217 protein-coding genes, 3 tRNA genes, 2 rRNA genes, 1 other RNA gene and 1 riboswitch (2 of these 224 only partly in view) are annotated in these 226,274 nt (G+C 58.4%); of the genes, 121 read left to right on the top strand and 102 right to left on the bottom strand.

Features of this window, described 5'->3' with window-relative positions:
- The 3 genes in view from EGT36_RS07300 to EGT36_RS07290 are tightly spaced (each overlapping or abutting the next) and all read left to right on the top strand, a layout consistent with a single transcriptional unit that may run on beyond the window.
- A protein-coding gene (locus EGT36_RS07300) for an ATP-dependent nuclease (RefSeq protein WP_125270160.1) crosses the window boundary here: on the top strand, positions 1–1,939 show its 3' portion. The gene continues 134 nt to the left of window position 1, outside the view; only the last 1,939 of its 2,073 coding nucleotides appear in the window; the start codon falls outside the window, past its left edge; its stop codon occupies positions 1,937–1,939.
- Positions 1,932–3,698, top strand: coding sequence for a UvrD-helicase domain-containing protein (locus EGT36_RS07295; RefSeq protein WP_125270159.1), 1,767 nt, complete (start codon positions 1,932–1,934; stop codon positions 3,696–3,698). The genes EGT36_RS07300 and EGT36_RS07295 overlap by 8 nt, the downstream gene beginning before the upstream one ends.
- Complete coding sequence (locus EGT36_RS07290) at positions 3,695–4,261, top strand: hypothetical protein (RefSeq protein WP_125270158.1); 567 nt, start codon at positions 3,695–3,697, stop codon at positions 4,259–4,261. The genes EGT36_RS07295 and EGT36_RS07290 overlap by 4 nt, the downstream gene beginning before the upstream one ends.
- A gap of 366 nt (positions 4,262–4,627) precedes the next feature.
- Here the strand turns inward: EGT36_RS07290 and EGT36_RS07285 are convergent, their stop codons facing one another.
- Both EGT36_RS07285 and EGT36_RS07280 read right to left on the bottom strand, forming a co-directional pair.
- Positions 4,628–5,116 (bottom strand): hypothetical protein, encoded by a 489-nt coding sequence (locus EGT36_RS07285; RefSeq protein WP_006699713.1) that lies wholly within the window; start codon positions 5,114–5,116, stop codon positions 4,628–4,630.
- Between the two features lie 139 nt (positions 5,117–5,255).
- Positions 5,256–5,834 carry a TetR/AcrR family transcriptional regulator gene (locus EGT36_RS07280; protein WP_022555470.1) on the bottom strand — a complete coding sequence of 193 codons (579 nt, stop codon included), beginning with the start codon at positions 5,832–5,834 and terminating at the stop codon, positions 5,256–5,258.
- Between the two features lie 418 nt (positions 5,835–6,252).
- Between EGT36_RS07280 and EGT36_RS07275 the strand changes: the two genes are divergently transcribed.
- Positions 6,253–6,969: a 2'-5' RNA ligase family protein gene (locus EGT36_RS07275; protein ID WP_045533020.1), complete on the top strand. Its 717-nt coding sequence runs from the start codon at positions 6,253–6,255 to the stop codon at positions 6,967–6,969.
- Positions 6,970–7,138: 169 nt separating this feature from the next.
- On the opposite strand, the gene EGT36_RS30435 is transcribed toward EGT36_RS07275, so the two are convergent.
- Entirely contained in the window at positions 7,139–7,306 is a 168-nt protein-coding gene (locus tag EGT36_RS30435; protein WP_003503889.1) for a hypothetical protein, read from the bottom strand.
- A 234-nt stretch (positions 7,307–7,540) separates the two neighbouring features.
- Between EGT36_RS30435 and EGT36_RS07265 the strand changes: the two genes are divergently transcribed.
- From EGT36_RS07265 to EGT36_RS07255, 3 genes are all read left to right on the top strand, one after another.
- The gene (locus tag EGT36_RS07265) at positions 7,541–7,888 is read left to right on the top strand and encodes an ArsC family reductase (protein WP_035206648.1); all 348 of its coding nucleotides are present in this window, start codon (positions 7,541–7,543) and stop codon (positions 7,886–7,888) included.
- Between the two features lie 12 nt (positions 7,889–7,900).
- Positions 7,901–8,377, top strand: a complete 477-nt coding sequence (gene ybaK, locus EGT36_RS07260; RefSeq protein ID WP_004439416.1) for a Cys-tRNA(Pro) deacylase — start codon at positions 7,901–7,903, stop codon at positions 8,375–8,377.
- A gap of 88 nt (positions 8,378–8,465) precedes the next feature.
- Positions 8,466–9,704 (top strand): aminopeptidase, encoded by a 1,239-nt coding sequence (locus EGT36_RS07255; RefSeq protein ID WP_037089433.1) that lies wholly within the window; start codon positions 8,466–8,468, stop codon positions 9,702–9,704.
- A gap of 6 nt (positions 9,705–9,710) precedes the next feature.
- Here the strand turns inward: EGT36_RS07255 and pecM are convergent, their stop codons facing one another.
- Positions 9,711–10,574: a 4-hydroxybenzaldehyde efflux transporter PecM gene (pecM, locus tag EGT36_RS07250; RefSeq protein WP_006699718.1), complete on the bottom strand. Its 864-nt coding sequence runs from the start codon at positions 10,572–10,574 to the stop codon at positions 9,711–9,713.
- Positions 10,575–10,655: 81 nt separating this feature from the next.
- Here pecM and EGT36_RS07245 point away from each other — a divergent pair, with 81 nt between their 5' ends.
- The 3 genes from EGT36_RS07245 to EGT36_RS07235 all read left to right on the top strand — a co-directional run bounded on the left by EGT36_RS07245 (position 10,656) and on the right by EGT36_RS07235 (position 13,223).
- On the top strand, positions 10,656–11,156 hold the full coding sequence (locus EGT36_RS07245; protein WP_037089606.1) for a MarR family winged helix-turn-helix transcriptional regulator: 501 nt from the start codon (positions 10,656–10,658) through the stop codon (positions 11,154–11,156).
- A 103-nt stretch (positions 11,157–11,259) separates the two neighbouring features.
- A complete protein-coding gene (locus EGT36_RS07240) occupies positions 11,260–11,967 on the top strand; it encodes a FadR/GntR family transcriptional regulator (RefSeq protein WP_004439405.1) in 708 nt (235 codons plus the stop codon).
- A gap of 53 nt (positions 11,968–12,020) precedes the next feature.
- A complete protein-coding gene (locus EGT36_RS07235) occupies positions 12,021–13,223 on the top strand; it encodes a mandelate racemase/muconate lactonizing enzyme family protein (RefSeq protein ID WP_037089435.1) in 1,203 nt (400 codons plus the stop codon).
- Here the strand turns inward: EGT36_RS07235 and xseA are convergent, their stop codons facing one another.
- Positions 13,224–14,822, bottom strand: a complete 1,599-nt coding sequence (xseA, locus tag EGT36_RS07230; RefSeq protein ID WP_037089436.1) for an exodeoxyribonuclease VII large subunit — start codon at positions 14,820–14,822, stop codon at positions 13,224–13,226.
- Between the two features lie 188 nt (positions 14,823–15,010).
- Between xseA and EGT36_RS07225 the strand changes: the two genes are divergently transcribed.
- Together EGT36_RS07225 and EGT36_RS07220 are read left to right on the top strand one after the other, a co-directional pair.
- On the top strand, positions 15,011–15,253 hold the full coding sequence (locus EGT36_RS07225; protein WP_037089439.1) for a hypothetical protein: 243 nt from the start codon (positions 15,011–15,013) through the stop codon (positions 15,251–15,253).
- 13 nt (positions 15,254–15,266) lie between these two features.
- A complete protein-coding gene (locus EGT36_RS07220; RefSeq protein ID WP_037089441.1) occupies positions 15,267–15,638 on the top strand; it encodes a hypothetical protein in 372 nt (123 codons plus the stop codon).
- Here EGT36_RS07220 and EGT36_RS07215 read toward each other — a convergent pair.
- On the bottom strand, positions 15,635–16,618 hold the full coding sequence (locus EGT36_RS07215; RefSeq protein ID WP_037089444.1) for a Gfo/Idh/MocA family protein: 984 nt from the start codon (positions 16,616–16,618) through the stop codon (positions 15,635–15,637). The genes EGT36_RS07220 and EGT36_RS07215 overlap by 4 nt on opposite strands.
- A 178-nt stretch (positions 16,619–16,796) precedes the next feature.
- On the opposite strand from EGT36_RS07215, the gene EGT36_RS07210 reads away from it, so the two are divergent.
- The 4 genes from EGT36_RS07210 (at position 16,797) to EGT36_RS07195 (ending at position 19,842) form a co-directional block, all read left to right on the top strand.
- Entirely contained in the window at positions 16,797–17,357 is a 561-nt protein-coding gene (locus tag EGT36_RS07210; protein ID WP_037089447.1) for an isochorismatase family protein, read from the top strand.
- Positions 17,357–18,340, top strand: a complete 984-nt coding sequence (locus tag EGT36_RS07205) for a GlxA family transcriptional regulator (protein ID WP_006699725.1) — start codon at positions 17,357–17,359, stop codon at positions 18,338–18,340. Before EGT36_RS07210 ends, EGT36_RS07205 begins: the two co-directional genes overlap by 1 nt.
- Before the next feature lie 107 nt (positions 18,341–18,447).
- A complete protein-coding gene (locus EGT36_RS07200; protein WP_037089449.1) occupies positions 18,448–19,398 on the top strand; it encodes an aldo/keto reductase in 951 nt (316 codons plus the stop codon).
- Entirely contained in the window at positions 19,399–19,842 is a 444-nt protein-coding gene (locus EGT36_RS07195; RefSeq protein ID WP_037089452.1) for a GNAT family N-acetyltransferase, read from the top strand.
- Here the strand turns inward: EGT36_RS07195 and EGT36_RS07190 are convergent, their stop codons facing one another.
- The gene (locus EGT36_RS07190) at positions 19,843–20,733 is read right to left on the bottom strand and encodes a LysR family transcriptional regulator (RefSeq protein WP_004439376.1); all 891 of its coding nucleotides are present in this window, start codon (positions 20,731–20,733) and stop codon (positions 19,843–19,845) included.
- A 116-nt stretch (positions 20,734–20,849) separates the two neighbouring features.
- Between EGT36_RS07190 and EGT36_RS07185 the strand changes: the two genes are divergently transcribed.
- Positions 20,850–21,851, top strand: coding sequence for an aldo/keto reductase (locus tag EGT36_RS07185; protein WP_006699728.1), 1,002 nt, complete (start codon positions 20,850–20,852; stop codon positions 21,849–21,851).
- 53 nt (positions 21,852–21,904) lie between these two features.
- On the opposite strand, the gene pheT is transcribed toward EGT36_RS07185, so the two are convergent.
- From pheT to infC, 6 genes are all read right to left on the bottom strand, one after another.
- Positions 21,905–24,328 (bottom strand): phenylalanine--tRNA ligase subunit beta, encoded by a 2,424-nt coding sequence (gene pheT, locus EGT36_RS07180; RefSeq protein ID WP_037089455.1) that lies wholly within the window; start codon positions 24,326–24,328, stop codon positions 21,905–21,907.
- 24 nt (positions 24,329–24,352) lie between these two features.
- The gene (gene pheS, locus EGT36_RS07175) at positions 24,353–25,435 is read right to left on the bottom strand and encodes a phenylalanine--tRNA ligase subunit alpha (protein WP_004439367.1); all 1,083 of its coding nucleotides are present in this window, start codon (positions 25,433–25,435) and stop codon (positions 24,353–24,355) included.
- Positions 25,428–26,306 (bottom strand): lipopolysaccharide kinase InaA family protein, encoded by an 879-nt coding sequence (locus EGT36_RS07170; protein ID WP_037089609.1) that lies wholly within the window; start codon positions 26,304–26,306, stop codon positions 25,428–25,430. The genes pheS and EGT36_RS07170 overlap by 8 nt, the downstream gene beginning before the upstream one ends.
- A gap of 162 nt (positions 26,307–26,468) precedes the next feature.
- On the bottom strand, positions 26,469–26,873 hold the full coding sequence (rplT, locus tag EGT36_RS07165) for a 50S ribosomal protein L20 (RefSeq protein ID WP_003493358.1): 405 nt from the start codon (positions 26,871–26,873) through the stop codon (positions 26,469–26,471).
- Between the two features lie 40 nt (positions 26,874–26,913).
- Positions 26,914–27,117 (bottom strand): 50S ribosomal protein L35, encoded by a 204-nt coding sequence (gene rpmI, locus EGT36_RS07160; protein ID WP_003493355.1) that lies wholly within the window; start codon positions 27,115–27,117, stop codon positions 26,914–26,916.
- Between the two features lie 184 nt (positions 27,118–27,301).
- A complete protein-coding gene (gene infC / locus EGT36_RS07155) occupies positions 27,302–27,838 on the bottom strand; it encodes a translation initiation factor IF-3 (RefSeq protein ID WP_004439353.1) in 537 nt (178 codons plus the stop codon).
- Between the two features lie 187 nt (positions 27,839–28,025).
- Here infC and EGT36_RS07150 point away from each other — a divergent pair, with 187 nt between their 5' ends.
- A complete protein-coding gene (locus EGT36_RS07150) occupies positions 28,026–28,814 on the top strand; it encodes an alpha/beta hydrolase (RefSeq protein WP_125270157.1) in 789 nt (262 codons plus the stop codon).
- 118 nt (positions 28,815–28,932) lie between these two features.
- Complete coding sequence (locus EGT36_RS07145) at positions 28,933–29,547, top strand: transglutaminase-like cysteine peptidase (RefSeq protein WP_004439350.1); 615 nt, start codon at positions 28,933–28,935, stop codon at positions 29,545–29,547.
- 58 nt (positions 29,548–29,605) lie between these two features.
- On the opposite strand, the gene mbfA is transcribed toward EGT36_RS07145, so the two are convergent.
- The gene (mbfA, locus tag EGT36_RS07140; protein WP_006699734.1) at positions 29,606–30,589 is read right to left on the bottom strand and encodes an iron exporter MbfA; all 984 of its coding nucleotides are present in this window, start codon (positions 30,587–30,589) and stop codon (positions 29,606–29,608) included.
- Between the two features lie 140 nt (positions 30,590–30,729).
- Here mbfA and EGT36_RS07135 point away from each other — a divergent pair, with 140 nt between their 5' ends.
- The gene (locus EGT36_RS07135; RefSeq protein ID WP_037089611.1) at positions 30,730–31,203 is read left to right on the top strand and encodes a group III truncated hemoglobin; all 474 of its coding nucleotides are present in this window, start codon (positions 30,730–30,732) and stop codon (positions 31,201–31,203) included.
- 185 nt (positions 31,204–31,388) lie between these two features.
- Entirely contained in the window at positions 31,389–32,492 is a 1,104-nt protein-coding gene (locus EGT36_RS07130; RefSeq protein ID WP_004439343.1) for a TRAP transporter substrate-binding protein, read from the top strand.
- Positions 32,493–32,499: 7 nt separating this feature from the next.
- Here EGT36_RS07130 and EGT36_RS07125 read toward each other — a convergent pair whose 3' ends face one another.
- Positions 32,500–33,594 carry a helix-turn-helix domain-containing protein gene (locus EGT36_RS07125; protein WP_037089612.1) on the bottom strand — a complete coding sequence of 365 codons (1,095 nt, stop codon included), beginning with the start codon at positions 33,592–33,594 and terminating at the stop codon, positions 32,500–32,502.
- A gap of 140 nt (positions 33,595–33,734) precedes the next feature.
- On the opposite strand from EGT36_RS07125, the gene EGT36_RS07120 reads away from it, so the two are divergent.
- Positions 33,735–34,808 carry an alpha/beta hydrolase family protein gene (locus EGT36_RS07120; protein WP_125270156.1) on the top strand — a complete coding sequence of 358 codons (1,074 nt, stop codon included), beginning with the start codon at positions 33,735–33,737 and terminating at the stop codon, positions 34,806–34,808.
- 18 nt (positions 34,809–34,826) lie between these two features.
- Here the strand turns inward: EGT36_RS07120 and EGT36_RS07115 are convergent, their stop codons facing one another.
- From EGT36_RS07115 to EGT36_RS07105, 3 genes are all read right to left on the bottom strand, one after another.
- Positions 34,827–35,345, bottom strand: a complete 519-nt coding sequence (locus EGT36_RS07115; RefSeq protein WP_022555450.1) for a GNAT family N-acetyltransferase — start codon at positions 35,343–35,345, stop codon at positions 34,827–34,829.
- Positions 35,346–35,364: 19 nt separating this feature from the next.
- Positions 35,365–35,946 (bottom strand): helix-turn-helix domain-containing protein, encoded by a 582-nt coding sequence (locus tag EGT36_RS07110; protein WP_004439336.1) that lies wholly within the window; start codon positions 35,944–35,946, stop codon positions 35,365–35,367.
- Between the two features lie 89 nt (positions 35,947–36,035).
- The gene (locus tag EGT36_RS07105) at positions 36,036–36,437 is read right to left on the bottom strand and encodes a ketosteroid isomerase-related protein (protein WP_004439334.1); all 402 of its coding nucleotides are present in this window, start codon (positions 36,435–36,437) and stop codon (positions 36,036–36,038) included.
- Between the two features lie 72 nt (positions 36,438–36,509).
- Between EGT36_RS07105 and EGT36_RS07100 the strand changes: the two genes are divergently transcribed.
- From EGT36_RS07100 to lepA, 3 genes are all read left to right on the top strand, one after another.
- Complete coding sequence (locus EGT36_RS07100; RefSeq protein ID WP_037089461.1) at positions 36,510–37,118, top strand: GNAT family N-acetyltransferase; 609 nt, start codon at positions 36,510–36,512, stop codon at positions 37,116–37,118.
- Positions 37,115–37,984: a carbon-nitrogen hydrolase family protein gene (locus tag EGT36_RS07095; protein WP_037089463.1), complete on the top strand. Its 870-nt coding sequence runs from the start codon at positions 37,115–37,117 to the stop codon at positions 37,982–37,984. Before EGT36_RS07100 ends, EGT36_RS07095 begins: the two co-directional genes overlap by 4 nt.
- Positions 37,985–38,057: 73 nt before the next feature.
- On the top strand, positions 38,058–39,884 hold the full coding sequence (gene lepA / locus EGT36_RS07090) for a translation elongation factor 4 (protein ID WP_004439328.1): 1,827 nt from the start codon (positions 38,058–38,060) through the stop codon (positions 39,882–39,884).
- A 71-nt stretch (positions 39,885–39,955) separates the two neighbouring features.
- Here lepA and EGT36_RS07085 read toward each other — a convergent pair whose 3' ends face one another.
- Positions 39,956–40,363, bottom strand: a complete 408-nt coding sequence (locus tag EGT36_RS07085) for a DUF2000 family protein (protein WP_125270155.1) — start codon at positions 40,361–40,363, stop codon at positions 39,956–39,958.
- Between the two features lie 94 nt (positions 40,364–40,457).
- On the opposite strand from EGT36_RS07085, the gene EGT36_RS07080 reads away from it, so the two are divergent.
- Positions 40,458–41,234 (top strand): AraC family transcriptional regulator, encoded by a 777-nt coding sequence (locus EGT36_RS07080; RefSeq protein ID WP_037089616.1) that lies wholly within the window; start codon positions 40,458–40,460, stop codon positions 41,232–41,234.
- On the opposite strand, the gene EGT36_RS07075 is transcribed toward EGT36_RS07080, so the two are convergent.
- Positions 41,235–42,122, bottom strand: coding sequence for an NAD(P)/FAD-dependent oxidoreductase (locus EGT36_RS07075; protein WP_004439323.1), 888 nt, complete (start codon positions 42,120–42,122; stop codon positions 41,235–41,237).
- Between the two features lie 152 nt (positions 42,123–42,274).
- On the opposite strand from EGT36_RS07075, the gene EGT36_RS07070 reads away from it, so the two are divergent.
- The gene (locus EGT36_RS07070) at positions 42,275–42,733 is read left to right on the top strand and encodes an Rrf2 family transcriptional regulator (protein ID WP_004439321.1); all 459 of its coding nucleotides are present in this window, start codon (positions 42,275–42,277) and stop codon (positions 42,731–42,733) included.
- A 77-nt stretch (positions 42,734–42,810) separates the two neighbouring features.
- Here EGT36_RS07070 and EGT36_RS07065 read toward each other — a convergent pair whose 3' ends face one another.
- The gene (locus EGT36_RS07065; RefSeq protein WP_037089466.1) at positions 42,811–43,128 is read right to left on the bottom strand and encodes a hypothetical protein; all 318 of its coding nucleotides are present in this window, start codon (positions 43,126–43,128) and stop codon (positions 42,811–42,813) included.
- 73 nt (positions 43,129–43,201) lie between these two features.
- Positions 43,202–44,644: an aminotransferase-like domain-containing protein gene (locus tag EGT36_RS07060; RefSeq protein ID WP_044459963.1), complete on the bottom strand. Its 1,443-nt coding sequence runs from the start codon at positions 44,642–44,644 to the stop codon at positions 43,202–43,204.
- 104 nt (positions 44,645–44,748) lie between these two features.
- Here EGT36_RS07060 and EGT36_RS07055 point away from each other — a divergent pair, with 104 nt between their 5' ends.
- Positions 44,749–45,624: a DMT family transporter gene (locus tag EGT36_RS07055; RefSeq protein ID WP_037089620.1), complete on the top strand. Its 876-nt coding sequence runs from the start codon at positions 44,749–44,751 to the stop codon at positions 45,622–45,624.
- Positions 45,625–45,637: 13 nt separating this feature from the next.
- Here EGT36_RS07055 and EGT36_RS07050 read toward each other — a convergent pair whose 3' ends face one another.
- The 4 genes from EGT36_RS07050 to EGT36_RS07035 all read right to left on the bottom strand — a co-directional run bounded on the left by EGT36_RS07050 (position 45,638) and on the right by EGT36_RS07035 (position 48,464).
- Entirely contained in the window at positions 45,638–46,735 is a 1,098-nt protein-coding gene (locus tag EGT36_RS07050) for a glycoside hydrolase family 25 protein (RefSeq protein WP_125270154.1), read from the bottom strand.
- A 174-nt stretch (positions 46,736–46,909) separates the two neighbouring features.
- On the bottom strand, positions 46,910–47,098 hold the full coding sequence (locus tag EGT36_RS07045) for a YegP family protein (protein ID WP_004439314.1): 189 nt from the start codon (positions 47,096–47,098) through the stop codon (positions 46,910–46,912).
- 82 nt (positions 47,099–47,180) lie between these two features.
- Positions 47,181–47,879 (bottom strand): type 1 glutamine amidotransferase, encoded by a 699-nt coding sequence (locus EGT36_RS07040; RefSeq protein ID WP_037089469.1) that lies wholly within the window; start codon positions 47,877–47,879, stop codon positions 47,181–47,183.
- 135 nt (positions 47,880–48,014) lie between these two features.
- The gene (locus EGT36_RS07035) at positions 48,015–48,464 is read right to left on the bottom strand and encodes a DoxX family protein (protein WP_037089470.1); all 450 of its coding nucleotides are present in this window, start codon (positions 48,462–48,464) and stop codon (positions 48,015–48,017) included.
- Between the two features lie 134 nt (positions 48,465–48,598).
- Between EGT36_RS07035 and EGT36_RS07030 the strand changes: the two genes are divergently transcribed.
- Positions 48,599–48,904 (top strand): Rdx family protein, encoded by a 306-nt coding sequence (locus EGT36_RS07030; RefSeq protein WP_037089622.1) that lies wholly within the window; start codon positions 48,599–48,601, stop codon positions 48,902–48,904.
- Between the two features lie 119 nt (positions 48,905–49,023).
- A tRNA-Leu gene (locus EGT36_RS07025) sits at positions 49,024–49,110 on the top strand.
- A 222-nt stretch (positions 49,111–49,332) separates the two neighbouring features.
- Here EGT36_RS07025 and EGT36_RS07020 read toward each other — a convergent pair.
- Entirely contained in the window at positions 49,333–49,743 is a 411-nt protein-coding gene (locus tag EGT36_RS07020; RefSeq protein ID WP_037089471.1) for a pilus assembly protein N-terminal domain-containing protein, read from the bottom strand.
- Positions 49,744–50,157: 414 nt separating this feature from the next.
- Between EGT36_RS07020 and EGT36_RS07015 the strand changes: the two genes are divergently transcribed.
- The 9 genes from EGT36_RS07015 (at position 50,158) to EGT36_RS06975 (ending at position 59,064) form a co-directional block, all read left to right on the top strand.
- Positions 50,158–50,343 carry a Flp family type IVb pilin gene (locus tag EGT36_RS07015; RefSeq protein WP_037089472.1) on the top strand — a complete coding sequence of 62 codons (186 nt, stop codon included), beginning with the start codon at positions 50,158–50,160 and terminating at the stop codon, positions 50,341–50,343.
- A gap of 123 nt (positions 50,344–50,466) precedes the next feature.
- Complete coding sequence (locus EGT36_RS07010) at positions 50,467–50,979, top strand: A24 family peptidase (RefSeq protein WP_037089473.1); 513 nt, start codon at positions 50,467–50,469, stop codon at positions 50,977–50,979.
- Between the two features lie 127 nt (positions 50,980–51,106).
- Complete coding sequence (gene cpaB / locus EGT36_RS07005) at positions 51,107–51,913, top strand: Flp pilus assembly protein CpaB (protein WP_004439307.1); 807 nt, start codon at positions 51,107–51,109, stop codon at positions 51,911–51,913.
- A complete protein-coding gene (locus tag EGT36_RS07000) occupies positions 51,910–53,493 on the top strand; it encodes a type II and III secretion system protein family protein (protein ID WP_004439306.1) in 1,584 nt (527 codons plus the stop codon). The genes cpaB and EGT36_RS07000 overlap by 4 nt, the downstream gene beginning before the upstream one ends.
- 56 nt (positions 53,494–53,549) lie before the next feature.
- Positions 53,550–54,230: a CpaD family pilus assembly protein gene (locus tag EGT36_RS06995; RefSeq protein WP_037089474.1), complete on the top strand. Its 681-nt coding sequence runs from the start codon at positions 53,550–53,552 to the stop codon at positions 54,228–54,230.
- Between the two features lie 34 nt (positions 54,231–54,264).
- Positions 54,265–55,548 (top strand): CpaE/TadZ family protein, encoded by a 1,284-nt coding sequence (locus EGT36_RS06990; RefSeq protein ID WP_125270153.1) that lies wholly within the window; start codon positions 54,265–54,267, stop codon positions 55,546–55,548.
- A 33-nt stretch (positions 55,549–55,581) separates the two neighbouring features.
- The gene (locus tag EGT36_RS06985) at positions 55,582–57,048 is read left to right on the top strand and encodes a TadA family conjugal transfer-associated ATPase (protein ID WP_035206587.1); all 1,467 of its coding nucleotides are present in this window, start codon (positions 55,582–55,584) and stop codon (positions 57,046–57,048) included.
- A 15-nt stretch (positions 57,049–57,063) separates the two neighbouring features.
- On the top strand, positions 57,064–58,068 hold the full coding sequence (locus EGT36_RS06980) for a type II secretion system F family protein (RefSeq protein WP_125270152.1): 1,005 nt from the start codon (positions 57,064–57,066) through the stop codon (positions 58,066–58,068).
- A 9-nt stretch (positions 58,069–58,077) separates the two neighbouring features.
- Positions 58,078–59,064: a type II secretion system F family protein gene (locus EGT36_RS06975; RefSeq protein ID WP_004439300.1), complete on the top strand. Its 987-nt coding sequence runs from the start codon at positions 58,078–58,080 to the stop codon at positions 59,062–59,064.
- Between the two features lie 71 nt (positions 59,065–59,135).
- Here EGT36_RS06975 and EGT36_RS06970 read toward each other — a convergent pair whose 3' ends face one another.
- Complete coding sequence (locus tag EGT36_RS06970) at positions 59,136–59,960, bottom strand: tetratricopeptide repeat protein (RefSeq protein WP_037089625.1); 825 nt, start codon at positions 59,958–59,960, stop codon at positions 59,136–59,138.
- A 142-nt stretch (positions 59,961–60,102) separates the two neighbouring features.
- Between EGT36_RS06970 and EGT36_RS06965 the strand changes: the two genes are divergently transcribed.
- Complete coding sequence (locus EGT36_RS06965) at positions 60,103–61,497, top strand: leucyl aminopeptidase family protein (protein ID WP_037089476.1); 1,395 nt, start codon at positions 60,103–60,105, stop codon at positions 61,495–61,497.
- 42 nt (positions 61,498–61,539) lie between these two features.
- On the opposite strand, the gene pncB is transcribed toward EGT36_RS06965, so the two are convergent.
- From pncB to EGT36_RS06930, 7 genes are all read right to left on the bottom strand, one after another.
- Entirely contained in the window at positions 61,540–62,844 is a 1,305-nt protein-coding gene (gene pncB / locus EGT36_RS06960) for a nicotinate phosphoribosyltransferase (RefSeq protein WP_125270151.1), read from the bottom strand.
- Between the two features lie 210 nt (positions 62,845–63,054).
- The gene (locus EGT36_RS06955; RefSeq protein ID WP_125270150.1) at positions 63,055–63,414 is read right to left on the bottom strand and encodes a hypothetical protein; all 360 of its coding nucleotides are present in this window, start codon (positions 63,412–63,414) and stop codon (positions 63,055–63,057) included.
- A gap of 93 nt (positions 63,415–63,507) precedes the next feature.
- The gene (locus EGT36_RS06950; protein WP_037089477.1) at positions 63,508–64,359 is read right to left on the bottom strand and encodes a C40 family peptidase; all 852 of its coding nucleotides are present in this window, start codon (positions 64,357–64,359) and stop codon (positions 63,508–63,510) included.
- 18 nt (positions 64,360–64,377) lie between these two features.
- Positions 64,378–64,722, bottom strand: coding sequence for a MarR family transcriptional regulator (locus EGT36_RS06945; protein WP_037089627.1), 345 nt, complete (start codon positions 64,720–64,722; stop codon positions 64,378–64,380).
- A 360-nt stretch (positions 64,723–65,082) separates the two neighbouring features.
- On the bottom strand, positions 65,083–66,189 hold the full coding sequence (locus tag EGT36_RS06940) for a DUF475 domain-containing protein (RefSeq protein WP_004439293.1): 1,107 nt from the start codon (positions 66,187–66,189) through the stop codon (positions 65,083–65,085).
- Between the two features lie 279 nt (positions 66,190–66,468).
- On the bottom strand, positions 66,469–67,386 hold the full coding sequence (locus EGT36_RS06935; protein ID WP_006699764.1) for a DMT family transporter: 918 nt from the start codon (positions 67,384–67,386) through the stop codon (positions 66,469–66,471).
- A gap of 123 nt (positions 67,387–67,509) precedes the next feature.
- Positions 67,510–68,391 carry a LysR family transcriptional regulator gene (locus EGT36_RS06930; protein WP_037089480.1) on the bottom strand — a complete coding sequence of 294 codons (882 nt, stop codon included), beginning with the start codon at positions 68,389–68,391 and terminating at the stop codon, positions 67,510–67,512.
- Positions 68,392–68,496: 105 nt separating this feature from the next.
- Here EGT36_RS06930 and EGT36_RS06925 point away from each other — a divergent pair, with 105 nt between their 5' ends.
- The gene (locus EGT36_RS06925; RefSeq protein WP_004439286.1) at positions 68,497–69,993 is read left to right on the top strand and encodes a CoA-acylating methylmalonate-semialdehyde dehydrogenase; all 1,497 of its coding nucleotides are present in this window, start codon (positions 68,497–68,499) and stop codon (positions 69,991–69,993) included.
- A 90-nt stretch (positions 69,994–70,083) separates the two neighbouring features.
- On the opposite strand, the gene EGT36_RS06920 is transcribed toward EGT36_RS06925, so the two are convergent.
- Entirely contained in the window at positions 70,084–71,133 is a 1,050-nt protein-coding gene (locus EGT36_RS06920) for a Fe(3+) ABC transporter substrate-binding protein (RefSeq protein WP_052114182.1), read from the bottom strand.
- A 173-nt stretch (positions 71,134–71,306) separates the two neighbouring features.
- On the opposite strand from EGT36_RS06920, the gene rirA reads away from it, so the two are divergent.
- Entirely contained in the window at positions 71,307–71,777 is a 471-nt protein-coding gene (gene rirA / locus EGT36_RS06915; RefSeq protein ID WP_004439283.1) for an iron-responsive transcriptional regulator RirA, read from the top strand.
- A gap of 23 nt (positions 71,778–71,800) precedes the next feature.
- Here rirA and EGT36_RS30815 read toward each other — a convergent pair whose 3' ends face one another.
- Positions 71,801–71,956 (bottom strand): hypothetical protein, encoded by a 156-nt coding sequence (locus tag EGT36_RS30815; protein ID WP_156779248.1) that lies wholly within the window; start codon positions 71,954–71,956, stop codon positions 71,801–71,803.
- Between EGT36_RS30815 and EGT36_RS06910 the strand changes: the two genes are divergently transcribed.
- The 6 genes from EGT36_RS06910 (at position 71,949) to EGT36_RS06885 (ending at position 77,546) form a co-directional block, all read left to right on the top strand.
- Entirely contained in the window at positions 71,949–72,995 is a 1,047-nt protein-coding gene (locus EGT36_RS06910) for an AbrB family transcriptional regulator (protein WP_037089630.1), read from the top strand. The genes EGT36_RS30815 and EGT36_RS06910 overlap by 8 nt on opposite strands.
- A gap of 123 nt (positions 72,996–73,118) precedes the next feature.
- On the top strand, positions 73,119–74,030 hold the full coding sequence (gene osmF / locus EGT36_RS06905; RefSeq protein WP_006699768.1) for a glycine betaine ABC transporter substrate-binding protein OsmF: 912 nt from the start codon (positions 73,119–73,121) through the stop codon (positions 74,028–74,030).
- Positions 74,031–74,111: 81 nt separating this feature from the next.
- The gene (locus EGT36_RS06900) at positions 74,112–75,278 is read left to right on the top strand and encodes an ABC transporter permease (RefSeq protein WP_042936658.1); all 1,167 of its coding nucleotides are present in this window, start codon (positions 74,112–74,114) and stop codon (positions 75,276–75,278) included.
- The gene (locus EGT36_RS06895; RefSeq protein WP_004439277.1) at positions 75,275–76,213 is read left to right on the top strand and encodes an ABC transporter ATP-binding protein; all 939 of its coding nucleotides are present in this window, start codon (positions 75,275–75,277) and stop codon (positions 76,211–76,213) included. Before EGT36_RS06900 ends, EGT36_RS06895 begins: the two co-directional genes overlap by 4 nt.
- Positions 76,210–76,950 (top strand): ABC transporter permease, encoded by a 741-nt coding sequence (locus EGT36_RS06890; RefSeq protein WP_037089484.1) that lies wholly within the window; start codon positions 76,210–76,212, stop codon positions 76,948–76,950. The genes EGT36_RS06895 and EGT36_RS06890 overlap by 4 nt, the downstream gene beginning before the upstream one ends.
- 107 nt (positions 76,951–77,057) lie before the next feature.
- Positions 77,058–77,546, top strand: a complete 489-nt coding sequence (locus tag EGT36_RS06885; protein WP_037089633.1) for a gluconokinase — start codon at positions 77,058–77,060, stop codon at positions 77,544–77,546.
- On the opposite strand, the gene EGT36_RS06880 is transcribed toward EGT36_RS06885, so the two are convergent.
- The 7 genes from EGT36_RS06880 to EGT36_RS06850 all read right to left on the bottom strand — a co-directional run bounded on the left by EGT36_RS06880 (position 77,543) and on the right by EGT36_RS06850 (position 87,600).
- Positions 77,543–78,844 carry an NAD(P)/FAD-dependent oxidoreductase gene (locus EGT36_RS06880; RefSeq protein ID WP_037089485.1) on the bottom strand — a complete coding sequence of 434 codons (1,302 nt, stop codon included), beginning with the start codon at positions 78,842–78,844 and terminating at the stop codon, positions 77,543–77,545. The genes EGT36_RS06885 and EGT36_RS06880 overlap by 4 nt on opposite strands.
- A 1-nt stretch (position 78,845) precedes the next feature.
- Positions 78,846–80,207, bottom strand: coding sequence for a glutamine synthetase family protein (locus EGT36_RS06875; RefSeq protein WP_037089487.1), 1,362 nt, complete (start codon positions 80,205–80,207; stop codon positions 78,846–78,848).
- Between the two features lie 172 nt (positions 80,208–80,379).
- Positions 80,380–81,627 carry an NAD(P)/FAD-dependent oxidoreductase gene (locus EGT36_RS06870; protein ID WP_125270149.1) on the bottom strand — a complete coding sequence of 416 codons (1,248 nt, stop codon included), beginning with the start codon at positions 81,625–81,627 and terminating at the stop codon, positions 80,380–80,382.
- A gap of 100 nt (positions 81,628–81,727) precedes the next feature.
- Entirely contained in the window at positions 81,728–83,368 is a 1,641-nt protein-coding gene (locus EGT36_RS06865; RefSeq protein WP_037089634.1) for an ABC transporter ATP-binding protein, read from the bottom strand.
- A gap of 5 nt (positions 83,369–83,373) precedes the next feature.
- On the bottom strand, positions 83,374–84,519 hold the full coding sequence (locus EGT36_RS06860) for an ABC transporter permease (protein WP_004439269.1): 1,146 nt from the start codon (positions 84,517–84,519) through the stop codon (positions 83,374–83,376).
- Complete coding sequence (locus EGT36_RS06855; RefSeq protein ID WP_022555406.1) at positions 84,519–85,613, bottom strand: microcin C ABC transporter permease YejB; 1,095 nt, start codon at positions 85,611–85,613, stop codon at positions 84,519–84,521. Before EGT36_RS06855 ends, EGT36_RS06860 begins: the two co-directional genes overlap by 1 nt.
- Positions 85,614–85,755: 142 nt before the next feature.
- Positions 85,756–87,600, bottom strand: a complete 1,845-nt coding sequence (locus tag EGT36_RS06850) for an extracellular solute-binding protein (RefSeq protein WP_037089489.1) — start codon at positions 87,598–87,600, stop codon at positions 85,756–85,758.
- A gap of 199 nt (positions 87,601–87,799) precedes the next feature.
- Between EGT36_RS06850 and mepA the strand changes: the two genes are divergently transcribed.
- The 4 genes from mepA to dapB all read left to right on the top strand — a co-directional run bounded on the left by mepA (position 87,800) and on the right by dapB (position 91,337).
- Complete coding sequence (gene mepA, locus EGT36_RS06845) at positions 87,800–88,855, top strand: penicillin-insensitive murein endopeptidase (protein ID WP_034496147.1); 1,056 nt, start codon at positions 87,800–87,802, stop codon at positions 88,853–88,855.
- Positions 88,856–88,954: 99 nt separating this feature from the next.
- Complete coding sequence (locus EGT36_RS06840) at positions 88,955–89,338, top strand: methylglyoxal synthase (protein ID WP_004439265.1); 384 nt, start codon at positions 88,955–88,957, stop codon at positions 89,336–89,338.
- Positions 89,339–89,360: 22 nt separating this feature from the next.
- Positions 89,361–90,383: a glucokinase gene (locus EGT36_RS06835; RefSeq protein ID WP_035206560.1), complete on the top strand. Its 1,023-nt coding sequence runs from the start codon at positions 89,361–89,363 to the stop codon at positions 90,381–90,383.
- Between the two features lie 126 nt (positions 90,384–90,509).
- Positions 90,510–91,337, top strand: a complete 828-nt coding sequence (dapB, locus tag EGT36_RS06830; RefSeq protein WP_022555402.1) for a 4-hydroxy-tetrahydrodipicolinate reductase — start codon at positions 90,510–90,512, stop codon at positions 91,335–91,337.
- A gap of 21 nt (positions 91,338–91,358) precedes the next feature.
- Here dapB and phnF read toward each other — a convergent pair whose 3' ends face one another.
- Positions 91,359–92,096: a phosphonate metabolism transcriptional regulator PhnF gene (phnF, locus tag EGT36_RS06825; protein WP_004439262.1), complete on the bottom strand. Its 738-nt coding sequence runs from the start codon at positions 92,094–92,096 to the stop codon at positions 91,359–91,361.
- 82 nt (positions 92,097–92,178) lie between these two features.
- Here phnF and phnG point away from each other — a divergent pair, with 82 nt between their 5' ends.
- The 16 genes from phnG (at position 92,179) to EGT36_RS06745 (ending at position 106,495) form a co-directional block, all read left to right on the top strand.
- Positions 92,179–92,640: a phosphonate C-P lyase system protein PhnG gene (gene phnG / locus EGT36_RS06820; RefSeq protein WP_037089491.1), complete on the top strand. Its 462-nt coding sequence runs from the start codon at positions 92,179–92,181 to the stop codon at positions 92,638–92,640.
- Positions 92,640–93,248, top strand: coding sequence for a phosphonate C-P lyase system protein PhnH (gene phnH / locus EGT36_RS06815; protein ID WP_037089492.1), 609 nt, complete (start codon positions 92,640–92,642; stop codon positions 93,246–93,248). The genes phnG and phnH overlap by 1 nt, the downstream gene beginning before the upstream one ends.
- Before the next feature lies 1 nt (position 93,249).
- Positions 93,250–94,359 carry a carbon-phosphorus lyase complex subunit gene (locus tag EGT36_RS06810; RefSeq protein ID WP_037089493.1) on the top strand — a complete coding sequence of 370 codons (1,110 nt, stop codon included), beginning with the start codon at positions 93,250–93,252 and terminating at the stop codon, positions 94,357–94,359.
- 133 nt (positions 94,360–94,492) lie between these two features.
- Positions 94,493–95,395, top strand: coding sequence for an alpha-D-ribose 1-methylphosphonate 5-phosphate C-P-lyase PhnJ (locus tag EGT36_RS06805; protein ID WP_004439252.1), 903 nt, complete (start codon positions 94,493–94,495; stop codon positions 95,393–95,395).
- A complete protein-coding gene (gene phnK, locus EGT36_RS06800) occupies positions 95,392–96,168 on the top strand; it encodes a phosphonate C-P lyase system protein PhnK (protein ID WP_004439249.1) in 777 nt (258 codons plus the stop codon). Before EGT36_RS06805 ends, phnK begins: the two co-directional genes overlap by 4 nt.
- A 4-nt stretch (positions 96,169–96,172) precedes the next feature.
- Complete coding sequence (phnL, locus tag EGT36_RS06795; protein ID WP_004439247.1) at positions 96,173–96,880, top strand: phosphonate C-P lyase system protein PhnL; 708 nt, start codon at positions 96,173–96,175, stop codon at positions 96,878–96,880.
- On the top strand, positions 96,877–97,494 hold the full coding sequence (locus EGT36_RS06790) for a transferase hexapeptide repeat family protein (RefSeq protein ID WP_035206552.1): 618 nt from the start codon (positions 96,877–96,879) through the stop codon (positions 97,492–97,494). Before phnL ends, EGT36_RS06790 begins: the two co-directional genes overlap by 4 nt.
- Before the next feature lie 215 nt (positions 97,495–97,709).
- Entirely contained in the window at positions 97,710–98,570 is an 861-nt protein-coding gene (phnC, locus tag EGT36_RS06785; protein ID WP_006699785.1) for a phosphonate ABC transporter ATP-binding protein, read from the top strand.
- 86 nt (positions 98,571–98,656) lie between these two features.
- Positions 98,657–99,562, top strand: a complete 906-nt coding sequence (gene phnD / locus EGT36_RS06780; RefSeq protein WP_004439243.1) for a phosphonate ABC transporter substrate-binding protein — start codon at positions 98,657–98,659, stop codon at positions 99,560–99,562.
- Between the two features lie 70 nt (positions 99,563–99,632).
- Positions 99,633–100,619: a phosphonate ABC transporter, permease protein PhnE gene (phnE, locus tag EGT36_RS06775; protein ID WP_004439242.1), complete on the top strand. Its 987-nt coding sequence runs from the start codon at positions 99,633–99,635 to the stop codon at positions 100,617–100,619.
- On the top strand, positions 100,619–101,968 hold the full coding sequence (gene phnE / locus EGT36_RS06770; protein WP_037089497.1) for a phosphonate ABC transporter, permease protein PhnE: 1,350 nt from the start codon (positions 100,619–100,621) through the stop codon (positions 101,966–101,968). The genes phnE (EGT36_RS06775) and phnE (EGT36_RS06770) overlap by 1 nt, the downstream gene beginning before the upstream one ends.
- A 274-nt stretch (positions 101,969–102,242) precedes the next feature.
- Entirely contained in the window at positions 102,243–102,941 is a 699-nt protein-coding gene (locus tag EGT36_RS06765; protein WP_169692069.1) for a DUF1045 domain-containing protein, read from the top strand.
- Positions 102,938–104,074: an alpha-D-ribose 1-methylphosphonate 5-triphosphate diphosphatase gene (locus EGT36_RS06760; protein ID WP_004439239.1), complete on the top strand. Its 1,137-nt coding sequence runs from the start codon at positions 102,938–102,940 to the stop codon at positions 104,072–104,074. The genes EGT36_RS06765 and EGT36_RS06760 overlap by 4 nt, the downstream gene beginning before the upstream one ends.
- A complete protein-coding gene (gene phnN, locus EGT36_RS06755; protein ID WP_037089499.1) occupies positions 104,071–104,667 on the top strand; it encodes a phosphonate metabolism protein/1,5-bisphosphokinase (PRPP-forming) PhnN in 597 nt (198 codons plus the stop codon). The genes EGT36_RS06760 and phnN overlap by 4 nt, the downstream gene beginning before the upstream one ends.
- Before the next feature lie 86 nt (positions 104,668–104,753).
- Positions 104,754–105,794, top strand: a complete 1,041-nt coding sequence (locus tag EGT36_RS06750; RefSeq protein WP_037089502.1) for an AraC family transcriptional regulator — start codon at positions 104,754–104,756, stop codon at positions 105,792–105,794.
- Positions 105,795–106,249: 455 nt separating this feature from the next.
- Positions 106,250–106,495 carry a response regulator transcription factor gene (locus tag EGT36_RS06745; RefSeq protein WP_037089505.1) on the top strand — a complete coding sequence of 82 codons (246 nt, stop codon included), beginning with the start codon at positions 106,250–106,252 and terminating at the stop codon, positions 106,493–106,495.
- Positions 106,496–106,715: 220 nt separating this feature from the next.
- Here the strand turns inward: EGT36_RS06745 and EGT36_RS06740 are convergent, their stop codons facing one another.
- From EGT36_RS06740 to EGT36_RS06705, 8 genes are all read right to left on the bottom strand, one after another.
- Positions 106,716–107,705: an Ldh family oxidoreductase gene (locus EGT36_RS06740; RefSeq protein ID WP_022555390.1), complete on the bottom strand. Its 990-nt coding sequence runs from the start codon at positions 107,703–107,705 to the stop codon at positions 106,716–106,718.
- A 119-nt stretch (positions 107,706–107,824) separates the two neighbouring features.
- Positions 107,825–108,754, bottom strand: coding sequence for a TonB family protein (locus tag EGT36_RS06735; RefSeq protein WP_006699792.1), 930 nt, complete (start codon positions 108,752–108,754; stop codon positions 107,825–107,827).
- On the bottom strand, positions 108,751–109,236 hold the full coding sequence (exbD, locus tag EGT36_RS06730) for a TonB system transport protein ExbD (RefSeq protein ID WP_006699793.1): 486 nt from the start codon (positions 109,234–109,236) through the stop codon (positions 108,751–108,753). The genes EGT36_RS06735 and exbD overlap by 4 nt, the downstream gene beginning before the upstream one ends.
- Before the next feature lie 6 nt (positions 109,237–109,242).
- Positions 109,243–110,400: a tonB-system energizer ExbB gene (gene exbB / locus EGT36_RS06725; protein ID WP_037089509.1), complete on the bottom strand. Its 1,158-nt coding sequence runs from the start codon at positions 110,398–110,400 to the stop codon at positions 109,243–109,245.
- 189 nt (positions 110,401–110,589) lie between these two features.
- Positions 110,590–111,327: a histidine utilization transcriptional repressor HutC gene (hutC, locus tag EGT36_RS06720; RefSeq protein ID WP_125270148.1), complete on the bottom strand. Its 738-nt coding sequence runs from the start codon at positions 111,325–111,327 to the stop codon at positions 110,590–110,592.
- A gap of 34 nt (positions 111,328–111,361) precedes the next feature.
- A complete protein-coding gene (locus EGT36_RS06715) occupies positions 111,362–112,147 on the bottom strand; it encodes an ABC transporter ATP-binding protein (RefSeq protein ID WP_037089514.1) in 786 nt (261 codons plus the stop codon).
- Positions 112,147–112,920: an ABC transporter permease gene (locus EGT36_RS06710; protein ID WP_037089516.1), complete on the bottom strand. Its 774-nt coding sequence runs from the start codon at positions 112,918–112,920 to the stop codon at positions 112,147–112,149. The genes EGT36_RS06715 and EGT36_RS06710 overlap by 1 nt, the downstream gene beginning before the upstream one ends.
- Before the next feature lie 134 nt (positions 112,921–113,054).
- Positions 113,055–113,996, bottom strand: coding sequence for an ABC transporter substrate-binding protein (locus EGT36_RS06705; RefSeq protein ID WP_004439226.1), 942 nt, complete (start codon positions 113,994–113,996; stop codon positions 113,055–113,057).
- A 205-nt stretch (positions 113,997–114,201) separates the two neighbouring features.
- Between EGT36_RS06705 and EGT36_RS06700 the strand changes: the two genes are divergently transcribed.
- Positions 114,202–114,912: a YoaK family protein gene (locus EGT36_RS06700; RefSeq protein WP_037089520.1), complete on the top strand. Its 711-nt coding sequence runs from the start codon at positions 114,202–114,204 to the stop codon at positions 114,910–114,912.
- Between the two features lie 12 nt (positions 114,913–114,924).
- Here the strand turns inward: EGT36_RS06700 and EGT36_RS06695 are convergent, their stop codons facing one another.
- On the bottom strand, positions 114,925–115,443 hold the full coding sequence (locus EGT36_RS06695; protein WP_052114180.1) for a hypothetical protein: 519 nt from the start codon (positions 115,441–115,443) through the stop codon (positions 114,925–114,927).
- Positions 115,444–115,520: 77 nt separating this feature from the next.
- Here EGT36_RS06695 and EGT36_RS06690 point away from each other — a divergent pair, with 77 nt between their 5' ends.
- Positions 115,521–116,159, top strand: coding sequence for a trimeric intracellular cation channel family protein (locus EGT36_RS06690; RefSeq protein ID WP_004439220.1), 639 nt, complete (start codon positions 115,521–115,523; stop codon positions 116,157–116,159).
- Between the two features lie 75 nt (positions 116,160–116,234).
- Here EGT36_RS06690 and irrA read toward each other — a convergent pair whose 3' ends face one another.
- Positions 116,235–116,654: an iron response transcriptional regulator IrrA gene (irrA, locus tag EGT36_RS06685; protein ID WP_003493135.1), complete on the bottom strand. Its 420-nt coding sequence runs from the start codon at positions 116,652–116,654 to the stop codon at positions 116,235–116,237.
- A 316-nt stretch (positions 116,655–116,970) separates the two neighbouring features.
- Between irrA and fabA the strand changes: the two genes are divergently transcribed.
- The 5 genes from fabA to EGT36_RS06655 all read left to right on the top strand — a co-directional run bounded on the left by fabA (position 116,971) and on the right by EGT36_RS06655 (position 120,971).
- Positions 116,971–117,486 (top strand): 3-hydroxyacyl-[acyl-carrier-protein] dehydratase FabA, encoded by a 516-nt coding sequence (gene fabA, locus EGT36_RS06675; protein ID WP_003507274.1) that lies wholly within the window; start codon positions 116,971–116,973, stop codon positions 117,484–117,486.
- A gap of 75 nt (positions 117,487–117,561) precedes the next feature.
- Positions 117,562–118,785 (top strand): beta-ketoacyl-ACP synthase I, encoded by a 1,224-nt coding sequence (gene fabB / locus EGT36_RS06670; protein ID WP_006699799.1) that lies wholly within the window; start codon positions 117,562–117,564, stop codon positions 118,783–118,785.
- A gap of 6 nt (positions 118,786–118,791) precedes the next feature.
- A complete protein-coding gene (gene fabI, locus EGT36_RS06665) occupies positions 118,792–119,598 on the top strand; it encodes an enoyl-ACP reductase FabI (protein ID WP_022555382.1) in 807 nt (268 codons plus the stop codon).
- Positions 119,599–119,784: 186 nt separating this feature from the next.
- Positions 119,785–120,381 carry a TadE/TadG family type IV pilus assembly protein gene (locus EGT36_RS06660; RefSeq protein WP_004439213.1) on the top strand — a complete coding sequence of 199 codons (597 nt, stop codon included), beginning with the start codon at positions 119,785–119,787 and terminating at the stop codon, positions 120,379–120,381.
- Entirely contained in the window at positions 120,378–120,971 is a 594-nt protein-coding gene (locus EGT36_RS06655) for a TadE/TadG family type IV pilus assembly protein (RefSeq protein WP_037089524.1), read from the top strand. Before EGT36_RS06660 ends, EGT36_RS06655 begins: the two co-directional genes overlap by 4 nt.
- 36 nt (positions 120,972–121,007) lie before the next feature.
- On the opposite strand, the gene EGT36_RS06650 is transcribed toward EGT36_RS06655, so the two are convergent.
- The 3 genes from EGT36_RS06650 to EGT36_RS06640 all read right to left on the bottom strand — a co-directional run bounded on the left by EGT36_RS06650 (position 121,008) and on the right by EGT36_RS06640 (position 130,011).
- Entirely contained in the window at positions 121,008–122,777 is a 1,770-nt protein-coding gene (locus tag EGT36_RS06650; RefSeq protein ID WP_037089527.1) for a diflavin oxidoreductase, read from the bottom strand.
- A complete protein-coding gene (locus tag EGT36_RS06645) occupies positions 122,774–128,278 on the bottom strand; it encodes a glutamate synthase-related protein (RefSeq protein WP_125270147.1) in 5,505 nt (1,834 codons plus the stop codon). Before EGT36_RS06645 ends, EGT36_RS06650 begins: the two co-directional genes overlap by 4 nt.
- A gap of 404 nt (positions 128,279–128,682) precedes the next feature.
- A complete protein-coding gene (locus tag EGT36_RS06640; RefSeq protein WP_004439203.1) occupies positions 128,683–130,011 on the bottom strand; it encodes an MFS transporter in 1,329 nt (442 codons plus the stop codon).
- Between the two features lie 306 nt (positions 130,012–130,317).
- Between EGT36_RS06640 and cyoA the strand changes: the two genes are divergently transcribed.
- The 9 genes from cyoA to EGT36_RS06595 all read left to right on the top strand — a co-directional run bounded on the left by cyoA (position 130,318) and on the right by EGT36_RS06595 (position 139,116).
- Positions 130,318–131,391 (top strand): ubiquinol oxidase subunit II, encoded by a 1,074-nt coding sequence (gene cyoA / locus EGT36_RS06635; protein ID WP_037089638.1) that lies wholly within the window; start codon positions 130,318–130,320, stop codon positions 131,389–131,391.
- Between the two features lie 72 nt (positions 131,392–131,463).
- Entirely contained in the window at positions 131,464–133,467 is a 2,004-nt protein-coding gene (gene cyoB / locus EGT36_RS06630; RefSeq protein ID WP_004439200.1) for a cytochrome o ubiquinol oxidase subunit I, read from the top strand.
- A 6-nt stretch (positions 133,468–133,473) separates the two neighbouring features.
- Entirely contained in the window at positions 133,474–134,100 is a 627-nt protein-coding gene (gene cyoC / locus EGT36_RS06625; RefSeq protein ID WP_006699805.1) for a cytochrome o ubiquinol oxidase subunit III, read from the top strand.
- Entirely contained in the window at positions 134,100–134,495 is a 396-nt protein-coding gene (cyoD, locus tag EGT36_RS06620) for a cytochrome o ubiquinol oxidase subunit IV (protein ID WP_004439196.1), read from the top strand. The genes cyoC and cyoD overlap by 1 nt, the downstream gene beginning before the upstream one ends.
- 173 nt (positions 134,496–134,668) lie before the next feature.
- On the top strand, positions 134,669–135,430 hold the full coding sequence (locus tag EGT36_RS06615) for an SURF1 family protein (RefSeq protein ID WP_037089534.1): 762 nt from the start codon (positions 134,669–134,671) through the stop codon (positions 135,428–135,430).
- A 113-nt stretch (positions 135,431–135,543) separates the two neighbouring features.
- Positions 135,544–136,764, top strand: a complete 1,221-nt coding sequence (locus tag EGT36_RS06610) for a phosphopentomutase (protein ID WP_004439192.1) — start codon at positions 135,544–135,546, stop codon at positions 136,762–136,764.
- Positions 136,761–137,738 carry an adenosine deaminase gene (locus EGT36_RS06605; protein WP_125270146.1) on the top strand — a complete coding sequence of 326 codons (978 nt, stop codon included), beginning with the start codon at positions 136,761–136,763 and terminating at the stop codon, positions 137,736–137,738. Before EGT36_RS06610 ends, EGT36_RS06605 begins: the two co-directional genes overlap by 4 nt.
- 95 nt (positions 137,739–137,833) lie before the next feature.
- Positions 137,834–138,463, top strand: a complete 630-nt coding sequence (gene upp, locus EGT36_RS06600) for a uracil phosphoribosyltransferase (protein ID WP_004439188.1) — start codon at positions 137,834–137,836, stop codon at positions 138,461–138,463.
- 131 nt (positions 138,464–138,594) lie between these two features.
- Positions 138,595–139,116, top strand: a complete 522-nt coding sequence (locus tag EGT36_RS06595) for a TIGR02281 family clan AA aspartic protease (RefSeq protein WP_004439183.1) — start codon at positions 138,595–138,597, stop codon at positions 139,114–139,116.
- Here EGT36_RS06595 and deoA read toward each other — a convergent pair.
- From deoA to EGT36_RS06545, 10 genes are all read right to left on the bottom strand, one after another.
- Positions 139,109–140,425: a thymidine phosphorylase gene (gene deoA / locus EGT36_RS06590; protein ID WP_081950436.1), complete on the bottom strand. Its 1,317-nt coding sequence runs from the start codon at positions 140,423–140,425 to the stop codon at positions 139,109–139,111. The genes EGT36_RS06595 and deoA overlap by 8 nt on opposite strands.
- Entirely contained in the window at positions 140,422–141,195 is a 774-nt protein-coding gene (deoC, locus tag EGT36_RS06585) for a deoxyribose-phosphate aldolase (RefSeq protein ID WP_022555369.1), read from the bottom strand. Before deoC ends, deoA begins: the two co-directional genes overlap by 4 nt.
- 2 nt (positions 141,196–141,197) lie before the next feature.
- Positions 141,198–141,998 (bottom strand): purine-nucleoside phosphorylase, encoded by an 801-nt coding sequence (locus EGT36_RS06580; RefSeq protein ID WP_037089541.1) that lies wholly within the window; start codon positions 141,996–141,998, stop codon positions 141,198–141,200.
- Positions 141,998–142,414: a cytidine deaminase gene (locus EGT36_RS06575; RefSeq protein WP_037089543.1), complete on the bottom strand. Its 417-nt coding sequence runs from the start codon at positions 142,412–142,414 to the stop codon at positions 141,998–142,000. Before EGT36_RS06575 ends, EGT36_RS06580 begins: the two co-directional genes overlap by 1 nt.
- A 4-nt stretch (positions 142,415–142,418) precedes the next feature.
- Positions 142,419–143,390 (bottom strand): ABC transporter permease, encoded by a 972-nt coding sequence (locus EGT36_RS06570; RefSeq protein WP_004439173.1) that lies wholly within the window; start codon positions 143,388–143,390, stop codon positions 142,419–142,421.
- Between the two features lie 6 nt (positions 143,391–143,396).
- Complete coding sequence (locus EGT36_RS06565) at positions 143,397–144,500, bottom strand: ABC transporter permease (protein WP_004439171.1); 1,104 nt, start codon at positions 144,498–144,500, stop codon at positions 143,397–143,399.
- Between the two features lie 7 nt (positions 144,501–144,507).
- Complete coding sequence (locus EGT36_RS06560; RefSeq protein ID WP_037089545.1) at positions 144,508–146,013, bottom strand: ABC transporter ATP-binding protein; 1,506 nt, start codon at positions 146,011–146,013, stop codon at positions 144,508–144,510.
- 82 nt (positions 146,014–146,095) lie between these two features.
- Positions 146,096–147,088 carry a BMP family lipoprotein gene (locus tag EGT36_RS06555; RefSeq protein ID WP_004439166.1) on the bottom strand — a complete coding sequence of 331 codons (993 nt, stop codon included), beginning with the start codon at positions 147,086–147,088 and terminating at the stop codon, positions 146,096–146,098.
- 214 nt (positions 147,089–147,302) lie between these two features.
- Positions 147,303–147,953, bottom strand: coding sequence for a peptide-methionine (S)-S-oxide reductase MsrA (gene msrA, locus EGT36_RS06550; protein ID WP_125270561.1), 651 nt, complete (start codon positions 147,951–147,953; stop codon positions 147,303–147,305).
- 63 nt (positions 147,954–148,016) lie between these two features.
- Complete coding sequence (locus tag EGT36_RS06545; protein ID WP_037089548.1) at positions 148,017–148,334, bottom strand: hypothetical protein; 318 nt, start codon at positions 148,332–148,334, stop codon at positions 148,017–148,019.
- Positions 148,335–148,554: 220 nt separating this feature from the next.
- Between EGT36_RS06545 and EGT36_RS06540 the strand changes: the two genes are divergently transcribed.
- The 3 genes from EGT36_RS06540 to EGT36_RS06530 all read left to right on the top strand — a co-directional run bounded on the left by EGT36_RS06540 (position 148,555) and on the right by EGT36_RS06530 (position 151,186).
- Positions 148,555–148,644: transfer RNA gene (locus EGT36_RS06540), tRNA-Ser, on the top strand.
- 83 nt (positions 148,645–148,727) lie between these two features.
- The gene (locus tag EGT36_RS06535) at positions 148,728–150,065 is read left to right on the top strand and encodes a DUF6538 domain-containing protein (protein WP_312619171.1); all 1,338 of its coding nucleotides are present in this window, start codon (positions 148,728–148,730) and stop codon (positions 150,063–150,065) included.
- 542 nt (positions 150,066–150,607) lie between these two features.
- On the top strand, positions 150,608–151,186 hold the full coding sequence (locus tag EGT36_RS06530; protein WP_125270144.1) for a hypothetical protein: 579 nt from the start codon (positions 150,608–150,610) through the stop codon (positions 151,184–151,186).
- Between the two features lie 78 nt (positions 151,187–151,264).
- On the opposite strand, the gene EGT36_RS06525 is transcribed toward EGT36_RS06530, so the two are convergent.
- Positions 151,265–152,092, bottom strand: coding sequence for an IS5 family transposase (locus EGT36_RS06525; protein ID WP_067489441.1), 828 nt, complete (start codon positions 152,090–152,092; stop codon positions 151,265–151,267).
- Between the two features lie 231 nt (positions 152,093–152,323).
- Here EGT36_RS06525 and EGT36_RS06520 point away from each other — a divergent pair, with 231 nt between their 5' ends.
- The 9 genes from EGT36_RS06520 to dnaJ all read left to right on the top strand — a co-directional run bounded on the left by EGT36_RS06520 (position 152,324) and on the right by dnaJ (position 162,597).
- Positions 152,324–153,130 carry a glycosyl transferase gene (locus EGT36_RS06520; RefSeq protein WP_125270143.1) on the top strand — a complete coding sequence of 269 codons (807 nt, stop codon included), beginning with the start codon at positions 152,324–152,326 and terminating at the stop codon, positions 153,128–153,130.
- Positions 153,131–153,700: 570 nt separating this feature from the next.
- The gene (locus EGT36_RS06515) at positions 153,701–154,270 is read left to right on the top strand and encodes a tyrosine-type recombinase/integrase (protein WP_125270142.1); all 570 of its coding nucleotides are present in this window, start codon (positions 153,701–153,703) and stop codon (positions 154,268–154,270) included.
- Between the two features lie 61 nt (positions 154,271–154,331).
- On the top strand, positions 154,332–155,039 hold the full coding sequence (locus EGT36_RS06510; RefSeq protein ID WP_125270141.1) for a DUF7424 family protein: 708 nt from the start codon (positions 154,332–154,334) through the stop codon (positions 155,037–155,039).
- 19 nt (positions 155,040–155,058) lie between these two features.
- Positions 155,059–155,409, top strand: a complete 351-nt coding sequence (locus tag EGT36_RS06505) for a hypothetical protein (protein ID WP_125270140.1) — start codon at positions 155,059–155,061, stop codon at positions 155,407–155,409.
- Positions 155,406–155,891, top strand: coding sequence for a hypothetical protein (locus EGT36_RS06500; RefSeq protein ID WP_125270139.1), 486 nt, complete (start codon positions 155,406–155,408; stop codon positions 155,889–155,891). Before EGT36_RS06505 ends, EGT36_RS06500 begins: the two co-directional genes overlap by 4 nt.
- A 55-nt stretch (positions 155,892–155,946) precedes the next feature.
- Complete coding sequence (locus tag EGT36_RS06495; protein WP_125270138.1) at positions 155,947–156,291, top strand: hypothetical protein; 345 nt, start codon at positions 155,947–155,949, stop codon at positions 156,289–156,291.
- A gap of 410 nt (positions 156,292–156,701) precedes the next feature.
- The gene (locus EGT36_RS06490) at positions 156,702–158,363 is read left to right on the top strand and encodes a P-loop ATPase, Sll1717 family (RefSeq protein ID WP_125270137.1); all 1,662 of its coding nucleotides are present in this window, start codon (positions 156,702–156,704) and stop codon (positions 158,361–158,363) included.
- 1,106 nt (positions 158,364–159,469) lie between these two features.
- Positions 159,470–161,371 carry a molecular chaperone DnaK gene (gene dnaK / locus EGT36_RS06485; RefSeq protein WP_004439158.1) on the top strand — a complete coding sequence of 634 codons (1,902 nt, stop codon included), beginning with the start codon at positions 159,470–159,472 and terminating at the stop codon, positions 161,369–161,371.
- 89 nt (positions 161,372–161,460) lie between these two features.
- A complete protein-coding gene (dnaJ, locus tag EGT36_RS06480; RefSeq protein WP_004439156.1) occupies positions 161,461–162,597 on the top strand; it encodes a molecular chaperone DnaJ in 1,137 nt (378 codons plus the stop codon).
- Between the two features lie 66 nt (positions 162,598–162,663).
- On the opposite strand, the gene EGT36_RS06475 is transcribed toward dnaJ, so the two are convergent.
- The 10 genes from EGT36_RS06475 to polA all read right to left on the bottom strand — a co-directional run bounded on the left by EGT36_RS06475 (position 162,664) and on the right by polA (position 174,347).
- Positions 162,664–163,215, bottom strand: a complete 552-nt coding sequence (locus EGT36_RS06475) for a DUF924 family protein (RefSeq protein ID WP_037089560.1) — start codon at positions 163,213–163,215, stop codon at positions 162,664–162,666.
- A 12-nt stretch (positions 163,216–163,227) separates the two neighbouring features.
- The gene (locus EGT36_RS06470) at positions 163,228–163,440 is read right to left on the bottom strand and encodes a SlyX family protein (RefSeq protein ID WP_004439151.1); all 213 of its coding nucleotides are present in this window, start codon (positions 163,438–163,440) and stop codon (positions 163,228–163,230) included.
- Positions 163,441–163,588: 148 nt separating this feature from the next.
- Positions 163,589–165,094 carry a tripartite tricarboxylate transporter permease gene (locus tag EGT36_RS06465; protein WP_004439149.1) on the bottom strand — a complete coding sequence of 502 codons (1,506 nt, stop codon included), beginning with the start codon at positions 165,092–165,094 and terminating at the stop codon, positions 163,589–163,591.
- A gap of 9 nt (positions 165,095–165,103) precedes the next feature.
- Positions 165,104–165,565, bottom strand: coding sequence for a tripartite tricarboxylate transporter TctB family protein (locus tag EGT36_RS06460; protein ID WP_004439147.1), 462 nt, complete (start codon positions 165,563–165,565; stop codon positions 165,104–165,106).
- 100 nt (positions 165,566–165,665) lie between these two features.
- Complete coding sequence (locus EGT36_RS06455; protein WP_004439144.1) at positions 165,666–166,649, bottom strand: tripartite tricarboxylate transporter substrate-binding protein; 984 nt, start codon at positions 166,647–166,649, stop codon at positions 165,666–165,668.
- 198 nt (positions 166,650–166,847) lie between these two features.
- A complete protein-coding gene (locus EGT36_RS06445) occupies positions 166,848–168,194 on the bottom strand; it encodes a sigma-54-dependent transcriptional regulator (protein WP_125270136.1) in 1,347 nt (448 codons plus the stop codon).
- Positions 168,191–169,993, bottom strand: coding sequence for a sensor histidine kinase (locus EGT36_RS06440; RefSeq protein WP_004439140.1), 1,803 nt, complete (start codon positions 169,991–169,993; stop codon positions 168,191–168,193). Before EGT36_RS06440 ends, EGT36_RS06445 begins: the two co-directional genes overlap by 4 nt.
- Positions 169,994–170,177: 184 nt before the next feature.
- Positions 170,178–170,363 (bottom strand): 50S ribosomal protein L32, encoded by a 186-nt coding sequence (gene rpmF, locus EGT36_RS06435; RefSeq protein WP_003507205.1) that lies wholly within the window; start codon positions 170,361–170,363, stop codon positions 170,178–170,180.
- A 192-nt stretch (positions 170,364–170,555) separates the two neighbouring features.
- Positions 170,556–171,275, bottom strand: coding sequence for a DUF1868 domain-containing protein (locus tag EGT36_RS06430; RefSeq protein ID WP_037089564.1), 720 nt, complete (start codon positions 171,273–171,275; stop codon positions 170,556–170,558).
- Between the two features lie 75 nt (positions 171,276–171,350).
- Positions 171,351–174,347, bottom strand: a complete 2,997-nt coding sequence (gene polA, locus EGT36_RS06425; RefSeq protein ID WP_125270135.1) for a DNA polymerase I — start codon at positions 174,345–174,347, stop codon at positions 171,351–171,353.
- Positions 174,348–174,762: 415 nt separating this feature from the next.
- Here polA and EGT36_RS06420 point away from each other — a divergent pair, with 415 nt between their 5' ends.
- Both EGT36_RS06420 and EGT36_RS06415 read left to right on the top strand, forming a co-directional pair.
- Positions 174,763–175,197, top strand: a complete 435-nt coding sequence (locus EGT36_RS06420; protein WP_022555354.1) for a MarR family winged helix-turn-helix transcriptional regulator — start codon at positions 174,763–174,765, stop codon at positions 175,195–175,197.
- A 164-nt stretch (positions 175,198–175,361) separates the two neighbouring features.
- Complete coding sequence (locus tag EGT36_RS06415; RefSeq protein WP_006699824.1) at positions 175,362–176,753, top strand: dipeptidase; 1,392 nt, start codon at positions 175,362–175,364, stop codon at positions 176,751–176,753.
- 386 nt (positions 176,754–177,139) lie between these two features.
- On the opposite strand, the gene EGT36_RS06410 is transcribed toward EGT36_RS06415, so the two are convergent.
- Entirely contained in the window at positions 177,140–177,349 is a 210-nt protein-coding gene (locus EGT36_RS06410) for a cold-shock protein (RefSeq protein ID WP_003492998.1), read from the bottom strand.
- A 471-nt stretch (positions 177,350–177,820) separates the two neighbouring features.
- On the opposite strand from EGT36_RS06410, the gene EGT36_RS06400 reads away from it, so the two are divergent.
- The 3 genes from EGT36_RS06400 (at position 177,821) to EGT36_RS06390 (ending at position 181,749) form a co-directional block, all read left to right on the top strand.
- Positions 177,821–178,279 carry a YbaK/EbsC family protein gene (locus EGT36_RS06400; RefSeq protein ID WP_004439110.1) on the top strand — a complete coding sequence of 153 codons (459 nt, stop codon included), beginning with the start codon at positions 177,821–177,823 and terminating at the stop codon, positions 178,277–178,279.
- A 143-nt stretch (positions 178,280–178,422) separates the two neighbouring features.
- Positions 178,423–180,732, top strand: a complete 2,310-nt coding sequence (locus tag EGT36_RS06395; protein ID WP_037089566.1) for a transglycosylase domain-containing protein — start codon at positions 178,423–178,425, stop codon at positions 180,730–180,732.
- A gap of 288 nt (positions 180,733–181,020) precedes the next feature.
- A complete protein-coding gene (locus EGT36_RS06390) occupies positions 181,021–181,749 on the top strand; it encodes a sugar transferase (RefSeq protein ID WP_022555350.1) in 729 nt (242 codons plus the stop codon).
- Positions 181,750–181,827: 78 nt separating this feature from the next.
- Here EGT36_RS06390 and EGT36_RS06385 read toward each other — a convergent pair whose 3' ends face one another.
- Positions 181,828–182,403 (bottom strand): c-type cytochrome, encoded by a 576-nt coding sequence (locus EGT36_RS06385; protein WP_004439101.1) that lies wholly within the window; start codon positions 182,401–182,403, stop codon positions 181,828–181,830.
- 149 nt (positions 182,404–182,552) lie between these two features.
- Between EGT36_RS06385 and EGT36_RS06380 the strand changes: the two genes are divergently transcribed.
- Complete coding sequence (locus EGT36_RS06380; RefSeq protein ID WP_004439098.1) at positions 182,553–183,308, top strand: 3-deoxy-manno-octulosonate cytidylyltransferase; 756 nt, start codon at positions 182,553–182,555, stop codon at positions 183,306–183,308.
- Positions 183,309–183,319: 11 nt separating this feature from the next.
- The gene (locus tag EGT36_RS06375) at positions 183,320–184,183 is read left to right on the top strand and encodes a prephenate dehydratase (RefSeq protein ID WP_004439096.1); all 864 of its coding nucleotides are present in this window, start codon (positions 183,320–183,322) and stop codon (positions 184,181–184,183) included.
- Between the two features lie 15 nt (positions 184,184–184,198).
- On the opposite strand, the gene nudC is transcribed toward EGT36_RS06375, so the two are convergent.
- Together nudC and EGT36_RS06365 are read right to left on the bottom strand one after the other, a co-directional pair.
- The gene (nudC, locus tag EGT36_RS06370) at positions 184,199–185,161 is read right to left on the bottom strand and encodes an NAD(+) diphosphatase (protein WP_081950445.1); all 963 of its coding nucleotides are present in this window, start codon (positions 185,159–185,161) and stop codon (positions 184,199–184,201) included.
- On the bottom strand, positions 185,161–185,589 hold the full coding sequence (locus EGT36_RS06365) for an HIT domain-containing protein (protein ID WP_037089567.1): 429 nt from the start codon (positions 185,587–185,589) through the stop codon (positions 185,161–185,163). The genes nudC and EGT36_RS06365 overlap by 1 nt, the downstream gene beginning before the upstream one ends.
- 65 nt (positions 185,590–185,654) lie before the next feature.
- Here EGT36_RS06365 and ffs point away from each other — a divergent pair.
- From ffs to EGT36_RS06350, 3 genes are all read left to right on the top strand, one after another.
- Positions 185,655–185,751: signal recognition particle sRNA small type (gene ffs, locus EGT36_RS06360), an RNA gene on the top strand.
- Positions 185,752–185,830: 79 nt separating this feature from the next.
- Positions 185,831–187,705: a DNA polymerase III subunit gamma/tau gene (locus EGT36_RS06355; protein WP_037089568.1), complete on the top strand. Its 1,875-nt coding sequence runs from the start codon at positions 185,831–185,833 to the stop codon at positions 187,703–187,705.
- Positions 187,706–187,729: 24 nt separating this feature from the next.
- The gene (locus EGT36_RS06350; RefSeq protein WP_004439084.1) at positions 187,730–188,053 is read left to right on the top strand and encodes a YbaB/EbfC family nucleoid-associated protein; all 324 of its coding nucleotides are present in this window, start codon (positions 187,730–187,732) and stop codon (positions 188,051–188,053) included.
- A 65-nt stretch (positions 188,054–188,118) separates the two neighbouring features.
- Here the strand turns inward: EGT36_RS06350 and EGT36_RS06345 are convergent, their stop codons facing one another.
- Positions 188,119–188,754 (bottom strand): MOSC domain-containing protein, encoded by a 636-nt coding sequence (locus EGT36_RS06345; RefSeq protein WP_004439081.1) that lies wholly within the window; start codon positions 188,752–188,754, stop codon positions 188,119–188,121.
- 37 nt (positions 188,755–188,791) lie between these two features.
- Between EGT36_RS06345 and recR the strand changes: the two genes are divergently transcribed.
- Together recR and EGT36_RS06335 are read left to right on the top strand one after the other, a co-directional pair.
- On the top strand, positions 188,792–189,397 hold the full coding sequence (gene recR, locus EGT36_RS06340; RefSeq protein ID WP_003507177.1) for a recombination mediator RecR: 606 nt from the start codon (positions 188,792–188,794) through the stop codon (positions 189,395–189,397).
- Between the two features lie 39 nt (positions 189,398–189,436).
- Positions 189,437–190,702 (top strand): lytic murein transglycosylase, encoded by a 1,266-nt coding sequence (locus EGT36_RS06335; protein WP_037089569.1) that lies wholly within the window; start codon positions 189,437–189,439, stop codon positions 190,700–190,702.
- Positions 190,703–190,879: 177 nt separating this feature from the next.
- Here EGT36_RS06335 and EGT36_RS06330 read toward each other — a convergent pair whose 3' ends face one another.
- Positions 190,880–192,508, bottom strand: a complete 1,629-nt coding sequence (locus tag EGT36_RS06330; RefSeq protein WP_125270133.1) for an MFS transporter — start codon at positions 192,506–192,508, stop codon at positions 190,880–190,882.
- A 287-nt stretch (positions 192,509–192,795) separates the two neighbouring features.
- Here EGT36_RS06330 and rimP point away from each other — a divergent pair, with 287 nt between their 5' ends.
- From rimP to EGT36_RS06285, 9 genes are all read left to right on the top strand, one after another.
- Entirely contained in the window at positions 192,796–193,392 is a 597-nt protein-coding gene (rimP, locus tag EGT36_RS06325) for a ribosome maturation factor RimP (protein ID WP_004439068.1), read from the top strand.
- 63 nt (positions 193,393–193,455) lie between these two features.
- Positions 193,456–195,072 carry a transcription termination factor NusA gene (nusA, locus tag EGT36_RS06320; protein WP_003524306.1) on the top strand — a complete coding sequence of 539 codons (1,617 nt, stop codon included), beginning with the start codon at positions 193,456–193,458 and terminating at the stop codon, positions 195,070–195,072.
- Positions 195,069–195,770, top strand: coding sequence for an RNA-binding protein (locus EGT36_RS06315; protein WP_035206477.1), 702 nt, complete (start codon positions 195,069–195,071; stop codon positions 195,768–195,770). Before nusA ends, EGT36_RS06315 begins: the two co-directional genes overlap by 4 nt.
- A 102-nt stretch (positions 195,771–195,872) precedes the next feature.
- Positions 195,873–198,608, top strand: coding sequence for a translation initiation factor IF-2 (gene infB, locus EGT36_RS06310; RefSeq protein ID WP_004439058.1), 2,736 nt, complete (start codon positions 195,873–195,875; stop codon positions 198,606–198,608).
- Positions 198,609–198,742: 134 nt separating this feature from the next.
- Positions 198,743–199,159 (top strand): 30S ribosome-binding factor RbfA, encoded by a 417-nt coding sequence (gene rbfA, locus EGT36_RS06305; protein WP_004439055.1) that lies wholly within the window; start codon positions 198,743–198,745, stop codon positions 199,157–199,159.
- A 3-nt stretch (positions 199,160–199,162) separates the two neighbouring features.
- Positions 199,163–200,110, top strand: a complete 948-nt coding sequence (gene truB, locus EGT36_RS06300) for a tRNA pseudouridine(55) synthase TruB (protein WP_004439053.1) — start codon at positions 199,163–199,165, stop codon at positions 200,108–200,110.
- 181 nt (positions 200,111–200,291) lie between these two features.
- Entirely contained in the window at positions 200,292–200,561 is a 270-nt protein-coding gene (gene rpsO / locus EGT36_RS06295; protein WP_004439050.1) for a 30S ribosomal protein S15, read from the top strand.
- A 279-nt stretch (positions 200,562–200,840) separates the two neighbouring features.
- A complete protein-coding gene (gene pnp, locus EGT36_RS06290; RefSeq protein ID WP_004439047.1) occupies positions 200,841–202,988 on the top strand; it encodes a polyribonucleotide nucleotidyltransferase in 2,148 nt (715 codons plus the stop codon).
- Positions 202,989–203,063: 75 nt separating this feature from the next.
- Positions 203,064–204,080, top strand: a complete 1,017-nt coding sequence (locus EGT36_RS06285; RefSeq protein WP_037089572.1) for a class I SAM-dependent methyltransferase — start codon at positions 203,064–203,066, stop codon at positions 204,078–204,080.
- Between the two features lie 5 nt (positions 204,081–204,085).
- Here EGT36_RS06285 and EGT36_RS06280 read toward each other — a convergent pair whose 3' ends face one another.
- Complete coding sequence (locus tag EGT36_RS06280; RefSeq protein WP_037089574.1) at positions 204,086–205,030, bottom strand: AEC family transporter; 945 nt, start codon at positions 205,028–205,030, stop codon at positions 204,086–204,088.
- 464 nt (positions 205,031–205,494) lie between these two features.
- Here EGT36_RS06280 and EGT36_RS06275 point away from each other — a divergent pair, with 464 nt between their 5' ends.
- Positions 205,495–206,487 (top strand): adenosine kinase, encoded by a 993-nt coding sequence (locus tag EGT36_RS06275; protein ID WP_004439040.1) that lies wholly within the window; start codon positions 205,495–205,497, stop codon positions 206,485–206,487.
- On the opposite strand, the gene EGT36_RS06270 is transcribed toward EGT36_RS06275, so the two are convergent.
- On the bottom strand, positions 206,480–207,013 hold the full coding sequence (locus tag EGT36_RS06270) for an SH3 domain-containing protein (RefSeq protein ID WP_034496360.1): 534 nt from the start codon (positions 207,011–207,013) through the stop codon (positions 206,480–206,482). The genes EGT36_RS06275 and EGT36_RS06270 overlap by 8 nt on opposite strands.
- A gap of 180 nt (positions 207,014–207,193) precedes the next feature.
- Between EGT36_RS06270 and EGT36_RS06265 the strand changes: the two genes are divergently transcribed.
- Positions 207,194–208,198, top strand: coding sequence for a 2-hydroxyacid dehydrogenase (locus EGT36_RS06265; RefSeq protein WP_004439034.1), 1,005 nt, complete (start codon positions 207,194–207,196; stop codon positions 208,196–208,198).
- A 59-nt stretch (positions 208,199–208,257) separates the two neighbouring features.
- Here the strand turns inward: EGT36_RS06265 and EGT36_RS06260 are convergent, their stop codons facing one another.
- From EGT36_RS06260 to recF, 3 genes are read right to left on the bottom strand one after another with little or no spacing between them, the layout of a single operon-like run.
- The gene (locus EGT36_RS06260; protein ID WP_037089576.1) at positions 208,258–208,734 is read right to left on the bottom strand and encodes a GNAT family N-acetyltransferase; all 477 of its coding nucleotides are present in this window, start codon (positions 208,732–208,734) and stop codon (positions 208,258–208,260) included.
- The gene (locus EGT36_RS06255; protein ID WP_037089577.1) at positions 208,731–209,498 is read right to left on the bottom strand and encodes a molybdopterin-synthase adenylyltransferase MoeB; all 768 of its coding nucleotides are present in this window, start codon (positions 209,496–209,498) and stop codon (positions 208,731–208,733) included. The genes EGT36_RS06260 and EGT36_RS06255 overlap by 4 nt, the downstream gene beginning before the upstream one ends.
- Positions 209,499–209,520: 22 nt before the next feature.
- Positions 209,521–210,648: a DNA replication/repair protein RecF gene (recF, locus tag EGT36_RS06250; protein WP_037089578.1), complete on the bottom strand. Its 1,128-nt coding sequence runs from the start codon at positions 210,646–210,648 to the stop codon at positions 209,521–209,523.
- Positions 210,649–210,800: 152 nt separating this feature from the next.
- Here recF and EGT36_RS06245 point away from each other — a divergent pair, with 152 nt between their 5' ends.
- The gene (locus EGT36_RS06245) at positions 210,801–211,913 is read left to right on the top strand and encodes an alpha/beta hydrolase (RefSeq protein ID WP_037089579.1); all 1,113 of its coding nucleotides are present in this window, start codon (positions 210,801–210,803) and stop codon (positions 211,911–211,913) included.
- Positions 211,914–211,938: 25 nt separating this feature from the next.
- On the opposite strand, the gene nrdF is transcribed toward EGT36_RS06245, so the two are convergent.
- The 8 genes from nrdF to EGT36_RS06205 all read right to left on the bottom strand — a co-directional run bounded on the left by nrdF (position 211,939) and on the right by EGT36_RS06205 (position 220,125).
- On the bottom strand, positions 211,939–212,913 hold the full coding sequence (gene nrdF / locus EGT36_RS06240; RefSeq protein WP_004439022.1) for a class 1b ribonucleoside-diphosphate reductase subunit beta: 975 nt from the start codon (positions 212,911–212,913) through the stop codon (positions 211,939–211,941).
- A 16-nt stretch (positions 212,914–212,929) separates the two neighbouring features.
- On the bottom strand, positions 212,930–215,116 hold the full coding sequence (nrdE, locus tag EGT36_RS06235; protein ID WP_081950447.1) for a class 1b ribonucleoside-diphosphate reductase subunit alpha: 2,187 nt from the start codon (positions 215,114–215,116) through the stop codon (positions 212,930–212,932).
- Positions 215,104–215,502 (bottom strand): class Ib ribonucleoside-diphosphate reductase assembly flavoprotein NrdI, encoded by a 399-nt coding sequence (nrdI, locus tag EGT36_RS06230; protein ID WP_037089581.1) that lies wholly within the window; start codon positions 215,500–215,502, stop codon positions 215,104–215,106. The genes nrdE and nrdI overlap by 13 nt, the downstream gene beginning before the upstream one ends.
- Before the next feature lie 11 nt (positions 215,503–215,513).
- Positions 215,514–215,735 carry a glutaredoxin-like protein NrdH gene (gene nrdH / locus EGT36_RS06225; protein WP_125270132.1) on the bottom strand — a complete coding sequence of 74 codons (222 nt, stop codon included), beginning with the start codon at positions 215,733–215,735 and terminating at the stop codon, positions 215,514–215,516.
- A 296-nt stretch (positions 215,736–216,031) separates the two neighbouring features.
- Positions 216,032–216,255, bottom strand: a riboswitch (cobalamin riboswitch).
- A 132-nt stretch (positions 216,256–216,387) separates the two neighbouring features.
- The gene (locus EGT36_RS06220) at positions 216,388–217,017 is read right to left on the bottom strand and encodes a nucleoside triphosphate hydrolase (protein WP_037089585.1); all 630 of its coding nucleotides are present in this window, start codon (positions 217,015–217,017) and stop codon (positions 216,388–216,390) included.
- On the bottom strand, positions 217,014–217,796 hold the full coding sequence (locus EGT36_RS06215; protein WP_037089587.1) for an ATP-binding cassette domain-containing protein: 783 nt from the start codon (positions 217,794–217,796) through the stop codon (positions 217,014–217,016). Before EGT36_RS06215 ends, EGT36_RS06220 begins: the two co-directional genes overlap by 4 nt.
- Positions 217,796–218,878: an ABC transporter permease gene (locus tag EGT36_RS06210; protein ID WP_004439008.1), complete on the bottom strand. Its 1,083-nt coding sequence runs from the start codon at positions 218,876–218,878 to the stop codon at positions 217,796–217,798. The genes EGT36_RS06215 and EGT36_RS06210 overlap by 1 nt, the downstream gene beginning before the upstream one ends.
- Positions 218,879–219,102: 224 nt before the next feature.
- On the bottom strand, positions 219,103–220,125 hold the full coding sequence (locus tag EGT36_RS06205) for a sugar ABC transporter substrate-binding protein (protein WP_004439006.1): 1,023 nt from the start codon (positions 220,123–220,125) through the stop codon (positions 219,103–219,105).
- Positions 220,126–220,389: 264 nt separating this feature from the next.
- Between EGT36_RS06205 and EGT36_RS06200 the strand changes: the two genes are divergently transcribed.
- Complete coding sequence (locus EGT36_RS06200; RefSeq protein WP_004439004.1) at positions 220,390–221,622, top strand: ROK family transcriptional regulator; 1,233 nt, start codon at positions 220,390–220,392, stop codon at positions 221,620–221,622.
- Between the two features lie 51 nt (positions 221,623–221,673).
- Here EGT36_RS06200 and recQ read toward each other — a convergent pair whose 3' ends face one another.
- The 4 genes from recQ to EGT36_RS06180 all read right to left on the bottom strand — a co-directional run.
- Positions 221,674–223,473: a DNA helicase RecQ gene (gene recQ / locus EGT36_RS06195; protein ID WP_037089648.1), complete on the bottom strand. Its 1,800-nt coding sequence runs from the start codon at positions 223,471–223,473 to the stop codon at positions 221,674–221,676.
- A gap of 402 nt (positions 223,474–223,875) precedes the next feature.
- A tRNA-Met gene (locus tag EGT36_RS06190) sits at positions 223,876–223,952 on the bottom strand.
- A gap of 219 nt (positions 223,953–224,171) precedes the next feature.
- Positions 224,172–224,286 (bottom strand): 5S ribosomal RNA (gene rrf / locus EGT36_RS06185).
- 264 nt (positions 224,287–224,550) lie between these two features.
- Positions 224,551–226,274 (bottom strand): 23S ribosomal RNA (locus EGT36_RS06180) (it continues 1,075 nt past the right edge of the window).

Below are 226,274 nucleotides of genomic sequence, written 5' to 3'. Positions count from 1 at the left end.
ACTCCTCGGCGATAAGGTGCCATCGTTCAGGATCGAGGACTTTTCCCTAGGCTGCCACGAGTGCTTCTGGACGGCATTTGAAGCAAGCAACGCGGGGACACCTGCACCCGACATCGTCGAACTCCTCCCATCCATCAAGATTACGATCGACATCACCTACGATATTGACGCCCCCGACCTCGGCCCGTTGAGCGAGTGCATCGTCGATCTCGATCCGGACAGCAGCGACGCAAGGCTTGTTCTTACCTATGGCCCTCGGCCAACCGCACCTGCAGCGCTCTTCACCGATCTCGCCGCCGGCGATGACGTGGCGATCAACCGCCGCAACCTGTTTCGGGCGTTGGGCAGTCGCGTCCAAGCTGCCTACGCGGCATCGCTGGAGGCCGTCGATCCTAATGACCCGACCAATCGAAAGTCGCTGGAGCCGAAAACGCTCACGACGCTCATCCGGGGCGGCTTCATAAACGCGCAGCGGGGCCTGGACGATGACACGCATCGCGAGCGGGACGTTCTGGGGAAGGTCGTGGAGGTACTCTTTCAGTCGGCGCTGACCGATCCCGTCGATCCAGAGAGGCGGACAACGGCCGAGCAGCTTAAGGAGGCCGTGGAGCAAATCCAAGGCGACTTACATGCCGGCTTCAACGCCAAGCTCACCTCACTCCTGCCGACGTTCGACCTGTTCGGCTATCCCGGCCTCTCCGATCCGGGCCTCGTTACCGAGACCAGCTTCGATGTCGAAAAGCTGCTGAACGATCACACCAAGGTTCGCTACGTCGGCGTGAACGGCATGACCCTGCCCGAAACCTACAATGGGCTCGGCGTGCGTAACCTCGTCTATATGCTGCTCCAGTTGTTACGTTTTTTTCGCGAATATCAGGCCACGCCGACCGCGGCCGGGGTGCATCTGATTTTCATCGAAGAGCCGGAGGCGCACCTGCATCCTCAGATGCAGGAGGTCTTCATCCGGCAGCTCGATCAGATCACCAGCGCCTTCGTCGCTCAGCTCAACGAGAACCGGCCGTGGCCGGTCCAGTTCGTCGTCACCACCCACTCTCCCCACATGGCGAATGAAGCGCGCTTTGAGGCCATGCGCTATTTCCTCTCAGTACCAGATGGGGAAGGCATGCGCCGTTCGGTCGTCAAGGATTTGCGTAAGGGCATGGGTGGCGCGACCGAGCCCGATCGTGAATTTCTGCATCAGTATTTGACGCTGACGCGGTGTGATCTGTTCTTCGCCGACAAGGCGGTCCTTATCGAGGGCACGGCAGAGCGGATTTTGCTTCCCGCAATGATCCGCAAGACGGACAGCGCCGCCACTGGTCAACCGCAGCTCGGCAGCCAGTATCTCACGGTGATGGAGGTCGGCGGCGCCTATGCCCACCGCTTCTTCGATCTTCTGTCCTTCCTCGAATTGCGTACCCTCATCATCACCGACATCGACGCGGTGAAGCCGAACGATGGCGGGAAGCGTGTCGCCGTGCCTGTTGCGGAGGGCGCGTTCACCAGCAACGGGTGCTTGAAGGCCTTGTTCGGCGACGACGTCTCGCCGGAGGCTCTGTTGGGAAAGACTGCGGCCGAAAAGACAACTGGCATTCGGCGCATCGCCTTTCAGATTCCAGAGGCCCAGGACGGACCGTGTGGCCGCAGCTTCGAGGACGCCTTCATCCTGGCCAACCCTGCGCGCTTTCCCCTTGGTGATGGCGATCGCGCGCTTGCGGCCTATGCGCTCGCCGGTGATCAGAAGAAATCTACGTTCGCGCTAGAGCACGCGATCGAGCACATCGAATGGAATGTTCCCCGATATATTGCCGAGGGACTGCGCTGGCTGGCGGAAGGCAATCCCGCCCCCGCGGAGCCGGCTCCGCCAGTCGCGGTAGAGATCGTTGCTGACGCCGCGGGCGTCGCGGTGAACGTGGCCGAGGTTGGCGACAATGGCTGAGGAAGCGGAAAGTCCCGCAGACGCCGCCGGACGCGTCGCCCTTGAGCGGATGTTTGCCTGTCTCGATGAGGGGCGCAGCTTTCGTCTGGAGGCAGGCGCTGGCGCTGGAAAGACCTACTCCCTCGACAAGGCGCTTCGTCGCCTGATCGACCGCCGGGGCGCCGAGCTTCTTCGTCGCGGCCAGCAAGTCGGCTGCATCACCTACACCAACGTCGCCAAGGATGAGATCATCTCCCGCATCCAGGCTCATCCGGCGGTGCGTCCCGAGACGATCCACGGCTTCTGCTGGTCCACCCTTCAGGACTTTCAATCGATGCTCCGCACACTTGTGCCAGCTCTTGACGGCTGGGCCGAGCGTCTCGAACCTGTTGGCGGCATTGGAGCACGCCGCGTCCATTACGAGCTGGGATACCCCAGCGTCGGCGACCAGCAGGTGACGCTTCGGCATGAAGACGTTCTGACGCTGATGATGCAGGCGCTTGACTATCCGAAGTTCCGATCGGTCCTGACGGCGCGTTATCCCATCCTGCTCATCGACGAATATCAGGACACTGACGCCGGTTTCGTCGATGCGATCAAGGTCTGGTTTCTGGACACGGGCCAAGGTCCGCAGCTCGGCCTGTTCGGCGATCACTGGCAGAAGATCTATGGCGAGGGCTGCGGCCTGGTCGAGCACGCAGCGCTGGAAGTGATCGACAAGAACGCGAATTTCCGATCCACCGATCCAATCGTCCAGGTTCTCAATCGAATGCGGCCGGCGCTGCCGCAAATGGTGCGTGATCCTGCGATGCCGGGCGAAGCGCGCGTGTTTCACACCAATCTCTGGCCCGGCGTCAGGCGAACCGGGCAAGGCGGCGGGCACTGGACCGGTGATACAAGCCCCGAGGCGGCCAAGGCGTATTTCGCGCACATCAAGCATAGACTTGCGGCCGACGGCTGGGACCTCGGGGTCGGGAAAACCAAGATTCTCATGCTCAGCCACAGCGTCCTTGCGCGCGAGCAGGGCTATGCGAGCATCCCGCCGATCTATGGCCAGTTTAATGATCCCTGGCTGAAGAAGGACGATCCCCACATCAAATTTCTGGCCGACCATTTGGAGCCGGCTTGCGCCGCCTTCGAGGCGAAGCGTTACGGCGAAATGTTTGGATGCTTCGGAACCGGGATGCCCAAAATCCACAAGCACGCGGACAAGGTGTCATGGACGGAGGCTATGACCGCACTGATCGCGCTGCGAACATCGGGGACGATCGGCGAGGTTGTCGATTTCATCGCCGCTCAGCCGCACATGCGCCTACCCGAGCCTGTGGAAGAAGCGGAACGACGACTGGCCGACGCCGGCCCTGAGGCGATGGACGGGGAGTCCCGCCGCGTCACCCGGCTTCGGAAGTTGCGTGCGGTCCCCTACACGGAGCTGATCGCCCTCGACCAGTTCATCGACGGACACACACCCTTCGCCACCAAGCACGGCGTGAAGGGCGCGGAGTTCGAGAATGTGTTGGTGATCGTCGGTCGTGGGTGGAACAAATATAATTTCGGCCAGATGCTCGAATGGATCGAGCCTGGTCCGCCCGCCGACAAGATTGAGTTCTTCGAGAACAACCGCAATCTGTTCTATGTGGCATGCTCGCGGCCGAAGATCCGCCTAGCGATCTTGTTTACGCAGCTGCTCAGTGCAGACGCGATGGCGCGGCTCACAGCTTGGTTCGGGGCCGACAACATTGTCGCCTTGCCGGCTGACCCCGCGGCAGTGCCTGCATGAGCCTGGACCTGCTCGACTTTGCCGGCATTGAGGAGGCTGACGCTCAGCATGTTCGAGCCGCGATCCAGCGTGGCGACAACTTCCACGGCTACATCCCTTCGGAGGCGCTCCATTTCATTGTGCGCAATTATCAGGCGCTTGGCCGGTTGCAGGTTTTGGAGCCGGCATGGCTCGATTGCTATGTCCACTCGTCGCACTTCAGCGCCTATGGGGTCGAGACGATCAAGGCGATCTTCGATGCTTGTGATCGGCAGCGGCTGCGCACGCTCAAGCCTCTAACGCAGATCACCGGCGACCGCGCGACGCTGTTTCGAGGATGCGCAGGGCCCGTCCACACACTGGGAATGTCGTGGACCTCCTCTCTCGATAAGGCGATCTGGTATGCTGCTCATCACGCCTCATACTACGATCTCCCCGATTATGCGGTTTACGTCACCACCATCTCGGTCAGCGAAATCTATTGCTGCTTGGACCACTACGACCACGACTGTATCGCCCATCCGAGCTCAGCATGGCGTGTGGATGTTCCGGCTGAAGAGTTCCGATTAGACAGACCTCGTTGACGACGCCGCGGACCGGGGCCGGTATGTTCGCGTATGAGAGAAGACTCTGCTATTGAAGTGACGGTACTTTCTGAAGGTTGCGAGTGGAGCACGGCTTGGTCTGCGGCGACCCTTGGGAACCCAATCGGCAGCGATAGATGCCGAAACCACGCGAAAAAATTTGCAACGGAATTTCCTTTTAAAATCAACACCGTAAGATTTTGACGGTCCGAGCGTCGGCTTTCGATGCTGCGGATAAGAAAAAACCCAGTTAGATCAATGACCTAACTGGGCGAAAAACAATTGAGTGGGAATAGGACCATACTCGATACGGTGAGGTTGCTGCCGCAACGCCACCGTATCTAAGGAAGAAAGACGACGCCGCGACTAGTTCGCGGCGTTTTTGTTTTGTCGGATGAGATAGATCATCTGGGCAGTCAGGCCGACCACGAGGATCGCCAGCAATCCTGCCTGGGCGCCGAGAAGCAGCGGCGATTTCAGGTCTGTCACTATCGGATGACCGTCGGGAACACGGCGCAGAATTTCACTCACCGTCGGGACCATCAACAGAAACGCGGTAATGCTGAGACAGATGGTTTCAATATATCTGGCGATACGCGTTGAACCCAGAACGCGTTCGATACCGTAGCCTGCAAGCAGGAACAGGATGGTCAGGACGCCAACGACGTAGCTGATTGGCTGATGCGCCACAAGAAAGACAGTTGCAGCGCCAATCAGCATGGACACAAAGTAGATTGCCCCGGGCGTGGATCGGGGGACGATGCGACCGTAACGGGTAAACATGAAAATGGCCGCGGGAATGGCGGGCAGACTGCCGAGCGTGTGGATCCAGCCAAGCGAAGAAATACCGAACATGCGAAATTGCCTTTCTCTTCCTGAAAGATGGGGTGGTCCGGAACGCAGATTGTCGCCGGCATGTCTGCCAGAGCAGCGTCATTAGTTGATCGGTCGGTCTCGTTTGGGTCATGCGTCGACGCCCCTCGCAAGATGCAGTTCAAGCGGTGATGCGCTCCAGCATCGGGCGGGTTATGGCGCCAAAGCTTGTGGCATCGCCATGTGCGCGCGCTGAGAGCATTGCGCCGTGCACGGTGGCCATGAACATCTCAGCATTGACCCGCGCTGTGCCGGTTAGTGCAAGGCGCCCCTGGGAAGCGCCGCGCTCCAGCACGGCTGTAAGCCAGTCCGAGAGACTCCGAAAATGCGCACGCACCTCGAGAACGACCGCTTCGGGAAGAATCGGTATTTCGCCGGCAAGCAGCGCACAGACGCAGAAGGGATGGGTTGCATCGGCGATGCAGCGCTCCCAATAGCCGATATAGGCGCGAAGCTGCTCCAGCGGATCTGGAATGTGCTGCTCCAGCGCGGCGATACCGGCTTCGGCCTCGTGCCTGTACTGTGACACCAGTTTCGCGACCAAGTCCGCCTTGCTGGGAAAATGGTGATGGATACTCGCGTTGCGAATGCCGACTACATGGGAAATATCGGCATAGCTAAAACTATTATAGCCCCCTCTCACAATCAGGGTCCGGGCGCACTGGAGAATGTCATCGGCTTTGGTTTTAGAGCTTTTCATGCTTTTACCTACCAACTAGTAGGTAGAATGTCAAACACGTTTTTCGCAGTGAATAAGCTCCGGCGATGGGATCCGGACGAGGATCGACCCCGACGATCACAGGCGGAGAACCATAAAAGAAAGGCATGCCCTCAGCCATTGCCCCGTCATTGCCTGGCCCCCATCGACATGCCACTCGCATTGGCTTGTTGGTTGGCCCTGCTTCCCGCCACCTTGGCTAGCGGAATGCTGGTCCCGCGGACCAGCTGGGAAGATCGTATGCTCCAGACAGAGTTGCCGGGTCATACGGATTGCGTTCGCGAAAGGCCGTATCGGATATTGCCCCGCATATGGTGAAGTTTTGTTCGCTTTTTGTTCTTCCAATTTTCCTCGGCGATGATAATATTGCGGCCTTGAGCAAAGGCCGTGGAGCATCGTCGTGAGTTTCGAGTTGACGGATAATGGAGGGTCAGGGCAGCTTTTCCTCGAAGGATTCGATCTGGAGAAGCAGCGACGGGTCAATCCGCGATTTGGCAACAAGGTCTTAATCGTGCTGAAGCCGCCCGTGGCCTTGGCGGAGAGAATTTTCACCGATGCATCGTGCCATGCCGCCGGGCGGACGAAGCGGGCGGCCCATCCAGCCGAGCTTCTGCATATCACCCTCCTTTGCGTCGGGTGTTTCGACACCGTGCCTCGCGGTTTTGCAAACCGGCTGAAGGCGGCACTGGGGGAAATAAGGGCGCGTCCCGTTCCGATTACGTTCGATGGCAGCTCGCTTTTCGGCAATCGCAGCTGTCTGGCGCTAAGCAGCCGCCGCGAGATGCTGGAGCTCAGAGCATTGGCGAAGATGGTGCAGCGCGCGCTTTGGCGGGCCAATCTGCCCTTTGTCGCCGCATCGTCGTTCACGCCGCATCTCACCGTGGTCTATGGCTGCGGGAAAATCGACATCATGCCTGTTGAAAAACCATATAGCTGGCTGGCGGGCAGCTTCGAACTCATCTTCAGCCATAATGGAGAGACGCGGCACGAATCTCTCGGGCGCTTCCCGCTTTCGGCGAAAGCGGACCGCTATGAGCAGCCGGAAAGTCAATTATATCTGCCGGAAAAAATATTCAGGCCGCAGAAGCGGTCGGCGCACAAGATGGCGGCGCGATAACGCTTGCGTGAAAAAGCACGGCATACATGCCTAGCATTAGCTGCCCCACTGCTGTTAGACGCAGAGGATGCGCCAGCAAAAGCGCAGTTTGTAGCGCCCGCCGAGAACCGGGTGTTCCGGTATCTGGCGCGAACGAGGCGGTGCCGCCTCGCCGGGAACAATAACCAGCTTAGAGCTGAACCTTGTCGAATGCCTTGCCATCGATGCCGAGCGCTTCGAGATCGGCACGGGCGGGCTTGCGATGCGCGCGAACAGCGGCCGAAACCGAGAGCGCTGCACCGAGAACGGCGAAAGTTTCACCGAAGAAGTTACGCGATGTCTTTGCAACCTGACGCATTTTTCTCTCCATCTTTGATGCCCAGATAATGGGCATTTCCGCACCGTTCTACAACTCACGATGTAGCAGGGAAGCCATGCAGCTTTGCTCGCGCTCGTTCGGATATCAGCCATTGCGATTTCGCATGGCTCAGGCTTGGCGTCTTCAAAAGGACGCAGGGCGCCTCAGCCGGCGGGTTGAATAAGGCGGATATTTTGTTATGCCGGAAAGCTTGAATACAAAGAGGCTGGCAGCATGACGATCATCATTTACGGCATCAAGAACTGCGACACGATGAAGAAGGCCAGAAGCTGGCTGGAAACCCATGGCGTCGACTATTCTTTCCATGACTACAAGGCCTCGGGCATTGACCGCGCCCATCTGGAGACATGGTGCGATGCCGCGGGCTGGGAAACGGTTCTCAACCGCGCTGGTACGACCTTCAAAAAACTCGATGACGGCCAGAAGGCTGGCCTGAGCCGCGAGAAGGCCATTGCACTGATGCTGGAGCAGCCCTCCATGATCAAGCGTCCGGTGCTGGAGGCGAAGGGCAAGATAACCGTCGGTTTCAAGCCTGAAACCTACCAGACTCTTTTTGCGTGACTGCAATCTGCCATGTCCAAAACAACCCGCGCCACCCAGATGCTGAACAAGGCGGGCGTCGCCTTCACCACCGTTACCTATGATTACGACCCGAATGCAGACCGCATTGGCCTGCAGGCGGCCGAGGCGATCGGCGAGCCACCGCATCTGGTGCTGAAAACGCTGATGGCGGAGCTGGACGGCAAGCCGGTCTGTGTCGTCGTCCCTTCGGATCGTGAGGTCAGCATGAAGAGGCTTGCGGCCGCTTTCGGAGGCAAATCCGCCAGCATGATGAAACCTGCCGATGCCGAGCGTGCCACCGGTTACCATGTCGGCGGCATCAGCCCTTTCGGGCAGAAGAAACAGGTGCCTACGGCCATCGAGGCCGAAGCGATGACGCATGATTATGTCTACATGAATGGTGGGCAGCGCGGCTTGCAGGTGAGGCTTTCTCCCCGAGATGCCCAAACGGCACTGAAGGCCATTGCCGCACCGCTGGTCGCCGATTGAGGCGCAAGGGGCGCGCCTGAAAGCGTTTGGCTTTCAGAAGGAATGGGCTATGGTCGGCGCCTCCGATTGAAATAGACGAAGGCAGATCATGACTGTTTCCCCCATCGATCCCGTCAAACTCGAAAAACTGGCCGAAGTCGCCATCAAGGTCGGTCTGCAATTGCAGAAGGATCAGGATCTGGTGATTACCGCGCCGTTGGCAGCGCTGCCGCTGGTGCGATTGCTGACAAAACATGCCTATATGGCGGGCGGCGGACTGGTTACCACCTTTTACTCCGACGAAGAAACCACGCTTGCCCGCTATCGCCATGCGAGCGACGCCAATTTCGACCGGGCTTCCGGCTGGCTTTATGATGGCATGGCAAAGGCCTATTCGAACGGCGCGGCGCGGCTGGCAATTGCCGGCGATAACCCCATGCTGCTGGCCGAACAGGACCCCGCCAAGGTTGCCCGCGCCAATAAAGCAAACTCCACCGCCTATAAGCCGGCGCTGGAGAAGATTTCCAACTTCGACATCAACTGGAACATCATCTCCTATCCGAACCCCTCCTGGGCAAAGCAGGTGTTTCCCGACGTGACGGAAGACGAAGCGGTCCGCAGGCTTGCCGACGCCATCTTCGCTGCCTCGCGGGTGGATCTGGCTGATCCGGTCGCCGCATGGGCTGAGCACAATGCCAACCTTGCCAAGCGCTCGGCGTGGCTGAATGGCGAACGTTTCGCTTTACTGCATTTCACCGGCCCCGGCACGGATGTGAAAATCGGCCTGGCGGACGGCCACGAATGGCATGGCGGCGCCTCCACCGCCAAGAATGGGGTCACCTGCAACCCCAATATCCCGACCGAAGAAGTGTTCACGACACCGCACGCGTTGCGCGTCGACGGTTACGTCTCCAGCACCAAGCCCCTGTCGCATCAGGGAACGCTGATCGACGATATCCAGGTGAAGTTCGAGGGTGGACGCATCGTCGAAGCCAAGGCTTCGAAGGGCGAAGCTGTATTGAACAAGGTACTCGACACTGACGAAGGCGCGCGGCGTCTCGGTGAAGTGGCGCTGGTGCCGCATTCCTCGCCGATTTCGGCAAGCGGCATCCTGTTCTACAACACGCTGTTCGATGAAAATGCCTCGTGCCACATCGCGCTCGGTCAGTGCTATTCGAAATGCTTCCTCGACGGCGCGTCGCTGTCGCAGGATCAGATCAAGGCGCAGGGCGGCAATTCCAGCCTGATCCACATCGACTGGATGATCGGCTCCGACAGGGTGGATATTGACGGCGTGAGGCCGGATGGCTCCACGGTTCCTGTCATGCGCAAGGGCGAATGGGCCTGACGACACCTATCTCGGCAACTGGCTGCGCTGACTGAGCCAGATGCTGAAGAGCACCGCAACGAAACCTGCGATCTGCGCTGGCGTGAGGCTTTGGCCGAGCGCCAGCCAGCCGAGCAGGGTTGCAACGACCGGGCTTAGAAAACCAAGCGATGCGGCGGCGGAAGGTTCGATGCGGGCAAGTCCGCGGAACCACAGAAAATAGGTCAAGGCAGCGCCGATAAGACCCAGATAGGCCATGCCGAGAATATTGGCGGCCGTCGGCGTCGGCAGTGCGGGTTCAAAAAAATACGCGACCGGCAGCAGCAGGATACCACCGGCTGTCAGTTGCCAGGCGGTAAACGTCAGGTTCGACACCGGCGGACGCCATTTGCGGGTCAGCACTGTTCCAAAAGCCATGGACACGGCACCGGCAAGGCCTGCCGCCACGCCGATACCATCCATCGCAGCCCCCGGCGCCAGAACCAGAAGCGCCACACCGACAATACCCAGAAAACCGGCCGCGATAGCCAGCGGCCGGACCGGTGTCGCGAGAAACAGCCGGGAAAGGCCAATCACGATCAGGGGCTGGACCGCGCCCACCGTTGCCGCCACGCCGCCGGGCAGCCGATAGGCCGAAACGAAAAGCATCGCCCAGAAGAACGAGAAATTCAGTGCCCCCAGAATGAGGCTGCGCGGCCACCAGATACCGTTTGGCAGTTTTCTCACGAAAAGCAGCAGCAACACGCCAGCCGGCAATGCGCGCAGCATGGCGACATGCAGAGGGTATCCATGAGGCAAAAGCTCGGTGGTGACGAAATAGGTCGTGCCCCAAATAGCGGGAGCAAGAGAAGTCGTCAGCACATCGGCGGCATAGGCTGTATTTTTCTTCATTTCAAGAATCTCTATATCAAGACAAATGCACCCTAAGTGATTTTATCTTGACGTCAAGATACTAATTGTTATGCCTTGATGATGAGCAAAGAACCACTTGACCGCGTCGATCACATTCTGGCGCAATGGCGCAGGGAGCGGCCCGATCTCGATGTCGAACCCATGGCGCTGCTGGGGCGCCTGAACCGTCTCACGACCCATCTAGCGCGAGAGGTGGAGACCGTGCTGCTGAAGCACGGACTTTCCTCCTCCGCTTTCGATGTTCTAGCGACATTACGGCGTTCCGGATCACCCTACCGGCTTTCCCCCGGCGATCTGCTGGCGATGACAATGGTAAGCTCCGGCACCATGACCAACCGCATTGACCAGCTCGAAAAAGCTGGGTTTGTGAAGCGCATACATAATCCCGACGACCGGCGCAGCGTCTTGATATCGTTAACAGAACCGGGATTTTCGATTGTCGAGGAAGCGGTCGGCGCACATGTCGAAAACCAGCAGCGTCTGGTCTCCAGTCTGAGCGAGGAAGAGCGCACGACGCTGAACCAGCTGTTGAAACGGTTCTTGCGGGATTTCGAAGCATAGGCATTTCCGCTGGCAAACATAATGCTCCGTGATGCCGCTTGTTTCGCGCCCAAAAATCCTGTAAGCAATTTTCCGTAAACCTGTACTACAGGTTGGAGGAAAAATGTTAAGTGCCATTTCGCATGAATCCGGCCTCGTCAGCAGCACGATCGGCGCGATCACCCGTCATATCCGCGAAAACGAACTTGCGCCCGGCGCCAAGCTCCCGAGCGAACTTTCGCTCTCGCAGCAGCTCGGCGTTTCCCGCACCGTCGTCCGTGAGGCCTTCCGGTCCCTATCGGCCATGCGGCTGATCGATGTCAGCGCCGGCAAACGCGCTACGGTGGCGACGCTGGATCATGGTGCGATGTCGCTGATGTTCGAACATGGCATTCACACTGAGCAGATCAACATTCAGCAGATCTACGATGTGCGCCGCACGATCGAGGTCAGAACCGTGACGCTCGCGGCGCTCAGACGAACGGATGCGGAAGCGCTCACCATTCTCGACCATGCCAACAACATGGAGCGGGACTTTGGCGACAATGACAAGGTCATGGAACATGATCTGGCGTTTCACCTTGCTGTTGCAAGAGCCTCCAAGAACCCGGTTTTCGAACTCATTCTCGGCGCCTTTCAGAATGTGACGCGCCAGACGTGGCCGATCGGCTGGAAAAGCCGCACATCCGATGCACAGCGACATGCTGCAGGCGAACTTCACATCGCCATCGGGCAGGCCATTGCCGCCGGTGACCCGCAAACCGCTTCAACGCTGATGGCGCGTCATTTCGATGAAAGCGTTCACGCGCTTCTGGCGGCCGGCATCGCCTGATTTTTTCAACGCAGTCCCAGACGGAAACTGACTGCCTCTGGAGGAGACACTTCATGAAAATCACCAAACTCGAGACCGTCCGCGTGGCGGAACGGGCAAACCTGCTCTGGGTTCTGGTCCATACGGATGAAGGCATTACCGGGCTTGGCGAAACCTTTTATGGCGCCGAGACGGTGGAGACCTATGTGCATGAATATATTGCACCCAGGGTCATCGGCCGCGATCCGCTGCAGATCGACCTTCTGGCGCAGGATCTCGTCGGTTATCTCGGCTTCCGCTCATCCGGTGCGGAAGTGCGCGGCAATTCGGCATTCGATATTGCGCTTTGGGATATTTTCGGCAAGGCCACCAACCAGCCGATAGCCCAGCTGCTCGGTGGTTTCAGCCGCAAGGAAATCCGCACCTACAATACCTGCGCGGGCACGGAATATATCAAGAAAGCCACCGGCCAGCAGACGGCCAATTACGGCCTCTCCGGTGGCAAGGATTATGACGATTTGAACGGCTTCCTGCATCGCGCGGACGAGCTTGCCCATTCGCTGCTGGAAGACGGCATCACGGCCATGAAGATCTGGCCTTTCGATGCAGCGGCGGAGAAGACGCGCGGGCAATATATCTCGATGCCGGACCTGAAGACTGCGCTTGAGCCGTTTGAAAAAATCCGCAAAGCGGTGGGCGACAAGATGGATATCATGGTGGAGTTTCACTCCATGTGGCAGCTTCTGCCCGCCATGCAGATCGCCAAGGCGCTCACGCCATACCAGACCTTCTGGCATGAAGACCCGATCAAGATGGACAGCCTTTCCAGCCTGACGCGGTATGCCGCTGTTTCGCCCGCACCGATTTCCGCGTCCGAAACGCTTGGCTCCCGCTGGGCCTTCCGCGACCTGCTCGAGACAGGTGCTGCCGGTGTGGTGATGCTTGATATCAGCTGGTGCGGCGGGATTTCCGAAGCGCGCAAGATTGCCTCGATGGCGGAAGCCTGGCATCTGCCTGTCGCCCCCCATGATTGCACCGGGCCGGTGGTGCTCTGCGCCTCCACACATCTGTCGCTCAATGCGCCGAATGCGCTGGTGCAGGAAAGCGTGCGTGCCTTCTACGAGACCTGGTATCGCGATCTCGTGACCGCATTGCCGGAAGTGAAGAACGGCATGATCACCGTGCCGCCCGGCGCTGGCCTCGGCATGGAGCTGCATCCCGATATCGAAAAGACCTTCACCGTCAGCCGCCGTTTTTCAGATGCGGCATCGATCTGATCAGAACAGGCTGCCCTGGTTGCCAGGGTCCGAAGAAGCCGGTTTGACCGGCTTCTTTTTCAACGCGACGGGCGTATCCGGGGACGGCGTCCTCTCTCCCGTTGTGATGGCGGAGACGCGACCGTCGGCAAATTCCATAGAGACGACAGCGCCTGACGCGATAGCCGCCGCACGAGTCAGCGGCCGGTTCTCATCATCGCGGATCACCGCGTAGCCGCGATTCAGCACGTTCTTGTAGGACAGCGATTGCAGGATACGATCATGGGCGGCGAGACCCGAACGGTTCTGCGCCATGCGATGCAACACGGCGGTATCGGCGCGGCGAGACGCGGTGACGACGCGTTCCTTCTGCCGCTCCAGTTGGCCGAGAAGTCGGGCGGGGAGCGAACGCAACGCGGAATCGAAAGCATCAACGCGGCCCTTGCCCTGCAACAGGCGGCGTTCCACAAGGGTCTCAGCCCGGTGCATACGTTCAGTAATCCGCTGCCTGTGGTGTTTGAGACCATTCAACAGGGTTTCCGGCCTGAGACCCGAGGCAGAACGTTCGAAGGCACGGCGCTTGTTGAGAGCTGTTATTTCCAATCCGCGACCGAGACCGCTCGCGGCTTCGTCGAACCGGCGGCGCGGCAAAGCAAGAAGCTGATCAAGCGAAGGCAGCGCGCGCACCAGCGCCCGCACACCTTGACGGCGATTGTCCATCTGCCGCAAGACCGAACCGGAAAGGCGGGCAGCGAGGCTCGACAGCTGCGCTTCGAGTTCCGCCCGCACCGGCACCGCCATTTCGGCGGCTCCCGTCGGCGTCGGGGCGCGCACGTCGGCGGCATAATCGATCAATGTCGTATCGGTCTCGTGTCCGACGGCGGAAATCAGCGGGATTTCGCTCTCGGCAGCGGCGCGCACGACGATTTCGTCGTTGAAGCTCCACAAATCTTCCAGACTGCCGCCGCCGCGGGCAACGATTAGCACATCGGGACGGACAATTTCACCACCGGGCTGAAGCGCGTTGAAGCCGCGAATGGCGTTCGCCACCTCCTCACCCGAGCCTTCGCCCTGCACTTTGACCGGCCAGACGACGACATGGACCGGGAAACGATCCGAAATGCGGTGGAGAATATCGCGGATGACCGCGCCCGTTGGCGAGGTCACAACTCCAATGACGCGCGGCATGAAAGGCAGGCGGCGCTTGCGGGCCGGATCGAACAGCCCTTCCGCCGCCAGCCGCCGGCGGCGATCTTCCAAAAGCGCCATCAGCGCGCCGGCGCCGGCAGGCTCAAGGTTTTCGATGACGATCTGATATTTCGAGGAACCGGGAAAGGTGGTGATCTTGCCGGTGGCGATGACTTCCATGCCCTCTTCCGGGCGGAATTTCAGCCGCGAGAAGGTGCCCTTCCAGATCACCGCATCGATGCGGGCGCGATCATCCTTCAGTGAGAAATAGGCGTGTCCTGACGAATGCGGCCCACGATAACCAGAAATTTCGCCCCGCACCCGCACCTGTTCGAACGCCGTCTCCACCGTGCGTTTGATGGAGCCCGACAGTTCGGAGACCGAGAATTCGGCAAGATTGCTCAATGCGGCGTGGGAGAAGATATCGCTCATGCCTTTTTGTAACCAAAAGCCGTCGATTCGGAAATGCCAGCGCCGGCCAGCGCTTTTTTAACCGCGATGAAACCATATCCTCAACTACAGAGTTAGGAAAATGGGGAATGGAGGAGAAAACAAGGGTTCGTTAGGGAAGACGGCGTTACGTCTGTCCCAGGCCCGGCAACCAAAGAGGAGGCGGCATCATGATTTTTCTCACCGCCACAGTGCTTGGCGTAACCGCAGTTGCGTTACGTTCGGTTTTCGGCATCGTTTTCATTTGCATGATGATTATCGGTGCCTATGGCGTGGCGATTGCACTTTCTCCCACGGCCGTACCGCTGATGTCGCTGCTTCTGGCACTCGCCGGTTACAATTTCGGTGTCGTCGGTGTCGTTATCAGCCTTCTCGTGCTGCAGCGCCCGCGTTCCACTCAGCCAACCCTCTAAAAGCCCCCCGGCCTTGAGGCTTCCGCGCTTTGCCCTTACCGAGATTTGCGGGCTGGCCGCCGACATCATCGTTACCTGCCTGCTTATGCTCTATCTCGGCGTTGCTCCGCTCGTCGCCCGCGTGCCCGGCGCGGCAACGGGGCTCGCAACAAGCTGGCGGCTGAACCGGGTCAATGCTGCGGCATCAGTTAGGCCGAACGGTTTTTTGATGAACGCCGTAACTTTCACTTCACGTATTGTCAGCGTCGGGCTTTTTGCGCTGCTGCAATGGCGCAACCCCCTGGTGCAACCGCTCGTGCCACTTGTCTTTTCAGCATTCGCGGCACTGGTGCTGGCGCTTTACGGCTATTGGCGGCTTCAAAGGCAACGGCAAGAGCGAGACTAAACCGTTTCCCAGCCGTCCTTTTCCGCCGCCCGGTAGATGGCGTCGATGAAAAGCTGGTTCTTCCTTGAGCTTTCCAATGTGACGACGTCGCCCTCACCTTTCGCCGCACGGGCAAAGGCTTCCGCTTCCAGCTTGTACTGACGGCTGTCCTGAAACCGGAAGATTTGCGAGGCGTTATGGGTCTGATTGGTTAACTCGATCTCTTCCGCACCCCACCGATTGGCGTTGAAAGGCGACTTTACCTCGATGTAACCGTCCGTGCCGTGAAAGACCATGAGCTGGCGGGAGGCGAGTTGTGTCGCCAGATAGAAGCTCAGTTCAAAACCGCCGAAATCGGCCCTGACGCTAGCGTAGATATCCGTGCCGAATTCACTGTCGCGTTCGACGGTTGCTTGCACACGTTTCGGTTCCGCACCGGTGGCAAATCGCGTCACGATCGTCGGGTAGACGCCGATATCCGGCAGGGCGCCGCCGCCCAGTTCGGGAATATTACGCATATTACCGGGATCGCGATTGAAGTAGGTGAAAGCGCCCTGCACATGTTTCAGCGAACCAATTGCGCCCGAAGCCAGCAGTTCTTTCACTTTCGCCCAGACCGGAGCGTAGGCCACCATGAAGGCCTCGGATACGATAACGCCGTTACGGTCGCGCGCGGCGATAAGGGCGTCTATCTCCTCGGCCTTTAATGAAATCGGCTTTTCGCAAAGAACATGCTTGCCGGCATCAGCCGCCCTGACGGTCCATTCCACATGCTGCGAGGTGGGAAGCGGAATATAAACCGCATCGATGACATCAGAAGCCAGCATTTCTTCATAGGAGCCGAAAGCGTAGGGCACTGAAAAGCGATCGGCCACCGCGCGCGCTTTGGCAGGATCGCGGCTGGCGATGGCGCTGACCACACAGTTCTGTGCATCCTGTATTGCCGGAATAACGTGGTCCTGAGCGATTTTCGCCGTTGAGATTATTCCGAAGCGCAGCATTCCGTTCTCCCGTTCTGTCATTCCTGGAAACTTAGCACCGCCACACACTCTGGCAAGCCGCGGCAGCGCGACTGATAAAGAATGGCCGAATTTGTCCGGTCATTGTCGGTCTGGCTGCTTTTATACGTACATCAAAAGGGAAATGATGCTAGATATGAACCCAACGGAGAACCGTGAAATGTCCTCTTCCAACACCGCGCTGCTTGTCATCGACGTTCAGGAATCCTTTCGTCACGCCCCCTACTTTGATGAAAGCGGCCTCTCGCTTTATCTTGAGAAGCAGCAGGCGCTCATCGATGGCGCCAAAGCTGCTGGTATTCCCGTTGTGCAGATCTTCCATGTCGATGGTGACAAGGCCTTCTCAAAAGACAGCGGTTACATCCGTGCACTTGAGGGCGTAAGAATTACCCCAGATGTCACCTTTCACAAGAACCGCCATTCGGCCTTTGCCGGCACCGGTCTTGAAATCTGGCTGACTGAGAAGGGCATCAACCGATTGATCGTCTCCGGCATCCGTACCGAGCAATGCTGCGAAACCACGACCCGGCACGCTTCCGATCTTGGTTACAAAGTCGACTACGTCAGCGAAGCGACGCTGACTTTCCCGATGACACATGCTTCCGGCACCGTTTTCAGTGCGGAAGATATCCGCAAGCGAACCGAACTGGTGCTGGCTGGCCGCTTCGCGCGCATCGCAACTGTCAGCGACGTGCTTGCAACCATCAAAGAGGCCGCCTGATGGATGAGGGCGGCACCCGCGTCGTTCCCTTTTATACGCTTGTGCCGCCACATGCGCTGTTGCTCGATATAGCCGGCCCGCTTGAGGTGATCCGTTATGCCAACGGGGAACAGCGCGACATTCATTTTGACTGCCGGTACATTGCTGCGAGCGACGAACAACAAACTTCCATTGGTCTTGCGCTTGCCCGGCTTGAGAGCTTGCCGGCGACGTTGCCGGAAAATGCTCTTCTACTGATCTCCGGGAGCACATCACGCTTCGACAGTGATCCGGGAACGCAGCGTGAGCGGCAGGCGCTGGCGACATGGCTGCGCCGTGCAGTGCGTCCCGACACCACGGTGATTTCCATTTGCTCCGGCGCGCTTCTGGCGGGCGAAGCGGGCCTTTTCGATGGACGCAACTGCACGACCCATGCCGACTGTATAGAGGGGCTACGCCGCATTGCGCCATTGTCACAGGTGGCCGAAAACCGCCTTTTCGTGGAGGACGGCAACCGTTTCTCCAGCGCCGGTATTTCCACCGGCATCGACCTGATGCTGCATGTGGTCTCCCGGCTGACATCGCCTGCGGTTGCGGCACGCATCGCCAAAACCATGGTGGTTTATCTCAGGCGTAGCGGTAACGATCCGCAAATCTCCCCCTGGCTCACAGGCCGCAACCACATCCATCCCGCCATTCACCGGGTGCAGGACCGCGTGATGGCCGAACCGGCGCAGGACTGGTCGCTGGAGCGGCTAGCGGATATCGCCGCGCTCAGCGAAAGGCATCTCTCACGTCTGTTTCGCGAGCATGCCGGCATCAGCGTCATCGATTATGTCAACCTGATGCGGGTCAACCTCGCCCGTGATATTCTCGCAAACAGCCGCCTTGATATGGAGGCCATTGCCGAACGGGCGGGTTTTGCCTCCGCCCGGCATTTGCGGCGGGTCTGGCAGCAGCATAACCGGTATCCGCCCAGCCACTATCGCGGCTTTCACGCCTGATAATCTCGGACCTCCCGCAGCCTGATGATTGCCATCAAAGGAATTGAATGGTTATGCCGGCGGGCAGTTGCTAACCTTGCGATAAGACAGCAACAGGAGCATTCCCCGTGGAAAAACGAAGCCTCGGCCGCACCGGCCTCTCCATCGCCCCCATCGTCTTCGGCGGCAACGTGTTTGGCTGGACAGCGGATGAAAAGACGTCCTTTGCCCTGCTTGACGCCTTTTTTGATGCGGGGTTCAACGCCATCGACACGGCGGATGTCTATTCCGCCTGGGTGGATGGGCATGTGGGCGGTGAATCCGAGGCCATCATCGGCAAGTGGCTGAAACAATCCGGCGTCAGGCGCGAGGACGCGGTGATCGTCACCAAGGTAGGTTTCGACAATCGCGGCCAGAAGACCGGTCTCAGTGCCAAGTGGATCGCCGAAGCCGTCGAAGCTTCGCTGAAGCGGCTTCAGACTGATTATATCGACCTTTACCTCGCGCATAAGCCGGATGCCGACGTGCCGCTGGAAGAAACACTTGTCGCCTTCGCAAAACTGAAGGAACAGGGAAAAATTCGCGCCATAGGCTGCTCCAACTATTCCGCGAGCCAGCTTCAGGATGCGCTGGACACGGCAGAAAAAAATAATCTTCCGCGTTACGACGTGCTGCAGCCGGAATACAACCTCTATAACCGCAAGGATTTCGAAGGCCCGCTTGCCGAGCTTTGCCAGAAGGAAGAGATTGGCGTCATCAATTATTACAGCCTAGCGGCCGGCTTTCTGACCGGGAAATATCGTGCCAAGGCCGATACAGAGGGCGTCGCCCGCAGCTATCGCGTGGGCGAATATGTCAATGCCCGTGGCCTTGCCGTCCTGGGGGCCATGGATGCGGTGGCAGTCGAAACGGGGGCCAAGCTTGCAGATATTGCACTGGCCTGGCTGTTGAGAAAGAAGGCGATAACCGCGCCCATCGCCAGCGCCACCAGCCTGTCCCAGCTCGAAAGCTTCAAACGCGCCGTCGAGTTGACCTTGACGGATGAGATGATGACGCTTCTCGACAAGGCGGGTGCATAAATGGAGCTTGTAATTCGCGATGCGCAGCCGGCTGACCGGGCGGAATGGCTGCGCCTGTGGAACGACTATCTCGCCTTTTACGATGTCGATCTCGCCGACGAGGTAACCGACCATACCTGGGAGCGCATTCTCGACCCCGCCTCGCGCGTTTCGATTCGGGTGGCAATGCTTGGCGACCGCATGGCCGGTTTCGCCATTCACCACTTCCATGATTCCACCTGGGTGAAAACGCCTGACTGCTATCTGGAAGACCTTTTTGTCGATGGCGAAATCCGCGGTAAGGGGACGGGCCGGGCGTTGATGGACGACCTTATCGCTATCTGCAAGGAAAAGGGCTGGTCCAGGCTTTACTGGAACACCGGTGAGGACAATCACCGCGCCCAGAAGCTCTACGACAGCTACGTGAAAAGCGACGGCCATATCCGCTATCGCATCACCTTCTGATCACCCCCGGAAGCGGAAGAAATCCACGAAGGCCCTCAGCGCCGGACGCATCTGCCGGCGCGAGGGGTAATAGATGTAAAATCCATCAAACGGCGCGCACCAATCCTCGAGAACGCGGATCAGCCTGCCCTCCCTTATATCGTCTTCGACACGCTGTTCAAAAACGAAGGCAAGCCCTGCGCCGTCTATCGCCGCCCGGCGAATGAGACTCTGGTCCGACAGGATCAGCGGCCCCTGAACGTCGACCACAAGCGCTTTGCCATTTTTCTCCAGCTCCCAGCGATAGATCAATCCACTCGCAAAACGCCGGCGGATGCAGCGATGCCGGATGAGGTCCCTCGGATCACGGGGAGGCGGATTTTCCGCAAAATAGGACGGTGCGCCGACAATCGCGCCACGCCAGGCCCCGCTCGCTTTCACGGCGATCATATCTGCATCGAGATGTTCCCCGAGACGAAGCCCGGCATCGAAACCTTTTGCGACAATATCTTCAAAGCGATCATCGGTCGAAATTTCGAGGGAGATTTCGGGGTAGAGCCGCAGGAATTCCCCCAGCCGGGGCACAATAAGATCTTCAGCGGCAAGTCTGGGGAGAGTGATGCGCAAAGGACCTGCGGGTCGACCGCCCTGTTCGGCAAGGGTATCGATGACGGCGTCGATATCGGCAAGCGCCGGACCCAAGGTTTCGAGAAGCCGCTTTCCCTCCTCTGTCGGAGAAACGCTGCGGGTGGTACGGTGAAGTAGCCGCAGGCCCAGGCTCGCCTCCAGCGACGAGACCGCATGGCTGACGGCGGAAGGGGCAATGCCGAGTTCGGCAGCCGCCTTGCGAAAGCTCCGGCCTTCGGCAACGGCGGAGAGAACGGCCAGTTGGGAGAGTTGCACACGGTTCATTGTTCTAAATTATAGAACAACCCACGCGGATTTGCAGTGATTATTTTTGCTGCTCTCATTCGCTATGTTCCCATCACGCCCTGATGACGGGCGGTTCCTTATGGAAGGACGAACAGATGAAAAGCAGAACCCTTGGAGACAATCTGACCGTATCGGCGCTCGGCCTCGGTTGCATGGGAATGACCCATGCCTATAGCCCGACGGGCGATGAAAGCAGTGCGATCGCGACGCTGCATCGCGCTGTTGACCTCGGCGTTACATTTTTCGATACGGCGGAAGTTTATGGGCCCTACACGAACGAAATTCTCCTCGGCAAGGGCCTGAAGCCTTATCGTGACAGGGTGGTGATTGCCACCAAGTTCGGCTTCAAGATTGATGGCAGCAAACCCGCGGGCCAGATGATGGTGGGAACGGACGGTCGACCGGAAAATGTTCGTGCCGTCGCCGAAGCCTCCCTCAAGCGCCTCGACGTTGACGCCATCGACCTCTTTTACCAGCACCGTGTCGACCCGGATGTGCCAATCGAAGAAACTGTTGGGGCGATGGCGGAGCTGGTGAAGCAGGGCAAGGTAAAACATCTCGGCCTCTCCGAAGCCAGTGCCGAAACGCTTCGAAAAGCCCACGCCACCCACCCGATTGCCGCCATTCAGAGCGAGTACTCGCTGTGGACCCGCGACCCGGAAGAAAATGGCGTGCTGGATACCTGCCGTGAGCTGGGCATCGGTTTCGTACCGTTCAGCCCGCTTGGGCGCGGTGCGCTGACCGGAGCGCTGAAATCGCTGGACGGACTTGCAGCCGATGATTTCCGGCGTGGCCTGCCGCGTTTCCAGGGTGAAAACTTCGACGCGAACCTGGCGCTGGTCAGACTTCTGGAAGACATGGCTGCCGAAAAGGGTGTGACTGCCGGGCAACTTGCATTGGCCTGGGTGTTGGCGCAGGGGCATTTCATCGTACCGATCCCGGGCACCACGAAGATTGCCAATCTGGAGAAAAACGTCGCGGCCGCTGATGTGTCCCTGACGCCGGAAGAAGTCGAAAGCCTTGGCGCGTTGCTGGCTCCGTCCAAGGTTGCGGGCGAACGTTATCCCGAACGCATGTCACAGATGGCCAATCGTTAAAAAACAAAAAGCCGCGGTGGTTGCCGCGGCTTTTTTCAATCTGTTATCCGACGTCAGGCGCGCAGAACGCCGCCTGTCGATTTCTCGACATTGCCGACGATCTTGGCCGTCAAGGCTTCGAAATCCTCATCGGTCAGAGTCTTGTCGACCGGTTGAATCTGCACTTCGATGGCGACCGACTTGCGGTTTTCTCCGAGCGATGCGCCTTCGAAGATATCGAAGACATTGACGCCTGTGATCAGTTTGCGATCAGCGCTCGTTGCCGCCTTGATGATCGCCCCCGCCTCTACGGCCTTGTCGACCACGAAGGCGAAGTCGCGCTTGACCGCCTGGAAGGGGGAGAGTTCGAGCGCAGGCTTGGTGCGGGTGGCTTTCTTCTTCGGCTCCTGCATGGCGTCGAGATAAATCTCGAAACCGCAATAGACACCCGACACATCCAGCTCGGACAGTGTTTTCGGATGGAATTCACCGAAGTAACCAAGCACGACCTTCGGGCCCATCTTGATGGTGCCGGAGCGGCCGGGATGATACCAGGCAGGCCCGCCGGCCTCGATCTGGACATTGGCCATGGGGAGGCCGCAGGCTTCCAACACCGTCAGTGCATCCGCCTTTGCGTCGTAGACATCCACGGGCTTGCCGCCGCCCTTGGACGCATTGGACCACATGCGGCCGCTGCCAGCGAGCGAGGCCGTGCCACGGCGAACACCGCCAGCAACACGGCGCTGCGTATCAGGCGTGTCGCCTTCATAGGTGCCGGAGACCTCGAAGATTGCGACGTCACCATAGCCCTTGTCGGCATTGCGCTGCGCGGCGGTCAGCAGGCCCGGCAGCAGCGAGGGCCGCATATCCGACATATCGGCCGCAATCGGGTTGGCAAGCTTCAGCGCCGGCGAGCCGCCGCCGAATAGCTTCGCCTGCGCTTCCGGAATGAAGGACCAAGTGACGGCCTCCAGCATGCCGCGGCTTGCCAGCGCACGGCGCGCGGTGCGCGTGCGGACCTGCAGCGTGGTCAGGATGCGACCGTTGACGGCACCGAAGCTTTCCAGCGGTTCCGGCTTGATATTGTCAACGCCATGAATGCGCATGACCTCTTCAACCAGATCAGCCTTGCCGTCGACATCCGGGCGCCAGGACGGCACAGTGACGGATACGCGCTCGCCCGTTCCCTCGACCCCAAAACCCAGGCCCTTGAGGATGGCCAGGCTCTCTTCAGCCGAGACTTCGAGCCCCGTCAGCCGCTTCACTTCCGCAAGCGGGAAATCCACGACCCTGGGCTGATATCCCTTGTAACCAACGACCCTGGCTTCGCCGGCAACGCCGCCGCAGAGCTCCAGAACCAGTTCGGTGGTCCGCTCCAGGCCCGGAACCATGTATTCCGGATCGACACCGCGCTCGAAACGGTAGCGCGCATCGGTGATGATGCCGAGCGAACGGCCGGTCTTGGCAATGTTGATCGGGTCCCAGAGGGCGGATTCGATCAGCACGTCGACGGTGTTTTCGTCGCAGCCGGAATGTTCGCCACCCATCACGCCGCCGATAGACTCGAGGCCCTTTTCATCGGCGATGACGACATTGTTCGGGCCGAGCTTATATTCACGCTGATCGAGCGCGAGGATCGTCTCACCCTCCTTTGCACGGCGAACAGTCAGATCACCCTTGACCTTGGCAGCGTCGAAGACGTGCATCGGCCGGCCCTGATCGAAGGTCATGTAGTTGGTGATATCAACAAGCGCATTGATCGGACGCAGGCCGATCGCCAGAAGACGCTGCTGCATCCATTTCGGGCTGGGGCCGTTCTTCACACCGCGCACGATGCGTAGCGAAAAGCCAGGGCAGAGGGCGGGATCGTCCAGTTCCAGCTTCACATCGACGGGCGTTGCGCCTTCCACCTTGAAGGAGGGTGCAGGCTTTGTCTTCAGCTTGCCGAGACCGGAGGCCGCGAGATCACGCGCAATGCCGTAGATCGAGGTGCAGTCCGGACGATTGGGCGTGAGATTGATCTCGATGACAGGATCATCGAGGCCGGCATATGATGCGAAGGAAGTACCGACGGGCGCATCCGCCGGCAGGTCAATGATGCCGTCGTGATCGTCGGAAATGTTGAGCTCCTTTTCGGAGCACATCATGCCATGGCTTTCCACACCGCGAATCTTCCCGATGGCGAGCGTGACATCGATGCCCGGGACATAGGTGCCGGGACGTGCGAGCGCACCGACGAGCCCAGCGCGCGCATTCGGTGCACCGCAGACGATCTGCACCGGCTTGCCGTCACCGGCATCGACCATCAGAACTTTCAGGCGGTCGGCCTCCGGGTGCTTGTCGGCGGAAACCACCTTGGCAATGACGAAGGGCTTGTAGGCCGCCTTGTCGTCAACATCCTCGACCTCAAGGCCAATCGCCGTCAACCGCTCGCAGATCTCGTCCAGCGTCGCATCGGTATCGAGATGCTCTTTCAGCCAGGAAAGAGTGAATTTCATGTCTTTGCTCCTTGGCTAACCGGATTAAACGCTCAGACCGCCGAACAGCGTCGGCATGTCGAGCGGGCGGAACCCGTAGTGGTTCATCCAGCGGACATCGGCGTTGAAGAAATCGCGCAGATCGGGCATGCCGTATTTAAGCATGGCGATGCGGTCGAGACCCATGCCCCAGGCAAAGCCCTGATATTCATCCGGATCCAGCCCGCCGGCGCGCAGCACGTTTGGGTGCACCATGCCGCAGCCGAGAATTTCCATCCAGTCCTTGCCCTCGCCGAACTTGACGATGGGGCCGGAACGGTCGCACTGGATATCCACCTCGAAGCTTGGCTCCGTGAACGGGAAGAAGGACGGGCGGAAGCGCATGACGACGCTGTCGACCTCGAAGAAGGCCTTGCAGAACTCCTCAAGAATCCAGCGCAGATTGCCGACATGCGCCTTCTTGTCGATGACAAGACCTTCGACCTGATGGAACATCGGCGAATGGGTGGCATCGGAATCCTGGCGATAGGTCTTGCCGGGGATGACGATGCGGATCGGCGGCTTCTGGCTCTCCATGGTGCGGATCTGCACCGGTGAGGTGTGGGTGCGCAGCACCTTACGCTCGCCTTTTTCGTCCGGCTGGAAGAAGAAGGTATCGTGCATCTCGCGGGCCGGGTGGCCTTCCGGGAAGTTCAGTGCCGTGAAGTTGTAATAGTCAGTCTCGATGTCAGGACCTTCGGCGATGGAGAAACCCATATCCGCGAAGATGGCAGTGATTTCGTCGACGATCTGACTGATGGGATGAATGCGGCCGCGCTCTGCCGGAGACTGGCGGACGGGCAGGCTGACGTCCACCGTTTCGGCCTTGAGACGCGCGGCGATGGCGGCGTCTTTCAGCGCGTTCTTGCGCTCGCCGATAAGGTCGGTAATTTCGGTCTTGAGCTGATTAATGGCGGCGCCGCGGGTCTGGCGCTCCTCCGGGCTCATGCTGCCAAGCGTCTTCAGAAGCTCCGAAACCGAGCCCTTCTTGCCAAGCGCGGAGACGCGCACGGCTTCGATGGCCGGTTCATCGGCAGCGGCGGCGATCTCCGACATCAATTGCGATTTCAAGGTATCAAGTTCAGTCATCTTTTCCTGCCTTGCCGGATTTTTTAACAGCGGCGTCGGTGTTCACAGCATTCATCAGATAGTCGGTCGCCATGATAAAGCGTCGCAGATCACTACCCATCCGCACGCGCCCGATCAACCGGGCAAGCGGTAAAAAACGCCCGAGAATGCGGGTCAAGCGGGTTAATTCTTCCAGTGCGCGGGGTGGAGCATTTTCGAGCCAGCGCGAAAAGGCGGCGTCGCGGGTTTTGGGGGCATCATTGGCGCGCGTGGCAACCTGCAGAAACAGCAGCCAGATATCACGAGCCTGCGCCGTTTCCAGCGGCATGACATCCTGAGGGCGCTCCTCGAAATCCATGAAACCGATACGGCCATCCTTCAAGAAGAAGTCTCGTACATGCGGGCGGCCGTGGCAGAGGCCTGCGGCATGCAGCTCGCCAAGTGCTTCTGCGGATTTAACAAGCAGGGCGTCATGCTCGATCGGATCGGAGGCCTTCAGGGCATCCATGCGCTCCATGAGCGTCGGGCCTACATCTCCCAGCACCACGGCCGTGCGGGATGAGTAGATCAGCGGCGGAACCGGGAAGCCGCGCTGCTGGAACTGCTGCAAGGTTTCCAGTTCTCGCTGCATGAGGCCCGCGCCATCAAGCGGCTCGGAAGGGCGAAGAAAAGCGTAGGGCAGCAGTTTTGACAGCAGCTTCTGAATTTTCATCCACCACGTCACACGCTCCGTGCCCTGCCGTTTGATCCACACCGTCAGCTGCGAGAGTTCAACCTTCTGAATGCGACGGTCACTTTTCAGGAGGACACGCATCACGATTGCGATGTCATCGTCGTCGAGATGAACGCGAAAACCTTCCGCTTCCACAACCTCACTTTTATTGACCTGCATTTCGTCCACCAAAGGTTTCGCTTCAAACGGCGTGAATACTCCAACTCTTCTAAATTTCTAAATTAAAAAACGCCGTTAGAAATGTATGGCAGCTGAAAAGAAAAAACCCGCGCCGGTTGCCCGACGCGGGTTCAAATGAACAACAGATTGTCCGCGCCGTAATTACTTTACAGCGGTTTCAAACTCGTTGGCCGTACCAGCATCCTTGAGGTACTCAAGCGCCTTCTTCGCTGCTTCGACGAGCGCGCCGAATGCTGCCGGCTCATGGATAGCCATGTCGGACAGAACCTTGCGGTCCACTTCGATGCCAGCCTTGTTCAGGCCGTCGATGAAGCGGCCATAGGTGAGGCCGAATTCGCGGACAGCAGCGTTGATACGCTGAATCCAAAGAGCGCGGAAGTTACGCTTGTTGACCTTGCGGTCGCGGTAAGCGTACTGCTTGGAACGATCCACGGCAGCCTTTGCTGCGCGGATGGTGTTCTTGCGGCGGCCGTAGAAACCCTTGGCTGCCTTGAGTGTCTTGGTGTGCTTGGCGCGGGAAGTTACGCCACGTTTTACGCGTGCCATGTCATGATCTCCTTAAAGTGTCCAAAAATGCGGAAAAGTCTCAGAGACCGTTCGGCAGGTAGTTCTTGACGACCTTCTTGCCGTCAGCTTCGGCGAGAACCATGGTTCCACGCGCGTCGCGAATGAACTTGTTGGTACGCTTGATCATGCCGTGGCGCTTACCGGCGGCGGCTGCAACAACCTTGCCGGTTGCAGTGATCTTGAACCGCTTCTTTGCAGCGGACTTCGTCTTCATCTTGGGCATTTTGCTACTCCGTTTTTGTATCGAAACAGGCAGACGAGGCCTATTTCAAGCTATTCAGGAACGGCCTCGGCATGCCCTGCCGGACCGTTCGGACGCGCGCTTATAACCGCAGTCGGTTAAAAGCGCAACGGGGAAAGCGAACTTCCCCGTGCGGCTCATTACGCCAGTTCTGTGGCGGTATAAGTTATTTCGGCGCGAGAACCATCATCATCTGACGGCCTTCAAGCTTCGGCTCGGCCTCCACCTTGGCAATCGCCTGAGTGTCTTCCTTCACCTGAAGAAGAAGCTTCATGCCCAGTTCCTGGTGAGCCATTTCACGGCCACGGAACTTCAGCGTCACCTTCACCTTGTCGCCATCTTCAAAGAAACGGCCCATCGCCTTCATCTTCACGTCATAATCATGCGTGTCGATGTTAGGGCGCATCTTGATTTCTTTGACTTCGACGATCTTCTGTTTCTTGCGCGCTTCAGCGGCCTTTTTCTGGGTCGCGTATTTCAGTTTGCCGAGATCGAGGATCTTGCACACCGGCGGTTCAGCGTTCGGCGAAATCTCAACGAGATCGAGACCGGCCTCCTCCGCCAGTTTCAATGCCTGATCCGTCGGCATGCTACCGAGGTTCTGGCCCTCTTCATCAATAAGCTGAACTCTGGGAACCCGAATTTCCCGGTTGGAGCGCGGCCCCTCCTTGACGGGGGCATCGGCTTTGAAAGGTCTGCGAATGGTCGTATTCTCCTGATCTGTTTCTGGATCACGTCGGCAAAAAACAGCTTGTTTGGTACAAGCGGCGGAAATGTCGTTATTGCCGTGGCGAAGTCAATAGCATATCTGCCCGAAAAGATCACCTGTTGTCACGGTTTTTGCAAATACGCCGCCGTTGTTGCACTAAAATCAGGAGAATTGCATATACATGAGCGAACAAGCCGCCGAATTCCTGCGCGTAGGTCCCGATAACGACAGCCGCGAGATTGCCATTCTCCATCGTCCGGCGATTTCCGGCAAAAGCGCACCCATGCTGGTGTGGCTCGGCGGCTATCGTTCAGACATGACCGGAACAAAGGCGGTCGAACTGGATCGCTTTGCAGCGGAAAACGGCCTTGCCTGCCTTCGGTTCGACTATTCCGGCCACGGCGCGTCCGGCGGAGATTTCAAAAAAGGCACGATCTCCCGATGGCTGGAAGAGGCACTCGCCGTAGTGCGTGCAAAGGCGCCGTCGAGCGTCATTCTCGTCGGCTCTTCGATGGGCGGATGGATCGCCTTGCGCATGGTTGAGGAACTACGCAAGACAGGTGGCGCCCCATCCGTCACAGGCCTGATCCTCATCGCGCCTGCGCCTGATTTCACGGCGGAACTGATAGAGCCCAGCCTGACGGAGGCAGAAAAGACATCGCTGCTGGAGAGGGGATATTTCGAGGAGCACTCGGAATACAGTCCCGAGCCCAACATCTTCACCCGCGCGCTCATGGAAGACGGCCGGCAGAACCGCGTGTTGCAGGGCATCATCACCACCGGTTGCCCCGTTCACATCCTGCAGGGCATGCGCGATCCCGACGTGCCCTATCAACACGCGCTGAAACTTCTGGAACACCTGCCAGCCGACGACGTGGTTCTGACGTTGATCCGCGACGGCGACCACCGGCTCTCCCGGCCACGGGACATTGAAAGGATGCTCACGGCGGTGAGAGCCCTTGCAACATAGGCATTTCCGCAACGCTCTTAACCATATTCAACGAGTCTTGCGCGCCATTGATTGCTAAAGATTGACTCCTGCCCCCCAACCCTCTTAACTTTTCATTAAGAATTAAGGGACGGGTTTCATGATGAACGCACCGCTGGCGCGTGCGCTGCTGTCTGCAGTTGCCGCCGGGCTAATGACTGCTGCCTCCGCCATGGCGGAAACCAAGGGAAGCCCTTCCATGGTGACGGGCGGGATCACCTCCCAGCCGATCGGCCATTACGAGTTCTGTCAAAAATATGCCGATGAGTGCAACATTCGCAGCAAGGCGACGCCGCCGCCACGCGTCACCGACTATGGCTGGGGCGTCATTCGCGAGGTCAACACCTCCGTCAACACGACCATCGTGGCGATGACCGACCAGGAAATCTATGGCAAGGACGAGGTCTGGGAATACCCGACAACCGCCGGCGATTGCGAAGATTTCGTACTGCTGAAGCGCAAGAAGCTGATCGAGCGCGGATTTTCCGTGGCCGACCTGCTGATAACAGTCGTTCGCAAGCCTGATGGTGAAGGTCATGCGGTGCTTACCCTTCGCACCACGGATGGCGACTATATCCTCGATAATCTCACCGACGACGTGAAGCTCTGGACCGACACAAACTACACCTATCTGAAGCGGCAGGCGTCCTTTAATACGGGCCGCTGGGTTTCCATCGAGGATGGTCGGGACGTTCTGGTCGGCGCGTTGCGCTGATCTGCATGAAATCGATTATATCGAAAAGCCCGCGGCAGGCGCCGCGGGCTTTTGCCTTTTAGCCATTGCCGATGATAATGCCGGCCGCCAGCACCAATGAGCCACCGAGGACCACCTGAAAGACGGCGCGCAGGAATGGCGTTTCCATGAAGCGGTTCTGAATGAAGGCGATAGCCCAGAGTTCCACGAAAACAACGATCGCGGCAATAGCCGTGGCTGTCCAGAAATGCGGGATGAGATAGGGCAGCGCGTGGCCGAGGCCGCCAATGGCCGTCATGATGCCCGATGCCAGGCCGCGCTTCAGTGGCGAGCCGCGACCGGAAAGCTTGCCGTCGTCATGAGCGGCTTCCGTAAACCCCATGGAGATGCCCGCGCCGACGGAGGCGGAAAGACCGATGAGGAAGGTCTGCCAGGTATCCTGTGTGGCAAAGGCCGCTGCAAAGATTGGCGCCAGCGTCGACACGGAACCGTCCATAAGCCCGGCGAGACCCGGCTGCACATAGGTCAGGAGGAACTGACGCTTGGCGGTCTCCTCTTCTTCCGTTCTGCCGTTTTCATCGAGATGTTTTTCCTCGAGCATATGCGCGATATCCTCGTGGCCGCGCTCTGCCTCCGCCAGATCACCGAGCAACTTGCGCGTCGAGGCATCCGTGGTGCGCTTGACGGCTTCGTCGTAAAAACGGATTGCCTGCGCTTCCATCAATTCCGCCTGGGCGCGAATTTTTTCCAGTGAGAGATTCTTCACGAGCCAGTCCGGTGTGCGTTCGTAGAAACCACGCACATGTTCGCGGCGTATCAACGGTATGGTTTCTCCGAAGCGGCGGCGATGCATGTCGATCAACACGTTTCGATGCTGCTGCTCGACCTCGGCCATGTCGTCAAAAACCTTCGCCGATTGAGGATATTGCGCGCGCAGGTGATCGGCATAGGAGCGGTAGATGCGAGAGTCATCTTCTTCCGACGAGATGGCGAGCGCCAGGATTTCCTGTTCGCTGAGGGAGGAAAAGGGACGTTTGGAAAGCGAGAAAAGACTGTGGAACATGGCTGAAACCTTTTTAGAATAATTCTAAATACATCCGCATCACCCCGCGATCAAGCCATCTTAGAATAATTCTAATCAGTCAAAGCGCCGCATTGCCGATGGCAGCGCAGCGGCGTAAATTCGTTGGGAAAGGATCGATGATGCAGAACCCAGCCGCGGCAAGAGCCGCCCACAGCGCAGAAATTCAGGACAGGGCAGAAAAAGCGATGGCGGCTATCGGTGTCGATGCCCGTTTCATCGATCTGCTGGTGGAAACATTTTACGGTCGCGTGCTGAAGCACCCCGCGCTCGGGCCCGTTTTCGATGCGCGGCTTGCAGGCCGCTGGGCGGAACATATGGCCAGGATGAAGCAGTTCTGGGCGGCCGTCGCGTTCAAGAATGGCGGATATGGCGGCAAGCCGGTCCAAGCCCATCTTGGCGTAAAAGGCATGACCGCCGAGCTTTTCCCCCAATGGCTTGCGCTGTTTTCCGCCACACTCGATGACATTGCACCGGGCAGAGAGGCGCACGACTGGTTTATGGAAACCGCTGAACGCATCGCCAGAAGCCTGACGCTCTCGCTCTTTTACAATCCGGCGCTCGATGATCCCGCGTTGACGCGATCGTCGTCTTAACCGCAAGGCGCGGGGCCTGGGTACGGCACCTGATTGCAGAGTTGGAACGATGACGAAGCGCCGCGCAGGAGCGCGCAGGTTTCGAACATTCCCTCTTGATGGCCGCAAGGATAAATGTTTAGTAGCCGGCGGGAGGCGTACCGTGCGGTTCGCCTGTAATATGAAGCATAGCAGGGCTTATCGACATGGATCGCAGATCATTTATCCGCAAGGCTGGCGCCGTGGGCGCCGGTGTTACCGCAACGGCGCTGGCCGCTCCGGCCATCGCACAAGAAAATCCCAAGATTACCTGGCGGATGACGTCGTCCTTCACCAAGGGCCTCGACATTCTGTTCGGCGCGGGCCAGATCGTCGCCGATCACGTTAAGGAAGCTTCCGGCGGCAATTTCGTCATTCAGCATTTCGCGGGCGGAGAGATCGTGCCGGCCCTGCAGGCTGCGGACGCGGTGACGGCCGGAACCGTCGAAATGGCGCATACATGCGCCTATTATTACGTTGGCAAGGACCCGACCTTCGCGCTCGGGACCTCGGTTCCCTTCGGCCTCAATGCGCGCCAGACGAATGCCTGGTTCAACCAGGCCGGCGGCAACGAGCTGCTCAATGAGTTCCTTGCCCAGCACAATATCTACTCGATCCTGCTCGGCAACACCGGTGCCCAGATGGGCGGCTGGTTCCGCAAGGAAATCAACACCATCGACGACCTCAAGGGTCTGAAGATGCGTATTGCCGGCCTCACCGGCCAGGTGATGCAGAAGGTTGGCGTGACGCCGCAGCAGATCGCCGGCGGCGATGTCTACGCCGCGCTCGAAAAGGGCACGATCGACGCCACCGAGTTCGTCGGCCCCTATGATGACCAGAAGCTCGGCTTCTACAAGGTCGCGAAATATTACTATTACCCCGCATGGTGGGAAGGCGGCCCGGCCGTTCATGCCTTCGTCAACCTGCAGAAGTTCAACGAACTGCCGGAAAACTACAAGCGCATCCTGAAAGACGCCTGCGCCGCGGGCAGCGCCAGCATGCTGGAACGCTACGATGCGCGCAATCCGAAGGCGCTGAAGGAATTGGTAGCGCAGGGCGCGATCCTGCGCCCCTTCAGCCAGGAAATCCTCGATGTCTGCCACAAAGCGGCGCAGGAAACCTACGCGGAGATTTCGGCCAAGAACGAGAGCTTCAAGAAAATCTACGAGAGCCAGCAGGCCTTCAAGAAGGATGCCTATCTCTGGGCACAGATCGCCGAATACACCTATGACACCTACATGATGATCCAGCAGCGTAACGGCACGCTCTGATCGACAATCATTTCCCGACGATCTTCAGACGGTCATCCGGCATCTGCCGGGTGGCCGTTTTGTTAGACGAGACCAGTTTCCACACCTGCCGTTCCCGCCAGTCGACCGGGCTCATGCCGGTGACGCGGCGAAATTCCCGGTTGAAGTTGGACTTGGTTTGAAAGCCGGAAGAAAACATGATCGATGTCACCGATTGCTCCGTCTCCTCCAGCAACCGGCAGGCTTCGCGGATGCGCAGCTGGTTGACATATTGCGAGACGTTGACGCCAAGCGAACGATTGATCGCACCCGAAATCTGCCGGCTCGGCAGGCCGAGGCGTCTTGCTAGGCGCGACAGGTTGAGATTTTCGTCGCGGTAGAGCGCCTGCGACGTCATCAGGCGATCGAGGCCCGCAACGATCTCGCGGTCCTGTTGTGATGGTTCCGAAGGAGGCGGCACCTCTGCCGGCGGCTCCGCGGCCGCTTGCGACGCCTTGCTTTTCCCGGCCATGGCCGCCATCAGCCCGATCAGCAACAGGCCGAAAAGATTGGCGTTGCTGACGAGCGCCGCGACGTTCTCGCCATGTGCCCATTCGAAATCGAGAAACACCAGAAGATCGAACATAGCGGAAACGCACAGCGCCGCAGCAGCGATGATGAGCGCCTTGTGTGCCGAAGCGACGCTCGCAAATTGCGCCTCGTCCAGCCCATCAGGCCCTTTTCTTCCGAGCAGCAGCAGGGCGGTCGCATGGCCAACGAAGAGGGCAATCAGGCCAAGATCGATAGCGACCGGGAATGTGAATTCCAGAAGAATGACCAGCAGAGGGGACAGGGCGAGGCTTGCCAGCATGGCCCTTCTGCTTTCCGGCCCCACCTTCATCAGGCCGCGAAAGGCAATGTACACAAGTGGTGGCAGGCAGGCGGCCAAAACCGGCAGAACGTATCGCACCAGGCTCACACCATATCCCCAGCGCAGGCCGACGAGCACAGACTGCACGGCGCAAAGGGCGATAAGCGCCAAAAATACGCGGTTTGTCCGCACATCGTCTCCGCTTCGAAAGAAGACGATGAACATGACCACCAACAACAGCGCCACGACGAAAGGCAGGGGAATGAAAAGCACGATAACCATCCCGGAGCGAAACCTTGTCGCACTTCATGGACCAGATCGCGTTTCGGTACGACCTTTAACGCGATCGAGGACGCAAAAAATACGTGGCGGCGCAGATTGAGCCCCGTTCTTCCCAGAAACACGAGGTTTTCATGCGCCCTGTCACCACCATAGCGACCATGTTATTTTCCGCTTTCGTCACTCAACCGGTTTTTGCGGCGGACGCCGTCGGCATCAGCGAAACTACCGTCCATTCGCCAGCTCGCGGCAAAGACCTCGCTCTCACCGTCTGGTATCCATCTGACGGAAAGGGCACACAGAAGCCTTCCGGCGAGGACCGAATTTTTCAGGGCACGCCCGTGTTCAAGGATGGTGCGGTGAAAACGGGCCGCTTGCCGCTCGTGCTTCTGTCCCACGGCTCGGGTTCAAGAGTGTCCGGCATGGCATGGATCGCCGCGAAGCTTGCGAGCGAGGGCTTCATCGTCGCCGGCACCAACCATCCCGGCACCACCAGCGGCGATTCCACGCCCGCCGATACGCCGAAAATCTGGGAGCGAACAGACGATCTCTCAACGATCATTACGGTCATGACGGCAGAAGGCAAGTGGTCGAATGCGATCGACACGAAGAGGATCGGCGTTCTCGGCTTCTCGCTGGGCGGCAGCGCGGCGATGGAGATTGCGGGTGCGCGCGCCGATCTCGATGCCTATGCCCGCTATTGCGAGGACTATTCTTCGATGATGGATTGCCAGTGGTTCGCCGGCGGCCGGGGTTACCTCAATGGCGAGCCGGTCAGCGTTCCGAAGCTGGATATAAGAACCCTCGACAAGGCCCATTTCGAGCAGCAGAACCGCGATCCCCGCATTCGCTCCGCCGTGCTGATCGATCCCGGCCTGGCGCTGGCTTTCAAACCGGAGAGCCTGAAAGCGATCGATATTCCGCTGACCTTCATCAATCTCGGCAGCAAAGGTAAAATTCCGCCGGCCGTGCTTGCGGATAAACTCGCAGACGACGTGCCCGGCGCGACCTATCTGCGGGTGGACGACGCCAACCATTTCAGCTTCCTGCCCCTCTGCAACCCGGATGCCGATGCATTTCTCAAATCCATCGGCGAGCGTGATCCGATCTGCGAACCGGCCGGACCACGAGACCGCGCGGATATTCACGCACAATTGGAGACGATGATCCTTACAGCTTTCAACCGCACGCTGAAGCCGGGCCAGTGAGGCTGCAGTCTCAAAGGCCTAGCCGATCCGCTTATAGAACAGGGTCGTGCTGCAAAAGCGTCCATCCGGAAACAGGGCGTAATCCGGAATGACGCCGACCCGTTCCCAGCCGAGACGGGGATAAATCGCCTCGGCATCGCTGCCAGTTGCCGTATCCAGAACCAGAAGGGTACGGCCACGTTTTGCCGCTTCCTCCTCCACCCTTTGCATGAGCTTGCGAGCGACGCCAAGGCCTCGGGCGGATGGGTGCACGAGAAGTTTCATCAGATCGCCGCGATGCGGCTGATTGGGCTTTGAGGCAAGGCCGACCTGCACGGTGCCGACCACCTTGCCATCCACTTCCGCTACCACATGAATAGTCGCACCCTGACCTGCCGCTTCAGCCACGGATCGCCAGAAGGGTTCGGCATCCTGCGGGGAAAAGGGCAACATGAAGCCGACGGAGGCGCCGCCGTTCACGCAGGCGGCGAGGACTTCGCAGAGTTCTGGCAGGGCATCGATGGTCTCTTGCCCGTTCAACATGCGGATGATGGTCATAAAAACTCCTGTGGGGAAATCAGCGCTGTCTTTGATCCAGCACAACGGCATAACGGGCAGGTTTTTCGGAAGGATTGTGGAAGACGTGCCCTTCTCCGACCGGCATGAAAAGGCAATCGCCCGGCTCCAGCCGGTGAACGTTTCCGCCGCTCGTCATTTCCAGCACGCCTTCGAAAAGCCAGACATATTGCGTCATGCCCCGGCTTGCCGCATGCGGCGGAAAACCGACGCGCGCGCCGGCTGGAAATTCGACTTCGACAATATCGACATCCGATCCCACACGCGGCGGGGAAATGGCGCGGCGGACATAGCCTGTCTCGGGATCTTTCCAGAGCTGCTGGTCGCGCTTTCTCACCAGCGGAGAAACGGTTTCCTCATTTTCGGCGAAGAAACCGGAGAGCGACAGGCCAAATGCCGCGCAGATGCGGGCGAGCAGCGACGCGGTGGGGCTCGCCTCTCCCCTTTCAATACGGGAAATCATGGCGCGGCTGACGCCCGATTCGGATGCAAGCCTGTCCAGCGTCAGGCCGCTTTCAGCCCGCAACGTTTTGATACGCTCGCCGATCGAGCGTTCGAGAATGTGATCTTCGTTTTCCATCATATGAGAATTTCACTCTCACATGATGGAGTCAATATCCTTCATAGTGGAAATTGTCATTTTTCCGCCGGGTGCTTATCGGCAAATAGGCGTCAGGCGCCGACCTGGGCAATCCAGTCATTCAGATTATAGTAGTTCGTTACTCGACTAACCTTTCCATCTTTCAGGTCAAAAAAGGCGCCGGCCGGCAGCACATATGTCTGACCGTTCGCCTCGGGCAACCCTTCGTCAGTCTTGAGATATTCGCCATTGACAATGAATTCGGCGGACGCGCGCTTTCCATCCTCGCTCGCCATGATCACCATATCGGTAAGGTTTTCCTTATAGCAGCGGTTCATATGATCCATGAAGGACGCAAAGGCGGCCTTGCCGGTCTGGCGCTCGCCCTGATTAATGTCATGCACCACCTCATCGTGAAGCAGCGCCAGGAAGGCATCCATATCCTGACGGTTGAAGGCATCGTAATAGGCGCGGATGGTCTCGGCAGCGGTCATCGTCTTCTCCGTTCATGCTTGCGCGGGTGTTCCATGACGGTATAACCAGTGCAACCGAGAGTGAAAATGCCCATGACCGTCGAAATCAAGTCTCTTTCCGGCATTGACGCCACACCTTATTTCGATGACCTCGCGCGCCTGCGGATCGAGGTGTTTCGCGCCTTTCCGTATCTCTATGACGGCTCGCTGGAGTATGAGCGCAAATATCTTGCGACCTATGCCGATACGGACGGGGCGATCTTCGTGCTGGCGCTCGATGACGGCAGAGTGGTCGGCATGTCCACCGGCATGCCGATGGCCGCCGAAACCGACGAGGTGAAAACGCCATTCGTGGAAGCGGGCTACGATCCGGACCGGGTATTCTACTTCGGTGAAAGCGTGCTGCTTCCCGGCTATCGCGGCCACGGCGTCGGCGTGCGCTTCTTCGCGGAGCGGGAGGCACATGCAAAGCGGCTCGGCTTCAACCAGTGCACCTTCTGCGCTGTCGAGCGGCCTGCCGACCATCCCCGCCGGCCGACGGATTACGTGCCGCTCAATGCCTTCTGGGAAAAGCGCGGTTATCGCCACCACCCCGAGCTGCATACAAGCTTCATCTGGCAGGACCTCGACGAAAGCACCGAGAGCCCCAAACCCCTGTCATTCTGGATGAAGACCATTCTTGCCGGAGATGGAGACACATGACACGCCTCGCCGCCAGCCAATATGCCATCGAGCTGATCGAGACATGGGAGGCCTATACCGCCCATCTGTCCGCCGTTGTCCGCGAGGCCAAGAGCGAGGGCGCAGAACTCCTGCTGCTGCCGGAATATTCGGCTATGACGCTGACCGGTCAGTTGCCACCCGACATCCGTTCTGATCTGCACCGTTCCATCGAAGAGATACAGCCGATGATCCCCTCCTGGGTAGAGCTATGCGAGGAGCTGGCGCGGCAACATCAAATTCTGTTCCAGCCCGGCAGCGCGCCTGTGAAGGACCCGGACCGCAAATTCCGCAATCGCGCGTGGCTTTTCGGTCCGGATGGCCTGATCGGTTATCAGGACAAGCAGATCATGACCCGCTTCGAGCGGGAGCAATGGAACATCCATGCCGGCGTCGAGGGCCTTAAAGCGTTTGATACGCAGATCGGCAGGCTGGGCATTCTCATCTGTTACGACAACGAGTTCCCGATGCTTGGCCGCAGGCTGGCGGAACTCGGCGTCGAACTGGTCCTCGCGCCCAGTTGCACCGATACCCTCGCGGGTGCCTATCGGGTCCGCATCGGCGCGCAGGCGCGGGCGCTGGAAAACCAGTATGCCGTCCTGTCATCGCCCACCGCCGGGGAAGCGCCATGGTCCCCGGCCGTCGATGAAAATCGTGGCCGCGCTGCCCTTTACGTGCCGTCGGACTACGGCATGCCAGCATCCGGCATCGTCGCGGAAAGCGAAAGTGATGCGGTGACGCAAAGCAGCCTTTTGATCGCCGATATCGATCTTGCCGCAGTGGCAAGGCTGCGCACCGAAGGACAGGTGGCCACCCGCCGTGACTGGCCGGAGCAATTTGCGATCTGAAAAGCCGATTTTAAAAGGCTTTTAACCAAATTCCCGCTTTGCGGCATGACAAGCCCCTGCTATAGCGCGGAACATGAGCACAAATTCGACCCGCACGCCCCTGGACCATATCCGCAACTTTTCGATCGTTGCCCACATCGATCACGGCAAATCGACGCTGGCCGACCGGTTGATCCAGTCGACAGGCGGCCTCGCCGAACGCGACATGTCGGAACAGGTGCTCGATTCGATGGATATCGAGCGCGAGCGCGGCATCACGATCAAGGCTCAGACCGTGCGCCTGCATTACAAGGCGAATAACGGCGAGACCTATGTGCTGAACCTTATCGACACGCCCGGTCATGTCGACTTTGCCTATGAAGTCTCCCGCTCGCTTTCGGCCTGCGAAGGTTCGCTGCTGGTGGTCGACGCTTCGCAGGGCGTGGAAGCCCAGACGCTCGCCAATGTCTATCAGGCAATCGACAATAATCATGAGCTGGTCACGGTGCTCAACAAGATCGACCTGCCTGCGGCCGAACCCGACCGCATCAAGGAACAGATCGAGGAAGTCATTGGCATCGACGCTTCCGATGCGGTGATGATTTCCGCCAAGACAGGTCTTGGCATTCCCGATGTTCTGGAAGCCATCGTCCACCGCCTGCCGCCGCCGAAGAGCGATGTCGGCGAAAACGGGCCGCTTAAAGCGTTGCTTGTTGACAGCTGGTACGACACCTATCTCGGCGTCATGGTTCTCGTGCGCGTCATTGACGGCGTGCTGAGCAAGGGCCAGCAGATCCGCATGATGGGTTCGGGCGCGAAATACGGCATCGAGCGCGTCGGTGTCCTGACCCCGAAGATGGTCAATGTCGATAGTCTCGGCCCCGGCGAGATCGGCTTCATCACCGCCTCTATCAAGGAGGTGGCCGATACACGCGTTGGCGATACCATCACCGACGACAAGCGCCCGACGGCGCAGGCCCTGCCCGGCTTCAAGCCCGCGCAGCCCGTGGTGTTCTGCGGCCTCTTCCCGGTCGATGCGGCCGACTTCGAAGATTTGCGCGCGGCGGTGGGCAAGCTTCGCCTTAACGACGCCTCCTTCTCCTTCGAAATGGAATCGTCTGCCGCTCTCGGCTTCGGTTTCCGCTGCGGCTTCCTGGGCCTGCTCCATCTCGAAATCATTCAGGAACGCCTCGAGCGCGAATTCAATCTCGATCTCGTCGCGACAGCGCCTTCGGTCGTTTATGAAATGACGCTGACGGACGGCACGGAAAAGGAACTTCACAACCCGGCCGACATGCCCGACGTGGTGAAGATCAAGGAAATCCGCGAGCCCTGGATCAAGGCCACGATCATGACGCCGGATGAATATCTCGGCGGCATCCTGAAACTCTGTCAGGACCGGCGTGGCCTGCAGACCGAGCTGACCTATGTCGGCAACCGCGCGATGATCACCTACGAATTGCCGCTCAACGAAGTAGTGTTCGATTTCTACGACCGCCTGAAGTCCATCTCCAAGGGCTATGCCTCGTTCGATTACAACATCATCGATTATCGCGAAGGCGATCTCGTCAAGATGTCGATCCTCGTCAATGGCGATCCCGTCGATGCGCTTTCCATGCTGGTCCACCGCTCGGCGGCCGACCGGCGCGGGCGCGGCATGTGCGAAAAGCTGAAGGAACTCATTCCGCCGCACATGTTCCAGATCCCGATCCAGGCCGCCATCGGCGGCAAGGTCATCGCCCGCGAAACCGTGCGCGCGTTGCGCAAGGATGTAACGGCGAAGTGCTACGGCGGCGACGCCACACGCAAGCGCAAACTTCTGGACAAGCAGAAGGAAGGCAAAAAGCGCATGCGCCAGTTCGGCAAGGTGGAAATTCCGCAGGAAGCCTTTATCGCCGCTCTGAAGATGAACGACGAATAAGCGGCGAAGTACCGCGATTGCTTTTGAAAGGGAGGCTTGCGGCCTCCCTTTTCCTTTCAAAAACACCGTTCTCAGGCGTGCAGCTTCGCGCCTTTCGTAATCTTGTCGACGATTTTCTTATCGGCTCTAAGCGCCATTCCGACAACCTTTGCGGTTTCCGGAGAAAATTCCGAGAAGACCTGACGGTTCGCCGCGTCGTGTCCGGTGGAGAACATTTCCTCGATATAAAGCGATGTCGTGACATCACGCTCAAGAGAACGCTGATGGATTTTGCGCAACGCCTCCTGATCCGCGGCCATCACGACAATCGGCTGGACAGACAGAGGATTGTAGACGTTCCCCGCCCCGTTGCGGTATGGTTCCCCGATGATCTCTCCGGTCTGGGCTACGATCCCGGACATGAGAAATGCGGTGACGTTCAATTTTTGCCAAACGGCAAGGTCGTCACGAAGGACGACGGCGATCTTGGTGTCAAACATGCGAACTCAATCTGGCTGTGGTTACGAAGGAGAAGCAACCCTACAGCCTCTGCATGCCACCGATCTTGAACGTTCGTGCAAATTCGAGGGCATCGTGCAGGCCCCCGCGAGCGACGGTTTCGAGCGCATAGAAGCGCGCTTTCACGGTAATGCTTACGCGCCGCACCGGCATGATACCTATGCGCTGGGCGTTACGCTCTCAGGCGTTCAGACCTTTTCCTATCGTGGCGCATCGCATTTCAGCATGCCCGGAAATGTGATCGTGCTGCATCCCGACGAAGTTCACGATGGCGGCGCCGGCACGGATGAGGGCCTGCGCTACCGCATGCTTTACCTTCCGCCTGAAAAGATGATGCAGGCAGGACATAAGTCGCTGCCTTTTTCCAAACATCCCGTTATCGAGGACGAGGCCTTTCGCCTATGCCTGATCGAAGTGCTTGCCAACCTCGAAAGCGAGCCGGACAATCTACTTGTGACAGACTGGCAGGCGCGACTTGCGGATCTGCTCTGCAAACATTCGAATGAAAGAACTGGGAATATCAAGCGAGTTGACAGGGCCGCCGTCTTGCGGTGCAGGAATTACCTGCTGGAGAACAGCGCCGCAACCGTGGGATCGGAAGAGCTGGAAGAGATAAGCGGGCTCGACCGCTTTACGCTTTTTCGGCATTTCCGTTTCCTGCTCGGAACGAGCCCGCACCGTTATCTCATCATGCGGCGGTTGGAAAAATGCAAGGAGATGATGCGGGCTGGTGGCAGCCTTGCGGAAACAGCCTTCGCCTGCGGGTTCGCGGATCAGGCACATTTCACGCGGCATTTCAAAAATGCCTTCGGCATGCCACCGGGGCGCTGGCTCAACCTCGTTTCACATTGATCATTGCGGAAACAGGATCGACCGATGCGCCGCCGCACCGGCCATTGCGCCGTCACCAACCGAAAGGGCCACAGAGCCGGCAGCCCTTGCCACATCGCCGCAGGCAAATATGCCGGCAATGGTGGTCTGTTTCATCGGATCAGTAACGACGGTCGATCCCATCGGTCCTTCCTCGATGGCGCAGCCAAGTTTTTTTACCCAGTCTGAGGCGATACGCAATTTCGGCTGGGTGAAAAGGCCCGCCAGTGCAACATTACGCCCATCCACCAGAGCGATATCCGCATGTCCGGCGATTTCCCGGATATGCGTTTTTTCCACATGGACCCCGCGAGCAGACAGAAGCGCATCCTGATCAGCATCCGGCTCGAAGACGCCATTGGTAAAGAAGGTCGTCTCCCCCCAGTCCGGGAGCATCAGTGCATGATGTATGGCCAGAGGTGAAGCCGCGATAACGCCGATCTTTCCCTGATCCAGTTCGTAGCCATGGCAATAAGGGCAGTGGAAAACAGAGGACCCCCAGCGGTCCTTCAGCCCGGCTATATCCGGAAGTTCGTCGGTGACGCCCATGGCGAGAATGAGACGGGCGCCGCTTTCACGGCGACCGCCATCGATTTCAACCTCAAAGTCACCAAAAGTCCCTTCCGCATCCGTTACCCTCCCCCGCGCCCACTCGATCGTCGGGTAGCGCTCGATCTGGCTACGTGCCTCGCTCACGATCTCGCCGGGCGCCTTGCCGTCCTGCCCAAGAAAACCATGGGAGTGGCTGGCAAAGCGATTTCGTCTTTCGCCTGCGTCCACCACCAGAACCCGCTTCCTTGCGCGGCCCAGCTGCAGGGCGGCGGATAACCCGGCGTAACTGCCGCCTATTATGATCACGTCGAATTTCATGATGCACCCATAGTTTGAGACCGACCGTAACCGCGGTCCATATCATGCTACTTATACTGTTACATGAAAGATCGAGTCAATGGTCATGCAACTTATATTGTTACGTCAGCCGGAGGGTGGTAAGCGTGAATGCAAACAGGCGGGCTTCAACAATGAGACACGACACGCGACTTTCCCGGGTGCTGCATATTCTGATCCATATGGAAAAACACGAGGGCGCGGCGACTTCGGAAAGTATCGCAGCCATGTTGCAGACCAATCCGGTGGTGGTGCGCAGGACGATGGCGGGCCTGCGCGAGCAGGGATATGTTTCTTCGGAAAAAGGACATGGCGGAGGATGGGTTCTGGCGCGCCCACTCGATGAGATTACATTACTCGATATCTACAGAGCGCTTGGCGCACCCGGACTGTTCTCTATCGGGCTGGCAGGTGACAATCCGGATTGTGTTATTGAACAGGCAGTCAATGCTGCACTTTTCGAGGCCATGACCGAGGCGGAGAGCATTTTGTTATCCCGCTTCGGAAATATTACGCTTTCGGCGCTGGCGGCAGAATCGATCACCCGCTGGTCAAAAGTCTCCAATCATCCTTCCGCCATGGACCAGCTCTGAGCGAGCAAACCAGCGATTGCTCAATCGAAAAAACCGCCTGCTCGGAAGCAGGCGGCTTCATCATGTCCAGTCAGCCATTAAGGCTTGGTCTGGGTTCCACCCGTGTTCGGACTTGCCGGGGCGGCGTTATTTGCCGGCGGCGTTGCCGGGGTAGTCGGTGCCATCGGTGCCGGCGCCTGGTCCGTCGCAGCGGGTGGCGTAGTGGACGACGTCGTGGCCGGATCGGTGGTCGGGCCGCTCATCTGCGACCAGGCGAAGACGCCCACCAATACGACGACGATGATTGCCAGCCATGGCACCCAGGACGACGAGGTGCGGGCACGCGGTTCGTTATTGATATTCAGTTCCGGACGAAGATCGCGGTCCGGACGCGGGTTGTTGGGATCGAATGTCATGGTGTTTCCTCCTCTTCATTCTGCCGAGAAAACGACGTTCCCGCGATTTTGTTCCGATCAGTCGCCCCTGCGGTCAGGACGAAGGTGAAACGGGCGGCTGACGAAGAGCGTCTGCAAGCACGGTCATGACGTGTGGACCACCCATTTGCGACACGTTGAAACGCATGAAACCGGACGCGCTCTGCGAGGAACTGAACACATTCCCCGGCGCGAGCACCAACTGCTGCGCGAGCGCGCGGCGCGCCACATCGGCAGCATCCGCGCCTTCCGGCAGGCGGCACCATAAAAACATGCCCGCCTGCGGTTCGATCCACGGCACGCATCCAAGTGAGATGAGGCGCGCCGCCGACTCCGGCATCGCCGCCGCAAGCCGCAGACGAAGCGCCTCGACATGTTTGCGATAACTGCCATCCGTTAGAAGCGACAGGACCAGCGCGGCTGAGAAATGCGCTCCGCCAAAAGCGGTGGCGATCTTGAGGTCGGTCAACGCTTCCACCCACGCCAGGGGCGCTGCTATGAAACCGCAGCGCACGGAAGCCGACAGTGTTTTTGAAAAACTACCGATCTGGACAACGCGGTTCAGGCCGTCGAAGGCCGCCAGACGCGGGGCGGCCTGAGTTTCGAAATCGGCGAAAATATCATCCTCAATGATGGTCAGTCCCGACTGTTCGGCCAACATCAACAAACGGTGGGCATGAACGGCGGAGAGCCGCGCGCCAGTGGGATTATGGATCGCGGAATTGGTGATATAGAGCCGTGGCCGGTGCTCTTTCAGCGCCTGCTCGAAAATAGGCAGGTCCGGCCCTGTAGGTGTATAAGGCACGCCAATGGCCCTGACGCGGTGCGCGCGCAAAAGGGCGTGGAAATTGAAATAACATGGATCGTCGACGATTACTGTATCTCCAGGCTGCAGCAAAAAGCGGCACAGGAGATCGATTGCCTGGGTACCGGAATCGGTCAGCATGATCTGGCTGGCCCCGGCCTGAACCCCGTGATCGGCCAGCCTGCGCGACAGGAGCTGCCGCAGCGGCAGAAGCCCCATCGGGCTCGCATAATCCGTCAGCAGGGCGGCATCCGCGCGCGCAAGCCCCCTGATCGCCCGCCGCATTGCCTCTTCCGGCATCCAGGACGCGGGAAGCCAGCCGCAACCGGGCTTGGCAAGGACGGACCCTTCGTCCAGCGCCTGACGGGATACCCATAGCGGGTCCACCGCCCTGTCAAGCCGGGGCTCGATATCGGCGAGAGACAGGGGCGCAAGCGGACCGGCTACAAAAAATCCGGAGCCCGGCCGCGAGCTTATCGTGCCATCGGCCACCAGCCGGTCATAGGCTTCGACAACAGTGGAGGTGGAAACGTGCATGGCTTTCGCCAGCCCGCGCACCGAAGGCAGGCGCGCGCCTGGAACGAGGCTGCGCGAAGCAATGCGCTGGCGAATGCTCGCCATGACCTTTTCTATGCGCGTACCGGGTTCGATCTGCGCGAGGGTTGAAAACCGCCCGTCCACAACTCTCTCCATCCGTACTGGAACATCAACCATAACAGTTTCTTTAAATTGTACATGACTGTCGCTGTTGCCGCCAGCAGTTCCGGAGGAAGAAGGACAAAATGCAGGAGATGACGATGGACAAGGCGACAAGCGGCTGGCTGAACGGTCTGACGGGCGTGGTGATATTTAGCGGCTCGCTGCCCGCCACGCGCGTTGCGGTGACGGGTTTCGATCCCGTGTTCCTCACTGTGGCCCGCGCCAGCATTGCGGGTCTATTGGCGGTGGTGCTGCTGCTTGTTTTCAGGCAAAAGCGCCCGGCGCGCCATGATCTGACATCGCTCTTCATCGTCTCGCTTGGGGTTGTCGTGGGCTTTCCGCTGTTGACGGCGCTTGCCCTCCGGCACGTTACCTCGGCGCATTCCATTGTTTTTGTCGGGCTGTTGCCGCTGGCCACCGCAATCTTTGCGGTTCTGCGCGGAGGCGAGCGCCCGCGCCCGGCCTTCTGGCTGTTTTCCTGCTTGGGCAGCGCCCTGGTGGCGGGCTTTTCGATGTGGAATTCATTTTCGACCGGGCTTGAGGCCTCGCTTGCCGGCGATCTCCTGATGCTCGGCGCAATCATCGTCTGCGGACTCGGTTATGCAGAGGGTGCCGCCCTTTCCCGCAGGCTGGGGGGCTGGCAGGTCATTTCCTGGGCGCTGGTTCTCTCCCTGCCGGTGATACTGCCGCTCGCGTTTTTCACAGGGCCGGAAACGCTTGCCGGCATCGATCCCCAGGCTTGGGGCGGCCTTGCCTATGTTTCCCTGTTCAGCATGCTGATCGGGTTCATCTTCTGGTATCGCGGCCTGGCGCAGGGCGGCATTGCGGCAGTCGGACAATTGCAGCTGCTGCAGCCGTTCTTCGGCCTCGCCCTTGCCGCAACCCTGCTGCACGAAGAGGTAAGCCCTGCCATGATTGCCGTTACGCTGGTTGTGGTGCTCTGCGTCGCGGGCGCCAGAAAATTCGCGCGCTGACACGGGCGATCCTTCAGCTGGAACGGCGATCTACCCAGCGGTGCCATGCATCTTCGCTGCCGTTGAAGACATTGAGATCGATGCGGCCATCGACGCCATGTGACAGGCCCGAGCCGGAATATTGCCAGAACAGCCATTTGCGACCGGGATAGACCACCGATGGGTGCTGGGCGACGGCGCGCAGCCAGAAAGGATAGTCCTGGAACTCGCCGGTCAGGTTATCCTTGTAAAAATCCGGCGCGGTATAAATGATCGGCCGCTGCCCGTAATGGCGCTCGAGCTTGTTCATGAAGACGCGCATCTTTTCCAGAACGCGCTCACGGGAATGGCGCATCTTGCAGCTCGACTCGCCGTTATATTCCACATCGATCACCGGTGGCAGTGCGTCAGGATCGCGTGGCACGTTGCGAATGAACCAGTCTGCCTGTTCGCTGGCCGAACGGCACCAGTAGAAGAAGTGATAGGCGCCACGGCGAATGCCCGCGGCCTTTGCACCCTGCCAGTTGGTGCGGAACATCGGATCAAGGTGATCGCCGCCATCCGTGGCCTTGATGAAGGCGAAATTGGCCCCGCGGGTGCGCAGCAACGGCCAATCGATATTGGCCTGCCAGCGCGAAACATCCACGCCGTGCACCTGGAAATGCCGCGGCTGAACCCGGCCGAAATTGATCGGTTTCGCATCGCTGAAGCTGGAACGGAAAATGCGGGAGCGGATCTGCGCGCCGGCGCTCGCCGCCGGAGCCGCCGCCATGGCCAATTGGACCGGACGCTCCATCGGCCGTTCGGCCGGGCGTATCATCCCGGCCTGCGGCGGGACCGGCAAACGGATTTCAGGCGCATCCTGCGGCAGCGACGCCCTCGGCGTGACGGCGGAAAAAGCTTTGGGCTCTTCCGGCACCGGCCCACCCCAGGCCAGTACTTCCTGCCGCGGTTGAGCGGTTATCGGCTGCGAGCCAACACTTGCCTGCGGCACCGGCGCTGATGGCGTGACAGAACTCGTGGTTTCCTTTGACGGCAAGCCGGCAACCAGGCTTTCCGGACCGGAACTGGACGTGCAGCCGCCAAGCAGAAGGCAACCGAAAAAAAGTGCTGGCACAGCCGAAGAACGCATGAGAACCCGTACGCAAAACAAATCGGGGACGCACTGGCGCCACCCGGAGACCTCGAAATACAAATGCTAACGGAAGATTATCAAAAAAGACTGAATCTTATCTTTACGCCGGCACCCACCAATGCGCCCTTCATTTCTGGCAGGTAAATTGCATTCCGGTTCTCACTGTACGACTCAGGCCGTCATGGTGCTGAGATCAACGGTATCGGCGCCGGGGGAATTTCTCTTGATCGACTCGATCGCGTGAATGGCCGAGGCCTTGGCCTTATAGCCTTCAGAGACAAACATCGTCTCGCCGTTCGAAGCCTTGAAGCGAAAGCGAAATTCTCCGGCTTTGTCTTGATAGATCTCGAATTTGTACATGGGCTTTGCGGCTCCTTCGCGCTGAAAAATGAACTCCACGCAATTCTGGTCTGGCACCATGATATTCGCAACAGAAAATCCGTCAGATGAGCCGCACCCAGGCACGGGCAATCTCCAGACCCGCTGCATCCGCCATCCCTGCGCGCAGGTCGCGATGATCGGGATATTGTGCCAGCCAGCCGGGCGCCATTTTTTCGATGGAAGCGGGAAAGGCCTCGCACCAGCCGTCAACGACTGCGGCGGAGGCCTCGAAATGGAACTGTGTGCCATAGACCGCCCGTCCGAGGCGAAAGGCCTGATTCCGTGTCGCGGCATTGGTCGCAAGCCGGGTGGCACCGGGTGGTAGTGTAAATGTATCGCAGTGCCATTGAAAAATCGGAAAAGCTCTATCCAGCCCGGCCAAAAGCGGATCGGAAATGCCCTCTTCCGTGAGGGACACCTTTTGCCAGCCGAATTCCGGTGGACCGGAAAGAATATTATCGCCACCATAAGCGCGGGCCAGCAGCTGGCTGCCGAGGCAAACACCCATGACTGCCCTGCCCGCATCGCCAAAGGTTTTCATCAAACGCGCAAGCTCTGGAAGATAGGGATAGAGGGCATCGTCGAGTGCGTTCTGCTCTCCGCCCAGAACGATAAGGGCATCATGACCGCCCGCATCTTTCGGAAGCGGTTCCCCCGCATAGGCGCGAATGACGTGTACCTCCGCATTTGCCTCCGCCAATGCCACGCCGAGTTGTCCATGCGGCGTGCCCGCCATGTTTTCGATAATTGCGACGCGCATGCGACCTCTTGATGATAACAGATGATTCAGCCGGCGGGTTTCGCCGATTGAATCCAAGCTTCATCATGATGAAAAGGGATTTTCAAGAGGTACGGCAGCAGTGGCGTGGCACAGCATGGGCCCCGCCACTGGATATTAGAATTCCCGCGAGAGCTTCGCGTCGACCGAATGCCGGTTGCCGCCCCGAATCGTGAAGAACAGGAAAATCGCCGCCCAGAGAATCGATTTTTCCGCACCGCCCAGACCTTCCGCCTTCACCACACCATGGAACCAGACCGTTACCAGAAGGACGATCATGGCGGCGAAGGATGCCGGCCGCGTGAAAAGGCCGATGGCGATGAAAATACCGCCGAAGAATTCCGTTGCCGCCAGCAGCGGCGACCATAAGACGCCCGGGTAAAAACCGAGGCTCTCCACCATGCCGACCGCCCCGAAGGGATTGAGAATCTTGCCGAACCCATGGGTAACCAGCAGAAGTCCCGCCGTGACACGCAAAATGGTCTCCACCACATCGTGTGTCCCGTTGTAAAGCGGTGCAACGGCGGGAACGAACAGACGCTGACGATTATTGTCGAACTGGGCCATAGGATCTCTCTGTTTGAGCATTCGATTGACTTATCTGTTCGCAAAGCCCCGTGATAAGAACAAGCATATGCCGGGTAAAAACATGAGCGTTAAAGTTAACATTATCGTGACTCGGCCGCGAAGGAGACGTGATGATGACCGACACCAAACCGCGCATAACGATACGCTACTGCACCCAGTGCAACTGGTTGCTGCGGGCTGGATGGATGGCGCAGGAAATCCTGCAAACCTTCGCCTTGGATATCGGCGAAGTGAGCCTTGTCCCCTCAACCGGCGGCGTGTTCGAGATCGGGGTGGACGGTACCATTATATGGGAACGTAAACGTGACGGCGGTTTTCCCGGCCCAAAAGAGCTCAAACAGAGAATCCGCGACATCATCGACCCGGACCGAGACCTCGGTCATGTCGACAGGACGAAGCACGAAGGCCTCGACACCTGACCCGGCGACGGGTTTCAACGGCATCAGACAAGTTTTTTCCCTTTAAAATCAATGACCGTCATAAAAGTTCAAAAAGCCTGTTGACACCGGGCGGCTGCCCTCGTACATCGCTCTCCGTCGCCCAGATGGCGGAATTGGTAGACGCGCCAGCTTCAGGTGCTGGTACTCGCAAGGGTGTGGAGGTTCGAGTCCTCTTCTGGGCACCATTCCATTTTTGATCTTAGCCAGATCAAATACTTAGACGAAAAAACAGCAACATTTGGCCCTCCTGCAGAACGCAGGGGTACATGTTGCGGTTTTTCGTTTTGCTGAGGTCCAGCGCCAATCTTACCCTTAGGAAAAGATGCAGATGACGAGCCGAGGCTCACGCCTTCACGTCATCGAATATGGCGGCTCGATCGTTCGGATTTGAGGCGGACCAAGCCTTGTTAAGGCTGGGCGTCTTTGTCGCCACTGTTTTGCGAATGCTGCTCACAATTGGGCGTACAGGAAAGAACGGTTCGCTCCGTCTGACGGAAAACACGGACCGTATTGCCTTCATCAATGGAGACGAGAATCCGCTCATCGACGATTGGATTCCCTTCGGCGTCGAGAAGTACGAGATTTGTCGTGCCGAAACTGCGGCCTGTCAGAACGATCGTGGTGGCGTCGGCAACCGTGGCATCGGCAACTTTCGAGTTGCCGACGATAACCTTGCTGACAGGACGGTCGAGACGGAGGACGCGGGCGTGATTCATCGAGACGCGCAATATGTCTTCCTGGGCAAAACCGGACTGGAACGCCCCTCCCAGAATGACCGACAAGCCGACCACAATTTTCGTCAGTTTTCCGGATGACACGCTTTTTGCCCTTGCTCACTAATCAGCAGTTTACCGCGTCAAAGAATGCGTGGTTTTAGTGAATGAAGCGTTAAGTGACGAAAATGCGTGATGCGCACGGTAACCATGCATAATTCCTGGCATTCCCGACGTGCGCCGCCCCGCATCATAACTGAACATCTGTGTCTCATTGAGGAACCCGTTTTCCCAAAATGAGAACAGCCCTTCGACAGAAGAAGTTTGTTTATAAGCAAATATAGAAATACATTAAATACTTTTCATATTTATTTACCAAAGGAAACTCATCCTGCCGTTTACTTTGAGTTAATCGTTTTTTTTAAGCGCTTGGAAATCGCTCGTCTGTAGTTTGAAGGCAACCGAACAACGGAGAACAGTTGTCGGCGTGCTGAACTACACAAGAGTTAGGAGATACTCATGACCAAGATTTTCGCTCGTTTCCTCAAGGACGAATCCGGCGCTACGGCAATTGAATATGGCCTGATTGCTGCCCTGCTGTCCGTCGCAATCGTTGGCGGCGCAGGCGTCGTCGGCACACAGCTCGACGCGCTCTTCGACCGCATCGGTACGACTATGACAACCGCTCGAAATACAGCTTTCTAATTGCTTCCAATCTGAGATCGAAATGCCGCTCAAAACTTGTGAGCGGCATTTCACATTGTGTTCAATACCTGGAATACCTGTGCACGCCGCCTGGAAGTGTTCGAATAAACGGGAGTTTCCTTCATGGTTATAGCCGTCATCTTCCTGGCACTTCCGCTTTGCCTTGCATTCGCGGCGTTTACCGACCTGCTAAGCATGACTATCCCCAACCGGATTCCGCTGATTTTGCTGCTGTCGTTCATCGTGATCGCGCCTTTTTCCGGCATGGGCTGGCATACTTTCGGAATGAGCCTTGCCGCGGCGGGCGTAGTTTTTGCTGCCTGCTTCGCGCTTTTTGCGGCAAACGTCATGGGTGGTGGAGATGCGAAACTCCTGACTGGCGCAGCGGTGTGGTACGGCTTCAGCGTTTCCCTTGTTGAATTTCTGCTTTCAGTGACATTCGTTGGAGGACTGCTGACCCTCGGCATTTTGCTCTTGCGGTCGCGCGCCCAGGAAATCATGGCCAGCGGCATTCCCGTGCCAGCTTCGCTGCTCGTGGCAAAAAAAATTCCCTATGGGATCGGCATCGCCATTGCAGGGTTCCTGACCTATGGTGACGCACCGATAGTAAAAGCGGCAATCGCCAGCCTCTCCTAGAGAGAATTACTGCGTTGCCGGAATTAAGGCATCATTAACTACAAATCCAAGCACAATATTAACCATAATTACACCAATCGCGCGCCATCCTGAGGGGAGAAGAATCTGATTCCCTCAAGGATCGAGCATGAAACCGTCGCGTATCGTCATTATGTCCGTTGCTCTGGTGGCTGCCGGTCTTGCCGGCCTTGTCGCCATGAATATTTCCGGGACGAAGCAGGTCATCGAAAAGGCGGAAACGATCATCCAGAAGGAGCCGACGGTCAACGTTCTGGTTTCTTCAGTAAATCTTCCCGTCGGCAGCCGCCTGAATGACAGTTCTGTTCGCTGGACGCCCTGGCCGCAGGGCAACGTGGTCGATAGTTTCATAACCGACACAAAAAATCCGGACGCGATTAAAGACCTTGCCGGTGCAGTCGTGCGGTTGCCCCTATTCGAGGGCGAGCCGATACGGCCGGAAAAAGTGGTCGATTCCAATGCACGCATCATGTCTTCGCTTCTGCCGGCGGGCAAACGCGCCGTCGCGACGGAGATTTCCGTTTCAACCGGTGCCGGCGGTTTCGTTCTGCCCAATGATCGCGTCGACGTCATCATGGTCCGGAAGGGTGACGGCGGTAATTTTCTGACAGAGAATGTCTTGAACAACGTCCGCGTCCTGGCAATCGACCAGCAGATCAAGGAAGGCGAAGACGGCATTTCTGCGGTCGTTGGCGCAACAGCGACACTGGAACTGACCCCCGAACAGGCAAAGATCATAACCGTCGCGCAGCAGATGGCGGATCGCCTGACGCTGGCCTTGCGATCCGTCGCCGATGCGCAGGAGAACGATACATTATCAGCCGGTTATCTTCTCAACGGCGGTGCAGGGCAGCCAGAAATCCAGGTGATCAAATCGGGCTCCATCGTCAAGGGCGGTCAAGGAGCAACACAATGACCGGGGGGTTCATGACAAGACGTCTGGCAAAAGACCTACGTTCATCATTCGTTGGCGGGCTGGCGTTCTGCGTGGCCTTCTCAGGCGTTCCGGGCCCGCATTCGCCCGAATTTCTGCGCTTCAGTGAAGCAAAGGCTCAAAGCGCCAGTATCGTGCGGATCACTGAAAGCGGCTCGGGCATCCGCAAGCGGCTGAAGCTTGGTCTCAACAAGGCGCTGGTCATCGACCTGCCTGAGGACGCCCATGACATTCTTGTCGCCGATCCCAGCCTCGCGGATGCGGTAACGCGTACATCGAAACGCATTTACCTGTTCGGAAAAACAGTCGGTCAGACCAATATCTTCATTTTCGGCGAGGGTGGGCGCGAGATCGTCAGCCTTGATCTGGAAGTGGAGCGGGATATTGTTGGTCTTGAAGCCAATATTCGTCGCTTCATCCCTGAATCCGACATCAAAGTCGAAATCGTCTCCGACAATATCGTTCTCACCGGATCGGTACGCACACCGCAAGATTCGGCGCGTGCAGTTCAGCTTGCCGAAGCCTTCTTGAAAGGCGGTGAAGCCACCACCCGAAATATCTCGCTGACGGGCGGAAATAACGGGGGTGACGCAGCAATTTTCGCCGAAAATCGCCAGGTATCGCAGATCGTCAATATGCTGACGATCGAGGGCGAGGACCAGGTGACACTGAAGGTGACCGTCGCTGAAGTCAGCAGACAGGTGCTGAAGCAACTTGGCTTCAACGGCTCGATCAGCAGCTCGACAAGCAACAACGGTTTCGAGTTCTCAAACCCCTCCAACCTCGGGAATGCCATCGACAGCGCCACGCGCATCGCCAGCGGCGCGATTGGCTCCGGCTCCCTGAGATTTGCCTCTTACCTGAATGCCATGGAGCAGGCGGGAGTAATGCGGACATTGGCGGAACCGAGCCTCACGGCGATCTCTGGCGAACAGGCCAAATTTTATGTCGGCGGGGATTTTCGAATTGCTGCGGAACAGGATGTTTCGCTCGACAAGGACACAGGTATCGCGACCGTCAAACGCGAAACGGAAACAGTCGACTACGGTATCACTTTGAACTTCAGGCCAGTGGTGCTTTCACCGGGCAGGATAAGCCTCAAGATAGAGACCAATGTGTCCGAACCGACCTATGAGGGCAATGTTGTCACCGGAAATTACGGGCGCAACATCCCGGGTTCGACCTACATGTCCGTTCGTAAACGTGAGACATCGACAACGGTCGAGCTTCCGTCGGGCGGTTCGATCGTGATCGCAGGTCTCGTTCAGGACAATATCCGCCAGGCCATGTCGGGGCTTCCGGGCATGTCGAAAATCCCCATTTTCGGCACGCTTTTCCGCAGCAAGGACTTCCTTCGCAACGAAACGGAACTTGTCATCATTGCAACGCCCTATCTGGTGCGCCCGGTCGCGCGCAACCAGATTGCCCGCCCGGATGACAATTTCAATCCTGAAAACGATGCCGCCATGTATTTCATGAACCGTGTCAACAAGGTCTATGGCCGCAAGGATCAGGTTCAGGCAGCTCCCTATCAGGGATCAGTGGGGTTCATCTACAAATGACGACACGCGCACGAAACCCCCTCTTCAGAACAGGCCTCCTCAGGTCAGGAAACAGCATGCGGGAAACATCCTCCTCTTCTTCCCTGGGGCGCGCCGGGCTTGTCGCCGTGGTTGCACTCACCGCCGGCCTTCTGCAAGGCTGTGCGCGCGATCCGCTCACGACCAACGCCATTCCCGACGATTACCGGACCCGCCATCCGATCACCCTGTCGGAAGCGGAACATTCGCTTGATATCCCGGTTTCGGCAGGCGATAGCCGTCTCACCACGGCGATGGCGGACAATATACGTGGTTTCGCCCAGAATTATGCGTCGATGTCGACGGGTGTCATCAACATCCAGATACCATCGGGATCAGCCAATTCGGCAAGCGCCGCTAGAATGGCGAAACAGATCCGCACTACGCTGTCCGGCGCCGGGGTCGCACCGGGCAAGATCATGGAGACACGTTACGCGGCTTCGCCGAACGGCGACTCCGCCCCCATCCGACTGAGCTATGTCGCTATTACCGCCATGACCGGGCAATGCGGCCAATGGCCGGAAGACCTTTCGGACAACACCTTCGCCAACAAGAACTGGTACAATTTCGGGTGCGCTTCGCAAAGCAATCTCGCGGCTCAAGTCGCCAATCCGATGGATCTGGTCGGCCCGCGCGGCATGAGCCCCATCGATGCCGAGCGCCGCGCAGTGGTTATCGATACGTATCGTAACGGCAAGAACACGGCCACCGCAAACTGATGCGGTCCCAACAATTGTCACGGCAGGAAAGACGATGAGCGCTGTAGAATACGACATCAAGTCAAGCGACGGAGCAGACACCCTGCAGCCGGTGCGCACCTCCGATATGGACCGCCTGCGGCCCCTGCCCCGCATCTCTATCCACGCCTTCTGCGTCAGCGACAACACGCAGGGCGTCATGGACGCATTGTCCGGTGACAGGCGCATGAGCAAGGTAACATTGCGGGTGACGAAGGGTGACATCAACGCTGCGGCCACGATGTTCTCTGCCTCGCCTACGCCAAATCTCATCATTCTGGAGACGGCAAGCGCGCCGGCTTCGCTGCTGGATGACCTTGCTCCTCTCGCGGAGGTTTGCGACCCCTCCACCCGTGTCATCATTGTCGGCCGCCACAATGACATAACGCTCTATCGCGACCTCATCCGCAACGGTATTTCCGAATATCTGGTCGCCCCGGTCAACATGGCCGATCTTCTGGCTTCGATCGCCGCGATCTTCGTCGACCCCGAAGCGGAGCCGCTTGGCCGCAACATCGCCTTCATTGGCGCCAAAGGTGGGGTGGGCTCCTCGACGGTCGCACATAATTGCGCCTTCGGCATCTCGACCCTGTTTTCGACGGAAACCATTCTCGCCGACATGGATCTGGCTTATGGCACAGCCAATATCGATTTCGATCAGGATCCGGCCCAGGGCATGGCGGAAGCGGTTTTCTCGCCGGAGCGGCTGGATGAGGTATTTCTCGACCGCCTTTTGACGAAATGCTCCGATCACCTATCGCTGCTCGCGGCACCGTCGCTTCTTGACCGGACTTACGATCTAGACCGCCAGGCCTTTCTGCCGATCCTTGAGGTTTTGCAGCGTAGCGCCCCCGTCGCCGTCCTCGACCTTCCCCACCAATGGTGCGACTGGACACGGGCTGTGCTTGCGGAAGCGGATGAGGTCGTCATCACCGCGGTTCCGGATCTTGCGAATCTTCGCAACACGAAGAACCTGTTCGACGCGCTGATAAAACTGCGCCCCAACGATAAATTGCCGCATCTCATCCTCAACCAGGTGGGCATGCCGAAGCGACCCGAAATCGCTCCGGCGGATTTTTTCGACCCGCTGGAAATCGAGCCGATTGCGATCATTCCATTCGAGGCGCAATTGTTTGGAAACGCCGCAAACAGCGGACGCATGATTAGCGAAATGGATGAAAAATCCCAGATCGCAGAAACCTTCTCGCAAATTGCCCATACCATCACCGGTCGCACGGTGCTGCGCAAAAGCCGGCGCGGCGGTCTGGACAGACTTAAGAATATTCTCAAGCGCAAGTAGGGATTCCCTCCGCGCCTATTGACGGAAACGCCGATGTTCGGAAAACGCGGGGCCGAGGGCCCAGCCAGAAGCACGAAGCCGGATCCCGTCGCACCTGTCCCCATGCAGGTGGCGGCGCCCGAGCCGCGCTCTCTCTCCATCGACACGCTCGAGCCGGGCCAATCACCCGTAGCGCGACAGATGGCGGTCACGCAGCCGGCGCAAAAAAAGCGCGCCCGCACGGAGGATTATTACAATACCAAGAGCCAGGTATTTTCCGCGCTCATCGATACGATCGACCTTTCGCAGCTCGCCAAACTTGATGCGGAGAGCGCGCGCGAGGAAATTCGCGATATCGTCAACGACATCATCACGATCAAGAATTTCGCAATGTCGATTGCCGAGCAGGAAGAACTGCTTGAAGACATCTGCAATGACGTTCTCGGTTATGGGCCGCTTGAGCCCCTTCTTGCCCGCGACGACATCGCCGATATCATGGTCAATGGTTCTGGCCAGACCTTCATCGAAGTCGGCGGCAAGACCATCGAATCCGACATCCGCTTCCGCGACAACGCGCAATTGCTTTCCATCTGCCAGCGCATCGTCAGCCAGGTTGGCCGACGTGTGGATGAATCGAGCCCCATATGCGACGCCCGCCTGCCGGACGGCTCGCGCGTCAACGTCATCGCGCCGCCGCTCGCCATCGACGGCCCGGCGCTGACAATCCGAAAATTCAAGAAGGACAAGCTTACGCTCGACCAGCTCGTGCGTTTCGGTGCGATCACACCCGAAGGCGCGACACTGCTGAAGATCATCGGTCGTGTCCGCTGCAACGTCGTCATCTCGGGCGGCACCGGCTCCGGCAAGACCACGCTTCTCAATTGCCTGACGAGCTTCATCGACAGGGATGAGCGCGTCATTACCTGCGAAGACACCGCCGAACTGCAGCTGCAGCAACCGCATGTCGTCAGACTCGAAACGCGGCCTCCGAACATCGAAGGGGAAGGTGAGATCACGATGAGGGATCTCGTCAAGAACTGCCTTCGCATGCGGCCGGAACGCATCATCGTCGGCGAAGTGCGCGGACCGGAGGTATTCGACCTGCTCCAGGCGATGAATACCGGCCATGACGGTTCAATGGGAACGCTGCACGCCAATACACCACGCGAGTGCCTCAGCCGCATCGAATCCATGATCGCCATGGGCGGCTTCACCCTGCCGGCCAAAACCGTGCGTGAAATCATCTCGGGATCGATCGATGTCGTCATTCAGGCGCAGCGCCTGCGTGATGGTTCACGCCGGATAACCCAGATCACGGAAGTGATCGGCATGGAAGGCGACGTGATCGTCACTCAGGATTTGATGCGATACGAAATCGAAGGTGAGGATGCCAACGGCAAACTGATCGGCAGACATGTATCGACGGGCATCAGCAAACCCCATTTCTGGGACCGTGCACGCTATTATGGCGAGGAAAAACGCCTGGCCGCCGCGCTCGATGAAATGGAAAAGACCTCCTAAGGGAAAGCGACCGCCATGGACCCGACAATCCTCTTATTGGCCGCGCTCGTCGCCGTTTCGGCGGGCGCGCTCGCTTACGCTTTTCTTTTCCAGCAGATAGAGGTCGAAAAAAAGTCCACCAGCCGCTTCAAGCGGGTCCAGGCCGCGGAGACGGACCACACCAACATCAAAGCCGCACGTGACCGCGTGCATGAGCTCAGCAAACGCCGCAAATCCATGCAGGACAACCTGCGGGAAATGGAGAAAAAACAAAATGAGAGGGCAAAAAAGGCAAAAAATGTCGGTTTGCGCGAAAAGCTCGTTCAGGCGGGGCTGACGCTGTCCCTGCGACAGTTTCAGCTGCTGAGCGTCGGCGCGGCGGGCTTTGCCACCCTCATCGCACTTCTTTATGGCCTGTCATTGCTTATCGCCCTACCGATAGGCGCCGTTATCGCGCTGGGGCTGCCGCGCTGGGCACTGGCGTTCCTCCTCAAGCGCCGGCAGAAAAAATTCCTCGAAGAGTTTCCCAACGCACTTGATGTCATGTGTCGCTCGATCAAATCCGGCTTGCCGCTGAACGACGCGGTGCGATTGATCGCATCTGACGGGCAGGAGCCGGTGAAAACGGAGTTCCAGCGGGTTGTCGACGCGCAGCAGGTCGGCATCGGCATTCCCCAGGCGATCGAGCGCATGATGCTGACAATGCCGCTTTTCGAAGTGAGCTTTTTCAGCACCGTCATCAACATTCAGGCGCAGGCCGGCGGCAACCTCTCCGAAGCGCTGTCGAACCTTTCAAAAGTTCTGCGCGACCGCAAGAAGATGCGTGCCAAGGTGAATGCACTTTCGATGGAGGCAAAGGCGTCTGCGGTCATCATCGGCTCGCTGCCCTTTGTCGTCATGATGCTGGTGCACTTTACCTCGCCCGAATATCTATCGGTGCTTTTTACCGATATTCGCGGCCATATCATTCTTGGGGCGTCGGCCGTCTGGATGTTGATCGGGATATTCATCATGCGCCAAATGATCAATTTCGATATTTGAGGGCGCAGAATGAGCGGGAGTTTTCTTTCGAGCCTCACCAATCCGCAAACGATCGTCGCCGTTCTGGTGACGCTGGCGGTTTTCGCCACCCTTTATACGCTCATCATGCCGGTTTTCGAGCGGAAGGATTTCGCCAAACGCATGAAAGCCGTGTCGTCGGAACGCGATCTCATCCGCAGCCGCGAGCGCGAGCGGCTTGCGACCGTTACCAGGGAAGGCAAAACTTCCCTGCGCGGCAACAATAACAAGTCCGCCCGGCGCATCGTGGAAAAATTCAACCTCCAGGAAGCGCTTGCGGACAAGAACACGATGAACAAGCTGCGGGCAGCAGGGCTTCGTTCCCAAAACGCGTTCAACACGTTTCTCGCCGCCCGCTTCATCCTGCCTTTCATTTTTCTGGCCGTAGCCTTCACCTGGATCTTCGTGCTCGGCAATCTCTCCGACAAAGCCTTCATTGTCCGGCTGATGGCTGTGTTACTGTTCGGCTATATCGGTTTCTATGCTCCCAATATTTATGTGTCGAACCGCATGAACAAACGGCAGGCGTCGATCAAGAAAGCCTGGCCGGATGCGCTCGACCTCATGCTGATCTGCATCGAATCCGGCGTGTCCATGGAGGCCGCGATGCGCCGCGTGGCAGAGGAAATGGGTGAGCAGTCACCCGAACTGGCTGAAGAAATGATGCTGACGACGGCGGAACTGTCGTTCCTGCAAGACCGGCGGGTCGCTCTCGAGAATTTCGGCACGCGAACACAGCTCGAAGCCGTGAAAAGCGTCGTGCAAGCGCTTATTCAGGCGGAACGTTACGGAACGCCGCTCGCTCAGGCGCTGCGCGTTCTCGCACAGGAAGGCCGCGACGAACGCATGAACGAAGCGGAGAAAAAAGCGGCTGCACTACCGCCGAAGCTGACCGTGCCGATGATTGTATTTTTCCTGCCGGTCCTCATCGCCGTCATTCTAGGCCCTGCCATCATCCGCGTGCTGGACACGTTCTGAAAAACATGCCGCCCGAATTTCGCGGCGACGCGTCAAGTTCCGGATATAAGGACGCGGCATCGCGCAAAGCATCAGCCCGCCGCCTTTCCGTCTTTTTTTGCGAGCTGCTGCCAGGAATTTTGCTGGGACAGCATTGCCCGCAGATAAGTCAGGTTTGCCTGGGCCTGCTGCGGCGAGAGTTCCTGTACCGCAATGCGCTCTGCTTCGGCGAAGCGACCCTGGAGGCCGACAACGAGCGCGAGGTTCTGGCGAACGCGGCTGTCGGCGCCAGGCTGGGCGATGGCCGATTGCAGGTAGGTTTCGGCAGTGCGCGGATCGCTCGACAGCACATAGGACATGCCGAGATTTGAAAGCACGCTCGGATCGTTCGGCTTCAGGTCAAGCGCCTGCCGATAGCGGGAGCGGGCTTCGCTCGAACGTCCAAGCTGGTCAAGCACCGCGCCTTCGGCCGAGTAGAGGCGCCAATCGGGTCGATCGGGTGTCTGCGCCCGCTGGATGGTTGAAAGCGCCTGCTCCAGCTGTCCCGCAGCCGCCTGTGCCTTGCCATACGCGGCAAGCACGTCGCGGTCGGCGGGATTGGCGATGGCTATCTGCTGCATGACTGCAAGAGCCTGCGTGTTCTTGCCCGTCATCATCAAGACGCTGGCATAATTCATGCCCACCGACTTGTCCTTGGGATTGCGTTCATAGGCTTTGCCGGCGGTTTCTTCCGCCTGGCGAAGCTGGTCCATGTTCATGTGATCATAGGAGCGCGCGGCGGCGGGAATGGAGCCGGTAGACATCCGGTCCGGTTTGTTGGTGCTTGCACATCCAGAAACCGCAAGAACCAATGCTGCAAAACACGCGCCCCGCAGCAACCCTGTCCGGCCTGTCTCAGCCAAAGAAAAAGCAGTCATGGCAGCGCCCTCGCCCAAGAATGACAAATCTTGCGCCCGACAAACGACAGACTCACATGACGCAACTTTCGCTTAAGCAATAATCTGTTAACCCTAACAGAGCGTTAATCGCACCGATTCTCGACATTTACGGAAGCACATAATGGCGCCCTATCAGTTCATCGAACGCCCGACCCCTTTCAGCTCAAAGGCAGGCAGTACACTGCCGGTTTTCGCAGTCACGCCCGCCCACATCGAGCAGGGCGCCATTGACCCCGTCGCTCTGGACTGGGCAAAGAAAGCAGGGTTCAAGGCGGAGGCCGGTGCCATCCTGCTCGTTCCCTCTGCCGATGGTTCGCTCGGCGGCGTGCTTCTCGGCCTTGGCGGCAATCCCTCTGAAATCCCGTTCATCACCGGTAAACTCGCCCGCGAACTGCCTGAAGGCGAGTGGCACATCGAGACCGCACCACTGACGGCCAATCGCCTCGCTCTCGGTTTCGGTCTCGGAAGCTACCGCTTCGACAAATACAAGACCACCAAAACCAGCGGGGCGAAGCTGCTCATTCCCCAGGATGCCGAAGACGGCGAGATCAAGCGCATTCTCGCGGGCGTCTTCCTCGCGCGCGATCTCATCAATGTGCCTGCCAACGACATGGGACCGGATGAGCTGGAGATCGCTTTCCGGGCCCTTGCCGCCCATTACAAGGCGAAGGTGAAGGTGACCACCGGCGACGACCTGCTGAAGGAAAACTTCCCCCTCATCCACGCCGTCGGCCGCGCCAGCGAAAGCGCACCACGCCTTCTGGAAATGAACTGGGGTAAAAAGGGTAATCCGCGTCTGACGCTTGTTGGCAAGGGCGTGTGCTTCGACACCGGCGGTCTCGATATAAAACCCGCAGCGTCCATGGCCCTGATGAAGAAGGACATGGGCGGCGCCGCCAATGTCCTTGGCCTGGCTCTGATGATCATGGACGCGAAGCTGCCGGTCGACCTGCGCGTCCTCGTGCCCGCGGTCGAAAATTCCATCTCTTCCAACGCCTTCCGTCCCGGCGACATTTACCGGAGCCGCAAGGGGCTGACGGTGCAGATCGACAATACCGATGCGGAAGGCCGCCTCGTTCTGGCGGACGCTCTGGCCTATGCCGATGAGGATGCGCCGGACCTGATGATCGACATGGCAACATTGACCGGCGCCGCCCGCGTCGCGCTCGGTCCCGATCTGCCGCCCTTCTACACTGACGACGACGATCTGGCCCATGACATCGCTGAAGCCAGCATCGATACCGACGATCCGCTGTGGCGCATGCCGCTCTATATGGGATACGACAAGGACATTCGCTCGCGCGCGGCCGATATTACCAATGCGCCTTCCGGCGGCATGGGCGGATCGATCACCGCCGCGCTGTTTCTCAAGCGTTTCGTGACCAACACCCGGCGCTGGGCGCATTTCGATATTTACGGCTGGTCGCTGAATGAAAGGCACCACTCATCGATCGGTGGAGAAGCGCAGGGTATTCGCGCCCTCTTCCATTATATCGCACATCAGTTCACGAAATAACGGCTTTAGGGGCGCTTCGTCGACCGGAGCGCCCCGCTTTGATCAAACCAGAACCTTCTGTTCCTTGTGATCTTCCTGGCCGAAGAATTTCAGGTAACGCTCCACTTCGGCCGGTTCACCGGTTGCTTTTTGCGGATTGTCCGAGAGTTTCACAGCCGGCCGGCCATTGGCATCGCTGACCTTGCAGACGATGGAGATCGGCTTGAGGCTGGCGATGGTTTTTGGCGCGCAGCCAGCAAAATCATTTGTGAGGTTGGTGCCCCAGCCGAAGCTCATGCGAACGCGGCCTTCGAAATGCCTGTAAGTGTCGATGATGGCATCGACATCGAGGCCATCGGAGAAGATCAGCATCTTCTTGCGCGGGTCGCGACCCATCTTCTGCCACCACTCGATGATCTTCTCGCCACCCTCGATCGGCGGTGCGCTGTCCGGGCGGAAACCCGTCCAGTCAGCCACCCATTCCGGCGCATTGCGCAGAAACGCCGCCGTGCCGAAGGCGTCGGGCAGAACAATCAGCAGGTTGCCACCGTAAAGCCGGTTCCAGTCCTTCAGGACCTGATAGGGCGCGGCAGCCAGCCCCTCATCCGTCTGCGCCAGCGCCGCGACCACCATCGGCAGTTCATGCGCGTTGGTCCCGACGGCTTCAAGGTCCGAATCCATGGCGAGCAGCACGTTGCTCGTACCCGTAAAGGCCGGCCCGATGCCTTCCTTCAACGCCTCGACGCACCAGCGCTGCCACAGAAAGCTATGGCGGCGGCGGGTGCCGAAATCGGAAATGCGCAGGCCCGGCAGTTCCCGCAGCCGCTCAACCTTCTCCCACATCTTGGCCTTTGCGCGGGCATAGAGAACATCCAGCGTGAAATAACCGAGCGAGCGCATGGCGCTACGCGAACGCAACTCGTTGATGATGGCGAGCGCCGGGATTTCCCAGAGCGTCGTGTCCATCCAGCGGCCGTGGAAATTCAGCTCGTACTGCCCGTCGCGCTTGAAAAGCTCATATTCCGGCAGTTGATAGCTTGATAGCCAGGAGAGAAATTCCGGCTCGAAAATCTGCGAGCGACCGTAAAACGTGTTACCCGCAAGCCAGATATTCTCTTTTTTGGAAAGACGCAGCGTACGCGCATGATCGAGCTGTTCGCGCAGCTCCATCTCGTCGATCTCCTCGGCCAGCCGCACCGTCTTGGTGCGGTTGATCAGCGAAAACGTCGCGTCGACTTCCGGATAAAGCTTCCAGATCATCTGCAACATCAACAGCTTGTAGAAATCCGTATCGATCAGGCTGCGAACGATCGGGTCAAGTTTCCAGGTATGATTGTGGACACGGGTGGCTATATCGGTCTTCGTCATACTTGCATTCCCCAGTATCGGCCAAAGGTCAGAATAGCCGATGTCAATCCGCACCCCGGCAGGTATCAACCCGTCATGCGAAAGATTTATCTGAAAAAGCGACAACAAGTCCAGAGCACCGGTCCGGCAAATGCCTCACCAGCCCGCCCGCGCGTTGATTTCCCGGCAACCTCGTTATCGTTTTCAGCCAGGGGCTACGGGCACGCCGCGTCAGAAAGTCGGATCAACGGGATTGATGCCGGGGTACCAATCCTTGGAAACGGGGTTACGTCCGCCAAAGCTGGAAATACCGTTTTCATCGGTGCAGCGGTAACCCTGGACGGGAATTCCGCGACTGCCGAAGACGGTCCGGTAGGGCCCACGTGAATATCCGGTACTTCCCAGTTCGCTATGGCAGTTATAACGGACCTTGGGTTGGAGCGTTCGAGGGTCTTTTACACCGGGCAGGTTGGCATAGGCGTCGGGTGCCGGGGCAAAACCGTTCTGGAACACCGTCTGGGCCTCTGCCGAAGTGCTCAATAAGACCGCCGCGAGGATCGCTGCCAATCGTGCCGCCGTTCTTGTCTTCATCAGTGTCCGTCCCGTACCATTATTGACAGCATGTAGGCCGGCGACGGCTGTCGCACAAAGGGCAAGACGGGAACAATTTCGTGAAGCGCTCCCTCAGTCCTCCATGCGACGGAACGCCGTCGGCTTTTCATAAAGCCAACCGATGCGCTCAATGGCTGCAGCGAGATTTTCGCGCGCGACATTCATGGTATGGCCGTTGGCGTGCAGCAGCGTTTCCTCATTTTCCATCAGCCCGACATGGCCTTTCCAGAAAACCAGATCGCCGCGCCGCAACTCGTCCCGCTCTATTTCCACACCGAGCGATTTCACCTGCATGTCGGTATCGCGCAGCACCCGCCGGCCCGCCATCGCCATGGAAAGCTGTACGAGGCCTGAACAATCGATACCAAAGCCGGAGCGACCGCCCCACAGATAGGGGGTTTCGATGAAGCGCAACGCCACCGCGACATAGTCGTCGTCAGCGGCAGCATCGACGGTCCGGCAGTGGGCGGCAATGACGCCTTCGCCATTTTCGGTCATGAGATACCGGGTGCCACGGGTCTCCTCTTCACCGACGATCCGGATCAGGCTGCCCATGGACAGCGCCGCCACCGGCGGCTTGCGCAGTTCGGCCGAAGGATAAACAAAGGTACGGGGAGCAACGATACGGTGAGTGGCCGCGACGACATCACCAATGGCCGTTTCCGGCACGTAACCCGCATAACCATCCGCATCCGCCTGCACCCAGGCCCAGCCGTTCGCCCTGTCGAAAACGCGCAGGGTCTCGCCGAACAGCAGTTCGGTATCGATACCGGCGACAAGGTCCGGCGTGGGCCGCAGGCCGATGACAGGTACCACGACCTGTGCGGGAGATCCGCTGACGAAACGATCGGCCTGCACCGCCCCTTGCAGTTTTTCGTCGGCGAGATCGGAGCGGAAGACATTCAGGCGGCGGTCGAGCATCATGGGGTTCACGTCCAGAGGTTAGATATTACGGGCCTGATCAATAATCAGATCGCCGAATTTTTCCAGATAAAGCGCACCTGTGACGGTGCGCTTTATCACGACATTGCGCCTGTCCCGCTCATCCCGGGCCCGGTCAACCAGCCCTAGCGCGCCGAGACTGTCGAGCGCGCGGGTGATGACCGGCTTGGTCACGCCCAGCAGGCCGGCGAGGCCGCGCACGGTATGCGGCGGCGGCACAAGATAAATCTGCAGCAGGATGGCCGTCTGACGCAAGGTCAAATCGGGCGCATCGGCCGTGACCTGCGCCATCGAGACGCGATGCCAGAGCCCGAGGGCGGCCGTGGGCGAAAGTTCTGCAGGCAAGCCGATAAACCTTCCAGTCGTTGTCCTATCGTTTTCATGCAACAGCGCGAAAAACTCAAGAACCATCCCCACAAACAGAACCGCCGCACGGCGCAGATCCGAAAGATCGCGCGGCGCGGCGGTAATTGTTGACCCGTTTTTGGGCCATATGTCCCCTCTGGACTTGCAAGATGAGATGCAGAAATCGTGCCAGTTTTGCTGCGCCGCACAAGTATATTTTAAATCAGTGACTTAATGGATAAATGACGCGCGCAGCGAAGGCGTTTGCAAGGCGTAAATGGCGATAAAAAGAGGCAGGAACGAACTCAATGCTTAAAAACTGTCTCCCGCCGTGACGGCGGAAGACAGGGGTATTGTGGATCAAATCTCTGCGCCGCGTGCGGCATCGACTGCATCGGCATTCTGCTGCCGATTATAGCGGATCGACGACCAGAGCGAGATACCGATCAGGGTTGCGCCGCCAAGGCCCGTGATGACTTCAGGTATATGCACCATGGTCTGCACATACATGATGACCGACAGGATCAGGATCGCATAAAAGGCGCCGTGCTCCAGATAGCGATATTCGGCAAGCGTTCCTTTCTCGACCAGCATGATTGTCATCGAGCGCACGTACATGGCGCCGATGCCGAGGCCGATGGCGATGATGAACAGGTTCTGCGTCAGCGCAAAGGCACCGATCACGCCATCGAAGGAGAAGCTGGCGTCAAGCACTTCGAGATAAAGAAACGCACCGAAACCGCCCTTTGCTGCGCCTTCCAGCATTTCCTGGCTACGATCGAGAATGCCGCCGACAACTTCTACCAGCAGGAAGGTCAAGAGACCCCAGATCGCCGAATGGAAGAACGTGTTGGCCGCGACCGGGCCGAGTTCCGGGTTGTCGCTGGCGCCGATGATGCGCGAAAAGATCAGCATGACAACAAGCACGAAGGCGATCTCGATGCCCTTGACGGAGGAATAGGTCGCAGCCTTTTCCTCGATCCAGCGCACCCAATGCACGTCCTTTTCATGGTCAAAGAAGAAGTTGAGACCGACCATCATCAGGAAGGTGCCGCCGAAAGCCGCAATCGGCAGATGGGCGTCCTGCATGATTTCCGCATAACGTTCCGGCTGGGTTGCCGCCATGACGATGGCCGTCCAGGGACCGACATTGGCGGCGACGACAACGATCAGCAGCGGGAAGACGATACGCATGCCGAAAACGGCAATGAGAATGCCCCATGTCAGGAAGCGGTGCTGCCAGACCGGCGTCATGTCCTTCAGCTTGTTCGCGTTGACGATGGCGTTATCGAAAGAAAGCGAGATTTCCAGCACCGCCAGAACGACGCAGATGAAGAAGATCGTCGCGGTACCGCCAACCGTACCGGTCATTTCCCAGCCAAGATAGCCGCCGAGGATGAGACCGACGATGGTGACGATAAAAGCCCACTTGAAGTAGGAGAGCGTGGTTTTCTGGGCAGCGCTCATGTCCGGTCACCGTTCATTACGAGGACGGTTGCAGACCGACGCAGGGCGTCAGGCCGCACGCAGAAAGCACGCGCGCGAAGCACATTCAGGTTTTTCATAGTTTTTAATCCGCCGGCGAATTTTGCAGGCGGTACCGACATCACGAGAGCGCCGTAAAACTCTCGCCAGAGGGGCCCGGCACCTTTGTTTCCTCTGCCCTTGCAAGACAAATCATCGCAGGGCCCCTTCTTACTCCCTGAAGATCACGCCTTCGTCAAGTCCCGTGATTGCAACCAGAGATCAAACCTGCTCTGCGGCCAGATCTTCGGCGGTTTCGCGACGGCGTTTGAGCGTATTTTCGCGAAAGAAGATGTAAAGGCCCGAAAGAACAATCAGGCCCGCGCCGACCACGATACTTGTCTGGGGCACATCGCCGAAGAACAGCCATCCAAAAATGACCGCCCAGAGCAGCAGCGTATATTGCAGCGGCGCAACCGTTGCAGCATCGGCAAGTTTGAGCGCCCGGTTGACCAGCACATGCGCCGCCATGGCGACGACGCCGAGCAGGCCGAGGAAGGCAAGATCAAAACCGGATTGCACCGGCAGCCATCCCGACGGCGTGACGAGCACGGCGACAATGCCCGCAAGCGCCGCGCCGATGATCTGCCAGAAGGCGAGCACCGTGTCGGGCGTATTGCGCAGCTGGCGGCCGGACAACATCATGAATGCAAAGGCAGCGCTGCCGAGGATAGAAAAGAGTGCAGCGGAGGTGAGGCTTGCCGAGCTCGGCTTGAGCGCGATGAGAACGCCGACAAAACCGATGCCAATGGCCGTCCATCTACGCCAGCCGACCTTTTCTCCGAGCAGAAACGGGGAGAGCGCAGCCACGTAAATCGGCGCCGCGAGCCAATAGGTCATGACGTCCGCCAGGGGCAGCGCCGCGACCGCGAAATAGAAACAGAAAAGCTCGGCCGTGGAGAAAAAGACGCGCGCCGCCTGAAGGCCGGGCCGTTCGATTTTCACGAGGCCGGAGAGGCCGGCTCTCCAGACGATCGGAACAAGGATGACCAGCGCCGCGGCGCTTCGGATAAGGATCACCTGGCCCTGGCTGTAGGTCGATACGAGCCATTTTCCCATGGCGTCGTTCAACGCGAACAGCAGCATTCCAAGCAGCATCACGGCCACGCCGAGGCCCGTCGGCGAAAGCTTTTTTATCATAGTCGACATGTCAGTTCCGATCTCCCAATGGTTGCATTGGTCGTCCAACCAGCCGTCCTTTGTCAAGTCCAGAACGGACGGGTTTGCACAATTAATAGTACTATTACGCCGGAGCTTCGGATATCAGGTGAAGATGCGTCGTTCTTCGGCCACGAGTTCCTGGAGAAAATTGACCGCCGTGCGGACACGGACCAACTGGCGAGCGGATTCGTGATAAGCCGTCCAATAGGACCGGCTGATGGTGAGATGCGGGATGATCCGTATAAGTTCGGGATATTGGCCCGCGATGTAATTGTGCAGGATGCCGATCCCTGCACCGGATCGTACTGCCTCCGTCTGGCCGGTAGCGCTTGAGATTTCAAAGGCGGCGTCCCAGTCACGCATGATTTCGCCGGTGAAGTTCAGCGAAGGCGAAAAGATCAGGTCCTCCACGTAACCGATCCGCCGGTGGCGTTTCAGTGCCTCGACATCATCAGGCGTTCCGTAGTCAGCCAGATAATTCGCCGAGGCATAGAGGCCGAGTGAATAATCGGTGAGCTTGGAAAACATCAGCCTGCCCTGTTCCGGCCTTTCGATAGTGATGGCGATATCAGCCTCACGTTGCGAAAGCGAAAAGGAACGCGGCACCGGAACGAGCTGGATTTTCAGATCGGGATAACGCGCCGTCAGTCTGCCAAGCCTTGGCGCGAGGAAGGATACGCCGAGGCCGTCCGGCGCGCCGATGCGCACCGTTCCCGCAACCGCCGTATCGACGCGACCGAGATTGGCCTGGGCATTCAGCATTTCAGTTTCCATGCGCTCCGCACTCGCAAGAAGCCGCTGACCCTCCTCCGTCAGTTCGCAGCCATTGGTGCTGCGCAGGAAGAGCTGGGTGCCGATGGCGGCTTCCAGCGCGGAAACCCGGCGGCTGAGAGTGGCATGGTTCACACCGAGCTTTCTGGCCGCGGAAAGAAACTGGCCGCTTCGCGCCACGCTCAGGAACAAACGTACATCATCCCAGTTCATGCCACGTTCCTTGTGTCTATTTTTGCACAATTGATGCTTATTTCAGGCGATTGATTTGTGCAAATCGAAAGGCAATGCTGCGCCATCACATTCTGGAGGAACACCATGAAGGAAATCGGTCATTTCATTAATGGCAAACATGTGCCGGGCACCAGCGGCCGCACATCGAATGTCTACAATCCGGCCACGGGCGAAGTTCAGGCTACGGTCGCGCTTGCCAGCGACGCCGAACTGCGCGCGGCTGTCGAAAGCGCCAAGGCGGCACAGCCGAAATGGGCTGCGACCAATCCGCAGCGTCGTGCCCGCGTTTTCTTCAAGTTCGTCGAACTTCTGAACCGAGACATGAACGAGTTGGCGGTGCTGCTCTCCAGCGAGCACGGCAAGACCGTCGAAGATTCCAAGGGCGATATCGTCCGCGGGCTTGAAGTCTGCGAATTCGTCTGCGGCATTCCGCATCTGCAGAAGGGTGAGTTCACCGAAGGCGCGGGCCCGGCCATCGACATGTATTCGATCCGCCAGCCGGTCGGCATCGGCGCAGGCATCACCCCGTTCAACTTCCCCGGCATGATCCCGATGTGGATGTTCGCCCCGGCGATCGCCTGCGGTAACGCCTTCATCCTCAAGCCTTCCGAGCGCGATCCCTCGCTGCCGATCCGCCTCGCGGAACTGATGATCGAAGCCGGCCTTCCGGCCGGCATCCTGAACGTCGTCAACGGCGACAAGGGTGCCGTCGACGCCATCCTCACCGATCCCGATATCGGCGCGGTTTCCTTCGTCGGCTCGACGCCGATCGCCCGTTACGTCTATGGCACCGCTGCCATGAACGGCAAGCGCGCGCAGTGCTTCGGCGGCGCAAAGAACCACATGATCATCATGCCGGACGCCGATCTCGATCAGGCCGTGAACGCGCTGATGGGCGCCGGTTACGGTTCGGCCGGCGAGCGCTGCATGGCTGTTTCCGTTGCAGTTCCTGTCGGCGAAGAGACGGCAAACCGTCTCGTTGAAAAGCTCATTCCGCAAATCGAGGCACTGAAGATCGGTCCTTACACCGATGACAAGGCTGATATGGGCCCGCTCGTCACCAAGGAAGCCCAGACGCGCGTCAAGGGCCTGATCGACAGCGGCGTGGAACAGGGCGCAAAGCTCCTGGTCGACGGCCGCGACTTCAAGCTGCAGGGCTATGAAGACGGCTATTTTGTCGGCGGCTGCCTGTTCGACCACGTCACCCCTGACATGGACATCTACAAGACGGAAATCTTCGGACCGGTTCTGTCGGTCGTTCGTGCCAAGAACTACGAAGAGGCGCTGGAACTGCCGATGAAGCATGAATATGGCAACGGCGTCGCCATCTTCACCCGTGACGGCGATGCAGCCCGCGATTTCGCAAGCCGCGTCAATATCGGCATGATCGGCATCAACGTTCCGATCCCGGTTCCGCTCGCCTACCATTCCTTCGGCGGCTGGAAGGCTTCGAGCTTCGGCGACCTCAACCAGCACGGCACGGATTCGATCAAGTTCTGGACGAAGACCAAGACCATCACCTCGCGCTGGCCGTCTGGCATCAAGTCGGGTGCCGAATTCGTCATGCCGACGATGAAATAAGCCGCAAGCAGGCAATACAAAAAAGCCCCGCTGTTTTGCAGCGGGGCTTTTTTGACTGGAATTCATCCGTCCTGGAAGCAGGGCCTGAGATCAGTTGGTCGGGCCGTCATTAAAGCCCACTTCGTCCACCAGTTCGGATGCCTGCTTGCGATGGGCGGCGATGTCCGTCAGCGGCAACCTGTCCGGATTGATGGGGCCGAAGCCCTTCACCACATCCGACGGCTCGGCGCCGGGCAGCACCGGATATTCGAAGACCTGCCTGGCGTAGATTTCCTGTGCCTCGCGCGATGCCAGGAATTCCATGAGTTTCAGGGCATTGTCCTTGTTGGGGGCGTATTTCGTCAGGGCCATGCCGGAAATATTCACATGCGTGCCGCGGTCGCCCGCATTGGGAAAGATGACCCGCACGGAACCCGCCCATTCCTTTTCTTCCGGCTCGCGGTCATTTGTCAGCATCAGGCCGACATAATAGGTGTTGCCAAGGGCAATATCACACTCGCCGGAAAAGATTGATTTCGCCTGGCTGCGGTCGGTTCCATCAGGTTTGCGGGCAAGGTTGTTCTTCAGGCCGGCAAGCCAGGTGCGGGTATAATCGACACCATGATGTGCAATCATTGAGGCGATCAGCGCAATATTATAGGAATGCTGGCCGTCGCGAATGCAGATCCTGCCCTTCCATTTCGGATCCGCCAGTTCCTCATAGGTGATATCCTTCTGGCTCACCCGCTCCTTCGAGGCATAGACAACCCGGCCGCGTGTCGTCAGGCCGAACCATTCGCCCTCGGGATCACGCAGATTGGCGGGGATATCCTTTTCGATGACGGGATCGTTGAGAACAGGCTGCGTGACACCGCCCTCCTTGGCCTCGACCAGACGGGCGATATCGACCGTCAACAGCACATCGGCCGGCGAATTGACGCCTTCTGCCTGGATGCGTTCCACCAGTCCCTTGTCGAGAAAAAGAACATTCGTCTCTATTCCCGTTTCCTTGGTAAAGGCGTCGAGCAGCGGCTGGATCAATTCAGGCTGGCGATAGGAATAGACATTAACCTCTCCCTCTGCCCAGGCTTTGGGTGCGCAGGAAAGGATCATCATCCCTGAAAAAACGGCAGCGGAAAAATATGATTTCAAGCTTGCCATTGTGAATGCCTCCATTACATTCCGATTCTTGACTTGTTTGTTCATGAATCATGAAGGCGGTCAACAAGGCTGTGTGAGAAATCTCGGATGGATGCCAGTTTTTTCGGTTTCTGGAATTGTTCTAAACTGAAAAAGAGACTATATAACTCCACATTGAGAGTTAGGAGACCAGCATGCGCTTGACCAAACAGACCAACTATGCCGTGCGCATGTTGATGTACTGCGCCGCAAATGAAGGCCATCTGAGCCGCATTCCGGAGATTGCCAAGGCCTATGGCGTTTCCGAGCTGTTCCTGTTCAAGATCCTCCAGCCGCTCAACAAGGCCGGCCTAGTGGAAACAGTTCGCGGCCGCAACGGCGGCGTGCGGCTTGGCAAGCCTGCCGAAAAGATCAGCCTGTTCGATGTGGTCAGGGTCACCGAAGACAGCTTCGCCATGGCGGAATGTTTCGAGGACGGCGCCGTCGAATGTCCTCTTGTTGACAGCTGCGGCCTGAATTCGGCACTGCGCAAGGCGCTCAACGCCTTCTTCGACGTGCTGGCCGAATATTCGATCGACGATCTCGTCAAGGCTCGGCCGCAGATCAACTTTCTGCTTGGCCTCGACACCACGATGCCGAAGGTCGCTGCCCTTCCGGCTGCATGATCGTCTTATTGCTTCCCTGGCGATTACACCATAGCCCGTGCCCATGAGGTCACGGGCTTTTCTTTAAGGAAGCCGCGCGAGACAGAATATTTTTGATCCCGCGTGTTGACCTCGCGAACGGAAGCGGCGCATTTGGTCGCGAGCTTTTTCAAGCAACCAATCAGCGTCGCAATGATCATCAAGCCTGAATTCCATACATTTGCGCTTACCGCGCTCATCGGCAGCATAGGTGCGCTGCTCGCCAGCCTCATCGATATCCCGGCACCCTTTCTATCCGGCCCGGCACTTGCGGTGACGATCTCTGGACTGGCAGGCCTCAGGCTTGGCATTCCCGCCTTCATCCGCAATGCCTGTTTCGTCGTTGTCGGCATTTCGATGGGAACGAGCGTGACGCCCTCCGTGATAGACGCTGCGAAGACCTGGCCGGTGAGCTTTGTCGTCGTCCTCGTCGCTGTCGTCATCATGCTCTATGTCGCTTACTGGATACTGCATTACGGTTTCGGTTACGACCGGACCACGGCAATGCTCGGCGCTTCCCCCGGCCACCTCAGCTATATCATCAGCCTCGGGGCCGAGACGAAAAGCGACCTCGCAACCGTCAGCATCGTGCAAAGCGTCAGGGTACTTGCGCTCACTCTTTCCGTACCGCTGATCGTGGAATATTTCGATCTTGTCAGCACCGAACCGCTTCTCACCAAACCGCCGATGGATCTCCTCACCTTGGGACTGACCATCGTCGCTTCCCTGATGACCGGCTGGCTTTTCCTGCGCTGGAAGTTTCCTGCTGCCCTGCTGCTCGGCGGCGTCGCGATCTCCATTGGCACGCATATTACCGGCCTCACTGAAGGCGGCGTCCCGACCTGGCTCAGCCTTCCAGTGTATGTGCTGATCGGCTGCCTGATCGGGACACGGTTTTCGAATGTCTCGCTGATGGAGGTGCGCAAGGGCTTTGTAGCGGGCTTTGTCGTCACCATCGCCGTCATGGTGATCGCCGGCAGTATTGCCTGGATGATTTCCCACGTGACCGGCGTTCCGCTCAATGCGGTAATGATCGCCTATTCACCGGGTGGCCTCGAAACGATGGCTGCGATGGCGGTCATGATGCACGCAGATACCGCCTATGTCGGCTCGCATCACGTCATCAGGCTTCTGTTCCTGTCGGTTCTTATGCCGCTCGTCATGGGGAAGGATGCCCGAAAACAAGACGGCGAAACCTGACATCTGCCGGAAAAATGCTGGCAGCATTGCAACCTTTTTCTCTCCGGCACGTTCAGGCTTAGCCGCAATTGCGGGCGGCGACCTTTCGCCTGTTCGGCAGGCTGACCCATCGGAGGACCATTCATGAACCGCTTGATGACGTTGACGGGCGCCGGACTTGCGCTTGCCTTTTCTGTTTCGATCGCTCAGGCGCAAGTGGTCGTGTCGTCGAAAATCGACACGGAGGGTGGCGTTCTCGGCAACATCATTCTCGCCGTTCTCAGCAAGAACAATATCGAGACGACGGATCGCATTCAGCTCGGCGCAACGCCAGTCGTCAGAAAGGCGATTACCGCGGGCGAGATCGACATCTACCCCGAATATACCGGCAACGCCGCCTTCTTTTTCTCCAAGGCGGATGACCCTCTCTGGAAGGACGCTGCCAAGGCCTACCAGGAAGCAAAGACGCTCGACTATGACGCCAACAAGATCGTCTGGCTGACGCCCTCCCCGGCCAACAATACCTGGGCAATCGCGCTGCGAAAGGATGTTGCGGACAAAAACAAGCTGAAGACGCTCTCCGATTTCGGCAAATATGTTGCCGACGGCGGTGAAGTGGTTCTTGCCGCTTCTTCCGAATTCGTCAACTCCGCTGCTGCCCTGCCGGCGTTTCAGACCACTTACGGCTTCACCATGAAGCCGGACCAGTTGATCACGCTGTCCGGCGGCGATACGGCCGCTACCATCGCAGCCGCAGCCAACCAGACCAACAACGCCAATGCCGCCATGGTCTACGGCACGGATGGCGGCATCGCCCCGTCCGGTCTTGTGGTGCTGGAGGACGACAAACATGTGCAGCCTGTCTATCAGCCGGCGCCCATCATTCGCGAAGAAGTCCTGAAAAAGCATCCGAATATCGAGGAACTTTTGAAACCCGTGTTTGAAAAGCTCGATCTGGCGACCCTGCAGGAGCTTAACGCCCGTGTGCAGGTGGGCGGCGAGCAGGCAAAAACCGTCGCGCTCGACTTCCTGACCAAGAACGGCTTCGTCAAGTAATAGTCTGTGGTTCCGGGCGACGGGTCGGGAAAAATTCGTTCTTCCGGCCTTCGCCTGATCGATGAGACAGGGGAGCGGGATTTGACGAAATGGCCTGACAAGGTGGGGGTGGTGATTTCATGCCTGCTTCTCTATGCGCTTCTCGTGGCGCCCTTCATGACATTCCGTGCAAACCGGATCGTTCAGGGTGAGACACGAACGGTTTTCGAAGCCCTCCCGGCTTTGGCTGCCGCCATTATCACCACCGTCGTTCTTCTTGCTGCATTCATCGCGTTCTTTCGCTTTTCCGCCCGCCTCAAACTCACGATTGCGCTGGTCGGGCTTGCAGTACTGGCGGTTTTCGTGGGTCAGGCTGCTTCTTTCCTGACACCGGAGGGCAATAGTTTTGCCCGCGTCTCGCCTGCCAGCGGTTTCTGGCTGATTTTTGCCGGGCTGGCTCTGCTTGCTACGGATTGTATAGCCCGTCTCAGGCCCAGGCCCGTCGTTCGGATTTTGCTGTTGCTGCTGGCGGCGGCTGCACTTGCGGCCGTGCTGACAAGCGGTCTCTGGAACGATCTCTCGATCATCAGGGAATATACCGGGAGAGCCGACACATTCTGGACCGAGGCACTGCGGCACGTGCAGCTCGCCATCGGCTCGCTCGTTGCGGCGACGCTCGTGGGCATTCCGCTCGGCCTCCTCTGCTACAAGGTGGAGCGGCTGCGGGCGGGCGTGCTGAACACCCTCAACATCGTCCAGACCATACCCTCCATCGCTCTTTTCGGTTTGCTGATCGCGCCGCTTGGATGGATCGCAGCGACGGTGCCGGGCGCGGCAAAGATCGGCATCGCCGGCATAGGCATGGCGCCCGCCTTCGTGGCGCTATTTCTCTATTCGCTGCTACCGGTGGTTTCCAACACGGTGGTTGGCCTTTCCGGCGTTTCGCGAGCAGTCCGAGAGGCGGCGCGCGGACTCGGGATGACTTCGACGCAAAGCCTGCTGCGGGTGGAGTTTCCGCTGGCCATGCCGGTCATCCTCACCGGCATCCGCATCGTGCTGGTGCAGAATATCGGGCTCGCGACGATCGCGGCGCTGATTGGCGGCGGTGGTTTTGGCGTTTTCGTCTTCCAGGGCATCGGGCAGACGGCGATGGACCTCGTGCTGCTGGGTACCGTGCCGACCGTTCTCCTCGGCTTTGCGGCAGCAATCACGCTTGACGCCCTCATCGACAGCAATCTCTTCAGCGCAGGCGGAAGGCAAAAGGCATGATCGAAATAGACACCATCACGAAGCGATATGGCGATACGACCGTTGTGGACCAGGTGTCACTAACGGTCGCGCCGCGCACCGTCACCGTCATCGTCGGCACGTCGGGGTCGGGAAAAACCACCCTGCTGCGCATGATAAACCGGCTGGTGGAGCCAACTTCCGGCGCAATCCGGATAGACGGAAAAGATGCCAGCGCAATCCCCGGATTCAGGCTTCGCCGCCAGATAGGCTATGCCATTCAGGGCCATGGCCTGTTTCCGCATCGAACGGTGGCGGAGAATATCGCGACCGTGCCGCAGCTGATCGGCTGGGACCGCAAACGCATCGCTGCGAAGATCGATGCGCTGATGCATCTCTTCCAGCTCGAACCTGCGCTTTATGCCGAGCGTTTCCCACATGAACTTTCCGGAGGCCAGCAGCAGCGTGTCGGCGTGGCGCGGGCGCTGGCCGCTGAACCGAACATTCTCCTGATGGACGAGCCATTCGGCGCTCTCGATCCGGTTATCCGCGCCAAGGCCCAGAAAGACCTCATCGATATACAAAAGAAGCTGGGCGTGACCATCGTTCTCGTCACGCACGACATGGACGAGGCTTTTCATCTGGCTGATCGTATCGCAGTCATGGACAAGGGACGTATCGTGCAGGACTGTCCGCCGGCAGAACTGGTGCTGAAACCCGCGAATGACTTCGTGCGCACCATGATCGGGGAAAACGAACGCGCGCTGAAACTGCTCTCGGTCCTCTCGGTTGCCGATGTCGTGGAGCCGGGAAGCGCCGAGGGCGAGCCGCTAAGCGAACATACAAGCCAGCGCGACGCGCTTTCGGCCATGTTATGGGCGGGCCGCGATGTCCTGCCAGTGATAAAAGACAGCGGACAGCCCGCGGGCCTGGTGCGGCGTGACGTTCTCCTCCAGCGCGCCGCCGGAAACCGATGAGAAAAGCCGCTTCTTTCTTCGCCCTGGGATTTCTGGTGCTGGCGCTGATGGCGTTTCTTGCCTCGCCCCAGAGCTTCTCGCCCCTGTTCAGCCCCCTTGTGCAGGCCAATGCGCCAGCCATCTACACGCAGGCCAATCTGCTTTCCCTCACCCTTTCGCATCTCGCCACTGTCGCTATCGCAACGGGGTTTGCCACGATGATGGCGGGTGCGCTCGCCATTCTCGTAACCCGGCCCTTCGGAAGGGATTTCCTTCCGCTCTCCCGCAGCATCGTCAATATCGGCCAGACCTTTCCCCCCGTGGCGGTTCTGGCGCTTGCGGTGCCGATAATCGGTTTTGGCGAAAAACCCACTCTGATCGCGCTGTTTCTTTATGCCCTGCTGCCCGTCTTCGAAAATACGCTGACCGGACTTACCACCCTTCCGCCAGCAGTGGTGGATGCCGCAAGAGGCAGCGGCATGACCGGCTGGCAACGGCTCGTAAAAGTGGAGCTGCCGCTCGCCCTGCCGGCCATCCTCGCCGGGATCCGACTTTCGGCGGTCATCAGCCTTTCCACCGCCACCATCGGCTCAACAGTTGCCGCAAGGACGCTTGGGGAAGTTATCATCGCCGGCCTGCAATCCAACAATCTCGCTTTCATCCTTCAAGGCGGGCTTATCGTTGCGGCACTGGCGATCCTGATCCACACCGGCCTTTCCGCCCTGGAAAGGACCGCGGCCCGCAGAACCGGGCAATGAACAGGACATGCGTCACATTTTATATTCCCGGCGTTCGCCGCACATGGTAGGGGCAAACCGTCGAAACAGAAATTTCAGAGGTTCGGGTGACACAGGCAATCGTCGTGATGGGAGTGAGCGGTTCTGGCAAGTCCACGGTCGCGGAAGGTCTGGCGGAGAAACTGGGCATTGCCTTTATTGAGGGCGATAAACTCCACCCCAAATCCAATGTCGACAAGATGTCAGAGGGTATTCCCCTTACTGATGAAGACCGCTGGCCCTGGCTCGATCTCGTCGGCGCGGAACTTCGCAAAGGCAGCGAAAGCAACGGTGTCGTCGTTTCCTGCTCGGCGCTCAAGAGAATCTATCGCGACCGCCTCCGCCAGGCCACAGGCGGCCCGCTGGCGTTCGTCTATCTGGATGGCAGCCTGGAACTGCTTAGCCGGCGGATGGGCGAGCGCAAGGGCCATTTCATGCCGCTCTCGCTGCTTCAGACCCAGCTTGCCACGCTGGAAGTACCGACGGGAGAGCCCGGCGTCGTGGCTGTCAGCATCGATACGACACCGGAAGAGATCGTTTCGAACGCGCTTTCCGCTTTGAAAACGGTCGTGTTTTAAAGCCCGAGCCTGTCTCTCAGGCCATACCACCAGGCGCCAAGTACGGTCAGCGGAACGCGGAACGTCTTGCCACCCGGGAAGGGATAGTTCGGCAAGGAGCTCCAGATATCGAAACGTTCGGCGTGGCCTGCGACGGCCTCGCCCAATATCTTGCCGAGCAGATGCGTGGTCGTTACCCCGTGACCGCTGTCGCCATGGGAAAAGTAGATATTGTCCGACAGTTTGCCCATGTGCGGAATACGCGTCAGGGTCAAGGCGAAGTTGCCGCTCCAGGCATACTCAATCTTTATCTTTTCCAGCTGCGGGAAGGTCTTCAGCATGTTCGGGCGGATCACGCCTGTCAGGTCGGCCGGATCGCTGCCGCCATAACCGATACCTCCGCCGTAAAGCAGACGGTTGTCCGAGGTGCGACGGTAATAATCGAGAATGTAATTGGCATCTTCGACGCAGTAATTGGCGGGCAGAAGCGCCTCAATCAGATCGGCATTAAGCGGCTCCGTTGCCATGACCTGGCTCGAGACCGGCATCATCCGTTCGCCGATTTCCGGCAGCAATTTGCCGAGATAAGCATTGCCGCAGACGAGAACATATTTCGCCCTCACGCTGCCCGTTGCCGTCCGCACGACGGGGTTTTCCCCCTGCTCTACCGCAATGACCCGCGAATTTTCGAATATACGAGCGCCCAGGCTTTCGGCAGCCGCCGCCTCGCCCTGCACGAGATTAAGAGGATGGATATGGCCGCCGAAACGATCGATCATGCCACCGGCGTAACGATCGGTCTTCACGTAGCGGCCGACATCCGCTCCGGAGACCATTTCCAGGCCGCCATGACCATGTTTTTCCCAATGGGCCTTGTGTGCCTCCATTTCGCGAATCTGCTTTGACGTGAAGGCGGCGAAGAAACCGCCGTCGACCAGATCGCAGTCGATGGCATATTTGGTGACGCGGTTGCGGATGATCGCGCCGCCTTCAAGCGACATCTCCCCAAGCTTCACTGCCTTGTCATGCCCGTAGCGGCCGGCGATGGTTTCGAGATCCCGGCTGTAACCGTTGACGATCTGCCCGCCGTTGCGCCCCGACGCGCCGAAGCCGACCCGCACGCCTTCCAGCACAATGACCGCGTAGCCACGTTCACTGAGTTCAAGGGCGGCGGAAATGCCGGTGAAACCGCCGCCGATCACGCAGACATCGGCTTCCAGCGCGCCCTCAAGCGTCGGGCGCACGGTTTTGACATTAGCGGAGGCCGCATACCATGACGATGTGTGGCCGGGATTGGGAATGTTGGTGACCTCAGCCATTTCACACCGTCCTGATATAGGCGTCATATTCGACGTCGGTTACACGCAGGGAGAATTCGGAAAGCTCCTGCTGTTTGCAGGCGGAAAACAGCGTACGGTATTTTTGGCCAAGCGTCGCATAGGCGAAGCTGGACCGCGTGAAGCGTTGCAGCGCATAGTCCCAGTTGGTGGGCAGCGGCTCATGGTTGATTGCGTGACTGTCGCCGGAAATCGCGCCGCCGGGCTGGCGCTTCTCCTTCATGCCGGCGAGCGCGGCGCTCAGTATCATCGCGAGAACCAGATAGGGGTTGGTGTCGGCGCCGGCGACGCGGTGTTCGATACGCGTCGCCGCCTTGCTGGCAACAATGACGCGCACCGCTGCCGAGCGGTTATCGATACCCCAGGAGGCGTAGGTCGGCGCATGTTCGCTCGGTGTGAGACGGCGATAGGAATTGGCATGAGGTGCAAAGATCGCCATGCTCTCTCCCATGTTTTCAAGGAGGCCGCCGACCGAATGCAGCAGCGCATCCGAAGGGCCGTTTTCTCCCGCGTAGATATTCCTGCCATCCCTGTCGAGAACGGAGAAATGCACATGCATGCCATTGCCTGCCTGAAGCCCATAGGGCTTGGCCATGAAGGTGGCGTCGAGGTCATGCCGGCGCGCCACTCCTTTAACGATACGCTTCAGAAAAACGGCAAAATCGGCAGCCTGCAACGCGTCAGGCACGTGATTGAGGTTGATCTCATATTGGCCGGGACCATTTTCCCGCAGCGTCGTATCGGCAAGCACGCCCTGCGCGCGGCACGCTGTCGCGATGTCGTGGAAAACATCTTCGAAATCCTGCAACTCTGAAATCGACAGGACCTGCGTCTGGCCCGTATGCCACCGGCCCTCGCGGCTGTGCGGCGGACGCACGGGATCGAGCGCCGAACGAACGGGATCGATCAGGTAAAACTCGAGTTCAGTGGCCACGACAGGGGTCAAACCCGCTTTTTTATAAGCATTGAGAACCTGCGCCAGAACATGGCGCGGATCGCCGTAAAAACCGGTTCCATCCGGATTCTTCATGGCGAGCAAAACCTGCGCCGTCGGCCGGCCGAGCCATGTCACCCGCGACAGTGTGCCGGGAACGGGAAAGCAGAAGCCGTCCGGATCACCGGTGCCCTCCGCGAGGCCCGCAGCGTGGACATCACGGCCCCAGATATCCAGCGCATAAACGGAACGGGGAATGGCCATCCCCTTTTCAAGCACGTCGATTGCCCGTTCGCGCGGAATCCATTTGCCGCGCGGCACGCCGTTGGCATCTATGACAAAGGCTTCGAGTATTTCGATATCGGGGTTATCGATGAAAAATTTCTTTGCGTTTTCAATATCATCCATCATGCACCAGCAAGCCGTTTCCATCTCTGACCATGCGCAGCAATCTTCGCTAGCGAAAATCATCCTGCTGCTGATAGATGAGAAACCTCGCCACCATGATGACGTCTGCCCCTTTTCCCCTTTGCATGGGACCATGTTACGTGGCCCGCTCACAGAAGGCCAGCGGATTTCGTTCTCAGGGATTGAACCTTCCCGGGCGATACGCGTCAATCGCGATAACAGGCGTTTCGCCCAGCATCGTTTCAGCCAGAACACGACCGGTAATGGGCCCGAGCGTCAGCCCGTGATGGGCGTGGCCGAAGGCAAACCATAAAGTCCGGTGACGTGGCGCCTTGCCGATTATGGGCATCATATCCGGCGTGCAGGGCCGGGCACCCATCCACGGTTCCGCATCCAGCCGGCCGCCAAGAGGAAAGACGGTCCGCGCCACCCGCTCCGCCCGTTCAATCTGCACGGGCGATTTCGGCGCATCGCGTTCGGCAAATTCCGCCCCCGTCGTCAGCCGGATACCTTTTCGCATCGGCGCAAGGAAATATCCCCGCTCTGCATCGATCAGCCAGTTATTGAGCTTAGTGCCTTCCTGCGGCGCGTAATGCATGTGATAACCGCGCTTCACGCCGAGCGGAAAACGGTAGCCCAGTCGCTCGGTGACGGTATCCGCCCAAGGGCCTAGTGCCACGACGGCATGTTCGGCCTCGACTGCGCCGGTTTCGGTGCGCACCGTCCAACCGCTTGCCGTCTGACTGAGGGTGGACGCATCGCCCCTTGACACTCGTCCACCGAGGCTCTCGAACAGCCGGACATAAGCGAGCGTCAGCGCATGCGGATCGAGCACCGACCAGGGATCGTTCCATTTCAGGCCGCCGACGAAATCATGGCTCAGATGCGGTTCGGCAGCGGCAAGTTCCTCAGCGTCGAGTTTCGTATGGGAAATGCCATGGTCTCGCGCCAGACGTTCGGCAAAGGCAAAATCAGCGTCCCGCCGTGCGGCGGTTCGGTAGGCCTCCATCCAGCCATTCTTGACGATCAGGTCACCGGCTTTGGCCTCGTCGATCAGGATGTTGTGCTCGGATACCGAGTGCTCGATCAGCGGTGCATAGGCCCGGGCAATTGCCGCATGGCGCGCGGCTGCGGAATTATACCAGTAGCGGCCCAGAAAAGGCGCGATCTTGGGCAGAGCTGAGAGGTGATAACGGGCATCGATGCTGTTATTCAGGGAATAGCGCAGCAGCAGGGCGAGATCCTGCGGAAAGGCATAGGGAACCACACCTTCTCTCTGGATCAACCCGGCATTGCCGAAAGAGGTTTCCTCACCCGGTCCGCGCCGGTCGACCAGCACCACCGACCTGCCCCTGCGGGCCAGCTGCAAGGCGGTGGAAACCCCAATGATCCCCGCCCCCAAAACGATCACATCCGCTGCCATGGCAATCAATCCGTCTCTGCGTCACATACCCAGCAACATGGGTCGGCATTTTTCGCGAAGCAACAGAAAAATCATTGCCTTAACAGAAACACCACGCGGCCTACTGGCTAATGGCCTTCGTTTTCACGGCCTCGATGTGGAAGGCAGCCGCCAGGAGCGCCCGGGTATAGTCCTGCTGTGGACTGGCGAAGATTTCCGCCGCCGGGCCGCTCTCCACCACCTTGCCGTGACGCATGACGATCAGGTCGTTGGCAAGTGCCTTCACCACCTTCAAGTCGTGGCTGATGAAGAGATAAGCGAGTTCATGCTTTGCCTGGAGATCACGCAAGAGATCGACCACCTGCGCCTGCACACTCATGTCGAGTGCCGATGTCGGCTCGTCCAGCATGACAAAACGGGGTTTAAGCACCATGGCACGGGCAATGGCGATGCGCTGGCGCTGGCCGCCGGAAAATTCATGCGGATATCGCCAGCGGGTGGCCGGATCGAGACCGACCTCTTCCAGCGCGGTGGCGACGCGCGTATCGCGTTCGTCGGCAGACAGCGACCGCTCATGCACCTTCAAGCCCTCGGCGACGATCTCACCCACCGACATGCGCGGGCTGAGTGAACCATAGGGGTCCTGAAACACGACCTGCAGCCGGTTCCTGAGCGGCTTCATCATCTCATAGGAATAGTGGTCGATCGACTGGCCGATGAAGCTGATACGTCCTTCAGATGCGATCAACCTGGAGAGCGCGAGACCAAGGGTCGTCTTTCCGGACCCGGATTCCCCGACCACGCCCACCGTCTGGCCGGCACGCAGCGTGATATCGATACCGTCCACCGCCTTCACATGGTCGACAACGCGACGCATCAGCCCCGCCTTGATGGGAAACCAGACCTTGATATCGTCGCCCTGCATGACCACAGGCTTACTGCTGTCGGAAACCGGCGGCTCGCCCTTAGGCTCCGCCGCCAGCAGGTGGCGTGTATAGGCATGCTGCGGATCGTTGAAAACCTGTTCGACGGTTCCGGTTTCTACGATCTTCCCCTTCGTCATGACGCAGACGCGGTCGGCAAATTTGCGGACGATGCCGAGGTCATGGGTGATGAACAGCATGGACATGCCGTGTTGCTTCTTCAGATCACCGAGGAGTTCAAGAATCTGAGCCTGAACCGTCACGTCCAACGCCGTCGTCGGCTCGTCGGCAATCAGCAGTTTCGGCCGGTTTGCCAGCGCCATGGCGATCATCACACGCTGTCGCTGGCCGCCGGACAATTCGTGCGGATAGGCTTTCAGGCGTTTTTCCGGTTCACGGATGCCGACCTGGCGCAGAAGCTCCAGTGTGCGTTCACGCGCCTCGCTCCCCGTGATTGCCTGATGCAGCTCAAGGATCTCTCCGATCTGACGCTCGATGGTGTGAAGCGGATTGAGCGAGGTCATCGGCTCCTGGAAGATCATGGTGATATCGTTGCCGCGCACCGCACGTAGCGAGCGCTCCGGCAATGTCAGCATGTCCTTGCCATCGAACAGGATTTTGCCCGAGGGGTGGCTTGCTGCCGGATAGGGCAGCAGTTTCAAGATGGAATTGGCTGTCACCGACTTGCCAGAGCCGGATTCGCCGACAAGGGCAACGACTTCGCCCGGCATCAGGTCAAAGGAGACGTGATCGACCGCAACACTTGTCGCGCCGCCCTGGTGGAAGGCGACGGAGAGATCGCGAACGGAGAGCAGCGGCTGGATATTTGTTTCCGTCATGGCGATCACCGGAACGTCTTGCGTGGATCGAAGGCGTCGCGAACGGCCTCGCCGATGAAAATAAGGAGCGACAGCATGATGGACATGGTGAAGAAGGCCGTGAGACCGAGCCAGGGCGCCTGAAGGTTATTCTTGCCCTGCGCGATCATCTCGCCCAGCGACGGTGAGCCCGGCGGCATACCGAAGCCCAGGAAGTCGAGCGAGGTAAGCGTGGTGATGGAGCCGGAAAGAATGAAGGGCAGGAAGGTCAGCGTCGCCACCATGGCATTGGGCAGAAGATGCCGGAACATGATCGTCCAGTTGCCGACGCCGAGCGCACGGGCGGCACGGACATATTCGAAGTTTCTGGCACGCAGGAATTCGGCACGAACGATGCCGACGAAGCCGACCCATGAAAACAGCAGCATGATCCCAAGCAACACGAAGAAACCGGGCGGCAGAATGGCCGCAATGATGAGCAGGATGTAAAGCACCGGCATGGACGACCAGATTTCGATGAAACGCTGCAAAAGCAGGTCCGTCCAGCCGCCGAAATAGCCCTGAATTGCGCCGGCGGTGACGCCGACAATGGCGGAAGCAATGGTCAGCGTCAGGCCGAACAGCACGGAGATGCGGAAGCCGTAGATCATCCGCGCCGTGACGTCGCGGGCCTGATTGTCGGTGCCGAGCCAGTTCAGATTACCAAGCGTGCAGCCGGGATCGGCATCGCCCTGCGGATAGGCCGAGCAGCGCTCCTTTTTATCCATCAGCCAGAAAGGTGCCGTGGGCGCGGAATGCGGAATATTGGAATTGACCGTCTGGTAGGAGTAGCGGATCGGTGGCCAGATCATCCAGCCATTGGCGTTGATCTCGTCCTGAATGAAAGAGGATTTGTAGTCGGTCTGGGCCAAGAACCCGCCGAATTTCTCCTCCGGATAATCCACCATGACCGGCACCAGCAGCTCGCCCTTGTAGGAGGCGAGGATGGGTTTGTCATTGGCGATGAATTCCGCCATCAGGCTCAGGAAAAACAGGATCAGGAACAGCCAGAATGACCAGTATCCACGGCGGTTTGCCTTGAAATTCTGCCAGCGGCGCTTGGTCGTCGGCGAAAACCACGGGCGCTTGGGATTTACCAGCGTCTCGGTTCCTGCAGGATGAGCGAGCGACATCACACGTCCCTCCGCTCGAAGTCGATACGCGGATCGATCCATGTGTAGATGAGGTCAGAGAGCAGGCCGACGACAAGGCCCATCAGCGAGAAGATGAACAGTGTGCCGAAGACGATCGGGTAATCCCGGTTGACGACCGAGAGATAACCGAGGCGGCCGAGACCATCCAGCGAGAAGATATTCTCGATGAGCAGTGAGCCTGTGAAAAAGGCCGAGATGAAAGCACCCGGAAAGCCGGCGATCACGATCAGCATCGCGTTGCGGAAAACATGCCCATAAAGGACCTTGCGCTCGGTGAGACCCTTGGCGCGGGCAGTAATGACATATTGCTTCTTGATCTCGTCGATGAAGGAATTTTTGGTCAAAAGCGTCGTTGTCGCAAAGGCGGAGAGCGACAGAGCGATCAACGGCAGGGTAAGATGCCAGAAATAGTCGATGATCTTCTGCCACCAGTTCAGCTGGTCGAAATTATCAGACACCAAGCCCCGCAGCGGAAACCAGTCGAAAAATGATCCGCCGGCGAAAAGCACGATGAGCAGGATGCCGAACAGGAAACTCGGCACCGCATAACCGATGATGATGATGCCTGAGGTCCAGACATCGAAGGTCGAGCCATCGGAAACGGCCTTCCTGATGCCGAGCGGAATGGAAATCACATAGGATATGATCAGAATCCAGAAACCGAGCGAGGCCGAGACCGGCAGCTTGTCAATGATGAGATCGATGACCGACGAATTGCGGAAGAAGCTGTCGCCGAAGTCGAAGCGAATGTAATTCCACATCATTTCAAGGAACCGGGTGAGCGGCGGTTTGTCAAAACCGAACTGCTTTTCGAGCTTCTTGATCAGCTCCGGATCGAGCCCCTGTGCACCGCGATATTTCGAACCGCTTTCATCGAAGCCGCCTGATTGCCCCATGAGATCGCCGCCGCCCGAGAGCCGGTCGGAGGCGCTGTCGCCCTGACCCGTCAGCTGCGCGACGACCTGTTCCACCGGCCCACCCGGGGCGAACTGGATGACAAGAAACGAAATGCCCATGATGCCGATGATGGTCGGGATCATCAGCGCCAGACGTCTGAGGATATAGGCGCCCATCAGCCTTTTCTCCCAGCCGTTCGGTCAGCGATTTTCGTCTCGGTCAAGCCCGGTCCTTTCCTCAAAGCGGCGTCACGCGAATTTCAAGCGATTCGTCTCGGCCTATGTGAATCAAGCCTTGATCGCGAAAGCAAGGCCGGCGTCATTTTCCGGCCTGGCTGGACCACCAGGCTTCAGGAAAACCGATGCCATATTCAGGCAGGTTTTCCGGGCGGATAATCGTGTTCCAATAGGCGATGAACAGCTCGCCGCGGTAGAATTGTGGAATGACATAGCTGTTGGCGAGCAGCACCCGGTCGAGCGCCCGGGCAGCAGCGACCTGCTCATCGCGATTGGGCGCAAAAATGACTTTGCGCACCAAAGCATCGACGGCCGGGTTCTTGATGCCGGCGAGGTTGTTCGATCCCTGACGATCAGCAGCCGCCGAACCCCAGTAATCGGCTTGCTCGTTGCCCGGATTGGCCGACGTCGCCCAGAGCTTGACGATAATGTCGTAATCGAAGCTGCGGGTGCGGTTCGTGAATTGCGAGGCATCGACTGTGCGGATGGTCGCGTTGATGCCGATTTTCTTCAGACTCTGGACATAAGGAAGGATTGTTCGTTCCATGCCGGCGGAATCAATCAGGAATTCCATATCGAGTTGCTGGCCGGTTTTCGCATTGACCATGCGATTGCCGCGCAGTTCATATCCCGCCTCCTTCATCAGCCTGACGGCTTCGCGCAGATTGTCGCGTTGCTTGGCCGGATCGCCCGCCACCGGATTCTTGTATTCCGTCGTGAAGACCTCAGGCGGGACCTGATCCTTTAGCTCCTGAAGCAGTTCCAGTTCGCGACCCGTCGGCAGGCCTGACGAAGCCAGTTCGCTGCCCATGAAGAAGCTGTTGATGCGCTGGAACTGGCCGTAAGCCAGCGTGCGGTTGAGTTCCTCAAAATCGAAGGCATAGTTCAGCGCCTTGCGCAGTTTCGGGTTCTGGAACTTTTCCCGCCGCATGTTCGGCACAAAGGCCTGCATGATGCCGACGGAACGGTAGATGTTCGGCAGCTCCTCCTTCTTCACCCGACCGTCTTTGACAGCGGGAAAATCATAACCCGTGACCCAGCGGCTGGAGGAAGCCTCCCGCGCGAAATCGATCGTGCCCGATTTAAACGCCTGGAATTCCACGTCCTGATCGGCAAAAAAGGTGTAGGCGATGGTTTTGAAGTTGTTCATCCCGACATTTACGTTGACGTCCTTGCCCCAATAATCGTCACGGCGTTCATAAGTGATGGTCGATCCGGGGGCGACGGCAGCGATCTTGTAGGGGCCGGAACCCATCACAGGCTCCAGCGTGCCGCGCGATATGTCACGCGGTTTGCCGTCCGGGCCGGTGCCCTCCCACCAGTGCTTGGGAACGATCAGCAATTGACCGACGATCTGCGGCAGCTCGCGATTGTTCTTTTCATCGAAGGTGAAGGTGATGTCCCTGTCACCGCTCACCTCCGCCTTGGTGACATGGGTGTAATAGGTCGCAAGCTGCGGGCTCAGGTCCTTGGCCTTTTCGAAGCTGAACACGACATCCTCAGGCGTCACAGGCTTACCATCCGCCCACTTGGCCTCCTGACGCAGGCGGAACGTCGCTTTGGAGATATCGTCGGGATAGCTGACGCCTTCCGCCAGCAAACCATAGGAGGCCGACAGTTCCTCTTCCGTCGATTTCATCAGCGTATCGAAGACGAGCGAAAGGCCCGTCGCCGCCTCGCCCTTCGCCAGCAGCGGGTTCAGCGTATCGAAGGTGCCCGATGTGGAGAGGCGCAACGTGCCGCCTTTTGGTGCATTGGTGTTTACATAATCGAAATGGTCAAATCCATCGGGATGCTTCAGCTCCCCGACCGTCGAAATCCCCTTTCGCCAGACATCGCCCGACTGGGCGGAAGCCGCCGCCGGCATCAGAAGGGCGGACGCCATAAGGGCGATAAGAAGTCGGGATTTCAGTGGTGCCAATATCATCGGGTCAATGTCCCTGTTTTGTGCCTGTTGCGGAGAGCATAAAAGAAACATTGGCAAAAAACAGATGCGCTGTCTCACAAGCTCTTTATCAGCGTCGTTATCCCGCCCTGAAGGGCAACACGAAACACGGTTTTAACAAAATCCCGTTCCAGTTTATTCTTGGGGCAAGAGAATCAACTGATCGGACGGGCACGGCTATATGACGGCGGGATCATCGAGAATTTTCAAGGCGACCATGCTGGCGATGTCGGTCGTCTCGTCGCTGCAGTTGCAGATCGAAACCGCGTCAGCCGAAGACAGGCCCGCAAAAGAAGTGTTCGGCCACATGGCGCTGCCTTCTGCCGCAGCATCCCAGCCGATCGGCTCCTATGCCAAGGGTTGCCAGTCCGGCGCAGTCGCCATGCCAACGGATGGTCCCGGCTGGCAGGCCATGCGCCTTTCGCGCAACCGGCGCTGGGGCCAGCCGCAGTTGATTTCCTTCCTTGAGCAATTTTCGCAGGACGCCCAGAAAATCGGCTGGCCGGGCCTGCTGCTTGGCGACATTTCCCAGCCGCGCGGCGGTCCGATGCTGACAGGCCATGCCTCGCACCAGATCGGCCTCGATGTAGATGTCTGGTGGCGGCCCATGCCCACGCCTCGGCTCACTGTCGAACAGCGCGAAACGGTGCCCTTCATCTCCATGCTGGACAAGAGCAAGTTTCTGACGGTTGACGACCGCAAGTGGTCGCCGCTGAATGCACGGCTGGTGATGATGGCGGCAAGTTACCCGCAGGTGGAGCGTGTTTTCGTCAACCCGGCGATCAAGCAGAAGCTCTGCCAGACCTGGACCGGCGATCGCACCTTCATGGGCAAGATCAGGCCGATCTACGGCCATGACGAGCATTTCCACATCCGTCTCGAATGCCCGCCCGGCGCGCCGAACTGCAAGCCGCAGGCCGCCGTCGGCAAGGGCGATGGCTGCGACAAGTCTCTTGCCTGGTGGTTCACCAAGGAGCCATGGGCGCCGCCGAAAAAGGACCCCAATGCCAAGCCGGTGAAACCGCGTCCCGTCATGGTTTCCGACCTGCCCGCTGCCTGCGCCGCCGTGGCCGCCGCTCCTTCCGCCAACCCCGAGGGGATTGCAGCCCAGGCTTATTCAACTTCGCCGACCCAGGCCGTGCGCCAGCAAAGCGTGGAACAGGTCATTCAGGCGGCCCCCGCCCTGCAGCCGCCTTCGGATATTCCACTTCCGACCCAGCGCCCGACATTGAACTGAAACAGAAATGAAGCATTCAACAGCTTCCCTTTTCAAATGGCGGCAAGCTGTTATAGAAGGCTTCAAATCGATTTAATTCTACGGGGACGGGCTGGGACCATGGAAGGACAACGCTGTATCGCGCTCATCGCTCACGACGAGAAAAAGGACGATATGGCGGATTTCGCCCGTCATCACCAGAAGGCGCTTGCCAATTTCAAGATTGTCGCAACCGGCACCACCGGTGGACGGGTGCAGGAAGCCTGCCCCGGGCTTGAAGTCATTCGCCTCAAAAGCGGCCCTCTCGGCGGCGACCAGCAGATCGGCGCGATGATCGCCACTGGCCAAGTGGACATGCTGATCTTCTTCACCGATCCACTGACGGCAATGCCGCATGATGTCGACGTGAAGGCTTTGACGAGGCTTGCCACGGTCTATGATATTCCCATGGCGCTCAACCGCGCCACCGCAGAAAATCTCATCGACTTCCACGTCGCCAACTGACCCTCCCACCATGGAACAGGCAATGCCGAAGACGTCCGATACCGAATATCTGTCCTTTCCAATCCTTCTTGGCGACATCGGCGGCACCAATGCCCGCTTTTCCATCCTGATCGATTCCTTTGCGGAGCCTGTGCACCTCACAACGGTGAAGACGGCGGAATACCCAACCATTGACGACGCCATCCAGCAGGCTGTTCTGGACAAGACCTCGCTTCAGCCCGTCTCGACCATTCTTGCCATTGCCGGCCCGATCGAAGGTGACGAGATACCGCTCACCAACTGCCATTGGGTCGTCAAGCCGAAGGGAATGCTCGCCAATCTCGGCCTGAAGGACGTCATCGTCATCAATGACTTCGAGGCGCAGGCGCTCGCGATTGCGGCTCTGGATGACAACAACCGTGACGCCATCGGCTCCGGCAAAAAAGACGTGCTGGCCTCCCGCGTCGTTCTTGGACCGGGCACGGGACTTGGTGTGGCCGGTCTGGTTTATGCGCGCCATATGTGGTTTCCGGTTCCGGGCGAAGGCGGCCATATCGATATCGGCCCGAGAAGCGCGCGTGACTACGCGGTTTTCCCGCATATCGAAACCATCGAAGGTCGCGTCGCAGGCGAACAGATTCTGTGCGGGCGCGGGCTGGTCAATCTTTACCGCGCCGTCTGCAAGGCCGATGGCATCGAAGCCGTCTTTTCCGATCCGGCCGATATTACCGCGCAGGGGCTCACGGGCGAGAATGCACAGGCCAAAGAAACGCTTTCGCTTTTCAGCACCTATCTCGGCCGCGTGGCGGGTGACCTCGCGCTAATCTTCATGGCCAAGGGCGGCGTTTATCTCGCGGGCGGCATTTCGCAGAAGATCATTCCGGCGCTCAAGAGCCCGGAATTCCGGACCGCCTTTGAAGACAAGGCGCCGCACAGTGCGCTGATGCGGACCATCCCCACTTTCGTCGTCACCCACCCGCAGGCGGCCCTTTCCGGCCTCGCCACCTATGCGAGAACACCTTCCGATTTCGGCCTGGCGCTGGACGGGCGGCGCTGGAGGGTCTGATCGCCCGAACCGTTCCGACGTGATGCTTGCGAAGCGGGCGGACGGTCTTTAACGTCAATGCGGAACACATCAAACATCCGATACCGGCGGGTTCCGATCCGCCCGACATGAGAAGTGAGTGACAGCATGGGCAGCAGCGGCATGAAACTGGTGGTGGTCGGCGCGGCGGGCCGCATGGGACAGGCGTTGATCCGCCTCATTCACCAGACGCCGGGCGTTCAGCTGCATGCTGCGGTCGCGCGCGAGGGTTCGGCCTTTGTCGGCCGCGATGCCGGGGAGATTGCCGGTCTCGGCCCCATCGGCGTCGAAATCACCAGCGATCCGCTGCAGGCATTTCTCCACGCCGAAGGGGTGATCGACTTCACTTCACCGGCAACCAGCGTCACCTTTGCCGGTCTCGCTGCACAGGCCCGCATCGTGCATGTCATCGGCACCACGGGCTGCGCGCAGGAAGATGAGGAAAAATTCAAGGCGGCGTCGCGCCATGCCCGCATCGTCAAGTCGGGCAATATGAGCCTCGGTGTCAACCTGCTCAGCGTCTTGACGCAGCAGGCGGCGCAGGCGCTGGATGCGCAGAACTGGGATATCGAAATCCTGGAAATGCACCACAAGCACAAGGTGGATGCACCTTCCGGCACAGCGCTGCTGCTGGGCGAAGCCGCCGCCGCCGGCCGCAACGTCGATCTTTCCACGTCATCCGTTCGTGTGCGTGACGGCCATACCGGGGCGCGTGAGACCGGAACCATCGGCTTTGCCACCCTGCGCGGTGGTTCGGTGATCGGTGAACATTCTGTCATCTTCGCCGGCGAAGGCGAGCGCGTCGAACTTTCCCATTACGCTGGCGACCGCTCCATCTTCGCGCGCGGCGCAATCACGGCAGCGGTCTGGGCCTTCGACAAGAAGCCCGGTTTCTATTCGATGCTGGATGTGCTGGGGTTGTCGCAGGCGGAATAGTCTTCCACCTCGATTTTGACCCTAGTTTTCCACCGTGAATTCGACCGTATCGGCCGAGAAGCGGCTGATGGCGTATTGCACCGGCACGCCGTCCATATCTGCGTTCAGCGCCTGTGTTATAAGCAGGATGGCGCCTGGTGACAATTCGAGATCGGCGAGATCGCGCGTATCCGCGTGACTAGCGGAAATGACGGTCGAAATGCGCACGTAGTCAGCCACGCCAAGCATCTTGAACGCAGCCGTAATGGAGCCGCTTTTCTGATAAGCCTCTCCTATTCCGGCAAAACGGTCGGCGGGGAACCACGTGGTCGAGCGAGAGACCGGGCGAGTATCCGCCTTTCGGAGCGTTTCGAGACGTATGAGCGGCGTACCCAGCGGCAATTGCAGTCGCGCCGCCAGATCGGCATTGGCCGGCTCGGTGATGTGGGAAAGCAGCAGCGCCTCCATTTCCTTTACCTGATCGCCGATGCCAGCCGTAAAGCGCGTGCGCAGCGATATCGGAAAGCTCAAACGCTCCTTGCGGGCGATGATCGTGCCGCGTCCCTGCATCGGCTCGAGTATGCCCTCGCTCGCCAGTGCGGCAATGGCACTCCGGACAGTATGGCGGTTGACGCCGAATTTTTGCGCCAATGTCATTTCTGGCGGTAACATTCCGGTTTCGTCGTGATCACCAGCGGCGATTTCGCCTCTGATCCGGTCGGCAATCTGCCGCCAGAGCGCCACTCCATTCTTTCTTTTCATCGTTGCCGAAGGGCTCATGTCACACGCTTGTCATTCATCGCCATTACTTGTAGCTTATATTGTATAGTTGTCTATATCAATAGACATTAGAGGTCAAGCGATGACGAACGATGCGGCAGACATACACGCAGGCAGAAAAAGAGCGGCAGCGCTCCTTGCCCGTGCCACGGTTCAGGAACTTGAAACGGCCTGGACCCGCCAGGGTGAGCACCCCAAAACGGAAACCGTACGCGGGCCGGAAACCGGGCTGGTGATGGTCAAGGGCCGGATCGGCGGTGGCGGCGCTCCTTTCAACCTCGGTGAAACGACAGTCACCCGGGCGACGATCAAGTTGGCCTCCGGCACCGTTGGTCATGCGCATGTTCTCGGCACCGGCCGCAAAAAAGCCTGGTACGCCGCCGTTTTCGATGCGCTCTGGCAGGAAAGCCCGACACGGGATTTCATTGAGACCGAGCTTCTCTCGCCTCTCGAAAAAAGGCTGACCGCAGAGAAAGAGCGGACAATGAAAGAGACTGCCGCCACACGGGTCGATTTCTTTACCATGGTTCGAGGAGAAGATTGATGGGTGTCAAGGCCGAAGCACTGACGGGCGGTTTCTCCGACGCCGTCTTCGATTCCCAACGGGTTTTCAAAAAACTGATGGACGGCATGGCCCGTCCGGGCACCACACAGGCGGTCGAAACAGCAGTCTTTCCGCCGCTGCCGCTTGCCGCGGCGACCGGAGCGGTTCTGCTGGCGCTCTGTGACCATGACACTCCGGTCTGGCTGAGCAGCGCACTGCGAAAAACCGCTGTCCCCGGCTGGATCGGTTTTCACACTGGCGCAGCTGCGACAGAAGAAAAGGGCACGGCACATTTCGCGGTCTTCGAGGCCGGCAGCGCCATTTCGTCCTTCGGTCTCTTCGCCCTGGGAAGCCAGGAATATCCCGACCGTTCCACCACGCTCATCATCGAGTTGCCTGATCTCGATGGCGGTCGGGAACTGCAGCTTTCCGGCCCTGGCATCCGCCACGTCAACGTGATCAGTCCTTCCGGTCTGCCCGACATATTACCGAGGCTCTGGGCGGAGAACAACGCTTTCTTCCCGCGCGGCGTCGACGTGATCCTGACGGCTGGCGATAAATTCGTCTGCCTGCCGCGCACGACGCGCATCAAACTCGTGGAGTCATAAGATGTATGTTGCTGTCAAAGGCGGTGAAACCGCCATCGCCAATGCCCACCGGCTTCTGGCCGACAAGCGGCGCGGAGACCGGGACCTGCCGGCCATGACGGTCGCGCAGATCGTTTCACAGCTTTCGCTCGCTGTCGACAGGGTGATGGCGGAAGCGTCTCTCTACGATCAGTCGCTCGCAGCCCTTGCCATCAAGCAAGCGCGCGGCGACATGATCGAAGCTATCTTTCTGCTGCGTGCGTACCGCACCACGCTGCCGCGCTTCGGTTACTCGGTACCGGTGGACACAGCTGATATGACGGTGAAGCGGCGCGTTTCCGCGACTTACAAGGACCTGCCGGGTGGACAATTGCTGGGGCCGACCTTCGATTATACCCACCGCCTGCTCGACCCCTCTCTTCTCGAAGACCAAACGGTCGAAGCAGCAACCCAGCGGGATAGCGAGCCGGAACATGTCATGCGCGTTTCCGATATTCTCGCCCAGGAAGGGCTGATCGAAAGCGATGGCGAGTTGCCGGACGACCATATTTCCGGTGACCTGACGCGGGAACCGATGGAATTCCCGATGTCGCGCGATCTGCGCCTGCAATCACTGGCACGCGGCGATGAGGGTTTTCTTCTGGCGCTCGCTTACTCCACGCAGCGCGGCTACGGCCGGACACATCCTTTTGTCGGCGAGATTCGCATCGGTGAAGTTGAAATCCAGCTAGACGTGCCGGAACTTGGCTTCTCGGTCTCATTGGGCGATATCCAGGTTACCGAATGCCAGATGGTGAACCAGTTCAAGGGTTCGTCCAAGGCCCCTCCGCAATTCACGCGCGGTTATGGCTTGGTGTTTGGTCAGAGCGAGCGCAAGGCGATGGCGATGTCGCTGGTCGACCGTGCACTACGCGCCGGCGAATTCGGCGAAGATGTCGTAGCGCCAGCGCAGGACGAAGAATTTGTCATCTCACACGCCGATAACGTGCAGGCAACGGGCTTCGTCGAACATCTGAAACTGCCGCATTACGTGGATTTCCAGGCTGAACTCGGACTCGTCCGAAAAATGCGTGCTGATTTCGAAGCAACGAACGCGACTGGCGCGGAATGGATGGGCGATGCGGCCGAATGACTCAGCGGCTGTGCTGCTCGCCAAACCAGTAAGCACAAAAGACGGTCGTTGCTGCAAAGACAGCAAAGAACACGGCTACAAGAATTCCAATCTCCATGAGCTTGTACTCCTTTTTTCACAAGGCTAACGCGCAATGCTTGAAGAAGTTTCATTTGACGACGGACTGGCTGCCTACAACTTCGCCTATCTGGACGAACAGACCAAGCGGATGATCCGCCGGGCAATCCTGAAAGCCATCGCGATTCCGGGTTATCAGGTTCCCTTCGCTTCCCGTGAAATGCCCATGCCCTATGGCTGGGGCACGGGCGGTGTGCAATTGACCGCCTCCATTCTTGGCCCCGACGACGTGCTGAAGGTAATCGACCAGGGAGCCGATGACACGACCAATGCGGTTTCCATCCGCGCCTTCTTCCAGAAGGTGTCGAATGTTGCCGTCACGACCCGAACGAAGGATGCCACCATCATCCAGACGCGGCACCGCATTCCGGAAGAGGAACTGCATTCGGGCCAGGTGCTTGTCTATCAGGTACCCATTCCCGAGCCGTTGCGTTTCCTCGAGCCGCGCGAGACCGAAACGCGCGTCATGCACGCGCTGGAGGAATATGGCCTGATGCACGTCAAGCTCTATGAGGACATTGCCCGCAACGGCCGCATCTCCACCACCTACGCCTATCCGGTGAAGGTGGCCGGGCGTTATGTGATGGATCCATCGCCAACCCCGAAATTCGACAACCCGAAAATGCACATGTCGGACGCGTTGCAGCTGTTCGGTGCCGGGCGCGAGAAGCGCATCTATGCTGTACCGCCCTACACCGACGTCGTCAGCCTCGATTTCGAGGATCATCCTTTTGAAATCCAGCGCTTCGACAAGCCCTGCGCGCTGTGCGGCGCAGAAAATGTCTATCTCGACGAGGTGGTGCTTGATGACAGAGGCGGACGGATGTTCGTCTGCTCCGATACCGATCATTGCGAGGACCGCCGCGCCCATGGCCACAAGGGCCATATGCTGGCGGATGTGAAGGAGGCCGCAGAATGAGCGACGCACCGCTTCTCAAAGTCCGTGACGTTTCAAAATATTACGGTGACCGAGCCGGTTGCCGCAATGTCTCTTTCGAACTTTATCCAGGTGAAGTTCTCGCCATAGTCGGCGAATCCGGTTCCGGCAAAACCACGCTCCTCAACTGCATTTCCACCCGGCTGATGCCAACGGCAGGCAGCGTGGAATATCGCATGCGCGACGGCTCTATGCGCGATCTCTACCATATGGGTGAGGCCGAACGGCGTTTCCTGATGCGCACCGACTGGGGCTTCGTGCATCAGAACCCGGCAGACGGGTTGCGAATGGCGGTTTCGGCCGGTGCAAACGTCGGCGAGCGGCTGATGGCAGTTGGCAACCGGCATTACGGGAATATCAGGCAATCGGCCAGCGAATGGCTGGAGAGGGTGGAAATCGGCACCGACCGTATCGATGATCAGCCGCGCGCCTTCTCAGGCGGCATGCGCCAGCGTTTGCAGATCGCCCGCAATCTCGTCACCTCGCCGCGCCTGGTTTTCATGGATGAGCCAACAGGTGGTCTCGATGTGTCCGTGCAGGCGCGTCTGCTTGATCTTGTGCGTGGCCTCGTTAACGATCTCGGCCTCGCCGTCGTCGTCGTCACCCACGACCTCGCGGTAGCCCGGCTGCTGTCTCACCGCATGATGGTGATGAAGGGCGGCGACGTCATCGAGCACGGCCTGACCGACCGGGTGCTGGACGATCCGCGCGAGCCCTATACGCAATTGCTTGTTTCCTCCATCTTGCAGGTTTGACGCCATGCCGACGCCTCTCATCGTTTCGGAAGTCTTCAAAAGCTTCACCATGCATCTTCGCGACGGCATCGAACTGCCTGTCGTCCGCGATGTCAATTTCTCTGTCTGCAGCGGCGAATGCGTCGTGCTCGGCGGGCCCTCCGGCATCGGCAAGAGCTCGATCCTGAAGATGCTCTATGGCAACTATGCCATAGACAGCGGACAGATTCTGATCCGCCATGAGGGTGAAGTTGTCGACATCGGCAGCGCCTCCCCTCGCACGATCCTCGACATTCGCCATCGCACCATCGGTTATGTCAGCCAATTCCTCCGCACGGTACCCCGAGTCGCCGCCATAGACGTTGTTGCCGAACCGCTTCTGGCGCGCAGGATTGCCACTGAAGAGGCACGTGAGCAGGCGGCCGCTCTGCTTTCGAAACTTAACCTGCCGCGCGAATTGTGGTCGTTGCCGCCCGCCACTTTCTCAGGTGGTGAACAACAGCGCGTCAACATCGCCCGCGGCTTCATCACCGATCATGCGATCCTGCTGCTCGACGAGCCAACTGCTTCCCTTGATGCCACCAACCGGCGTGTCGTCGTTGAGATGATCAGGGAGAAAAAGGAAAAGGGCACGGCACTGCTCGGCATCTTTCATGATGAAGAAGTGCGGGAAGCCGTGGCCGACCGCATTCTCGACGTTTCGCAGTTTTCTCCGCGGAAGGCTGCAGCATGAGTGTGAAGGTCGGCCTTGAGCCCGTCATCCACGAAACCGCCCGCGTCACCAACAGCGCGATCGGCCGCTACACCGAAATTTCGGAGCGTTGCCGCATCGAGGAGGTCGAGATGGGCGACTATTCCTATGTCATGCAGGACGGCGCCATCTGGTGCGCGACCATCGGCAAATTCGTCAACATCGCTGCCTCCGTCCGCATCAATGCCACCAATCATCCCATGCAGCGGGCGACCTTGCATCATTTCACCTATCGCGCGCGCAATTACTGGGACGATGCGGAAGACGAGACCGATTTTTTTGCCGCTCGCCGCGCCAGACGCGTTGTGATCGGTCACGATGTTTGGATCGGCCACGGCGCCACCATCCTGCCTGGGGTCGCCGTTGGAAACGGCGCGGTGATCGGAGCAGGTGCTGTCGTCTCGAGGGACGTAGCGCCCTACACCATCGTGGGAGGTGTACCCGCAAGACTGATCCGGGAGCGTTTCCCCGCAGAACTGGGCCGGCAGATGGATGACCTCCGCTGGTGGGATTGGGATCACAGAAGACTGCGCGACGCGCTCGATGATTTTCGCAGCATGGCGGCCGAGGATTTCATCATAAAATATCGCGGCTGAAACATTACAGACCTGATCGACCCCGGGAAGTTCCCGGGGTTTGCTTTTTCAGTTTGGTGTCCTGAAGACGCGGCGGGCCGGTTCCCAGACATTCGCCGGCAAACATGCGGCCGCAACACTTGAGCTCTTTGTAATATTTTCTTCATCAAACTGACATTCGCACTTCACGCACCGCTGTTACGCCGAACCCCGTCAAAAGAAGATTGGACGGGGAAATGAGCTTTCACCTGAAGCAAGTCACGCGCCGTTTCGGCAATCACACCGCGGTCGATTCCGTGAATGTCGAAATTCCGCAGGGCCAGATGGTCGGCGTGATTGGACGTTCAGGCGCCGGCAAGTCGACGCTGCTGCGCATGATCAACCGCCTCGTCGATCCGTCCTCGGGTTCCATTTATTTCAATGACACGGAAGTCTCGTCGCTGAAGGGGGCTGCACTGCGCAACTGGCAGCGCGACTGCGCCATGATCTTCCAGCAATTCAATCTTGTTCCGCGCCTCGACGTGCTCACCAATGTCATGCTTGGACGCCTCAACCACCGTTCCACGGCATTGAGCCTTTTTAACATCTTCACACATGAAGAGCGCCTGATGGCCATCGCCGCGCTGGAGCGGCTCGGCATCGAGCATGTGGCCATGCAGGCGGCCGGTACGCTTTCCGGCGGTCAGCAGCAGCGCGTCGCCATCGCCCGCGCCCTGATGCAGTCTCCGAAGATGGTCCTTGCCGACGAGCCGATCGCCTCGCTCGACCCGCTGAACGCCAAGATCGTGATGGACGCGCTGCGCGACATCAATGAGCGTGAAGGTATCACCGTCATTACCAACCTGCACACGCTGGATACCGCGCGCAACTATTGCGAACGCATCATCGGCATGTCTCAGGGCCGGGTCGTGTTCGACGGAACGCCCGCCGAACTGACGGCCGCAGCCGTTACCGAGATTTACGGAACCGATTCTCAGGGATCCGGCATCGACGAGACCATGACCTCGACCAGCATCAATATTCCCGGCGCGCAGCTTGCCGCGCGTCCGGTGCAGCAATCTGCCGGTCCCGAACCGCTCGCTCTCGCCGGGCTCTGAGGGAACCGCCCAGCATCGTTTGCGCCCGCGTCAAGGGCCGATGGTTCACAACAAACTCCGGCTTGCCGGGAAACAGGAGAAAGTCCATGTTGAAGAAAATCCTTCTTTCGGCAGTCGCCCTTGGCGTTCTGGCCGGTTCCGCCATGGCCCAGGACGTCAAGGTCCTGCGCATCGGTCTCGACGGTTCCGAAAACGAAGCGGACCAGATCCGCAACACGAAGTGCGTAGCCGATGGCCTGAAGGCCGCGACCGGCGTTTCCGAAGTTCAGATCTTCCCATCGCCGGACTATAACGGCGTCATCCAGGGTCTGCTCGGCGGCACCATCGACATCGCCTCCATGGGCGCTTCTTCCTACGCCAAGATCGCCCTGGCCGATCCGAAGGCCGTTGATCCGATTCTGACCACCGCCGGCGCTGACGGCTCGACCGGTTACTACACGATCATGGTTGCCCGCAAGGACAGCGGCATCAAGACGCTGGCTGATGCCAAGGGCAAGAAGATCGGCTTCGCGGACCCGGATTCCACTTCCGGCTTCCTCGTTCCGAACGTCGCTATTCCGAAGGAAACCGGCGTTCCGGTCAAGGAATACTTCTCCGAAACCGGCTTTGGCGGCGGCCATGAGAACCTCGTTCTCGCCGTTCTCGACAAGAAGTTCGATGTCGGCACCACCTTTGGTTCGGGCGTGGGCAAGTGGGAAGAAGGCTACACGGCCGGCAACCTCTACCAGATGGTCAAGAAGGGCAACCTTGACATGGACGATATCGTCGAAGTCTGGAAGTCGCCACTGATCCCGAACGGCCCGCTGATGGTCACCAACAAGCTCGGCGACGCGATGAAGCAGAAGGTCGAAAACTTCTTCATGGAACTGCCGAAGAAGGACCTCGCCTGCTTCCAGGGCTTCACCCAGGGCAAGAACACCGCCTACATCAAGGTCGATCCGTCTTTCTACCAGACGATCATCGACGCCCGTAAGTCGGTTATCGGCGGCTGATCCTCAGATCATATCCGGAAGCGGCGGTGCCTTGCGGCGCCGCCGCTTTTGCAAATAAAGGAAAAGCGGCATGGCGACCACACTGCACCATGGTACCTTCTCGCCAGAAGGATTGAGCGCATCGTCCCAGACGGTCATGCGTCATTATCAACAGCAGCTTGCGACTCGGCGAATCTATACCGTCATTTCGCTCGTGATCTTTCTCGTCATCCTTGCCGCCTCCCTGAATTTCGCCAATGCGGCCAACTCAGGCAAATTTTTCGAGCGCCTGCCCTATTTCTTCGATTTCATGAAGACCTTCGTACCCGATAGTCCGCTGGAAATCTTCCGGGCCATGTTTGACCTGCCGTCGCCCTATGCGGACGGTTCGCTGAAATACAACTATGTCGCGGATCGCGTTTACATCACCAGCGGTTTCTACATCCCGCACTTCATCTACCAGCTGATCATCACTCTCAATATTGCGCTGGTCTCGACAATCATCGGCACCGGCTTCGCCTTCGTGCTCTGCTTCTTCGCCTCCACCAATCTCGTTGGCGCCGGCCTTGTGCGCTGGTTGGTGCGCCGGGTGATGGAAGTGCTGCGCGCCTTTCCTGAAATCGTCGTCGCCGGGCTTTTGACAGCCATTCTGTCGATCGGTCCGATCGCGGCGATCATCGCAATCTCGGTCCATACCATCGGCGCTCTCGGCAAGCTCTTCTTCGAAGTGGTGGAAAATGCCGACATGAAGCCGGATGAAGGCCTGCGCGCCGCCGGTGCCAACTGGCTGGAGCGGGTGCGTTTCGCCATCGTGCCGCAGGTGCTGCCAAATTTCGTTTCTTATGCGCTGTTGCGCGCCGAAATCAACGTGCGCGCCTCCACCATCATCGGCGCCGTGGGCGGCGGCGGCATCGGCGAAGTGTTCCGGCTGTCCATCGGCAATGATCATGCGTCGAAGACCTATGCCATCATCATTCTGCTGCTGATCACCATCATCGCCGTCGATCAGTTTTCCGGCTGGCTGCGCCGCAGGCTGATCGGCCATCAATCCTTCGAATTCGGACGGGGAGCGGCCTGATGTCTTCCAGCTTCATTCTCAACACTGCCGAGCGCGAGAGGCTGACGGCTGCGCATCCTGAGGTATTCAATCGCAGTTTCATGCAGCGATATGGTCTGCTTGTCGGACTTCTTGCCGTCACCGCCTACCTCGTCGGCTGCTTTTTCCTCTTCAATGTTGGTCCGGCTTTCATGCAGGGCCGATGGGATCGCGCCTCCAGCTACATCCAGGACTGGTATTCCTGGCGCGCCCAACCGCGCCTCCGTTTCGAAGCCGGCAAGGTTGAACCGCAATGGTCGAGCCGCGGTCAATATCCGGTCGATGCGAAGATCGACTGGCTGCAACCCCTGCCCGATGGCGGTTACAGCGTTGTTTATGTGGGTTCGGAAAACCGCCTCGATGTGACGCCAACCCGCGTGGATGTCTATGTCGACGGCAAGAACTATCCCGTCATGATCAACGACGACGGCGTTGTTGCACCACAGGGGCTGCCTGCCGAAATCCAGCAGGACGGCAAGAAGGTGCTGGTGCATTACGGTTTCGCCGGTCAGGCGGAAATCCGCACCAGTCAGGTTTATGTGCAGCGCCGTTTCCTTGGATGGGCGAACTTCCTGTTCGATACGAAATCGGAATTCTGGGGCAAGGGTTATGGCGAGCTTGCCGCTCTCGCTCTCTGGGAAGAGAGGCTCGATCCCGCGCGCTCCAATCTCAGCCATATGGTCGATGATTTTCTCGACAACAGTGTCTGGCAACACGCCGACATCCTGTCCAAGCTGATGCAAACGCTGGTCATGGCTTTCGTGGGTACGCTTTTCGGCACCGTCGTTGCCCTGCCGCTCGCCTTTATCGCCGCACGCAACATCACCGCGAACAGGGCGGCGAACTGGGGCATGAAGCGCCTTTTCGATTTTCTGCGCTCGATCGACATGCTCATCTGGGCACTGTTCTTCACCCGCAGCTTCGGCCCGGGACCGATCCCCGGCATTGCCGCGATCTTCTTCACCGATACCGGCGCGCTCGGAAAGGTCTATGCCGAGGCGCTGGAGAATGTCGACGACAAGCAGCGCGAGGGTGTCAAATCGGTCGGCGCCTCGCCGATTGCCGTCAATCGCTTCGGCGTGCTGCCGCAGGTTCTGCCGGTGTTCATTTCACAGTCACTCTATTTCTGGGAGAGCAACACCAGGTCCGCCACCATCATCGGTGCGGTGGGAGCCGGGGGTATCGGCCTGAAACTGCTGGAAGCGATGGGCACCAATGCCGACTGGGACAAGGTGGCCTATATGGTCCTGCTGATCCTGTTCGTCGTTTTCCTGTTCGACCACATTTCTAACTCGCTGCGTTCGCGTCTGATCGGAAAAACGCAGCATTAAACCCGGTAAGGCGGGACTTCACGTGACGCCGCAAGCGTTCGTCATCCCGCCCCGCACATCAGGAGAAGCAACTGATCCTTTCTCCGTTCCGCGTCCGTAGGGCTAACTTATCCCCAAGCGCACCCGGAACCTCTATGAGGTTCCGGGTGCGCTTTTTTCCATCCGCATCATCATTCTGTCACGGAAAGAGATTACTTCGCACTCCTGACCTTGCGGGAGGCGGGCGAGTCACGCCAAATAGCTTCTCATCCCTGGTTTTCCATGACACCGAAGAGTGCTTGCCGTGCGCTATGCCATCTATTTTTCTCCGGCTAAAGATCATCCTCTGACCGAAACGGCATCCCGCTGGCTTGGACGAAACGCGTTTTCCGGCAGACTGCATGATGACCATGCCGACTATGCGGAGATGACGGAAGAGCCCCGCCGTTATGGCTTCCACGCAACCCTGAAAGCGCCTTTCGAGCTGTCCGAGAAATACAGCGAAGCAGAGCTGCTGGTGGCCGTGGCGGACTTTGCTGCAAGCCAGCCGGCCTTTGACATTCCGCGTATCGTGGTTGGTGCACTTGGGCCATTCTTCGCCCTGGTGCCGGATCGCATTTACCAGCCGCTGCAAGACTTTGCAGCGGAGATCGTGGATCATTTCGACCGGTTCCGCGCCCCCCTGTCCGAAACAGATATTGCCCGCCGCCGGCCGCAGATGCTGACCGAAAGCCAGCGGGAAAATCTTTCGCTCTGGGGCTATCCGCATGTCATGGATGATTTCCGTTTTCACATGACGCTGACCGGCCGGATCGACGAAAGCGAACAGCCCGCCGTGCGTGAGCTTCTCACCGCACGATTTGCCGAATTCACCGACAAACCCCTCACCGTTTCCGGCCTCGCCCTGTTCATTGAAGAAACGCGCGGCGCCCCCTTCACCGTTCACAGCTGGCACCCGCTTGGCCAGCAGCCAAAGGAAGATGCGACACCATGACTGAGCACGCCCTTTCCAACGCCCGTATCGTTCTGGAAGACGATATTATTCTGGGCTCCGTTCTGATCCGCGACGGCAAGATCGCCGATATCAGCGAAGGCGCCTCCAAGACCGGAGAAGATCTTGAAGGCGATTTCCTGATTCCCGGCCTGGTGGAACTGCATACCGACCATCTCGAGCAGCATTATTCGCCGCGCCCCGGTGTCATCTGGGACAAGATTGCCGCCATTCAGGCCCATGACGCACAGGTGGCGGCCTCCGGCATCACCACCGTATTCGATTGCCTGCGACTTGGCTCGGATGAAGACGGTGGTTTCAAAAAAGGTGAAATGCGGGAAATGGCTGACGCCATCGAGGCGGCGGCGGATCAGAACCGCCTGCGCTCGGACCACCTGCTGCATCTGCGTTGTGAGGTCGCTTCCGCCGATGTGCTGGAGCATTTTGAAGATTTCGAAACCGATCCGCGCGTGCGGCTGATTTCGCTGATGGATCATTCCCCGGGCCAGCGCCAGTTCCAGTCGATGGACCAGTATATTTTCTATTATCAGAAGAAGCGCGGTCTGAGCGACGAGGCGTTCGCCGAATTCGTGCGGCGCAGGCAGGCGGCATCGGCGGAATATTCCGCCAAACATCGTGATTATCTGGCTGCCCGCTGCGCCGAGCGTGGAATCACCGTTGCGAGCCACGACGATGCAACCGAAGCGCATGTCGGCGAAGCAATTGGTCACGGCGTGAAGCTGGCGGAATTTCCCACCAGCGTCGAGGCGGCAAAAGCTTCGCACAGCGCCGGCATGAGTGTCTTGATGGGCGCCCCGAACATCGTTCGCGGCAAATCCCATTCCGGCAACATCGCCGCCCGCGACCTGGCCGAAATTGGTGTTCTGGATGTTCTCTCTTCCGACTACGTGCCCTTCAGCCTGCTCTTCGCGCCGTTCCTGCTTGCCGATCAGGTGGAAGCCATCACGCTGCCGGAAGCTCTGCGTATGGTCACGGCCACACCAGCGCGGACCGTTGGTCTTCACGACCGCGGCCGCATAGCCGGCGGTCTGCGGGCCGATCTGGTCCGGGTTCACCGCGAAGATGGCGTTCCCGTGGCACGTTCCGTCTGGCGTCTGGGCAAGCGCGTGGCATGACCGGCGACGGACAAGATAGCCGGCGCGAGGGATCGCCCGGAACCATGATCGTCATTGTCGGCCCCAGCGGGGCCGGCAAAGATACGCTGATGGATTATGCGGCAATGCAGCTGTCCGGCCGGCCGGGCTTTCACTTCACCCGCCGCGTCATTACCCGCAGTGGCGACGCGGGCGGTGAAAACCACGACGCAGTTTCCATGCAGGAATTCAACCGGCTTGAGAGTGAAGGCGCTTTCGCAGTCTCCTGGCAGGCGCATGGGCTGAAATATGGCATTCCGGCCGCTGTCTATCGTCAGCTGGACGCCGGGGACGTGGTTATCGCCAACGGTTCCCGGTCGGCCCTGCCTCAGTTCGGTATTGCTTTTTCCCGCCTGAAGGTCGTGAATATCGTGGCGCGACCGGAGGTTCTGGCACGAAGGCTGGAACAGCGAGGACGGGAGAGCCGCGACGATATCCTGCGACGGCTGGAACGTAGTGCTCTCTGTGTCGACGGCGATTTTGACGTGATCACTGTGGACAACAGCGGCGCGATCGAAGATGCGGGAAAAACAATGATGCAGCTTCTGGAGCAAAGCGTCCGCAACCGTACATAAAATCCCCGGCCGCGCTGCTCGACAAACGGGTGCGCGAGGCTTACCATCAGGCGACAATTTCCAAACATGGTACGCCAAGGCTAGGGATGCCCGAAAAGAGGCTCAGCGACGAAATAACTGTGGTGGCCGGTCTGGCCGCCGGCGTCAACAATTATGCGCGGGGGCGTGGCATCGATATCGCGCCCATCTGCAAGGCTCTTGAGATCGATCCCGACAATTTCGGAAGTCTCACAGAGCGCATCAGCCTCGATAGATTATGCCGTCTGCTGGAAACCTGCGCCCTGATATCCGGCGACGACGCTTTCGGATTGCAGTGCGCCTCCACTTTTCCCGCCGGCGCGTCCGGTGCTTTCGGATATGGCCTGATCAGCGCCCCGACGGTGCGGGCGTTTCTGCGCTTTCTTCAGGATCACGTCTATTATGCGACCAATAACAGCAATTTCACCATGGTTGCAGATGCGACCGGGGTGACGCTGTCATGGTCTTTTGCACCGGTGATTGTCAAGCGTGATCAATATGTCGATCTGTCCCTGGCAATCCTGATACAGCGACTCCGCGATATTCTGGGAGAGCGCATCCATCAGATCGAGATTGGGATGGAGCGACCGAAACCCGATAATATTCAATTATTTAAAGAAAGAATGACGAAGCGGATCAGCTTTTCCCAACCGATCCATACCATGCGCCTTCCCTTATCTCTCCTTGAGGTGGCCAATCCCAACGCCGATGAACGCCTGTTCGAATTGATGAATTTGCAGTGCCGGATGCTCCGACCGGAGACATCGGCGGACGCGACGCATTTCATCGATCAGGTGAAGCGGTATATGCAGATGAGGCTTTCCGATGCGGAGCTTTCGCTCAGCGAGATTGCCCCTTATTTCAACCTTTCGGAACGCAGTTTTCAGCGGCGCCTTGCCGAACTCGGGACCAATCTCAACGAGATAAAGGATGCCATTCGCAAGAATGCCGGATTCAAGCTTCTGGTGGAAAGTGATCTTCCGGTCTCCGACATCAGTTACCGGCTTGGATATTCGACCCCAGGTGCATTTTCCCGCTCCGTTTCCCGCTGGTTCGGGGCAACACCTACGGATATTCGCCGGAAACACGCGCATCATTCCGCCGGATAATACATGGCTACAGCATCAATATTTCGGAACGAGGCATTAAAGTTGATGAATATATCAACAGTTGTCGCGATGTGTGCCGAAACATAACAATAAAATGAAAAACTTGGCGCGTCATGTTATTTTATCGGTGGAACACATCGATTATTAGAGCGCCGATCTCCTTCGGGTGTGACGAAAACATTCCAAAGCTTTGAAACTGCATTTTACGCCAGACAGATTGTCGTCGCTGGGCGTCGTTGTCGCAGGCCCTCAATGGCTGGAATAGAACGTCCGCATCGGATTTACAGGCTGCGAAAGCGGCCCCTTACCGCAAAACTCCTGAGGCCAGATGAAACCTATTGGCGAAATTGGCGTTTCTGTTCGCGTGTGGACGGAGCGGCCAACGAGCTGGTGTCGGAGAATGAACACTGCCTGCTCCTGCCCGGGAAGGGCAATCTTTTTTGAGGCTGAAAGAAATGTCTTCAAATACGCCGCATGAACATCGCCAGATGCATGAAGTCGTCCTCTCGGAGCGTGAGCGGCAATATCTGGGGCTGGTCGCGCGGGGCAAACATCCCTCACACGTCGCCGTGATAGTCGGCGCCGACGAGGCGGACGTCAAGGATACTCTGGAAAAGGTGCGCCACAGGCTGGGTGCGACCAATCTGCTGAATACCGTCAGTATTGCCCTGCTGCGCGGCCTGATCGAACAGGAGGCATAATCGCCACCTGCTCAACTCAAGCTTCCGCGACAAAGTCCTTTCCGGAAGCTGAAAACCGGATGAGCGGCTTTCTGCGTCAAAATCCTTCCATATCAATGGCGGGATCGGCGGACCAAATGGCGGCTGGACATGATGTCCGGTCCCATCGATGCAGATAACCGCAGCCATTTACGGTTTACCCGGCGGGTCACGGTCGACCCGCCGGGTTTTTAATGTCCGGTCAAAGCGATTGAATTTCGCCAAGAATATCGCTTTCGATCACGATACCGCTTTCCAACGCCTGTTTGCGGATACCCTGGCTGCGGCGACCGGGCAGGCGGACATTTTCCTGTTTTTCTATCTCCTGGGCGATGAGAGCCAGCCTTTCGGTAAAGGCAGAGCCGCCTGATGATACAGGGTCTATTGCGATAATGGTGTGTCCGAGCGAGGGGGGCGCACCCTTGTCGTCCAGAAGGGAGGAGGCCTCGAAGGCGAAGTTTCCGCCGGTAATTGCAGCGGCCATGATTTCCACCATCAGCGCCAGCGCTGCGCCCTTGGCTTCGCCCGCAGGAACCATGGTTCCTTCTATGGCCTCCTCCGGATCGGTGGTCGGTCGGCCATTTCTGTCAAGCGCCCAGTCGCCCGGGATCGTCTCCCCCTTCTGGCGCGCCGCCATGATTTTTCCGCGTGCGACCTTGGAGAGAGCCAGATCGATGACGAGTGGATCAGCGCCGCCAACGGGCGTGGCAAAGGCAATCGGGTTCGTACCATAAAGCGGCTTGCTGCCGCCCCATGGCGCCATGGACGCAGGCGCATTGGCGAACATCAGCGCCACGAGACCCGTTTCGGCAATACGTTCGACAGTCAGCGCCATGACGCCGGCGTGATGGGAACGGTGGATGGCGGCGAGCGCGATCCCCTGCTGGCGCGCCATTTCAGGCAATTCCTCAAGCGCGAGATCGATCGCCGGATAGGCATAACCATGATTGGCGTCGACAGAGAGGACGCCGGGCTTCACCCGTGTGGCCACCGGACGCGCCTTGCCATCGACCTTGCCTACACGGGCCTGACGCACGTAAACGGGTATACGGCGAAAACCATGACCACCCTGCCCGGCGGCCTCGGAGGCGACGAGCGCCTTTGCCACCGAGCGGGCGTTTTGCGGTAGGACGCCGTTGCGCTCAAAGATAGAGGATACGAGATCCTCCGCCTCTGCGATTGAGAATTTCATTCCGGAATGCCTCTGCTTGTGATGTCGTCAAGACCTACACCATCGAAAACATTCGCGAAATATCATTGAGGCCACACCACGGGACAGGTCGGAAAAAATCGGTCCCGCCAGGGGAGCTGCTAGCGGATGCTGATCGGCAGCGTGATCGTCCTGTTTGCTTCCGGCGGCGGGGCGGGCACGGGCGACGCGCTCTGAATCCAGGCGGCGATCTGCTGATCCACGGACGAATCGCCGGTGGACTGAACAACGCTGACACCGCTGATGGCACCGGCATCATTGACACGGAACCGCACCGTCGCAGTCATTGCATCGCTGCGGAGTGAACGTGGTTTGCGGCGCTGAATGTGCGAGCGGACTTTCGATCCCCATTTTGCCGGGGAGGCGGATGACGAAGAAAAGAAGCCGGCATTGCTGCGCGATGCGGCCGTGCGGTCGGATTGCTGGGCTTCCGCCTTCGCAGTTTCACGCAGTTCCGAGGCCTGCTGCGGTTTGGGGCGCTGGCGCTCGACCTTCTTTTTCTCTTCAGGCTCTTTCTTTTCCACCTTCTTTTCGACGGGCGGAGGCGGAGGCCGCATGACGGGCAAGGGGACCTCGACATTTTCAAGTTCCGCCATCATCTGCTCCTGAACGGGATCGACAGGCTCAACCGGCTCGGGAATTTCCTGCGGTTCGACGATCTCCTCGACCGGTGGCTCAGGCGGCTGCACCGGCTCAGGCGGCGGCGTTTCGGCAACCGGTTCAGGTGGTGGCGGGGTCTCTTCAGGAGCAGCTTCCTCAACCGGTTCGCTGCTGTCGCTCTTCACTTCTTCGGCGTCCTCGACATCCTGTGCCTGCGTCGTTTCTTCAGTTTGGACGGCTTCCGGTATCGCCGCCATTTCGATCATGATGGCGGCGGGGGGCGGCCCGCCGGCCTCAAGCTCATCCGGCTCCTGCATCAGATAATAAGCGAACCCGGCATGGACGCTGAGCATCAGCAACGCCGCGGCGGACCACAGCGTCACCTCCCAAAGGCGGGAATGTCGGGCCTGTGGATAGCCGTTTTCACTCATGGCGTCGCTTCCTGCACCGCCGACGGGGCGGGCTGGCCAGCAGCCGGAGGCTGCGATACGGCAGCGGCATTTTCCAGCCCCACAAGGGCGATCTTCAGATAACCGGCATCTCTCAGCAGGTTCATGATTTCCATGAAGTGGCCGTAATCAACCGCCTTGTCTGCACGCAGGAAGATGCGGGTATCCTTCTTGCCACCCGTCTGGCGGTCGATGGCGGCCGCCAAGGCTTCACGGGCCACCGCATCATTGCCCAGATTAAGCGAGAGATCGTCTTTGACCGTAAGATACAGCGGCTCCTCCGGTCGCTCCGCGGGTTTTGCGGTGGATGCGGGAAGATCGACATTCACATCGACGGTGGCGAGTGGCGCGGCCACCATGAAGATGATGAGCAGAACCAGCATCACATCGATGAAGGGCGTGACATTGATCTCATGGTTTTCGGAGAGATCGTCACCGCTGTTTTCGCGAATTCCTCCAGCCATGTCCGATCACCGTCCAACCAGCGATACTGCGGGTTTGCTGGTGCTGCCCGGCGGAATGCGGCGAAAATCGAGGTCGCGGCTGACGAGGCGCTCCACGCCCGCTGCGGCATCCGCCAGCAGATGGCGGTATCCGGTGATCGAGCGCGCGAAGACGTTATAGATCACCACTGCGGGAATGGCGGCAACGAGGCCGATGGCGGTGGCCAGAAGCGCTTCGGCAATGCCGGGCGCGACGACGGCGAGATTGGTGGTCTGCGATTCCGAAATGCTGATGAAGGAGTTCATGATGCCCCAGACGGTGCCGAACAGGCCGACAAAGGGGGCGGTGGAACCGATCGTTGCCAGAACGCCCGTCCCGCGTGACATGCGGCGACCGGCGTGGGTTTCGATACGCGACAGCGCCGAGGAGACACGTTCCTTGATACCGCCGCCATCGGTATGTTCGACCACAGCATCGGAAAGCTGCATTTCATGAGTTGCCATGCGCAGCATGAGCGCCGCAGGTCCGCCTTTCTTCTCGACAGCCTCGGTAGCTTCGTTAAGAGTTTTCGCCTTGCGAATGACCTTCAGCGTTGCGCCGGCCCGAACACGCGCACCTGCAAGTTCAACCGACTTTGCAACCCACACCGTCCAGGTTACCAGCGAGGCGAAGGCCAGACCGATCATGACACCCTTCACGACCCAGTCCGCCGCCATGAACATGCCCCAGGGGGACAGGTTGTGTGGGATATCCGCGCGATGTTCGGCACTTGCCGGGTCGACGCCGACGGGCTCTACCGGGGTTGAAACCTCGTTGGTCGGCGCGGCACCTTCGGGTGTCAGGGCGGGAGCGACTGAAGATTGTGCGCGCTCTGCAGGCGCGGCTTCATTGTTTTGAGGTTGTGCAGGCGCCACGGCTGCCGGCCGTTCCTGTGCGGGCATGGAAGGCTGGTTCGGCTGAACGACTGGAGCGTCCGGCGCCGCCGGGGTTTGTGGGGACGGCTGTGCCGGCTGGACCGTTTCCGCTTGCGGTGCGGACTGAATCTGGGGTTCGGATGCCGTCTGAGCGAAAACCGCACCGGCGCTCAATCCAACCAGTAAGGTAACCGTCGTGGCAAGGGAAATGCGCCGTGTCCTGCTTGCCTTGTTGAGAGACGCGGAAGAAGTGGTGGTCGCAACTGACATGTTTTTTATCCCGGATTTCCGTCGATGAACCCATCCGCAGATTGACCGGTTTGAAACCGGGGTCATAACGGATGCCGTCGTAAAAGCTTGACGTTCCGATAATAAACCTGAGTTCTTTTGACAACTATTATATTGCCAAAAGACGACCCGTAAACTCTTCTTTACAAAAAATTGACCGATCTACCGTCTTCAGCTGCTCTGCGAAGGCGAAAACTGCGCAACGAGCGCGTGTCGGTCACCGGGATAGGTGACCGACACGCGGGTGATGTAATCCGTTCCGTGCCAGGTCCGGCGATCGATGACCAGACAGGCGGCTCCCGATCGGATACCCAGCGCAGCGGCATTTTTGCGGTCGGCCGAGACGGCGCTGATGCGATGTTCGGCAGCGCTCCAGGGCACCATCTTCAGCAGCCACGTTCCGGGGCCGATCTGCGAAAAATCGGCAAACTCGGCCTCCGGTACAGCAGTGACATTGATGAGGCGCTCTTCCAGACAAAATGGGACGCCACCCGCAAAATGCGTGCAGGTGAGTTCCAGCACGGGCGCATCGGCCGCAAGCGCCATAGCCGCTCCATCGTCTTTACCCGCAGGCCGGAGACGCCGCTGATCGAGGCGATACCTGTAAACCAGCCCAAGTGCCTGCACCTCTCGTTCGATATCGTGGATTTCCAGCACGGCCGATTGCGCGTGGGGCTGACGGACAAAACTACCGAGACGCCGGCGTCTTTCGATAAGACCCCGCTGCACCAGTTCTCCCAAAGCCTTGTTCACCGTCATGCGCGAACAGGCATATTGGCGGGTCATTTCGTGTTCGAATGGGATACGATATCCCGGCGGCCATTCGCCTGACATGATGTGGCGCTCCACATCGTTGCGGATTCGCTCGTGCAGTGACTTTTCCTGAAGATCGGCGCCTGTGCCCCTCATCCCGATGCTTCTATCCTCCCCGTTCCATACCCTGCTATCCGTGAGCGGCGGCGGCGATCGCTTCGCTGCGGATTTCTTCCGTCAGCCTTGCACGCAGTTCGGAAAATTCCGGGCTGGCCTTGACGGTGTAGTGGCGCGGATGCGGCAGGTCGACCGGCGTGATCGATTTGATACGGCCCGGCCTCGCAGACATGGTCACCACGCGCGATGCCATGAAAACCGCCTCCTCAATATCGTGCGTGACGAAAATGACCGTCTTTTGCTCACGCTCCCATATGCCGAGCAACAATTCCTGCATCAGCCCGCGGGTCTGATTGTCGAGAGCGCCGAAAGGCTCGTCGAGCAGCAGGATTTTCGGGCCATTTGCCAGGGCGCGGGCAATGGCCGTTCTCTGCTGCATGCCGCCGGAGAGTTGTTTCGGCCAATGGTTTTCGAAACCACGCAGGCCGACCTTGTCGATATAGCTGTCAACGATCTCCCATTTTTCCTTCTCCGCAACGCCGCGTTCGCGCAGGCCGAAAGCGACGTTTTCACGGATCGTCAACCAAGGGAACAGCGTGTAGGACTGGAACACCATGCCGCGGTCCGCCCCCGGGCCAGTCACCGCCCTGCCTGACAACAGCACCTCGCCCGTTGTCGGACGGTCAAGCCCGGCGATGATGCGCAGCAGGGTCGATTTTCCGCATCCCGAAGGACCGAGGATGGTAACGAAATCATTGCGCGGGATTTCCAGATTGGTGGGCTGCAGGGCCAGCGTCGGCTGCCCGCCGTGTACGCCTGGAAAGATGCGGCTGACGCCGTTGATAACGAGTTCGCTCATCAGGCAAGCCTCCAGGCAAAAAGCTTCCAGTTCAGCGATTTGAACGCGAAATCCGAGATAAGGCCGATAACACCGATGACGATGATGCCAAAGATGATCTGGCCGGTCGCCATCAGCGCCTGGCTGTTGATGATCATGTAGCCGATACCGGAGGAGGCGCCGATCAGTTCCGCGACGATGACATAGGTCCAGGCCCAGCCGAGGACGAGACGGAGGATTTCGGCAATGTCGGGCGCATTGGCGGGAATGAGGACTCGACGCACCACGCCCCGATCCCTCGCGCCCAGCGTATAGGCGGCCTCCACCAGATCCCGCCGCGTGCCGGCGACGGCCACAGCCACCATCAGGATGATCTGGAAGACGGCGCCGATGAAGATCACCAGCAGCTTCTGCATCTCGCCGATGCCGGCCCAGAGAATGAGCAGCGGCACAAAGGCGGAAGCCGGAAGGTAACGCGCGAAGGAGACAAAAGGCTCAAGCAGCGCCTCGATGGGCTTATAAGCCCCCATGGCGATACCGAGAGGGACGGCGACTACGGAGGCCAGCACGAAACCGCCCACGACACGCCAGATCGTCATGCCGATATCGCTGGCAAAACCCTGATCCGTCAGCAGATAGATACCATCCTTCAGCATGGTGACGGGGTCGGCCAGAAAGGTCGGCGACACGAAACCGCCCAGCGTGGCAAAGCCCCAGGCAGAGAAAAAAAGCACGAAGAACAGGATGCCGAGCGCTATCCTCGTGCTGTTCTTTATGGGTTGAAGTGGTTGCATTCTGTCGCCTGTCCCGAACCGGCGCGGCACTTCGCCACGCCATCACCATGTTCCCGCACTCAAGACGCGGGAACACTGTCGCGCTTCTTACTGGCTGCAATATCCGGAGAGGGAAATGCAGCTGGCTGTTTCCGTCACTTGATGAAGGACGTGTCCGCGAGGGTCGAAAGATCGGGCTTCGACTTGATCACGCCGATTTCGAGCAGCAGGTCAGCCGATTTTTCGGAAAAAGTCTTGAACTCGCCCTCGAAGAATTTCTGGTTGGCGGCCTTGTCCTGCCATTCGAGGAATTTTGCCGAAGCGGCAAAGGCCTCGCCGGACTGTTTCACATCCGCGCCCATCGTCGCATAGGATTTTTCGGGATCGGCCTTGATAAGATCAAGTGCCTGGAAATAGCTGTCCGCCAGAGCCTTGGCTGCCTGCGGATTGGCCTTCAGGAAGTCTGGCGTGCAGCCAAACGTGTCCATAACCGCGGGATAATCCAGTGTCGTGGCAAGAATCTTACCCTTGTCGGGAGCGGCGCGCACGGTAGAGAGATAGGGTTCATAGGTCATGGCTGCATCGTTCTGTCCGGCGACGAAAGCCTGCGCGGCCGGCCCCGGCTCAAGGTTGACGACCTTCACATCCTTCAGTGTCAGGCCGTTTTCCTTGAGGATCCAGGCGAGGAAGAAATAAGGAGAGGTGCCCGGTGCGGACGCGGCCACCGTCTTGCCCTTGAGGTCCGCGACCTTTGCGACATCGCTGCGCACCGCGATGCCATCGGCACCGTGCGATTTGTCCATCTGGAAAATCTGGGTGGATTTCACGCCATTGGCGTTCCAGGCGATCCAGGTTTCCACCGTGGTGGCGGCGCACTGGATGTCACCGGAAGCGAGAGCGAGATGGCGGCTGGCCTGCGGGATTTTCTTGATCTCGACCTTCAGGCCGTTCTTTTCGAAAATGCCGGCCTGTTTTGCAAGCGTCAGCGGTGCAAAACCCGTCCAGCCCGACATGCCTATCGTCACGGACGTTTCGGCATAGGCGGAAGCGGATGAGAAAAGCGCCGCCACAGCGGCGAAAACCCAGGTTTTTTTCATGATCGGAACCCCTTTTGATTTATTTTTGTGCGACATTGTTTTTCGCTTTATTTGAGGCATCGTAGGCAGGCATTTTGTATTTGTCTAGACAAAACAGAAAGCGCACGCACATCCCTGGAACGATTGCAAATGCACGGCCAGCCATTCTAGACATAGAGAACGCGGCCGGCGAGCAGGCCCAACGATTTCCCGTATCGAGCTCTCCATGACCAGACAGAGACGTCGTAATATCATCAAGGCCAGAAGGACCGGCACGGGTATCGCGCTGGTTGCCGCCATTTCCTTCATCGCGGGCATGACGGATGCGGTTGGACTGCATATTTCCGGCGACTTCGTATCCTTCATGACCGGCAATACCACGCGCGCCGCGGTTTCAGCGGAAGCCGGCATCTATTCCCACGCCGTGAAACTCCTTGTCGCGATCATCGCCTTTGTGGCGGGCAACGCGGGCGGGATCGTGGTGGCGCACAAGTTCGAGCGGCGTATCTTTGCAGTCCTCATGGCGGTCGGATCGCTTGTGGCCATTTCGGCATTGCTTCGTGGCGAGACCTCGGGCCTCGTGCAATTTTACCTCGTGGTCTTCGCCATGGGCATGGTCAATGCGGCCGTCGAGCATATCGAGGGACTGCCGATCGGCCTAACCTATGTGACGGGCGCCCTTTCCCGTTTCGGCCGAGGCATCGGCCGCTTTCTTCTCGGTGACCGGAGCTTTGATTGGGGCATCCAGATCGTGCCGTGGCTGGGCATGCTGAGCGGTGCGATGTGCGGTGCCGTTCTCGGGGCCAAGCTGCAATCGGATGCTCTCTGGGTCGTGGCGGTCGCTGTCTTCGTTGTCGCCATCGCCACACTCATCATTCCGCGCTCACTCCGACAGCGCTATAATCAGAGGGTGAAAATCCGGCGGATTACGCCGTAGCAACCGTTGCGCTCACTTTCGCGAGATCGTGACGAATTTTGTCCCGCGCACCCGCACCGTCATCAGGCAGGGCTCCTTATCAGTACGCTCGCAATAACGCGGATGCATCTTCAGCACGAAGACCATGTTACCAAAACGCTTGATGAAGTCATAACCGTAGATGCGGGCCGTCGCGATCATCAGGTAGCCGCCCTCCTTCACCTGCACGTAAAAATTATAGGGGCATCCCTCGTCATCACAAGCGCGGCCTTTTTCGCCGTCGCAATCCAGAACCCCGTGATTGACGACGGCATCCATCAACCCGTCATTGTTGATATCCAGGCGTGTGACGAAATCGTCGCCGAATGCTGCCGCCTTGCACTCGTTGCGGAAATGATCCTTCTCGTAAATCTCCGGATCGCTCACCAGCTGCTGCTGCGCCGAGAGCGCCACCGGGAACATCAAGAGAACCAGCGCCTGAAGAGCGGCAACGAGAGCGATTCGCACGGCATTTTCCTTTGCATCCGTTTGGGTTATGGATGTTGCGATCATCCGGGCGGCCAGCCTAGAGTTTAGTGCTTGCGCGACACTGACGTGTTCGCCGCCCGTGTTCCGGGGGGAACCTTTTCATGACACTTCTGGGTTTTCTCGACTATGCCGGCGTGGCCGTCTTTGCCGCAACCGGTGCGCTTGCCGCTTCGCGCAAGCAGCTCGACCTGATCGGCTTCCTGTTTTTTGCGGCGGCCACCGGTATCGGCGGTGGCACGGTGCGTGATCTCGTGCTCGGCAGAACGCCCGTGTTCTGGGTCATCAACCCCACCTATATTCTCGTCTGCGTCTCGGTGGCGGTGCTGCTGTTCTTCACGGCACATCTGTTCGAATCCCGTTACCGGGTATTGATCTGGCTCGATGCGCTCGGCCTTTCTGCTTATTGCGTCATGGGAGCGGCCAAGGGCCTCGCAGCAAGCGGTTCGGCAACTGTCGCCATTGTCACCGGCGTTCTGACGGCAACATTTGGTGGGGTTTTGCGCGATATTCTCGCCGGTGAGCCGTCCGTGCTCTTGCGGCCGGAAATCTACATCACCTGCGCGCTTCTGGGCTCTTCCACCTTCATTGTCGTCTATTTCTTCGGCGCGCCGCTTTACGCCGCTTCGGCAGCGGGCGTGCTGATGGCCTTTGGGATCCGGTCCGGCGCGCTGATCTTCGGCTGGACTTTCCCGCCCTATAAAGGCAAGCCCGGCAGACGCCCGGAAGATGTCATGAAGTGACCCATGGAACGACGCTGAAAACAGAAATGGCGCCCGCGGGCGCCATTTGCACATCCATTGTCGAACCGAAGAACTTCAGCCGCGCTTGCGGCGGAGGCGGATCACCACATCCACATGGGCGATTTCCATGCCCTCAGGCGCTTCCGGCAGATTGCCGATCTGGAGATTGTTGACAGGTATATCGAGAACCTCGTTCTCGCCTTCCACGAAGAAGTGATGGTGGTCCGACACGTTGGTGTCAAAATAGGTACGGGCACCTTCCACGGCGAGAACCCGGATGAGACCGGCCTCGGTGAACTGATGCAGCGTGTTGTAGACCGTGGCGAGAGAAACGGGCACGCCAGCTGTCACAGCCTCATCATGCAGTTCCTCGACGGTGAGGTGGCGGTCACCTTTCGCGAAGAGAAGATCGCCCAAAGCCACGCGCTGGCGCGTGGGCCTCAGCCCAGAGCGCCGCAGCCTCGTTCCGATATCCAATGTGGCGTCAAATGCCATGCAATCCCATTCCAAACAGAGGTATGCCACCCGTCAATTGCAATAGCATATATCTTTTGCAGGGAATGCTTTCAATAGTTTCAGCGCCGCCGAGTGTCGCAAATGGCCGCAAACCGGCCATTCCTGCAAATTTCCTCTGGTTCCGGCCGGATGGTTCCTGTATGCGGACGGCATATTGAGGTAATGACTTCTGCAAAGAAGGTTCGAAGACAAAGAATGGGGGCGGAACCGCCTCTGCCCTTGCAGCGCTTCATTTTGAACCTAACTTGCTCTAGTGAAGTCGATCAACACCAGTAATTGGGGAAGTGAAAGCGGTATGGCAACGAGGCAATCAAGTTACAATTACGAGGAGATCCTGTCCTGCGGTCGCGGCGAATTGTTCGGCCCGGGAAATGCACAGCTCCCATTGCCCCCCATGCTCATGGTTCACCGCATCACCGAAATTTCAGAAACCGGCGGCGCGTTCGACAAGGGTTTCATCCGTGCCGAATATGATGTCAGCCCCGATGACTGGTATTTTCCCTGCCATTTCCAGGGCAACCCGATCATGCCGGGGTGCCTCGGCCTTGATGGCATGTGGCAGCTGACCGGCTTCTTCCTCGGCTGGCTGGGCGAAGAAGGCCGCGGCATGGCGCTTTCCACTGGCGAAGTGAAGTTCAAGGGCATGGTGCGCCCTCACACCAAGCTCCTTCAATATGGTATTGATTTCAAGCGCGTGATGCGTGGCCGTCTGGTGCTTGGAACTGCGGACGGCTGGCTGAAGGCGGACGGCGAAACCATTTATCAGGCGACAGACCTGCGGGTCGGCCTGTCCAAGGAAAAGGCTGCCTGAGGCAGACGGAATAGTTCAGACAAACGCCGGGCGGCTTCGGTTGTCCAGCCGAAATCTTAAGAAAAGGTCCCTTTCATGAGACGAGTTGTTGTCACCGGCCTCGGTATTGTTTCTTCCATCGGCGGTGATGCCGCTGAAGTCACCGCGTCGCTGCGCAATGCCAAATCCGGCATTTCTTTTTCGCCGGATTTTGCCGAACACGGTTTCAAGTGCCAGGTCTGGGGCAAGCCTTCTCTCGACCCCACCGATCTGGTCGACCGCCGCGCCATGCGCTTCCTGTCGCAGGGCGGCGCGTGGAACCATGTTGCCATGAAGCAGGCAATCGCCGATTCCGGTCTGGAAGAGAGCGATATCAGCGGCAATGAGCGCACCGGCATCATCATGGGCTCGGGGGGTCCTTCCACCCGCACCATCGTCGAAGCTGCCGATATTACGCTGAAGAACAACAGCCCGAAGCGCATCGGTCCGTTTGCCGTGCCGAAGGCGATGTCCTCCACCGCTTCGGCCACGCTCGCGACCTGGTTCAAGATCCACGGCGTCAACTACTCCATCTCTTCGGCCTGCTCCACCTCGGCGCACTGCATCGGCAACGCCGCCGAGATGATCCAGTGGGGCAAGCAGGACGTGATGTTCGCTGGCGGCCACGAGGACCTCGACTGGTCGATGTCGAACCTTTTCGACGCCATGGGCGCCATGTCGTCCAAATTCAACGAGACCCCGGACGTCGCCTCGCGCGCCTATGACGTCAACCGCGACGGCTTCGTCATCGCCGGCGGTGCGGGCGTTCTGGTTCTCGAAGAGCTGGAACACGCAAAGGCACGCGGTGCCAAGATTTATGCCGAAATCGTCGGTTATGGCGCGACCTCTGACGGTTACGACATGGTTGCCCCCTCAGGCGAAGGCGCAATCCGCTGCATGCGGCAGGCTCTTTCCACCGTCAAGGGCGACATTGACTACATCAATACCCACGGCACCTCGACGCCGGTTGGCGACAGCAAGGAAATCGGCGCGATCCGCGAAGTCTTCGGCGATAAGATCCCGCACATCCAGTCGACCAAGTCGCTGACTGGCCATTCGCTTGGCGCGGCTGGTGTACAGGAATCGATCTACGGCCTCTTGATGATGCAGGAACGTTTCATCGGCGAGAGCGCGCATATTTCCGAACTCGATCCGGAATTTGCGGGCGTTCCGATCGTTCGCAGCCGCATCGACAATGCCAAGATCGACACCATCCTATCCAATTCCTTCGGCTTCGGCGGTACCAACGCCACGCTCGTCTTCCAGCGTCATAACGGATAATTGCCCATGAACGGCATCATGCAGGGTAAACGCGGCCTCATCATGGGCGTCGCTAACAATCACTCCATCGCCTGGGGTATCTCCAAGGCACTTGCGGCACAGGGCGCGGAACTGGCCTTCACCTATCAGGGTGAAGCGCTCGGCAAGCGTGTCAAACCGCTCGCCGCGGAACTTGGCTCCGACTTCATCGTGCCTTGCGATGTCGAAGATATCGCTTCTGTGGACGCGCTGTTTCAGACGATTCGCGAAAAATGGGGCGCGCTGGATTTTGTCGTGCATGCCATCGGCTTCTCCGACAAGAACGAGCTGAAGGGCCTTTACGCGGATACGACGCGCGAGAATTTCAGCCGCACCATGGTCATTTCCTGTTTCTCCTTCACGGAAATCGCCAAGCGCGCCGCCGAGCTGATGACGAATGGCGGCTCCATGCTGACACTGACTTATAACGGTTCGCAGCGCGTCATTCCGAACTATAACGTCATGGGCGTTGCCAAGGCGGCGCTCGAGGCTTCCGTGCGTTATCTCGCTGCAGATTTCGGCCCGCGCGATATCCGCGTCAACGCCATCTCGGCCGGTCCGGTCCGCACGCTCGCAGGTGCGGGCATTTCCGACGCGCGCGCCATTTACGCATGGAACCAGAAGAACGCGCCGCTGAGACGGACGGCGGATATCGACGATATCGGCGGGTCTGCGCTCTACCTTCTGTCCAACCTCTCGCGCGGCGTGACGGGCGAGTGCCATTACGTAGACTGCGGCTATAATATCACCTCGACACCCACGCTCGAGGTTCTGTCCAAAGCGGACGCGGAATAATCACCGTCCCTCGTTTATTAAAGCCCGGCACCGTGCCGGGCTTTTTTCATTTGGCGTCTGTGTCATTTTCATAAATCACTAAAGTATAAATCACCGAGGTAACTGATTTTAAACATCGGTTGATTATGGTCCGCAACAATTCAACGGTTGCGCTTGCCGCATATGCTTAGAGATCGACACTGCCTCATGCGACTGGCCAAACTGAAGCCATTGCTGGAAAAATTCGGAGTTTCGCGCGACGGGACCGCAGCCATCGAATTCGCGATCCTCGCCATCCCTTATTTCCTGGTTGTTTTCGCAATCATCGAAACCTTCATCGCCATGATCGCGGAGCAGGTGGTCGTCAATGCCACCGAAAGCATGGCCCGGCGGCTGAGGACGGGGCAGATCAGCAGTTCGATTTCGAAAGAAGATTTCCGAAAGAACTTCTGCAACGAAGTCTCGGTGATAATCACCTGCTCGGCGGATGAGATCAAAACGGAACAGAAGCTCTATATCGATCTTCGCTCCTTCACCACCTTCAAGGATATCCCCACCGCCATACCTTTGAAGGCCTTCGGAGAATATTACGATCTTGATACGGCGCAATTCGGCTTCAAGCCGGGTGGGCCGGAAACGATCAACATGCTGCGTGTCTATTATCGCTGGCGCGTGACCGCCGATATCATTCGCCCCTATCTTACAAAAATTCGCCCGGCCGATGGATCGATGCCTTCTCACTTCCTGATCGTCGCGACCGACGCTTTCATGAACGAAAAATACACGACAAGCGGGGGCTCCTGATGGCAGGTCTGATTGCCGCCGTGACGCAAGGCAGGCTGCGTTTCATTGCGCTTGCTTCACGCTTCGCAAGAGATCGCCGCGGTGTTGGCGCGGTGGAATTCGCGATCATTTTCCCGATATTGCTCGCACTTTATGTGACGTCCTTCGAACTCACCATCGGCTACAATACCTACAAGCGGGCAAGCAGCGCCGCCGCGACGATCAACGACCTGATTTCGAAAACGGGTTCTGTAGACAAGACCTATCTTGCAGGCATGGGGGATGTAGCATCCGCAGTCTTCGCGCCCTATAGCACGAAGGGTCTCCGCCTGAAAATCAGCGGTATCAAGATCGATGCTCAGAAACAGGCGAAAATCACCTGGTCCTGGGATGAGAAGAACCAGCGGCCCTATGCGGTCGGCTCTGCGGTGGTGGTGCCGACCCGCCTGCTGATTGCTGACAGCTTCCTCATCCATGTCGAACTTTCTGTCCCGCATGAACTGTTGATGTTCATGACCGACATCTCCTCCTCTGGCGTCAAGTCGATCACCATCGGCCGCGATTATTTCTTCAAGCAGCGCGATGCGGAGACAGTCTGCAGCAATTGCTGAATGCACCGTTGCATCCGGATCCCCTCGCGCTGACGACTAGTAGACATCGCGAAGATAGCGCTTTTCGCGCTTCAGCTGGCTGACATATTCGCTTGCTGCTTCCGCAGAGAGGCCGGCCTCGTCAATGATGATCCGGTGCAGGGCATCGTCTACGTCCTTCGCCATGCGGGTCGCGTCACCGCAGACGTAAAAATAGCCCCCCTCTTCGAGCCACTGATAAAGCGCCTTGCCATTCTGCCGCATGCGCGTCTGCACGTAGATCTTTTCCGCCTGATCGCGCGAAAAGGCGAGATCGAGACGCGTCAGCACGCCCGCACGGCTCATTTCACCCAGCTCACTCTCGTAAATGAAATCCGACTGCCGGTGCTGGTCACCAAAAAACAGCCAGTTCCGGCCGGTGGCGCCCCGCGCCAGCCGTTCCTGCAGGAAGGCCCGGAACGGCGCTATTCCCGTACCCGGACCCACCATGATAACCGGCGCATCGTCGTTCTGCGGCACACGGAACGCCTTATTGGGCGAAACGAAAACCCCGGCAGTCGCCCCTGCCTCCACCCGATCTGCCAGATAGGTGGAGCACACGCCGCCGCGCTCGCGGTCGTGAGCGCGATAACGCACGCTGGCGATCGTCAGATGCACGCTGTTTCCCGCGGCAAGGGGGCTGGAGGAGATGGAGTAAGCCCGATGCTGCAGCGGTTTCAGGAAAGTCACGAATTCGGCAAGATCAAAAAGACGCCTGTCGCCAAGATTGAGCAGGTCGAGAATATCCTTGCTCCAGAGAAAGGCGGCCAGCTGCTCCCTGTCGCCGTTTGCAAGAACATGCGCCAGTTCGTCATGACCCGCGCGCTTGCCGATTTCGGCGACCAGTTCGCGCGAGGGCGTCGAGATTTCGAACATGCGGAGAAATGCGTCTCCCACCGAACGATCCAGCCCGGCCACTTCGCTATCGGCTCCCGCCTCGAAATGGTCGAGCAACGCACCAGCCAGTTTCGGGCAGTTGACGGGAACGACACCAAGGGCATCACCCGCCTCATAGCTGAGGCCGCTTTCCCCGAGATCGAATTCGTAATGCCTGATTTCCTTCGATGAAGCCGGACCGGAAAGACGGTGATTGACGCTTAGCCGCGCCAGATAGGGATTCTTCCGATTCCATTCCTGTGTCACCCGCCGGGGGAGTTGGGCCGGACGAGGCATGACGACAGTCGCCGCCTGGCCGCCATCGAGCGCGAGCGCAATGGGCAGGGTCTCATCGATCCAGGCGGCGGCAGCGTCCTCGAAGTCGATATCGCAATCAATCCGCGTTTTCATACGTTTGCCGCCGAGCTGCTCAAAGCGCGTATCGATGAGTTTGCCGGCCTGGCAAAATCCGTCATACCCCGTATCACCCAGCGCCAGCACGGCGAAATTCATCGCCTCCAGTCGTGGCGCACCATCAGTGGCAAGCGCTTCCCAGAATAGCTGCGCATTATCGGGCATTTCACCCTCGCCATAGGTCGAGGTCACGACAATGACCCGTTTCATCGAACCGAGGCGCTCCATGGACACGTCGTCAAGCGCCATCACCTCCGGCTGCATACCCTGCGTGCGGGCGGCGCCGGCGATATCCATCGCCAGCGCCTCGGCATTGCCGGTCTGTGTGCCGAAGAGGATGTTCAGCACGCTCGCCGCCGTCTCGGGAGCGGCAGCGGCGACAGATGCCTCCAGGCCAATGGCCGCGCGGGAGTGGAGCCCGGCTAAAAAACCCGCAAGCCAGGCGCGCTGGTCGCCGTTAAAGGGCGCGTCTTCGGGAATGTAGGGTATCTTCATCATGCTGCCCTGTTCTGGCTGGATGCGGCGGTTAGGTCAGGAATGGCGCGGGCCGCGAAAAGCTCTTCGAAGCCCGGCAGACGACCGATCTTCTCGATGTTTTTGCGGCTCTGCTGAATGATCCAGCCATAGGTGCCTGGACTATCCACCGACCAGATGTTGCGGCGCGCCAGTGCCTGCTTGTAGTCATCAAGTCGCTTGGCGGCGATCATCACCGCAAGCTGTCCGTCGCTGTGGTCGGAAAGAGCCTCGCGCGCATATTTCATCAGACGCTGCATCAGGGCATAATCTTCCGTAAGGATGAGATTGCGTACCGCTTTTTCGATGCCGGCGTCGGAAGGACCCGATGCCATCGGCAATCGCTGCAAGGCGATAGCCTGCGCCATGCTCAACACAGTGTAATTGTTGATCAGTGCGTACATGTCTTCCGTATCCGTTTCGCCATAGGCCGGCACGGTGCCGTTCAATACGGACTTGCGATCTCGATAGGCCAGCTTGAACTTCCGCAGCTGATGGGCAGCAAGTGCGGAAGCCAGTTCCTCCAGCAATTCCTTGCGCGGCTTGGCCTTGAGAATTTCGTCACTGTCCTGATAAAGCAGCAGCGCGCGTGGCATGCCGTAAACGAAATTGTGCTGTTCGCTCTCCCAGTTTTCCAGCAGCCATGCGGCCTTCGCTGAGCCAGTCTCCACCGCGTGCCAGTTCAGAAGCTGGTGAACGGCGTGACGATGGATCGCCGCCTGCTCGTCCTCGCCCGTGATGGAGCCAAGCAGGATCGAATCGTGGCTGACTTTCTTCGGCAGGTCGCCATAGGGGTCGTATTGATAGACGAAACCGCCACTCATGCCGTTGCCGAAGCCCTTGCCAAAACTGCCGAGGTTAAGCACCGCACCGTTGGTCATGTATTCGCAGGCAAAATCCCCCACGCCCTCCACAACGGCGGTCGCGCCGGAGTTGCGCACCGCAAAACGGTCGCCTGCCTGCCCTTCCACAAAGGTGCGGCCGCCGGTTGCGCCGAACAGTGCGAAATTACCGACCAGCACATTCCCGCCCGCCTCCTGCGAACCGCCGCCGGGAGAACGCACGACGATGGTGCCACCGCAGGCGCTTTTGCCGACGCCGTCATTGCAGGTACCGGTATGGACCATGATCATGCCGTCGTTGCAGAAAGCGCCGAAGGACTGTCCAGCCGAACCTGATGTATCGATGCGCACGGAACCCGCTTCCAGAAATCGACGGCCACGGCTGTCCCGCCTGACGGCCGGCAGCGCATCCGCCTCTTCGTCGGAAAGCTCATGGTTCAGCATACGTTCGATATCGACGGCGAGCTGGCCGCCGACGCTCTTGTTGCAATTGTTAAGGAAACGGTTGCCGCCAAGCTCGATGCTTTCGCGCCCGCCGTCGACCAGTGCCGAGCGCACGAGTTCGATGAAGGCATCGTCCAGCGCGAAGTCCTTTTCCATATAGACCGGGCTGTCGATCTTCACTTCCTCGACCACGGTTAGCATTGCCCGGAGGTCAAGCTGGCCAACGCTTGCGGGATGATCGAGTAGGTGAAGAAGATCTGAGCGGCCCCGCGCTTCCCGCAGCGAACGCAGCCCGAGTGCGGCCAGGATCTCGCGCGTTTCATGGGCGATGTTCATGAGATATTGCGCCAGCGCCCGCGGATCGCCGTTAAACGCCTCCTGATTGGTGGTGAGGCCGGCCGGGCATTTGATGTTGCAGTTCTTCGCCATGACGCATTTCAGCATCATCAGCGCCGTGGTGCCGAATTCGAAACTATCCCCGCCGAGAAGAGCCGATTTCACGACATCGCTCGCCGTCTGGTGCGCGCCGGAGCAGCGCAACAGCACCTTGGCGCGCAGGCCGGTGGCGCAAAGCGCCTGATGCACCTCGGCAACGCCAATTTCTGCGGCGCGCCCAGTATATTTGAGGCTGGTGACGGCCGCCGCCCCCGTGCCGCCGGTATTGCCGGCGACGTTGATGACATCCGCTCCCGCCTTGGCGACACCGACCGCGATCGTGCCGATGCCTTCTGACGAGACCAGCTTGACGATGACCCGCACGCGCGCTGCCTTGGCGTCGTGGATGAGTTGGGCCAGATCCTCGATGGAATAGGTATCATGATGCGGCGGCGGCGAGACAAGCTCGACGCCCGGCGTACCGCCACGCGCGGCGGCGATTTCCACCGTGACCTTTGGAGACGGCAATTGTCCGCCTTCGCCAGGCTTTGCGCCCTGGCCGATCTTGATCTCGATCTCTTCCAGCATCGGATCGGCAAGATAACCGGCCCAGACACCGAAGCGGCCCGATGCGAACTGCTTGATGCGCGAGGCGCGAATGGTGCCGTATCGCGATATATGCTCGCCGCCCTCACCGGAATTTGACATGCCGCCAACCATGTTGGTGCCATGCGCCACAGCCTCATGGGCGGCCGCGACAAGCGCGCCATGGCTCATTGCACCAGAGGCGAGGGTCATGGTGATCTCGCTGGCTTTTTGCACGGCATTGAGCGAAATGCTCGCCGGCGCGGTGCGAACAAGCGAGAGGTAATCGGAAGCCTCGCCCCTCGCCTGAACCAGAAGAGCGCCCCCTTCAAGCCAATGTCCAACTATGTCCTCGCCGAAGCGATCGATCAGCGATTGGCCAAGTGCTGCGAGCCTGGCAAGCTCATGGCCGTCCGGGCCGGTCAATTGCAGCCGGAAGGCGCCTTCCTCTGCGCCTTCGCAGAGCAAGCCCCGTACCATGAAGCTGTTATTGCCCTTGCGGGAAAACCGACCCATTTCACGGCGAAACTCTTCCGCCGAACCGGCGAACGTCACATCCGCCGGCAATTCCAGGACATCGCGCAGGGCGGCGGGGCGACGCGCTCTTTCTTCCGCCATCATACTGGCAAATGCGCGGTAGCCGGGCGTTACCTCGAAGGCATCGATCGCCTCCGGGGTCAACCGGTCAAAACTGGTGTGATAATAGGCCGCGTCGTCGAGACCGAAGGCATCTTCCAAGCGGTTGAGCGGCAGGAGACGTAACGCCTCTTCGTTTTCGGTTCCCTTGTCGAAGCCGATCTTTTCCTCCGTCATATCCACGAAACCGCGGACGGCCGTCGTGCCATAGGAATGGCCGGCCCCTTCGGCACGCTCCTTGAAAAGACCGAGCAGCGGAATGTCGCTTTCTCCCTTTACAGACAGCGCCTTGCGGTGCCAGTCCGCCACGGCCTGGGCGATGACGGCGAAGCTCACGCCGCCGACCGGCGTTTTCACATTCGGGAAATAACGCTTCAGCACGTCATCTTCCGTATCGAGGAAGTTCGGCTCGAAGAACTCGCCCCCGATATAGCTTTCCGCCGTACACAGGCCCACCTTGCCCATGGTCTTCATCAGCGATTTTTCCGCCGCCTTGGCGAAGCGCTTGAAGGCCTTGTCGGCTTCGCTGCCGAATTTCTCCTCGGCGCGGAACTGCACGGCGAGCGGATAGACCGCCGAAGCGCCAAAGCCGAGACCGGCTGCAATGTGATGGGAGGAGGAGAATTGTCCGCTTTCGACGATCAGCGACACACGCAGCCTGAGGCCTTCCTCGATCAGTCGCTGATTGATGGCGGAAACGACCATGATCATCGGCAAAGCGGCACGACGTGCGGAAACATGCCGGTCAGTGATCACGGCAATGCCACCTTCGCCAGCGGCAAAAGCGGCGACCGCGGCGCACAATCCGTCTATCGCCTCTCTCAATGCCGCTTCATTGGCCTCCCCTTGATCGAAGACGGGCGCATAGAGCATTTCGAAACGGCACACCGGCGTCTCGGTTTGCTCGCGGATGCGCAGCATGTCCAGGTGGCTAAGGATTGGCGAGCGCACGACGATCTGGCGTGCCTTCTTAGCGCCGCTGTTCGGCTTGGCACCCAAGGCCACCCGTAGCGTCATGCCATCAGCTTCGCGAATACTGTCTAGCGGCGGATTGGTGACCTGCGCGAAACGCTGCGAAAAATACTTGGCGACCCCACCTTCCTGATCGGAAAGCGCGTTGATGGCATTGCCGTATCCCATCGCCGAAATTTTTTCGGAACCGGAAGCCAGCATCGGGTCCATCAGGAATTTAAAACTTTCCTGATTGTGCGAATAGGCGACGTAACGCTGGTGACGTTCGAGATCACCATTATAACGCAGCGGTGAGCCCTGCTTTTCCGCTGGCACTTCCGGCAGATCCTCCAGCATGACACGGGCTTCGCGCAGCAGGGATGAATAGTCACGGCGCGCGGCGAGAAGCTCCAGCGCCTCGACGGTGGAAAAGGCGCGGCGCGCGGCGTGGTCGTAATAAAGCATGCCGCCCGCCTCGATGCGGCCGCGCCGGATAACGCTCTCCGCCGGAAAGGCGATCTGCCCGGCCTCCGACATGACGCAGAGATATTCGTCCGTCTCGACGGTGCGTAGCGGGCGCAGGCCAAGCCGATCGAGGCGCGCGCCAACGATAGTGCCGTCGCCGAAGATCAGCGCGGCCGGGCCGTCATTTTTCTCCTCATAGAGAGAGAAATATTCCAGCATCGCCCTCACGTCCGGCGACAGGGTGTCGTCGTTTTCCCAGGCTGGCGGCATCATCGAGACCACAGCGGTAACGAGGTCAAGACCGTCCTCCATAACCCGCGCCTGCAAGGTCTGGTCCAGACGGCAGCTATCGGACTGGCCTTTCGGCCTGACGATGCTGGCATTCTTCGCCAGGGCGACTGCCGCTTCCGACAGGCGGTTCTTCTTGTCGGTGTTGAGTTCGCCATTATGCGCCATCAGGCGGAAAGGCTGCGCCATGGATGGGTGCGGATCGGTATTGGTGGAGAACCGTGTGTGGAAATACATCGTATGCACTTCATGGCGCGGATCCGTCAGGTCGCAGAAATAGGGCATCACCTCATGGGAGTTCAGGCGGCCCTTCAGGACCTGCGTGCGGGCGCTGAGCGAGAGCGGATAAAAGCCGGCGAGATCAGGCACGGTATAAGCAAGCGCCTCAATGGCAATCAGTGCCTTGTGGATACGCCAGTCGAATTCCGCCGGAGTTGCGCATTCGGCCGGAGCAGAGAAAACCCATTGGCGGATCGGCAACTGGTAAGGGATGGCGGCAGCACGGATGGCCGCGTCATTTACCGGTACATCACGGACGGTGAGGACCGAAAATCCCTGCTCCAGCAGCGCGCTGCCGATAATGCCAACCGCCTCATCATGGAACGCGGAGTTCTGCGGCAGGAAAAAATTGCCGACGCCGAACTGGCCGGTCTGCAAACCGTGTTCGCCAGTCAGTTTCCGAAAGAAGGAGAGCGACAAGTCCAGCGACACCCCGGCACCATCGCCGACACCTTCCGCCGACATGCCACCGCGATGCGGGACGGCGCAGAGCGCCTCGTGGCCGCGCTTCAACACATCGTGAGTCTGCACGCCGTCCTTGCGGGTGATGAAACCAACGCCACAGCTGCTTTTTTCAAAAGCGGCATCGTAAAGGCCGAATTTTTGCTCCGTCACGCTCAAGGCTGTCTCCTCTCATTGCGCAATTCGCGCGGCATCGCCTTTTTCCCGAATCCGGCGCGTCAGCCGGCGCTCTGCGGGCGGAGCCGCAGGCGACCTGGCTGCTCCTCTTCTTCTGCTTATCGGCGTTTGATGGCGCGAACGGTCGTTTTGCGGCCGTCAAACGGCTGGGCGGCAATCGCCGCATTTTCGCAAATAATGATCGTGTTCGTTCGCATCGCGTTCCCTGATGGTCGATTTTCAAGCGCAAACATACGCCGAATTACGTCAGTATTGCTTACGTAATATTTCATGATTAGGAAAGTCAAGATTAAAATTAATCCGGCGCAATAAAAAAACAAAAACGCCGCGAAATCCGACAGGATTCCGCGGCGTGACCGCTTCAGGAGTTTTTTAAATTGCCCAGATCACTCAGACGGCATTTCGAGCGTGCGGCTAAACCAGAGGGCAATAAGCGTACACAGGGCGCCCGACATGAGGTAGATGCCGACCGCGAAAAGGCCGAATTTGGACGAAAATCCGAGCGCCACGAGCGGCGCGAAGCCGGCACCGATCAGCCAGGAAATGTCCGAGGTCAAAGATGCGCCGGTGTAGCGGTACTCGCGGCTGAAGCGGGAGGCGAGCGCGCCACCCGCCTGACCGAATGACAGGCCCAGCAGCGAGAAGCCGATCAGCACGAAAAGATAACGGCCGATATCACCGGAACTGAGGAGAACGGGGGCCACAAGGCTGAAGAGACCAATCAGGACCGCCGCGATAGCGAGAAGTTTCCGCCGCCCTATGCGATCCGCCAGAATACCAGAAACGACAATCATGCCGCCGGCAATGATGGCGCTGACGAACTGCACGAAGAGGAAGTCCGACACGCGCTGGCTGGTGTTGAGAGAAACCCAGCTCAGCGGGAAGACGGTGACGAGATGGAAGAGCGCAAAGCTCGCCAGCGGCACGAAAGCGCCGGTGACAACCACCGGGAACTGCGACCGCAGCATTCTGAACATGGGACGCGGCTCCAGTTCATGCTGTTCCAGCATGGCCTGGAATTCCGGCGTCACGATCATGCGAAGGCGGGCAAAGAGCGCAAGCACATTCAGCGCCAGCGCCACGAAGAAGGGGAAACGCCAACCCCAGGCCAAAAACTCTGCACTGGAAAGCTGCGTGACGAAAACGATGAAGAAGGCGCTGGCGAGGCCAAAACCCATGGCCGCCCCGATTTGCGGCATCATGGCGTACCAACCGCGCTGCCTCGGCGGAGCGTTCATGGCGAGCAGCGAGACAAGGCCATCCCAGGCGCCGCCGAGGCCAAGGCCCTGGCCGATACGGAAAACCGCCAGCAGGCAGGGGGCCAGCATGCCAGCCTCGGCATAGGATGGAAGGAAGCTGATCGCCATGGTGGAACCGCAGAGCGTGAAGAGCGCGGCCATCAGCTTGACGGCGCGGCCGAACCTGCGGTCGATCTGGAGGAAGATCAGAGAACCGATCGGCCTTGCGATAAAAGCGAGAGAGAAGACAGCGAAGGAATAAAGCGTGGCCGTCAGCGGATCCACATAAGAGAAGAAGACATGCGGAAAAACGAGCGCGGAGGCGATGGCGTAAATGAAAAAATCAAAAAACTCCGTCATTCTCGCAAGAATGACTGCAATCGTAATGCGATCCGGATCGACCTTTACGGGGCCGGCACCGTGTCCGTTCGCCTCTGGCGCCTGCCCAAAAGATGGAGCAGCATTCGTATAACTCATAATATTCCTCCTGCGTCATGGACGAACCATTTCATGTAACGCGCAGGCTCCTCTTCCGTTGCGTTACGATGCGACGGATTGTCACACGCACCCTACGTAACGTCAATTGAAGTTTGAGAAGAAAGGCTTGCCCCACGGGCTTCCTATGCGATAATGCACGCGCTCCGCCTGTAAACGCAGCTTTGACCGCCACATGGTGCATCGCAAAGATTTCGCTGCACCGCGACAATATACCTCATTTGAAAAATGATGTTCGGCAATTATTCGCGGCATAATCCAAACTGTACGAGTTCAAAGAACGTGCGCATGATCAAAAAACTCCTATCCGCCCTTCTGGCAATTCCGGCAATGCTGCTGCTCAGCGGCTGTAACCTTGTTGTCATGAACCCCTCGGGCGACGTCGCCATCCAGCAGCGCGATCTTATCATCACGTCCACGGTCTTGATGCTGCTGATCATCGTTCCCGTCATTGCCCTGACGCTGTTCTTCGCATGGAAGTACCGCGAGTCGGCCAAGGCCGAGGATTACGATCCCGAGTGGCACCATTCCACGCGCCTTGAGATGGTGATCTGGTCGGCACCCGTCGCGATCATTCTGATGCTCGGTACCGTGACTTGGATTTCCACCCACCGACTCGACCCTTATCGGCCGCTGGAGCGCATCGACGAGAACCGTCAGGTCACCGCCGATATCAAGCCGATCACCGTCGAAGTTGTGGCCATGGACTGGAAGTGGCTGTTCTTCTACCCTGAACTCGGCATTGGCAGCGTCAATGAATTCGCCGCTCCGGTCGATGTTCCGATCAATTTCAAGATCACCGGCACGACGGCGATGAACTCCTTCTTCGTTCCAGCACTGGCCGGCCAGATTTATGCCATGGGCGGCATGCAGACCAAGCTGCATGCCGTGATCAACAAGGAAGGCGTCTATGACGGCTTCTCGGCCAACTTCTCCGGCCCCGGCTTCTCGCATATGCGCTTCAAATTCCACGGCCTCAGCCAGCAGGGCTTCGACCAGTGGGTGGCCAAGGCAAAGGAAGGCGGCAAGGGCTTCGGGCGCCAGGAATATCTCGAATTCGCCAAGCCTTCGGAGCGCGAGCCGGTGCAATATTTCGCTTCGGTCGATCCGGAACTCTACAGCGCCATCCTCAACCGTTGCGTGGAGCCCAACAAGCTCTGCATGCGTGACATGATGCATATCGACGCCAATGGCGGCGGCGGCAAGGAAGGCATCGACATCGCCAAGGCGCTTAACTCCGTCGTCTGCACCCCGCTTGCGCCTTATGGCGTCGCCAGCGGTCCACAATCCACTCCGGCTGCTATCGAAGGCCAGACTTTCGAACCTGCGGCGCTGCCGGAAACCAAACAAGTCGCTGGCTGACGATACGTCCCGGCATTCTGCGGCGCGGCCTGTCCGCGCCGAATTTACGTCTTTGAATCGCAAGAGGCTAAAATGGTCGTCAACTCCGATCAAACGTCGTTCCTGTTCGGACGGCTAACCTGGGAGTCAATCCCGCTTCACGAGCCCATTCTTGTCGCCACCTTCGCGGCCGTGGCTCTGGGCGGCATCGCCGTCGTCGGCGCCATCACCTATTTCAGGCTGTGGGGCTACCTCTGGAATGAATGGTTCACGAGCATCGATCACAAGAAGATCGGTATCATGTACATCATTCTGGCGCTTATCATGCTTCTGCGCGGTTTTGCCGACGCCATCATGATGCGCGTGCAGCAGGCCATCGCCTCCGGCGGATCGGAGGGATATCTTCCGCCGCATCACTACGACCAGATATTCACCGCCCACGGCGTCATCATGATCTTCTTCATGGCCATGCCGATGATCACCGGTCTCATGAACTTCGTCGTGCCGCTGCAGATCGGCGCCCGCGACGTTTCATTCCCGTTCCTCAACAATTTCTCCTTCTGGATGACCACGGCTGGCGCCGTCATCACCATGATCTCGCTGTTCATCGGTGAATATGCGCAGACGGGCTGGCTTGCCTATCCGCCGCTTTCCGGCATCGACGGAAGCCCCGGAGTGGGGGTCGACTATTATATATGGGGTCTGCAGATCGCGGGTGTCGGAACGACGCTGTCAGGCATCAACCTGATCGTGACCATCATCAAGATGCGCGCGCCGGGCATGACCATGATGCGTATGCCGATCTTCGTCTGGACGTCGCTGTGTTCGAACATCCTGATCGTGGCATCCTTCCCGATCCTGACCGCAACGCTCGCGCTTCTGACCCTTGACCGCTACGCTGGTACGAATTTCTTCACCAACGACCTTGGCGGCAATCCGATGATGTATGTCAACCTCATCTGGATCTGGGGCCATCCCGAAGTTTATATTCTGGTACTGCCGGCTTTCGGTATCTTCTCCGAAATCGTCGCCACCTTCTCAGGCAAGCGCCTCTTCGGTTACGCGTCGATGGTCTACGCCACTGCCGTCATCACCATCCTGTCCTATATCGTCTGGCTGCACCACTTCTTCACCATGGGTTCGGGCGCAAACGTCAATGCCTTCTTCGGCATCACGACGATGATCATCTCGATTCCGACGGGTGCGAAGATCTTCAACTGGCTCTTCACCATGTATAAGGGCCGCATCAAGTTCGACGTGCCGATGCTGTGGACGATCGGCTTCATGATCACCTTCGTCATCGGCGGCATGACCGGCGTCCTTCTCGCCGTACCGCCAGCGGACTTCGTGCTGCATAACTCGCTGTTCCTGATCGCCCACTTCCACAACACGATCATCGGCGGCGTGGTGTTCGGCGTTCTCGCCGGCATCGTCTACTGGTTCCCGAAGGCCTTCGGCTATCGTCTCGATCCGTTCTGGGGCAAGCTGTCCTTCTGGTTCTGGTTCACCGGCTTCTATTTTGCCTTCATGCCGCTCTATATTCTCGGCCTGATGGGCATTACCCGCCGCCTCAGCCAGTTCGAAGACAACTCTCTTCAGATCTGGTTCCTGATTGCCGCCTTCGGCGCCTTCCTGATCGCGCTCGGCATCGCCTCCTTCGTCATCCAGCTCATCGTCAGCTTCCTGAAGCGCGACAAGCTGCGTGACGTCACCGGCGACCCCTATAATGGCCGCACGCTGGAATGGTCGACGTCTTCTCCGCCGCCGCAGTATAATTTCGCCTTCACACCCGTCATTCACGATGTCGACGCCTGGACGGACATGAAGAAGCGCGGTTACAGCCGCCCGCTGGAAGGCTTCATCCCAATCCACATGCCGAAGAATACCGGCTCGGGCGTCATCATCAGCGCCATCAGCGTGGTGCTGGGCTTTGCCCTGGTGTGGCACATCTGGTGGCTGGCAGTTCTGTCGTTCATCGGCATCGTCGCGGTCTCGATCGCCCATACCTTCAACTACAATCGCGAATACTACATTCCAGCCTCCGACGTCTCCACGGTTGAGGCGGAGCGTACCAAGCTGCTCGCGAAACAGGCGTAACGAAACATGGCTCATACACCTGCACAAAGCGTCGACGGCGCTGAACCACCGGTCTTTTACCTGAAGGAAGACCATCATCCCGAGAACGGCACTTCGATCGGCTTCTGGCTCTACCTGATGAGCGACTGCCTGATTTTTGCCGTGCTCTTCGCTACCTACGCCGTCCTCGGCCGCAGCTATGCGGCCGGACCTTCGGGCGCGGATCTGTTCGATCTCAAGCTCGTCGCCATCAACACCGGCTTCCTGCTTTTCTCCTCCATCACCTATGGCTTTGCCATGCTGGAAATGGAAAAGCAGAAGGTGAAGACGACCTTGGTCTGGCTCGGAATCACCGGTCTCTTCGGCCTCGCCTTCCTTGCCGTCGAACTTTACGAGTTCCATCACCTGATCGAAGAAGGAGCCGGTCCGCACCGTTCGGCTTTCCTGTCGTCGTTCTTCGCGCTCGTCGGCACGCACGGTTTGCACGTCACCTTCGGCATCATCTGGCTCGTCACGCTGATGGTGCAGGTCGCCAAGCACGGCCTGATCGCGGCGAACAAGCGTCGCCTGATGTGCCTGTCGATGTTCTGGCACTTCCTCGACGTCATCTGGATCGGCGTCTTCTCCTTCGTTTACCTCATGGGAGTTCTTTGATGAGTTCCGAAGCACACGCACATCACGACGCGCATGGCGACGACCATCATCACCATGATGGCGCAAGCCACGGCACGTTCAAAAGCTACATGATCGGCTTCATCCTTTCGGTCATTCTGACGGCGATCCCCTTCTGGCTGGTCATGGGCGACGTCCTTGAAAACAAGACGCTGCTCGTCATCGCCATCATGGGCCTCGGCGTCATCCAGATCTTCGTGCACATGATTTATTTCCTGCACATGGACACCAAGTCGGAAGGCGGCTGGACCTTCATGGCGCTGATCTTCACCGTCGTGGTGCTGCTGATCACGCTCTCCGGTTCGCTGTGGGTCATGTACAACATGAACAAGAACATGATGCCGCTGCACATCGAAGATGTGAAAAACCTGCCTTAACCACAAATTGCGGCCTGCCGGAAGCCCGGCAGGCCGCCTTCCGCGCCAACACATAACCCCATGAATCGTAGCGCGATTTATGGGGTTATCTGCTGGAAGAAGCGCATTCGGGGCGATGAGGCCCGGTCAGGTGGACGACACCTCTGCCAGACACGCTTCTCAAGGACCGTGACATGACCAAAACAACGCCCCCCAAGCGCGGCATTCGCCCCGCAGCCATCGTCGTTCTGTTTCTGACCGTCGCCCTGACAGGGCTGCTGCTGGCTCTTGGAACCTGGCAGGTCAAAAGACTTTGCTGGAAGCTCGACCTGATTGAGCGTGTCGAGGCCCGTGCGCACGCGGAGCCCACCGATGCGCCCGCCGCCGGGGAGTGGCCGGCGCTCGGCGAGCCAGCGGAGTACGAATATCGCCGTGTGAGACTTTCGGGCACTTTCCTCAACGACAAAGAGGTCCAGGTCTATACCGTTACCGATCTCGGCCCGGGTTACTGGATCATGACACCGCTGAGACGAGATGATGGCACGAGCATCATCGTCAATCGCGGCTTTGTCCCGTCCGACAGGCGAGATCCGTCATCGCGACAGGAAGGTCAGCCGACAGGCCGCGCGGAGGTCATCGGGCTGATGCGTGCCCCCGAAACAGGCGGGCTTTTCCTCCGCACCAATGACCCCGCAAATGGACGCTGGTACTCCCGCAATATTCCGCAGATATCGCAGGCCTCCGGCCTTACGGGCGTCGCACCGTTTTATGTCGATGCCGATGCGGCACCCAACCCCGGCGGTCTGCCGGTCGGCGGCAAGACAATGCTTACCTTCCCCAACAACCATCTCTCCTACGCCATTACCTGGTACATTCTCGCGGCCATGGTCGTCGCGGCGGGCTGGTATGTGCTGCGCAATCTGAACGCCCCGAGGTCAAAGCAGGGCAAGGATTGAGCGGCCGATTTTACCGAATGGTTCACAAAACCCCTTCCTTCTTCACGTTTTGCTGATCTATAACGACAGTTCGGCCTGACATGCCCGTCGGCGCAGCTTCGTTTCGGTGAGTTATGGCAAGAGCATTTCTTCTCGTTCTGGATTCCTTCGGCGTCGGCGGTGCGCCCGATGCGGAGCACTATGGCGATCTTGGAGCGAATACGCTCGGTCACATCGCGGAATTCTGCGCTGCCGGTGCAGCTGACAGAACGGGACTACGGTCCGGACCGCTGAAGCTGCCGAACATGTGTTCGCTCGGCCTGCTGGAGATCGCAAGGCAGGCAAGTGGTGACATTCCCGCCGGCATGGAGGCGCCGGAACGCATTTTTGGCCTGCATGGCTGCGCCAGCGAAGTTTCGAAGGGCAAGGACACTCCGTCCGGTCACTGGGAGATCGCGGGAACGCCGGTGACGTTCGACTGGGGATATTTTCCGACGGAGGGCGATGCGTTTTCGCCGGAACTGGTGAAAGCGATCTGCGAGGAGGCGGATCTTCCGGGCATTCTCGGCAATTGCCATGCTTCCGGCACCGAGATCATCGCGCGGTTCGGCGAAGAACATATCCGGAGCGGCAAGCCGATCTGTTACACATCTTCGGATTCCGTGTTCCAGATTGCCGCGCACGAAACGCATTTTGGCCTGGGGCGGCTCATCGCGCTCTGCGAGACGGTACGCAAGCTGCTCGATCCGCTGAACATAGGCCGCGTCATCGCGCGTCCCTTCATCGGCGAAACGGTCGCGACCTTCGAACGCACAGGCAACCGCCGTGATTTTTCCGTGCTGCCACCGGAGCCTACTCTGCTCGACCGGCTTGTGGAGGCCGGCCGAAAAGTGCACGCCATCGGCAAGATCGGCGATATCTATGCCCACCAAGGCGTTTCACGCGTCATCAAGGCAAACGGCAACGCCGCCCTGATGGATGCGACGCTGCAGGCTATCGACGAGGCAGAAAACGGCGATCTCGTCTTTACCAATTTCGTCGATTTCGACATGCTTTATGGCCATCGGCGCGACGTTGCCGGTTACGCCGCCGCCCTTGAGGCTTTCGATGCGCGAATCCCCGAAATCCACCGCAAGATGGCGCCTGGCGATATCGCTCTTCTTACCGCCGATCACGGCTGCGACCCCACATGGCGGGGCACGGACCACACACGGGAAAGGGTGCCGATCATGGCATTCGGCCCGGGCATCCGCTCGCGCGATGTCGGCATTCGTTCAAGCTACGCCGATATCGGCGAAAGCATCGCCCACCATCTAGGTATCGAGGCCGGTTCTCACGGCAGGAGCTTCATTTGACATCGCATTTGCTGAAGGCGGAAATTCACTGCCACATCGAAGGTGCGGCCCCGCCCGCCCTAGTCGCGAAACAGGCTGAAAAATACGGAATCGACACCAGCAGCTTTCTGCGGAACGGCCAATATTTATGGTCGGATTTCGCCGAATTCATCCGTTGTTATGATGCGGTGGCACAGGTGTTCAAGACGGATGAGGATTATGCCGTTCTCACCGAGGCCTATCTGACCGAACTCGCGGAAGCCAATACGATCTATAGCGAACTGATCATTTCGCCCGACCATGGCGACCGCATCGGGCTTGGCGCCGACGCTTATCTGGCCGGCATTGCCGAAGGCATCCGGATTGCAAGGGACAAGACGGGTATCGAAACCCGCATCATCGTCACAGGCGAGCGGCACTTCGGTCCGGAGCGGGTGATCGCCGCGGCCGAATATGCGGCGCGCACCCAACATCCGCTGGTGACGGGGTTCAACATGGCGGGCGAGGAGCGTATGGGCCGCGTCGCCGATTATGCGCGCGCCTTCGATATCGCACGCGATGCCGGCCTTGGATTGACCATTCATGCCGGCGAGGTTTGCGGGCCGGAAAGCGTGGCCGATGCACTCGATCTCGTCAAACCATCCCGCATCGGGCATGGCGTGCGGGCAATCGAGAATGCCGGTCTCGTTGCACGGCTCGCCGAAACCGGAACAGTCCTTGAAGTCTGCCCCGGCTCCAATATTGCGCTCAAGGTCTATCCCGACTTCGCCAGCCATCCGCTGAGAGCCCTCAGCGACGCGGGAGTGCGGGTCTGCATCAACTCCGACGACCCGCCATTCTTCTTTACCTCACTTGCACGGGAATATGCGCTGGCCGCCGACGAGTTCGGCTTCAGCGATGGCGAGATACACAGCATGACCCGCACCGCACTGGAATGTGCCTTCGTTGACGAGGCAACGCGCGGAAGGCTGCTTAAAAAACTCGACGGCGCCTGATGCAGCTGTTGGCAGGGTAAAACCACGAAGAAGGCTTGCGAAAAGCCGACTTTCGGTCAATTACAGGGGCACAAGAAAAAAGGAAGGCCAGTTTCATGGACGGCGTCACAGTCATCGAACATCCGCTGGTGCGGCACAAACTCACCATCATGCGCAAGAAGGAAACCTCCACAGCCGGCTTCCGCCGCCTGCTCAGGGAGATTTCGACGCTGCTCTGCTATGAAGTGACGCGCGATCTTGAAATGACGATGGAAACCATCGATACGCCGCTCGAGACCATTCAGGCACCGGTGCTGGAAGGCAAGAAGCTGGTTTTCGCCTCCATCCTGCGCGCAGGCAACGGCCTTCTGGAAGGCATGCTCGAACTGGTGCCTTCGGCGCGCGTTGCCCATGTCGGCGTCTATCGCGACCACGATACGCTCGAGGCCGTCGAATATTATTTCAAAGCTCCGGAAAGCCTCGATGCCCGTCTGGTCATCGTTGTCGACCCCATGCTGGCGACCGGCAACTCCTCCATCGCCGCCGTGGAAAAGCTGAAGGAGCGTGGTGCGAAGAACATCCGCTTCCTGTGTCTTTTGGCAGCCCCCGAAGGCATCAAGAATTTCCGTGAGGCACATCCCGATGTGCCGATCTACACCGCCGCGATCGACAGGCATTTGAACGAGAAGGGTTACATTGTTCCCGGCCTCGGTGATGCCGGCGACCGCATGTACGGCACCAAGTAACCATTCATCATCGCTTAACCTTTTACGCCATTCGCCGCCCGATCAGCGGCGGATGGCTTTTTCTTTTAAGATTTCGGCATGTTTTGCGTCCATTCTTGCCAGGGGTAACCGGCCCTCGGAGGAGTGAAGACTTGCTGGCGCGCGCGATTTTTCTGCTTGTTGGCCTTTCCATCGGCGCCACGCAAATACCCGTTCTGATGGACAAATTTCAGCCGCGCCCGGAAAGCAGCGTAGCAAAAACCGAAATTGTGGCCGAAGCAGCCAAACCCCAGCCTGTTTCGTTGGGCGGAGTCAATCTGAAAGCTGACGCCCGCGGCCATTTCAACGCCACCTTCCGCATCAACGGCAAATCATTCGACGGGCTTATCGACACCGGTGCTTCAACGGTTGCCATCAATGAGACGATTGCACGTCGGCTCGGATACGGCGTCAACAGTCTGGATTTCAAATACGCGATCTCAACCGCCAACGGTCAGACCATGGCCGCCTATGTGAAGCTCGACCGGGTGGAGATAGGCACGATCCGCGTGCAGAATGTCGATGCCATGGTGCTGAAGGACAATGCACTGAGCAACATGCTGGTCGGCATGAGCTTCCTGAAACAATTATCGTCGTTCAAGGTTTCTGGCGGCGAAATGCGGCTGGTCAGGTGATCCGCTCGAGAACGGGTGCAGCGACTTCCGGCGCGTCGTCGCTGATTCCATAGCAGGCCGTTATCGCTTTAATGGCGTAGGCTGCGTCTTCTCCGGACGCTGCATGGACAATGGCAATCGGTTCTCCCTTTTCCACCTTCATCCCAAGCGGCAGGATATTCGAAATACCAACGGCGGGATTGATCCTGTCCGAGGGTTTTCGTCTGCCGCCGCCAAGTCCGACGACGGCGATGCCGAGTTCGCGCGTCGCGCAGGATGTCAGCCAGCCGCTGCTCACGGCCTGGACCGGAAGAGTGACTGGCGCGGACGGCAGATAAAGGGAAGGATTTTCGACGAAATCCGTTGGCCCGCCCAATGCCGAAGTCATTCGCGCGAAAATTTCCATTGCCCGGCCGGAGGAGAGGGCGGCCGACGCCAGTGCTGCGCCTTCTTCCAGTGTGGCCGTTTTTTGAGCCTGCACGAGCATTTCCGCCGCGAAAGACAGAACCACGTTTTCCAGACGGCTACCAGCCTTGCGACCAGCCAGAAAATCGAGACAATTGACGATTTCAACGGCATTGCCGGCGGCATCGCCAAGCGGCTGGTTCATATCTGTTATCAGCGCCGTTGTCGGTAAACCTGCGCCAACAGCCACATCGACCAGCGCGCGGGCGAGCGTTCGTGCATCGTCAATGCTTTGCATAAAGGCGCCGTTGCCGACCTTGACATCAAGCACAAGCGTCTGCAGCCCGGCCGCCAGCTTCTTCGACAGGATGGAAGCCGTAATCAGCGGTATGGAATCGACCGTCGCGGTCACATCGCGAATGGCATAGAGGCGTCTGTCAGCGGGGGCGAGGTCACCCGTCTGACCGATGATGGCACAGCCGACCGTCTTCACCGCCCGGCGAAACAGAACCTCGTCCGGCATGACATTGTAACCGGGAATCGCTTCCAGCTTGTCCAGCGTGCCGCCGGTATGCCCAAGGCCCCTGCCGGAAATCATCGGCACAGCGAGACCACAGGCGGCTACGATCGGGGCGAGCATCAGAGAGACATTGTCTCCAACGCCACCGGTCGAGTGCTTGTCGGCAACCGGCCTGCCTATATCGCTCCAGGACAGGACATCACCGCTGTCACGCATGGCAAGTGTCAATGCCACCATCTCATCCCGATTCATGCCACGGAAAAACACCGCCATGGCAAAAGCCGCCGCCTGCCCTTCCGAGATGCCGTCTTTCGACAGCGCTTCGATGAATGCGGCGATCTCCTGCGGCGAGAGCGCCAGGCCATCGCGTTTGCGGCGGATGGTTTCCTGCGGGATCAAGCTCAATACCCGCTGGCGGTCCTGGCGGGCTCTCCGCCGGCCAGAACGTTCAGCACGTCGTCAAGGAGACCTGAAGCGCCGAAACGGAACGTCGAAGGCATGGCCCAGTTCGGCGCCATGATGGTTTCCGCCAGCCGCAGGTAAAGTGTCGCGTCCTCCACGGTACCGATCCCGCCGGCCGGCTTGAAGCCCACCTTCTGTTTGCTGTCGCGGATCGCCTGCAACATGATGTCAGCCGCCTCCAGCGTGGCGTTGACGGCAACCTTTCCTGTCGAGGTCTTGATGAAATCGGCGCCTTCGGCGATTGAAATTTCGGAAGCCCGACGGATCAGGGCCCTGTCCTTCAGCTCGCCGGTTTCGAGAATGACCTTGAGCAGCACGGGTGTAGCGCAGGCCTTGCGAACGGCGGCCACCATGTCGGAAACCGCGGTTTCATCGCCCGCGATGAATTTGCGATAGGGAATGACAAGATCGATTTCATCCGCACCGTCGCGGATCGCCACCTCGGTTTCCGCGACCACGGTTGCGACATCAAGATCACCCGACGGAAAATTGACGACCGTTGCAATGCGGATCGTGTGGTCCTTTCCGAAGGCGGCGCGCGCCTGCGCCACGAAACGCGGCCAGATGCAGATGGCGGCCGTATTTCCAAACTCCGTATGCGCCCGCTGGCAAAGCGCGGCGATCTGCTGTGGCGTGCAGTCTTCCTTGAGGTTGGTGAGGTCCAGCAAGGACAAAGTGAGGGCAGCCGCTTCGCGCGGACGCTGGAGTTCCATGGTCACGCTCCTCCTGCGATCATTTCCTTCAGAATGGCGGCAAGCCTTTTGCCACCCACGGGAGCCATGTCCTTGGTTTCTTCATGGCTCAGTTCCGCGCCGGTCATGCCGGCACCGTAATTGGTAATAACCGATGCGGCAGCGACGCGCATCCCGAAAAAGCGCGCAAGGATGACTTCCGGGACCGTGGACATGCCGACCGCATCGGCCCCCAGAACCCGCGCCATGCGGATTTCCGCCGGCGTTTCGAAGCTCGGGCCAGAGAACCACATATAGACACCGCCAAACAATGGCACCGTCGCACGGATGGCGGCATTGCGCATGGCAAGCATCAGATCAGGATCATAAGCCGTCGTCATGCCGACGAAGCGGCGGTCGCTTTCCTCACCGATCAGCGGGTTCATGCCGGAATAATTGATGTGATCGGTGATCTGCATGACGGAGCCGGGTGGCATATCCTGCCTGACCGAGCCCGCCGAATTGGTGAGGATGAGCGACTGCACGCCCAGGCCGGCGAGCGCTTCGATGACCGGGCGCATCGCTGCGGGATCACCCTTTTCGTAGAAATGGACCCGACCCGACAGCATCATGACGGGCTCACCGCCGAGATAACCGGCCACCAGTTCGCCCGCATGGCCGGAAACGCCGCCAGCTGGAAAGCCGGGCAGCTCGGCATAGGGAATGCGGATCGGCTCGCTCACCTCTTCCACCAGCGATCCCAGACCGGAGCCAAGCACGATGGCGACGCGCGGCATGAGGCCGTTCAGGCGGTCCACCAGAATGTCGATCAAGCCGTCGGTCATCAGGGCAGCTCGGTCTTGAAGACGGAGGGTAGCAGCTCTTCCATGGTCATGACCTTCTGGACGCCGGTTTCGTCACAAAGATAGATCTTTGTCTCCGGCGTGGCGAACTCGGCGATCTTCTGGCGGCAGCCGCCACAAGGAGAGCAGAGCGGCAGCTTCTCGGCAATAACGGCGACTTCATTGATCTTTTTCGCCCCGCCCATGATCATGGCGCTGATGGCTGATGGTTCTGCGCACCAGCCCTGCGGGAAGGAGATGTTCTCGATATTGGCGCCCTTGTAGATCTTGCCGTCTTCGGCGCGGATTGCCGCACCGACCGGAAATTTTGAATAGGGGGCATGGGCGAAGGCCATGGCCTCTACTGCCGCCTCAAACAGGGCATGGGCCTGCGGATCGTATTTCGGGTCGGAGGACATAGGGTTAACGCTCCTTCGCATAAGCAACGCCACCGGCCTTCGGGGGCTTGGCAACGCCGATGAAACCCGCAAGCAGGATGCAGGTCAGAATATAGGGCATGGCCTGGAATATCTGCACCGGCACTTCGCCGATGCCAGGCACGGATTTACCCTGCATGAAGTTCGCGACAGCATCCAGAAAACCGAACAGAAGGCAGGCGAACATGACCGGCACCGGCTTCCATTTCGCAAATATCAACGCTGCGAGCGCGATGTAGCCCTTGCCCGCCGACATGTTGGCGATGAAGGCAGCGGATTGAGCCACAGCAAGATAGGCGCCCGAAAAACCGCAGAGAAAACCGGCGACAATGACAGCGCGGAAGCGCATCCACGTCACCGAAATACCAGCCGTATCGACAGCGCCCGGATTTTCACCGACCGCGCGCAGGCGCAGGCCGAAACGCGTTCGGTAAAGCACCCACCAGGACAGCGGCACCGCCAGGAAGGCAAGATAGGTGAGGATGTTGTTGCCGGAAATGACGTTTGCATAGAGCGGGCCGATGAAGGGAACCTCGCGCATGGCATCAGCGCCGGGCAGGATGATCGGGGCAAAACGCCCCTCGCCCGGAAGCTGCGGTGTGCGTCCGCCCTGGCCGAACCAGGCCTGCCCCAGTACCACGGTCAGGCCGGCGGCAATGAAGTTCAACGCCACGCCCGACACGATCTGGTTGCCGCGATTGGTGATGACAGCAAAGCCGTGGATCAGCGAGAACAGGATCGAGACGGCAATACCGGCCAAGAGGCCGGCCCAGGGGTTCGCCGTGATATAGGCAACGCAGGCGGAAGCGAAGGCCGCTGCCAGCATCTTGCCCTCAAGGCCGATATCGAACACGCCGGCCCGCTCGGAAAAGAGCCCGGCCAGTGCGGTAAAGAGAAGCGGAATGGTGAGACGAACGGTCGAGCCCAGAATGCTGACCAGCATATCGAAGAAATCCATGTCAGCTCACCCCTTTGCCAGACGCTGGTAAATGCGGACGATTGCAGGCCGGTACATATATTCCAGCGCGCCGGCGAAAAGGATCACAAGACCCTGAATGACCACGATCATCTCGCGGGTAATGTTGGGCATCTCGAAGGAAAGGTCTGCGCCGCCCTGATAGAGAATGCCGAACAGCAATGCCGCGAAGATGATGCCGAGCGGATGGCTTCGGCCCATCAGCGACACGGCGATGCCGACGAAGCCCGCACCGGCGACGAATTCCACCTGCAGACGGGCCGACGCGCCCATAACTGGGTTCAGCGCCATCATGCCCGCCAGACCGCCAGAGATGAGCATGGCGATGATGACGGTGCGTGCATAGGGAATACCGGCATAAATGGCGGCGGAGGGGCTGATGCCGAGCGTGCGCATTTCATAACCGAGCTTGGTGCGCCAGATGAGCACCCACACCAGAAAACACATCACCAACGCTATCAGGAAGGAGACGTTAAACGGCGCCGGACCAAGCTTCAAGCCGAAGAGAGCCATCAGCCAGTCGAGTTTCGGCAATTGGCCGCCCGGCAGAAAAGTGCGGGTTTCCGGCGCCATCTTGCCGGGCACGATCAGCACGTTCACCAACAGATAGACCATCAAGGCCGCAGCAATGAAGTTGAACATGATGGTGGTGATGACCACGTGACTGCCGCGTTTTGCCTGCAGCCAGGCCGGAATGAAGGCCCAGGCGGCGCCAAAAACAGCAGCGCCGATGACAGCGAAGGGCATCGTCACGTACCACGGCACATAACGATCGAGCGCCAGCGCCACCAGCGCCGCGCCAAGGCCACCGACATAGGCCTGACCTTCGGAGCCGATGTTGAAGAGCCCGGCATGGAACGCGACGGCGACGGAGAGGCCGGTGAAGATGAAACTCGTCGTATAAAACAGCGTGAAGCCGATGGCATCACCACGGCCGAGCGCCCCTTCGATCAGCAGGCGCAGCGCCGCCAGCGGGTTTTCACCGATGGACCAGACAACGAGGCCGGAAATCAGAAAGGCGGTAACGACATTGAGAAACGGCAGGAGGCCGTAAGTAATCCAGTTTGGCAGCGGTACGGAAGCGGTGCTCATTGATGCCTCATGCGGCGATGCCGGCCATCATCAGGCCCAGCGTCTGTTCTTCGGCTTCCGCCGTTTTTTCTCCGACGACCCGGCCCGCGAACATGACCATGATCCTGTCCGACAGTGACCGGATTTCATCGAGTTCGACGGAAACCAGCAAAATCGCCTTGCCAGCATCGCGCATTTCGATGATGCGGCGATGAATGAATTCGATCGCGCCGATATCCACGCCGCGTGTCGGCTGGCCGATTATCAACATCTTGGGGTCACGCTCGATTTCACGGGCGACAACGATCTTCTGCTGGTTGCCGCCGGAAAAGTTGGCGGTCTTCAGCTGCGGGTTTGGCGGGCGGATATCGTATTTCTCGATCTTCTCGACCGCATCCCTGCGAATGGCCTCGGGGTTGAGGAACGGCCCTTTGCCGTAACGTTCGTCGTGATGATAACCGAGGATGGAGTTTTCATATTCCTCGAATTTAAGCACCAGCCCCATGTGATGGCGGTCTTCCGGGATGTGGGCGAGGCCAAGCCTGCGTAAAATTGCGGGATCGGGGCGATCCACCTTCTTTCCGTCCACCCAGATTTCGCCGGAATAGGGCTTTCGGATGCCAGCGATGGCTTCCAGCAGCTCCGACTGGCCGTTGCCTGCGACACCGGCTATACCGACGATTTCACCGGCGCGGACATCAAGCGAAACGTCATCCACCATGGTGACGCCGCGGCTATCCTTGACGGTGAGATTGCGGATGGAGAGCAGAACATCGCCGGGTGTGGTCTCACCCTTTTCGACACGGAGCAGCACCCGGCGGCCGACCATGAGTTCTGCCAATTCCTCGACGCTGGTCTCGGACGTCTTGCGGGTCGCCACCATCTCGCCACGACGCATGACGGAGACGGAGTCCGTGATCGCCATGATCTCGCGCAGCTTATGGGTGATGAGAATGACCGTCTTGCCCTGATCACGCAACACGCCGAGGATCTTGAACAGGTGATCGGCCTCTGCCGGCGTCAGAACGCCGGTCGGCTCGTCAAGGATCAAGATTTCCGCGCCACGATACATGGCTTTCAGAATTTCGACGCGCTGCTGGAGGCCGACTGGCAATTCCTCGATCACCGCATCGGGATCGACTTCCAGTCCATAATCGTCTTCCAGGCGCTTCAGCTCCCTGCGTGCACCAGCCCGGCCATTGGCCAGCAGCGCACCGCCTTCTGCGCCCAGCATGACATTTTCCAGCACGGTAAAATTTTCGACCAGCATGAAGTGCTGATGCACCATGCCGATACCGGCATTGATGGCGGCCTGACTGTCGCGGATCGAAACCGGCGTGCCGTTCACCCGGATTTCACCGGCATCCGCCTGGTAAAAACCGTAGAGGATCGACATCAAGGTCGATTTTCCGGCACCGTTTTCCCCGATGATGCCGTGGATCGTACCCTTGGCAATTGTCAGATTGATATTCTTGTTGGCGTGTACGGCACCGAATTTCTTGTCGATGCCCACGAGCTCGATTGCAGGGTCCATATTCAAACCGAAACCTCTCCGAAGGCTGGATATGAAAAGGGCGCAAGATGAAAAACATCATGCGCCCCAGCCACATATCATATCATTTCGGGCAGGAATTGTCCGCCATGTAATCATGGACCTTGACGGCGCCGGAGATGATGTCGGCTTTGGCCTTGTCCACGGCAGCAGTCATTTCAGGCGTGATGAGCGCCTTGTTGTTATCGTCGAGCGCGTAGGCAACGCCGTCTTCCTTGACGCCGAGAGCAACGATGCCAGGCGTGAACTTGTCATCCTTGGCGTCCTTATAGGCGTTGTAAACGGCCAGATCGACGCGCTTGACCATCGAGGTCAGAACCGAACCGGGATGCAGGTGGTTCTGGTTGGAATCGACGCCGATCGAGAATTTCTTGTTGTCGGCGGCAGTCTGGAGCACGCCGATACCGGTCGCACCGGCTGCCGCATAAATCACGTCCGCGCCCTGATCGATCTGGTTTTTGGTAAGCTCGCCGCCGCGCACAGGGTCGTTCCAGGCAGCGCCGGTGGTGCCGGTCATGTTCTGGAAGACTTCGATCTTGTCGTTGGCAGCCTTGGCGCCTTGAGCGTAACCACAAGCGAACTTGCGGATCAGCGGAATGTCCATGCCGCCGATAAACCCGACCTTGCCGGTCTTGGAAGCCATGCCGGCCAGCAGACCGACGAGGTAAGAACCTTCGTGCTCCTTGTAGACGACCGAGCGGACGTTCGGCAGTTCAACGACGGAATCGACGATGACGAACTTGGTGTCGGGGAATTCGGCGGCAACCTTTTCCATTGCCGAGGTCCAGGCGAAGGATACGGCGACGACAGGGTTGAAACCCTTGCTGGCGAAGTTGCGGATGGCCTGTTCGCCCTGCGTGTCGCTGGTCGGTTCGAAGTCGCGGAATTCGATGCCGGTTTCCGCCTTGAACTTTTCAGCGCCGGCCGCAGCGGCCTCGTTGAACGACTTGTCGAACTTGCCGCCCGTGCCATAGACCAGCGCAGGCTTGATATCCGCGGCGAGCGCGGAGGCCGACATTGCGGCAAGCGCAAAAAGCGTCAGAAGGGATTTTTTCATTGTGCAGCCCTGTTGTTGCAATTGATATTCTAAGGGTCCTCCCGCAATCCCGTTTCCCGGGAATGTCTGCGGAACCGCCAGCCGTTATACCGGCTGTGCTTGCCTCATATCCTTGCATGGCTCAATGAAAAATTCATCCGGTTTTTTTGACCCGGTGGAAAAACTTTGATCTGGCGATTTTTTAGTCTTTCCACCGGGCAGAACTGCAAAAAAACTAGTCGATATTACAGCTTACGCCGGTTCCCCTGAGGCCGCAGTAGCCACCCGGGTTCTTGGCAAGATATTGCTGGTGATAGTCCTCAGCGTAATAAAACATTTCAAGCGGCCCGATCTCGGTGGTGATGGCGCCGGCATGGCCAGCCTCTTCCAGAGCCTGCTGAAATGCGTCTCGAGCTTTCTGTGCCTGCTGCAGCTGCCCTTCCGTTGTCGCATAAATGGCGGAACGATAGGTCGTGCCGACGTCGTTGCCTTGCCGCATGCCTTGAGTGGGATCGTGCTCCTCGAAAAATATCTTCAAGAGCGCCCCGAGCGAGATCGTCGCCGGATCGTAGACAACCTTGACAACCTCGGCATGGCCCGTCTGACCCGTCGTCGTTTCCTGATAGGTCGGATTGCGGGTAAAGCCGCCGGCATAACCGACCGCCGTCACCCAAACGCCGGGCGTCTTCCAGAACAACCGCTCCGCGCCCCAGAAGCAACCCATGCCGAGATAGATGGTCTCGAAGCCATCCGGATAAGGCCCCTTCAGAGGTCTGCCGTTGACGAAGTGAAGTTCCGGCACAACGAGAGCCTCTTCACGGCCAGGCAACGCCGTCTCTTCGGTCGGCATCGTCGTTTTTTTAGAAAGCGTATCGAACAGGAACATTCGGTCCTCCATGCGGCCAGTTCCGCCGCTTCTCACGGTTCACATCCGCGGGCGCCAGCCCCGTCAGACCGACAAACGTCTCGTCGCCTTGTATTTTCTGTAACCGGCCATCCAGCAGAGGAGGGACAGAGCGAGGAAAAAGGCAAATGCAGGCAGTGCCGACAGGGCATTTTCTATGAAGCGCCACGCTTCAGGGTGAATATAGTGAGCCAGAGACGCTTCCACCATGGTTCGCGAAGCAGGAAGAAGATAGTTCCAGACTGACATTATGCCGGTGATGGTGACTGATGACGTGGAAACAGAGCGGATCGAATCGAGCACACCCAGAAAAATCGCTGCGGCGAGGAAAAGAAAGCTCAAAAACCGCAAAAAAGCTTTCATTGGGATACCTCGCTCACGGTCTGCCGCTTACGGCAGCCACATTTTGAAACATTTCCTGCATGGATAAAGGCCGGAAAACGCGATTGCAATCGCATCGAAAGGCATGAAATTGCCGACAATTCAAAAAACTGTCAGATTCGTGTTGATCCCTGCGAATTCATCGGTATATATCGCGCCGTTCCAGTGATTTGCATTCTTCATGACATGCAGACTTGTAAAAGGACAGGTGGCCGAGTGGTTTAAGGCGCACGCCTGGAACGCGTGTGTGCGTGAAAGCGTACCGTGGGTTCGAATCCCACCCTGTCCGCCATCAATTTGAGCTAAATTACTGATTTATAATAATTTTCTCTCTCGTGAATTTACTTTTGGTACAATTATTGGTACAAAAAGTGTATGAACAAGGCTCGTCTTCCCGGCTTCGAAGCTCGATATCTGTATCTCCGTGGTGACGGCAATTTCGTCTATCGACGCCCCATTCCCGGGCAGCTTCGGTTGCTTGCCGGGCGAAAGTCGGAATTCAAGGAATCGCTGAGGACCCGCGATCCGGTCAAGGCGACCGTCCGATATGGCGAACTTCACAGCAAATACGAAAATATTCTGGAACAGCTGAAAAACGGCATTCCATTCTCCAGCCGGAAAATGCCGTCGCTGGCCGAACTGAAAGACAAGGCGAAGGAATTTAACCTCCCTTACAAGTCAGCCGATGACCTGATGGAAAAAGCTGACATGCGATCGATGATGACACGTCTTGCAAAATGGGAGGCTCTCGGTCGTCCCACAGGCGTGGAAATGAGTGCACTGTTCGGGTCGCTGCCGGACCTTGTTACCATCCAGAACGTCCTCGAATTCTACGAGGAACATACCCGAGTGGACATGATCGGAAAAACCAAGCGGGAGGCCAGCAAAAGCCAAAGTCCAGTCAAGGCTGCCGTCAAGCGATTCCGGGATTTTGTCGGCTCTGACATCCCCCTTGAGGAAATCAAACGTTCGACCGCAAACGAATACAAATCACACCTGATTGGGATCGTCGAAAAAGGTAAGCTCACCGCCGAAAGTGCCAACAAGACGATCATGCACCTTCGCAAAATCATTACCTTTTATATCGAGAACATGGATCTCGAAATGAGCAATCCCTTCGCCGGCATTCGGCTGAAGGGGAAGAAGAACTCGCGTCCTGTCTTTTCGCTTGAGTTCATCAAGCAGAACTGGCTGCGAGGTGATCCATTCGCGACGTTGAATGACGAAGCCAGAGGTGCACTCTTCGCCATGATCGATACCGGTTGCGGACCGAAGGAAATTATCGGTCTGGACGCGTCAGAAATCCGGCTAGATGCCGAAATTCCTCATATCGTCGTTCAGGCCAACAATTACCGACAACTCAAAACCGATCATCGTGGCCGAACTATTCCCCTCATCGGCCACGCCCTCAAGGCGTTTCAGGCGAACCCGGAGGGCTTTCCGGCATATAGGAGACCAACAGGGGCCGACGCCCTGTCAGCCGTGTTGATGAAGCACCTGAAGACGAACAAGCTTCTCGAAACTGACGATCACTCGGTTTACAGCCTCCGGCACATGTTCAAGGACCGGATGAGAAAGCACAAAGTGCCAGAGGAGTTGCAAAACTTCCTGATGGGTCACAAGAACCCTATGATTGGTGCGAGTTACGGTGCGGGATACGATCTCGCCAGCACCCTTGAATACCTCAAAAATCTCGAATCCGACTGGAAATAGTGGTTTACTTTTTTCAATAAATACAATATATTCAATCTGATGCTTAGGCATGACTGCCGTTATTTTAGAGAGTCTATACGGCTAGACAAAATCCCTAAAAATGAAATCAGATTTGGATGAGGATGAGCTCGAGTGGCTCACCCAAAGGTTGTGTTCGTTAGGAAACACGGCCCATAAAAATTCAGACCCGAATATTGTTCGTTTGGTCAACTTTTATTGGAAAAAGGCCCAGGAATTAAGGGAAAACACCCGGCCTTTATGGCTTGAGGCGGCCTGATCCACCCCCCTTTAAAATAACACGATAGACGGCACACGTTATGCGTGCAAAGGTAGTGTTTGGGTGACTTTGCCCTCGACTGCCTGTCTTATTGTGGCTATAAGATGGACTCGAGCGATGAGCCGAGCGGGTCCAATTGTTTATTATATTCTAAATATAGAATAACTTATAGGATATGTTATAAAATCATATGGATAACTCTTCTAAATATAGTCTAGACTCTTCTTTCTCCCTATTTATAGAACAAGTATTTAATGAGAAATATATGTTTGACCTTCAGGTCAAACATATATGCCGTAAGGCATCCTTAAGTCATTTTTATAATCACCTATTCTTTATCACAGTCCATTTTAAACCCGATATCTGCAAGATCGCCAACGAAAAATCTCCTGTTCAAACCAAGGCTGTTTTCGATGCCTACAGGAAATGGCACCTGAACGTCAGCAAGAAGCTTCTGGGTCCAAAATTCAACAAAAAACCTCTGCTACAGCCGTTCAGCATGGCATTCCTCGATGTCGAAGGAAGTCGCTACAAGATGGCTCCAAAGGTGTTTCAGATACCGCATATCCACGCCTTGCTTCTTGTTCATCCTGACACTCAGGCGGAGTTTGAGAAGCTGAGGAAAAGCGGGGTCCTGAAAGAAGCCAACGACAGTCGCATTACCGGCATCGATATCATCAAGTTTGAGCCGCAACTTGGCTCTGTTACGCCGCTGATGACCTATGCGTCAAAATACCCCTGCCAGACTCTCAGAGAAGCAAGGATCGACAAAACGTTCTGGTCATATCCGGATTTGGATCCGACCGTTTATCCATTCTATAAAGGCGACCATTTATTTAATTGACGACGAAACGTTGCAGGAAATAGAGGGACGTCGAGGTTTTTGAGCTTAGAGTCTGATTCAAAACTATCTCGTGTAATTTCATGCTCTTGCGATACGGCGTGTGAAGAGCTGGATTGATGCGATGAACAGCCAGGCGGTTGCTGAGGCGATGGTTTGTTCGAAGTCCTTGGCGAGACGTCGGTTGCGGCTGAGCCATGCGAAGGTTCGTTCCACCACCCAGCGGCGCGGCAGCACCTCGAAGCCTTTCGCGGCGTCGGACCGCTTGATGATTTCGATGGTCCATTTGCTCTTTCCGATCTTGCGCAGTGCCTCCCGGAGCTTGTCACCGGCATACCCACCATCGGCGAAGACGTGCCGCAGCCACGGGAAGCGGCGGATTATTTCGGCGAGGACGAACGGTGCCCCGTCGCGATCCTGGATGTCGGCGGTGTGGATCACAGCATGAACCAGGTTGCCGTCTGTGTCGGTCAGGATGTGGCGCTTGCGCCCCTTGATTTTCTTGCCCGCATCGTAGCCCCGAGGCCCGCCGCTCTCGGTGGTTTTGACACTCTGGCTGTCGATCACTCCTGCACTGGGCGACGCTTCGCGCCCTGCCGCTTCCCGGCCGATCAGAAGCAGAGCATGATTGAGCGAAAGCCACAGACCATTGTCGCGCCACAGGTAGAACCAGCGTCGTACCGTCGAGACCGGAGGAAAGCAGGGCGGCAACATCCGCCAAGGCAGCCCTCCGCGCAGCAGATACAGGATCGCCTCGACGATGCGCCGCAGCGGCCACTTCCGCGGACGCCCAACCTGTGAAGGCTGCGGAAGAAACGGCTCCAGCACGGCCCATTCCGCGTCAGTCAAATCGCTTGGCAAAGTCAGCTGTGCACGGGCATACTGCGCCCGAGTGGTGTCGGTCCACATCGTCGAACTCCGGAAGTTTGTTGCAAAACCCCGTGAATCAGCGACTTGGGATGGCGTCAAGCTAACCCGCTGACACCACTCAACTTAATTTCGGATCAGGCTCTTAGACAATAGACTGAAACGAGCAGGCCAAATACGCATGGTTCATAATTGACCCTTATTATGCCCGGCGCTACTAATTCTGCACCGGCTCGCAGAGTCAGCGGCCTAATCCTTTTTCGGAATAGTTGCGTGATTAAACAGATTATTTGCATAAACTGGGGCACAAAATACGGTGCTCCTTACGTAAATCGGCTTTATGCGATGGTGGCGAGAAACATAACCCCACCCTTCACGTTTACCTGCTTTACAGATAATCGCGAGGGCATCCATCCTGCGGTTCTGTGCGAAGACCTTCCCTCTATCGACTACGAAATTCCAGAAACAAGACGAGGCATATGGCCTAAATCGCGTCTGTGGGGTGAGAAACTAGGGTCACTATCGGGAACGGTGCTCTTTTTGGATCTGGATCTGGTTATCACCGGTTCGCTTGATCGCTTTTTTGCCTTCGGTAATCCGGAAGATGTGATCCTATCTCGCAACGCAGCGAAGCCGTTCGAGCGGCTGGGACAGACTTCTGTTTATCGTTTTCCAGTCGGAAAGCTCGTCCCTATCCAGAAGAAATTTGCCGCCAATCCCCTCGCCGTGGCCGAGGAATATGGCTATGAACAACGTTTCGTGACTCGCGAAGCACCAGGCGGGATCAAATTTTTCCCACGAAAATGGATACGACATTTTCGTTTTCAGTGTTTGCTCCCATTCCCGCTAAACCTCTTCTTCCCTGCACGGCTACCGGCAGAAACAAGCATTGTCATTTTCCCCGGCGAAGTTCTGCCATCAGATGCTATCACTGGCGGATGGTCCGGGCGTCAAGGTATTACTCTCTGGCAGCACTTGAAAGCATTTGCCGACTATGGCTTCCGCCGCAAACGGCCGTTTCAGTTCTTGCGCCACTTTATGCTTCCAGTGAAATGGGTCGAAGATCACTGGCGCGAATAGTGAGACTCTGCACCTTACACTTTGAGGTTTGCCTACAAACGGCAGTAATTTTTTTAAGCACGGCGTTATTCGATTAGAGGGGCTTCGACACCTTCCAAACGCCAGTAGTCGCTGCCCCAACTGTGTTATCTGGCTATGCCTCGTGAGAGGATCGGTCTTAATATGAAACACTATAGATAATTCGGTTTCACAATTTAGCCATTTTCATATCCTGCGGCACCAAATAGTCAACCCCTGATTGGGTATTTCGAAACACCTCGTATAAGAAGTGTTTCGATCAGCGAAGTGCGGCTTTCGACCTCTTCTTCGATAACTATTTCGGATTTTCCTCGCTCAAAGCATTCCTGAAACAAAATTATCTATTCGGTTTCAAAGGTGATGCTTTGAAGCAGGGTCGGGTGATGAACGAAAATAATGCTGATCGAACAATATCAGCAATCCTGCAAATGCAGTTGCCATCGGCATTCTTTGGAAATCCGGAGAATATCTAAATTTATCTCGTAAAATAAGATATTTACACGAATTATCGTCTTGATAAAGTGTTTCAAGACGTAAAGGAATACCTCAGCAATGATCAATGATTGCAATGGAAAACGACTTTATCTTACCTCGTCAGAGCGACAGGCTTTCCTGAAAGCCGCCATCAAACGACCCGGAACGATCCGTTCTTTTTGCGAAACGCTCCACTTTACCGGATGCCGTATTTCCGAAGCACTCAACCTGACCGTCGACCGGATTGATCTGGAGAACGAGACGATCATTTTCGAGACCTTGAAGAAGCGACGCTCCGGCGTGTTTCGAGCCGTGCCGGTCCCTTCACAGCTTCTGAATACACTTGAACTTGTCCATCAAATTCGTCGACCGGGAAAGCTGGACCGCCGCCTGTGGCCGTGGTCAAGAGCGACAGGATGGAGATACGTCAAATCGGTGATGACAGACGCTGGAATAGCATCTGGCCCGCAATCGTCTCCCAAAGGTCTGAGACACGGTTATGGCGTGAATGCCATCTCTTCCGGTGTTCCCTTGAACATGCTGTCAAAATGGATGGGCCACTCTGCGATTGAGATTACGTCAATCTATGCCAACGCCGTGGGCAGTGAACAAAAGCAGATCTCGGAAAGAATGTGGATCAACCCCTAGCGATCCTGTCGGTGCGTTCGCGTCGCAAAATTTGAAGCCAGAAACAGCACTTGGGATGAGCATGCTGAAAAGAACGAAATACATTTACCCCTTTCTCGCCGGACTTGCCTTGTCCGGCTGCGATCAGAACGTAACAGCCACGCTATACACCAGCGACATTCAGGGAATGATTGAGACGCACGGAAAAAGCGTTCCGGTCGATATCACAATCGAAGTCCTCGAGTCCGGGATTGATAAGCAGTGCGCGAAGCCGGAAGGCAAGATGATCGTTGATGCCGTAGCGTCAGTATTCGAGAGTGCGAGCCTGATTGGATGTGAAGATATTTCCGGGAGCATCAACGACAGGATGCTGATCAAGGCAAGAACGGTTCTAGATGCACCTGCCTCTCCCGAGGTCGAGCCGGGGAAATTCCTGCTGCATTTCAGCACATTTAAAGAGGATAAATCGCATTTCATCGTCGCACGCTTCAACGCTGAAGCCTATTCAGCACTTCAGCAGCAACTTCAAAAAATGAACATGATGGCACGTCCGAAATTCGAGGACGCGTCCATGACCATAACAATCGAAAACGATATGCGTGAACCTGCAGCAATTTATACCAGCACAGGTCTTTTCGTTGACGGTGTACCTGCCGATCAAAACGTGGAAGCAAAACTTGCTTCCCGACAAAAAATGACGATCAAGCTCGGTGACGTCAAGCAATCGTTTCTAGGCAAAAACGGTTGGGCCGGTATCGCCAACATCGGCCACAGCCCTTCGTCAAACTAACTTATCAGGATTTCAAACAATGCAAAAAGCAGGCGGAATTATCGCACTGATCGCAGGTATTTTCGGCATTCTTGCCGCAGTGATAACATTGTTCGTCGGTGGCATCGGGGCTGGACTGGAAGCCGACGGTGCATCTACCGTCGTCGGCTTGGGATGGGGCGGTATCCTCTTCTCGTTCCTCACGATTATCTTTGGCGCCGTTGCCATGGGAGCGACGAGCAAAACTCCCGGTGCCCTGCTTATCGTCAGTGCAATCCTTGGAGCGGTTCTGGGCGGAACCCTAGTCGCCATTTTCATGGCCCTCGCTTTCATCGGCGGTATTCTTGCTGTCTTCGGTGCAAAGAAAGCGACTGTCGCAGAAGCAAAATGAAGCTCTTCTGGAAATCATTGTTCTGGATTGTGGTCGTTGGTCTTGGCTTGCCGGTTTTTGGAAGCCTTTTGGGTCTTATCCTTTCGTCATTCATCGACGCTCAAGGGTCCGGTAGTCCCGGTAAAGAAGTTCTCGACGACGCCCCGATCAGCACCACACCACCTGACGATCTGGTGAATGCACTTTCATTCTTTTCGGGACTTACCGAGGTTCAGAAGAGCGAGATCAAAGATTCTTATCGCGGAAAGCTTGTGAAATGGAAGTTGCCGGTCTGGGATGTCTCGCAGCGTAACGAGGAGTTTGTCATCCAGACATCCAGCCAGGGTAAGATCGCGATTTTCTGTAAAATCCTACCGTCCGACGACAATGAGGCAAAGAGGATCAGGCAACTGGCCGCCGGTGATTTGATTACCTGCAAAGGCATCGTCAGTGGCTACACCTTGGGAAACGTGAATATTTCTCCCGCCAAACTGGCCGATTGAAGGGCAGCATCCTCATTCATAGTTTCAGAGAAAACACCCAGCAGGGAAGATATTAATGAAAAAAGCTACCGTTTATGCAGCGATGCTTCTTGGTTTGATGGCCACCTCCGTTGAGGCGTCAACGATTGAACCCTCGGTCTACGTGTGCTTCCCAACCGACGAGGGCGAGGCAGAACTAGACAACATTGTTGAATTTGCCATCACAGCCGCACAGCAGAAAAAACTCTATTCAACGGCAAGGAAGGGCGTTCAAGAGGGTGTCTACACGGACTGCTATCATGAGGGCGGAGCCAAGGGATATCCAGAGGTCAAGTCCGTTAAGGCCTGTAAAAAGTATGCCGATGAATGGTACGGTCAGACCGGAGGGGCCTTGGTGATTATTTCCTGCCTCGCCAAATAGATTATTCTCTATTTCCGATCCATAGGTCGGGACGCATTCCGGGTGGTCTTTCCCAACACTAAGACAAAAGAAATCCGGCTTGACGGAATCACAAATCAAGAGATTTGTTCTGGTTCACATTTGTCGCTGCTAACTATTCTTGCGGCCATTTATTAAAGTTTATTACAAAAATCTTGGCTGAGTAGGGTGTGGTTTTGATGGTACTTTGGTGCGCACCGACGCCGGATCGACGCTCGCGAATGAATTCCATCCGTCTCTAGAAAATGAATCACTATTGAGAGGATAGTTGGTCAGAAGATTGTCTGCTCAACTCGTTTGTGAAACCAATTGTCCTCATTGTTTTTATGGAGACAATTTCCTCATAGAATGCCATCATACCGTGTATTGCATTTGCGACTCGCGGGAAGATCATGAGCAAAGACATTAGGACCAACCCTGTCATTATTCGCCCAGATACTAGCATTGGCAATAATGCGGCTGAAGCTGATGATGAGTTTCTCTTCGAATGCTTTGTCGACCATCCCGCATTGGACGTTACACGCGACGTTAGCAATTCGAAAATGTTTGTCCTCGCTCGGACAGGTGGTGGAAAAACAGCCATAATTCGAATGATCAGCCAACAATATCCAGATACGTCGTCGGTCATCGATCTTTCGGGCCTTTCAATGGATTATGTTGCAAACTCAAATATCATTCGCTTCCTGCAATCTTTAGACGTGGACCTAGATCTGTTTTTTCAGGCGTTGTGGAAGCACGTTCTTTGCCTTGAATATATTCGGCTGCGATATCAGGTGAAAAATGATGAAGGCTCACGTCAAGTATTCGGATGGTTCCGAGATTTCTTTAAATCTGACGGGCGACGACAGTCCGCGTTGAAATATCTGGCGGAATGGGAAGGTAAATTTTTCATCACGATGGATGAAAATATAAAGGAGATTACCGCTAAGCTAGAGTCAAAGGTGAATGGCGAACTTTCTGCTGAAATTGAGAAATTTAACGCTCGTGCCGGATACTCACGCAGCTTGAGTAGCGAGAAGAAGTCTGAACTAGTAGCTCGAGCAAAAAGAATCGTTAATGCCGAGCAATTGGCCGAACTGAACAAGGTCTTGGATCTTCTTTCTAGCTACGAGGCACCTGATGGAAAGTATAAAAAGAGTTTCTATATTTTGATAGATAAGCTGGATGAAAAGTGGGTAGATGAAACTGTTCGCTTTGATCTTATCCGTGCTTTGATTGAATGCTTGCGATCATTTAATAAAATCTCAAAACTAAAGGTAGTTGTAGCGATCCGAGAGGATGTATTGGAGCGTGTCGTTCAAGACAACCGCGACATCGGATTTCAGCGAGAAAAATACGACGACTATTTTCTTCGAGTCATATGGTCTAACGGCCAGTTAAAGGAGCTTGTACAGCGCCGGATAAATAAGCTGTACAAGAAAAAATACACGTCAGAAAATGTCACCTTCGATGATATCTTTCGCGCCAAAATTGGCAATAAGGAGCCGATGGATTACATCATAGAAAGGACGCTCAAGCGACCCCGCGACGTCATTTCCTTCGTCAACGAATGCTTTCAGAAAGCACAGGGAAAAACGGAAGTCTCTCCTAAAGTAATAAAGGAAGCCGAATCAGAGTACTCCCGCATTCGCATGCAAGCGTTGATAGCAGAGTGGCAGAGTGCTTTTCCCTCTCTCGCGTCAGCATTTAAACTCCTTGCAAACAGACGCGGCCGCTTCACATCAAGCGAGATTTCTGAAAAAGCTTTTTTAGATGAATTCGTTTTGGCGGTTCATGAACGGGGAATAGCTGCGAGCGATCCAATCAAGCATTGTGTTGACAGGTATATTCGCGAGGGAGCTGAGACGGCGAGTGTCCCGCTGGTTCGTGTTTTAGTCAGTGAGCTTTATCGTATAGGGGCGATTGGCGTTAAGACGTCATCGGGCGAACGATACATATATTCGTTCCAAGACGTTCCAGTGATCAACCCAGAATCAATCGATCTCGGAACAAGAATACACATCCATCCAATGCTGCACCGTGCATTAAACGTTCAAGACGATAATCAAAGATAAAAAGCTCCATCGAATCGGATATCTGGCTTTGAGGAGAATCGCCTCTAAAGCGATTCCGGCGAAAAACCTTACTCGGGGTCGAGAATTATCCTAAAATCCACAGCCTCTGTATTGACACAAGATGTAGAAGGCCGCACAAAAAATCATTGATAAATAACGGTTTTTTATTTCCCCTTATGGGAAAACGGGTGTGATGCACAGAGTCATCTTGACTCAAAACCAAAAAAATTGACTAAGTGCTGACGACTAAACGAAGAAACCGCCGCAAAGCTTTGGACGGCAGCGACGGTTTCTATCGGATATCCCGCTCGAATAGATCTCGGGCGCGGGACGCTACTTGTGCACTTTTTGTTGTGAGACAAAAAGCAGTCGCGGTCAAGCCCGAGGTCGCCTTAGCCATGAGGGCAAAAAATGACTGATGATTTTTCGAGGCCGTCGCATTCCCTGACGTTTGATGAAGCAATAGAGGTTCATCGTTTGATACGGCAGGGTTGGCTACAAAGCAGGATCGCTGCCCGGTTTGATACGAATCCCGGTCGCATTTCTGAGGTCAACACTGGGAAACGTCACCCTGGGAGCCTTGAGGCCTCCTTCAAGCATCCATATAACTGATGAGACTGGGCTGATGCGAAGGCCGCATCAGCCCTTTATAATCTTTTATAATAAAGAAGCTTCGTACATTCCGTGTATGTTGGTACATTTTTTGGTACATTCTGTTTTGGGCCCCACCAAAAACATTGATTAAATACAACGACTTAATGATTTAACAGAGGCAGCTTGACTTCCACCCTGTCCGCCATTTCGCCCACTTCAAACCTTTATAATGGCATCCCTGAAGTCCTTGTGCCTGCGGCGCCGGACGACTGCGCAGCATAGCGTCAAAGTCGCGTTTTTCGGCTTACGCAAGCCTTGATGGCTATGCATCTGCAAGGAAAGAGTTTCCGGCGCTTTTTTGCTGCCTTTCCCCTGCTCTTGCGCCTTGCAGCCGCAAAAATCGCTCCTTATATACGCCGCATAACAGCAGCGAAGGCTGCAAATCCAAGTCAAGGTGCTGTCAAAGGAATGCCTCACGGGGTTCAGACAGCGCGCTTCAAGGAGAGAAGAGCATGGCAAAAGTAATCGGTATCGACCTTGGCACAACCAACTCCTGCGTCGCAGTGATGGATGGCAAGGACACCAAAGTTATTGAAAACGCGGAAGGCGCACGTACCACGCCGTCCATGGTGGCATTTTCCGACGATGGCGAACGCCTTGTCGGCCAGCCGGCCAAGCGCCAGGCGGTCACCAATCCGACTAACACCCTGTTTGCGGTAAAGCGCCTGATCGGCCGCCGTTATGAAGACCCGACCGTCGAGAAGGACAAGGCTCTTGTTCCTTTTGAGATCGTCAAGGGTGACAATGGCGACGCCTGGGTGAAGGCGCAGGACAAGAATTATTCCCCTTCGCAGATTTCCGCGATGATCCTGCAGAAGATGAAGGAAACCGCTGAAGCCTATCTCGGTGAAAAGGTCGAGAAGGCCGTCATCACCGTTCCGGCGTACTTCAACGACGCGCAGCGCCAGGCAACCAAGGATGCCGGCCGCATCGCCGGCCTTGATGTTCTGCGCATCATCAACGAGCCGACCGCGGCAGCACTCGCTTACGGCCTCGACAAGAAGGACGGCAAGACGATCGCCGTTTATGACCTTGGCGGCGGCACCTTCGATATTTCCGTTCTGGAAATCGGCGACGGCGTCTTCGAAGTGAAGTCCACCAACGGCGATACCTTCCTTGGCGGTGAAGACTTCGACATGCGTCTGGTCGAGTATCTGGCCGGCGAGTTCAAGAAGGATCAGGGCATCGATCTGAAGAACGACAAGCTCGCTCTGCAGCGCCTCAAGGAAGCTGCTGAAAAGGCGAAGATCGAACTGTCGTCCTCGCAGCAGACCGAAATCAACCTGCCGTTCATCACGGCTGACGCTTCCGGTCCGAAGCACCTGACGCTGAAGCTGACCCGTGCGAAGTTCGAAAGCCTGGTCGACGACCTCGTGCAGCGCACCGTTGCACCTTGCAAGGCAGCGCTCAAGGACGCCGGCGTCTCCGCTTCCGAGATCGACGAAGTCGTTCTCGTCGGTGGCATGAGCCGCATGCCGAAGGTGCAGGAAGTCGTCAAGCAGCTGTTCGGCAAGGAGCCGCATAAGGGCGTGAACCCTGATGAAGTTGTTGCCATGGGCGCGGCCATTCAGGCCGGCGTTCTGCAGGGCGACGTCAAGGACGTTCTGCTGCTCGACGTGACCCCGCTGTCGCTCGGCATCGAAACGCTGGGTGGCGTCTTCACGCGTCTGATCGATCGCAACACGACGATCCCGACGAAGAAGAGCCAGACCTTCTCGACCGCCGAAGACAACCAGTCGGCCGTGACCATCCGCGTCTCGCAGGGTGAGCGCGAAATGGCGCAGGACAACAAGCTGCTTGGTCAGTTCGACCTCGTTGGCCTGCCGCCGGCACCGCGTGGTGTTCCGCAGATCGAAGTTACCTTCGATATCGACGCCAACGGTATCGTGCAGGTTTCGGCCAAGGACAAGGGCACCGGCAAGGAACAGCAGATCCGCATCCAGGCCTCCGGTGGCCTTTCTGACGCCGACATCGAAAAGATGGTCAAGGACGCCGAAGCCAATGCTGAGGCCGACAAGAAGCGTCGTGCGGGCGTGGAAGCCAAGAACCAGGCTGAAAGCCTCATCCATTCTACCGAGAAGTCGGTGAAGGAATATGGCGACAAGGTTTCCGAAACCGACCGCAAGGCGATCGAAGACGCCATTGCCACCCTGAAGACCGCGGTTGAGGCTTCCGAGCCTGACGCCGACGACATCCAGGCGAAGACCCAGACCCTCATGGAAGTCTCCATGAAGCTCGGTCAGGCCATCTATGAAGCGCAGCAGGCCGAGGCTGGCGATGCTTCCGAAGGCGGCAAGGATGACGTCGTCGACGCTGACTACGAAGAAATCAAGGACGACAAGAAGTCCGCATAATCGCGCGACTTTCCGTCTCCTGACAATTTATGCAAGACATCCGGCTGCCGCGTGCAGCCGGAAATCCATTTGCGGGGCTTGTTAACTGAATGGCGAAAGCAGACTTTTACGAAACACTCGGCGTCAGCAAGACTGCGGACGAAAAAGAGCTGAAAAGCGCCTTCCGCAAACTCGCGATGAAGTACCATCCGGACAAAAACCCTGATGATGCCGATTCCGAACGGAAATTCAAAGAAATCAACGAAGCATATGAAACGTTGAAGGATCCGCAGAAGCGCGCGGCCTACGATCGTTTCGGCCATGCGGCCTTTGAAAATGGCGGCATGGGCGGCGGTGGCGGCTTTGGCGGCGGCGGTTTCGCCAATGGCGGCTTCTCGGATATTTTCGAAGACATCTTCGGCGAGATGATGGGCGGCGGTCGCGCGCGCCGGTCTTCCGGCGGTCGCGAACGCGGTGCCGATCTTCGCTACAACATGGAAATCACGCTGGAAGAAGCCTTCACCGGCAAGACGGCGCAGATCAGGGTTCCGACCTCGATCACCTGCGACGTCTGTTCCGGCTCGGGCGCCAAGCCCGGCACGCAGCCGAAGACCTGCGCCACCTGCCAGGGTTCAGGCCGCGTGCGCGCCGCGCAGGGCTTCTTCTCGGTGGAGCGCACCTGCCCCACCTGCCATGGCCGCGGACAGACGATCTCCGACCCCTGCGGCAAGTGCCATGGTCAGGGCCGCGTAACGGAAGAGCGCTCGCTCTCGGTCAACATTCCCTCGGGCATCGAGGACGGCACCCGCATTCGCCTGCAGGGCGAAGGCGAAGCCGGCATGCGTGGCGGTCCGGCGGGCGATCTCTATATCTTCCTGTCCGTGCGTCCGCATGAGTTCTTCCAGCGCGACGGTGCCGATCTCTATTGCACCGTGCCGATCTCGATGACGACGGCAGCGCTTGGCGGCACCTTCGATGTCACGACGCTCGATGGCACGAAGTCGCGCGTCACGGTTCCGGAAGGCACCCAACCGGGCAAGCAGTTCCGTCTGAAGGGCAAGGGCATGCCGGTGCTGCGTTCGGCGCAGACGGGCGATCTCTATATCCAGATTCAGATCGAGACGCCGCAGAAACTCAGCAAGCGACAGCGCGAGCTGCTGCAGGAGTTCGAGCAGCTGTCTTCTAAGGAGAATAATCCGGAATCGACGGGCTTCTTCGCCCGGATGAAGGAATTCTTCGACGGCTGAGTGCCGCCGTTCTTCACCATCAGAAACGCCGCCATCCCTGGGACTGGCGGCGTTTTCTTTTTGGGGTCAGCCTGAAAAGCCGCCCTCTTCCAGATATTGCCGCTCCTCCGCGGTCGTTTCCCGCAACAAAATCTTGTTACGGTGCGGAAAACGGCCGAAACGTTCGATGATCTCGCGATGTTCTTCGGCGTGATGCAGATAAAGCCCGCCAAGCGGCTGATTGAGACGGCACGCCCGGTGCTGCGCCTCCAGATCTTCTGCGTGAGAAAACGGTAGATAGAAGAAGACCCGCAGATCCTCACTCACCGCCTGATCATGTCCGCGCCGGATGGCGTCATCGGCCAAAAGCCGCGCCAGAGGATCGGTCGCATACATGTGCGCCGTGTCGCGAAAGCAGTTGCGCGGAAACTGATCCAGCAGCAGCATCAAGGCGAGGCTGCTTTCTGCACCCTCCAGCCAGCCATCCAGTTCCCGCCTCGCTGCAGCGAAATGAGCGTCACGGAACCGGTCGTGAAAGTGACTGTCGAAGGCGGCGTCCTTGTCGAACCATTTTTCCGGGCCAGCCTTCTTCCAGAAATCGACGATTTCTTCAGCGAGCTTGGCTGTGTCGTTTTTCATCCACTACTCCCGTCAGTAATGCGGTGGCCTTGTGATGGCAGGCGCGTCCAGCGATTGCTCCTCAAGGCTCAGGAACCGCTCCGTCAGGCGATCAAGCTTGGCGCGGGTCTGTTCAACAACCTTCCACTGCTCCGCCAGCTGGTCAGACAGTTCCTCTATCACCTTCAACTGATGCGCGACCGTTTCCTCGAGCGCGATGATCCGTTCTTCGGTTTCCGACGTCATGGTGACCTCTCTTTCCAGCCCTTCCTTGGGCCTAAAGGCTCGCGAGTCAACCATATGTCGCTTTCGTGAAGCGAATTCGGCATGGCGGAAACAGAGACAGAAAAGCCGGCGATGTCTCCATCGCCGGCCACATGAGTTTATCGCATTCTCAGTCTTCTTCTACGAAAACCTCTTCGCGTTTCTTTTTCACGCTGGGGAGGAAGACGATGATCAGCACGGCGAGCGCAATGAAAAGCAGGGTTGCGCTGATCGGCCGGGTCACGAAGGTCGACGGATCGCCACGCGAGAGGATCATGGCGCGCCGCAGGTTCTCCTCCAGCAGCGGACCGAGCACGAAGCCCAGCAGCAACGGGGCAGGTTCGCAGCGCAGTTTCACCAGCACATAGCCGATGAAGCCGAAGAAGGCGACGGCATAGAGATCGAAGACGTTGGAATTGACGCTGTAGACCCCGATGGCGCAGAAGGCCATGATGATCGGGAAGAGCACGTAATAGGGCACCGTCAGCAGCTTCACCCACAGCCCGATCAGTGGCAGGTTGAGGATGACCAGCATCAGATTGCCGATCCACATGGAGGCGATGATGCCCCAGAACAGCGCCGGCTGTTCGGTCGCCACATTCGGACCGGGGACGATGCCCTGAATGATCATCGCCCCGATCATCAGCGCCATCACCGGATTGGCCGGAATGCCGAGCGTCAGGAGCGGAATGAACGACGTCTGGGCACCGGCATTGTTGGCTGACTCCGGACCGGCCACACCGGCAACCGCGCCGTGCCCGAATTCTTCCGGGTTCTTGGAGACACGTTTCTCCACGGTGTAGGAGGCAAAGGCGGCAAGGATCGCCCCGCCACCCGGCAGGATGCCGAGAGCCGAACCAATGGCCGTGCCGCGCAGAACCGGCCCTACCATGCGCTTGAAATCATCCTTGGTCGGCATCAAGCCGCTGACCTTGGCGATCAGCACCGAACGGGTCCGCTCGTTTTCGAGGTTGCGCAGGATTTCGGCGATACCGAAGACACCCACAGCCACAGCCACGAAATTCAGGCCATCGGCATATTCGCGGATACCAAGGGTGAAGCGCGGCGTGCCGCTATAGATATCCGTGCCGACGAGACCGAGCAGCAGGCCAAGCACGACCATGGCCAACGCCTTGACGATGGAGCCATGGGCGAGCGCGATGGACGACACAAGGCCGACGACCATCAGCGAGAAATATTCCGCCGCGCCGAATTCCAGCGCGATTGCCGTGAGCGGCGGCGCGAAGATTGCGACGAGGAAGGTTGACACCGTGCCGGCGAAGAACGATCCGATGGCGGCGATGGCAAGCGCTGCACCCGCCTTGCCCTTGCGTGCCATCTGGTAACCATCGATGGCGGTGACGGCAGAGGACGATTCGCCGGGCATATTGATCAGGATCGCCGTGGTCGATCCACCATATTGCGCACCGTAATAGATGCCGGCGAGCATGATCAGCGACGAGACGGGCTCAAGCTGGAAGGTGATCGGCAGCAACATGGCGATAGTCGCCGTCGCGCCGATGCCGGGCAGAACGCCGATGAGGGTGCCAAGCAGCACGCCGATCAGGCAGAAAAAGAGGTTTGCCAGCGACGAGGCGGTGACGAAACCGAGCGCAAGATTATCGAGCAAATCCATCGCTATACCTCAGAAGTTGAGCCAGGGGCCGAAGCGCTGGAAAGGCAGGCCAAGACCATAATTGAAAACAGCGACGGAAAAGACAGTGATAGCCGCGGAAAGAACGACCGCCATCAACGGGCTCATCTTGTGTGAGGCGAAGGACGCAATGAGCGCGCTGAAAAACAGCGCCGGCACAAAACCCAGGCCCCGAACAGTGAAACCGAAAAAGATCGGCGCGGGCAGGATGAAAAATATGCCGCGCCAGGCGATTGCGCCGATGCCCTCGCCAGCCGGCCGGGTTGCGCGCAGGAATATAACGCCGCCAAGCAGGATCAGGATGATCGCGAGTACCAGCGGGAAGTAGCCCGGCCCCATACGGAAGGCGGTTCCGATTTCCAGACCATAGGACTGCAAGGCAAAAAAGACGCCAAGCCCCATAAAAATTGCCCCGCAGACTGCTTCGGCAGGGTCATTAAATAACGACTTCATGAAAGATGCCCCTCCACGGCGGCCGACATTCAGCCGGTTCGCCTGTTAAAGTTGATCACGGTCGACCGGCGGCAGGAAACCGCCGGTCTTTCCGCGTTCATCAGTCGGCATATTGGCCGGCAGCCTCAATCACCGGCTTCCAGCGGGCGATTTCGCTCTCAAGCTTGGCCTTCAGCGCCGCCGGTGTCGCATCGCTTTCCGGCGACGGCGTGGTGCCGAGTTCCGCAAAACGGGCCGCGACATTCTTGTCCTTCAGCGCCACCTGCAGCGACTTGGAGAGCTTTTCGTTGATTTCCGCAGGCGTGCCCTTCGGCGTGTAGATGCCGTGCCAGATGCCAACTTCGAGTTTGGGCAAGCCAGCTTCGGCAACTGTCGGCACGTCCTTCAGCACATCCAGCCGCTTCGGCGAGGTTACGGCGTAAGCCTTCACAGTGCCGCCCTGGATTTGCTTGGTGGTGTTGGTGGTCTGGTCGCACATGATGTCGACCTGGCCGCCCAGCAGATCGGTCATGGCAGGGCCGGTGCCCTTGTAGGGCACGGTAACGAGCGGCGTCTCAATGGCGCTCATGAACAGCATGCCGCACAGATGAGAGGCCGCGCCGATGCCGGCATTGGCAACGGTGACCTTGTCCTTGTTCGCCTTGGCGTAATCGATCAGCCCCTTGAGGTCCGTGGTCTCAAGGTTCTTGCGCGACAGGATGGTCATCGGCACTTCCGTGACCAGACCAACATATTCGAAAGCACTGGTCGTGTCGTAAGCGAGCTTTCGATAGAGCGTGGCGCTGGTCGCCATGCCGATGTGGTGGAGAAGGATGGTGTAACCATCGGGATCTGCGGAGGCAACGCGGCCGGCGCCAAGCGTGCCGCCGGCGCCGCCGACATTTTCCACGATGATCTGCTGGCCGAGATCCTTCGACATGGATTCAGCCACAAGACGCGCCACCGTGTCCGTCGGGCCACCGGCCGAGAAAGGCACGACCATGGTGATGTTACGCTCGGGATAGGTCTGAGCGGATGCGGACAGCGCGAAAAGGGAAACGGCAGCGGCGGCAGCAAGGCCGGAAACTGTCTTCAGTATTTTCATCGATTCCTCCCGGATGAAAATGATCGCCACTTCAGCCGCGCATGCTCCTCCATGGCGGCCGGGGTGACGATATTTGCGATCCCGAAGTGACATTCAGCAACGGCACTGTTGCGATGAAACGCAGTTTTATCCGTGTAACCAAAGATAATGGGTGGATTTCAACCCATGACGGGCTAAAGATGGGTGGAAATCCACCCATCAGATCTCGGTCATATGCCGGTGAAGCTCGTATTTCTGCATCTTCTCGTAAAGCGTTTTGCGGGAGATGCCGAGGTTCTCATAAACGGATTTCAGATTTCCCCCATGGGCTGCGATGGCCTGCGCAATCAGGCTTTTTTCATATGCCGCGACCCTCGGGGCGAGAGCCGACCTGCCATCATCCTGAAACGCCGGCGACGCATCGGACACGTCGGTTTCCAGGCCCAGCGCGAAGCGGTCCGCAGCGTTGCGCAATTCCCGGACGTTGCCCGGCCATTCCCTGAGCGAAACAGCGGAGAGCAGGTGCTGCGGCACCTCCATATCCTCCCGCCCGTAGCGGGCGGCAGCTTCTCGTACCAGATGGAGGAAGAGCAGCGGAATATCCGCGCTGCGCTGCGAGAGCGACGGCACGAGAATTGTCGCGACGTTGAGGCGGTAAAGAAGGTCGGCGCGAAAACGGCCAGCCACAACTTCCTGTTCCAGATCTACCTTGCTGGTGGCAATGAAGCGCACGTCGAGTTCGACCGTTTCATTCGAGCCGAGACGGGTAATCACTCTTTCCTGCAGCACGCGAAGCAATCGGCCCTGCAGTTCGAAAGGCATAGAGCCGATTTCATCCAGCAGGATGGTGCCGCCGCGCGCGTGTTCGAACTTGCCATAACGTGGGCGCAGCGCGCCCGGAAAGGCGCCGGCCTCGTGACCAAACAACTCGCTCTCAATCAATGTCTGCGGAAGCGCCGCACAGTTGATCGCGACAAAGGGCCGGTTGGCTCTGCTGCTGATATCGTGCAATGCCCGCGCAACCACCTCCTTGCCTGCGCCTGTATCTCCGACGATCAGTGTATCGGCATCCGTCGCACCGATGGCGCGAATGCGGTACCGCAGATCGACCATCACCTGGGTTCTGCCCGGCAGGCGCGTTTCGAGATCGTCATGCTTGCCCGCCACCGCCTTGAGACGGCGATTTTCCAGCACCAGCGCCCGCCGGTCATTGGCCCGCTTGATGATGCCCGCGAGATATTGCGGTGTGAACGGCTTCTCGATGAAATCATAGGCGCCATTGCGCATGGCGTTGACCGCCAGCTGAACATCCCCGTGACCCGTCATCAGAATCACAGGTATTTCCGCATCGAGCTCCCTCACCTTCTGCAGCAGCGTCATGCCGTCCATGCCGGGCATGCGGATGTCGCTGACCACGACACCATCAAAACTGTAGCCGATGAGTTCGAGCGCGTGTTCGGCGCTCGCCAGCATGGTGACGGCAAAACCGGAAAGCTCCAGCGCCTGGGCAGTGGAGAAGCGCAGTTCCTCTTCGTCATCGATCAGCAAAACCCGCGACATGGTCATTCCGCAGCCGCCTCCATGCGCCAGGCGGCGGCGGGCAATTCGATCTCGAATTCCGCGCCCCCTTCCTCATGATTTCTCACCCGCAACTGGCCGCCAAAATCCTTGATGATGTTATAGGAGATGGAAAGCCCGAGGCCGAGGCCACGCCCCACACCCTTGGTGGTGAAAAACGGATCGAAGATGCGATCCGAAATTGCCGGCGGAACGCCTGGTCCCCGGTCGCGGATGAAGACGGAAACCGTCTGGCCGTGCTGTACGGCCTCGAGCGCGATGCGCCGATCCTCGCGCCCCTCCACGGCGTCCGCCGCGTTGGAAATGATGTTGACGAGCACCTGCTGCAGCCGCACCGGACCAGCTTTCACCGCAAGTGGCACCGGGCCGAGATTGACATCCAGCACCGCATTGGCGGCCTTCAACCGGGCACCGACGATTTCAAGCGTGTCGCGAAGCACGGTTTCCAGGCTGACCGCAGTCATTTTTTCGTTCGGCTTTCGGGCGAAATTCCTGAGGTGCCTGCTGATCGAGGCCATGCGATCGATCAGCCCCGAAATGCGCCTGAGGTTTTCCCTGACCTCGTCCAGCCGCCCGCGCTCTACAAGAAGCGACGCGTTTTCGGCATAATTCTTGGCTGCGGCAAGCGGCTGGTTGATTTCATGCGACAAGGCCGCCGACATTTGTCCGAGCGCCGCAAGCTTGCCCGCCTGCACCAGATCATTCTGCATCTTACGTAATTGTTTTTCCGTCTGGCGGCGTTCGGCGATTTCGTGTTCGATCTCCTGGTTCACACGCGCCAGATCGGCAGTGCGTTCCTCGACCCGCCGTTCCAGCTCCGCCTGGGCTTCTGCCTGATGGGTCAGCCGTTCACGCAGCCGTCGCCGTCTCTGCAGCATCGCCGCAATGAGCGCGGCTGCCAGACACAGGCACAGGATGATCGCGATCATTGCCGTCTTCACCTGTGTCCGCAATGAACCGGTATCCATCAGCACGCTTACGGTCCATCCTGCATCCGCCATCGGCTGCGACAGGACCATATATTCCCTGTCCCCCTCATTCTGGGTAATCGTCATCAGCTGATGCGAGCCGAAACTGCCGTGTTTCAACGGCAGTTCCTTCAGTGTGGCATTGGCGTAACGGCGTGATGCTTCGGTACGCGCCAGTCTCTCGGGCGTCAGCGGCATCAGGCCGGAATAAAGCCATTGCGGCGTGCCGGTCATGAAAATGATGCCTTCGGGATCCGACACAAGAATACGGTTTTCGCCATCGCCGAAGGAGGCCTCTATGCCTTCGATGTCGACCTTGAAGACGATGACGCCCTTTATTTCCGCATTGAAGAGAATAGGCGCGGAGAAATAATATCCGCGCTTGTGCGAGGTCGTGCCGAGCGCGAAGAACCGCGACTGCAGGCCCTTCGCCGCATCCTGAAAATAGGGACGGTAGCTGAAATTCTCACCGACGAAGCTTGTCGGACCATCATAGTTGCTGGCCGCGATTGTCTCGCCATCCAGCGTAATGATGTAGATATCGGAGGATTCCAGCAGGGTGTTGATGGATTTGAGGTAGACATTGGCGCGCTGTCGCAGGGCTTCATCCTTGGGATGTGCGACCAGCTCCTCAATGTCATCATGATCTGCAATCAAGGCAGGCAGCGGCTCGTAACGGTTCAACAGCCCGCCAAGGGCGGAGACGGCAAGCCGGAGCGTTGTGCGCCCCTGCTCGGACATTTCACCGAAATAGCTTTCTGCAATGACGCCGCTTCCTTTTGTCACGGCGCCGTAACCGAGGCCAAGACCGAGCATCATCAACAAAATCCAGCGATATTTCACCGAAACTCCCCTCACGCGGCAGGCATCTAACCCGCTCTCCCGAAGCGAGTGTAGGAGGAGTGACGAGATTTTCCAAGTGAGCGCTGGACACCGTTATAGCTCGCTAAAAACAAAAAACCGGCCACGAGGGCCGGCTTTTGCAAAGTCACGTCGGAAAAGCTTATGCGCTTTCCTTCGGCGTCAGAACCTGACGGCCGCGATACATACCGGTCTTCAGATCGATATGGTGCGGACGGCGCAGTTCGCCGGAGTTCTTGTCTTCAACATAGGTCGCAGACTTGAGACCGTCAGCCGAGCGGCGCATGCCACGCTTGGACGGGCTTGTTTTTCTTTTTGGTACAGCCATTTTTGTTACTCCACTTGAGCGGCGAAACAACGGAACCGGCCAGAACCAAAGGCCGAATGTCGGATGTCTCGATATCGGAAATTTGGCGCGCTTATACATGCCCAAACGGGCTTTGACCAGCCCTGACGCGCATTTTTTCCGATTCGGCAAAAACCATGCGGCGAACTGCCCTAAGGCAATGCAAATCATGCTTCACCTTCTATCGAAAACAACGAGCTCCTTGAAGTGGTTCATATCCCTGAATTCACAGAAAGCCGGCGGACGCATCTCCATAACTGGCGCCGCGGCACGCAGCTTTTCCAGTTCCTCGTCAAGCATCGCCTGCCAGCGCGGCAGGCACTCAGGCTTGAACCAGCTGATGATGTAGGACAGGGTGATGTGAAACTCGTAGCTGTCATGATCAGGATGGCGATATCCGAAGAAATCGGCGAATGCATCCCGCCACAGGGCCACAATGCGATCATCCTCGGGCGTGGCTCCCGTCAGGACCAGACCTACCGGCCGCAAACCGGTGACCTGCATGTTGAATCCCGGCAGCGCCGGAAAAGCAGAAAGGCGGTCGCGATAATAGTCCGTCATCGTGTCGATCGGTGTATCAAGCGGCATTGTCTGCGGCCAATAGGGCAGAGCACGCCGAAACTCGATGATGCCCTGAAACACCGTCATGTGCAGGCTGGAAGCCGGTGTGAAAGCAAGCTGGGATGCCTCCGGCATATCCAGGAAGCGCTGACGCGTCGCAATGATCGCGTTTTCGGTCTGCGAGCCCCCGACAAGATGGCAGACGACCGTATTGCCCGGCTCAGGCAGAAACTCACCATTCTCATTAAAGCGGCTGCCGCGATGGCGCGGCGGCTGATCATGACAGGCAGCAGAAATATAGCCGAGATCTTTCGAGACGAGCGGGGCGTGCATGGGAAACTCCTCGTGAAGGGTTTCCTCTAATCCGTGCACGCGACACAGCAATGACATGGACCGGCCAAAAGCCGGTCAATGCGCCTCGTCCCAGTTGTCAGCCGCGCGGGCATCCACCTGCAATGGCACCTTCATGGAGATTGCCGGCATGGCCGCATTTTCCATGACCGAGACGACGACGGGCAGAGTTTTCTCGATTTCCGCTTCATCGACCTCGAAGATGAGTTCGTCATGCACCTGCAACAGCATGCGGGCGGAAAGGTTTTCAGCCTCCAGCGCCGGTTCGATACGGACCATGGCGCGCCGTATTATATCCGCCGCGGAGCCCTGGATCGGGGCGTTAATGGCGGCGCGCTCGTTGAAGGCCTTCACGGAAGGGTTGGACGAGCGGATTTCCGGATAATGGGCGCGGCGGCCGAAAATCGTCTCGACATAACCGTTCTCACGGGCGAAAGCCTTTGTCGCCTCCATGTAGTCGCGGATGCCGGGAAAACGCTCGAAATATTTCTTGATATATTCGCCGGCTTCAGAACGGGCGATACCGAGCTGGTTGGCGAGACCGAAAGCCGAAATACCGTAGATAATGCCGAAATTGATGGCCTTGGCGCGGCGGCGCACTTCCGAGGGCATGCCTTCGACAGGCACGCCAAACATTTCCGAAGCCGTCATGGCATGAATGTCGATGCCGTTTTCGAAGGCGTTGCGAAGCTGCGGAATATCGGCGACATGGGCCAGCACGCGCAGTTCGATCTGGCTGTAGTCGGCGGAAAGAAGCTTGTGGCCGGGCGTGGAGATGAAAGCCGTGCGGATTTTTCGCCCTTCCGCCGTGCGGACGGGGATGTTCTGAAGGTTCGGTTCCGAGGACGACAGACGGCCTGTTGTGGTAGAGGCCAGCGCATAGGATGTATGCACACGTTTCGTCTCCGGGTGGATATATCCCGGCAGAGCATCCGTATAGGTGGATTTCAGCTTCGTCAGCTGCCGCCAGTCGACGATCTTGCGGGGGAGTTCAATACCTTCGGCCGCCAAATCCTCCAGCACCTGTGCCGAGGTCGACCATTGGCCGGTCTTGGTTTTGGAACCGCCCGGCAGGCCCATCTTGCCGAACAGGATGTCGCCGAGCTGCTTTGGCGAGCCGATGTTGAAACGCTCGCCGGCCAGCTCGTAGATTTCCTCTTCAAACGCTGCCGCCTTCTGGGCGAGTTCGCCGGAAAGACGTGAGAGGATTTGCCGGTCGACGGTGATGCCACGCTCCTCCATATGCGCCAGAACAGGCACAAGCGGACGCTCCAGCCGCTCGTAAACCTTGGTCAGCCGTTCTGAAACAAGCCGCGGCTTCAGCGCCATCCACAGCCGCAAGGTGACGTCAGCGTCCTCCGCTGCATATGCCGTCGCCTTGTCTATGTCGACAAAATCGAAGGTAACGCTCGACTTGCCCGATCCCGCCACGTCCTTATAGGGGATCGGCGTATGGCCGAGCCAACGTTCGGACAGCGAATCCATGCCGTGCGTCGCTTTGCCAGCCTCAAGCACATAGGAGATCAGCATCGTATCGTCGAAACTCTGCATGACGACGCCATGGCGTTTCATGAGCAGATAGTCATATTTGAGATTTTGCGCGACCTTCAGCACGGCCTCGTCTTCAAGCAAATCCTTGAGACGGACCAGTGCTTCGTCAAAGGGCACCTGGCCTTCGGCGAGCCTGATACCATCGCTGAATAGATCGCCGCCGGAGCCAGTCTTGTGCGTCAAGGGAATGTAGGCGGCGCGTATATCGCTGCCCGAGGCATCCTTGCCATTATCGGCGATTGCCAGCGAAAACCCGACGAGCTCCGCCTGCATCGGATCAAGCGAGGTCGTTTCCGTATCGAACGCGACGACCCCCGTTTCCCGCGCCGCCGCAACCCAGAGGTCCAGCGTCGCAAGATCCCTGATCGTCGTGTAGGCGCTCGTGTCGATCTTGGCGGCGGCGAAAAGCGTCTGGCGGGCGGTGGCAAGATCAGCCGGCGCGCTGCCCTCCCCGACACCTTTCCGCGCCGGAATAGCGGGCGAAGCCGCAGTGCCCGTTACGCCAGCGGCCGCTTCACCCGCAGCCGGAGCGGCCGGCGCATCGAGATCGGGACCATGGGCGTCAGCGCCCCACTGAACCGGCACATTGGCGGACTCAATGGCGGAAGCATCGGTCTCTGTCGCTTCGGCAACCCGCCGCGTCAGCGTGGTGAATTCCATCGCCTTCAGGAAGGCAATGAGTTTCGGGCCGTTCTGAGGTTCCAGCACCAGTGCTTCAAGCGGCTGATCCAGCGGCACGTCGGTTCTCAGGGCCACGAGCTGTCTGGAAATACGAGCAAGTTCCGCATTGGCGATGATATTTTCCCGACGCTTCTGCTGCTTGATCCCACCTGCCCGGGCGAGCAGCGTATCGAGATCGCCGTATTCTTCCAGCAATTGCGCGGCCGTCTTTGGACCGATGCCGGGGATGCCCGGAACATTGTCGGTCGAATCGCCGGTCATGGCCTGCAGGTCGATCATCTTTTCGGGACCCACGCCCCATTTCTCTATGACATCAGGGATGCCGATCTGCTTGTCCTTCATCGCATCGTACATGTGGACATTGGCAGTGACGAGCTGCATCAGATCCTTGTCGGAGGAGATGATGGTGACATCGGCCCCAATGGCCTCCGCCTGCCGGGCATAGGTGGCGATGATATCGTCCGCCTCGAAGCCTTCCGTCTCGATGCAGGGAAGGTTGAAGGCGCGCGTCGCCTCCCGTATCAGCCCGAATTGCGGCACCAGATCTTCCGGCGGCGCCGTGCGATTGGCTTTATAGAGATCATAAAGCTCATTGCGGAATGTCTTTGACGAATAATCGAAAATTACCGCAAAATGCGTGGGCGTCACGCCGACATCGGTGTTGCGCGCATCCTTCAGGAGCTTCCACAACATGTTGCAGAAGCCGGAAACGGCGTTGACCGGCAGCCCGTCCGACTTGCGGTTCAGCGGCGGGATGGCATGGAAGGCCCGGAAAATGAAACCGGACCCGTCAACGAGGAAGAGATGATCGCCTTTTTTCATGGGTAGCATGGATAGCGCGGGGGCGTTTTAACGTCTACCGAAACTTCGCGGAACACACGGTAAAGAGCCGGAACCGAGGTGGTGAAAAAAGCGCGTCGCATTTCACCCGAACGTTACCGATTTGTAATCCATCTTTCCCTTGAAAAGCCGCATTTGCAGACACATTTCTTAGAGGACGGCGCCTGATCACGCCGTAGTCTGATAGCTGGCTCGTCCCCCGCCGCGTCAGACCGGACAAAGGCCTTTCCCCCTCTCCGGGCCTTTGTCCTCCAATATGACCGCCATGGCCGCCCCCTCCAGGCCATGGCGGTTTTATTTTGCGCCTGTTACCGGCTGGCAAAAACATATCGTGCGATATATATCGCACTATTGAATTGCCGGCGCCGTCCGGCCAAACTGTCTGAGGGACGGAGGAATGGGATTTTCCCGGGATGAATCGGCCATCTATCTCGCCGCCAAAATGGCGCGGGAGTTCACTATGGCGCTGCAGAAAAGAGCCGCCGCATTGGGCTTCTCTCCCGGCCAATTCCCCATTCTCATCGAGCTCTGGCATGAAGAAGGGCTGACGCAAAGGCAGTTGCTCGACAGAATCGATGTCGAACAGGCAACGCTTGCTAACACGCTCTCACGCATGGAGCGCGACGGACTGATCGTGCGAAAGACGCATCCCGGTGACCGCCGCGCCCAGATCATCGAATTGACGCAGCGCGGCAGGGACCTGGAAGCGAATGCCATTGCCGCTTCTGAGGCCACCGAAGACATGTTGCTTGCGGATTTCCGGCGTTTTGAACGCCAGCTTCTGCTGGAATATATGCGCCGCGCCATCGAGAGCGCAAAAAAAGCAAAATAGCGCTTCCAACTCGAAACCGCTTCGCAGTTTTCCTGAACTGCTCTATCGTTTCCGCGGCCGCGCGTTTGCCGATTCACGACACGCCGGCCCTTGTTTCCCGCGATGCGCGATGCCCGGATGTTTCGTCTTATCGCCGGGTCACGACAGACATGACAGGATCAGCGATGACAGACGTTTCCCCCATTCTTTCCACTGCCGATGACAATCTCACCTCCAGCCTCGAGCGACTGTTCGAACTCGTTCGCATTCCGTCGATTTCCACGGACCCCGCTTACAAGGCCGAGTGCCGCAAGGCGGCGGAATGGCTCGTGAGAACGCTTTCAGCGCTCGGCTTTACCGCCTCCGTTCGCGATACAGCCGGTCACCCCATGGTGGTGGCGCATCACGATGCGGCCAATGAAGACGCCCCACATGTGCTTTTCTACGGCCATTATGATGTACAGCCGGTCGATCCGCTCGATCTCTGGGAAAACGATCCTTTCGAACCCGCCGTCAAAGATATCGGCGCAGGCCGTCAGGTGATTACAGGACGCGGTACGGCGGATGACAAGGGCCAGCTGATGACCTTCGTGGAGGCCTGCCGCGCCTACAAGGCCGTGAATGGCGGCCTGCCGGTGCGCGTCACCATTCTTTTTGAAGGTGAAGAAGAATCCGGTTCGCCCTCACTGAAGCCGTTCCTCGAAGCGAATGCGGAAGAGCTGAAGGCAGATTATGCCCTGGTCTGTGATACCGGCATGTGGGACCGGGATACGCCCGCCATTGCCGCGGCGCTGCGTGGTCTGGTCGGCGAAGAAATCGTCATCACCGCCGCCGATCGCGATCTGCATTCGGGTCTTTTCGGTGGTGCCGCCGCAAACCCCATCCACATCCTGACCGACATTCTCGCTGGCCTGCACGACGAGACCGGCCGCGTGACGCTCGACGGCTTCTATGACGGCGTGGAAGAAACGCCCGCCAATATCAAGGCTGCCTGGGAAACGCTGGGCCGCACCGCAGAAACCTTCCTCGGTGAAGTGGGCCTTTCGGTTCCCTCGGGTGAAAAGGGCCGCTCCGTGCTGGAACAGACCTGGGCGCGGCCGACAGCGGAGGTCAACGGCATCATAGGCGGGTACACCGGTGATGGCTTCAAGACCGTTATTGCAGCAAAAGCTTCCGCCAAGGTGTCGTTCCGCCTTGTCGGCGAACAGAACCCCGCCGCCATTCGCGAAAACTTCCGGGCCTATGTACGCTCGAAAATTCCGGCTGATTGCTCCGTGGAATTCCACGAGCATGGCGCATCGCCGGCGATCCAGCTTTCATACGATTCACCCGTCCTGACCAAGGCGAAGAACGCCCTTTCGGAAGAGTGGCCCAAACCGGCCGTCGTGATCGGCATGGGCGGCTCTATCCCGATCGTGGGCGATTTCCAGAAGATGCTCGGCATGGATTCGCTGCTCGTCGGTTTCGGCTTGACGGACGATCGCATTCATTCGCCGAATGAAAAATACGACCTGCAGTCCTTCCACAAGGGCATTCGCTCCTGGATCCGCATTCTCGACGCACTGGCCGCGAAATAAAAAAGAGGAGGCGCCACTGGTCGGGCGCCTCCGCTCACTCCAAAAACAAAAAGGCCGGGCGAGCCCGACCTTTCCATCCGTTTTCCGTCAATGCCAGTACATCCGTGGTCAAAGCGGTTCAACGGTCTGATGTTTCAGAGCGCGTCGATGTCCGACGCTGCTTTCACAATCAGGATCATCTGTTTTGGTTAATCTTTGGTTAACGCAACAACAGCGGCATCTTAAGACGCCCCTGACAGTTTTCATCTGAAACACTGTTGAACCCTATATCGGTATACTTACCGCCGTTTTCAAGACCCCGCCCGCCGGACTTCCTTCCAAAGAAAAAGGCCGGAAAAATCCGGCCTTTCAGTTCATGCAAGAAACCCTTTCGGGCCTGTTGCGTATCAGGCAGCGACGAGGTTGCCTGCGGACATCTTGCCAGAGCGGCGGTCCTGCATCAGCTCGTAAGAAAGCTTCTGGCCGTCGTTGAGGGCGGTCAGACCTGCGCGCTCAACAGCCGAGATGTGAACGAATACGTCCTGCGAACCGTCGTCCGGCTGAATGAAGCCGTAGCCCTTGGTTGCGTTGAACCACTTTACTGTACCAGTCGCCATAACGATTTCCTTCCGTTGGCAATTGTATTTGCGCTGCGAGCAGCGCGGTCTTGGGGTCGAATTTGAAGGAAAAGATCGTCGTGAGCGTCTGGAAAGACGCCGAAGCTCTGGTCGTCAAACAAATATCGATGGCGAAGTACCTAGGTTGGAAGGGGCTGAAAGTCAAGTTTCTTTGAACGAAACTATCGCATCAGGGGTCCGCCAGGGCTCGAAAAAGGGAAGCGCCAAATAGCAAAAACCCGGCGCGGGAGGAGGTGCGCCGGGTTCTTGAAACTGACTGACAATTGGGAGGAGGAGTATTGTCAGTCCAATCGGGCGACGCTGGGAGGAGGAGTGCGTCGCTTCGATGTTTTGAACATACAACATCGAATCTCAAAAAACAGACATTCTATCGCAGCGCAGCATTGCGATTATTGCATAGCTACGTCGTGACATCTTGAACAACCATTTCTAACCGCCTAACAAATACGCATGTCTATTCAATCCGTCAGAGCATTTTTTGCCGAAAAATCACCCGAGGTGACAATCATTGAAACGGAAGCCAGTTCGGCAACCGTTGCGCTCGCCGCTGAAGCACATGGCGTCGAGCCAGACCAGATCGCCAAAACGATCTGCCTCAAGGCGGGCGATGCCATTCTGCTCGTTGTCACCGCGGGTACGAAACGCCTCGACAACAGGAAATTCCGTGATCATTTCGGAACGAAACCGCGCATGCTGGGGGCGGACGAGGTGGTTGCGGTGACCAGCCATCCTGTCGGCGGCGTATGCCCCTTCGGCTTGCCGTCGCCTTTGCCGGTGTTTTGCGACATATCGCTGAGAGATTATCTTGAAGTGGTTCCGGCAGCCGGCGCTACCAATGCAGCGGTGCGGATTTCTCCCCATGTGATGGCCGAACTGACTAAAGCTGAATGGGTCGACGTCTGCCAATGACGCCGATTTGATCCGGCCTGGGCTTAACCCCGCCTTAAATTGCCGCATTTAAACTCTTCATCCTGGATTAAGGATCGCGCAGGCATAGACGCCTGAGGCCGACAGGGCACAGGCGGTCCCGCAAAAGGAGCGATTTCGGCTGGATGGCAGGCAAGGGTAGATCACGCGAACGGGTAGAACCCTCCTTCGGGGATTTCCACGAGTCCGGTGACGATCTGCGTCTTGACGCCAGCGAGCGCATCAGCGGCACTGCAAAACAGTTGCCGAAGAAACCGAAACAGGCTTCACGCCGACCCAAGACGAAAAACGAAAAGCGCGCCCGCGGCACAGGTCGGGGGGCGACGGGTTTCATCCGGTCCCTCGTCTATTGGTGCATCGTGCTGGGCATTTGGGGCGGTATCGGGATTGCCGGACTTGTGCTTTATTATGGCGCGCGCATGCCGAGTGCCAGCAGCTGGTCCATTCCAGAACGTCCGCCGAATGTGAAGATCGTTTCCGTGAATGGCAGCGTGCTTGCAAACCGCGGCACGACCGGCGGCGAGGCGCTCGCGCTGGAAGACATGTCGCCCTATATTCCACAGGCTGTGATGGCGATTGAGGACCGGCGGTTTTATTCCCATTTCGGGGTCGATCCGCTTGGTCTCGGACGTGCCATCGTCACGAATGTGCTGACGGGGCGAACCGTGCAGGGCGGCTCGACACTGACGCAACAGCTGGCGAAAAACCTTTTCCTTTCGCCGGACAGGACCCTGGAACGCAAGGTTCAGGAAGTGCTGCTGTCATTCTGGCTGGAGCACAAGTTCACCAAGGATCAGATCCTGGCGATGTACCTCAATCGCGTCTATTTCGGATCCAACGCCTATGGCGTCGAGGCGGCCTCGCGGCGCTACTTCAACAAATCCGCCCGCGACGTCAATCTGGGCGAAGCGGCAATGCTTGCCGGGCTTCTCAAAGCGCCCTCGCGCCTTTCGCCGGCACGGGACCCACAGGCAGCGGAAGAACGGGCGCAGGTCGTGCTGCAATCCATGCGCGACGTCGGTTTCATTACCGATGATGAGATCAAGACCGCCATGTCGCAGCCGCCGACCAAAGCGAAACGCTTCTGGTCCGGTGCCGAACATTACGCCGCCGACATGGTGCTGGAAGAGGTGCGCGGCCTGGTTGGCGAGGTCAAGCAGGATATCGTCGTCGATACGACAATCGATCCCGATCTCGAGCGCGATGCCGAAAAGGCGCTGACCCACGTGCTGCAGGGCGACGGCAAAAAACAGGGCGCATCCCAGGCGGCACTGGTTTCCATCGATGGTACGGGCGCGATCAGGGCCGTGGTGGGCGGTGCGGATTATGCCGAAAGCCAGTTTAACCGCGCCGCCAAGGCAAAACGGCAACCCGGCTCGGCATTCAAGCCCTTCGTCTACGTCGCCGCTCTCGAATCCGGGCTCACGCCCTATACCATTCGTAATGATGGGCCTGTTCGTATCGGCAACTGGACCCCGGAAAATTATGAGAAGAAATTTCGCGGCGAAGTGACACTGGCCACAGCGCTGGCCAACTCCCTGAACACCATCGCCGCCCAGCTGGTGATGGAGGTCGGTCCCGAGCGGGTGACACAGGTGGCGCATCGCATGGGCATCGAATCGGAGCTGCAGAACAATGCCTCCATCGCGCTCGGCACTTCGGAAGTGTCGCTGATGGAACTGACAGCTTCTTATGCTCCCTTCATGAATGGCGGATATAAAGCCACGCCGCACATCGTGAAGCGTATCACCGATGCCGATGGCAAGGTGCTTTATGAAAACAAATATGACAATCCGCCACGGGTGCTGAGCGAAGAAATTGCCGCCACGATGAACGGCATGCTGTCGCGCGTCATCACCGAAGGTACCGGCAAGGCCGCGCGCCTGCAGGGCTGGCAGGCAGCGGGGAAATCCGGCACCACGCAGTCTTTCCGCGACGCGCTCTTTGTTGGCTATACGAGCAATCTGACGACCGGCGTCTGGTTTGGAAACGACGACGGCACCTCCATGAAAAAGGTCACGGGCGGCGGCCTTCCTGCAAGGGCGTGGAAAGAGTTCATGACCGCGGCTCATTCCGGTCTTTCGCCTTCGCCCCTCTTCGGTCTTGGTGCAGGCGGCGTGCCGCCGCTCATGGATATGCAGCAACCGGCGCCGGAGAATGCGCCCTCCTCCATTGGCGACATCATTTCCAACGCGCTGGGCGGCGGAACGACTGATAATCGCGCCTATCCCGCGGCGCCGGCATCACCCACACCGAATCAGCCAGATGGGCAGTCGGGAGGGCTGACGCCGCCGGCTAATATTCCTTCGCGGGATATCGAACCCCGTTATTCCGCCGGCAACGGCCCTGTGCCGCCGGCCGATATTGGCGGTGAAGCGCCTGACGCGTCGGGACCGAAACAAACCACCCTGCTCGACATTCTGATGGGTCGCTGACAGGTTTTTAAATCGTCGCCAAGCTCGGCAACGAAGGACGAAGCGACCGAGGTCCACGTCCTTCACCCCTTTCGTTTCACGCTTTTCGGTGGCCGAACCGGCCGCCACCCCGTCCACGGCGGCGAATCGGCGCCTGAAGCGCAACACCTGCGTGCATACGTTAACTTTAGATTGATATTTGCCCAGACACGGCTACATTTCGGATGACTTTTTAGGGTAAATGAATTATTAATCGTTCATCTAAATTAAATTTCTTCTATCAAAATAAGTTTTTCAGGATCCTATACTATGTTGGGTACTAAAGGCTCATCCCATGCCGTTTTTTTCGGCGATCCCTATTCCTCGGCCATCACTTTCGAGACACCGGAAACGCAGCCCTCCATTTTTGAGAAACGGGTATCTCCACTACAACGCGGCCAGTTCGCGCTCAAAAGAACGATGGACATTGCGGGGGCGTCCATCGCCCTCGTCGCACTGGCTCCCGTCCTTCTGACGGTGGCAGCGCTCGTCAAACTCGACAGCCGCGGGCCGGTCCTGTTCTCGCAGGTCCGCTGGGGCATGAATGGGCGGAAGATTCGCGTCTATAAATTTCGCTCAATGAGAACAGACATGTGCGACGCCACCGGCGTGGCGCAAACAGTGAAGAATGACCCGAGAATAACCCGCATCGGCGCCATTCTCCGGCGCACGAATATTGATGAGCTGCCACAGCTCATCAATGTGCTCAAGGGTGACATGTCGCTGGTCGGACCGCGCTGCCATGCCATCGGCATGCTGGCGGCCGGCCGTCTCTACGAGGAGCTGGTTCCGCACTATCACCTGCGGCACCGGATGCGGCCAGGCATCACGGGACTTGCCCAGATGCGGGGCCTGCGCGGGCCGACGGATCGCAGCGACAAGGCAAGGGCACGCATCGTATCCGATCTTTATTATGTCGAAAACTTTTCGGTCTGGCTGGATGTCAGGATCATGGTCGGAACGGTGATTTCCGAGTTGCGGGGCGGCAAGGGCTTCTGATCTTCAAGAGGCAAGCAAGATTGCGAAAAGAAAAGCCCGGCATCTCTGCCGGGCTTTTCGCATGAACTGTCGTCACCTTCAATTTGTCGGCGCGGGAGCTGCAGCCGGATCCGGCAGCGGCGCCGGGTTCGCAGACAGCGTGCGGAGATAGGCAATAAGATCTGCTCTTTCCGTTTCTTTCTTCACACCCGCAAAGCCCATGGCCGTGCCTGGAACGTGCTTTTTCGGGGCTTCGAGAAAATAGTTGAGATGATCGTAATCCCAGTGCTCGGCTCCACCCTTGGAGAAATCCTTCATCGCTGCGGAGTAGCTGAAACCTTCGTGGCTGGCGATCGGCCGGTTGACGACATCGAAGAGATTGGGGCCGACCTTGTTTGCACCACCACTCTCTCCGGTATGACAGCTCGTACATTTCTTGAAGACCGCTTCGCCCTTGGCGGCGTCCGCGCTGGCGAGCAACTGTGCGATCGGGGTGGCCGCAGCCGCCGCTTCTCCGCCGCCCGTTCCGCCGCTGCTTTCTTCCGCGACGATGGCGTAACCTTCCTTTTCGGGCGCGGGCGCATGGAAAATGCCCTCGGACGCAATCGACACCGACATCAGGACGAATACTGTACCCAGAAACGCCCCAACGCCCATATTAACATAAGAATTCATCTAAACGCGCTCCCTCGCATCCGCTCGATATAACGGGCATCTTGAAATTGCTCGAAAGCTATGGCTTTTGCACAGCCTGCGCAACTTGAATAATGCTCCCCACACCGTGACGTTTTGACACTTTTCGGGCGGGATTTGAAGGGTGTCGGATGAATAATCGGGATTTCGAGAAAGCTGTCGTCCTCATACCGGCGCGGATGGCCTCCACGCGCCTGCCCGGCAAGCCGCTTGCCGACATTGGTGGCAAGCCGATGATCGTGCAGGTTGCGCAGCGGGCACGTGAGGCCGGCGCGGAGCGAATCGTCGTCGCGGTCGATGACGAGCAGGTATTTTCGGCGGTTCAAAATGCCGGTTTCGACGTGATGATGACGCGTGACGACCATCAATCCGGTTCGGATCGCATTTTCGAAGCGCTGCAGAAGGCAGACCCCTATGGCAAGGCGGAATATGTCATCAATGTTCAGGGCGACCTTCCAACCATCGAGGCGGAAACTATACGCGCCTCGTTGCGCCCGCTGGAGAACGCCGCCGTCGACATTGCGACACTGACGGTCGAAATCACCGACGAGGAAGAAAAAACCAATCCGAACGTAGTGAAAGTTGTGGGCAGCCCACTTTCCGAAACCCGTCTGCGCGCGCTTTATTTCACCCGCACCACCGCGCCTTACGGCGAGGGGCCGCTTTATCATCATATCGGGCTTTACACGTATCGCCGTGCTGCGCTCGAGACATTCGTGAGTCTACCGCCCTCACCGCTGGAAAAGCGCGAGCGGCTGGAGCAGCTGCGTGCTCTCGAAGCGGGCATGCGCATTGATGCCGAGATCGTCCGCTCCGTACCGCTCGGTGTCGATACGCCGCACGATCTCGAAAAAGCCCGCAAAATTCTTGCAAGCAGAACCCTTTAACGGACAGTCCCATGAGCTTGATCACCAATCGCATTGCCTTTCAGGGCGAATTCGGCGCGAACTCCGACATGGCCTGCCGCGACATGTTTCCGAACATGGAACCATTGCCGTGTCCGACATTCGAGGATGCGTTCAACGCCATTGAAAACGGCGAAGCCGATCTCGGCATGATCCCGATCGAAAACACTCTGGCCGGCCGCGTGGCGGATATTCATCACCTGCTGCCGGAATCGCGCCTGCATATCATCGGCGAATATTTCATGCCGATCCGCTTTCAGCTGATGGTGATGCCGGGCGTGAAAAAGGACGAAATCCGCACCGTCCACAGCCACATCCACGCACTTGGCCAGTGCCGCAAGATCATTCGTTCCAACGGCTGGAAACCCGTCATCGCCGGCGATACGGCAGGGTCGGCAAGGCTCGTTTCCGAAACGGGCGACCGCAGCATGGCGGCGCTTGCGCCGCGTCTTGCCGCCAGCCTTTACGGTCTCGATATTCTCGCCGAGAATGTCGAGGATTCGGAAAACAACGTCACGCGCTTCGTAGTGCTTTCCCGCGATGAAAACTGGGCCAAGCGCCAGTCGAGCGAAGAAATCGTCGTCACGACTTTCGTTTTCAACGTCCGCAACATTCCCGCGGCACTCTACAAGGCCATGGGTGGCTTTGCGACGAACGGCATCAATATGACGAAGCTCGAAAGCTACCAGCTCGGCGGCAAATTCGTGGCGACGCAATTTTATGCCGACATTGAAGGCCATCCCGATGACGAACCCGTGCGGCATGCCCTGGACGAGCTGCGCTTCTTCTCTGAAAAAGTCCGCATTCTCGGCGTCTACAAGGGCCATGCGATGCGCGGCAAGCTCAACCAGAGCTGAGCCTGCCGCGATCTCCTACCTTGGCCATTCCACCCAGTCGCGCATCAGGCGATGCGCGATGGCTCCCATAGGCGGCGCAGAAAGACCTTCGCCCGCCGGGGCCTCCAGCATCTTTGCCACCTCTTCCCGCGTGAACCAGCGGCAATCCTCAAGCTCGACCTCATCGCGTGCGATCTCAAAAGACAACGCCTCGGCATAACAGCCGATCATCAGCGTATGCGGCATCGGCCAAGGCTGGGAGGCGTGATAACGGACGCGGCCGATTTCGACACCGGATTCCTCGTGCGTTTCACGGCGAACAGCCTGTTCGATGGTCTCACCCGGTTCCACAAAACCGGCGAGGCACGAATACATGCCCGGCGCAAAATGCGCTCCGCGGCCAAGCAGGCACAGATCGCGCTCGATATCGATCGTCATCATGATGACGACAGGATCGGTGCGTGGAAAAATAGTGTGGCTGCAGGCGGCGCAGATGCGCTTGTAGCCGCCGATTCGCAGCTCCATGGCCCCACCGCATTTCCCGCAAAAGCGGTTGTCGGCGTTCCAATGTGTGAGGCTGACGGCTTGGGCGACCTCGCTCAGCAATTCCTCTTCCAGCAGGTGATCGCGATACAGCGTGCGGGCGTCGGCGAGCTTGTAGTGGCTCGCCAGTTGGTCTTCGGCCACGGCAACCGGAACGGCGATTCGCGGTTCGCCGGTCTCCCGATATCCAAGCAGGACGGCATTGTCGAAATCCGGCTGCAACTCGGCCAGCTCATAGGCGGAAAACAGGGGGTCGATGACCTGTTCGTCATGCTTCAGGACAAGCCGGCTGCCCGAAAAGGCAAAAATATGGGTGCCGTCTATTTTCAGGGCATCGGCAACGCATTCCTCCGTCCGCTTTTCCGCGAAACGGTCGAGGGCGTTTTTGGAAAATGCCGTCAGCAGACTTGCTTCGGGATGGGGGGCAGTGGTTTCAAAAATTTTCATGGAAATCATCAGAGTGCGCCGGAGATTTTTTTCATCAAAGTTTCCTTTTCGCCCGCGGCATAAGGCACGGGCGTCCCGTGACCCCAGATGGGGCCGGGCCAGCAGGTGTCGCCTTCATTGCGGGCGATAATATGGACATGCAGTTGCCGGACGATGTTGCCCAGAGCGCCCACATTGATCTTGGTGGCCGCGGTAATTTCTTTCAAGGCGGACGCGACAAGATTGGTCTCGAATGTCAGCACGGCCTGATCAAGCGGAGTAAGATCGAACAGCTCGCTGACGCCGTCTCGCTGCGGCACCAGCACCAGCCATGGCCAGCGGCTGTCATTTTGCAAACGCAGTTCACATAGCCCCAAACGCGTCACGAGCACGCTATCGCGCGCCAGTCTTTCGTCCAGCCGGAATGTCTCCAAGGTGTCCTCCATGTTTGTTTTCATTGTGATAGCAGTTTTTTGAAGGCTTGGCTTGCATTTGCTGTCGATATTGCCGATATGTGGCCCCGGGAGGTTGGTGGTGGACGAGCCACTCGCCAACCGGGTCAGGTCCGGAAGGAAGCAGCCCTAACGAGCCCGGCACGGGTCGCCGTGCCAGCCTCCCACCTTTTTTAAAAGACGTGCTCAGCTTTCGCCGGGCCAGTTCAGCGCCCCAAGACAACTGGCAAAACAAACTGGCGAGGCAATGAGCGACACCGTACCCACCACATCAAGCGAATCCCAGGTCGGGACCGGCTACCGGGTGCTGGCGCGCAAATATCGCCCCAAGGATTTTTCCGATCTGATGGTCGGCCAGGAGCCGATGGTCCGCACGCTGACAAACGCGTTCGAGACCGGGCGTATCGCGCAGGCCTATATGCTGACCGGCGTTCGCGGCGTGGGCAAAACGACCACGGCCCGCATTCTCGCCCGAGCGCTGAATTACAAAACCGACACCATCGACAAGCCGACCATCGATCTGCGCATTCCCGGTGAACATTGTCAGGCGATCATGGAAGGTCGCCATGTCGACGTGATCGAGATGGACGCCGCCTCCCATACCGGCATCGACGATATTCGCGAAATCATCGAGCAGGTGCGTTATCGCCCTGTCTCGGCGCGTTATAAGGTCTATATCATCGACGAAGTGCACATGCTGTCGACGCAGGCTTTCAACGGCCTGCTCAAGACGCTGGAAGAGCCGCCGGAGCATGTGAAGTTCATCTTCGCCACAACGGAAATCCGCAAGGTTCCCATCACGGTTCTGTCACGATGCCAGCGTTTCGACCTGCGCCGCATCAGCGCCGCCGATCTCGTCGGCCTTTTTACCGCCATCGCCGGCAAGGAAGGTTTCGAAGCCGAACCGCAGGCGCTTTCGATGATCGCCCGCGCGGCGGAAGGGTCTGCCCGTGACGGCCTGTCGCTGCTCGATCAGGCAATCGCCCATGGTGGTGGCCGGGTGGAAGCTGAAGCGGTACGCGGCATGCTCGGTCTTGCCGACCGGGCCCGCATCGTCGATCTCTTCCAGCATGTCGTCAAAGGCGATGTCGCGGCCGTTCTGTCGGAATTCAACGGTCAATATGAGGCGGGCGCGAACCCGGTTGTGGTCCTTAACGATCTCGCCGATTTCACCCATCTCGTGACCCGCATGAAATATGTGCCGGATGCAGCGGAAGATCCCTCGCTTTCTGAAATAGAACGCGTGCGCGGTGCAGAATTTGCCGACACGATTGCGGTCACCGCGCTTTCGCGCATCTGGCAGATGTTGCTGAAGGGCATACCGGAAACGGAAAACGCCTCGCGCCCGGCCGGCGCTGCCGAAATGGTTCTCATCCGGCTGGCGCACGCTGCCAATCTTCCCGCACCCGAAGATGCTGCCCGGCGCTTGCTGGAGCTTTCGAACGGTGACGGGGGTTACGCCAATGGCGGACCTTCCGGCGGTGGCAATGGCGGCGGTGCGCGCGCCTATTCGTCAGCACAGACCGTGGCCGCGGGACGACCTGTCGATCTTCCCACCCAGCGCCAGGCAGCGCCACAGACCTCCGCCATACTGCGCGCCATTCCAGATAGCCGCCCGCAGGAGATGCAGGTCGCAGCACCGAAAACGGAGGAGCGGCCGGAGCCGAAAGTTCCCGTCAATTCCGTGCAGGATATTGCCGATCTGTGTCAGAAGAACCGCGATCCCGTCATGCGGGCGAAAGTGCGCAACTTCGTACGGCTGGTACGGCTGGAGCCCGGCCGGCTCGATATGCGCCTCGGGGAAGGTGCCCCCGGCTCCCTGCCCGGCGAACTTGGCGTCAAGCTCAAGGAATGGACCGGCATCCACTGGATCATCAGCCTCAGCAAGGAGCAGGGGGAACCGACCCTTGTCGAGGCTGAGGGCAACGCACGGGACGCGCGTCTCGTTGATGCACGCCAGGACCCTGATGTGGCTGCCATCCTGGCGCAGTTTCCCGGCGCAAAAATTACCGACGTGCGCATCCGCGCCGCCGCACAGGATGAGGCTGAAGAGATCGCGCCGCCATCGGTTGCCGAATCGAGCGAAGGCGACATCCTTCCTGGCGACGACATCGAGTTTTAAACAAAAAGAACAGGAGATTGGCACATGCGTGACATCATGGGCATGATGGGCAAGGTCAAGGAAATGCAGGCCAAGATGGAGAAGGTGCAGGAAGAAATCGCTGCGCTCGAAATCGAGGGGCGTGCTGGCGGCGGTCTGGTGACCGTCATTCTGAACGGCAAGGGCGAAATGCGCGGCCTGAAAATCGATCCCTCGCTGTTGAAGGAAGACGAGGTGGAAATCCTTGAGGACCTGATCGTCGCAGCGCATAAGGACGCCAAGCAGAAAGGCGAAGCGCAGGCGCAGGAAAAGATGGCTGGGCTGACCGCCGGCCTGCCGCTGCCGCCCGGCATGAAACTGCCGTTCTGATATAACCCATTTGACGAGAGGGCGAAGCGCATGGAGCGGGCGCCCTCCTTGTCCCATGGCCGGCTTCAAGCTTCCAGCATCGCGCGAAACCGGCTCGCCAGCGGCGTTTCCAGAAAGGCCCGGCGTTCGGCTGCGTTGAGCTGCATGGGGCGAAAGCGCTGCAGAATGGTCGGTATTGGCAGCTTCAATCCTCGATAGGGTTTGAACACGATATCCTCCCCGGCAGCCAACATGCCGCCTTTCAGCACCCGGCAGTAGAACCCCGGTTGGCCCGCCCGACGGAAACGCAGTGCGAAATCGGGATCGCCGATGCGAACCGACAGTGTGGCGCAGGGAATGCGGGCGGCGGTCACTTCCAGCTCAACGTCATTTGCCGAGAACCTGTCGCCAACGTGGAGTTTTGCGCTGTCGACACCATCAAGAACGAGGTTCTCACCAAAAAACCCGGGTTCGACCGCAAAGCCCAGAGAGCGGGACCAGAAGTCGAGATCGGCGGAGCCCATGACGTAAATCGCCTGATCCGGCCCGCCGTGATGTTTGCGATTGCAGACGGCGTCACTGACGATGCCTTCCGCATCGACCATGACGGGACCCTGCACGGCGTGTTTGAAGATGCCCGTCTTCGAGGTCTTTCCCGGCAGCCTTTTCGCCTCGCCCCGGCACACCGCCCTGATTTTCATGGACAACCCTTTGCGCTTCATGATTCCCGTTTCCCGATTTATGCAGTAGAAAGCGCTCATGGCAAAACGAGTCACCGGCCCCGAAATCGAAAAACTGATCCAGCTCCTGGCAAAAGTGCCGGGGCTTGGGCCCCGCTCGGCGCGGCGGGCAGCACTGCATCTCATCAAGAAGAAGGAACAGCTTCTCGGGCCGCTGGGCCATGCCATGGGCGAGGCCTATGACAAGGTGAAGATCTGCTCCTGCTGCGGCAACGTCGATACGATAGACCCCTGCACCGTCTGCGCCGACGACCGGCGCGACCAGTCGGTCATCATCGTGGTGGAAGATGTGTCTGATCTCTGGGCGCTGGAGCGGACGGGTGCGATGAACACCGCCTATCACGTGCTGGGGGGCACGCTGTCGCCGCTCGACGGGGTCGGGCCCGAGGACCTGAACATCAAGGGCCTGATCGACCGTGTGAGCGCCGGCGGCATTCGCGAGCTCATCATCGCCGTCAATGCGACGGTGGAAGGGCAGGCAACCGCCCATTACATCACCGACCGCCTCTCCGGTCTCGACATCAAGATCACCCGGCTTGCGCATGGCGTGCCGGTGGGCGGTGAACTCGATTATCTCGACGAGGGCACTTTGACGGCCGCGCTTCGGGCGCGAACGACAATCTGAAGTCCCCCCTCCCTCCCCGTCATTCAAAGAGGAGACCGAATGCGAAACCGTTTTGCCCCGAAGGCACTGGCTGCCCTTCTTTCCTTTTTTTCAGCAACGACGGCGTTGGCGCAATCGGCACCGACAGGAGCAGCGGCAGCCCGATATGATGCCGAATTTAATGCCTGGCTGAAAAAGGAAATCTGGCCGGAAGCCCGCAAGGCCGGCATTTCACAAAGGACGCTTGAGGCCACGCTCAGCGGTCTCTCCATCAGCTGGAACCTGCCCGATCTCGTCATTCCCGGCCAGAAGCCGCCAAAGGAGCAGAGCCAGAGCCAGGCGGAATTTTCCTCGCCCGGCGCCTATTTCTTGGAAAAGCGGCTGCAGGGTCTTGCCGCCACCGGGCGTTCGCTTGCTTCCACCCACGCGGCGACGCTGCGCCGGATAGAGGCGAAATACGGTGTGCCGGGTGATATCGTCGTTGCGATCTGGGGCCGCGAATCCGGTTTCGGCCGAGCCAAGCTGCCGCATTCCGTCGTCGATGTGCTGGCCACAAAAGCCTATATGTCTACCCGCAAGGAGATGTTTCGCGCCGAGTTGATCGATGCGCTGAAGATCGTCGAGAGTGGCGATATCGCGGCCTCTCGCATGATGGGCTCCTGGGCCGGTGCGCTCGGCCAGCCGCAGTTCATGCCGTCGAGCTATCTGAAGTATGCCGTGGACTTTGATGGCGACGGCCACCGTGACATCTGGAACTCCGTGCCGGACGCGTTGGCATCCATAGCTAACTATCTTTCTCAGCGCGGCTGGCAACGCAATCGCGACTGGGGTTTCGAAGTCTCGATCCCCGCCAATGTTTCCTGCGCGCAGGAAGGGCCTGATCTCGCACGACCTGTGGCGGACTGGGCGAAAATGGGCATCACACGCATTTCCGGAAAAGCCTTCCCGGCCAATGACCTCTCTGCCGATGGCATGATGCTGGTCCCGGCTGGGCGACACGGGCCGGAATTTGTGGTGACGCCGAATTTTTACGTCATCAAGGAATATAATAATTCCGATCTCTATGCGCTTTTCATCGGCAATCTCGCCGACCGCATCGCCCACGGCGCGGGGCCGTTCCAGGGGGAATGGGGCAATGTCGGATCGATGCTGCGCTCGGATGTTCTGGCAATGCAGAAGGCGTTGGTCGCCAAGGGCTACGATGTCGGCAAGGCAGATGGCCTCGCCGGTTTCAAGACGCGCCGCTCACTCGGGGACTGGCAATCGAAAAATGGGCTTTCACCGACGTGTTTTCCAGATGCAAGCTTGAAGGCAAGGCTAAAATAGCACGTTACCGGCGACGTCGGAAAACCTCTATGTCATCATGCTCGGGCTTGTTCCGAGCATCTGCAACCAGTTGATTTAACATACGTCTTTGGACCCTCGGGACAAGCCCGAGAATGACGTCGAGAGCTATGGCAGGGAGGTATCAATGCCTTCACCTGCACGTTTCGGCCCCACCTCTCAATGCTGATCGGTATGAGGCTTGTGAAAGATATCGTCGGTTGGCGGGATGGTCTGACGTTCGATCATCCGGTGCACCCGTGGCCGCGTCTTGCCGCGGTGAAGCTCCAGCAGCCGGTCCCAGACCTCTGCATCTGCCTGGGTGCGGCGGTGATTATGGCGGACATATTCCACCCAGGTCGGCACGTGGTAGCTTTCCGTCCAGATGTCGGGGTTTTCGAGATCCCGCATCAGGTTCCAGTTGCGCGCGCCGTCACGAATGCGAATGCGGCGGCGCTCGGCCATCAGCGGCAGGAATTCGCCGAGATCCTCGTCATGGATTTCATAATCGATGAGAATGGCGATGGGCCCGCTGCGCGGCTTGATGTCCAGTCTCAGCGGCGGCTCCACGAAACGGTTGAGCGGATCAAGATTGAGCGAGGCGAAGGCTGGCATCGCGAGCTTGAGGCCGACGACGACACCGAGCAGCATCAGTGCGCAGGAACAGAGCAGCGAATAGGAAATGCCGTAATCTTCCGCCAGCTCACCCCACAGCCAGCTGCCGACCGCAATGCCGCCGAAGGTGAGCGTCTGGTAAAGCGAGAGCGCCCTGCCAACCACCCATCGCGGGGTGGAGAGCTGGACAATGGTATTGAAGAGCGACAGTGCCAGCACCCAGCAGGCGCCGGCAACGGTCAGCACCAGTGACGTGATGATCGCGCTCGTGCTCACCGCCGTTACGCCGGCGCTGAAGGCGAAGCCTAGAAATGCGACGCGCACGATCCATTCGCTGGACAGCACCTCGCGCAATCTCGCGCTGATCAGCGCACCGCCAATCGCGCCGACGCCGAAGGCACCCAGCATGACGCCATAGGTCAGCGGGCCGCCCTCCACCAGGTCGCGGGCGACGATGGGCATCAAGGCGAGGATGGCGCTGGCTGAAAGGCCGAAAAGGAAGCCGCGCACCAGCACCTTGCCGATATTGGGCGACATCGCCACATAACGCATGCCGGCCGAAATGGCGGCCAGAAGCTGCTCCCGCGGCAAGGTCGAGGCATATTTGGGCGGCTGCCAGCGAAACAGGGCGTAGATCAGCGTGAAATAGCTCAGCGCATTCACGAAAAATGCGGCGGCCGCACCGGCGGCGGCGACGATGATACCGCCGATGGCCGGGCCGACACTGCGGGTAATATTGAAGCCGACACTGTTCAGCGTGACGGCGGCGGGCAAATCCTCGCGCGGCACCATTTCGCCGACGGAGGCCTGCCAGGACGGATTGTTGAGCGCGGTGCCGCAGCCGATCATGAAGGTGAAGAAGAGCAGAAGCCACGGCGTGAGCCAGCCGGACCAGGCAAAGACCGTCAGCAGCACGGAGGCCGTCAGCATCAGAAGCTGCGCCGAAATCATGATGCGGCGGCGGTCGAAACTATCGGCCAGCGCGCCTGAAATCAGCGAGAACAGCATGATCGGCAATGAGGTGGAGGCCTGCACCAGCGCGATCATGTTTTCCGAACTTGAAAGCGAGGTCATCATCCATGCGGCGCCCACCGCCTGGATCAGTCCGCCGAAATTCGAGGCAAGGCTCGCGATCCAGATTCGTCTGTAAGTCAAATGCCTTAAAGGCGCGAGTGGCGATTTACGGTCAGGCACGCTCTGTCCACTTGATGCAACTGCGATTTATCAAACGGCAACTATAGACAGTGCCGAAAATCATGCCAGCCTTTCCCGCACGGGAAGGGTGAAAATATGGCCGAGGGCGCAGCGGAAGCGAGTCTACCCGCGAAAACCTTGCAATCCTGCACCGATGGGTCTATATGACCACTGAAATTCTTGATCGCTTGATGAAGAGTGGGGCCGCAAGGCTCCGCTCTTTTTCGTTAGGCGAACCGGAAACAGAGGGCTGAAAGCCCGGCGACAATCCAAAACCGGAAGGCCAGATGGCAGACACCGCACACGAACCGCGACTTATAACCGAAACCGGCATCGACCAGCGTATTGCCGAGATCATCGAACCCGTTCTGACGGGTATGGGCTATGTTCTGGTGCGCGTGCGGCTTTCCAATCAGAACGGCATGACGCTGCAGGTGATGGCGGAACGGGAAGACGGCACGATGACCGTTGAGGACTGTGAAGCCATTTCCATGGCCATTTCACCGGTTCTTGATGTGGAAGATCCGGTCGATAAAGCGTATCATCTTGAAGTTTCCTCGCCCGGCATCGACCGGCCGATGGTTCGCAAATCGGATTTCACCCGTTGGCAGGGCCATCTGGTGAAGGTCGAAACCTCCATTCTGGTCGAGAACCGCAAGCGGTTTCGCGGCAAGATCGTTGAGGTTGATGCTGACGGTTTCAAGCTGGAACGCGACCAGATCGCTTATGGCGAAGAGCCGACAGTCGTTATTCCGTTCACTGCGCTTTCCGATGCGAAGCTCATTCTGACGGACGACCTTATTCGTGATGCGCTGCGGGCAGACAAGGCGGCCAAGGCCGCTGCCGCAAACCAGAACGACGAAAACGAAGCAGACGAAGACTAATTCCAACGTAAAGCCCGGAAAACGGGCGATCCCCGCAATTATGCGACTTACGGAGATAAAAAAATGGCAGTGAGTGCTAACCGGCTTGAGCTTCTGCAGATCGCCGATGCTGTGGCGCGCGAAAAGGTCATCGACCGCGAAATCGTGCTTGCCGCAATGGCCGACGCTATCCAGAAAGCCGCCCGCTCGCGCTATGGTTCGGAAACCAATATCCGCGCTGATATCAACTCCAAGACCGGCGAAATCCGCCTGCAGCGTCTTCTGGAAGTTGTCGAAGCGGCTGAGGACTATTCGACCCAGATCCCGCTGGAGCTTGCCCGCGACCGCAACCCGGACGCCAAGCTCGGCGACTTCATTGCAGATCCGCTGCCGCCAATGGATTTCGGCCGTATCGCCGCCCAGTCCGCCAAGCAGGTCATCGTGCAGAAGGTGCGCGAGGCCGAGCGTGACCGCCAGTATGACGAGTTCAAGGACCGTATCGGCGAAATCGTCAACGGCACCGTCAAGCGCGTCGAATACGGCAACGTCATCGTCGATCTCGGCCGTGGCGAAGGCATTATCCGTCGTGACGAGATGATCCCGCGCGAAAACATGCGCTACGGCGATCGCGTACGCGCCTACGTCTACGACGTTCGCCGCGAACAGCGTGGCCCGCAGATTTTCCTGTCGCGTACCCATCCGCAGTTCATGGTGAAGCTCTTCACCATGGAAGTGCCTGAGATCTACGACGGCATCATCCAGATCAAGTCGGTTGCCCGTGATCCTGGCTCACGCGCCAAGATTGCCGTCATCTCGAACGATAGCTCGATCGACCCGGTCGGCGCCTGCGTCGGTATGCGCGGTTCGCGCGTTCAGGCCGTCGTCGGCGAACTCCAGGGTGAGAAGATCGACATCATTCCATGGAGCCAGGAGCCGGCGTCGTTCATCGTCAATGCCCTGCAGCCGGCGGAAGTCGCCAAGGTCGTTCTGGATGAAGAATCCGAGCGTATCGAAGTGGTCGTTCCCGACGAGCAGCTGTCGCTCGCCATCGGCCGCCGCGGTCAGAACGTGCGTCTGGCATCGCAGCTGACCGGCTGGGACATCGACATCATGACCGAGCAGGAAGAATCCGAGCGTCGCCAGAAGGAATTCAACGAGCGTACGGCCCTGTTCATGGAAGCGCTCGACGTCGACGAAATGGTCGGCCAGGTTCTGGCTTCGGAGGGCTTCGCGCAGGTTGAAGAACTGGCTTATGTCGATCTCGACGAAATCTCCTCGATCGATGGCTTCGACGAAGACACCGCCGATGAAATCCAGACCCGCGCCCGCGAATATCTGGAACGCCTGGAAGCCGAAATGGACGCCAAGCGCAAGGAACTCGGCGTTTCCGACGAATTGCGCCAGATCGACGGCCTGACCTCGCAGATGATGGTTGCGCTCGGCGAAGACGGCATCAAGACCATCGAAGACTTTGCCGGCTGTGCAGCGGACGATCTCGTTGGCTGGAGCGAGCGCAAGGACGGCGAGACGAAGAAGTTCGAAGGCATCTTCTCCAAGCTCGATGTTTCGCGCGTCGAGGCCGAGAACATGGTGGTGCAGGCTCGCCTTCTGGCAGGCTGGATCACCGCCGAAGAGCTCGCTTCCGAACAGGAAGCCGATGCGGAAGCTGCCGAGGAGGCGGATACCGCCGAGCAGGAATGACATCGCAGGCGCATGAGCCGGACGAGCTGCCCGAGACTGACGATGACGGGCGGATCAAAGGCGACGTCAATGGACGTATGTGCATTGTGACACGGCAGAGCGGATCGCCAGATGAGCTGATCCGCTTCGTCGCAGGCCCGGACGGCAACGTCGTTCCGGACCTGAAACGCCAATTGCCGGGACGCGGCTGCTGGGTGACACCCGAGCGCGCCCTGATCGAGAAAGCCATCGCGAAGAAGCTCTTCGCGCGGGCTCTGAAACGTGACGTCAAGGCCGGGCCTGAGCTTCTCGCTCTTCTCGACCGTCTGATGGCGCAGCATGTGGCTGGCATGATGAACATGGCGCGCAAGGCGGGCCAGTTCATCAGCGGCGCGACGAAGGTCGATGCTGCCGTCCGGTCCGGGAACGCAATCGCCGTGTTTCACGCGACCGACGCTGCGGCCGATGGCGTCAGAAAACTGGACCAGGCCCGCAAGGCCTGGGCGCTCGGCAGCGATGCCGGCAATGAAATTCCGTCCTTCCGGCTCTTTAGCGAAGCCGAAATGGACGAGTTGATGGGCCAGAATGCTTTTATCCATGCCTGCGCGCTTGCAGGGCAGGCGGGTGAGGGTGTAGTGAAGCGCGCAACGATGCTTGAGCAGTACCGCAATGGCGGTCGGGCTCATGCGGAACGCGACGCTGCCCGGACAGAACAATGACGCGGTTGCCCGATATGAACGGTCGCCGCGTTCCGATGCAGCAATTGAACGACGAGACCTGATGAACGTCATCCGGTTCTCGTCCGAAGGAACGGGAACGGAATGACCGACAACAACGACGACAAGACACTCAACGCGCCTGCCAAGAAGACTCTTACCCTGAAGCCGGGCGGGATGAATCAGGGCACCGTGCGGCAGGATATGGGTCGAGGTCGCACCAACGCGGTTGTCGTGGAAACACGCAAGCGCCGCCCCATGCGTCCCGAAGACGAGAAGCAGGTACATTCGGCTGCGGCCCCCGCTCCGAAGCCAGCGGCTCCCGCCGCAGCAGCACCGCGTCCACAGGCTCCGCAGCCACGCATCCACCAGCCCAGCAACCAGCAGCAGCGTCCGGGTTCTTCCCCTTCGCAGCAGCAGCGTCCCGGCTCGTCTGCGCCCCAGCAGCGCCAGCCGGAACGTCCGCGCGGCAATGTTCTGCATGACCTTTCCGCCGGTGAAATGGAAGCCCGTCGCCGCGCACTGATGGAAGCGCAGGCCCGTGACGTCATTGAAGCCAAGCAGCGCGCCGAAGAAGAGGCTCGCCGCAAGGTGGAAGAAGAACGCCGCATTGCCGCGGAAAAGGAAGAGGCCGCCCGCCGCGCCGCCGAGGAGGCTGAAGCAGCAAAGCTCGCGGCAAGCCAGCCGGCCGCGGAAGCGAAATCCGAACCGGCCGCTGAGAAGCCGGTTTCTGCCGCTCAGCCGGCGCCCCGCGCCGAGGCTCGTCCTCAGCCCGCCGCTGCCCCTGCCCGCCCGGCCACCGAAACCGCCGCTCCGCGCGGTCGCCGCACTGACGGCGACGAGGAGGACGATCGCGGTGCACGCCGTGGTAACCTGCCAGTCCGTGGCAAGGTTGCAGCGCCGGCGCCGGCCAAGCCGGCTGCACGCCTGAAGACAGAAGAAGAACGCCGCCGTGGCAAGCTGACCGTTACCTCGTCCAACCTGGATGAAGACGGTACGCCACGTGGCCGCTCCATGGCATCCATGCGCCGCCGGCAGGAAAAGTTCCGCCGCAGCCAGATGCAGGAGACCCGCGAAAAGGTAATGCGCGAAGTGATCCTGCCGGAAACCATCACCATTCAGGAACTGTCGCAGCGCATGTCGGAACGTGCCGTCGACGTCATCAAGTTCCTGATGAAGGAAGGCCAGATGATGAAGCCGGGCGACGTGATCGACGCCGATCTGGCGGAACTGATTGCGGTCGAATTCGGCCACACCGTCAAGCGCGTTTCCGAATCCGACGTGGAAGAAGGCATCTTCAACCAGGCGGACGACGAAGGCGAAATGCTGCCGCGTCCGCCCGTCGTGACGATCATGGGTCACGTCGACCACGGCAAGACCTCGCTTCTCGACGCCATCCGTCAGGCGAACGTTGTTGCCGGCGAAGCCGGTGGCATCACCCAGCATATCGGCGCCTACCAGGTCGAGAAGAACGGTCAGAAGATCACCTTCATCGACACCCCCGGCCACGCCGCCTTCACCGCCATGCGTGCCCGTGGTGCGCAGGCGACGGATATCGCCGTTCTGGTGGTTGCCGCAGACGACAGCGTGATGCCGCAGACGATCGAGTCCATCAACCACGCCAAGGCGGCGGGTGTTCCGATCGTCGTTGCGATCAACAAGATCGACAAGCACGAGGCCAACCCTGAAAAGGTTCGCCAGCAGCTTTTGCAGCACGAAGTCTTCGTGGAATCGATGGGCGGTGAAGTTCTTGACGTCGAAGTTTCGGCCAAGAACAAGCTCAACCTCGACAAGCTGCTTGAAGCGATCCTGCTGCAGGCCGAAATCCTTGACCTCAAGGCGGACCCGAACCGCACGGCGGAAGGTACGGTCATCGAAGCCGAGCTCGACCGCGGCCGCGGCGCCGTTGCCACGGTTCTGGTTCAGAAGGGCACGCTGAAGCCCGGCCAGATCATCGTTGCCGGTGATCAGTGGGGCCGTGTGCGCGCGCTCGTCAACGACAAGGGCGAACATGTCAAGGAAGCCGGTCCGGCCATGCCGGTCGAGATTCTCGGCCTTTCCGGCACGCCGTCGGCGGGTGACCGTTTCGCGGTTGTCGAAAATGAAAGCCGTGCTCGCGAGATTTCCGAGTACCGCCAGCGTCTGGCACGCGACAAGGCTGTCGCACGTCAGACCGGCCAGCGCGGTTCGCTGGAACAGATGATGAGCCAGTTGCAAACGTCGGGAATGAAGGAATTCCCGCTGGTCATCAAGGCAGACGTGCAGGGCTCGGTCGAAGCCATTATCGCTTCGCTCGACAAGCTCGGCACCGACGAAGTCCGCGCTCGTATCGTTCATTCGGGTGCTGGTGCCATCACGGAATCGGATATCTCGCTTGCCGAGGCCTCCAACGCCGCAATCATCGGCTTCAACGTTCGCGCCAATGCACAGGCACGCACGGCTTCCGAACGCGCCGGTATCGAGATCCGCTACTACAACATCATCTACGATCTGGTGGATGACGTGAAGGCGGCGATGTCGGGTCTGCTTTCGCCGGAACGTCGCGAGACCTTCCTCGGCAATGCCGAAATCCTCGAGGTGTTCAACATCACCAAGGTCGGCAAGGTCGCGGGTTGCCGTGTCGTCGAAGGCAAGGTGGAACGTGGTGCGGGTGTTCGTCTGGTACGCGACAACGTCGTTATCCACGAAGGCAAGCTCAAGACCCTCAAGCGCTTCAAGGACGAAGTCAACGAGGTGCCTGTTGGTCAGGAATGCGGTATGGCCTTCGAAAACTACGAAGACATCCGCGCCGGCGACACCATCGAGTGCTTCCGCGTCGAACACATCACGAGAACGCTCTAAAGCATTTCCAGGAAAAGTGGACCCCCGGTTTTCCGTCCGGAAATGCGATAGAACAAAGAGCGTTCTCGCCGCAAAACAGGAATTTACTGTCGGGCGCCGGCTTACCGGCGCTCGCTCCGTTTGAGGCATAACCCATGGCAAAAGCTACATCATCGGCCCCTTCCCAACGCATGCTGCGCGTCGGCGAACAGGTGCGCGCCGCCCTGACCCAGATTCTCCAGCGCGGGGAAGTCCGCGACGATCTGATCGAAAGCACCGTCATTTCCATTTCGGAAGTGCGCATGTCTCCCGATCTCAAGATCGCGACAGCTTACGTGACGCCGCTCGGCGTTGCCGACCACACCGATATCATCACGGCACTCAACCGCCATGCCAAGTTCATGCGCGGCCGCCTCGGCCCGCAGCTCCGGCAGATGAAATACATGCCGGAACTACGTTTCCGCGACGATACGAGTTTCGACAATTATCAGAAGATCGACGCGCTTCTTCGCTCGCCCGAAGTGCAGCGCGATCTTGGACCTTCAAACGAAAAAGACGACGAACAGAACTGAAGCATGTCCAAACCACGCAAACAGCAGAACCGCAAACCCAAGGGCCGTCCGATTTCCGGTTGGCTGATCCTCGACAAGCCGCTCGATTTCGGCTCTACCGAGGCCGTCTCCAAGATCAAGTGGCTGTTCAATGCCCAGAAGGCAGGCCATGCGGGCACGCTTGATCCGCTGGCCTCCGGCATGTTGCCGATCGCGCTTGGTGACGCCACCAAGACCGTGCCTTACGTCATGGACGGCCGGAAAATCTACGAATTCACAGTGACCTGGGGCGAGCAGCGCACGACAGACGATCTGGAAGGCGAAGTGGTCGAATCTTCCGATCAGCGCCCGGACGAGCAGGCGATCCGCGATCTTCTGCCCAATTATACCGGCGTGATCATGCAGACCCCGCCGCAATTCTCCGCTATCAAGATCGCCGGTGAACGCGCTTATGATCTGGCACGTGACGGCGAGACCGTGGAAATTCCCGCACGCGAGGTGGAAATCCATCGCTTGACGTTGCTGGCCTGCCCGGATGCCGATACGGCCCATTTCGAAGTGGAATGTGGCAAAGGCACCTATGTGCGGGCGCTTGCGCGTGACATGGGCCGCGATCTCGGCTGTTTCGGCCATATCTCGGAACTGCGCCGCACCATGGTCGCTCCATTCGGCGAAGACATGATGGTGCCGCTCGAAACGCTCACCGCGCTTGAAGCCGTTGAAGACCGCGACGAGCGGCTGGAAGCGCTGGACGCCTATCTGATCGACACGGCCGAAGCGCTTTCCGCCCTTCCCCGCCTTATTATCAATGACGACCAGGCGCACCGGCTGAAGATGGGCAACCCTATCCTGCTGCGCGGGCGCGATGCGCCGGCCAGCCATCCGGAAGCCTACGCTACGGCACATGGCAAGCTGGTCGCCATTGGCGAAATCGGCGAAGGCGAGTTTCGCCCGAAGAGGGTTTTCGGCTGAGTCGGACCGTCACGCGTTTGCTGACGCGTGGCGGAGCGCTGTCAATCGCCTCTTTCCATTGCACCCGGAATAGTTTATAGGCAGCGCCAGCTTGGGCTTTGCCTTCGCTTTTCATGGCCAGAGCTGGACGACATCCCGGCTCTAGGCGTCCCGTTTTCCTTAAAACTGAAAGGATCGTCCGATGTCGATTACTGCAGAGCGTAAAGCCGCGCTCATCAAGGAATATGCAACGAAGGAAGGCGACACCGGTTCGCCGGAAGTTCAGGTCGCAATTCTTACCGAGCGGATCAACAACCTGACCGGTCACTTCAAGGATCACAAGAAGGACAACCACTCGCGTCGTGGCCTTCTGACCCTGGTTTCGAGCCGTCGTTCGCTTCTCGACTATCTGAAGAAGAAGGACGAAGCCCGTTACACCAAGCTGATCGGTGCTCTCGGCATTCGCCGCTAATAAGGTTTCCGGCGGGCTTCTCAATGATGCCCGCCGGTTTTTAATTCCGGCCCTACAGGCCGCATGATTTTCCGGGCGTTTGCCGCAGATGTGGCCCCCGGGCGATAAGGGTGAACCGGATGGGCCGGTGCCGCCTTTTTCAACCGCAGACCTGTCATGGGGCAGGATTGCCGGATGCTTGCCCGTCCAAGCCTCCCGCTGTCTTGCCCGTGATTGAGTCACAGCGCTGCCACGGCCGGTCACGATGACCGAGCGGGCAGCCACAACCAAGGACAAGATATGTTCAATCAACACTCCGTGGAAATCGAATGGGCAGGCCGCCCGCTGAAGCTCGAGACCGGCAAGGTTGCCCGTCAGGCTGATGGCGCCGTCATCGCAACCTACGGCGAGACCATGGTTCTCGCGACTGTGGTTTCCGCTAAGTCTCCGAAGCCGGGTCAGGATTTCTTCCCGCTCACCGTCAACTATCAGGAAAAGACCTACGCAGCCGGCAAGATCCCCGGTGGTTACTTCAAGCGTGAAGGCCGTCCGAGCGAAAACGAAACGCTGGTCTCGCGCCTGATCGACCGCCCGATCCGTCCGCTCTTCCCTGAAGGCTACAAGAACGACACCCAGGTTGTCGTCACCGTTATCCAGCACGACCTGGAAAACAATCCTGACATCCTCTCCATGATCGCCACATCCGCGGCGCTCACGCTTTCCGGCGTTCCCTTCATGGGCCCGGTCGGCGGCGCGCGCGTTGGCTACATCAACGGCGAATATGTTTTGAACCCGCATCTCGACGAGATGGATGAGTCGGTTCTGGACCTCGTCGTTGCTGGAACGCAGGACGCGGTTCTGATGGTGGAATCGGAAGCCAAGGAACTCAACGAAGACGTCATGCTCGGCGCGGTCATGTTCGGTCACCGCGGTTTCCAGCCGGTTATCGATGCGATCATCAAGCTCGCCGAAGTTGCCGCCAAGGAGCCGCGCGAATTCGAACCGGAAGATTTTTCCGCTCTCGAAAACGAGATGCTGGCACTCGCCGAAGCTGAACTGCGCGACGCTTACAAGATCACCGAAAAGGCCGCCCGTTACGCCGCCGTCGACGCCGTCAAGGCTAAGGTAAAGGCGCACTTCCTGCCGGAAGAAGGCGAAGCCAAGTACACGCCGGAAGAAATCGGCGCTGTCTTCAAGCACCTTCAGGCCAAGATTGTTCGCTGGAACGTTCTCGACACCAAGAGCCGCATCGACGGCCGCGACCTGTCGACCGTTCGCCCGATCGTTTCCGAAGTCGGCATTCTGCCGCGCACGCACGGTTCGGCGCTCTTCACCCGCGGTGAAACCCAGGCGATCGTTGTTGCGACCCTCGGCACCGGCGAAGACGAGCAGTATGTCGACAGCCTCACCGGCATGTACAAGGAACGCTTCCTGCTGCATTACAACTTCCCGCCCTACTCGGTCGGTGAAACAGGCCGCATGGGCTCTCCGGGCCGTCGTGAAATCGGCCACGGCAAGCTCGCATGGCGCGCTATCCGTCCGATGCTGCCGACTGCCGAACAGTTCCCCTACACGCTGCGCGTCGTTTCCGAAATCACCGAATCCAACGGCTCCTCGTCGATGGCAACGGTCTGCGGCACCTCGCTTGCACTGATGGACGCAGGCGTTCCGCTTGCCAAGCCGGTTGCCGGTATCGCCATGGGCCTCATCCTCGAAGGCGACCGTTTCGCGGTTCTTTCCGACATCCTCGGTGACGAAGACCACCTCGGCGACATGGACTTCAAGGTCGCAGGCACGGCTGACGGCATCACCTCGCTGCAGATGGACATCAAGATCGCCGGTATCACCGAAGAGATCATGAAGATCGCTCTGGAGCAGGCACAGGGTGGCCGCAAGCACATTCTCGGCGAAATGGCCAACGCCATCACCGAGAGCCGCGGTCAGCTCGGCGAATTTGCGCCGCGCATCGAAGTGATGAACATCCCGGTCGACAAGATCCGTGAAGTCATCGGCTCCGGCGGCAAGGTCATTCGCGAAATCGTCGAAAAGACCGGCGCGAAGATCAACATCGAAGACGACGGCACCGTCAAAATCGCTTCTTCTTCCGGCAAGGAAATCGAAGCGGCCCGCAAGTGGATCCACTCCATCGTTGCGGAACCGGAAGTCGGCGCCATCTATGAAGGCACGGTTGTCAAGACCGCCGACTTCGGCGCTTTCGTCAACTTCTTCGGCGCCCGTGACGGCCTCGTCCACATCTCGCAGCTCGCTTCCGAGCGTGTTGCCAAGACCTCCGACGTCGTTAAGGAAGGCGACAAGGTCTGGGTCAAGCTGATGGGCTTTGACGAGCGTGGCAAGGTTCGCCTGTCCATGAAGGTTGTCGACCAGGAGACCGGCAAGGAAATCGTTGCCGACAAGAAGAAGGAAGACGGTGAAGCCGCTGCCGAATAAGGCCGCGCCACCAGATCCTGTCGAGGCGCGGGTTTTGCCCGCGCCTTTTTTCTATTCTACCGTGAGGATGCTCCCATGAGCCGTGACGCCGTAAAAACCCTTTTCCATCCCTTTGCCTCTGACATGCTTGCCATGCCGAAAGACGGCGAACGCGTTCTTTTTCTGGGAGCGGAGGCGGGTCCGCGGCTCGACGGTTTCGACGCGGAGATCGCCGCGGTTCAGCATCTTCGGCCGCTCTATCGCGCTCTTGAGGCTCAGGGTGCAAAGGTCACTCCGGATATTTCGGGCGAAGATTACGATGCGGCGCTGCTGCTTTGCGGCAAACACCGCGGCGAAAATGAAAACCGTGTCGCTGAAGCGCTTTCCCGGGTGAAGGCCGGCGGCCTGATCGTCGCAGCCGGATCGAAGGAAGACGGTATTCTGACGCTGCGTAAGACGCTGACAAAGCTCGGCATCGAGGCGGACTCGACGCCGAAATATCACGGCGTCGCCCTGTGGTTCAAACGGCCGGACGATATCTCTGCCGTCGTGTCGAAACTTGCTCAGAAGCCCGTGACGGTGGAAGGCCGCTTCACCGCCCTGCCCGGCATGTTCTCGCATGACCGCGTGGATGATGGTTCGGAACTGCTCGCATCGCGCCTGCCGACCGATTTCGACGGCAATGCTGCCGATTTCGGCGCCGGCTGGGGTTATCTCTGCATCATGCTGGCGGAAAAATCGCCGCGCACGGCCCGTATCGATCTGTTCGAAGCGGATTGGAATGCGCTCGAATTCGCCAAGACCAATCTTCTCGAAAACAACCCTCGCCTGACGGCGCGCTTCTTCTGGCAGGATCTGGCGAACGAGCCGCCGAAGGAGAAATACGACCTCATCATCATGAACCCGCCTTTCCATTCAAGTGGACAGGCGGCGGAGCCGGCGCTGGGTCAGGCCTTCATCAAGGCCGCGGCCGGGGCGCTGCGCAGCGGTGGCAAGTTGCTGATGGTCGCCAATCGCGGCCTGCCCTATGAGCCGGTGCTGGCAGCAGAATTCCGCACCAGCACGGAAGTATGCCGAAATGCCCGCTTCAAGATTCTGAGCGCCCAGAAGTAAGAAAATCAGCTCAATAGCCAGGCCCATAGCGACACGGAAAGGACACCGGTCGCCGTGGATATGCTGATGGTTGAGGCCGCAACGCTGTGGCCGATGCCGAAACGGTTGGCGATGAGCCAGGCATTCACGCCCGTTGGCACCGACGAGGTGAGGACAAGCGCCGCCGTCCATTCACGGCTTAGCCCGAGTACATGGCCCATGGCCCAGACACAGGCTGGCAGGAGCAACAGTTTAAAAAAAGTCATGGTGACGGCAATGCCCATATTGCCGCGGATGGTGTATTTCGTCAGCGCCATGCCCAGCGAGATCAGGGCTGCGGGTCCTGCCATGGAGGCGATCTGATCCACCACTGTTTTCAGGACAGGCGTCAGCACCAGACCGGAAACGTTGGTCGAAAGCCCTATGACGAGGCCAATCACAAGAGGATTGGTGACGAGATTTCTGCCGACCTGCTTGAAGACCGCGGCCGTGCGGCGCTTTTCTCCACCGATTGCCTTGTGCGTTGCATTTTCCATCAGGATCGTGCCGGCGATCATCATGACCGGCAGGTGGATGGCGAGCAGGATGGAAAGGGCAACCAGCCCTTCGTCGCCCACGGAGCGACCGACAAGAGGCAGGCCAATGAAGATATTATTCGCAAAGGCCGAGGAGATGCCGGCAATGACGGCGATGCGGACATCCTGCTTGAACACATGGCGGGTGACGATATGCCCGACTGTCCAGGTGACGGCCACGCCAGCAAAATAAGTGAGCCAGAGCCGGAACGGCGAGGCACCGTGGAAATTCGCTTCCGCAAGGGTACGGAAAATCAAGGTCGGCACGGCGATCTTGAAGACGAAGTCGCTCAAGATCTCTCCTGCGTCTGCCCGGAAGAGGCCAGCTCTCACGGTCAACCAGCCGATGAGGATGAGAATGAAAATCGGGGCGACATTCGCGGCAACGGCAGACATGGAGGGAAAGCTTTCGCGGCTTTTGCGGGAGGATACTCCGCTTTAGAGCCTTTTCGGCCGGAATGGAATCGCGAAAACGCTTCATGTTCCGGTTTTAATGGCGGCATGGAAGGCTGGGCAGCCTTCGCACCACATCTACCGGGCGGGCGTCCGGCCCATGCGATGGTGACGTTTGCCTAAAAGAAAAAGCGGGGTCTCCCCCGCCTTTTATGTCCGTTATATGCCGCCAGTACATCCGTGGCGGAGATAACGGTTGAGCCAGAAGACCTCATGTCTTCCACTTCGGTACGCATTCACACACCTCTGCTCTGGTCGCAGAGATAGCTTAACCATATTACAGGCAAATGACGCGTTGTCTTCTTTCGCGCAGAACCGCATATTTCCGCTTTAGCCTTTTCTTGCCGCCAGAAATGTTTAAGACCTTTGAAAAAAGACGCACACCCCGTGCGAACCGGATAGGGCCAATGACGAAATTTGACGTACTGACTGTCGGCAATGCCATCGTCGACATCATTTCCCGCTGCGATGACCGCTTTCTCAACGACAATGCCATTACCAAAGGGGCGATGAACCTCATAGACGCAGAACGGGCAGAGCTGCTTTATTCGCTGATGGGGCCGGCTCTCGAAGCCTCCGGCGGCAGCGCTGGCAATACGGCGGCGGGTGTGGCGAATTTCGGCGGCAAGGCTGCCTATTTCGGCAAGGTGGCGGAAGACCAGCTCGGCGAAATCTTCCAGCACGACATCCGCGCTCAGGGCGTTTATTTCGAAACCAAGCCGCAAGGCACCTTTCCGCCAACGGCCCGTTCGATGATCTTCGTGACCGAAGATGGCGAGCGTTCGATGAACACCTATCTCGGCGCCTGCGTCGATCTGGGCCCTGAGGATGTGGAAGATGACGTGGTGGCGCAGACCAAGGTCACCTATTTCGAGGGTTATCTGTGGGATCCGCCGCGCGCCAAGGATGCGATCCGCGAATGCGCCCGCATTGCTCATGAAAACGGCCGCGAAGTTTCCATGACGCTTTCCGACAGTTTCTGCGTCGGCCGTTACCGTGAGGAGTTTCTCGATCTGATGCGCTCCGGCACAGTGGATATCGTTTTCGCCAACAAGCAGGAAGCGCTTTCCCTTTATGAAACCGACGACTTCGAGCTTGCGCTGACCAGGATCGCCGCCGACTGCAAGATCGCGGCGGTGACGATGAGCGAAGAAGGCGCGGTTATCCTGCGCGGCACGGAACGCGTGAAGGTGGATGCCTATCCGGTGCATGACGTGGTCGACACGACGGGTGCGGGCGATCTTTTCGCCGCCGGCTTCCTGTTCGGTTATACGCAGGACCGGTCGCTCGAAGATTGCGGCAAGCTTGGCTGCCTTGCGGCTGCCGCTGTCATTCAGCAGGTCGGGCCTCGTCCCATGTCATCGCTGAAGGCGCTTGGCGAGAAGCACGGCCTTATTTAAAGGCTTCACCCGGGTAAGCACCCCAGATTTCGCCCTGCGAAACCCAGCCCGAGGCCTGACCGGCCTCGGCGCGACACCAGTCCCCATTGCATTCGCCGATCCTGAAGACCACGCCCGGCTCAAGCCGTGCCACGACGGCTGCGCCGGACTGCGCCTCGCGACGCATGTTGACATAGACTTCCTTGCCCTTGCCGCGCATCCATGGGGCAGCGACGGCCGTGCGCTCACCGGAGAGAAGGGCTTGGTTGACCCAGCCTTCCGTCCCATCGGCATCACGGATGCGCCGCCAGTTTTCATATTCCTGGATGATCTCGACCGGCATCCCGGATTTCAGATACATCCATGACACGGCGTAATCCGTGCTCGGACCGATGCGCATGTTCACGCGTTTGGATTTCAGGCTGACAAAACGCGGCAGCGGCAGGCCGCTGGCGCCTTTCGCGGCGCCCTGCGCCATGGCGTCGGTTGCCGCACCGAGGAGGCCCAAAGACAATGCAATGCAAACAATAGAAACCACACTGCGCATGCCCATTTCCGTTTCCCGCCTTCTGCAAACCGGATGATATTTAAGGAGGCTCGTTTCCACATGCCTCAAGCTTCAGCGAGTTTTGTTTGTCTTCGCCGGTGGGTCTGGTAGAAACGCCCTGATTGAAAGAAATTATCGCTCTTTCTGGTTAATGACTTCTGAACAAGGCAGCGGCAAACGATGACCCCCAAGAAGAGACCGACAGTCTATATCACCCGCAAATTGCCTGATGTCGTCGAAACCCGAATGCGCGAACTTTTCGACGCAGAACTCAATATCGATGACACCCCGCGCAGCGAGGAAGAACTGGTCGCCGCCATGCAGCGGGTGGACGTGCTGGTGCCAACGGTCACCGATCGCATTACCGCCCCGATGATCGAGCAGGCTGGACCGCAGCTGAAGCTGATCGCGAGTTTCTCCAACGGCATCGACCATGTGGATGTGGACGCCGCGGCCCGCAAGGGCATCACCGTGACGAACACGCCCAACGTACTGACCGAGGACAGCGCCGATATCACCATGGCGCTGGTGCTGGCCGTACCGCGCCGCATGATCGAGGGCACACGCGTCCTTGCCAATGGCGCGGATGAGTGGCTCGGCTGGTCACCAACCTGGATGCTGGGACGGCGCATTTCCGGCAAGCGTATCGGTATTGTCGGGATGGGCCGCATCGGCACCGCGGTGGCACGGCGCGCCAAGGCTTTCGGGCTTTCCATTCACTATCACAACCGCAAACGCGTCAATCCGGCGACGGAGGCGGAGCTCGAAGCGACCTATTGGGACAGTCTCGACCAGATGCTCGCGCGGGTGGACATCGTTTCGGTCAACTGCCCCTCGACGCCCGCGACCTATCACCTTATTTCCGCCCGGCGGCTCGCGCTGATGCAGCCGACGAGCTACATCGTCAATACCGCGCGGGGCGACATCATCGATGAGGCAGCGATGATCCAGTGCCTGCGCGAGGGCAAGATCGCCGGCGCTGGACTGGATGTCTACGAGAACGAGCCTGCGGTGAACCCCAAGCTCATCAAGCTTGCCAAGGAAGGCAAGGTGGTGCTGCTTCCACATATGGGTTCAGCGACAATCGAAGGCCGCATCGAGATGGGTGACAAGGTCATCATCAATATACGCACGCTGTTCGATGGTCACCGCCCGCCGAACCGGGTGTTGCCCGGGCGAAACTGAAACAGAGGCCCGAAGATCGGACCTCCCGGTTCTTGTCAATCGCGCCGGGGGGAGTCGCTTCAGCCGAGGATCTTGGTCATCTCGATCGAGGTCGTGCGATCATATCCCGCATGGGCATTTTCTGCCGTCTTGACGAAACCCCAAGCCCCGAACTTTACATGATTGGCGACAAGCTCAATCCGGGTTTCCAGCCGTAGCGCCGGCAGCGCCAGTTCACGGGCCAAGGCCTCGGCTTGCGCCAGCAACATTTTACCAATGCCCTTTCCCTGCGCTTTCGGGGAAACGCACAATTTGCCGACGTAAAGACAGGATGGCGGCTCCGGCCTGCAGAAAAGGCAGCCCAGCAGGTCATTCCCGTCCAAAATTACGAAAGCAATCTCCGCCCTTGCCTTTTCGGCAAGATTTTCAGGCGTCAGGCGATGGGCTGAAGATGGTGGGTCGATGACGCCATCCATGTAAGCGAAGGACGTCATGATAAGCGCCAGCAATTCATGCCAGCGGTCGAAGTCGTCCCCAATTCTATTGATTTCCATCATGTTTTCTTTGTCCCTTGACGCCGCTTGTATCGCACTGTTTCGAAACGCGCCGACAGTGCGTCATAGAGGAGCAGACGGCCAATCAGCGGTTCGCCGGCACCGGTGATCAGCTTGATCGCCTCCATGGCCATCAGCGTGCCGATAACGCCCGTCAGCGCGCCGACAATCCCTGTTTCCGCACAATTCGGGATGAGCCCCTGCGGCGGCGGCTCGGGAAACAGGTCACGATAGCCGGGCAGCAACGTGCCTTCGGCATTTGTTTCATAGGGCTTCAGCACCGTCACAGAACCATCAAAACGGCCAACGGCGCCCGTCACCAGCGGCCTTTTTGCCGTTTCCGCCGCGTCCGCTGCGGAATATCGAGTGTCGAAATTGTCCGATCCGTCAATCAGGAGATCGAAAGATTGCAAATGATCATGCGCCCAGACCTGCGAAAAGCGGTCTTCGTACACGATTGTACGCACATGAGGGTTAAGGCGAGCAATGGCCTTTCGGGCACTTTCCGTCTTCTGCTCGCCAATCGTCCCGCTATCGTGGATCACCTGGCGCTGAAGGTTGGAGAGAGACACGACGTCATCGTCGATCATGCCGAGTGTGCCGACGCCGGCGGCGGCGAGATAATGAAGCACCGGCGCACCGAGACCACCCGCCCCGATGACCAGCACGCGCGCGGCCTTCAGCCGTTGCTGGCCTGCACCGCCGATTTCCGGCAGCAGGATATGGCGTTTGTAGCGTTCTATTTCTTCCGGGCTCAGCGGGTCCATGTCGCACTCCCTCTCTTTGCCTTCATGCGGTGATGCTCCCGTGGGATACATTGAAGAGTTGTGCCCGCTCGCCAAGGGCGGAGAACATGGCCGCATCCGTTCCAGTCATGAAACTCTGTCCCCCCAGCGCGTGGATGAGATCGAACAATGCCGCCCGCCTGCCCTCGTCCAGATGAGCGGCAATCTCGTCCAGCAGCAGAACCGGTGCATAACCCGTCATGTTGGCGGTCAGCTGCGCATGCGCGAGCACCAGACCCACCAGCAGCGCCTTCTGCTCCCCCGTCGAACAGCGTTCGGCTTCCATGTCCTTTTCCGCATGCCGCACGAAGAGATCGACACGGTGCGGCCCATCAAGCGTGCGCCCGGCGGCGGCGTCCCGGTAGCGACCTTCACGCAGCATCAAGCCATATTCGTCTTCCAGATCGACGGCGGGACGGTTCAGGCCATCATCCATAAAGCCGGAAAGCGACAGCGCCGCTGAGGGGAAGGCCGCATCGCCCGTCCGCCCTTCGATCAAACTCCGGAGCAGGCCGAGCATCTCATAACGGGCAACCGCCATGGAGATGCCGAGTTCAGCCATCTGCTTTTCGATACCGTCCAGCCAGACCGGATCAAAACGGCCCTCGGAAAGCAGTCTGTTACGCCCACGCATAGCTTTGTCAAAATCGCTGGCGCGTCGACCATGGGCGGGATCAAGCGAAAGCACAAGTCGGTCAAGGAAACGCCGGCGGTCAGACGATGAGCCTGTAAAAAGGCCGTCCATGGCGGGGGTGAGCCACAGGACACGCAGATGGTCGGTCAATTCATCGACGGATTTGACAGGCGTCCCGTTCAGCCGCAGCCGGCGCGACACCACCTCGCCATCGCCTTCAATCCCCGTGCCGATCGCGACCTCGCCATCCATGCCGTCGACATCTGCGAAAATCGAAAAGCCGGTGGCTTGCGCACCCACGCGCGTGACGTCGGACAGGACCGCGCGGCGAAGTCCGCGTCCGGGCGACAGAAACGACACCGCCTCCAGAAGGTTGGTCTTGCCGGACCCATTGTCGCCGGTCAGCACCACATGGCGGTCATCCAGGGAAAGCGACGCTACCGCGTAGTTGCGGAAGTCCGTGAGTTTCAGTCGGGAAAGCGAGACCTTGTTCGTCATGGTTACGGCCTAAAACGAAGCTGCCCCGATGGCAAGGCGGCTCTTGTCCATGTTTATTGCCTAGCGCCGAAACCATGCGAATTATTCAGTAGTGGCAACTTTTTTAGCGGGCGGCTATTTATAGCCGGTTCGTTATCACCGGTAACTCTTCCATGCGTCTCCTTCTGCCTCTTTTCATCATGCTCGGTCTTCTTTCCTCCTGCGCCGGACGGCCGGGAGCGGACGTGCTGCAAGCGGTCGACACCAGGGCGAAGGATGCCAAAATCGTGACCGCCTATGTGGCAAGCACGCGCGAAAAAAGCGAGGAGGCCAAAAAGGGCTTCAGTGCGCTCAGAGCGGCCGAACCGAATTATGCCCGCTTCGACATTTCGATACCGCCCACCCACAAGAGTGGAAAAATTGAGTGGTCGACCGGCAAACCCGACGCGAAGAAGGATTTTGTCGTCACGCAGGCGCAGATGTTGAGCAAGGCTCGTTTCAACGATGACCTCGGAGATATCACCCGCTCCGGCAAGCAGATTGCGCTTTTCGTGCATGGCTATAATTACAGCTATCAGGAAGCGCTTTTCCGGGCAGCGCAGATGGCAGCCGATGCCAATCTGGATGGTGTGCCGCTGGTATTTTCCTGGCCCTCGCAGGCGAATGTCGCCGGCTACGTTGCCGACAAGGAATCGGCGACCTACTCCCGTGACGCACTCGCCAATCTGCTGACAGACCTCACACGCCGTTCTCCACGCAAGAACATTGTCGTTTTCGGCCATAGCATGGGCGGCTGGCTGGTCATGGAAGCGCTACGCCAATTGCGTTTCGAGGGGCGAAGCGACGTTATTGCCAAGCTGCAGGTGGTTCTTGCCGCGCCCGACATCGATGCCGATGTCTTCCGCAAACAGATCGAGGTGGTTGGCAGGCTCACCCCCCCGCTCACCGTTCTGGTTTCCAAGGACGACCGCGCCCTGAAAGCCTCCTCCATACTGGGCGCAGACGTCACGCGGATCGGCGCACTTGACGTCACGGATCCGAAGGTGCAGGACGCCGCGCTCAAGGAGGGCGTTCAGTTCGTGGATATTTCCAAGCTGAAGGCGTCGGACCCGCTCAACCACGACCGCTATGCTGCTTTGGCGTCACTCGTGCCGCAGCTGGAGGCAAGCCGCAACGGCAATGGACAAAACGGCATCGGCCGTGCGGGCGCTTTCGTGTTCGATGCCATCGGCGCGACCGTATCGAGCCCCTTCCGGCTTGCCAGCCAGGTGGTGAACCCGCAGTAAAAATACTGCGGGTTACCCAAAGGTTTCAAAAGTCCCAGTCTTCGTCCTCGGTCGCGACCGCCTTGCCGATGACGTAGGACGAGCCGGAGCCGGAGAAGAAGTCGTGGTTCTCATCTGCATTGGGCGAGAGCGCTGAAAGGATCGCCGGATTGACCCGGCAAGCCTCGGCGGGAAACAGTGCCTCGTAACCCAGATTCATCAGGGCCTTATTGGCGTTGTAGTGCAGGAACTGCTTGACGTCCTCGGTCAGGCCGACGCCGTCATAGAGGTCCTCGGTATATTTTGCCTCGTTATCGTAAAGCTCAAGAAGCAGGTCGAAGGCGAAATCCTTGATCTCCTGCCTTTCGTTTTCATTAAGGCGGTCTACCGCCCTTTGGAACTTGTAGCCGATATAATAGCCGTGCACGGCCTCGTCGCGGATGATCAGGCGGATCAGGTCCGCCGTGTTGGTAAGCTTGGCGCGGCTTGACCAGAACATCGGCAGGTAGAAGCCGGAATAGAACAGGAAGCTTTCCAGAAAGACGCTGGCGATCTTTTTCTTCAGCGGATCACCGCTGTCATATTCCCGCATTATGAGTGCGGATTTGCGCTGCAGGAACTCGTTTTCCTCCGACCAGCGATAGGCATCATCGACGTCAGGTGTCAGGCAGAGCGTCGAGAAGATCGATGAATAGGACCGGGCGTGCACCGCTTCCATGAATGAAATGTTTGAGAGAACCGCCTCCTCATGCGGTGTTGCCGAATCTGCCATCAGGCGCACCGCGCCGACGCCGTTCTGGATTGTGTCCAGCAATGTCAGGCCGGTGAAGACACGGATCGTCAGTTTCTGCTCCTCGGGCCTCAGTGTTCCCCAGGAGGGGATGTCGTTGGAAAGCGGCACCTTTTCCGGCAGCCAGAAATTCGAGGTCAGGCGGTTCCAGACTTCCAGGTCCTTGTCGTCCTCGATGCGGTTCCAGTTGACCGCGCGGATGCGGGACACAGGTTTTACGGCGATGTTCATTGTCTTGTCCCTCAAATCAGAGCGTGCAGGAAACGCAGCCCTGAACCTGCGTGCCTTCCAGCGCCATCTGGCGCAAACGGATGTAGTAGATGGTCTTGATGCCCTTCTTCCAGGCATAAATCTGTGCCCGGTTGATGTCGCGGGTCGTGGCCGTATCACGGAAGAACAGCGTCAGAGACAGGCCCTGATCGACATGCTGGGTAGCCGCCGCGTAGGTATCAATGATTTTTTCCGGGCCAATCTCATAGGCATCCTGGTAATACTCGAGATTGTCGTTCGAGAGATAAGAAGCCGGGTAATAAACGCGACCAATCTTTCCCTCTTTACGGATTTCAATCTTCGAAACGATCGGATGAATGGAGGATGTGGAGTGGTTGATATAGGAGATCGAGCCTGTCGGCGGCACGGCCTGAAGGTTCTGGTTATAGAGGCCTGATGCCATAACTTCCTGCTTCAAGACCTTCCAGTCTTCCTGGGTCGGAATGGCGATACCGGCCTTTTCGAACAAGTCGCGGACCTTCTCCGTCGCGGGCAACCATTCCCGGTCGGTATATTTGTCGAAATATTCGCCCGAGGCATATTTGGAGTTTTCAAAGCCCTTGAAGCTCTGGCCTCTTTCCACCGCCAGCCGGTTGCTGGCGCGGATAGCGTGATACGTCACGGTGTAGAAATAGATATTGGTGAAATCTATGCCTTCCTCCGAGCCATAAAAGATGCGCTCGCGCGCCAGATAACCGTGCAGGTTCATCTGACCGAGCCCGATGGCATGGCTTTCGTCATTTCCCTTTTCAACAGACGGAACGGAGGAGATGTGGCTCATGTCCGACACCGCCGTCAGTGCCCTGATGGAGGTTTCAATGGTCTTCCCGAAATCGGCCGAATCCATTGCCGCGGCGATATTCAATGAACCGAGATTGCAGGAAATATCCTTGCCCATGTGACTATAGGAGAGATCGGCGTTGAACGCGCTCGCTTCGCTGACCTGCAGGATTTCCGAGCAGAGATTGCTCATGCTGATGCGACCGGCAATCGGATTGGCGCGGTTCACCGTATCCTCAAACATGATGTAGGGATAACCGCTCTCGAACTGGATTTCGGCGATCACCTGGAAGAATTCGCGCGCCTTGATCTTCTTCTTGCGGATGCGGCTGTCGGCGACCATCTCGTGGTATTTTTCCGTCACCGAGATTTCGGTGAAGGGCACGCCGTAGACCCGCTCCACATCATAGGGGGAGAACAGATACATATCCTCGTTGTTGCGGGCGAGCTCGAAGGTGATGTCGGGGATGACGACGCCGAGCGACAGGGTCTTGATGCGGATTTTTTCGTCGGCGTTTTCACGCTTGGTATCGAGGAAACGCATGATGTCGGGGTGGTGGGCATGCAGATAGACAGCACCCGCGCCCTGGCGGGCGCCGAGCTGGTTGGCATAGGAAAACGAATCTTCCAGTAGCTTCATCACGGGTATGACACCGGAGGACTGGTTTTCGATCTGTTTGATCGGCGCGCCAGCCTCGCGAATATTGGTCAGTGAAAGGGCAACGCCGCCACCACGCTTGGAGAGCTGCAGCGCCGAATTGATGGAGCGGCCGATGCTTTCCATATTGTCTTCCACGCGCAGCAGGAAACAGGAGACCAGCTCGCCGCGGCTCTTCTTGCCCGCGTTCAGGAACGTCGGGGTCGCCGGCTGGAAGCGGCCGGAAATGATCTCGTCGACCAGATTGCGTGCCAGCTGCTCATCACCGCGCGCAAGGGAAAGCGCCACCATGCAGACGCGATCCTCGTAACGCTCCAGATAACGTTTTCCGTCGAAGGTCTTCAGCGTGTAGGACGTGTAATATTTGAACGCACCGAGGAAGGTCGGAAAGCGGAATTTTCGGGCATAGGCCTCGTCATAGAGGTCACGAACGAAATTGAAGGAATACTGGTCCAGCACCTCCTGTTCGTAGTAGCCCTCCGCTACCAGATAATCGAGCTTTTCCCTGAGGTTATGGAAAAACACCGTGTTCTGGTTGACGTGCTGGAGGAAATATTGACGGGCAGCAAGACGATCCTTGTCGAGCTGGATTTTTCCGTTCTCGTCATAAAGGTTCAACATCGCGTTCAGCGCGTGGTAGTCCAGGCCTGCATCGAGCGGCGTCTGGCTTGCGGCTGTTGGCTGTTTGGTGTCCTTGCGCAGCGCGCTAGCGGTCAGCGTGTCCAAAATCGTTCCAATCCATGTTTGACGTTGGCGACATCCTCCTCAGTGCCGAGAAGCTCGAAGCGATAGAGAAACGGCACTGCGCATTTGCGCGAGACGATATCTCCGGCGGATGCGAAAGCTGCGCCAAAATTGGTGTTTCCCGCCGCGATGACGCCAAGAATGAGATTGCGGTTGGAGGGCTCGTTTAAAAACCGGATGACCGGCTTCGGCACGGCCCCCTTGGTGCCGCCGCCGCCATAGGTGGGCGTGACGAGCACATAGGGTTCCGACACCTGAGGCACGTCATCCTCAGCGCCGAGCGGCAGGCGAAGCAACCGCCGCCCCAGTTTCAGAAGGAAACGATGGGTGTTTTCGGAACGACTGGAATAATAGACGATCAGACCCATCGCCTGCCGCCTCAGCCGATCGAGCCGATCATGTCCGGCCGGAACCCCGCCCAATGGCGTTCGCCGGCAACCACCACCGGAACCTGCACGTAACCGAGACCACGGACATGATCGAGAGCGTCAGCATCTTCGGAAATATCGACGATCTCATAGGGAACGCCTATGCAGTCGAGCGCGCGATAGGTGGCGGTGCACTGGACGCAGGCGGGTTTGCTGTAAACGGTGATGGTCATAATTTCCCTTTCGAAGCTATTTTGGACGCGGCAAAGCGTTGCCGATTGCAATCGCAATCGGGCGGCAGTGGTTTTGTCATTCAGGTGGGGCGTGCTCTCTCGGAGTTTTCTCGGGAAATCCGACTGGTTCTCCTGGAACTGCTGAAAGCCGCAGAAAATCACTCCCTACGCAGATGAGCGTAGCAACTCAAAAATATGCACTGGCATGACTTCACCCCGAAGCTTGTTCTGGAGGGGGCAGAAAAGGGCGCACGCAAATCATCTGCGTCTACACCTTCCTCCGGACACCCCGCCCGTGGACGTTTGCGCTCAAGGCAGGTCTCCTGACTTGCGGGTCACAACATCTATTCCGGCCTTCCCGGAGCGCTCAGCTCCAGTGACTCAAATCGGAACGATGCTCGCCGCTTACAGTTGCGGGGGCAGTTTCGGCCTTGCTTCACCATGATGGCGTTACGCACCGAATTCCCGTCTTAGCTCTCAATCCTTGCGAATCGGAAGAACCTCGAACACCACATATAGTATATGAGGAAATTTTCTCGTCAATAAATAGACACACAAAAGCCCCGCCCTGTGGATCAAAAAGATTCAACACATGGTCAACAATGACTTAACGGCGGGCCGGACACACCGCGCGGGAGATGAAGATGTTAATCTATTCCCAGATATCGATATGGATATCGGCGGGACGGGCGTTTTCGATCACCCTTTTCCCATTAGGAAGATCGTTTGCGAAAAGCTTGGCGTGGATCTGAGCTGCATCGAGACCGTAACCCAGCCATCTGTTTCGCAGCCTCTCTTCCAGCATGGCGACGGACGGACCCACGAAGATAGTGAGATCAAAGCTCCCGGAAAGGTTTGTCCAGGGCGCTTCGTTCAGCAGCAGATAATTGCCCTCGGCGAGGATGAAGCGTGTTTCCGGAGCAATCGCACGGGCAGACGCAATGGCGATTTCACGGGAGCGATCAAACACCGGGACAAGTACCTCCTGCCCGCCCTTGCGGACGGCGGAGACGATATCGAGGAAGCCACGAACATCGAATGTTTCCGGCGCACCCTTCCTTGGCAGCAGTCCTCGCTCTTCGAGGATGCCATTGTCCATATGGAAGCCGTCCATGGGCAGAATGGCGGCCGTTTCGCCTCGTGCGCGCAAGGCGTCGCAAAGAGCATCCGCCAACGTGGATTTGCCGGCCCCAGGGGGACCGGCAATCGCGACGATGAAACGGGAGTGGCCTTCTGCCCGCTGAAGAACCTCTTCGACGATCGTCTCAAGCTTCAGCGTCATGCGGCGAGCGTTTCCCTCGGTGCTTCCTTGGCACCGGTCATGAAGGCGACGGCATCCGACATGGAATAGTCCTTCGGGTTGATGACGCACAGGCGCTTGCCAAGCCGATGGATATGGATGCGGTCGGCAACCTCGAAAACATGCGGCATGTTATGCGAAATCAGAACGATCGGCAGGCCGCGGGAACGCACGTCGAGAATAAGTTCCAGGACACGGCGGCTCTCCTTGACCCCAAGCGCGGCAGTCGGTTCGTCAAGGATCACGACCTTGGAACCGAAGGCGGCTGCACGTGCCACCGCGACGCCCTGGCGCTGACCGCCCGAGAGGGTTTCCACCGCCTGATTGATGTTCTGGATCGTCATCAGGCCGAGTTCCGACAGTTTTTCGCGGGCGAATTTTTCCATGGCCGGACGATCCAGCGCGCGGAAGAGGCTGCCCTGTATGCCAGGCTTACGGATTTCCCGGCCAAGAAACATATTGTCGGCTATGGAAAGTGCTGGAGACAAGGCCAGGTTTTGATAGACGGTCTCAATACCCGCCTTGCGCGCCTCAATCGGCGAACGGAACTGCACAGGCTGGCCCTCCAGCCGGATTTCCCCCTCATCGGGCGTAACCGCCCCTGAAATCGCCTTGATGAGAGAGGATTTTCCGGCGCCGTTGTCGCCGATCACGGCCAGGATTTCGCCCGGATAGAGATCGAAATCGGCGTGATCCAGGGCCGTCACACGGCCATAGCGCTTAACGAGATTGCGTGCTGTGAGAATGGGTTCTTTTGTCATCAGCCTGCTACCTTTCTGATCCACTGGTCGATTGCGACAGCCAAGATGATGAGGACGCCGATCAACAAATAGGTCCATTGCGGGTCTGTCCCGATAAGCCTGAGGCCGAGCGAAAAGACGCCGACGATCAGGGCGCCGAAGATCATGCCCATGATGGAGCCGCGTCCACCGAACAGTGACAGACCGCCGATAACCACCGCCGTGATCGATTCGATGTTGGCAAATTGGCCAGCAGTCGGCGAAACCGACCCGATGCGGCCGATGAGAGCCCAACCGGCAAAGGCGCAGATTAGGCCTGACAGGGTGTAAACAGTGGTCAGCATACGTTTGACATTGACACCGGCGAGCTCTGCGGCATCCGGATCGTCACCCACGGCATAAAGATGGCGGCCCCAGGCGGTGCGGTTCAGGACATACCAGAGCAGAGCAACAAGCAGAACCATGGCGATGACGCCGTAGGTGAAGACCGCATTGCCTATACGAAGATTGGCGCCGAAAAATTGCAGGATCGGTGCCTGCTGGGCAATATCCTGAGCCCGGATCGTCTCATTTGCGGAATAGAGGAAGTTGGTCGCGAGCACGATCTGCCACATGCCAAGCGTGACGATAAAAGGCGGCAGGCGCATGCGCGAAACCAGAACGCCGTTTATGAAGCCGCAAAATGCGCCAACGGCGAGACCACAGAGAATGGAGAGCTCCGCTGGCAGACCGTAACGGAAAGTGAACTGCCCCATGACGACCGAGGACAGAACCATGATCGCGCCGACCGAAAGGTCGATGCCCGCCGTCAGGATGACCAGCGACTGTGCCGCGCCGACGATGCCGACGATCGCGACCTGCTGCAGGATGAGGGTCAGCGAAAAGGCCGAGAAAAACTTGCCGCCGAGGAGCAGGCCGAAAATAATCAGCGACAGCACCAGAACGATAAGCGGCACTGCCGCCGGGCTGGAATGGAGAAAGTGCTGGAATTTTTCCAGCGCGCTCTTGTCGTGCGTATCGAAAGCGGCGACCTGCGTCGAACTTCCGGAGAGCACTTTTTCAAATTCATTATGCGGCTGAGCCCGCACCGGCTGATCGCTCATGGATTTTCCTCCCGATCGCTCCATCGCATCCGCCCTGACACCGAGGTCTATCTCCAAAGAGAGTGATGCGTAGATTTCAAAGTGTTGAAGCGGCCTTTGTCATCCCCGAAGGGCGCGCAACGCGCTCGTTTGTTCCTTTGTCCGATCCCCCGGATCGTGCCTGATATTCATTCTGGCCCAAGGGCGGGGGCACGAATGCCCCCGCGGGTTTCAACGGTGAGGCATCAGCCCCAGCATTTGTTGAGACCTTCCTTCGTATCGATCGAGTCGAGGCCCTTGACCGGCTTGTCGGTTACCAGCGTCACGCCGGTGTCGACAAAGTTCTTGCCTGCTGTCGGCTTCGGCTTTTCACCCGTGTCCGCAAACTTCTTGACGGCTTCGACGCCAAGCGCCGCCATCAACAGCGGATATTGCTGCGAGGTCGCGCCGATAACGCCCTCCGCGACGTTCTTGACGCCCGGGCAACCGCCATCGACGGAAACGATCAGCACGTCCTTTTCGCGGCCGACGGCCTTCAGCGCCTCATAAGCGCCGGCAGCCGCAGGTTCGTTGATGGTGTGGACAACATTGATGGTCGGGTCCTTCTGCAGCAGATTCTCCATCGCCGCACGGCCGCCTTCCTCGTTACCATTGGTGACATCGTGGCCCACGATACGCGGGTCGTTCTCGTCACCGATCTTGTTGATGTCCTTCACATCAATGCCAAAGCCCTTCATGAAGCCCTGGTTGCGCAGCACATCCACAGTCGGCTGGGAAGGGGTGAGGTTGAGGAAGGCGATTTTTGCGTCCTTGGCCTTGTCGCCCAGCGTGCCGGCGGCCCACTTACCGATCAGTTCGCCAGCCAGAAGATTGTCGGTTGCGAAGGTGGAATCAGCGGCATCGACAGGCTCCAGAGGCGTGTCGAGAGCAATGACCAGAAGCCCCGCATCACGTGCCTTCTGCACGGCCGGAACGATGCCTTTGGTATCCGATGCTGTGATCAGAATACCTTTGGCGCCATCGGCGATGCAGGTCTCGATCGCTGCGACCTGGCTTTCGGAATCGCCGTCGATCTTGCCTGCGTAGGATTTCAGCGTCACACCAAGCTCCTTGGCCTTGGCAGTCGCGCCTTCCTTCATCTTGACGAAGAATGGATTGGTGTCGGTCTTGGTGATGAGGCAAACAGATGTGTCGGCGGCGGAAGCGGCGGAAGCGAAAGAAACGCCAAGCGCAAGCGCGCCCAGAAGAGCGGAAACAGTGGTCTTCATGAGATCCTCCCAATGGATATTTGAGCACCTATTCGGCTACCCGACGATCTCGTCTCCTCCGAGAACAATGATCGTTAGCTCCGATGGAACCACCAAAGGAAACGGCTGTCAATAAATAAATCCGATTGAATTATTAATTCTGTATGGCATTCTGAGGCCCGGCATGGAGGAATATCGCCAATGACGTTTACGTTGCGATAGCAAGATTGCCATAAAGCCAGCTGTATCGGCCGCGGCAGATATGGAAGGCGGGAGGATGACATTATGAGACAATCTGTCGAGACGGCGCAGCAAGCGCCGCCCACTACCATGGATATGAGCGGTGGCGCCAACCAGATCGGTGTACGCGCTTATAACGAGCGGCTTGTGCTCTCTCTCGTTCGCCGCCATGGCGGGTTGTCAAAAGCCGAAATTGCCAGACTTTGTGGTCTCTCCGCGCAGACCGTTTCGGTTATCATGCGCTCACTCGAAAAGGACGGACTTCTCATCCGCGGCGAAAGGCTGCGCGGCAGGGTCGGCCAACCATCGACCCCAATGCGCCTCAATCCCGACGCCGTGTTCTCCTTCGGTGTCAAGATCGGCCGGCGCAGCGTCGATCTGGTGTTGATGGATTTTGTCGGCCACATCAGGCTCAAGCTTCGCAGGACCTACCCCTATCCGCTGCCGGAATGGATATTACCCTTCGTGATCGAGGGTATGGCGGAACTGGAATCGAAGCTTTCCCCCGCAGAACGGCAGAAAATAGCCGGTGTGGGTATCGCCGCCCCGTTCGAACTCTGGAACTGGGCGCAGGAGGTCGGGGCGCCGCAGATTGAGATGGAACGGTGGCGGGATGTCGATATTCGGGCGGGCATCGCCGAAAACGTCAGCTACCCGGTGTTTCTGCAGAATGACGCAACCAGCGCCTGCGGTGCTGAACTGGTATTTGGTGCGGGCCAGAATTATACCGATTTTCTCTACGTCTTTATCGGCTCCTTCATAGGCGGCGGCGTTGTCCTGAATTCAGCGCTATTTTCTGGAAAGACCGGTACGGCAGGCGCAATCGGCCCACTGCCCGTCCAGGGGGAGGATGGTAATACCGTTCAGCTCCTCAAAATCGCATCCATCTTCGTTCTTGAGAACATGCTGCGCGAAAGAGGCATCGATCCGCGCCCCCTCTGGTTCTCGCCCGACGAATGGATCGATTTTGGCGAACCGCTGGAAAGCTGGATCGGAAAAACTGCGGCAGCCCTAGCCCAGGCTGTCATCGCCGCAGCATCCATCATCGATTTTTCCAGCGTCATCATTGATGGCGGCTTTCCGGACTGGGTCAGGACAAGGATCGTTGCCGCCACCCGGGAGGCGCTCAAACGCCACGATCTTCAGGGCGTCACGCTGCCGGAGATCGTCGAAGGCGCCGTCGGCAGCCAGGCGCGTGCAATCGGTGGCGCCAGCCTGCCCTTGTTTTCCCGTTACCTCATCGATCAGAACGTTCTGTTTAAAGACACGACCGGCTGACCCGGCTCATGTGACTTTTTTCTGACGGGATTTCCTCTGGGTGTCGGCCGGTCAGTCGCTGGCGGCATGCTGCATGATCGCCTCAAGAAAGGCCGGACCGTAACGTTCCAGTTTGGTATCCCCCACGCCTGCAATCTGCGCCATCTCCTTCACGGAGACCGGTTTTGCGGCGGCAAGCTCGATGAGCGTCTTATCGTGAAAAATCACATAAGGCGGAACGTTCTGTGCTCGAGCGATTTCCATGCGTTTTGCGCGCAGAACTTCGAAGAGGCCGCGGTCAGCCTCTGGCAGGGCGGCCGATGCGGCGTTTCGCGGCGCCTGCTGCCGGGGCGCAGATGGTATTCTCAGCATCAGCGACGGTTTTTCACGCAGGAACTGCCTCCCGTCGGCGGAAATGGACAATCCGCCATGTCCGGACAAATCGACATCAATCAGTCGCAACGCGACCAGCTGGCGAAGAATGGCGCGCCAGGTGCGATTGTCGTGCTCCTTACCGATGCCATAAGTGGTTATGCGATCATGCCCGAATCGGGAAATCCTTTCGTCTTCGAGGCCCAGCAGGACGCGGATGACATAGGCTTGTCCGAATCTTTCTCCGGTACGGTAAATACAGGAAAGCAGTTTTTGTGCGGCTATGGCGCCGTCGAACAGATCCGGCGGCTCCGCGCATGTATCGCAATTGCCGCACGGCTCGCATCTGTCGCCGAAATAGGAAAGCAATATCTGCCTGCGGCAGCTTGCCGTCTCCGCAAGACCGAGCAGCGCGTCCAGCTTTTGCCGCTCCATATGTTTGCGCTGATCCGCCGCGTCCGATTCCTCGATGAAACGATTACGCAACGCAATGTCTTCATAACCGTAGAGCATGAGCACGTCGGACGGGAGACCATCACGGCCTGCGCGGCCGGTCTCCTGATAATAGGCTTCAATGCTGCCGGGCAGATCAATATGGACGACAAAACGTACGTCCGGTTTGTCGATGCCCATGCCGAAGGCAACCGTCGCGACGATGATGACGGCTTCGCCGTGCTGGAAACGGGTCTGGTTCTCCTCCCGCGCGGCTTTGTCCATGCCTGCATGATAAGGCAGTGCGTCACGTCCTTCTTCGCGCAGCCAGGCGGCCGTTTCCTCGACCTTGCGTTTCGACAGGCAGTAAACGATGCCGCTTTGGTCTTCCCGGTCTTTCAGAAAACGTCTGAGTTGAGCGCGGGGATTATCCTTTTCCATGATCGCGTAGCGGATATTGGGACGATCGAAACCCGCGATGAAGGCATCGTCCGCTTTGATATCCAGATGGCCGAGGATTTCGGCGCGGGTAGGTTCGTCGGCTGTTGCCGTCAGCGCCATGCGCGGCGTATTCGGAAAACGCTCGATAAGCAGATCGAGTTGGCGATAGGGCGGACGGAAGTCGTGCCCCCATTGCGAAAGGCAGTGAGCCTCGTCGACAGCGATCAGCGACAGATCAATGGATTGAAGTGCCTCCAGAACCTCCGGTTTGAGAAGGGTTTCCGGCGCAGCATAGAGAATATCGACATTTCCGGAGCGCATGGCCTGCCAGAGCGCACGCCGCTCTTCTGGCGAAAGGTCGGAGTTGAGTGCCTCGGCCCGCACGCCGGCCTGCCGAAGCGCCGCCACCTGATCGACCATCAACGCGATCAGCGGCGAGACGATCAGCCCCATGCCTTTGCGGGCGAGCGCCGGAATCTGGTAACACAGTGACTTTCCACCACCCGTCGGCATCAGCACGAAGGCGTTGTTTCCGGACGTGACATGCCGAATGATTTCCGCCTGTCGCCCACGGAAGCTGTCATAGCCGTAAACGGTCTTGAGGATTTGCAACGGATCGTCGTTCACGGCTTCTTCTTCTGTGTCTGGAGGATGGCGCATCATCGCCAGTTTCGGTTCCATGGCAATCCCGAATGTGGAATTGGCCACAGAGACAGAAGCTGCGTCAGGCGTTGGCGTACAGAAACCGCTTGAGGCACGCCAACATCACAAGCCATCCGGTCTGGCCTCCCCGGAGGGACCCTTGGAACGAGCGGCTTCCTGTATGGCTTCAGATTGCACGGCTTCGGGCCACGGTCGCATCCGGGACTTTGTGAAGCCGGGTTGTTTTCGGAGTGTTCGACTGTGTTTGGGTGCATCCACTTGCCGCGGGTGCTCGGGGCCGGATTTGTGCTAGTGTTATGCTATGCCCAAAACGCGAGAAAGCCCTCTTTTGGGAGAGGGCTTTCGTGTTTGCTTTCTTCGTAATTTTGGTTGCGGGGGCAGGATTTGAACCTGCGGCCTTCAGGTTATGAGCCTGACGAGCTACCGGGCTGCTCCACCCCGCGTCCAGCGCATTCGGCAAGGCCGAATGTCGCGGTTACGTCGTTGCTTTAGCGACGACGGATCTTTGCCGGAGTAAATTGCGGAGCAATTTATCTCCTGTAAGGGACGCACTTGGCGTTTTCCTTAAGTTTTGTCTTAAACTGCAAAAGGCCGCTTTTGGCGGCCCTTTTTTTTCGGCTGGGCCGAGGGATGTGATGAGAAGATTTTGATGCGTTTTGCAGACCTGGCAGCGACCTACTCTCCCGCGTCTTGAGACGAAGTACCATTGGCGCTGGGGCGTTTCACGGCCGTGTTCGGAATGGGAACGGGTGCAGCCGCCCCGCGATAACCACCAGGTCGGCAAAACGCAACATTGTTCATGTTTTCACATGAACGTTATTTTCGAGAAGCTGGAGAGCTCAAGGCTCTATTTAATTTACACGTCGTTTCTGTGACTTATCCGTATGTTGCCTTGCTCGAGGTCGAGCGTGGCGCCCATACAGGACGCTAGTCCGTCGCCAATCGTTTGGCGCGCCGTCTGCAGCGTAGTGGCCGAAGGCCACGTCAGCGTGAAGACAGAACAGATCATCAAGCTCCGCTTGATGAGCATGAACAATGGGAACGAAGAAGTCGATCGAGCTATTAGTAACGGTAAGCTTCACACATTGCTGTGCTTCCACACCCGTCCTATCAACGTGGTCGTCTTCCACGGCTCTGATAGGGAACACTCGTTTTCAGGTTGGTTTCCCGCTTAGATGCCTTCAGCGGTTATCCATTCCGTATATAGCTACTCTGCTATGCCCTTGGCAGGACAACAGATCCACCAGAGATACGTCCATCCCGGTCCTCTCGTACTAGGGACAGATCCTGTCAATATTCCTACACCCACGGCAGATAGGGACCGAACTGTCTCACGACGTTCTGAACCCAACTCACGTACCGCTTTAAATGGCGAACAGCCATACCCTTGGGACCTGCTCCAGCCCCAGGATGCGATGAGTCGACATCGAGGTGCCAAACAACCCCGTCGATATGGACTCTTGGGGGTCATCAGCCTGTTATCCCCGGCGTACCTTTTATCCGTTGAGCGATGGCCCTTCCACACGGGACCACCGGATCACTATGACCGACTTTCGTCTCTGCTCGACTTGTCAGTCTCGCAGTCAGGCTAGCTTATGCCATTGCACTCGACGACCGATTTCCGACCGGTCTGAGCTAACCATCGCGCGCCTCCGTTACTCTTTCGGAGGCGACCGCCCCAGTCAAACTACCCACCATACACTGTCCCGGATCCGGATAACGGACCGCGGTTAGACATCCACGAAGATAAGGGTGGTATTTCAAGGATGGCTCCACAGAAACTGGCGTCCCTGCTTCAAAGCCTACCACCTATCCTACACATGCCTTGGCGAATGCCAGTGTAAAGCTATAGTAAAGGTGCACGGGGTCTTTCCGTCTGACCGCAGGAACCCCGCATCTTCACGGGGAATTCAATTTCACTGAGTCTATGTTGGAGACAGCGGGGAAGTCGTTACGCCATTCGTGCAGGTCGGAACTTACCCGACAAGGAATTTCGCTACCTTAGGACCGTTATAGTTACGGCCGCCGTTTACTGGGGCTTCAGTTCAGAGCTTGCACCCCTCCCTTTAACCTTCCAGCACCGGGCAGGCGTCAGACCCTATACGTCGTATTGCTACTTCGCAGAGCCCTGTGTTTTTGATAAACAGTCGCTACCCCCTGGTCTGTGCCACCCCATCATACTTGCGTACAAAAGGGTCACGCTTCTTCCGAAGTTACGCGTGCAATTTGCCGAGTTCCTTCAACATAGTTCTCTCAAGCGCCTTGGTATACTCTACCTGACCACCTGTGTCGGTTTCGGGTACGGTCTATACGGTGGAGCTATTTCCTGGAACCTCTTCGCCGCCCAACCAATCCAATAAGGTTGAACAACACACGAGATCCGTCACTACCACCAGGCCCACGAATATTAACGTGGTTCCCATCGACTACGCGTGTCCGCCTCGTCTTAGGGGCCGGCTAACCCTGCTCAGATTAACTTTAAGCAGGAACCCTTGGTCTTTCGGCGAGGGAGTCTCTCACTCCCTTTATCGTTACTCATGTCAACATTCGCACTTCCGATATCTCCAGCAGCCCTCACGGGTCCGCCTTCACAGACTTACGGAACGCTCCGCTACCACTTGCATTGCTGCAAATCCTCAGCTTCGGTGCATGGCTTTAGCCCCGTTACATTTTCGGCGCAAAGACCCTTATTTAGACCAGTGAGCTGTTACGCTTTCTTTAAATGATGGCTGCTTCTAAGCCAACATCCTGGTTGTTTTGGGATC

It is taken from the genome of Agrobacterium sp. FDAARGOS_525 (assembly GCF_003938925.1).
Classification (GTDB): domain Bacteria; phylum Pseudomonadota; class Alphaproteobacteria; order Rhizobiales; family Rhizobiaceae; genus Agrobacterium; species Agrobacterium pusense.
This window is presented reverse-complemented; position numbering and strand designations above follow the sequence as displayed.

What these genes read in the sequence shown, in the direction of transcription:
- EGT36_RS07040 (WP_037089469.1), bottom strand. Translation starts at nt 47,879, where the DNA reads ATGCGCGTCGCAATTATCGAAAACATGGCGGGCACGCCGCATGGACAA.
- EGT36_RS06805 (WP_004439252.1), top strand. Translation starts at nt 94,493, where the DNA reads ATGCTTGAAGAAGTTTCATTTGACGACGGACTGGCTGCCTACAACTTC.
- EGT36_RS07280 (WP_022555470.1), bottom strand. Translation starts at nt 5,834, where the DNA reads ATGAAAAGCTCTAAAACCAAAGCCGATGACATTCTCCAGTGCGCCCGG.
- phnN (WP_037089499.1), top strand. Translation starts at nt 104,071, where the DNA reads ATGACCGGCGACGGACAAGATAGCCGGCGCGAGGGATCGCCCGGAACC.
- EGT36_RS07075 (WP_004439323.1), bottom strand. Translation starts at nt 42,122, where the DNA reads ATGAAATTCGACGTGATCATAATAGGCGGCAGTTACGCCGGGTTATCC.
- pheT (WP_037089455.1), bottom strand. Translation starts at nt 24,328, where the DNA reads ATGAAATTCACTCTTTCCTGGCTGAAAGAGCATCTCGATACCGATGCG.
- rbfA (WP_004439055.1), top strand. Translation starts at nt 198,743, where the DNA reads ATGGCAAAAGCTACATCATCGGCCCCTTCCCAACGCATGCTGCGCGTC.
- EGT36_RS06205 (WP_004439006.1), bottom strand. Translation starts at nt 220,125, where the DNA reads ATGAAGACCACTGTTTCCGCTCTTCTGGGCGCGCTTGCGCTTGGCGTT.
- EGT36_RS06255 (WP_037089577.1), bottom strand. Translation starts at nt 209,498, where the DNA reads ATGGACCCGCTGAGCCCGGAAGAAATAGAACGCTACAAACGCCATATC.
- EGT36_RS06440 (WP_004439140.1), bottom strand. Translation starts at nt 169,993, where the DNA reads ATGATGCTCGGTCTTGGCCTCGGTTACGGCGCCGTGACAAAAGGAAGC.
- EGT36_RS06345 (WP_004439081.1), bottom strand. Translation starts at nt 188,754, where the DNA reads ATGAAGCGCAAAGGGTTGTCCATGAAAATCAGGGCGGTGTGCCGGGGC.
- EGT36_RS06610 (WP_004439192.1), top strand. Translation starts at nt 135,544, where the DNA reads ATGGCAAGAGCATTTCTTCTCGTTCTGGATTCCTTCGGCGTCGGCGGT.
- EGT36_RS06365 (WP_037089567.1), bottom strand. Translation starts at nt 185,589, where the DNA reads ATGAAAACAAACATGGAGGACACCTTGGAGACATTCCGGCTGGACGAA.
- infB (WP_004439058.1), top strand. Translation starts at nt 195,873, where the DNA reads ATGACCGACAACAACGACGACAAGACACTCAACGCGCCTGCCAAGAAG.
- EGT36_RS07190 (WP_004439376.1), bottom strand. Translation starts at nt 20,733, where the DNA reads ATGAACCGTGTGCAACTCTCCCAACTGGCCGTTCTCTCCGCCGTTGCC.
- phnH (WP_037089492.1), top strand. Translation starts at nt 92,640, where the DNA reads ATGGGTGTCAAGGCCGAAGCACTGACGGGCGGTTTCTCCGACGCCGTC.
- EGT36_RS06975 (WP_004439300.1), top strand. Translation starts at nt 58,078, where the DNA reads ATGAGCGGGAGTTTTCTTTCGAGCCTCACCAATCCGCAAACGATCGTC.
- EGT36_RS30815 (WP_156779248.1), bottom strand. Translation starts at nt 71,956, where the DNA reads ATGATCATTGCGACGCTGATTGGTTGCTTGAAAAAGCTCGCGACCAAA.
- phnE (WP_004439242.1), top strand. Translation starts at nt 99,633, where the DNA reads ATGGCGACCACACTGCACCATGGTACCTTCTCGCCAGAAGGATTGAGC.
- rpmF (WP_003507205.1), bottom strand. Translation starts at nt 170,363, where the DNA reads ATGGCTGTACCAAAAAGAAAAACAAGCCCGTCCAAGCGTGGCATGCGC.
- recR (WP_003507177.1), top strand. Translation starts at nt 188,792, where the DNA reads ATGGCAAAACGAGTCACCGGCCCCGAAATCGAAAAACTGATCCAGCTC.
- EGT36_RS06500 (WP_125270139.1), top strand. Translation starts at nt 155,406, where the DNA reads ATGAAGCTCTTCTGGAAATCATTGTTCTGGATTGTGGTCGTTGGTCTT.
- EGT36_RS30435 (WP_003503889.1), bottom strand. Translation starts at nt 7,306, where the DNA reads ATGCGTCAGGTTGCAAAGACATCGCGTAACTTCTTCGGTGAAACTTTC.
- rpsO (WP_004439050.1), top strand. Translation starts at nt 200,292, where the DNA reads ATGTCGATTACTGCAGAGCGTAAAGCCGCGCTCATCAAGGAATATGCA.
- EGT36_RS07065 (WP_037089466.1), bottom strand. Translation starts at nt 43,128, where the DNA reads ATGACATTCGATCCCAACAACCCGCGTCCGGACCGCGATCTTCGTCCG.
- EGT36_RS06260 (WP_037089576.1), bottom strand. Translation starts at nt 208,734, where the DNA reads ATGATGGAAATCAATAGAATTGGGGACGACTTCGACCGCTGGCATGAA.
- hutC (WP_125270148.1), bottom strand. Translation starts at nt 111,327, where the DNA reads ATGAGGGGCACAGGCGCCGATCTTCAGGAAAAGTCACTGCACGAGCGA.
- phnF (WP_004439262.1), bottom strand. Translation starts at nt 92,096, where the DNA reads ATGAGCCCTTCGGCAACGATGAAAAGAAAGAATGGAGTGGCGCTCTGG.
- EGT36_RS06555 (WP_004439166.1), bottom strand. Translation starts at nt 147,088, where the DNA reads ATGAAAAAATCCCTTCTGACGCTTTTTGCGCTTGCCGCAATGTCGGCC.
- EGT36_RS06545 (WP_037089548.1), bottom strand. Translation starts at nt 148,334, where the DNA reads ATGAAAGCTTTTTTGCGGTTTTTGAGCTTTCTTTTCCTCGCCGCAGCG.
- EGT36_RS07255 (WP_037089433.1), top strand. Translation starts at nt 8,466, where the DNA reads ATGACTGTTTCCCCCATCGATCCCGTCAAACTCGAAAAACTGGCCGAA.
- xseA (WP_037089436.1), bottom strand. Translation starts at nt 14,822, where the DNA reads ATGAGCGATATCTTCTCCCACGCCGCATTGAGCAATCTTGCCGAATTC.
- mbfA (WP_006699734.1), bottom strand. Translation starts at nt 30,589, where the DNA reads ATGTTCCACAGTCTTTTCTCGCTTTCCAAACGTCCCTTTTCCTCCCTC.
- phnK (WP_004439249.1), top strand. Translation starts at nt 95,392, where the DNA reads ATGAGCGACGCACCGCTTCTCAAAGTCCGTGACGTTTCAAAATATTAC.
- EGT36_RS06275 (WP_004439040.1), top strand. Translation starts at nt 205,495, where the DNA reads ATGACGAAATTTGACGTACTGACTGTCGGCAATGCCATCGTCGACATC.
- EGT36_RS06920 (WP_052114182.1), bottom strand. Translation starts at nt 71,133, where the DNA reads ATGGCAAGCTTGAAATCATATTTTTCCGCTGCCGTTTTTTCAGGGATG.
- dnaK (WP_004439158.1), top strand. Translation starts at nt 159,470, where the DNA reads ATGGCAAAAGTAATCGGTATCGACCTTGGCACAACCAACTCCTGCGTC.
- EGT36_RS06475 (WP_037089560.1), bottom strand. Translation starts at nt 163,215, where the DNA reads ATGAAAAACGACACAGCCAAGCTCGCTGAAGAAATCGTCGATTTCTGG.
- EGT36_RS06515 (WP_125270142.1), top strand. Translation starts at nt 153,701, where the DNA reads ATGATCAATGATTGCAATGGAAAACGACTTTATCTTACCTCGTCAGAG.
- EGT36_RS06215 (WP_037089587.1), bottom strand. Translation starts at nt 217,796, where the DNA reads ATGACAAAAGAACCCATTCTCACAGCACGCAATCTCGTTAAGCGCTAT.
- EGT36_RS07085 (WP_125270155.1), bottom strand. Translation starts at nt 40,363, where the DNA reads ATGTTTGACACCAAGATCGCCGTCGTCCTTCGTGACGACCTTGCCGTT.
- rirA (WP_004439283.1), top strand. Translation starts at nt 71,307, where the DNA reads ATGCGCTTGACCAAACAGACCAACTATGCCGTGCGCATGTTGATGTAC.
- nrdI (WP_037089581.1), bottom strand. Translation starts at nt 215,502, where the DNA reads ATGGGTCTGATCGTCTATTATTCCAGTCGTTCCGAAAACACCCATCGT.
- nudC (WP_081950445.1), bottom strand. Translation starts at nt 185,161, where the DNA reads ATGATTTCCATGAAAATTTTTGAAACCACTGCCCCCCATCCCGAAGCA.
- EGT36_RS07215 (WP_037089444.1), bottom strand. Translation starts at nt 16,618, where the DNA reads ATGCTGCGCTTCGGAATAATCTCAACGGCGAAAATCGCTCAGGACCAC.
- EGT36_RS06395 (WP_037089566.1), top strand. Translation starts at nt 178,423, where the DNA reads ATGGCAGGCAAGGGTAGATCACGCGAACGGGTAGAACCCTCCTTCGGG.
- EGT36_RS06980 (WP_125270152.1), top strand. Translation starts at nt 57,064, where the DNA reads ATGGACCCGACAATCCTCTTATTGGCCGCGCTCGTCGCCGTTTCGGCG.
- EGT36_RS07135 (WP_037089611.1), top strand. Translation starts at nt 30,730, where the DNA reads ATGCAGAACCCAGCCGCGGCAAGAGCCGCCCACAGCGCAGAAATTCAG.
- nrdF (WP_004439022.1), bottom strand. Translation starts at nt 212,913, where the DNA reads ATGAACATCGCCGTAAAACCTGTGTCCCGCATCCGCGCGGTCAACTGG.
- EGT36_RS06335 (WP_037089569.1), top strand. Translation starts at nt 189,437, where the DNA reads ATGCGAAACCGTTTTGCCCCGAAGGCACTGGCTGCCCTTCTTTCCTTT.
- EGT36_RS06935 (WP_006699764.1), bottom strand. Translation starts at nt 67,386, where the DNA reads ATGATAAAAAAGCTTTCGCCGACGGGCCTCGGCGTGGCCGTGATGCTG.
- EGT36_RS06860 (WP_004439269.1), bottom strand. Translation starts at nt 84,519, where the DNA reads ATGTCGCTCGCTCATCCTGCAGGAACCGAGACGCTGGTAAATCCCAAG.
- polA (WP_125270135.1), bottom strand. Translation starts at nt 174,347, where the DNA reads ATGAAAAAAGGCGATCATCTCTTCCTCGTTGACGGGTCCGGTTTCATT.
- nusA (WP_003524306.1), top strand. Translation starts at nt 193,456, where the DNA reads ATGGCAGTGAGTGCTAACCGGCTTGAGCTTCTGCAGATCGCCGATGCT.
- pncB (WP_125270151.1), bottom strand. Translation starts at nt 62,844, where the DNA reads ATGACGAAGACCGATATAGCCACCCGTGTCCACAATCATACCTGGAAA.
- EGT36_RS06955 (WP_125270150.1), bottom strand. Translation starts at nt 63,414, where the DNA reads ATGAAGACAAGAACGGCGGCACGATTGGCAGCGATCCTCGCGGCGGTC.
- EGT36_RS06575 (WP_037089543.1), bottom strand. Translation starts at nt 142,414, where the DNA reads ATGTCCTCCGACCCGAAATACGATCCGCAGGCCCATGCCCTGTTTGAG.
- EGT36_RS07170 (WP_037089609.1), bottom strand. Translation starts at nt 26,306, where the DNA reads ATGCAGGTCAATAAAAGTGAGGTTGTGGAAGCGGAAGGTTTTCGCGTT.
- EGT36_RS07050 (WP_125270154.1), bottom strand. Translation starts at nt 46,735, where the DNA reads ATGCGTTCTTCGGCTGTGCCAGCACTTTTTTTCGGTTGCCTTCTGCTT.
- EGT36_RS07100 (WP_037089461.1), top strand. Translation starts at nt 36,510, where the DNA reads ATGACCGTCGAAATCAAGTCTCTTTCCGGCATTGACGCCACACCTTAT.
- EGT36_RS06875 (WP_037089487.1), bottom strand. Translation starts at nt 80,207, where the DNA reads ATGATGGATGATATTGAAAACGCAAAGAAATTTTTCATCGATAACCCC.
- EGT36_RS06835 (WP_035206560.1), top strand. Translation starts at nt 89,361, where the DNA reads ATGCCGAAGACGTCCGATACCGAATATCTGTCCTTTCCAATCCTTCTT.
- EGT36_RS06470 (WP_004439151.1), bottom strand. Translation starts at nt 163,440, where the DNA reads ATGACGTCGGAAACCGAAGAACGGATCATCGCGCTCGAGGAAACGGTC.
- EGT36_RS06280 (WP_037089574.1), bottom strand. Translation starts at nt 205,030, where the DNA reads ATGTCTGCCGTTGCCGCGAATGTCGCCCCGATTTTCATTCTCATCCTC.
- pnp (WP_004439047.1), top strand. Translation starts at nt 200,841, where the DNA reads ATGTTCAATCAACACTCCGTGGAAATCGAATGGGCAGGCCGCCCGCTG.
- EGT36_RS06690 (WP_004439220.1), top strand. Translation starts at nt 115,521, where the DNA reads ATGACACTTCTGGGTTTTCTCGACTATGCCGGCGTGGCCGTCTTTGCC.
- msrA (WP_125270561.1), bottom strand. Translation starts at nt 147,953, where the DNA reads ATGTTCCTGTTCGATACGCTTTCTAAAAAAACGACGATGCCGACCGAA.
- EGT36_RS06865 (WP_037089634.1), bottom strand. Translation starts at nt 83,368, where the DNA reads ATGACGGAAACAAATATCCAGCCGCTGCTCTCCGTTCGCGATCTCTCC.
- phnL (WP_004439247.1), top strand. Translation starts at nt 96,173, where the DNA reads ATGCCGACGCCTCTCATCGTTTCGGAAGTCTTCAAAAGCTTCACCATG.
- phnD (WP_004439243.1), top strand. Translation starts at nt 98,657, where the DNA reads ATGTTGAAGAAAATCCTTCTTTCGGCAGTCGCCCTTGGCGTTCTGGCC.
- EGT36_RS06400 (WP_004439110.1), top strand. Translation starts at nt 177,821, where the DNA reads ATGTCTATTCAATCCGTCAGAGCATTTTTTGCCGAAAAATCACCCGAG.
- EGT36_RS06200 (WP_004439004.1), top strand. Translation starts at nt 220,390, where the DNA reads ATGAGACAATCTGTCGAGACGGCGCAGCAAGCGCCGCCCACTACCATG.
- EGT36_RS06750 (WP_037089502.1), top strand. Translation starts at nt 104,754, where the DNA reads ATGCCCGAAAAGAGGCTCAGCGACGAAATAACTGTGGTGGCCGGTCTG.
- recF (WP_037089578.1), bottom strand. Translation starts at nt 210,648, where the DNA reads ATGACGAACAAGGTCTCGCTTTCCCGACTGAAACTCACGGACTTCCGC.
- EGT36_RS06995 (WP_037089474.1), top strand. Translation starts at nt 53,550, where the DNA reads ATGCGGGAAACATCCTCCTCTTCTTCCCTGGGGCGCGCCGGGCTTGTC.
- EGT36_RS06570 (WP_004439173.1), bottom strand. Translation starts at nt 143,390, where the DNA reads ATGGATTTCTTCGATATGCTGGTCAGCATTCTGGGCTCGACCGTTCGT.
- EGT36_RS06695 (WP_052114180.1), bottom strand. Translation starts at nt 115,443, where the DNA reads ATGATCGCAACATCCATAACCCAAACGGATGCAAAGGAAAATGCCGTG.
- EGT36_RS06380 (WP_004439098.1), top strand. Translation starts at nt 182,553, where the DNA reads ATGAATAATCGGGATTTCGAGAAAGCTGTCGTCCTCATACCGGCGCGG.
- EGT36_RS06840 (WP_004439265.1), top strand. Translation starts at nt 88,955, where the DNA reads ATGGAAGGACAACGCTGTATCGCGCTCATCGCTCACGACGAGAAAAAG.
- EGT36_RS06430 (WP_037089564.1), bottom strand. Translation starts at nt 171,275, where the DNA reads ATGCACGCCCCGCTCGTCTCGAAAGATCTCGGCTATATTTCTGCTGCC.
- EGT36_RS07055 (WP_037089620.1), top strand. Translation starts at nt 44,749, where the DNA reads ATGGACAAGGCGACAAGCGGCTGGCTGAACGGTCTGACGGGCGTGGTG.
- rpmI (WP_003493355.1), bottom strand. Translation starts at nt 27,117, where the DNA reads ATGCCCAAGATGAAGACGAAGTCCGCTGCAAAGAAGCGGTTCAAGATC.
- irrA (WP_003493135.1), bottom strand. Translation starts at nt 116,654, where the DNA reads ATGGCATTTGACGCCACATTGGATATCGGAACGAGGCTGCGGCGCTCT.
- EGT36_RS06650 (WP_037089527.1), bottom strand. Translation starts at nt 122,777, where the DNA reads ATGATGAAGATACCCTACATTCCCGAAGACGCGCCCTTTAACGGCGAC.
- lepA (WP_004439328.1), top strand. Translation starts at nt 38,058, where the DNA reads ATGAGCACAAATTCGACCCGCACGCCCCTGGACCATATCCGCAACTTT.
- EGT36_RS06455 (WP_004439144.1), bottom strand. Translation starts at nt 166,649, where the DNA reads ATGAAAATACTGAAGACAGTTTCCGGCCTTGCTGCCGCCGCTGCCGTT.
- EGT36_RS07045 (WP_004439314.1), bottom strand. Translation starts at nt 47,098, where the DNA reads ATGTACAAATTCGAGATCTATCAAGACAAAGCCGGAGAATTTCGCTTT.
- EGT36_RS07095 (WP_037089463.1), top strand. Translation starts at nt 37,115, where the DNA reads ATGACACGCCTCGCCGCCAGCCAATATGCCATCGAGCTGATCGAGACA.
- EGT36_RS06970 (WP_037089625.1), bottom strand. Translation starts at nt 59,960, where the DNA reads ATGACTGCTTTTTCTTTGGCTGAGACAGGCCGGACAGGGTTGCTGCGG.
- truB (WP_004439053.1), top strand. Translation starts at nt 199,163, where the DNA reads ATGTCCAAACCACGCAAACAGCAGAACCGCAAACCCAAGGGCCGTCCG.
- EGT36_RS06565 (WP_004439171.1), bottom strand. Translation starts at nt 144,500, where the DNA reads ATGAGCACCGCTTCCGTACCGCTGCCAAACTGGATTACTTACGGCCTC.
- EGT36_RS06460 (WP_004439147.1), bottom strand. Translation starts at nt 165,565, where the DNA reads ATGAAGTCGTTATTTAATGACCCTGCCGAAGCAGTCTGCGGGGCAATT.
- EGT36_RS07130 (WP_004439343.1), top strand. Translation starts at nt 31,389, where the DNA reads ATGGATCGCAGATCATTTATCCGCAAGGCTGGCGCCGTGGGCGCCGGT.
- EGT36_RS06580 (WP_037089541.1), bottom strand. Translation starts at nt 141,998, where the DNA reads ATGACCGACGGCTTGATCGACATTCTGGTGGACCGCCTGAACGGCCTC.
- phnE (WP_037089497.1), top strand. Translation starts at nt 100,619, where the DNA reads ATGTCTTCCAGCTTCATTCTCAACACTGCCGAGCGCGAGAGGCTGACG.
- EGT36_RS06850 (WP_037089489.1), bottom strand. Translation starts at nt 87,600, where the DNA reads ATGATATTGGCACCACTGAAATCCCGACTTCTTATCGCCCTTATGGCG.
- EGT36_RS06490 (WP_125270137.1), top strand. Translation starts at nt 156,702, where the DNA reads ATGAGCAAAGACATTAGGACCAACCCTGTCATTATTCGCCCAGATACT.
- EGT36_RS06375 (WP_004439096.1), top strand. Translation starts at nt 183,320, where the DNA reads ATGAGCTTGATCACCAATCGCATTGCCTTTCAGGGCGAATTCGGCGCG.
- EGT36_RS06495 (WP_125270138.1), top strand. Translation starts at nt 155,947, where the DNA reads ATGAAAAAAGCTACCGTTTATGCAGCGATGCTTCTTGGTTTGATGGCC.
- EGT36_RS06810 (WP_037089493.1), top strand. Translation starts at nt 93,250, where the DNA reads ATGTATGTTGCTGTCAAAGGCGGTGAAACCGCCATCGCCAATGCCCAC.
- EGT36_RS07205 (WP_006699725.1), top strand. Translation starts at nt 17,357, where the DNA reads ATGGATGAGGGCGGCACCCGCGTCGTTCCCTTTTATACGCTTGTGCCG.
- EGT36_RS06535 (WP_312619171.1), top strand. Translation starts at nt 148,728, where the DNA reads ATGAACAAGGCTCGTCTTCCCGGCTTCGAAGCTCGATATCTGTATCTC.
- deoC (WP_022555369.1), bottom strand. Translation starts at nt 141,195, where the DNA reads ATGGAACTCCAGCGTCCGCGCGAAGCGGCTGCCCTCACTTTGTCCTTG.
- EGT36_RS06390 (WP_022555350.1), top strand. Translation starts at nt 181,021, where the DNA reads ATGTTGGGTACTAAAGGCTCATCCCATGCCGTTTTTTTCGGCGATCCC.
- EGT36_RS06760 (WP_004439239.1), top strand. Translation starts at nt 102,938, where the DNA reads ATGACTGAGCACGCCCTTTCCAACGCCCGTATCGTTCTGGAAGACGAT.
- EGT36_RS07000 (WP_004439306.1), top strand. Translation starts at nt 51,910, where the DNA reads ATGACCGGGGGGTTCATGACAAGACGTCTGGCAAAAGACCTACGTTCA.
- EGT36_RS06940 (WP_004439293.1), bottom strand. Translation starts at nt 66,189, where the DNA reads ATGAGCGCTGCCCAGAAAACCACGCTCTCCTACTTCAAGTGGGCTTTT.
- EGT36_RS06925 (WP_004439286.1), top strand. Translation starts at nt 68,497, where the DNA reads ATGAAGGAAATCGGTCATTTCATTAATGGCAAACATGTGCCGGGCACC.
- dapB (WP_022555402.1), top strand. Translation starts at nt 90,510, where the DNA reads ATGGGCAGCAGCGGCATGAAACTGGTGGTGGTCGGCGCGGCGGGCCGC.
- EGT36_RS06745 (WP_037089505.1), top strand. Translation starts at nt 106,250, where the DNA reads ATGTCTTCAAATACGCCGCATGAACATCGCCAGATGCATGAAGTCGTC.
- EGT36_RS06870 (WP_125270149.1), bottom strand. Translation starts at nt 81,627, where the DNA reads ATGGCAGCGGATGTGATCGTTTTGGGGGCGGGGATCATTGGGGTTTCC.
- EGT36_RS07060 (WP_044459963.1), bottom strand. Translation starts at nt 44,644, where the DNA reads ATGGAGAGAGTTGTGGACGGGCGGTTTTCAACCCTCGCGCAGATCGAA.
- EGT36_RS06910 (WP_037089630.1), top strand. Translation starts at nt 71,949, where the DNA reads ATGATCATCAAGCCTGAATTCCATACATTTGCGCTTACCGCGCTCATC.
- EGT36_RS07240 (WP_004439405.1), top strand. Translation starts at nt 11,260, where the DNA reads ATGTTAAGTGCCATTTCGCATGAATCCGGCCTCGTCAGCAGCACGATC.
- exbB (WP_037089509.1), bottom strand. Translation starts at nt 110,400, where the DNA reads ATGTCAGTTGCGACCACCACTTCTTCCGCGTCTCTCAACAAGGCAAGC.
- EGT36_RS06530 (WP_125270144.1), top strand. Translation starts at nt 150,608, where the DNA reads ATGTTTGACCTTCAGGTCAAACATATATGCCGTAAGGCATCCTTAAGT.
- EGT36_RS07120 (WP_125270156.1), top strand. Translation starts at nt 33,735, where the DNA reads ATGCGCCCTGTCACCACCATAGCGACCATGTTATTTTCCGCTTTCGTC.
- EGT36_RS06410 (WP_003492998.1), bottom strand. Translation starts at nt 177,349, where the DNA reads ATGGCGACTGGTACAGTAAAGTGGTTCAACGCAACCAAGGGCTACGGC.
- EGT36_RS06895 (WP_004439277.1), top strand. Translation starts at nt 75,275, where the DNA reads ATGATCGAAATAGACACCATCACGAAGCGATATGGCGATACGACCGTT.
- EGT36_RS06660 (WP_004439213.1), top strand. Translation starts at nt 119,785, where the DNA reads ATGCGACTGGCCAAACTGAAGCCATTGCTGGAAAAATTCGGAGTTTCG.
- EGT36_RS06715 (WP_037089514.1), bottom strand. Translation starts at nt 112,147, where the DNA reads ATGAGCGAACTCGTTATCAACGGCGTCAGCCGCATCTTTCCAGGCGTA.
- EGT36_RS06350 (WP_004439084.1), top strand. Translation starts at nt 187,730, where the DNA reads ATGCGTGACATCATGGGCATGATGGGCAAGGTCAAGGAAATGCAGGCC.
- EGT36_RS06445 (WP_125270136.1), bottom strand. Translation starts at nt 168,194, where the DNA reads ATGACCATGTCGCGGGTTTTGCTGATCGATGACGAAGAGGAACTGCGC.
- phnG (WP_037089491.1), top strand. Translation starts at nt 92,179, where the DNA reads ATGACGAACGATGCGGCAGACATACACGCAGGCAGAAAAAGAGCGGCA.
- EGT36_RS07110 (WP_004439336.1), bottom strand. Translation starts at nt 35,946, where the DNA reads ATGATGGAAAACGAAGATCACATTCTCGAACGCTCGATCGGCGAGCGT.
- EGT36_RS06710 (WP_037089516.1), bottom strand. Translation starts at nt 112,920, where the DNA reads ATGCAACCACTTCAACCCATAAAGAACAGCACGAGGATAGCGCTCGGC.
- EGT36_RS06285 (WP_037089572.1), top strand. Translation starts at nt 203,064, where the DNA reads ATGAGCCGTGACGCCGTAAAAACCCTTTTCCATCCCTTTGCCTCTGAC.
- EGT36_RS06990 (WP_125270153.1), top strand. Translation starts at nt 54,265, where the DNA reads ATGAGCGCTGTAGAATACGACATCAAGTCAAGCGACGGAGCAGACACC.
- EGT36_RS07010 (WP_037089473.1), top strand. Translation starts at nt 50,467, where the DNA reads ATGGTTATAGCCGTCATCTTCCTGGCACTTCCGCTTTGCCTTGCATTC.
- EGT36_RS06355 (WP_037089568.1), top strand. Translation starts at nt 185,831, where the DNA reads ATGAGCGACACCGTACCCACCACATCAAGCGAATCCCAGGTCGGGACC.
- EGT36_RS07070 (WP_004439321.1), top strand. Translation starts at nt 42,275, where the DNA reads ATGAGACACGACACGCGACTTTCCCGGGTGCTGCATATTCTGATCCAT.
- EGT36_RS07105 (WP_004439334.1), bottom strand. Translation starts at nt 36,437, where the DNA reads ATGACCGCTGCCGAGACCATCCGCGCCTATTACGATGCCTTCAACCGT.
- EGT36_RS06560 (WP_037089545.1), bottom strand. Translation starts at nt 146,013, where the DNA reads ATGGACCCTGCAATCGAGCTCGTGGGCATCGACAAGAAATTCGGTGCC.
- EGT36_RS07195 (WP_037089452.1), top strand. Translation starts at nt 19,399, where the DNA reads ATGGAGCTTGTAATTCGCGATGCGCAGCCGGCTGACCGGGCGGAATGG.
- EGT36_RS07225 (WP_037089439.1), top strand. Translation starts at nt 15,011, where the DNA reads ATGATTTTTCTCACCGCCACAGTGCTTGGCGTAACCGCAGTTGCGTTA.
- EGT36_RS07265 (WP_035206648.1), top strand. Translation starts at nt 7,541, where the DNA reads ATGACGATCATCATTTACGGCATCAAGAACTGCGACACGATGAAGAAG.
- EGT36_RS07245 (WP_037089606.1), top strand. Translation starts at nt 10,656, where the DNA reads ATGAGCAAAGAACCACTTGACCGCGTCGATCACATTCTGGCGCAATGG.
- ybaK (WP_004439416.1), top strand. Translation starts at nt 7,901, where the DNA reads ATGTCCAAAACAACCCGCGCCACCCAGATGCTGAACAAGGCGGGCGTC.
- EGT36_RS06220 (WP_037089585.1), bottom strand. Translation starts at nt 217,017, where the DNA reads ATGACGCTGAAGCTTGAGACGATCGTCGAAGAGGTTCTTCAGCGGGCA.
- upp (WP_004439188.1), top strand. Translation starts at nt 137,834, where the DNA reads ATGGACGGCGTCACAGTCATCGAACATCCGCTGGTGCGGCACAAACTC.
- EGT36_RS06640 (WP_004439203.1), bottom strand. Translation starts at nt 130,011, where the DNA reads ATGAGTTATACGAATGCTGCTCCATCTTTTGGGCAGGCGCCAGAGGCG.
- EGT36_RS06855 (WP_022555406.1), bottom strand. Translation starts at nt 85,613, where the DNA reads ATGGGCGCCTATATCCTCAGACGTCTGGCGCTGATGATCCCGACCATC.
- EGT36_RS07285 (WP_006699713.1), bottom strand. Translation starts at nt 5,116, where the DNA reads ATGTTCGGTATTTCTTCGCTTGGCTGGATCCACACGCTCGGCAGTCTG.
- EGT36_RS07295 (WP_125270159.1), top strand. Translation starts at nt 1,932, where the DNA reads ATGGCTGAGGAAGCGGAAAGTCCCGCAGACGCCGCCGGACGCGTCGCC.
- EGT36_RS07145 (WP_004439350.1), top strand. Translation starts at nt 28,933, where the DNA reads ATGATGAACGCACCGCTGGCGCGTGCGCTGCTGTCTGCAGTTGCCGCC.
- EGT36_RS06890 (WP_037089484.1), top strand. Translation starts at nt 76,210, where the DNA reads ATGAGAAAAGCCGCTTCTTTCTTCGCCCTGGGATTTCTGGTGCTGGCG.
- EGT36_RS06885 (WP_037089633.1), top strand. Translation starts at nt 77,058, where the DNA reads ATGGGAGTGAGCGGTTCTGGCAAGTCCACGGTCGCGGAAGGTCTGGCG.
- EGT36_RS07015 (WP_037089472.1), top strand. Translation starts at nt 50,158, where the DNA reads ATGACCAAGATTTTCGCTCGTTTCCTCAAGGACGAATCCGGCGCTACG.
- mepA (WP_034496147.1), top strand. Translation starts at nt 87,800, where the DNA reads ATGACGGCGGGATCATCGAGAATTTTCAAGGCGACCATGCTGGCGATG.
- rplT (WP_003493358.1), bottom strand. Translation starts at nt 26,873, where the DNA reads ATGGCACGCGTAAAACGTGGCGTAACTTCCCGCGCCAAGCACACCAAG.
- EGT36_RS06735 (WP_006699792.1), bottom strand. Translation starts at nt 108,754, where the DNA reads ATGAGTGAAAACGGCTATCCACAGGCCCGACATTCCCGCCTTTGGGAG.
- EGT36_RS07290 (WP_125270158.1), top strand. Translation starts at nt 3,695, where the DNA reads ATGAGCCTGGACCTGCTCGACTTTGCCGGCATTGAGGAGGCTGACGCT.
- pheS (WP_004439367.1), bottom strand. Translation starts at nt 25,435, where the DNA reads ATGACTGAACTTGATACCTTGAAATCGCAATTGATGTCGGAGATCGCC.
- EGT36_RS07035 (WP_037089470.1), bottom strand. Translation starts at nt 48,464, where the DNA reads ATGGCCCAGTTCGACAATAATCGTCAGCGTCTGTTCGTTCCCGCCGTT.
- EGT36_RS06315 (WP_035206477.1), top strand. Translation starts at nt 195,069, where the DNA reads ATGACATCGCAGGCGCATGAGCCGGACGAGCTGCCCGAGACTGACGAT.
- EGT36_RS06420 (WP_022555354.1), top strand. Translation starts at nt 174,763, where the DNA reads ATGGGATTTTCCCGGGATGAATCGGCCATCTATCTCGCCGCCAAAATG.
- cpaB (WP_004439307.1), top strand. Translation starts at nt 51,107, where the DNA reads ATGAAACCGTCGCGTATCGTCATTATGTCCGTTGCTCTGGTGGCTGCC.
- EGT36_RS06985 (WP_035206587.1), top strand. Translation starts at nt 55,582, where the DNA reads ATGTTCGGAAAACGCGGGGCCGAGGGCCCAGCCAGAAGCACGAAGCCG.
- EGT36_RS06615 (WP_037089534.1), top strand. Translation starts at nt 134,669, where the DNA reads ATGACCAAAACAACGCCCCCCAAGCGCGGCATTCGCCCCGCAGCCATC.
- fabI (WP_022555382.1), top strand. Translation starts at nt 118,792, where the DNA reads ATGAACGGCATCATGCAGGGTAAACGCGGCCTCATCATGGGCGTCGCT.
- EGT36_RS06510 (WP_125270141.1), top strand. Translation starts at nt 154,332, where the DNA reads ATGCTGAAAAGAACGAAATACATTTACCCCTTTCTCGCCGGACTTGCC.
- EGT36_RS07030 (WP_037089622.1), top strand. Translation starts at nt 48,599, where the DNA reads ATGACCGACACCAAACCGCGCATAACGATACGCTACTGCACCCAGTGC.
- EGT36_RS06525 (WP_067489441.1), bottom strand. Translation starts at nt 152,092, where the DNA reads ATGTGGACCGACACCACTCGGGCGCAGTATGCCCGTGCACAGCTGACT.
- EGT36_RS06950 (WP_037089477.1), bottom strand. Translation starts at nt 64,359, where the DNA reads ATGATGCTCGACCGCCGCCTGAATGTCTTCCGCTCCGATCTCGCCGAC.
- EGT36_RS06465 (WP_004439149.1), bottom strand. Translation starts at nt 165,094, where the DNA reads ATGGATTTGCTCGATAATCTTGCGCTCGGTTTCGTCACCGCCTCGTCG.
- osmF (WP_006699768.1), top strand. Translation starts at nt 73,119, where the DNA reads ATGAACCGCTTGATGACGTTGACGGGCGCCGGACTTGCGCTTGCCTTT.
- EGT36_RS06210 (WP_004439008.1), bottom strand. Translation starts at nt 218,878, where the DNA reads ATGAGCGATCAGCCGGTGCGGGCTCAGCCGCATAATGAATTTGAAAAA.
- cyoB (WP_004439200.1), top strand. Translation starts at nt 131,464, where the DNA reads ATGGTCGTCAACTCCGATCAAACGTCGTTCCTGTTCGGACGGCTAACC.
- fabA (WP_003507274.1), top strand. Translation starts at nt 116,971, where the DNA reads ATGGCAACGAGGCAATCAAGTTACAATTACGAGGAGATCCTGTCCTGC.
- EGT36_RS07150 (WP_125270157.1), top strand. Translation starts at nt 28,026, where the DNA reads ATGAGCGAACAAGCCGCCGAATTCCTGCGCGTAGGTCCCGATAACGAC.
- pecM (WP_006699718.1), bottom strand. Translation starts at nt 10,574, where the DNA reads ATGAAGAAAAATACAGCCTATGCCGCCGATGTGCTGACGACTTCTCTT.
- exbD (WP_006699793.1), bottom strand. Translation starts at nt 109,236, where the DNA reads ATGGCTGGAGGAATTCGCGAAAACAGCGGTGACGATCTCTCCGAAAAC.
- nrdH (WP_125270132.1), bottom strand. Translation starts at nt 215,735, where the DNA reads ATGACCATCACCGTTTACAGCAAACCCGCCTGCGTCCAGTGCACCGCC.
- EGT36_RS07235 (WP_037089435.1), top strand. Translation starts at nt 12,021, where the DNA reads ATGAAAATCACCAAACTCGAGACCGTCCGCGTGGCGGAACGGGCAAAC.
- EGT36_RS06245 (WP_037089579.1), top strand. Translation starts at nt 210,801, where the DNA reads ATGCGTCTCCTTCTGCCTCTTTTCATCATGCTCGGTCTTCTTTCCTCC.
- cyoD (WP_004439196.1), top strand. Translation starts at nt 134,100, where the DNA reads ATGAGTTCCGAAGCACACGCACATCACGACGCGCATGGCGACGACCAT.
- EGT36_RS07115 (WP_022555450.1), bottom strand. Translation starts at nt 35,345, where the DNA reads ATGACCATCATCCGCATGTTGAACGGGCAAGAGACCATCGATGCCCTG.
- phnC (WP_006699785.1), top strand. Translation starts at nt 97,710, where the DNA reads ATGAGCTTTCACCTGAAGCAAGTCACGCGCCGTTTCGGCAATCACACC.
- fabB (WP_006699799.1), top strand. Translation starts at nt 117,562, where the DNA reads ATGAGACGAGTTGTTGTCACCGGCCTCGGTATTGTTTCTTCCATCGGC.
- EGT36_RS06705 (WP_004439226.1), bottom strand. Translation starts at nt 113,996, where the DNA reads ATGAAAAAAACCTGGGTTTTCGCCGCTGTGGCGGCGCTTTTCTCATCC.
- EGT36_RS06385 (WP_004439101.1), bottom strand. Translation starts at nt 182,403, where the DNA reads ATGAATTCTTATGTTAATATGGGCGTTGGGGCGTTTCTGGGTACAGTA.
- EGT36_RS06880 (WP_037089485.1), bottom strand. Translation starts at nt 78,844, where the DNA reads ATGGCTGAGGTCACCAACATTCCCAATCCCGGCCACACATCGTCATGG.
- rimP (WP_004439068.1), top strand. Translation starts at nt 192,796, where the DNA reads ATGGCAGACACCGCACACGAACCGCGACTTATAACCGAAACCGGCATC.
- dnaJ (WP_004439156.1), top strand. Translation starts at nt 161,461, where the DNA reads ATGGCGAAAGCAGACTTTTACGAAACACTCGGCGTCAGCAAGACTGCG.
- EGT36_RS06700 (WP_037089520.1), top strand. Translation starts at nt 114,202, where the DNA reads ATGACCAGACAGAGACGTCGTAATATCATCAAGGCCAGAAGGACCGGC.
- EGT36_RS06930 (WP_037089480.1), bottom strand. Translation starts at nt 68,391, where the DNA reads ATGAACTGGGATGATGTACGTTTGTTCCTGAGCGTGGCGCGAAGCGGC.
- EGT36_RS07210 (WP_037089447.1), top strand. Translation starts at nt 16,797, where the DNA reads ATGTCCTCTTCCAACACCGCGCTGCTTGTCATCGACGTTCAGGAATCC.
- EGT36_RS06740 (WP_022555390.1), bottom strand. Translation starts at nt 107,705, where the DNA reads ATGAAATTCTCAATCGCAGAGGCGGAGGATCTCGTATCCTCTATCTTT.
- cyoC (WP_006699805.1), top strand. Translation starts at nt 133,474, where the DNA reads ATGGCTCATACACCTGCACAAAGCGTCGACGGCGCTGAACCACCGGTC.
- cyoA (WP_037089638.1), top strand. Translation starts at nt 130,318, where the DNA reads ATGATCAAAAAACTCCTATCCGCCCTTCTGGCAATTCCGGCAATGCTG.
- EGT36_RS06270 (WP_034496360.1), bottom strand. Translation starts at nt 207,013, where the DNA reads ATGCGCAGTGTGGTTTCTATTGTTTGCATTGCATTGTCTTTGGGCCTC.
- EGT36_RS06965 (WP_037089476.1), top strand. Translation starts at nt 60,103, where the DNA reads ATGGCGCCCTATCAGTTCATCGAACGCCCGACCCCTTTCAGCTCAAAG.
- EGT36_RS07185 (WP_006699728.1), top strand. Translation starts at nt 20,850, where the DNA reads ATGAAAAGCAGAACCCTTGGAGACAATCTGACCGTATCGGCGCTCGGC.
- EGT36_RS06265 (WP_004439034.1), top strand. Translation starts at nt 207,194, where the DNA reads ATGACCCCCAAGAAGAGACCGACAGTCTATATCACCCGCAAATTGCCT.
- EGT36_RS06505 (WP_125270140.1), top strand. Translation starts at nt 155,059, where the DNA reads ATGCAAAAAGCAGGCGGAATTATCGCACTGATCGCAGGTATTTTCGGC.
- EGT36_RS06415 (WP_006699824.1), top strand. Translation starts at nt 175,362, where the DNA reads ATGACAGACGTTTCCCCCATTCTTTCCACTGCCGATGACAATCTCACC.
- EGT36_RS06790 (WP_035206552.1), top strand. Translation starts at nt 96,877, where the DNA reads ATGAGTGTGAAGGTCGGCCTTGAGCCCGTCATCCACGAAACCGCCCGC.